The organism is Paenarthrobacter sp. NPDC058040 (genome assembly GCF_042885775.1).
Taxonomy (GTDB): Bacteria; Actinomycetota; Actinomycetes; order Actinomycetales; family Micrococcaceae; genus Arthrobacter.
Genome location: NZ_JBHVRN010000002.1, coordinates 56899 through 284176 on the forward strand (window position 1 = coordinate 56899; position 227278 = coordinate 284176).

At 64.0% G+C, this 227278-nt stretch carries 209 protein-coding genes, 1 tRNA gene and 1 other RNA gene (2 of these 211 running past the window's edge); 102 read left to right on the top strand and 109 right to left on the bottom strand.

The genetic code is table 11. From position 1 onward, the window contains the following. A protein-coding gene (locus ACFVSJ_RS03095) for a DUF4188 domain-containing protein (protein WP_387434299.1) crosses the window boundary here: on the bottom strand, window positions 1-259 show its 5' portion. The gene continues 215 nt to the left of window position 1, outside the view; the window shows 259 of its 474 coding nt (coding positions 1-259); the start codon lies at window positions 257-259; its stop codon lies off the left edge, out of view. Between the two features lie 75 nt (window positions 260-334). Here ACFVSJ_RS03095 and ACFVSJ_RS03100 point away from each other — a divergent pair, with 75 nt between their 5' ends. Beyond that, on the top strand, window positions 335-910 hold the full coding sequence (locus ACFVSJ_RS03100; RefSeq protein ID WP_387434302.1) for a TetR-like C-terminal domain-containing protein: 576 nt from the start codon (window positions 335-337) through the stop codon (window positions 908-910). A 32-nt stretch (window positions 911-942) separates the two neighbouring features. Here ACFVSJ_RS03100 and ACFVSJ_RS03105 read toward each other — a convergent pair whose 3' ends face one another. Together ACFVSJ_RS03105 and ACFVSJ_RS03110 are read right to left on the bottom strand one after the other, a co-directional pair. Next, window positions 943-1635 carry an SRPBCC domain-containing protein gene (locus ACFVSJ_RS03105; protein WP_387434304.1) on the bottom strand — a complete coding sequence of 231 codons (693 nt, stop codon included), beginning with the start codon at window positions 1633-1635 and terminating at the stop codon, window positions 943-945. Continuing rightward, window positions 1619-2299, bottom strand: coding sequence for a helix-turn-helix domain-containing protein (locus tag ACFVSJ_RS03110; RefSeq protein ID WP_387434307.1), 681 nt, complete (start codon window positions 2297-2299; stop codon window positions 1619-1621). Before ACFVSJ_RS03110 ends, ACFVSJ_RS03105 begins: the two co-directional genes overlap by 17 nt. Window positions 2300-2393: 94 nt before the next feature. On the opposite strand from ACFVSJ_RS03110, the gene ACFVSJ_RS03115 reads away from it, so the two are divergent. Then, on the top strand, window positions 2394-3323 hold the full coding sequence (locus tag ACFVSJ_RS03115) for an RluA family pseudouridine synthase (RefSeq protein WP_387434781.1): 930 nt from the start codon (window positions 2394-2396) through the stop codon (window positions 3321-3323). A 38-nt stretch (window positions 3324-3361) separates the two neighbouring features. Here ACFVSJ_RS03115 and ACFVSJ_RS03120 read toward each other — a convergent pair whose 3' ends face one another. Beyond that, window positions 3362-3901 carry an O-acetyl-ADP-ribose deacetylase gene (locus ACFVSJ_RS03120; protein ID WP_387434309.1) on the bottom strand — a complete coding sequence of 180 codons (540 nt, stop codon included), beginning with the start codon at window positions 3899-3901 and terminating at the stop codon, window positions 3362-3364. 75 nt (window positions 3902-3976) lie between these two features. On the opposite strand from ACFVSJ_RS03120, the gene ACFVSJ_RS03125 reads away from it, so the two are divergent. Then, entirely contained in the window at window positions 3977-4609 is a 633-nt protein-coding gene (locus tag ACFVSJ_RS03125) for a DedA family protein (RefSeq protein ID WP_387434311.1), read from the top strand. An 8-nt stretch (window positions 4610-4617) separates the two neighbouring features. On the opposite strand, the gene ACFVSJ_RS03130 is transcribed toward ACFVSJ_RS03125, so the two are convergent. The 7 genes from ACFVSJ_RS03130 to ACFVSJ_RS03160 all read right to left on the bottom strand — a co-directional run bounded on the left by ACFVSJ_RS03130 (window position 4618) and on the right by ACFVSJ_RS03160 (window position 13939). Beyond that, window positions 4618-4923 (bottom strand): hypothetical protein, encoded by a 306-nt coding sequence (locus tag ACFVSJ_RS03130; protein ID WP_387434313.1) that lies wholly within the window; start codon window positions 4921-4923, stop codon window positions 4618-4620. Between the two features lie 173 nt (window positions 4924-5096). Continuing rightward, entirely contained in the window at window positions 5097-7895 is a 2799-nt protein-coding gene (gene ppc / locus ACFVSJ_RS03135; RefSeq protein WP_387434315.1) for a phosphoenolpyruvate carboxylase, read from the bottom strand. A 147-nt stretch (window positions 7896-8042) separates the two neighbouring features. Then, window positions 8043-9152, bottom strand: a complete 1110-nt coding sequence (locus ACFVSJ_RS03140; protein ID WP_387434317.1) for a hypothetical protein — start codon at window positions 9150-9152, stop codon at window positions 8043-8045. After that, window positions 9149-10426: a glycosyltransferase gene (locus ACFVSJ_RS03145; RefSeq protein WP_387434318.1), complete on the bottom strand. Its 1278-nt coding sequence runs from the start codon at window positions 10424-10426 to the stop codon at window positions 9149-9151. The genes ACFVSJ_RS03140 and ACFVSJ_RS03145 overlap by 4 nt, the downstream gene beginning before the upstream one ends. Next, entirely contained in the window at window positions 10423-11337 is a 915-nt protein-coding gene (locus tag ACFVSJ_RS03150) for an ATP-grasp domain-containing protein (protein WP_387434320.1), read from the bottom strand. Before ACFVSJ_RS03150 ends, ACFVSJ_RS03145 begins: the two co-directional genes overlap by 4 nt. Next, window positions 11337-12116 (bottom strand): PIG-L deacetylase family protein, encoded by a 780-nt coding sequence (locus ACFVSJ_RS03155; RefSeq protein ID WP_387434322.1) that lies wholly within the window; start codon window positions 12114-12116, stop codon window positions 11337-11339. Before ACFVSJ_RS03155 ends, ACFVSJ_RS03150 begins: the two co-directional genes overlap by 1 nt. 257 nt (window positions 12117-12373) lie before the next feature. Beyond that, window positions 12374-13939 carry a zf-HC2 domain-containing protein gene (locus ACFVSJ_RS03160; RefSeq protein WP_387434324.1) on the bottom strand — a complete coding sequence of 522 codons (1566 nt, stop codon included), beginning with the start codon at window positions 13937-13939 and terminating at the stop codon, window positions 12374-12376. A 150-nt stretch (window positions 13940-14089) separates the two neighbouring features. Here ACFVSJ_RS03160 and ACFVSJ_RS03165 point away from each other — a divergent pair, with 150 nt between their 5' ends. From ACFVSJ_RS03165 to ACFVSJ_RS03175, 3 genes are all read left to right on the top strand, one after another. Next, window positions 14090-14833, top strand: a complete 744-nt coding sequence (locus ACFVSJ_RS03165) for a hypothetical protein (RefSeq protein ID WP_387434327.1) — start codon at window positions 14090-14092, stop codon at window positions 14831-14833. A 91-nt stretch (window positions 14834-14924) separates the two neighbouring features. Further along, on the top strand, window positions 14925-16208 hold the full coding sequence (locus ACFVSJ_RS03170; protein ID WP_387434328.1) for an Ig-like domain-containing protein: 1284 nt from the start codon (window positions 14925-14927) through the stop codon (window positions 16206-16208). Window positions 16209-16401: 193 nt separating this feature from the next. Next, window positions 16402-17226 (top strand): DUF1684 domain-containing protein, encoded by an 825-nt coding sequence (locus ACFVSJ_RS03175; protein WP_387434330.1) that lies wholly within the window; start codon window positions 16402-16404, stop codon window positions 17224-17226. On the opposite strand, the gene ACFVSJ_RS03180 is transcribed toward ACFVSJ_RS03175, so the two are convergent. Together ACFVSJ_RS03180 and ACFVSJ_RS03185 are read right to left on the bottom strand one after the other, a co-directional pair. Continuing rightward, window positions 17227-18468, bottom strand: coding sequence for an acyl-CoA dehydrogenase family protein (locus ACFVSJ_RS03180; RefSeq protein WP_387434332.1), 1242 nt, complete (start codon window positions 18466-18468; stop codon window positions 17227-17229). Next, on the bottom strand, window positions 18468-19259 hold the full coding sequence (locus ACFVSJ_RS03185) for an SDR family NAD(P)-dependent oxidoreductase (protein WP_387434334.1): 792 nt from the start codon (window positions 19257-19259) through the stop codon (window positions 18468-18470). Before ACFVSJ_RS03185 ends, ACFVSJ_RS03180 begins: the two co-directional genes overlap by 1 nt. Before the next feature lie 140 nt (window positions 19260-19399). On the opposite strand from ACFVSJ_RS03185, the gene ACFVSJ_RS03190 reads away from it, so the two are divergent. The 4 genes from ACFVSJ_RS03190 (at window position 19400) to ACFVSJ_RS03205 (ending at window position 24538) form a co-directional block, all read left to right on the top strand. Further along, on the top strand, window positions 19400-20539 hold the full coding sequence (locus ACFVSJ_RS03190) for a glycoside hydrolase family 76 protein (RefSeq protein WP_387434336.1): 1140 nt from the start codon (window positions 19400-19402) through the stop codon (window positions 20537-20539). A gap of 183 nt (window positions 20540-20722) precedes the next feature. Then, window positions 20723-21772, top strand: a complete 1050-nt coding sequence (locus ACFVSJ_RS03195; protein ID WP_387434338.1) for an iron ABC transporter substrate-binding protein — start codon at window positions 20723-20725, stop codon at window positions 21770-21772. 4 nt (window positions 21773-21776) lie between these two features. Further along, window positions 21777-23375: an ABC transporter permease gene (locus ACFVSJ_RS03200; protein WP_387434340.1), complete on the top strand. Its 1599-nt coding sequence runs from the start codon at window positions 21777-21779 to the stop codon at window positions 23373-23375. Then, on the top strand, window positions 23372-24538 hold the full coding sequence (locus ACFVSJ_RS03205; RefSeq protein ID WP_387434342.1) for an ABC transporter ATP-binding protein: 1167 nt from the start codon (window positions 23372-23374) through the stop codon (window positions 24536-24538). Before ACFVSJ_RS03200 ends, ACFVSJ_RS03205 begins: the two co-directional genes overlap by 4 nt. A gap of 58 nt (window positions 24539-24596) precedes the next feature. Here ACFVSJ_RS03205 and ACFVSJ_RS03210 read toward each other — a convergent pair whose 3' ends face one another. Further along, entirely contained in the window at window positions 24597-25202 is a 606-nt protein-coding gene (locus tag ACFVSJ_RS03210) for a YdeI family protein (RefSeq protein ID WP_387434344.1), read from the bottom strand. Window positions 25203-25289: 87 nt separating this feature from the next. Between ACFVSJ_RS03210 and ACFVSJ_RS03215 the strand changes: the two genes are divergently transcribed. Beyond that, window positions 25290-25994 (top strand): hypothetical protein, encoded by a 705-nt coding sequence (locus tag ACFVSJ_RS03215; RefSeq protein WP_387434346.1) that lies wholly within the window; start codon window positions 25290-25292, stop codon window positions 25992-25994. On the opposite strand, the gene ACFVSJ_RS03220 is transcribed toward ACFVSJ_RS03215, so the two are convergent. From ACFVSJ_RS03220 to ACFVSJ_RS03240, 5 genes are read right to left on the bottom strand one after another with little or no spacing between them, the layout of a single operon-like run. Beyond that, window positions 25991-27247: a M20 family metallo-hydrolase gene (locus ACFVSJ_RS03220; protein ID WP_387434348.1), complete on the bottom strand. Its 1257-nt coding sequence runs from the start codon at window positions 27245-27247 to the stop codon at window positions 25991-25993. The genes ACFVSJ_RS03215 and ACFVSJ_RS03220 overlap by 4 nt on opposite strands. Before the next feature lie 8 nt (window positions 27248-27255). Continuing rightward, window positions 27256-28956, bottom strand: a complete 1701-nt coding sequence (locus ACFVSJ_RS03225; protein ID WP_387434350.1) for an amidohydrolase — start codon at window positions 28954-28956, stop codon at window positions 27256-27258. A gap of 8 nt (window positions 28957-28964) precedes the next feature. Further along, complete coding sequence (locus tag ACFVSJ_RS03230) at window positions 28965-30362, bottom strand: gamma-aminobutyraldehyde dehydrogenase (RefSeq protein ID WP_387434352.1); 1398 nt, start codon at window positions 30360-30362, stop codon at window positions 28965-28967. Window positions 30363-30377: 15 nt separating this feature from the next. Beyond that, window positions 30378-32015: a thiamine pyrophosphate-dependent enzyme gene (locus ACFVSJ_RS03235; RefSeq protein WP_387434354.1), complete on the bottom strand. Its 1638-nt coding sequence runs from the start codon at window positions 32013-32015 to the stop codon at window positions 30378-30380. Continuing rightward, a complete protein-coding gene (locus ACFVSJ_RS03240) occupies window positions 32012-33343 on the bottom strand; it encodes an MFS transporter (protein WP_387434356.1) in 1332 nt (443 codons plus the stop codon). The genes ACFVSJ_RS03235 and ACFVSJ_RS03240 overlap by 4 nt, the downstream gene beginning before the upstream one ends. A 163-nt stretch (window positions 33344-33506) precedes the next feature. Here ACFVSJ_RS03240 and ACFVSJ_RS03245 point away from each other — a divergent pair, with 163 nt between their 5' ends. The 8 genes from ACFVSJ_RS03245 (at window position 33507) to tgt (ending at window position 40967) form a co-directional block, all read left to right on the top strand. Next, window positions 33507-34691 (top strand): PucR family transcriptional regulator, encoded by a 1185-nt coding sequence (locus ACFVSJ_RS03245; protein WP_387434358.1) that lies wholly within the window; start codon window positions 33507-33509, stop codon window positions 34689-34691. Between the two features lie 132 nt (window positions 34692-34823). Then, on the top strand, window positions 34824-36194 hold the full coding sequence (locus ACFVSJ_RS03250) for an MFS transporter (RefSeq protein WP_387434361.1): 1371 nt from the start codon (window positions 34824-34826) through the stop codon (window positions 36192-36194). After that, on the top strand, window positions 36191-36595 hold the full coding sequence (locus ACFVSJ_RS03255) for a RidA family protein (RefSeq protein WP_387434364.1): 405 nt from the start codon (window positions 36191-36193) through the stop codon (window positions 36593-36595). Before ACFVSJ_RS03250 ends, ACFVSJ_RS03255 begins: the two co-directional genes overlap by 4 nt. After that, a complete protein-coding gene (locus ACFVSJ_RS03260) occupies window positions 36592-37200 on the top strand; it encodes an RraA family protein (protein WP_387434366.1) in 609 nt (202 codons plus the stop codon). Before ACFVSJ_RS03255 ends, ACFVSJ_RS03260 begins: the two co-directional genes overlap by 4 nt. A 66-nt stretch (window positions 37201-37266) precedes the next feature. Further along, complete coding sequence (locus tag ACFVSJ_RS03265) at window positions 37267-37806, top strand: NUDIX hydrolase family protein (protein ID WP_387434369.1); 540 nt, start codon at window positions 37267-37269, stop codon at window positions 37804-37806. Between the two features lie 75 nt (window positions 37807-37881). Next, window positions 37882-38838: a DUF6707 family protein gene (locus ACFVSJ_RS03270; RefSeq protein WP_387434371.1), complete on the top strand. Its 957-nt coding sequence runs from the start codon at window positions 37882-37884 to the stop codon at window positions 38836-38838. A gap of 62 nt (window positions 38839-38900) precedes the next feature. Further along, complete coding sequence (locus ACFVSJ_RS03275) at window positions 38901-39602, top strand: SRPBCC domain-containing protein (protein ID WP_387434374.1); 702 nt, start codon at window positions 38901-38903, stop codon at window positions 39600-39602. A gap of 48 nt (window positions 39603-39650) precedes the next feature. Beyond that, on the top strand, window positions 39651-40967 hold the full coding sequence (tgt, locus tag ACFVSJ_RS03280) for a tRNA guanosine(34) transglycosylase Tgt (RefSeq protein ID WP_387434376.1): 1317 nt from the start codon (window positions 39651-39653) through the stop codon (window positions 40965-40967). On the opposite strand, the gene ACFVSJ_RS03285 is transcribed toward tgt, so the two are convergent. Next, entirely contained in the window at window positions 40964-41680 is a 717-nt protein-coding gene (locus tag ACFVSJ_RS03285; protein WP_387434378.1) for a queuosine precursor transporter, read from the bottom strand. The genes tgt and ACFVSJ_RS03285 overlap by 4 nt on opposite strands. A 286-nt stretch (window positions 41681-41966) precedes the next feature. Here ACFVSJ_RS03285 and ACFVSJ_RS03290 point away from each other — a divergent pair, with 286 nt between their 5' ends. Beyond that, the gene (locus ACFVSJ_RS03290; RefSeq protein ID WP_387434381.1) at window positions 41967-42629 is read left to right on the top strand and encodes a TetR/AcrR family transcriptional regulator; all 663 of its coding nucleotides are present in this window, start codon (window positions 41967-41969) and stop codon (window positions 42627-42629) included. Next, entirely contained in the window at window positions 42626-43525 is a 900-nt protein-coding gene (locus ACFVSJ_RS03295; RefSeq protein WP_387434383.1) for a TIGR01777 family oxidoreductase, read from the top strand. Before ACFVSJ_RS03290 ends, ACFVSJ_RS03295 begins: the two co-directional genes overlap by 4 nt. Window positions 43526-43635: 110 nt before the next feature. Here ACFVSJ_RS03295 and ACFVSJ_RS03300 read toward each other — a convergent pair whose 3' ends face one another. Then, entirely contained in the window at window positions 43636-44181 is a 546-nt protein-coding gene (locus ACFVSJ_RS03300) for a methyltransferase family protein (protein WP_387434385.1), read from the bottom strand. 318 nt (window positions 44182-44499) lie between these two features. Here ACFVSJ_RS03300 and ACFVSJ_RS03305 point away from each other — a divergent pair, with 318 nt between their 5' ends. The 5 genes from ACFVSJ_RS03305 (at window position 44500) to ACFVSJ_RS03325 (ending at window position 50014) form a co-directional block, all read left to right on the top strand. Beyond that, entirely contained in the window at window positions 44500-45882 is a 1383-nt protein-coding gene (locus ACFVSJ_RS03305; RefSeq protein ID WP_387434387.1) for an MFS transporter, read from the top strand. A 208-nt stretch (window positions 45883-46090) separates the two neighbouring features. Then, window positions 46091-46753: a response regulator transcription factor gene (locus ACFVSJ_RS03310; protein WP_387434389.1), complete on the top strand. Its 663-nt coding sequence runs from the start codon at window positions 46091-46093 to the stop codon at window positions 46751-46753. Further along, on the top strand, window positions 46750-48162 hold the full coding sequence (locus tag ACFVSJ_RS03315) for an ATP-binding protein (protein ID WP_387434391.1): 1413 nt from the start codon (window positions 46750-46752) through the stop codon (window positions 48160-48162). The genes ACFVSJ_RS03310 and ACFVSJ_RS03315 overlap by 4 nt, the downstream gene beginning before the upstream one ends. Then, entirely contained in the window at window positions 48155-49138 is a 984-nt protein-coding gene (locus ACFVSJ_RS03320) for a TAXI family TRAP transporter solute-binding subunit (protein ID WP_387434392.1), read from the top strand. The genes ACFVSJ_RS03315 and ACFVSJ_RS03320 overlap by 8 nt, the downstream gene beginning before the upstream one ends. A 30-nt stretch (window positions 49139-49168) precedes the next feature. Continuing rightward, window positions 49169-50014 (top strand): hydroxymethylpyrimidine/phosphomethylpyrimidine kinase, encoded by an 846-nt coding sequence (locus ACFVSJ_RS03325; protein WP_387434395.1) that lies wholly within the window; start codon window positions 49169-49171, stop codon window positions 50012-50014. Here the strand turns inward: ACFVSJ_RS03325 and ACFVSJ_RS03330 are convergent. Beyond that, complete coding sequence (locus ACFVSJ_RS03330) at window positions 50011-50940, bottom strand: cytochrome b/b6 domain-containing protein (protein WP_387434398.1); 930 nt, start codon at window positions 50938-50940, stop codon at window positions 50011-50013. The genes ACFVSJ_RS03325 and ACFVSJ_RS03330 overlap by 4 nt on opposite strands. Before the next feature lie 294 nt (window positions 50941-51234). On the opposite strand from ACFVSJ_RS03330, the gene ACFVSJ_RS03335 reads away from it, so the two are divergent. The 3 genes from ACFVSJ_RS03335 to ACFVSJ_RS03345 are packed head-to-tail and all read left to right on the top strand — an operon-like array spanning window position 51235 to window position 52958. Beyond that, the gene (locus tag ACFVSJ_RS03335) at window positions 51235-51849 is read left to right on the top strand and encodes a TetR/AcrR family transcriptional regulator (protein ID WP_387434400.1); all 615 of its coding nucleotides are present in this window, start codon (window positions 51235-51237) and stop codon (window positions 51847-51849) included. Between the two features lie 37 nt (window positions 51850-51886). Continuing rightward, window positions 51887-52429, top strand: coding sequence for a hypothetical protein (locus ACFVSJ_RS03340; protein ID WP_387434401.1), 543 nt, complete (start codon window positions 51887-51889; stop codon window positions 52427-52429). Beyond that, complete coding sequence (locus tag ACFVSJ_RS03345; RefSeq protein WP_387434403.1) at window positions 52419-52958, top strand: DUF6036 family nucleotidyltransferase; 540 nt, start codon at window positions 52419-52421, stop codon at window positions 52956-52958. Before ACFVSJ_RS03340 ends, ACFVSJ_RS03345 begins: the two co-directional genes overlap by 11 nt. Window positions 52959-53044: 86 nt before the next feature. On the opposite strand, the gene ACFVSJ_RS03350 is transcribed toward ACFVSJ_RS03345, so the two are convergent. Continuing rightward, window positions 53045-54328 (bottom strand): serpin family protein, encoded by a 1284-nt coding sequence (locus tag ACFVSJ_RS03350; protein ID WP_387434405.1) that lies wholly within the window; start codon window positions 54326-54328, stop codon window positions 53045-53047. A 117-nt stretch (window positions 54329-54445) separates the two neighbouring features. Continuing rightward, entirely contained in the window at window positions 54446-55960 is a 1515-nt protein-coding gene (locus ACFVSJ_RS03355) for a helix-turn-helix domain-containing protein (protein WP_387434408.1), read from the bottom strand. Window positions 55961-56114: 154 nt separating this feature from the next. Between ACFVSJ_RS03355 and aceA the strand changes: the two genes are divergently transcribed. Together aceA and aceB are read left to right on the top strand one after the other, a co-directional pair. Further along, window positions 56115-57431 carry an isocitrate lyase gene (aceA, locus tag ACFVSJ_RS03360; RefSeq protein WP_387434411.1) on the top strand — a complete coding sequence of 439 codons (1317 nt, stop codon included), beginning with the start codon at window positions 56115-56117 and terminating at the stop codon, window positions 57429-57431. Window positions 57432-57525: 94 nt separating this feature from the next. Next, window positions 57526-59178 carry a malate synthase A gene (aceB, locus tag ACFVSJ_RS03365; RefSeq protein WP_387434414.1) on the top strand — a complete coding sequence of 551 codons (1653 nt, stop codon included), beginning with the start codon at window positions 57526-57528 and terminating at the stop codon, window positions 59176-59178. A gap of 230 nt (window positions 59179-59408) precedes the next feature. Here aceB and ACFVSJ_RS03370 read toward each other — a convergent pair whose 3' ends face one another. Then, on the bottom strand, window positions 59409-60605 hold the full coding sequence (locus ACFVSJ_RS03370; protein WP_387434416.1) for a CynX/NimT family MFS transporter: 1197 nt from the start codon (window positions 60603-60605) through the stop codon (window positions 59409-59411). An 85-nt stretch (window positions 60606-60690) separates the two neighbouring features. After that, window positions 60691-61911: an ROK family transcriptional regulator gene (locus tag ACFVSJ_RS03375; protein ID WP_387434419.1), complete on the bottom strand. Its 1221-nt coding sequence runs from the start codon at window positions 61909-61911 to the stop codon at window positions 60691-60693. Window positions 61912-62102: 191 nt separating this feature from the next. On the opposite strand from ACFVSJ_RS03375, the gene ACFVSJ_RS03380 reads away from it, so the two are divergent. The 13 genes from ACFVSJ_RS03380 (at window position 62103) to ACFVSJ_RS03440 (ending at window position 74738) form a co-directional block, all read left to right on the top strand. Further along, complete coding sequence (locus ACFVSJ_RS03380; protein WP_387434421.1) at window positions 62103-63194, top strand: Gfo/Idh/MocA family protein; 1092 nt, start codon at window positions 62103-62105, stop codon at window positions 63192-63194. Then, window positions 63191-63985, top strand: coding sequence for a hypothetical protein (locus ACFVSJ_RS03385; protein ID WP_387434423.1), 795 nt, complete (start codon window positions 63191-63193; stop codon window positions 63983-63985). Before ACFVSJ_RS03380 ends, ACFVSJ_RS03385 begins: the two co-directional genes overlap by 4 nt. 115 nt (window positions 63986-64100) lie before the next feature. Further along, complete coding sequence (locus ACFVSJ_RS03390) at window positions 64101-65420, top strand: ABC transporter substrate-binding protein (protein ID WP_387434424.1); 1320 nt, start codon at window positions 64101-64103, stop codon at window positions 65418-65420. 11 nt (window positions 65421-65431) lie between these two features. Continuing rightward, the gene (locus ACFVSJ_RS03395) at window positions 65432-66403 is read left to right on the top strand and encodes a carbohydrate ABC transporter permease (RefSeq protein WP_387434426.1); all 972 of its coding nucleotides are present in this window, start codon (window positions 65432-65434) and stop codon (window positions 66401-66403) included. Further along, window positions 66403-67296: a carbohydrate ABC transporter permease gene (locus tag ACFVSJ_RS03400; RefSeq protein ID WP_387434428.1), complete on the top strand. Its 894-nt coding sequence runs from the start codon at window positions 66403-66405 to the stop codon at window positions 67294-67296. The genes ACFVSJ_RS03395 and ACFVSJ_RS03400 overlap by 1 nt, the downstream gene beginning before the upstream one ends. A 65-nt stretch (window positions 67297-67361) precedes the next feature. After that, window positions 67362-68123: a sugar phosphate isomerase/epimerase family protein gene (locus ACFVSJ_RS03405; protein ID WP_387434431.1), complete on the top strand. Its 762-nt coding sequence runs from the start codon at window positions 67362-67364 to the stop codon at window positions 68121-68123. Then, on the top strand, window positions 68120-69241 hold the full coding sequence (locus ACFVSJ_RS03410) for a Gfo/Idh/MocA family protein (protein WP_387434433.1): 1122 nt from the start codon (window positions 68120-68122) through the stop codon (window positions 69239-69241). Before ACFVSJ_RS03405 ends, ACFVSJ_RS03410 begins: the two co-directional genes overlap by 4 nt. 21 nt (window positions 69242-69262) lie before the next feature. After that, window positions 69263-70456, top strand: coding sequence for a Gfo/Idh/MocA family protein (locus ACFVSJ_RS03415; RefSeq protein WP_387434435.1), 1194 nt, complete (start codon window positions 69263-69265; stop codon window positions 70454-70456). Between the two features lie 2 nt (window positions 70457-70458). Beyond that, window positions 70459-71457 carry a sugar phosphate isomerase/epimerase family protein gene (locus ACFVSJ_RS03420; protein ID WP_387434437.1) on the top strand — a complete coding sequence of 333 codons (999 nt, stop codon included), beginning with the start codon at window positions 70459-70461 and terminating at the stop codon, window positions 71455-71457. A 3-nt stretch (window positions 71458-71460) separates the two neighbouring features. After that, complete coding sequence (locus ACFVSJ_RS03425; protein ID WP_387434439.1) at window positions 71461-72351, top strand: DUF1080 domain-containing protein; 891 nt, start codon at window positions 71461-71463, stop codon at window positions 72349-72351. Then, complete coding sequence (locus tag ACFVSJ_RS03430; RefSeq protein ID WP_387434441.1) at window positions 72348-73250, top strand: TolB family protein; 903 nt, start codon at window positions 72348-72350, stop codon at window positions 73248-73250. The genes ACFVSJ_RS03425 and ACFVSJ_RS03430 overlap by 4 nt, the downstream gene beginning before the upstream one ends. A 4-nt stretch (window positions 73251-73254) precedes the next feature. Beyond that, complete coding sequence (locus tag ACFVSJ_RS03435; protein WP_387434443.1) at window positions 73255-74265, top strand: Gfo/Idh/MocA family protein; 1011 nt, start codon at window positions 73255-73257, stop codon at window positions 74263-74265. Continuing rightward, window positions 74262-74738, top strand: a complete 477-nt coding sequence (locus ACFVSJ_RS03440) for a heme-degrading domain-containing protein (RefSeq protein WP_387434446.1) — start codon at window positions 74262-74264, stop codon at window positions 74736-74738. Before ACFVSJ_RS03435 ends, ACFVSJ_RS03440 begins: the two co-directional genes overlap by 4 nt. Window positions 74739-74825: 87 nt before the next feature. Here ACFVSJ_RS03440 and ACFVSJ_RS03445 read toward each other — a convergent pair whose 3' ends face one another. Further along, window positions 74826-75887 carry a YeiH family protein gene (locus ACFVSJ_RS03445; RefSeq protein WP_387434447.1) on the bottom strand — a complete coding sequence of 354 codons (1062 nt, stop codon included), beginning with the start codon at window positions 75885-75887 and terminating at the stop codon, window positions 74826-74828. Window positions 75888-75988: 101 nt separating this feature from the next. Here ACFVSJ_RS03445 and ACFVSJ_RS03450 point away from each other — a divergent pair, with 101 nt between their 5' ends. Further along, the gene (locus ACFVSJ_RS03450) at window positions 75989-76888 is read left to right on the top strand and encodes a LysR family transcriptional regulator (protein ID WP_387434448.1); all 900 of its coding nucleotides are present in this window, start codon (window positions 75989-75991) and stop codon (window positions 76886-76888) included. Between the two features lie 2 nt (window positions 76889-76890). Here ACFVSJ_RS03450 and ACFVSJ_RS03455 read toward each other — a convergent pair whose 3' ends face one another. Beyond that, window positions 76891-77559 (bottom strand): response regulator, encoded by a 669-nt coding sequence (locus tag ACFVSJ_RS03455; RefSeq protein ID WP_387434450.1) that lies wholly within the window; start codon window positions 77557-77559, stop codon window positions 76891-76893. Continuing rightward, complete coding sequence (locus ACFVSJ_RS03460) at window positions 77556-79154, bottom strand: ATP-binding protein (RefSeq protein ID WP_387434452.1); 1599 nt, start codon at window positions 79152-79154, stop codon at window positions 77556-77558. The genes ACFVSJ_RS03455 and ACFVSJ_RS03460 overlap by 4 nt, the downstream gene beginning before the upstream one ends. 244 nt (window positions 79155-79398) lie before the next feature. On the opposite strand from ACFVSJ_RS03460, the gene ACFVSJ_RS03465 reads away from it, so the two are divergent. From ACFVSJ_RS03465 to ACFVSJ_RS03485, 5 genes are all read left to right on the top strand, one after another. Beyond that, window positions 79399-80406, top strand: coding sequence for a Bug family tripartite tricarboxylate transporter substrate binding protein (locus ACFVSJ_RS03465; protein WP_387434453.1), 1008 nt, complete (start codon window positions 79399-79401; stop codon window positions 80404-80406). Then, window positions 80403-80906, top strand: coding sequence for a tripartite tricarboxylate transporter TctB family protein (locus tag ACFVSJ_RS03470; RefSeq protein ID WP_387434455.1), 504 nt, complete (start codon window positions 80403-80405; stop codon window positions 80904-80906). Before ACFVSJ_RS03465 ends, ACFVSJ_RS03470 begins: the two co-directional genes overlap by 4 nt. Next, the gene (locus ACFVSJ_RS03475) at window positions 80906-82438 is read left to right on the top strand and encodes a tripartite tricarboxylate transporter permease (protein WP_387434457.1); all 1533 of its coding nucleotides are present in this window, start codon (window positions 80906-80908) and stop codon (window positions 82436-82438) included. Before ACFVSJ_RS03470 ends, ACFVSJ_RS03475 begins: the two co-directional genes overlap by 1 nt. After that, window positions 82435-82827, top strand: coding sequence for a universal stress protein (locus tag ACFVSJ_RS03480; protein WP_387434459.1), 393 nt, complete (start codon window positions 82435-82437; stop codon window positions 82825-82827). The genes ACFVSJ_RS03475 and ACFVSJ_RS03480 overlap by 4 nt, the downstream gene beginning before the upstream one ends. A 72-nt stretch (window positions 82828-82899) precedes the next feature. After that, window positions 82900-83430 (top strand): GNAT family N-acetyltransferase, encoded by a 531-nt coding sequence (locus ACFVSJ_RS03485; RefSeq protein ID WP_387434461.1) that lies wholly within the window; start codon window positions 82900-82902, stop codon window positions 83428-83430. On the opposite strand, the gene ACFVSJ_RS03490 is transcribed toward ACFVSJ_RS03485, so the two are convergent. Both ACFVSJ_RS03490 and ACFVSJ_RS03495 read right to left on the bottom strand, forming a co-directional pair. Then, window positions 83427-85562: a glycogen debranching N-terminal domain-containing protein gene (locus ACFVSJ_RS03490; protein ID WP_387434463.1), complete on the bottom strand. Its 2136-nt coding sequence runs from the start codon at window positions 85560-85562 to the stop codon at window positions 83427-83429. The two genes, ACFVSJ_RS03485 and ACFVSJ_RS03490, sit on opposite strands and share 4 nt — an antisense overlap. 51 nt (window positions 85563-85613) lie before the next feature. Next, window positions 85614-86687, bottom strand: coding sequence for a glycosyltransferase family 4 protein (locus tag ACFVSJ_RS03495; protein ID WP_387434465.1), 1074 nt, complete (start codon window positions 86685-86687; stop codon window positions 85614-85616). A gap of 146 nt (window positions 86688-86833) precedes the next feature. Here ACFVSJ_RS03495 and ACFVSJ_RS03500 point away from each other — a divergent pair, with 146 nt between their 5' ends. Beyond that, the gene (locus ACFVSJ_RS03500; RefSeq protein ID WP_387434467.1) at window positions 86834-87532 is read left to right on the top strand and encodes a DsbA family oxidoreductase; all 699 of its coding nucleotides are present in this window, start codon (window positions 86834-86836) and stop codon (window positions 87530-87532) included. 99 nt (window positions 87533-87631) lie between these two features. On the opposite strand, the gene ACFVSJ_RS03505 is transcribed toward ACFVSJ_RS03500, so the two are convergent. From ACFVSJ_RS03505 to ACFVSJ_RS03525, 5 genes are all read right to left on the bottom strand, one after another. Next, window positions 87632-89170, bottom strand: a complete 1539-nt coding sequence (locus ACFVSJ_RS03505) for an alpha-N-arabinofuranosidase (protein ID WP_387434470.1) — start codon at window positions 89168-89170, stop codon at window positions 87632-87634. Window positions 89171-89213: 43 nt separating this feature from the next. Further along, the gene (locus tag ACFVSJ_RS03510) at window positions 89214-90110 is read right to left on the bottom strand and encodes a carbohydrate ABC transporter permease (RefSeq protein WP_387434472.1); all 897 of its coding nucleotides are present in this window, start codon (window positions 90108-90110) and stop codon (window positions 89214-89216) included. Window positions 90111-90112: 2 nt separating this feature from the next. Beyond that, entirely contained in the window at window positions 90113-91060 is a 948-nt protein-coding gene (locus ACFVSJ_RS03515; RefSeq protein ID WP_387434474.1) for a carbohydrate ABC transporter permease, read from the bottom strand. A 36-nt stretch (window positions 91061-91096) separates the two neighbouring features. Then, on the bottom strand, window positions 91097-92431 hold the full coding sequence (locus tag ACFVSJ_RS03520; protein WP_387434476.1) for an extracellular solute-binding protein: 1335 nt from the start codon (window positions 92429-92431) through the stop codon (window positions 91097-91099). A 200-nt stretch (window positions 92432-92631) separates the two neighbouring features. Continuing rightward, entirely contained in the window at window positions 92632-93633 is a 1002-nt protein-coding gene (locus tag ACFVSJ_RS03525; RefSeq protein WP_387434478.1) for a LacI family DNA-binding transcriptional regulator, read from the bottom strand. 142 nt (window positions 93634-93775) lie between these two features. Here ACFVSJ_RS03525 and ACFVSJ_RS03530 point away from each other — a divergent pair, with 142 nt between their 5' ends. After that, window positions 93776-94462, top strand: coding sequence for a TetR/AcrR family transcriptional regulator (locus ACFVSJ_RS03530; RefSeq protein WP_387434480.1), 687 nt, complete (start codon window positions 93776-93778; stop codon window positions 94460-94462). Window positions 94463-94499: 37 nt separating this feature from the next. Here ACFVSJ_RS03530 and ACFVSJ_RS03535 read toward each other — a convergent pair whose 3' ends face one another. Both ACFVSJ_RS03535 and ACFVSJ_RS03540 read right to left on the bottom strand, forming a co-directional pair. Further along, window positions 94500-95171, bottom strand: coding sequence for a LytR C-terminal domain-containing protein (locus ACFVSJ_RS03535; protein ID WP_387434483.1), 672 nt, complete (start codon window positions 95169-95171; stop codon window positions 94500-94502). Beyond that, window positions 95164-95463, bottom strand: a complete 300-nt coding sequence (locus ACFVSJ_RS03540) for a type II toxin-antitoxin system VapB family antitoxin (RefSeq protein WP_021471645.1) — start codon at window positions 95461-95463, stop codon at window positions 95164-95166. Before ACFVSJ_RS03540 ends, ACFVSJ_RS03535 begins: the two co-directional genes overlap by 8 nt. A gap of 137 nt (window positions 95464-95600) precedes the next feature. Here ACFVSJ_RS03540 and ACFVSJ_RS03545 point away from each other — a divergent pair, with 137 nt between their 5' ends. Together ACFVSJ_RS03545 and ACFVSJ_RS03550 are read left to right on the top strand one after the other, a co-directional pair. Beyond that, complete coding sequence (locus ACFVSJ_RS03545; RefSeq protein ID WP_387434487.1) at window positions 95601-96521, top strand: hypothetical protein; 921 nt, start codon at window positions 95601-95603, stop codon at window positions 96519-96521. Between the two features lie 106 nt (window positions 96522-96627). Further along, window positions 96628-98157: a stealth family protein gene (locus ACFVSJ_RS03550; protein ID WP_387434783.1), complete on the top strand. Its 1530-nt coding sequence runs from the start codon at window positions 96628-96630 to the stop codon at window positions 98155-98157. Here the strand turns inward: ACFVSJ_RS03550 and ACFVSJ_RS03555 are convergent. The 4 genes from ACFVSJ_RS03555 to ACFVSJ_RS03570 all read right to left on the bottom strand — a co-directional run bounded on the left by ACFVSJ_RS03555 (window position 98135) and on the right by ACFVSJ_RS03570 (window position 101896). Beyond that, the gene (locus tag ACFVSJ_RS03555; protein WP_387434489.1) at window positions 98135-99100 is read right to left on the bottom strand and encodes a phosphodiesterase; all 966 of its coding nucleotides are present in this window, start codon (window positions 99098-99100) and stop codon (window positions 98135-98137) included. The genes ACFVSJ_RS03550 and ACFVSJ_RS03555 overlap by 23 nt on opposite strands. A gap of 140 nt (window positions 99101-99240) precedes the next feature. Beyond that, the gene (locus tag ACFVSJ_RS03560) at window positions 99241-99723 is read right to left on the bottom strand and encodes a glutathione peroxidase (protein ID WP_387434492.1); all 483 of its coding nucleotides are present in this window, start codon (window positions 99721-99723) and stop codon (window positions 99241-99243) included. A 100-nt stretch (window positions 99724-99823) separates the two neighbouring features. Then, the gene (locus ACFVSJ_RS03565) at window positions 99824-101335 is read right to left on the bottom strand and encodes a peptidoglycan DD-metalloendopeptidase family protein (protein ID WP_387434494.1); all 1512 of its coding nucleotides are present in this window, start codon (window positions 101333-101335) and stop codon (window positions 99824-99826) included. 183 nt (window positions 101336-101518) lie between these two features. Further along, window positions 101519-101896: a MarR family winged helix-turn-helix transcriptional regulator gene (locus tag ACFVSJ_RS03570; protein WP_387434496.1), complete on the bottom strand. Its 378-nt coding sequence runs from the start codon at window positions 101894-101896 to the stop codon at window positions 101519-101521. Between the two features lie 96 nt (window positions 101897-101992). Here ACFVSJ_RS03570 and ACFVSJ_RS03575 point away from each other — a divergent pair, with 96 nt between their 5' ends. Both ACFVSJ_RS03575 and ACFVSJ_RS03580 read left to right on the top strand, forming a co-directional pair. Further along, window positions 101993-103432, top strand: a complete 1440-nt coding sequence (locus tag ACFVSJ_RS03575) for an MFS transporter (RefSeq protein ID WP_387434498.1) — start codon at window positions 101993-101995, stop codon at window positions 103430-103432. Between the two features lie 10 nt (window positions 103433-103442). Beyond that, window positions 103443-104360 carry an oxygenase MpaB family protein gene (locus ACFVSJ_RS03580; protein ID WP_387434500.1) on the top strand — a complete coding sequence of 306 codons (918 nt, stop codon included), beginning with the start codon at window positions 103443-103445 and terminating at the stop codon, window positions 104358-104360. Window positions 104361-104479: 119 nt separating this feature from the next. Here ACFVSJ_RS03580 and ACFVSJ_RS03585 read toward each other — a convergent pair whose 3' ends face one another. Both ACFVSJ_RS03585 and ACFVSJ_RS03590 read right to left on the bottom strand, forming a co-directional pair. Next, the gene (locus tag ACFVSJ_RS03585) at window positions 104480-105049 is read right to left on the bottom strand and encodes a DUF3800 domain-containing protein (protein ID WP_387434502.1); all 570 of its coding nucleotides are present in this window, start codon (window positions 105047-105049) and stop codon (window positions 104480-104482) included. Window positions 105050-105290: 241 nt separating this feature from the next. Continuing rightward, complete coding sequence (locus ACFVSJ_RS03590) at window positions 105291-108752, bottom strand: bifunctional proline dehydrogenase/L-glutamate gamma-semialdehyde dehydrogenase (protein ID WP_387434505.1); 3462 nt, start codon at window positions 108750-108752, stop codon at window positions 105291-105293. Window positions 108753-108874: 122 nt separating this feature from the next. Here ACFVSJ_RS03590 and ACFVSJ_RS03595 point away from each other — a divergent pair, with 122 nt between their 5' ends. After that, a complete protein-coding gene (locus ACFVSJ_RS03595; protein WP_387434507.1) occupies window positions 108875-109774 on the top strand; it encodes a LysR substrate-binding domain-containing protein in 900 nt (299 codons plus the stop codon). A 43-nt stretch (window positions 109775-109817) separates the two neighbouring features. On the opposite strand, the gene ACFVSJ_RS03600 is transcribed toward ACFVSJ_RS03595, so the two are convergent. Further along, window positions 109818-109902, bottom strand: a tRNA-Ser gene (locus ACFVSJ_RS03600). A 303-nt stretch (window positions 109903-110205) separates the two neighbouring features. Between ACFVSJ_RS03600 and ACFVSJ_RS03605 the strand changes: the two genes are divergently transcribed. Next, a complete protein-coding gene (locus tag ACFVSJ_RS03605) occupies window positions 110206-110529 on the top strand; it encodes a hypothetical protein (RefSeq protein ID WP_387434509.1) in 324 nt (107 codons plus the stop codon). Window positions 110530-110592: 63 nt separating this feature from the next. Here ACFVSJ_RS03605 and ACFVSJ_RS03610 read toward each other — a convergent pair whose 3' ends face one another. Beyond that, the gene (locus ACFVSJ_RS03610) at window positions 110593-111201 is read right to left on the bottom strand and encodes a recombinase family protein (protein WP_387434510.1); all 609 of its coding nucleotides are present in this window, start codon (window positions 111199-111201) and stop codon (window positions 110593-110595) included. A gap of 282 nt (window positions 111202-111483) precedes the next feature. On the opposite strand from ACFVSJ_RS03610, the gene ACFVSJ_RS03615 reads away from it, so the two are divergent. The 12 genes from ACFVSJ_RS03615 to recR all read left to right on the top strand — a co-directional run bounded on the left by ACFVSJ_RS03615 (window position 111484) and on the right by recR (window position 122461). After that, window positions 111484-111624 carry a keywimysin-related RiPP gene (locus ACFVSJ_RS03615; RefSeq protein ID WP_387434512.1) on the top strand — a complete coding sequence of 47 codons (141 nt, stop codon included), beginning with the start codon at window positions 111484-111486 and terminating at the stop codon, window positions 111622-111624. Window positions 111625-111745: 121 nt separating this feature from the next. Further along, the gene (locus tag ACFVSJ_RS03620) at window positions 111746-111880 is read left to right on the top strand and encodes a keywimysin-related RiPP (protein WP_387434514.1); all 135 of its coding nucleotides are present in this window, start codon (window positions 111746-111748) and stop codon (window positions 111878-111880) included. A gap of 102 nt (window positions 111881-111982) precedes the next feature. Next, entirely contained in the window at window positions 111983-113626 is a 1644-nt protein-coding gene (locus tag ACFVSJ_RS03625) for an asparagine synthase-related protein (RefSeq protein WP_387434517.1), read from the top strand. Further along, entirely contained in the window at window positions 113623-113922 is a 300-nt protein-coding gene (locus tag ACFVSJ_RS03630) for a PqqD family protein (RefSeq protein ID WP_387434519.1), read from the top strand. Before ACFVSJ_RS03625 ends, ACFVSJ_RS03630 begins: the two co-directional genes overlap by 4 nt. Further along, complete coding sequence (locus tag ACFVSJ_RS03635) at window positions 113919-114341, top strand: lasso peptide biosynthesis B2 protein (protein WP_387434522.1); 423 nt, start codon at window positions 113919-113921, stop codon at window positions 114339-114341. The genes ACFVSJ_RS03630 and ACFVSJ_RS03635 overlap by 4 nt, the downstream gene beginning before the upstream one ends. A 20-nt stretch (window positions 114342-114361) precedes the next feature. After that, window positions 114362-116155: an ABC transporter ATP-binding protein gene (locus tag ACFVSJ_RS03640; protein WP_387434525.1), complete on the top strand. Its 1794-nt coding sequence runs from the start codon at window positions 114362-114364 to the stop codon at window positions 116153-116155. Beyond that, on the top strand, window positions 116152-116952 hold the full coding sequence (locus ACFVSJ_RS03645) for a hypothetical protein (protein ID WP_387434527.1): 801 nt from the start codon (window positions 116152-116154) through the stop codon (window positions 116950-116952). The genes ACFVSJ_RS03640 and ACFVSJ_RS03645 overlap by 4 nt, the downstream gene beginning before the upstream one ends. A gap of 27 nt (window positions 116953-116979) precedes the next feature. Then, window positions 116980-117696 carry an ABC transporter ATP-binding protein gene (locus ACFVSJ_RS03650; protein WP_387434530.1) on the top strand — a complete coding sequence of 239 codons (717 nt, stop codon included), beginning with the start codon at window positions 116980-116982 and terminating at the stop codon, window positions 117694-117696. Continuing rightward, window positions 117693-118490: a hypothetical protein gene (locus ACFVSJ_RS03655; protein WP_387434533.1), complete on the top strand. Its 798-nt coding sequence runs from the start codon at window positions 117693-117695 to the stop codon at window positions 118488-118490. Before ACFVSJ_RS03650 ends, ACFVSJ_RS03655 begins: the two co-directional genes overlap by 4 nt. A 93-nt stretch (window positions 118491-118583) precedes the next feature. Continuing rightward, window positions 118584-118680, top strand: an RNA gene (gene ffs / locus ACFVSJ_RS03660) — signal recognition particle sRNA small type. A 33-nt stretch (window positions 118681-118713) separates the two neighbouring features. Beyond that, window positions 118714-121803: a DNA polymerase III subunit gamma and tau gene (locus ACFVSJ_RS03665; protein ID WP_387434535.1), complete on the top strand. Its 3090-nt coding sequence runs from the start codon at window positions 118714-118716 to the stop codon at window positions 121801-121803. Between the two features lie 58 nt (window positions 121804-121861). Next, the gene (recR, locus tag ACFVSJ_RS03670) at window positions 121862-122461 is read left to right on the top strand and encodes a recombination mediator RecR (protein ID WP_387434538.1); all 600 of its coding nucleotides are present in this window, start codon (window positions 121862-121864) and stop codon (window positions 122459-122461) included. Here the strand turns inward: recR and ACFVSJ_RS03675 are convergent. Beyond that, window positions 122458-123567: a hypothetical protein gene (locus tag ACFVSJ_RS03675; protein WP_387434540.1), complete on the bottom strand. Its 1110-nt coding sequence runs from the start codon at window positions 123565-123567 to the stop codon at window positions 122458-122460. The two genes, recR and ACFVSJ_RS03675, sit on opposite strands and share 4 nt — an antisense overlap. A gap of 194 nt (window positions 123568-123761) precedes the next feature. Here ACFVSJ_RS03675 and ACFVSJ_RS03680 point away from each other — a divergent pair, with 194 nt between their 5' ends. Then, window positions 123762-125108 (top strand): aspartate kinase, encoded by a 1347-nt coding sequence (locus ACFVSJ_RS03680; protein WP_387434542.1) that lies wholly within the window; start codon window positions 123762-123764, stop codon window positions 125106-125108. Between the two features lie 72 nt (window positions 125109-125180). Here the strand turns inward: ACFVSJ_RS03680 and ACFVSJ_RS03685 are convergent, their stop codons facing one another. Then, window positions 125181-125777, bottom strand: a complete 597-nt coding sequence (locus tag ACFVSJ_RS03685) for a TetR/AcrR family transcriptional regulator (protein ID WP_387434543.1) — start codon at window positions 125775-125777, stop codon at window positions 125181-125183. Between the two features lie 136 nt (window positions 125778-125913). Here ACFVSJ_RS03685 and ACFVSJ_RS03690 point away from each other — a divergent pair, with 136 nt between their 5' ends. Together ACFVSJ_RS03690 and ACFVSJ_RS03695 are read left to right on the top strand one after the other, a co-directional pair. After that, complete coding sequence (locus tag ACFVSJ_RS03690) at window positions 125914-127185, top strand: MFS transporter (protein ID WP_387434545.1); 1272 nt, start codon at window positions 125914-125916, stop codon at window positions 127183-127185. Beyond that, the gene (locus ACFVSJ_RS03695; protein ID WP_387434546.1) at window positions 127186-129675 is read left to right on the top strand and encodes a beta-glucosidase; all 2490 of its coding nucleotides are present in this window, start codon (window positions 127186-127188) and stop codon (window positions 129673-129675) included. A 37-nt stretch (window positions 129676-129712) separates the two neighbouring features. On the opposite strand, the gene ACFVSJ_RS03700 is transcribed toward ACFVSJ_RS03695, so the two are convergent. From ACFVSJ_RS03700 to ACFVSJ_RS03725, 6 genes are all read right to left on the bottom strand, one after another. Continuing rightward, window positions 129713-130465, bottom strand: a complete 753-nt coding sequence (locus ACFVSJ_RS03700) for an SDR family NAD(P)-dependent oxidoreductase (protein WP_387434548.1) — start codon at window positions 130463-130465, stop codon at window positions 129713-129715. Beyond that, window positions 130465-132126: a hypothetical protein gene (locus tag ACFVSJ_RS03705; RefSeq protein WP_387434549.1), complete on the bottom strand. Its 1662-nt coding sequence runs from the start codon at window positions 132124-132126 to the stop codon at window positions 130465-130467. Before ACFVSJ_RS03705 ends, ACFVSJ_RS03700 begins: the two co-directional genes overlap by 1 nt. 6 nt (window positions 132127-132132) lie before the next feature. Next, complete coding sequence (locus ACFVSJ_RS03710) at window positions 132133-133887, bottom strand: DUF5605 domain-containing protein (RefSeq protein WP_387434551.1); 1755 nt, start codon at window positions 133885-133887, stop codon at window positions 132133-132135. 39 nt (window positions 133888-133926) lie between these two features. Beyond that, complete coding sequence (locus ACFVSJ_RS03715) at window positions 133927-134811, bottom strand: carbohydrate ABC transporter permease (RefSeq protein WP_387434552.1); 885 nt, start codon at window positions 134809-134811, stop codon at window positions 133927-133929. After that, a complete protein-coding gene (locus ACFVSJ_RS03720; RefSeq protein ID WP_387434553.1) occupies window positions 134808-135785 on the bottom strand; it encodes a carbohydrate ABC transporter permease in 978 nt (325 codons plus the stop codon). The genes ACFVSJ_RS03715 and ACFVSJ_RS03720 overlap by 4 nt, the downstream gene beginning before the upstream one ends. An 85-nt stretch (window positions 135786-135870) precedes the next feature. After that, window positions 135871-137139, bottom strand: coding sequence for an ABC transporter substrate-binding protein (locus ACFVSJ_RS03725; protein WP_387434554.1), 1269 nt, complete (start codon window positions 137137-137139; stop codon window positions 135871-135873). 258 nt (window positions 137140-137397) lie between these two features. On the opposite strand from ACFVSJ_RS03725, the gene ACFVSJ_RS03730 reads away from it, so the two are divergent. Both ACFVSJ_RS03730 and ACFVSJ_RS03735 read left to right on the top strand, forming a co-directional pair. Next, window positions 137398-138429, top strand: a complete 1032-nt coding sequence (locus tag ACFVSJ_RS03730; protein ID WP_387434556.1) for a LacI family DNA-binding transcriptional regulator — start codon at window positions 137398-137400, stop codon at window positions 138427-138429. 118 nt (window positions 138430-138547) lie between these two features. Then, window positions 138548-138847: a DUF4193 domain-containing protein gene (locus ACFVSJ_RS03735; RefSeq protein WP_211713967.1), complete on the top strand. Its 300-nt coding sequence runs from the start codon at window positions 138548-138550 to the stop codon at window positions 138845-138847. A gap of 111 nt (window positions 138848-138958) precedes the next feature. Here the strand turns inward: ACFVSJ_RS03735 and ACFVSJ_RS03740 are convergent, their stop codons facing one another. The 13 genes from ACFVSJ_RS03740 to ACFVSJ_RS03800 form a co-directional block, all read right to left on the bottom strand. Continuing rightward, the gene (locus tag ACFVSJ_RS03740) at window positions 138959-139336 is read right to left on the bottom strand and encodes a lipopolysaccharide assembly LapA domain-containing protein (protein WP_387434557.1); all 378 of its coding nucleotides are present in this window, start codon (window positions 139334-139336) and stop codon (window positions 138959-138961) included. A 110-nt stretch (window positions 139337-139446) separates the two neighbouring features. Beyond that, window positions 139447-139680, bottom strand: coding sequence for a hypothetical protein (locus ACFVSJ_RS03745; protein WP_387434559.1), 234 nt, complete (start codon window positions 139678-139680; stop codon window positions 139447-139449). A 97-nt stretch (window positions 139681-139777) separates the two neighbouring features. Beyond that, the gene (locus ACFVSJ_RS03750; protein ID WP_387434560.1) at window positions 139778-140458 is read right to left on the bottom strand and encodes an SDR family oxidoreductase; all 681 of its coding nucleotides are present in this window, start codon (window positions 140456-140458) and stop codon (window positions 139778-139780) included. Further along, complete coding sequence (locus ACFVSJ_RS03755; protein ID WP_387434784.1) at window positions 140458-141942, bottom strand: NAD-dependent succinate-semialdehyde dehydrogenase; 1485 nt, start codon at window positions 141940-141942, stop codon at window positions 140458-140460. Before ACFVSJ_RS03755 ends, ACFVSJ_RS03750 begins: the two co-directional genes overlap by 1 nt. A gap of 12 nt (window positions 141943-141954) precedes the next feature. Further along, window positions 141955-143142 (bottom strand): iron-containing alcohol dehydrogenase family protein, encoded by a 1188-nt coding sequence (locus ACFVSJ_RS03760; protein ID WP_387434561.1) that lies wholly within the window; start codon window positions 143140-143142, stop codon window positions 141955-141957. A 5-nt stretch (window positions 143143-143147) separates the two neighbouring features. Next, window positions 143148-144134, bottom strand: a complete 987-nt coding sequence (locus tag ACFVSJ_RS03765) for an NAD(P)-dependent oxidoreductase (protein WP_387434562.1) — start codon at window positions 144132-144134, stop codon at window positions 143148-143150. 28 nt (window positions 144135-144162) lie between these two features. After that, on the bottom strand, window positions 144163-145680 hold the full coding sequence (locus ACFVSJ_RS03770; RefSeq protein ID WP_387434563.1) for an aldehyde dehydrogenase: 1518 nt from the start codon (window positions 145678-145680) through the stop codon (window positions 144163-144165). A gap of 9 nt (window positions 145681-145689) precedes the next feature. Beyond that, on the bottom strand, window positions 145690-146793 hold the full coding sequence (locus tag ACFVSJ_RS03775; RefSeq protein ID WP_387434564.1) for a mandelate racemase/muconate lactonizing enzyme family protein: 1104 nt from the start codon (window positions 146791-146793) through the stop codon (window positions 145690-145692). Window positions 146794-146798: 5 nt separating this feature from the next. Continuing rightward, a complete protein-coding gene (gene fae / locus ACFVSJ_RS03780; protein WP_387434565.1) occupies window positions 146799-147308 on the bottom strand; it encodes a formaldehyde-activating enzyme in 510 nt (169 codons plus the stop codon). 2 nt (window positions 147309-147310) lie between these two features. Further along, a complete protein-coding gene (locus ACFVSJ_RS03785) occupies window positions 147311-148246 on the bottom strand; it encodes a glycine betaine ABC transporter substrate-binding protein (protein WP_387434567.1) in 936 nt (311 codons plus the stop codon). 32 nt (window positions 148247-148278) lie between these two features. Further along, window positions 148279-149064 carry an ABC transporter permease gene (locus tag ACFVSJ_RS03790; RefSeq protein ID WP_387434568.1) on the bottom strand — a complete coding sequence of 262 codons (786 nt, stop codon included), beginning with the start codon at window positions 149062-149064 and terminating at the stop codon, window positions 148279-148281. Next, window positions 149061-150080 (bottom strand): ABC transporter ATP-binding protein, encoded by a 1020-nt coding sequence (locus ACFVSJ_RS03795; RefSeq protein WP_387434569.1) that lies wholly within the window; start codon window positions 150078-150080, stop codon window positions 149061-149063. Before ACFVSJ_RS03795 ends, ACFVSJ_RS03790 begins: the two co-directional genes overlap by 4 nt. Continuing rightward, window positions 150073-150738, bottom strand: coding sequence for an ABC transporter permease (locus tag ACFVSJ_RS03800; RefSeq protein ID WP_387434571.1), 666 nt, complete (start codon window positions 150736-150738; stop codon window positions 150073-150075). The genes ACFVSJ_RS03795 and ACFVSJ_RS03800 overlap by 8 nt, the downstream gene beginning before the upstream one ends. A gap of 167 nt (window positions 150739-150905) precedes the next feature. Between ACFVSJ_RS03800 and ACFVSJ_RS03805 the strand changes: the two genes are divergently transcribed. Then, window positions 150906-151781 carry an IclR family transcriptional regulator gene (locus tag ACFVSJ_RS03805; protein ID WP_387434573.1) on the top strand — a complete coding sequence of 292 codons (876 nt, stop codon included), beginning with the start codon at window positions 150906-150908 and terminating at the stop codon, window positions 151779-151781. Here ACFVSJ_RS03805 and ACFVSJ_RS03810 read toward each other — a convergent pair whose 3' ends face one another. Then, window positions 151782-152006, bottom strand: coding sequence for a hypothetical protein (locus ACFVSJ_RS03810; protein WP_387434574.1), 225 nt, complete (start codon window positions 152004-152006; stop codon window positions 151782-151784). 135 nt (window positions 152007-152141) lie between these two features. Between ACFVSJ_RS03810 and ACFVSJ_RS03815 the strand changes: the two genes are divergently transcribed. From ACFVSJ_RS03815 to ACFVSJ_RS03830, 4 genes are read left to right on the top strand one after another with little or no spacing between them, the layout of a single operon-like run. Next, complete coding sequence (locus ACFVSJ_RS03815; RefSeq protein ID WP_387434575.1) at window positions 152142-152606, top strand: MarR family winged helix-turn-helix transcriptional regulator; 465 nt, start codon at window positions 152142-152144, stop codon at window positions 152604-152606. 24 nt (window positions 152607-152630) lie between these two features. Then, window positions 152631-153245: a serine protease inhibitor gene (locus ACFVSJ_RS03820; protein ID WP_387434577.1), complete on the top strand. Its 615-nt coding sequence runs from the start codon at window positions 152631-152633 to the stop codon at window positions 153243-153245. Next, window positions 153178-154167 carry a 3-methyladenine DNA glycosylase gene (locus ACFVSJ_RS03825; protein WP_387434578.1) on the top strand — a complete coding sequence of 330 codons (990 nt, stop codon included), beginning with the start codon at window positions 153178-153180 and terminating at the stop codon, window positions 154165-154167. Before ACFVSJ_RS03820 ends, ACFVSJ_RS03825 begins: the two co-directional genes overlap by 68 nt. Before the next feature lie 30 nt (window positions 154168-154197). Continuing rightward, window positions 154198-154587: a serine protease inhibitor gene (locus ACFVSJ_RS03830; RefSeq protein ID WP_387434580.1), complete on the top strand. Its 390-nt coding sequence runs from the start codon at window positions 154198-154200 to the stop codon at window positions 154585-154587. Window positions 154588-154605: 18 nt separating this feature from the next. Here the strand turns inward: ACFVSJ_RS03830 and ACFVSJ_RS03835 are convergent, their stop codons facing one another. Continuing rightward, window positions 154606-155994 carry an MFS transporter gene (locus ACFVSJ_RS03835; protein WP_387434786.1) on the bottom strand — a complete coding sequence of 463 codons (1389 nt, stop codon included), beginning with the start codon at window positions 155992-155994 and terminating at the stop codon, window positions 154606-154608. Between the two features lie 238 nt (window positions 155995-156232). On the opposite strand from ACFVSJ_RS03835, the gene ACFVSJ_RS03840 reads away from it, so the two are divergent. Further along, on the top strand, window positions 156233-157099 hold the full coding sequence (locus ACFVSJ_RS03840; protein WP_387434581.1) for a helix-turn-helix transcriptional regulator: 867 nt from the start codon (window positions 156233-156235) through the stop codon (window positions 157097-157099). Window positions 157100-157181: 82 nt separating this feature from the next. Here ACFVSJ_RS03840 and ACFVSJ_RS03845 read toward each other — a convergent pair whose 3' ends face one another. Together ACFVSJ_RS03845 and ACFVSJ_RS03850 are read right to left on the bottom strand one after the other, a co-directional pair. Continuing rightward, window positions 157182-160295, bottom strand: a complete 3114-nt coding sequence (locus ACFVSJ_RS03845) for a S8 family serine peptidase (protein ID WP_387434787.1) — start codon at window positions 160293-160295, stop codon at window positions 157182-157184. A 325-nt stretch (window positions 160296-160620) separates the two neighbouring features. After that, window positions 160621-163608: an exo-alpha-sialidase gene (locus tag ACFVSJ_RS03850; RefSeq protein ID WP_387434583.1), complete on the bottom strand. Its 2988-nt coding sequence runs from the start codon at window positions 163606-163608 to the stop codon at window positions 160621-160623. A 143-nt stretch (window positions 163609-163751) separates the two neighbouring features. Here ACFVSJ_RS03850 and ACFVSJ_RS03855 point away from each other — a divergent pair, with 143 nt between their 5' ends. After that, window positions 163752-164690 carry an NAD(P)-dependent oxidoreductase gene (locus ACFVSJ_RS03855; RefSeq protein ID WP_387434584.1) on the top strand — a complete coding sequence of 313 codons (939 nt, stop codon included), beginning with the start codon at window positions 163752-163754 and terminating at the stop codon, window positions 164688-164690. A 56-nt stretch (window positions 164691-164746) separates the two neighbouring features. Here ACFVSJ_RS03855 and ACFVSJ_RS03860 read toward each other — a convergent pair whose 3' ends face one another. Both ACFVSJ_RS03860 and ACFVSJ_RS03865 read right to left on the bottom strand, forming a co-directional pair. Then, a complete protein-coding gene (locus tag ACFVSJ_RS03860) occupies window positions 164747-165037 on the bottom strand; it encodes a DUF1540 domain-containing protein (protein ID WP_387434586.1) in 291 nt (96 codons plus the stop codon). Window positions 165038-165150: 113 nt separating this feature from the next. Next, complete coding sequence (locus ACFVSJ_RS03865) at window positions 165151-165357, bottom strand: hypothetical protein (RefSeq protein WP_387434587.1); 207 nt, start codon at window positions 165355-165357, stop codon at window positions 165151-165153. Window positions 165358-165641: 284 nt separating this feature from the next. On the opposite strand from ACFVSJ_RS03865, the gene purS reads away from it, so the two are divergent. Genes purS through purL form a run of 3 tightly spaced genes read left to right on the top strand, consistent with a single transcriptional unit; the run spans window position 165642 to window position 168959 of the window. Continuing rightward, window positions 165642-165893 carry a phosphoribosylformylglycinamidine synthase subunit PurS gene (purS, locus tag ACFVSJ_RS03870; protein ID WP_011773385.1) on the top strand — a complete coding sequence of 84 codons (252 nt, stop codon included), beginning with the start codon at window positions 165642-165644 and terminating at the stop codon, window positions 165891-165893. Between the two features lies 1 nt (window position 165894). Further along, a complete protein-coding gene (purQ, locus tag ACFVSJ_RS03875) occupies window positions 165895-166653 on the top strand; it encodes a phosphoribosylformylglycinamidine synthase subunit PurQ (RefSeq protein WP_387434589.1) in 759 nt (252 codons plus the stop codon). After that, on the top strand, window positions 166650-168959 hold the full coding sequence (gene purL, locus ACFVSJ_RS03880) for a phosphoribosylformylglycinamidine synthase subunit PurL (RefSeq protein ID WP_387434591.1): 2310 nt from the start codon (window positions 166650-166652) through the stop codon (window positions 168957-168959). The genes purQ and purL overlap by 4 nt, the downstream gene beginning before the upstream one ends. Before the next feature lie 92 nt (window positions 168960-169051). On the opposite strand, the gene ACFVSJ_RS03885 is transcribed toward purL, so the two are convergent. Genes ACFVSJ_RS03885 through ACFVSJ_RS03895 form a run of 3 tightly spaced genes read right to left on the bottom strand, consistent with a single transcriptional unit; the run spans window position 169052 to window position 172070 of the window. Then, entirely contained in the window at window positions 169052-170395 is a 1344-nt protein-coding gene (locus tag ACFVSJ_RS03885; RefSeq protein WP_387434592.1) for a putative bifunctional diguanylate cyclase/phosphodiesterase, read from the bottom strand. Then, window positions 170392-170895, bottom strand: coding sequence for a hypothetical protein (locus tag ACFVSJ_RS03890; protein WP_387434594.1), 504 nt, complete (start codon window positions 170893-170895; stop codon window positions 170392-170394). Before ACFVSJ_RS03890 ends, ACFVSJ_RS03885 begins: the two co-directional genes overlap by 4 nt. Then, window positions 170892-172070: a GGDEF domain-containing protein gene (locus ACFVSJ_RS03895; RefSeq protein WP_387434595.1), complete on the bottom strand. Its 1179-nt coding sequence runs from the start codon at window positions 172068-172070 to the stop codon at window positions 170892-170894. The genes ACFVSJ_RS03890 and ACFVSJ_RS03895 overlap by 4 nt, the downstream gene beginning before the upstream one ends. 226 nt (window positions 172071-172296) lie before the next feature. Between ACFVSJ_RS03895 and ACFVSJ_RS03900 the strand changes: the two genes are divergently transcribed. Further along, on the top strand, window positions 172297-172590 hold the full coding sequence (locus ACFVSJ_RS03900; RefSeq protein ID WP_387434596.1) for a DUF503 domain-containing protein: 294 nt from the start codon (window positions 172297-172299) through the stop codon (window positions 172588-172590). Here ACFVSJ_RS03900 and ACFVSJ_RS03905 read toward each other — a convergent pair. After that, window positions 172587-173231 (bottom strand): GntR family transcriptional regulator, encoded by a 645-nt coding sequence (locus ACFVSJ_RS03905; protein ID WP_387434597.1) that lies wholly within the window; start codon window positions 173229-173231, stop codon window positions 172587-172589. The genes ACFVSJ_RS03900 and ACFVSJ_RS03905 overlap by 4 nt on opposite strands. 123 nt (window positions 173232-173354) lie before the next feature. Between ACFVSJ_RS03905 and ACFVSJ_RS03910 the strand changes: the two genes are divergently transcribed. From ACFVSJ_RS03910 to ACFVSJ_RS03935, 6 genes are read left to right on the top strand one after another with little or no spacing between them, the layout of a single operon-like run. Continuing rightward, window positions 173355-174716, top strand: coding sequence for an MFS transporter (locus ACFVSJ_RS03910; protein WP_387434598.1), 1362 nt, complete (start codon window positions 173355-173357; stop codon window positions 174714-174716). Further along, entirely contained in the window at window positions 174713-175507 is a 795-nt protein-coding gene (locus ACFVSJ_RS03915) for a carbon-nitrogen family hydrolase (RefSeq protein ID WP_387434600.1), read from the top strand. The genes ACFVSJ_RS03910 and ACFVSJ_RS03915 overlap by 4 nt, the downstream gene beginning before the upstream one ends. 10 nt (window positions 175508-175517) lie before the next feature. After that, window positions 175518-176201 (top strand): DUF2848 family protein, encoded by a 684-nt coding sequence (locus ACFVSJ_RS03920; protein ID WP_387434601.1) that lies wholly within the window; start codon window positions 175518-175520, stop codon window positions 176199-176201. Next, window positions 176201-177664, top strand: a complete 1464-nt coding sequence (locus ACFVSJ_RS03925; protein ID WP_387434603.1) for a 4-hydroxyphenylacetate 3-hydroxylase family protein — start codon at window positions 176201-176203, stop codon at window positions 177662-177664. Before ACFVSJ_RS03920 ends, ACFVSJ_RS03925 begins: the two co-directional genes overlap by 1 nt. Window positions 177665-177666: 2 nt before the next feature. Beyond that, window positions 177667-178038: a cupin domain-containing protein gene (locus ACFVSJ_RS03930; RefSeq protein ID WP_387434605.1), complete on the top strand. Its 372-nt coding sequence runs from the start codon at window positions 177667-177669 to the stop codon at window positions 178036-178038. A 1-nt stretch (window position 178039) separates the two neighbouring features. Further along, on the top strand, window positions 178040-178564 hold the full coding sequence (locus ACFVSJ_RS03935) for a flavin reductase family protein (protein ID WP_387434606.1): 525 nt from the start codon (window positions 178040-178042) through the stop codon (window positions 178562-178564). An 11-nt stretch (window positions 178565-178575) separates the two neighbouring features. Here ACFVSJ_RS03935 and ACFVSJ_RS03940 read toward each other — a convergent pair whose 3' ends face one another. The 13 genes from ACFVSJ_RS03940 to ACFVSJ_RS04000 all read right to left on the bottom strand — a co-directional run bounded on the left by ACFVSJ_RS03940 (window position 178576) and on the right by ACFVSJ_RS04000 (window position 191580). Further along, window positions 178576-178899: a putative quinol monooxygenase gene (locus tag ACFVSJ_RS03940; RefSeq protein ID WP_387434608.1), complete on the bottom strand. Its 324-nt coding sequence runs from the start codon at window positions 178897-178899 to the stop codon at window positions 178576-178578. A gap of 133 nt (window positions 178900-179032) precedes the next feature. Then, complete coding sequence (locus tag ACFVSJ_RS03945; protein WP_387434609.1) at window positions 179033-179926, bottom strand: carbohydrate ABC transporter permease; 894 nt, start codon at window positions 179924-179926, stop codon at window positions 179033-179035. Then, complete coding sequence (locus ACFVSJ_RS03950; RefSeq protein WP_387434612.1) at window positions 179926-180951, bottom strand: carbohydrate ABC transporter permease; 1026 nt, start codon at window positions 180949-180951, stop codon at window positions 179926-179928. Before ACFVSJ_RS03950 ends, ACFVSJ_RS03945 begins: the two co-directional genes overlap by 1 nt. Further along, entirely contained in the window at window positions 180948-182357 is a 1410-nt protein-coding gene (gene ngcE, locus ACFVSJ_RS03955) for an N-acetylglucosamine/diacetylchitobiose ABC transporter substrate-binding protein (RefSeq protein ID WP_387434614.1), read from the bottom strand. Before ngcE ends, ACFVSJ_RS03950 begins: the two co-directional genes overlap by 4 nt. 258 nt (window positions 182358-182615) lie before the next feature. After that, window positions 182616-183038 (bottom strand): MmcQ/YjbR family DNA-binding protein, encoded by a 423-nt coding sequence (locus ACFVSJ_RS03960; protein ID WP_387434615.1) that lies wholly within the window; start codon window positions 183036-183038, stop codon window positions 182616-182618. 42 nt (window positions 183039-183080) lie between these two features. Then, window positions 183081-183944, bottom strand: coding sequence for a polysaccharide deacetylase family protein (locus ACFVSJ_RS03965; RefSeq protein WP_387434616.1), 864 nt, complete (start codon window positions 183942-183944; stop codon window positions 183081-183083). 84 nt (window positions 183945-184028) lie between these two features. Next, window positions 184029-184454: a CoA-binding protein gene (locus ACFVSJ_RS03970; protein ID WP_387434617.1), complete on the bottom strand. Its 426-nt coding sequence runs from the start codon at window positions 184452-184454 to the stop codon at window positions 184029-184031. A gap of 37 nt (window positions 184455-184491) precedes the next feature. Then, entirely contained in the window at window positions 184492-185292 is an 801-nt protein-coding gene (locus ACFVSJ_RS03975) for a hypothetical protein (RefSeq protein ID WP_387434619.1), read from the bottom strand. Then, window positions 185289-185843 carry an RNA polymerase sigma factor gene (locus ACFVSJ_RS03980; RefSeq protein ID WP_387434620.1) on the bottom strand — a complete coding sequence of 185 codons (555 nt, stop codon included), beginning with the start codon at window positions 185841-185843 and terminating at the stop codon, window positions 185289-185291. Before ACFVSJ_RS03980 ends, ACFVSJ_RS03975 begins: the two co-directional genes overlap by 4 nt. Before the next feature lie 314 nt (window positions 185844-186157). Beyond that, complete coding sequence (locus ACFVSJ_RS03985; protein ID WP_387434622.1) at window positions 186158-187669, bottom strand: DUF222 domain-containing protein; 1512 nt, start codon at window positions 187667-187669, stop codon at window positions 186158-186160. Between the two features lie 241 nt (window positions 187670-187910). Next, window positions 187911-188165: a hypothetical protein gene (locus ACFVSJ_RS03990; protein WP_387434624.1), complete on the bottom strand. Its 255-nt coding sequence runs from the start codon at window positions 188163-188165 to the stop codon at window positions 187911-187913. Between the two features lie 453 nt (window positions 188166-188618). Next, window positions 188619-190007, bottom strand: a complete 1389-nt coding sequence (locus ACFVSJ_RS03995; RefSeq protein ID WP_387434626.1) for an MFS transporter — start codon at window positions 190005-190007, stop codon at window positions 188619-188621. 178 nt (window positions 190008-190185) lie between these two features. After that, window positions 190186-191580, bottom strand: coding sequence for a M20/M25/M40 family metallo-hydrolase (locus ACFVSJ_RS04000; protein ID WP_387434628.1), 1395 nt, complete (start codon window positions 191578-191580; stop codon window positions 190186-190188). A 101-nt stretch (window positions 191581-191681) separates the two neighbouring features. Here ACFVSJ_RS04000 and ACFVSJ_RS04005 point away from each other — a divergent pair, with 101 nt between their 5' ends. Continuing rightward, window positions 191682-193154, top strand: a complete 1473-nt coding sequence (locus ACFVSJ_RS04005; RefSeq protein ID WP_387434630.1) for an aminotransferase class I/II-fold pyridoxal phosphate-dependent enzyme — start codon at window positions 191682-191684, stop codon at window positions 193152-193154. A 338-nt stretch (window positions 193155-193492) separates the two neighbouring features. On the opposite strand, the gene ACFVSJ_RS04010 is transcribed toward ACFVSJ_RS04005, so the two are convergent. From ACFVSJ_RS04010 to ACFVSJ_RS04030, 5 genes are all read right to left on the bottom strand, one after another. Further along, window positions 193493-194572, bottom strand: coding sequence for a LacI family DNA-binding transcriptional regulator (locus ACFVSJ_RS04010; RefSeq protein WP_387434631.1), 1080 nt, complete (start codon window positions 194570-194572; stop codon window positions 193493-193495). A 38-nt stretch (window positions 194573-194610) separates the two neighbouring features. Then, on the bottom strand, window positions 194611-195519 hold the full coding sequence (locus ACFVSJ_RS04015) for a carbohydrate ABC transporter permease (RefSeq protein WP_387434632.1): 909 nt from the start codon (window positions 195517-195519) through the stop codon (window positions 194611-194613). Beyond that, a complete protein-coding gene (locus ACFVSJ_RS04020) occupies window positions 195516-196397 on the bottom strand; it encodes a carbohydrate ABC transporter permease (RefSeq protein ID WP_387434633.1) in 882 nt (293 codons plus the stop codon). Before ACFVSJ_RS04020 ends, ACFVSJ_RS04015 begins: the two co-directional genes overlap by 4 nt. A gap of 67 nt (window positions 196398-196464) precedes the next feature. After that, the gene (locus ACFVSJ_RS04025; RefSeq protein WP_387434635.1) at window positions 196465-197802 is read right to left on the bottom strand and encodes an ABC transporter substrate-binding protein; all 1338 of its coding nucleotides are present in this window, start codon (window positions 197800-197802) and stop codon (window positions 196465-196467) included. A gap of 46 nt (window positions 197803-197848) precedes the next feature. Then, the gene (locus ACFVSJ_RS04030; RefSeq protein ID WP_387434637.1) at window positions 197849-199285 is read right to left on the bottom strand and encodes a family 43 glycosylhydrolase; all 1437 of its coding nucleotides are present in this window, start codon (window positions 199283-199285) and stop codon (window positions 197849-197851) included. 235 nt (window positions 199286-199520) lie between these two features. On the opposite strand from ACFVSJ_RS04030, the gene ACFVSJ_RS04035 reads away from it, so the two are divergent. Continuing rightward, entirely contained in the window at window positions 199521-201080 is a 1560-nt protein-coding gene (locus tag ACFVSJ_RS04035; protein ID WP_387434639.1) for a glycoside hydrolase family 32 protein, read from the top strand. Here the strand turns inward: ACFVSJ_RS04035 and ACFVSJ_RS04040 are convergent. From ACFVSJ_RS04040 to ACFVSJ_RS04065, 6 genes are all read right to left on the bottom strand, one after another. Next, window positions 201077-201532 (bottom strand): iron chaperone, encoded by a 456-nt coding sequence (locus ACFVSJ_RS04040; protein ID WP_387434640.1) that lies wholly within the window; start codon window positions 201530-201532, stop codon window positions 201077-201079. The genes ACFVSJ_RS04035 and ACFVSJ_RS04040 overlap by 4 nt on opposite strands. Window positions 201533-201620: 88 nt before the next feature. Beyond that, entirely contained in the window at window positions 201621-203126 is a 1506-nt protein-coding gene (locus ACFVSJ_RS04045; RefSeq protein WP_387434642.1) for an APC family permease, read from the bottom strand. Between the two features lie 30 nt (window positions 203127-203156). Further along, complete coding sequence (locus ACFVSJ_RS04050) at window positions 203157-204830, bottom strand: amidohydrolase (protein ID WP_387434643.1); 1674 nt, start codon at window positions 204828-204830, stop codon at window positions 203157-203159. 4 nt (window positions 204831-204834) lie between these two features. After that, window positions 204835-206262, bottom strand: coding sequence for a purine-cytosine permease family protein (locus ACFVSJ_RS04055; RefSeq protein WP_387434644.1), 1428 nt, complete (start codon window positions 206260-206262; stop codon window positions 204835-204837). A 167-nt stretch (window positions 206263-206429) separates the two neighbouring features. Beyond that, window positions 206430-207926, bottom strand: coding sequence for an aldehyde dehydrogenase family protein (locus ACFVSJ_RS04060; protein ID WP_387434645.1), 1497 nt, complete (start codon window positions 207924-207926; stop codon window positions 206430-206432). A 67-nt stretch (window positions 207927-207993) separates the two neighbouring features. Next, window positions 207994-208518, bottom strand: coding sequence for a hypothetical protein (locus tag ACFVSJ_RS04065; RefSeq protein ID WP_387434646.1), 525 nt, complete (start codon window positions 208516-208518; stop codon window positions 207994-207996). 119 nt (window positions 208519-208637) lie between these two features. On the opposite strand from ACFVSJ_RS04065, the gene ACFVSJ_RS04070 reads away from it, so the two are divergent. Both ACFVSJ_RS04070 and ACFVSJ_RS04075 read left to right on the top strand, forming a co-directional pair. Next, window positions 208638-210599: a primary-amine oxidase gene (locus ACFVSJ_RS04070; RefSeq protein WP_387434647.1), complete on the top strand. Its 1962-nt coding sequence runs from the start codon at window positions 208638-208640 to the stop codon at window positions 210597-210599. Between the two features lie 82 nt (window positions 210600-210681). Beyond that, window positions 210682-211272: a TetR/AcrR family transcriptional regulator gene (locus tag ACFVSJ_RS04075; protein WP_387434649.1), complete on the top strand. Its 591-nt coding sequence runs from the start codon at window positions 210682-210684 to the stop codon at window positions 211270-211272. Here the strand turns inward: ACFVSJ_RS04075 and ACFVSJ_RS04080 are convergent. After that, window positions 211269-212192, bottom strand: a complete 924-nt coding sequence (locus ACFVSJ_RS04080; RefSeq protein WP_387434651.1) for a LysR substrate-binding domain-containing protein — start codon at window positions 212190-212192, stop codon at window positions 211269-211271. The two genes, ACFVSJ_RS04075 and ACFVSJ_RS04080, sit on opposite strands and share 4 nt — an antisense overlap. A 128-nt stretch (window positions 212193-212320) precedes the next feature. On the opposite strand from ACFVSJ_RS04080, the gene ACFVSJ_RS04085 reads away from it, so the two are divergent. Genes ACFVSJ_RS04085 through ACFVSJ_RS04100 form a run of 4 tightly spaced genes read left to right on the top strand, consistent with a single transcriptional unit; the run spans window position 212321 to window position 215995 of the window. Then, complete coding sequence (locus ACFVSJ_RS04085) at window positions 212321-212743, top strand: RidA family protein (protein ID WP_387434653.1); 423 nt, start codon at window positions 212321-212323, stop codon at window positions 212741-212743. Then, window positions 212740-213411 (top strand): DUF1028 domain-containing protein, encoded by a 672-nt coding sequence (locus ACFVSJ_RS04090; protein WP_387434655.1) that lies wholly within the window; start codon window positions 212740-212742, stop codon window positions 213409-213411. Before ACFVSJ_RS04085 ends, ACFVSJ_RS04090 begins: the two co-directional genes overlap by 4 nt. Next, window positions 213401-214543, top strand: coding sequence for a M20 family metallopeptidase (locus tag ACFVSJ_RS04095; RefSeq protein WP_387434656.1), 1143 nt, complete (start codon window positions 213401-213403; stop codon window positions 214541-214543). The genes ACFVSJ_RS04090 and ACFVSJ_RS04095 overlap by 11 nt, the downstream gene beginning before the upstream one ends. Window positions 214544-214576: 33 nt before the next feature. After that, entirely contained in the window at window positions 214577-215995 is a 1419-nt protein-coding gene (locus tag ACFVSJ_RS04100) for an aspartate ammonia-lyase (RefSeq protein WP_387434658.1), read from the top strand. Window positions 215996-216094: 99 nt separating this feature from the next. On the opposite strand, the gene ACFVSJ_RS04105 is transcribed toward ACFVSJ_RS04100, so the two are convergent. Both ACFVSJ_RS04105 and ilvD read right to left on the bottom strand, forming a co-directional pair. After that, window positions 216095-217366, bottom strand: coding sequence for a flavin-containing monooxygenase (locus ACFVSJ_RS04105; RefSeq protein ID WP_387434659.1), 1272 nt, complete (start codon window positions 217364-217366; stop codon window positions 216095-216097). 212 nt (window positions 217367-217578) lie between these two features. Beyond that, on the bottom strand, window positions 217579-219441 hold the full coding sequence (gene ilvD / locus ACFVSJ_RS04110; RefSeq protein ID WP_387434661.1) for a dihydroxy-acid dehydratase: 1863 nt from the start codon (window positions 219439-219441) through the stop codon (window positions 217579-217581). A gap of 85 nt (window positions 219442-219526) precedes the next feature. On the opposite strand from ilvD, the gene ACFVSJ_RS04115 reads away from it, so the two are divergent. After that, window positions 219527-220396 carry a helix-turn-helix transcriptional regulator gene (locus ACFVSJ_RS04115; protein ID WP_387434662.1) on the top strand — a complete coding sequence of 290 codons (870 nt, stop codon included), beginning with the start codon at window positions 219527-219529 and terminating at the stop codon, window positions 220394-220396. On the opposite strand, the gene ACFVSJ_RS04120 is transcribed toward ACFVSJ_RS04115, so the two are convergent. The 5 genes from ACFVSJ_RS04120 to ACFVSJ_RS04140 form a co-directional block, all read right to left on the bottom strand. Then, window positions 220356-221096 carry an aspartate/glutamate racemase family protein gene (locus ACFVSJ_RS04120; RefSeq protein ID WP_387434664.1) on the bottom strand — a complete coding sequence of 247 codons (741 nt, stop codon included), beginning with the start codon at window positions 221094-221096 and terminating at the stop codon, window positions 220356-220358. The two genes, ACFVSJ_RS04115 and ACFVSJ_RS04120, sit on opposite strands and share 41 nt — an antisense overlap. Before the next feature lie 8 nt (window positions 221097-221104). Continuing rightward, entirely contained in the window at window positions 221105-222184 is a 1080-nt protein-coding gene (locus tag ACFVSJ_RS04125) for a dipeptidase (protein WP_387434666.1), read from the bottom strand. An 89-nt stretch (window positions 222185-222273) separates the two neighbouring features. Beyond that, a complete protein-coding gene (locus ACFVSJ_RS04130) occupies window positions 222274-223434 on the bottom strand; it encodes a M20 family metallopeptidase (RefSeq protein WP_387434667.1) in 1161 nt (386 codons plus the stop codon). Window positions 223435-223458: 24 nt separating this feature from the next. Beyond that, the gene (locus ACFVSJ_RS04135) at window positions 223459-224856 is read right to left on the bottom strand and encodes a serine hydrolase domain-containing protein (protein ID WP_387434668.1); all 1398 of its coding nucleotides are present in this window, start codon (window positions 224854-224856) and stop codon (window positions 223459-223461) included. A gap of 218 nt (window positions 224857-225074) precedes the next feature. Continuing rightward, window positions 225075-226676: a PucR family transcriptional regulator gene (locus ACFVSJ_RS04140; RefSeq protein WP_387434789.1), complete on the bottom strand. Its 1602-nt coding sequence runs from the start codon at window positions 226674-226676 to the stop codon at window positions 225075-225077. Window positions 226677-226857: 181 nt separating this feature from the next. On the opposite strand from ACFVSJ_RS04140, the gene ACFVSJ_RS04145 reads away from it, so the two are divergent. Then, a protein-coding gene (locus tag ACFVSJ_RS04145) for an aspartate aminotransferase family protein (protein ID WP_387434669.1) crosses the window boundary here: on the top strand, window positions 226858-227278 show its 5' end (the start). The gene runs 950 nt beyond the window's last position; the window shows 421 of its 1371 coding nt (coding positions 1-421); the start codon lies at window positions 226858-226860; its stop codon lies beyond the right edge, outside the window.

Here is a 227278-nt window from a genome sequence, read left to right on the forward strand (position 1 = left end):
CAGCGAACTTCCGCAGATGCTCCGGGCTCTCCCAGTAGCTGAGCATGATGGTGGTCCGGCCAAACCATTGCTCACTGCCCAGCAGGCCCGCCTCCGGGTTCCGCGCAAGGTGCTGCATCATCACCGGCATTGCAGACGCGACGCGCACCACCTTGCCTGTTTTCCACCACCGGTTGGCGCGCATTCCAATGAGGAACACCGTGATGTCGTCGCGGCCGATGTCCGCGGTGAAACGTCCAGGGAAGATCTCCTGTGCCATGTCAGTCCTTGGGTAGTCGAAGGTTCCGGATTTCATAACAACGTTATGAAACGATGTTATGAAACACTTGTAGACATGGCAAGACCTATCGTTCACGATGAAACCGTCCACAAACGGCTGCTGGAAGTCACCGCTGAGCTTGTAGACCGCGAAGGGCCGGCCCGCGTGACCTTGCGGGACGTCGCGGCAGCAGCAAACACGTCCACCACCGCGATCTACTCCCTCTTCGGCGGGAAAGCGCAACTGCTGACGGCCGCCGTCGACGATGGCTTCCGCTCCTTCGGCGAGTCCCAACGCGACGCCTCGAAGGACGGCCTGGCGGGCCTCGGCCGGGCCTACCGCACGTGGGCGTTGACGCATCCGGCCCTGTACCGGCTGATGTTCAGCGGCGCCCTGGCGGCATACATCGACTGCAGTCCGACGCCGGAAGTCGCCTCGGCGTCCATGCTTCCCTTGGTGGAGGCGGTCACCTCGGCCCAGGAAGCGGGCAGGCTTAAAAAGGACGACCCCCAAACGGTCTCAATGGCCATTTGGGGGCAGGTCCATGGGCTGGTCAGCCTGGAGTTGGCGCAAATGAACGAGCCCGGCACGGACTGGGCTGCCATCTACGAAGCAGCCCTTGAAGGAGTAGCCCGCGCCTGGGCAACTTAGCCCAACACGCATGCCGGCACCGGGTGAGCACCCTACGCGTAGACCTTCTCCAGGAACGCGCCCCAGAGCTTGGCCGTGAGCTCGGAATCACCGGAGCCGCCGAATTGATGGACGGTCATTCCCACGGGAGCCCCGAATGCGTTGCGGCCGAAGAAGCGGTACAGGGTGTCGGCAGTTCGGAGGCCCAGGAAGTTGTCATTGGCAAAGTCCACCTCGCCACGCAGCTGCCCCAATCCTTCCACTGCGGCCTCGAAAGCCGAACCCGCGGAAACTCCTTCCACACCGAGGGCCCTCTTCAGCCGGGCAAACCCATCCGGGGCCTGCGAGGACGCCGGCCCTTGGATGTCGGTGAAGACCACGGGCTGGCCATCGAAGTGCTGCAGGTACTGACCAAGCGTGTGCAAGTAGAACTCGGTGTGCTTGCTGGCGCCGTCGTATTGCTCATCCCAGTTGTCGGCAAAGATTCCGCTGTGGACGTAGTGCAGCTTGGCACGGCCGCCTTCGACGGGTTCCAGGACGTGTTCCAGCTGGTTGAACCAGCCGTCAGGCCCGTCCATCCGGGTCACGAGGTGGCCAGGGTACTCATCAACGGTCCGGACGGCCGGCCACTGCTCCGTAGGAAACATCCACGCCGGGGTGTCCACAGTGACTGCCTGCCAGACCCGCTCGGGAGTTCCGGGCAGCTCGGTATCGGCCACGATTTCAAATTCACGGTTGCTTGTCATTGTCCTGGTCCTGTTCTTCTATGGGTTCGGTGACTGCTGGAGGTTCAGTGACTGCTGCGGGTTCGGATGCGGGGTTCTTAAGCGCCGGATGAAGGACGACGACGAGGCGGTGCTTGCGTCCGCCGCCCGCCGAGGCGGAGTGTCCGCCGTCGTGGTATTTGTCCACGAGCTGCGTCACCGCCACACCGAGCTCCTCCGCAAAGGCCGCCCGATCGGCTGCCGAGCGGAAGGTGATCTCGCCGTCGATCGCGAAGCTGGCCAGCTTCTTCCTGGCGGCCGCGGCTCCGGAGATGAGTTTCCCCATTTCCTGCACGGTCCGGGAGGCGAGCGACAAGAGCCAGAAGGCCGAGAACCTGTCCGCGAAGCGTCTCGGGTCGGGCGCCACGGAAGCCAAAGCCACCGGCGAGATCAGGTAGGAAGCCGCCGTCGCACGCAGGACCCGCTCGGTGACGTTGCCTTTGCGCCGCTCCTCAACCAACTCCACCAAGCCATGCTGCTCAAGGGCCTTGAGGTGGTAGTTGACCTTCTGGCGCGGCATGCCCACCTTGGCGGCGAGCTGGGTAGCCGATGCCGGTTCGGACAGTTCCCGCAGGATGCGCGTACGGATCGGGTCGAGCGAGGCTTCCGCCGCCGCCGGGTCCTCGATCACTTCGATGTCCAACATGCTTCAAGTATGGTTACCGACAACTTTTTTTGTCAAGAATTTTTTTATGTTCGGTACTGGCCACGCAACGCACGCAAAGTAGAATTGTCCGGTGATGCAATCCCCCCTCCCCGTGCGCGACGGCGTAAACGCAACCCGCCTCCGCCTGCCGGACGAGGGTCCATGGGACACCGCAATGGACTACATGATGCATCGTTGGGGACACATCGATCCGCAGGGCATCGAGGACCGCTTCGACGCCGGCGAGATCGTTGGCGAAGGCGGCGTACCGCTGACGCGAAGCACCAAGCTGGAGGACCACACCTTCATCTGGTACTACCGCACGCTCCCCCCGGAGACACGGCTGCCCGTGGAAATCAGCATCCTGCACCAGGACGAGCACATCCTGGTGGTGGACAAGCCCCACTTCCTCCCGACCACGCCCGGCGGCACCTACATCCAGGAATCGGCGCTGGTCCGGCTTCGGAACCTCCTGGACCTCCCCGACCTCATTCCCATGCACCGCCTGGACCGCATGACGGCCGGCATCCTCCTTCTCTCCACCAACCCGGAAACCCGCGGGAAGTACCAGGTGCTGTTCGAAAAGCGCCAGGTGCAGAAAGAATACGAGTGCGTGTCCGCCGCGACGCCCGCCGCAGCCTATCCCGCCGTCGAATTCCCCACGGTAGTCCGCAACCGCATGACCAAGTCGCGCAGCTACCTCCTGGCGGAGGTGGTGGACGGCGAACCGAACGCCGAAACGCGCATCGAACAGGTGCAAACGTTCGACGGCGGTGCACAGCGGCGCGCGCTGTACCGGCTGGAACCCCACACCGGCAAGACCCACCAGCTCCGCGTGCACATGGCCTCGCTCGGGCTGGGAATCGTCAATGACGCCTTCTACCCGGACCTCCTGGACAAGGCACCGGACGACTTCAGCAAGCCCCTTCAGCTCCTGGCACGCGGCATCCGCTTTGTGGACCCCGTCAGCAAGAAACCAGTGGAATACCGCAGCCGGCTGGAGCTCAGCGAAGCCCACGCCTGAAGCGGTTCGCTACCCAGGGCTGGGGATCACGGCCGCTGTCAGCCGTCGAACACTGACCGGAAGACCGCCGTCGTGCTTTCCGAAAACAGCACGAACTCCACAACGTCCAGCGGACTTCCGGCCGCGGCACTTCCGGAGCGTGACGCCGAAAAGGCCGTGACGGCGTCGTGCGCCACCTCCGCAACCTCACGGGCGTCCCAGCCATAAATCCCGGCACTTATCGCCGGGAACGCTACGGACCGGGCGCCAAGCCCTTCCGCTACGGCAAGGCTTTCGCGAAAGCACGAGGCCAACAGTTCGGGATCGGTCTGCCCGGCGTGCCGGTTCGGTCCCACGGTGTGGATCACCCACCGGGCCGGGAGGCGGAAACCAGGTGTCCCGACGGCGGCACCCACCGGGAGCCCGCCGGGCAGTTGGGTACGGCGCAACTCCCGGCAGGCCTCGAGGAGTTCGGGCCCAGCGGCCCGGTGGATGGCCCCGTCCACTCCTCCTCCACCGAGCAGTGAAGAGTTGGCTGCGTTGACGATTGCATCGACGCCGCGCGTGGTCACGTCCCCGTGCATGATCTCGATCCGCATTCCGCCAGTCTTCCGCCGCCGGGGCACCGGGGCAAGAGCCAGCGGGCGGGGTGGCAAGTGCGGTATTTTGTGCCAATGGACTTCATCTCCCCGGAAACCTGGGGATCCGCAATCTATTTGTGGATCATCCCCATGGTCTTGGGCGATGCCATTTTCCCGCCCATCCCGTCGGAGATGGTGGTCATCACCGGCGGCGCACTGGCAGCAGACGGCCACGCGAATTTCTGGCTGATCCTCTTTCTGACCGCGTTTGCCTCCTGGCTGGGCGACATGGCGGTGTACCTGCTCTTCAAAAGGCGGGTGAGCCACGTCCTGGACCGGTGGTCGTGGGGCCGCAAAGCGCACCTGGCCATTCACGAGGCCATCGCCAAAGCCGGCCGGTCCTCAACCTACGGTGCAATCATCGGCGCGCGGTTCGTGCCCGGAGGAAGGCTCGCGACATCAGCCGCATCCGGGATCGCGAACGTTTCGGTCCGCGGGTTCAGCCTGTGCGCCGGAATGGGCGCGGTCCTGTGGGCCGTATGGCAAGTGGGCCTGGGCTACTTCACGGGCTCGACCACCAAGCTGCCGTTTTGGGCCAGTTCATTGATCGGCGTCGGCGTGGGCCTGGTGATTGGCGTAGTCGTCGGCTTGATCGTCACCCGGCGCCGCGGCAACCGCTCCCCCGTCGACGAACCGTTCGACGGCGACGCTCCCCTCACCGACTGACGTCGCCGTCAGATGGGCGACCAGCGCCCCCGGCTCCGGCGGAGCACGTACAGGCTGCCGGTCAGCGCAACACGTTCGACGGCGTCACGCATCATGGCAGCCGACGTCCGGGCGTCGTCGTTCTCGCCGGAGTAATCGCGGTCGTCCACGGTGAAGCGGAGGCTGATTTGCGGCACGCCTCCGACGATGTCCAATTGATTGGACTCCACGTGGTGCCGCGCCCCCAGTGCCTCCACGGCCGCAGCCATCACCGATTCCGGAGCGTTCCCGGGCTTGAGGCCGGTGATCTTGAGCTTGGTCTGGAACGAAGGCATCCCCCAACCCTAATCGCTCTCTCACCAACCGCCCCCTTCCCGGCGACGCTCTCTCACCAACCGCCCCCTTCCCGGCGACGCTCTCTCACCAACCGCCTAAAGCCGGAACGCCCGCCCACCATAGGTGAGCGAGCGTTCAGTTGAAGCAGTCGATTCGTGAGAGAGCGTTGGGGCTAGCCGGTGTTGCGCAGGCCGGCTGCCACACCATTGACCGTGATGAGCATGGCCCGCTGGAGCCGTTCGTCGATCTCGGCGCCGGACACAGACTCTTCCCGGACACGGCGGAGAAGTTCCACCTGCAGGTAGCTGATCGGGTCAAGGTACTGGTCACGGATTTCCAGCGACCGCTTGAGCGTCGGCTGGGCATCGAGCAGTTCCAGCTCTCCCGTGAGGCGCTCCACCTCGGCCACCGTGAGCTCGTACTCGTCCCGGATCATGTGGAACAGGCGGTGCAGCTCTTCGGGAACCAGGGAGGAAACATAGTGCCCGGCAATTTCCATGTCAGTCTTGGCCAGCGTCATCTCCACGTTGGACACCACGGATCGGAAGAAGTGCCAACGGTCCATCATCTCCGTGAGCTGTTCCGTGTTCCCGGCTTCGCGGGCAGCCTTCAGGCCCGAGCCAACGCCGAACCAGCCCGGAACGATCTGCCGGGACTGCGTCCAGCCAAAGACCCACGGAATGGCACGCAGGCCGCCCAGTCCCGCACCCGAATCCGGGCGCTTGGACGGGCGCGAACCGATGTTCAGCGAACCCAACTGCTCCACGGGAGTGGACGCCAGGAAGTACGCCGGAAGATCCGGGTCGTCGATCAGGGCGCGGTAGCGGGCGAACGCCGCGTCGGAGATGGTCTCCATGACGTTGGCATACCGCTCGCGCTCGTCCTCCGACGTCCGGGGAGTCCGGTGCAGGGCGGAACCCTGCATGACGGCCGCCAGCGAGAGCTCCAGGTTTTCGCGGGCAAGCTCCGGCAGCGAGTATTTGTCCGAGATGACCTCGCCCTGCTCGGTGAACTTGATTTCGCCCTCGAGGACACCGTTGGGCTGGGCCATGATCGCGTCGTAGGTGGGTCCGCCACCACGGCCTACCGAACCGCCACGACCATGGAAGAGACGTACGCGAACGCCGTGCTTCGCAGCAACATCGCGAAGCTTCCGCTGGGTCTTGTGGATCTCCCACTGACTGGTCATCACGCCGGATTCCTTGTTGGAATCGGAGTAGCCCAGCATGATCTCCTGGATGTCCCCGCGCAACCGGACCAGCTCCCGGTAGGACGGATCGGACAACAACTGGTCCACGATCTCGGCCGAGGCACGGAGTTCTTCAACGGTTTCCAGGAGCGGCGCGAAGCCGATCCGTGCGTGGGGCTTTGCTCCGAAGAGGTCGATCAACCCGGCCTCGCGTGCCAGGACGGCCGCAGCGAGAACGTCGTCCGCACCCCGGGTCATGGAAATGATGTACGTTTCCACAACGTCCGGACCATACGTGTTCAAGGCCTGGCGAATGCTGCGGAAAACGTCATAGGTACCGTCAGCCGTGCCGTCGAGCTTGATGGGGTGGCCTGAGAGCGGACGGCGCGATGCCAGTTCGGCGCCCAGGAATTCAAAGCGCTCCTCACGGGTGAGGGATGCGTAAGGCTTTTCGGTACCCAGCCGATCTACGAGCTGCCCCACGGCGTCGTGGTGGTAGTCCGCGTGTTCCCGGATGTCCAGGGTGGCAAGGTGCAGTCCGAAGGCCGCGAGGGCACGCCGGACGCGGGCAAGCGCACCATCGGCCACCAGGCCGGCAGCGTGGTTCCGCAACGAGGATTCGAGCAGGCCGAACTCGGCAAGCAGCTCCGGAGTGGTGGAGTAATCGCGGCCCGGCTCATGGTGGGTCGCGGCCGAAATACGACGGCCGGTGTTGATGAGCTTCGCCTTGATGCACGTGAGCTTGAGGCGGTACGGCTCCTGCGCGTTGAGTTCCAGGACCCGCTTATCCAGACCGGGGAGGTTCTTGAGGTCCACCTCGATCGAATCAAGCAATTCCTGGTCGGCGCCGAACAGGGCAGTCGAGTTGGAGAGGACGGAGATCAATTCATCGATCAGGCCGATGCCGATGCGCACGGCGTTCTGGTTCTGCAGCTGCAGGATTTCCCGGGTCACGGCCGCCGTGACATTCGGGTTTCCATCGCGGTCGCCACCGATCCATGATCCAAAGCGAAGCGGGGCCCCCGCTGCCGGCAGCTTGACGCCGTGTTCGCCAAGGAGTTCCGCGAGGTCGGTCAGCATTTCCGGCATGGCGTCGGTCAGGATGCTGTTCAGGTAGTAGATCGCGTTACGGGCCTCATCAACCGGGGTGGGCCGGACCTGGCGCAGTTCGTCGGTCTGCCACATCTGGTCGATGATCTCGGACAACTGACGGTCCTGGCGGCGGCGTGCGGACGTGCCTTCCTGGGTGGGCTGCGCCAGGACATCCGAAAGCTTCCGGATCTTGTCCAGCACGGAACGTCGGGACGCCTCAGTGGGGTGCGCCGTGAAAATCGGCCGTACGTCGAGCTCGTTGACGACGTCTTGCAGCACGTCCGGGCCGGCCTGTCCCGCGATTTCGGAAACGGCCTTGGCCAGCCAGCCATCCTTCTCCTGGCGGGTACGGAGGCCACGAACGCGGTGGACCTGCTCGGCCGCGTTGCTGAGGTGGAAGTAGAACGCGAAGGCGCGGACCAAGTCGGTCGCCTGGTCCAGCGGCAGGGAGGCGAGCAGTTCGCGGACCTGGGCGACGACGTCGTGCGCGCTCCACGGGCCGGTGGCGTCGGCGCCGCCCCGCGCAGCCTCTTTGGATTCCTTCGTCAGCAGCCGGACCTGCTCTACAAGCTGCAGCAATTCCGGGCCGTGCTGCCGTACCAGGGACTCGCCCAGCAGGGTTGAGACCCGGCGTACGTCGGCGCGAAGTTCCGCGGCGAGATCGGTGTCTTGGGGGGCAGTGTGAACCATAGATACTTACCTTCGGGATGTGGTTTGGCTCGTACACTGCGCTGGATACTGTGAGCCCAATTACTTATGTTTCCCAAGGGATACTACCCGCAGGGGCTTGGGCCGCGGGAATATGTCTCAGATTCTGGCATCGCCCGGGCTACAGGATTACCCAGCCCAAGCTTTCTGGAGGACCTGCCAGTGATCGTCACCCATGAGGCTCGCAGGCGTCACTGACACTGACTCCGCACCGCCCCGTGCCGCCTCCCTCAAGGCATCCGCAAAATTATCCGCCGAGATGACGCCGTCGTCCGCCCATAACCCCAGCGAGAGCGACATCCGGGAACCGGCACGGCGGTTCATGGCCCGTACCAACTCCTCGGTGCTGGGCGCACGCTCACTGTTCAGTCCCACGTACTGCCACACATGGAGGCGGTTCACTTGCTTGAGGAGAAGATCGTAGTCATGTCCGCTCTCAGCCCTGTCTCCGGACGCGGACTTGAGCGGGCTCCTCACATCCATCTCGGTTTTGACGCCATAGGGTTCGACGGCGGCAGCCACCTTTCGGGCGATGTCCGCCACCGCTTCGCTGCGCCAGGTCCGGATATGGGAATCTGCGGTATTGATCGATCCGTTGGCCAACCGAGGCCAGTCGGTTTGGCCCGTGGTGGATTTGTAGTCTTCAAGATCATCCGGCCCGAAGGTGAAATCGTCGAACATCAGCTCGGTCAGGTCCACTGCGGTGGGGTGGTACTTCCTGGCGACGTCCGCGGCGAGTGCTACCAAGCGATTGCCCGCTTCGCCGTTGCGCAGTGCGGACACACTGGCAAAACTCGAAGATCGCTGGCCATGGATGTCCCGCCCCGCAAGGGAGGGGTCCTCGCGGAGGGCTCTGTCCAGAAGGACATCAATGGTCAGGATGACATCCCGTTTCTTACCGTCAGCCGAGGTCCCCAAAGCTTTTACAGCCTCGGCGACGTAGTCCCGTCCGTTTGCCGCCACTTCGCTTAAGGACGACCCCGGCCGGGCGGCCCACGGAAAGGCTGTCCAGTCCGTGCGCCCCACGGCCAGCGAGACGGCTGTGGCGTTTACCGAATCCAGCCGCTGGGCAAGCTTCGGAAGGTGTTGGGGATCCTTGGTCACGACATCCTCGAAGCCAAGGTTGACGATTCGATCGCTGGGCAGGGAAAGACTCCCGGCAGAGGACGTCGCCATAACCGCCGTGGACGCGACTGCCGTGGCTAGCATGACGGCAAAAGAAACGAAGATCTGTTTCACGCCAGGGACCCCCTCACGTGATCGCTCTCCAGCGCCGTCACCGAGACGACGCCCGTTCGTTGCAGTTTGTTCCACCGCGCGGGACTCCCCCGCAGTTCCTTGATGATCGCGCTGGCCAAGGCGAGTCCCACAAAGACTGAATAAAAAGGCCACAGCGGCACTGTCCAGACAAAACGAAGATCCTTCCATGAACGATTGAGACCGATGGAAAAGACGATCAGGACAAAAGAGACGAAGAGGCCAAGCCATCCCAGGATGGCAAGCACTTCCCAGGGAATGGGTCCTTTGCCTGCCACGTAGAGAAAAGGCAGAATCCCCAGGATCAACAACTGCAGGATGGGTATCAGCACCATGGTGAACGCGTTGAAAACAAGGAACAGCCCGAACGTCCCGTAGGTCGTCTTGCCCAACATCCCAAAGTGCATACGCAGGGTTTGGAGCAGGCCTCGCGACCAACGCACACGTTGGCGCCATAGTCCACCCATGGTGGAGGGCGATTCAGCATAGACCAGCGCCTTGGGCTGGAAGTTGACCCGGAAGCCGGCCTTGTAGACCCGCCAGGTGAGCTCCAGGTCTTCGCCAAGGGTGTCCTCATGGAAACCGCCCATGCTGCGTACCAGGTCCGCCCTGAATGCACCGATGTTGCCGGACACAATGGGGAGGCAGTGCATCAGCGAGAGGGCTCGGCGCACGAGCCCCGTGCCGACATGGCTGAGGACCGCGAGCATCATGGTCTGCACCCTGTTGAGGTTCACAGGCCGATCGTCGCCGCAGACTGCGCCGACCTTGGGATGATCGAATCCCTCAAGCATGTGGAGCATGGTGTCCGGCGCGAAGATTCCGTCCGCGTCAACGAACATCAGGATGTCGCCTTGGGCCGCCGCAATGCCAGTGTTCAGGGCCGCTCCCTTACCCGCGTTTGCGCGGGATATGAACCGGACACGGTCATATTGTTCGGCAAGCCCGGACATGATCTCAGCCGTGGAGTCGGTGGACCCGTCGTCAACCAGGATTACTTCCAGCCGGACGTACCGGCTGGCGAGGATCGACTCCACACAGTTGGTGATGACCACGGCCTCGTTGTAACCCGGGACGATGACTGAAACCAAAGGCTTGGTGATGAGGACCGAATACTTGTGTTTCACCGGACGGGGGCGGTGAATGCGGTTGAAATAGAGGGCCAACGGAACATAGAAGATCTTGACGGCACCGAAACCCAGGATGACGAGGCCGCCCACCTGGACAAAAACCAACGCAATATCGAGGACTGTCACGCAGTCCTGCCTGTCAGCAGCTCGGTGGCATGCGCCCGCAGCACACTGTCCACGAGTTCCGGAGCGAATGTGCTGTTGGCGCCGAAACGGGCGTTGACCTCAAGGACCACCGGGGTACCGTCCGCCATCCTTCTGATGTCGATGTCCACCGGACCCTGCAGGCCCAATGCTTCGACGGCGGCAACGGCCAGTTCTGCTACGTCCCGGTCCGCTGGTGGTTCGCTGCGCCGGACCGAAACCGCATTGCCTATGCGACCTTCTTTGAGTTCGGTCTTCTCGAGTACCACCACGAGGCGCTCGCCCTTTCCGTCGAGATGAACCACCGGAGCGTATTCCGGACCGGAGGCGAATCGCTGGACAATCACCGTCTCATCCAGCGTGGCCCAGGCATCCGCGGCGTGTTGCCCTCCGCCGGCCAGTCGCTCCAGAATCTGCACGCCCCGGCCACCGCGGGAAACACGGGGTTTGACTACGAGCGGACCGCCGAGCACGTCCATGGCGTGCTCCGCGGATTCGAAACTCCCGGGAAGCCCATAAGCCGGGACGCCCACACCTGCGTTGTCGAGGCAAGCCATGGTGTGGAATTTGTCGTTGGCGATGCGGACCGGTGCAGCATCGGCCACGACCACCCGCACACCGGGCGCCAGATCGTCCTTTGCCCCGGAGACCAGGACCAACTCGTCGCTGACGGTCGGAACAAGAACATCGATGGCGTGTTGGGCGGTCAGGCCGCGCAATTCCCACAGATAGCCGGGCGCGTCGGAGCGGGAAACCTTGGCGACCACATCTGCGGAGCCACTGCCCACTGCCTGCATGTCCACGCCGAGGACCCAGTGGCCGCGGTCCATGAGCTGGCGTGCCAGCGAACTGCCTGCGGGACCGCCGACACCTGTGACCAGGAACCGGGCCATCAGAACTCCCCCACTGCCGAGCCGAGCAAGCGTACGGGTTCAAAGCCTTCCGCGTAACTGGTCTTGACTTGCGAGCCACGGAAGGCCGCGAGACTACGGACCCTTTCGGCGCTCATGTAGGGCTTGCCCCGCTGGTCCCGGTGCATGGAGACGGCGTGGATCTTTACATCCACATAGCCCGCGATATCCACGAAGACACTTGGATTGAACTGCCGGGTGGCCGAGGGGCTCTCGAAGCACAGGATGGACGAATGCCGCCGCGCGGCACGCATGGTGGCGCTGTGCACGGCTTGGTGGTCCTGGTGGTAGTCATGGCCCGAGTGGGTCATCACAACGTCCGGTTGGAACTCATTGATGAACGCTTCAATTGCCTGGACCATTTCCTGGCCGTGCTGGGACAGGTTGGTATCCCGGAAGTCGTGCACCTGGACCTTGGCTACCCCCATGAACTCCGAACCCGACGATGCCTCGCTCACCCGGACTGAGCTGTCGCCGCCCTTGCTGCCATTGCTCATGACCATGGCCCGGACTTCATGGCCAGCGTCCGCGAGCTTCGCGAGCGTCGCACCGCAGGCCAACTCGAGATCGTCGGGATGGGCTCCGATGGCCAGGACACGCCTGGGTTGGGCGGTCATGGCGTGGTCTATCCTCAGCGTTGGTGCCACCAGGAAGCCGACAACCAAGGCAGCACCGCACAAGAGCACCACCACGGCGCACCAGCCCAAGTACTCGGGACTTAGAACACACCCCAACAGGGCGCCCATCAGCAGTGCGCCCAACGCCGCCGTAATCCCGCGCAACCGATGCGGCGATCTGAATCTACGAACGAACCAATTCCGGCCGACCGGGACCAAGGCTAAAGCCACGGCCAGCGCGCCAAGCGCGCCAGCCACGGCAAACACCATTGCCTTCATACTTCCCCTAAATAACGTGGATGATGCGTACCAACCCGCGTCCGGGTCTTGCCATGGAATGAGTGAGTAATGGAGCTGATTCATGATGGGGATTGGGTTGTGATCCACGCATCAAAAGTTGGTCAATAGTTGTAGACGAACCGACGTTCCTGGATTCCCGTCCCGTCAAGGCCATAGCTGAGGGAAGAGGCGCTGCGATGCCGTGATTCGACCGTCAAGTGGAAGTGCAGGTTCCTCCGCTTGGCCGAGTCGGTGGAACACACTGCCTTGGACTCGTTTTCCAGCGTGCACCTCCAACCATCGGGAGCGTCGATGGAGCCACCAACTATCCGCGCGCCATCCGGCGCCGAGAACACTGCTGTCCCTTTGCCCAGTGGAGCCGAGCCGGAGACTGTGAATTCGATTGTGAAAGGGGTGGTGGAGCGGCTCCCATCCTTTGTCATTCCGACGGCGGCGGTGACTGTTCCTGACTTGGTGTCACGCTTGGGCGGGTCGGGAGCCGGAGTGGGAGAGGGCGTCACTTCCGGGGCAGACGACTGGGGAGGTTCGACGGCGGGTGCCGTGTCTTCCGGCACGGGCACCGGATCAGGCCGGGGTTCCTCAGTTGCGGGGGCCACTGGCACAGGTGGGATCTCCGTTGGGCTGGGCGAAGGAGTGGGGGTGTCCGCCGGCGGGGCTACTGTGGCTTGGCTGGGAACGGCTGCGGTCTGGACAGTCCGTTGTTCGGAGGGCGTCTCCGGGTAAAAATGGTCTACGACTCCTGCTGCCCCGATCACCAGCCCCACTGCTGCGGCTGTCATGATGGCCGCAGCAGCCGGCTGGGCAATGAGGGGTGCAACAGCTGCCACTTTGGCGGGGGCAGCGAGGCTTCCGATGATGCCCAGCCCCGAACCATGGGCCGCCCAGGCAGCCACCGGAATCCCCGTGACAAGAGGCAGGAGCACAGCCTTCATGCTGCCTTCCACATCCTTGAGCTCCGCCACCACGGCCGTGCAACTGGCGCACCCTTCAAGGTGGGTGCGGACCTTTCGCGCTGAGGGCCCGGAGAGGCCACCCCTGATGTAACTTCCGAGCTTGGCTACGTACTCCGTGCATTCCTTCCTCGGGTCTTCCGAGACATGGCATTGCAAGTACTGGCGGCGCAAGCCTTCGCGAGCCCGCAGTGCCAAGGCTGAAACGGCGTTGGCCGACAGACCCAGGAGGGGGGCTGCTGCAGCCGGCTTCATGCGTTCGACGTCGAGGTACCACAGCACTGCCTGCCAACGCTCGGGCAGCATGCGGAATGCCTTGGCCACGGTGTGGGATTCAAAGGCCTTGACCACCGCGTCCGGCTCGCCCACCGCATGGTCCAGCGTTGAAGCGTCACCGCTTGGAAGTGTCCTGCCCGCCTTTCGGTTCCGATGATGGGACAGGCGCGTGACAGTGGACAGCAGATAGGCGCGAAAAAACGTATCGGGGCCTCTGCCGGCAACCAGGCTTTGGAGCACGGACTGGAAAGCTTCCGCCACAATGTCCTCTGCGTCGCTGGGGTTGTCCACGTTGCGCCGGGCCACCGTTGAGGCGATGGAAATATGCCGTTCGTACAGGCCGTCAAAAGCTGCCGTGTCACCGCCCCGAACCAACGCAATAAGCTGCCCGTCACTGGCCTCGGCACTGGCCTTCCCGGGGTGCTGCGACCTCCGCGCCATCTACGGCGTCCCCACATGCGAATAAATCTTGCCCATACATACGGAGTGAATGGTGGGTCAAAGTCATGACGCCCATTTCTACAATCTTTTTAGGAATTAGAGTTGCCCGGTGCGTCGTCATGATTGGCTGCAAGGCCGCACTCTTCGGATATGACCTTGTACGGGACAAAATCGATCGCCGAATGCACGTTCTCGCGGCACCTCCTCCTACGCCGCTGGCAGACCACCAGCTACCAGCAGGGATGGCGGTTCAAATCCGACTGGCTGCTGCCCGAAGTCCGCACTGTGGTCACCTCACTGACAACGCGCTCCACTGTTCCTGCCCCGACTGCAAAATCGCTGGGGGCCGCGCGCGCCAGGAACGGCGTGGGCATCGGCGAAACCATGACGGACTTCCGGGCCCTGTTTGACGCGGCGGACCAGAGCCTCGATGTGGATGCGCTCCAGTCATTGGCCGAGGGGTGGGCTGAAGGTGCCGAGGCACTTCCCCCGATCTCCTGCACGGACGTTTACACCGGTCTGGCCACGCAGGCCCATTTCCAGCGTCATCTCGTGGAGTTGGACAACGCAGGTCCCGAGTACGCCCAGCATCACGCATTGGCGGTCATCGCCCTTCCCGAGCCGCCAGACAGCCGAAGCCATGGATGGACGCTGCTGGTGCAGCTGGGGGCCTTGGTCCAGCGCCAACTCAGCGGGACAGGCGCCTTGGCAACCTACCGGAGCTCCGCCATCCACGTTGCGTTCCAGGTGTGCGAATCCAACCTCGAACGGCTGGCAGCCTGCAAGGCAGCCATGGAAGCCCTGGGGGCCGGATCCTTGAGCCCATCGCGGATGAGCCTTTACCCGCTTTCCCAGGATGCAGGCACATCCGAACGGTGGCCGGAACTCCTCTGACGGCGAATCCGAAAGAGGGCGTCACGAAAGCGGTGGCTCGGTCACTCAACTTTCGACGGCCTATGGATTCACCAACAAAGGATCTCTTCCAATGAATAATCAGTTGCATGTCAAGGTGGCTTCCGCAGCCACCGCACTCCTTGCCGCACTCTTGGTGGCGGTGGCCCTGGTCTGGTCGGCCGCGCCCGCCCATGCCGCCGCGATTGCAGGTGCCCGCATCACCCTCAGCACCCAGTCAGTGGTGACGAACCAGTGGGACCAGGTGGATCTTTCCTGCACGTGGACCGTCCCGGACCACTCCAAGCCCGGCGACACCTTCGAACTCCAGCTACCACCCCAGCTGCGATGGTTTGGAACCGCTTCATTTGACCTGAACAACCCCGACGGCGAGACTGTCGCAAAGGCTGAAGCAAGCGATTCCGGGCTCGTAGTTTTCACCCTGACGGACTTCGTGCAGACCCACCAGTTCGATATTGGCGGCACCTGCTCCTTCACCACCCAGTACTCGGCGGATCCCGGCAACAGCACGGCCAGCCAGCTTGATTTCGTCATTGGCGACACCGTGGTCCGCGTACCCGTCGACATCAAGCCCTGCACCAGCGACTGCGCGCCCGTCCCAACTTCGCCCGGCAAAGCCATGTGGTGGGCAGACGCGGAACAGACGCGTCTCGAATCGATTGTGTATATGCCGCCGATGCAGTCAGACACCAACGAGGTCGTTGTCACTGATACGCCTGCCGCCGGCATGGAAATCGACTGCGACGAAGTCACCCCACGCGTCGGCAAGGTATTGAACGCCCAGGGCAACATCATCGATCCCATGGACACAGAGAAGTACCCGGCTGTGGTCGAATGCACCCCTGGGAAAGTCACGGCCACCTGGACGGGGCTGCCCAAGGGCGAACGCGTGGAACTGTTTGTGGTGGCAGCAGTGACTGATCCGAACCTCGACTCCTACACGAACACCGGAACGGTCACCATCTCCGGCGTCGAGAGCGCCATCAGCGCCGAAACCAAGCGGACCTTCGCAGACGGAAGCGGCGACGCCACCACGGGTCCGACGGCCACCCCCAAGCCCACGGCAACTCCCACAGCGACACCCACGCCCACGGCAACTCCCACGCAGGCCACACCCAGCACTACCCCTGCAACACCAACCGCAAGCCCGAGCACCAGCCCCACGACGTCTGCCCCCGTTGTGGTGGTACCGACTCCGACGGCCACAACTCCCGCAGCGGGTGGCAGTGAAGGCGAGCTTGCCACCACTGGAGCCAACGGGACGGTGTTCATCACGGTCGCCGCCGCGTTCCTGGCTGTGGGTTCGCTGCTGGCCTTCGCTGCTACCAGGTCCGCAGCACGCCGACGCTCCCACTAGAGAGCCGGCGAATTGAACCGCGATGCGATGTGCCGTCCCCCGGGCACATCGCATCGCCTTTAAGACGGGCTCGCGCTGGCATGTGTTGGGGGCCAGCGCGAGTCGCTCCACGGACGGGAATGCGCACCCCTCCCGCATGGTTGACGGGAAGGACAAGCCGCCACAAGCGGTCCCGCGCGAATCAAGGAGAACCATGATCCCCACCGCTGCCGATGCCCAACTCGCCCGCTGGGAAAGGTTTCGCAACGGACGGAACGCGGCCTTGGCATCGGACCACGGTTGGCTGACGCTGACGTCGTTCCAGTGGCTCGAAGAAGTACCCGGGCCATTGGAGCTCGCCCCGGGGCATTGGTCGACGAACGGCAGCATCGCCACACTGACGGCCACAGCGGAGGATGGCCTCAGCTTCGTCGCTACGGGAGAACCCGCAGTGGGAACGTTCACCGAAGCCCTGCAGGACGAAGAATCGCTCATGTGGGTCCAGTACGGCGGTCCCGAAGGAAACCAAGTGGTGGTGGAGCTGGCCATGCGGGCTGACAAGTACGCCATCCGGACCAGGGACAACGGCTCACCTGTCTACACGGAGTTCAGAAGTGTTCCAACCTTCGCCTATGACCCCCAGTGGGTGGTCACAGGCAAGTTTGAGGCCTACGACCACCCCGTGGATGTGCCCATTGGAACGGCCAATCCCTTGGTGGACGGGGTCCACCGCTCCGTGGGCGAGGTGGTGTTCCGCGCACCGGGTGTTCCGCACCAGATCAGGCTCCACGCGGAAGAGGAAAAACTCGGAGCCCTCAACGTGACGTTCCACGATGAGACCAATGGCGAAACCACCGACGAGTGGCGCAAGGTGTTCATCCCCAAGCCCCGCCCGGACGGATCCGTAGTCATCGACTTCAACCGCGCCATCAACTACCCGAGCGCTTTCACCCCCTACGGCACGTGCCCCATGCCAGTGCGCGGCAACTCGATCGATATCCGCGTGGAGGCGGGCGAGAAGATTCCGGAAGAGGCGTAGCTAGGCGATGGCGGAAACCCCTGTAACTGCCCTTCCGACGATGAGCGAGTTGATCTCGTACGAGCCTTCATAGGTGTAGATCGCCTCGGCATCGGCGAACACCTTCGCTATCCGATAGTCGGTCACGATGCCGTTCCCGCCAAGGATGGACCGGCCCAAGGCCACTGTTTCACGCATCCGGGCGCTGCAATAGGCCTTGGCCAACGCCACTTGGGCCATATCAGCGCCGCCGTGCCGCACCCCACCGGCGTCCGTGAAGATGTCCTCCTGCAATTGCGCAATCCGGACCATCATCCCCATGCTGGCCACAGCGTTGCCCAGCATGTCCACCAGGTGCTGTTGGATCAATTGGAACTTGGCCAGCGGCTTGCCGAACTGGAGGCGTTCCACGGCGTATTGCCGGGCAATGTCAAAGGCAGCCAGCTGTTGGCCTACCGCTTGCCAAGCCACCATGATCCGTGAGCCGCGCAGGAGATGGTTGGTGTCCGCAAAGCTGTTGATCCCGGCGAAACGGTCGGCCTCGGCGACATGTACGTCTTGGAAGAGGATGTCGGCGTTCTGCACCGTCCGCAGGGCAACCTTGTTTTCGATGCGGCTGCGCGTGATCCCCGGCAGCGAAGCGTCGACGACGAACCCACGCACGGCGCCGTCGGCCTCGTCCTTCGCCCACACCAGCATGTAGTCGCAGAACGTCCCGTTGCCGATCCAGCGCTTGGCTCCGTTGATCACCCAGTAGTCGCCGCCGTCGGACGCGGCCCTGACGACGCGCCGCGCCCTGGTTTCCATCCCGCCGGCGACGTCCGAACCGTGGTTCGGCTCGGTAAGCGCGAAGGCGCCGGTGGTGCGCAGGTTGGAGGCGTCGTCGAGGTAGCGATCCTGCTGGGCATCGCTGCCGAAGTCGTAGAGCGATTCGACGAAGAGATCGTGGTGCACCATGAAAAAGGTGGCGATGGACGTGTCAACTCGCGTCATTTCTGCGATGACCAGCCCGGCAAACAGGTGGGTGTAGCCTCGCTGGGCGGGCGCACTAAGCCGGAGCGCCGCCAGCTTGGGCAGGATGTGCTCCGGAAACTCGGCCTTGTCCCACCACTCGCCCGCGTACGGGGCGATCTCAGTGGCGAGGAATGCTCGAAGTTCGTTCAGTTTGCGCTGCTCCTGCACGCTGAGCAGCGACTCGAAATCGAAGAAATCGGCAGTAGGCAAGTCGGCAGGCTGCGTTGCCGCGCCGGCGTAGTCTCCCATTACTTCAGTCCCATCCGGATGGCACCGTCGAGCCGGATGGTCTCGCCATTGAGCATGGCGTTCTCCACGATGTGGGCGGCCAGGTTGGCGTACTCGGCTGGGCGTCCCAGACGGGCGGGGTGCGGCACCTGCTGGCTTAGGGATTCCTGCGCTGCCGGAGGCAGGCCGGCCATCATGGGCGTTTCGAAAATCCCGGGAGCGATGGTGGCCACGCGGATCAGCGAGCGGGCGAATTCACGGGCGAGGGGCAAAGTCATGGCGGCAACGGCACCCTTGGATGCGGCGTAGGCCGGCTGCCCGATCTGGCCTTCGAAGGCTGCCACCGACGCGGTATTGATGATCACGCCGCGTTCGGGTCCCCCGAGTTCAGTACTTACGGGCTCGTTCTGGACCATGGAGGCCGCAGCCAGCCGGACAACGTTGAACGTTCCCACCAAGTTGATCTGGATGACCCTGTTGAACACCTCAAGCGGAAGAACGCCTTCACGGCCCAGCACTTTGCCCGGCGTGGCGACGCCCGCGCAGTTGACCACGATCCGCAAGGCGCCAAGCGATGCGGCGGCGTCGATGGCCGCCTGTACTTGGGCCTCGTCGGTGACGTCCGCCGGGGCGAAAACAGCCTGCTGACCGGAGGCAACCGCGTTCAGCTGAGCCGCGAAGGCCTCGCCTGCCGACTGCGGCAGATCCACCAACACCACCGAGGCCCCGGCGTCGAAAAGCCGTTTGGCGGTGGCAGCACCCAGTCCTGACGCTCCCCCGGTGACCAGTGCAACTGTGCCTTTGATGTCCATCCATCCTCCTCGATGCAGACGCGACGCAAACTTCATGCAGATCCAAATCCGTTAATGCATGTTAACTGGAATTGTGACCCAGCGCACGTCGGGAGAACCCGCCGCACATCCCGTCGGGACACCGCCGCTAGGCTGGGACCATGCCGAGCAACACCGAGCCATCAGCTAACCCGAGCCAGTGGGCAGGCCGCGCCGACCACGCCGCACGCTCGGTCACCCGCACCTTCGGCAAGCGGCTGTTCTTCCTGCCCGGGACGCACATCGGCGCCATCAGGGTCCCGTGGCGGGCCAGCAGCATCTTCGGCCCATGGCACTACTGGTGGCAGGCGCATTACGCGGACTGCCTGGTGGATACCGGCCGCCGCGAACTCGCCGCAGGAGCAAAGTTCGACGGCGACTCCCGCCCCAGTGCGGGCAGGCTCGCTTCCCGGCTGGTCACCAGCATCCGGATCAGGAACCGCTTCAGGTTCATCAACCACTTCTACGACGACATGGCGTGGCTGGCCCTTTCAACATTGCGGCTGGACGCGCTGGCCGAGGAAACCCGCAAGCCTGGACGCCGCCGCAACGCGTACGTTCGCAAGTCCCTCACCCTTCAGTTCAACTCGGCAGCCACTGAGGATCTCGGCGGCGGCACCTTCTGGAGCACCGCGAGGGACTTCAAGAACACCCCGGCCACGGCTCCTATCGCACTGTATTTCGCCAGGACGGGACACCTGGACGAAGCCCAGGCGCTGGTGGACTGGCTTAACACCAAGCTGCTCAACCCTGACAGCGGCCTCTACATGGATGGGCTGCGGATCCGCAATGGCGGGACCGTACTGGAAAACGCGATCTACACCTACAACCAAGGCCCGGTCTTAGGAGCACTGCTGGAACTCGGCGGCCCGGCAAACGTTGAACGGGCGGCCGGACTCATCGAGGCGACAGCGCGGGAACTGACCATCGACGGAACCAAGGTGATCAAAGGCCAGGGAACCGGCGACGGCGGCCTGTTCACCGGCATCCTGGTTCGGTATTTGGCCTTGGCCGCCCGTGACAGCCAACTTCCGGACCACGCCCGCGCCACCGCCGAGGCACTGGTGTTGGCCACCGCGGAAGCCCTGTGGGCCGGTCGCGACGAGGCCGGCGGCAACACGGCAGGCGGAACCAGGCACCTGGTTTTCTCCCCCGACCCCCAGCGCCCGGCGGGCGAAACGTATCCGGCGGGGGCCGCCGTCGAACTTTCCACCCAACTGCAGGCATGGATGGCCTTCGAGGCGGCGGCCACACTGACGTAGGCGAATTACGTCACGCAATACTTGTGTAATTGAAGTGATCCTTGTCACTTAATGCCTTTCGGGCTTCGTTAAGAAGGATTGCCTAACCTACGCTTTTCAGGAGCGGGCACCCCAATCCCCCAACGCCCGCAAGGACCGGAACGCGCTTCCGGACCCCACGTCTGTTCGCAGAAAGAAGTCTCCATGAAGCTCCGCAAGAACGCGCTGGCTGGAATCGCGCTCGCCGCCACCGCCGCCCTCGGCCTCTCAGCCTGTGGCTCCAACGCAGGAACTCCGGCCGCCTCCGACTCGGCCGCCGCTTCCGGCGACGGCATCACGGTGTACAACGCCCAGCACGAAAGCCTCACCAAGGAATGGATCGACGCTTTCACCAAGGAGACCGGCATCAAGGTGACGGTCCGTCAGGGCGGCGACACCGAAATGTCCAACCAGATCATCCAGGAAGGCGCAGCCTCCCCGGCAGACGTCTTCCTCACGGAGAACTCGCCCGCAATGACGCAGGTTGAGAACGCCGGCCTCTTCGCAGACGTGGACAAAGCAACCATCGACCAGGTTCCCGCCGAGTTCCGCCCCTCCACCGGCAAGTGGACCGGCATCGCAGCCCGCTCCACCGTTTTTGTGTACGACAAGAACAAGATCAGCGAAGACAAGCTGCCCAAGTCCATGCTGGACCTGGCCACCCCGGAGTGGAAGGGCAAGTGGGCCGCATCCCCCACCGGCGCTGACTTCCAGGCGATCGTCTCCGCCCTCCTTGAACTCAAGGGCGAAGCCGCCACCGAGGAATGGCTCAAGGGAATGAAGGAAAACTTCAAGGCCTACAAGGGCAACAGCACCGCCATGAAGGCCGTGAACGCCGGCGAAGTGGACGCCGCGCTGATCTACCACTACTACTACTATGGCGACCAGGCCAAGACGGGCGAGAACTCCAAGAACGTCACGCCGTACTACTTCAAGAACCAGGATCCGGGCGCGTTCGTGTCCGTCTCCGGCGGCGGTGTCCTGAAGTCCTCCAAGCACGCAGCCGACGCACAGGCATTCCTGAAGTTCATCACGGGCAAGAAGGGCCAGGAGGTCCTGAAGACGGGTACCTCCTTCGAATACGCCGTTGCTTCCCAGGTTGAATCCAACGAGAAGCTTGTTCCCATCAAGGAACTCCAGGCTCCCGCCGTGGACCCGGCCAAGCTCAACTCCACCAAGGTCACCGAGCTGATGACCAAGGCAGGACTGCTGTAACCCATTGAGTACCAACCTCCCGGCTTCCGGCACGCAATTGGCAGGAAGCACGACGACGGCGGGCAGGGGCAAGAGCCCTCGCCCGCCTTTCGGCGTTTCCACAGTGTCCCTGCTGGCGGTCCTGACGGCGCTGTTTTCCCTCGTTCCCCTGGGTTACGTGGTCTACATGACCACGGCGACAGGCTGGGACACCGCCGTCGAACTCATCTTCCGGCCGCGCGTCGCGGAACTGTTGATGAACACCATCCTGCTCACTGTGATCACTGTTCCCGCATGCCTGATCCTGGGGGTTGGCGGCGCCTGGCTGGTGGAGCGGACCGGACTGCGGGGCAGTCGCTTCTGGGCCGTGGCGTTGGCGGCACCGTTGGCCATTCCCGCATTCGTCAACAGCTACTCGTGGGTCTCCGCCGTGCCGTCGCTGGAAGGCGTCTGGTCCGGCGTCCTGATCGCCACGCTTTCCTATTTCCCGTTGGTCTACATCCCTGCGGCGGCCACGCTGGGCCGGCTTGATCCTGCGATCGAGCAGTCCGCGGCGTCGCTGGGCCTGGGGCCGTGGGCTGTGTTCTTCCGCGTGGTCCTGCCGCAACTGCGCATCGCGATGTCCGGTGGTGCGTTGCTCGTCGCCCTGCACCTCCTGGCGGAATACGGTGCCTTCGCAATGATCCGCTTCGATACGTTTACCACCGCGATCATGGTCCAGTTCCAGTCCACGTTCAACGGCACGGCCGGAAACATGCTGGCCAGTGTCCTGGTGTTCCTCTGCCTGATCCTGTTGGTGTTGGAGGTCCGGAGCCGCGGCACGGCACGCTACGCCCGGATCGGTTCGGGTGCGCAGGCAAAAGCCACCCGCCTGCCGCTGGGGCTGTACCAGGCGCCTGCCCAACTGGCACTCCTTGCCCTCACCGTACTGGCCTTCGGGGTTCCGGTATGGTTCGTGCTGCGCTGGGTCGTGGCGGGCGGTTCGGAGATCTGGGCCGCGGACGAGTTCATGCCAGCCCTGCTTCAGACCCTCCTGTACGGCGCGGTCGGCGCCTTGGTCACCACCATCGTGGCGTTCCCCATGGCCTACTTGGCCGTACGGCGCCCCAGTTGGTTCAGCAAACTGCTGGAGCTGTCCAACTACGTCACCAGTTCCCTTCCGGGAATCGTGGTGGGCCTGGCCTTCGTCACCGTCAGCATCCGCGTGGTTCCGGGCATCTACCAGACCGCCGGAGTGCTGGTGGCCGCATATGTGCTCCTCTTCCTGCCCCGGGCGCTGGTCAACATCCGTTCCGGTCTGGCCCAGGCTCCGAAGGAACTCGACGAGGCCGCCCAGTCTTTGGGCAAGGCACCGCTGGCCTCCTTCTTCCGGGTCACCCTGCGGCTGTCCGCGCCCGCGGCTGCGGGTGGAGCCGCATTGGTCTTCCTCGCCATCGTCAATGAACTCACCGCCACCCTGCTGCTTTCACCCAACGGCACCAAGACCCTGGCCACCGAGTTCTGGAGCAAGAGCAGCGAGATCGACTACACCGGGGCAGCCCCCTACGCCCTGCTGATGATCCTGCTCTCGGCACCCATGACCTACCTGCTTTTCCAACAGTCCAAGAAAGTTGCCGGACAGTGACCGAACAATCCCCCTCAAGACTCCCTGCCCCGCGGGTTGCGCCTTCCATTGCGCCCAGCACCAATCCGCATCTGGACATCGCCGAGGTCACCAAGAACTTCGGTTCCCAGTCCGTGCTGAAGGGCGTGAATCTCTCGGTCGCGAAGGGCGGCACCACCGCGATCGTGGGTCCTTCCGGCTCCGGAAAAACCACGCTCCTGCGCTTGATTGCCGGCTTTGAACACCCGGACACCGGCTCCATCAGCCTGGACAGCGCCCCCGTGGCCGACGGCAACACCTGGGTTCCGGCGCACAAGCGGCAGGTTGGCTACGTGGCGCAGGACGGAGCCTTGTTCCCGCACCTGACGGTGGGGCAGAACGTCGCGTTCGGGCTCGATTCGGCAAAGCTCGACGGCGGTCGCCGCGCCGTGAAAACGCGGGTCGGCGAGCTCCTCGAAATGGTTTCCCTGGACCCGGCCATGGCCAAACGGCGTCCGCACCAGCTCTCCGGCGGCCAGCAGCAGCGTGTTGCCTTGGCGCGGGCGTTGGCACGCGAGCCGGAACTCATGCTCCTCGACGAGCCGTTCTCCGCCCTCGACGCGGGCTTGCGCGTTGCCACCCGGCGGACCGTGGCCAAGGTACTCAACGATGCCGGCGTCACCACCATCCTGGTGACCCACGACCAAGCCGAGGCGCTCTCCTTCGCCGACCAGGTGGCGATCATGCGCGGCGGGAAGCTCGCCCAGATCGGCAACCCGTTTGTGGTCTACACCCGCCCGGCGGACCGGGCCACGGCTGAGTTCCTGGGCGATGCGGTGTTCCTCGATGCATGGATGGAGGGGTCCTTGGCCACGTGTTCCCTGGGCGGCATCCCCGTCCGGCGCCCGCCGGCCCAAGGCAAGGTCCAGCTCATGCTCCGGCCCGAGCAGATCAGGATCGCCCCGGATGGACCCATCCGCGGAGTAGTGGTGGATACGGACTACTTCGGCCCGGAAACCACTGTCCGCATCAAACTGGGCGAGTACGGTGCACCCGACGGCAGCGCCACCGGGAACGGCCACCGCTACCCGGGCGGCGGGGAGGTCATCACCATCCGCCACTGGAACGCCTCGATCACCAAGCCTGGGACCGAGCTCTCCTTGCGCGTGGTCGGTGAAGGCGTGGCGTTCCCCTTGGGCGACTAGGCCCAACTGGGTCGCATTTGTGCGCGTTTTGGGCGTTCAAAACGCGCACTAATGCGACCTACTTGGGGGCGGAGGCGGGCTTTTTGCGCTGTGGGTAGGGGGCCTCGTGGCGGGCCAGCATCTCCACGAAGCCTTCGATTTTCCGGGCACGGGTCTCCGCCCGCTTCACCGTATTGGTGCGGTGGATCAGGGCGAAGCGGTTCTGCGACGTGAGGACGTCGAACATCGCTTGGGCCTCCGGGACGGCGGCAATGGCGGCGGCCAGATCGGCAGGAACTTCGATCGTTGCGGGCCCGGCATAGGCCGCCTCCCAGCGTCCATCGGCCTTGGCTGCGTCGACGGCGGCCCAGCCGGCCGCGGTCATCCTTCCGGCCTCATCCAGACGTGCGATGTGCCCCACGTTCCGGGCCGACCAGATACTTTTGGCACCGCGCGGAGTCATGCGCTGGAAGTAGCTCTCGGCGTCGCGCTTTTTCACTTGCCCGTCAATCCAGCCGAAGCAGAGCGCCTCGTCCAACGCGGCGTCGTAATCGAGCTCGGTGACGTTGCCGCCCTTCTTGTGGAGGACCAGCCACACGCCCCGGCTCTCCGCAGCGTGCTCGGACAACCATTCGCGCCATTGGTCCGCGTCTTTGACGATCAGTTCTGCAAGTTCGATGGGCATGGCCCTTATTCTGCTGTGAATCGGCCCGTTCGGCATAGGCTTGGACGCGGAAGCCGCGAAATGCCGTGAAACCGCCCAGGAGGAGCCATGCTGCGAGCCCGTCCCATCCATTTCACTTCGCGGCCGGAGCCATGGGCCGAGCTGCTTGAGGCGCTGGGACTGGTGGTCACCAGGGCGGACAAGGACTGGTTTGAGTTCGACGCCGGATCCGGTCGCCTCGCGCTGCACCGGGTGGCCCACGAATCCACCCAGCCGCAGGACGGCGCCACGGTGTTTGGAGTGGAGGTGGGAGTGCTCGACGAATTCGCGCGGCGCACGCGGGAGGACGGAACCATCGCACAGGTGACCGAAGCGGCCCACGGCGAAACCGTCCAGGTCACGGCACGCGATGGCTTCACCTTCCTGGCCGACCCCGCCCAACGTGCCGCGGATGGCACGTGGGCAACGTCGGACGAAGCCGACCCCGCACTTTCCGTGGTGGCCACGTGGGTGAGTCCCGACGTCGGCGGTTCGGCCCAGGAGCTCCGCAACATCGGTGCGCGGCCCCGGACCTCGGACGACGAATCGGCCACGTTCACCACGAAGAACGGCGGCATCCTGCGCGTGGTGCATGGTGCGGAAGCAGAGTCCGGCGACCTCGCTTTCGAGTACGACGGCGGCCTGGAACCGCTGCTGGTCAGGCTCCACCAAGCGGGAGTCGATGCAAGGATCGAAGAGGATATCCTTTACGTCGCCAACCCGGACGCCGCCGCAGGGTCGGCGCCGGCGTCGATCCTGGTGGTAGCTGTTTAGTTCTCCAGCGCCCCTGCGCACAACTGGCTGACTACCTCGGTGAGCATGGTCAGCCCGGCAACGATGTCCTCATCGGTGGTGTATTCGTGCTCGTTGTGGGAGATCCCGTCAACGCTGGGCACAAAGAGCATCACGGTGGGGACGAGGTCCTTCATGTTCGTGGAGTCGTGGCCAGCGAGGGTCATGACTTCCTTGTTGCTCAGGCCAAGGTCGGCGGCAACCTTGGCCGCGAGTTCCACACCCTCGGGCTGGTACGGAGTGACGGCCCAGGAGTGGGAGTGGTGCTGCTCCACCGAGACGTTGGCCAGTCGCTCGATCTCCGTGATACGTGAGTGCAGCAGGGCATCCGCCTCGGCCAGGACGGCCTCATCGGCGCTGCGCAGGTCAAGGAGCAGGTTCACGCGGGACGGCACCACCACAGGCGAGTTCGGGTACACATTGAGCTGCCCCACGGAGGTGTGCAGGACGCTCGGGAACCTGTCAGCGAGCTCGCGGGCTGCTACCACCAACATGGATGCCCCGAGGAGGGCGTCCTTCCGGTCCGCGATCACGGTGGAACCCGTGTGGGCCTGCTCGCCGTGGACCACGAATTCGTACTTGTTGGCGGCCCAGTTGGAGCTCACCAAACCGATGGTGACGCCTTCTCGCTCCATGCTGCGGCCCTGCTCAATGTGGATCTCGGCGCAGAAGGCAGCTTCGGGCCCCACAAAGTCACCGCGGCAGCCGATCGCGTCCAGCGCGTCCCGCACGGAAACACCCGCGGCGTCCTCGGTGTTGAGCGCATCGTCCAGGTCCAGCTTTCCCGTGTACACGGACGAGCCCATCATGGACGGCTTGAAGCGGCTGCCTTCCTCGTTGAACCAATTGACGACGGCGAGGTTGAACTTGGGTGCCTCGGCGCCGGCTTCCCAGCGGCCCACCAGGCGGAACGCGGCGTGGGCGGCAGCGAGGACGCCATAGGCACCGTCGTAACGTCCCGCCGTCGGCTGTGAATCCATGTGCGAGCCGACCACCACGAACGGCGCACCGGGCACGGCTTCGTAGAGGCCCCACTGGTTGCCGGCGCGGTCGAACTTGACCGTGAAGCCGTGTTCCTCAAGGAGGCCGGTGAGCCAGCGGCGCTGTTCGCCGTCGGGAATCGTTGCGGCCTGGCGGTCCACGCCGCCGTTATCGGTGGCCCCGAAGGCGCTCATGGTGCGGAAGTCCTGGACGAAGGCGGTGTCCTGGGCGGTGAAGCTTGTGGTGGTTGTCATGGTCTCCCCTAATTGCTCTGGTGGGATTGGCCGGAAGGAACGAGGGCCGCCGGCGCAGCGTGGAAGTCGGTTGATTGGTACGTGAAGTGACCTCCGACGGCGGTGGCCAGGACACGCAGTCGGCTGATGTCCGGCGCGTCCAAGGGAGAGGCGGAGAGGACGGTGAAGTCCGCGAGCTTGCCCTGCGTGAGTGAACCCTTGTCCGCCAGCGTGCCCGTGGCTGAGGCAGCTCCGCTGGTGTACGCGGCGAGTGCCTGGAACGGGGTCAACCGCTCTGCAGGACTGCCAAAGACTGCCCCGGACGACGTTCGCCGGTCCACGAAGGCCTGCATTCCGCGGAGGACGTTCCCATCGGCGACAGGCCTGTCCGAGCTTCCAGCGAGCACCACGCCGGCATTCAGGAAGCTGGCTGCGCGGTAGGCCCACGGCAGGCGCTCGGGACCAAGGGAATCGGTCATGCCGTCCCCGCCGTCGCGGAAGAAGCTCGCCTGCGGAGTGACGGCAATTCCGGCTTCCGCAAGCCGGGAGAGCTGCTCGGGCCGGGTCATGGACGCGTGCTCGATCCTGTTGGGCACGCGTCGCGGACCGTAGGTGGCTTGGCAGTCGGCGATGATGTCCAGCGCCAAGTCGATGGCCCGGTCCCCGATAGCGTGCGCCGCGATGGACCAGCCAGCGGCATAGGCTGCCTCGATGCGTTCCCGCAATTGCGCAGGATCAGCCTGGAAGTAGCCAACGTTGCCGCGGTTGTCCTTGTGGCCGTGGCTGCAGAACTCGTGGCTCACAGCCGCGGTCTCGCCAAGGAGGGAGCCATCCAGGAAGACCTTGGCCGGGCCGAGGGACAAGTACTCGTTCCCGAATCCAGTGGAGATCCCAAGATCCAATCCGGCAGGAGCCACCCCGGCGCTGTCGGCGCTGTGCCCATCCAGACCGTGCAGCACATCCAGCACCGGCATGACCTGCGCCCTGGCGTGGAGCCGCCCCTCGGCCGCAGCCCGCTGATACGCTGCGAGCTCGGCCGGGCTGTGCCCGATCCAGCCGCCGCCCACCCCGGCCTCGGTGAAACTCGTGATCCCCTCGGACGCGTAGTACAGCGTTGCCCGCTCCAAGGCGGCCTCGATGTCCTCCAGCGAGTACGGCAGGATCAGCTGCTGGATCAGTTCCTGGGCCGTCTCCTGGACGAGTCCCGTGGGACGTCCCGCCGCGTCGCGGACGATCGCTCCGCCGTCGGGATCGGGGAACCACGGCGACTCGGCACCTGCCAGCCGCAGCGCGGCTGTGTTGACCACGGCCATGTGACCGGAGTTGTGGCGCATGAAGAGCGGCCGCTCGCCGGTGATGCGGTCCAGCTCGGCGATGTCCGGGAAGGAACCCGCGTGCTGGGTCTGGCTGAAGCCTGTGGCGAAAAGCCAACCCTCGCCATGAGCCATGGCATCTGACAGCAGTCCATACAGCTCTTCCAATCCACGGGCAGAGGACACGTCCAGCTCCGCCAGGCCCAGCCCGAACCACGTGGTGTGGCAGTGGGCATCGATGAATCCGGGCGTGACCGTCGCGCCGCCGAGGTCCAGGACGTCAACGGCCTCCAGCCCGGAAAGCTCCTCGTCCAAGCCAACAATGCGGCCCTGCCAAATGCCCAATGAGCTTGCCACTGGCCGGTCCGCATCCATGGTGATGATGTCTGCGTTGCGCAGGAGAAGATCGAGTTTCATGGCAGTTTCTAGCGGTGGGACGTGGTGACGGACTTGATGCGGGTGTAATCCTCCAGGCCGTAAACGGAGAGGTCCTTGCCCGTGCCCGAGTGCTTGAAACCGCCGTGTGGCGCTTCGGCAGGGATGACCTGGTGGCAGTTGATCCAGACGGCACCGAAGTCGAGTTCCGTGGAAACGCGCGTCACCACCCCGTGGTTCTCGGACCACACGCTGGACGCCAAGGCGTACTTGGTGCCGTTGGCGAGCTCCAGGGCTTCCTCTTCAGTGGCGAACGGCTGGACGGTCAGCACGGGACCGAAAATCTCGTCGCACACCACCTCGTCGGTCTGGAAAACGCCGTCGATCACTGTGGGTTCAAAGAAGTAGCCGGTTCCGGTGCGCTTGCCGCCCGCCAGGACCTGCGCGTTTGCGGGGAGCCGGGACATGAAGCCCTCCACACGCTCCAACTGGGCTGAGCTGTTGAGCGGGCCGAGGTCCGTTCCGACCTTCAGCGCCCCGGCAGCATCTGCCAGTGCTGCGGCGAACTCGGTGTGGATGTCCTGGTGGACCAGGACGCGGGTAACCGCCGTGCAGTCCTGCCCGGCATTGAAGAACGCGGCCAGCGCGATTTCACCGGCGGTCCGCTGGATATCGACGTCGGCAAACACCACAGCGGGCGCCTTGCCGCCGAGCTCCAAGTGGACGTCCTTCAGGGTCTTCGACGCCGCGGACATGACCTGGGCACCGGCTCGGGTGGAACCGGTGATGGAGACCATTTCAGGAATGTCGTGCTCCACCATGGCGGCACCGGCTTCCCGTCCGCCACACACGATGTTCACGACGCCCGCCGGGTAGACCTGCTGTGCCAGCTCGCCCAGGACCACGGTGGACCACGGGGTGGTGTCGGCCGGCTTGAGGACCAGCGTGTTTCCAGCAGCCAACGCGGGGCCGATCTTCCAGATGGCCATCATGAACGGGTAGTTCCACGGCGTAATCTGAGCCACCACACCAATCGGCTCACGACGGATGGTGGACGAGAAACCCTCCACATACTCCGTCTGCGCCGTCCCGGACACAACCCGGCACGCTCCGGCGAAGAAGCGAAGCTGGTCGGCGCCGCGCAGGATTTCGAGTTCCTTGGTGAGGGCTGCGGGCTTGCCGGTGCAGGCCACCTCGGCTTCGAGCAGGCGGTCAACGTTCGCCTCGATAAGGTCCGCAAGCTGCAACAGCAGCGACTGGCGCGTTCCCGGCGTCGTGCGCTTGTAGCTCTTGAACGCTGCGGCAGCAGCCTGGAAAGCAGCGTCGACCGTGGCGGCGTCGCTGTCCGGGGCGGAGCCGATCTGCTGGCCCGTAGCGGGGTTGAAGAATGGCAGCGTGTCCGCTGCGGGTGCGGACTCGCCGTTGATGATGTTCTGAAGCTGGATCACGTGTGGGTCCTGACTCTAGTTGGACGTTTTGGGCGAGCGCGTCGTGGGGTCCTGCGGCAAGTGCAGCAGGGCCGGGAGGCCGGAGTCGACGGCGCGGCGGAACGCGGCAGCGAAGTCCTCGGTACGCTCCACCCGCTCGCCGAAGCCGCCGTAGGAGCGGGCCAGCGCGGCGAAGTCCGGGTTGGTCATATGCGTGCCGGACGGGCGGTCCGGGTAGTGCGCTTCCTGGTGCTCGCGGATGGTGGCGAAAATGCCGTTGTCCACCACGAGCACGATGAACTGTGCGCCGTAGCCCATGGCCGTGGCGATCTCCTGGCCATTCATCATGAAGCAGCCGTCACCGGCAACGGAGATGACCTGGCGGCCGGGGTATGCCAGCGACGCCGCCACGGCCGCGGGGATTCCCATGCCCATGGCACCGTTGCGGGGCGCAGCCAGGGAGTTGGCGGAGTTGTGATCCAGGTACCGTGCGGGCCACAAAGCGTGGTTCCCGGCACCGAAGGTGAGCACTGCGTCCGGATCCATCTCCTTCTTGAGGACCTCCATGGCGACGCCCAGGTCGACGCCGATGCCACCGTCGGGCTGCGGCGTGGAGAACGTGAGCTGCTCGGCGCGGGCGCTGGCGAACCAGCCTTCCTCGCGCTCGCCTGCTGCATCAGTGGAGGCGAGTGCGCTGCTGGAAGCCAGCGCACCCGCGAACGCCGTGACGTCGGCAACGATGTGCTGGTCCACGCGGCCGAAGTGGCCCAGGAGGTTGGCATCTGCGTTGACCACCACCGTCTCGGCGTCGAGCCCGCGCTTGTAGCCATCGGACAGGACATCGCCGCGGACGCAGCCCACGAAAACCAGCAGGTCGGCGTCGTCCAAGCGCTGGGCGTTGGAGTCGCTCCGGCCGTAGCCCAGGAAGCCGGCGTAGGCGTCGCTGCGGTGCGGAACGGCGTCGTAAGCGCGGAAGTCGGCCACCACCGGAATGCCATGGCGGCTCGCCCAGGCGGCCAGCTGCTCGCCGGATTCCTGCGTCCAGCCTTCGCCGCCGACCACGATGAGCGGCTTGCGCGCCTTCTCCAGCTTTTGGGTGAGACCGGAAAGGTCCGCTGCGGCCGGTTCGGGCCGGGCCACCTTGCGGGGTTCCACGGTGGCGTCCTCGACGGCGTGGACCAGCACGTCCTCGGGGAGGCCGATGACGACGGGGCCGGGGCGTCCGCTGAGGGCCGTGAAGATGGCGTCGTCCACCACGCGGGCGGCGGAAGCGGCGTCGTCGAGCGTGACCACTTTCTTGGCCGTGCTGCCGAACCAGGCGTTGATGTCGAATTCCTGGAAGGACTCACGGCCACGGTCGGCCACGGGAATGAGCCCAACGAACAGGATCAGCGGGGTGGCATCCTGGTAGGCGGTGTGGATGGCAATGAACGCGTTGGCGGCACCCGGTCCACGGGTCACCATGGCCACACCGGGCAGCTCGGCCAGGCGGCCGTCGGCGAGGGCCATGAAGCCGGCGCCGCCTTCCTGGCGGGCCACCACATTGGTGATGGGCGAGCCGTGCAGTCCGTCAAGGACATCGAGGAAGCTCTCGCCGGGGACGGTGTAGACGCGCTTGATGCCTGCCCGTTCCAGCTGACCGACAATCAGGTGGCCCGCGGTGGTTGTGCTCAATGCTTCATTCCTTCTTCTTCGATGGAAAGGCTGGGGAGGAACAGGCCGGAGAGGGCCGTCAGGGCGGACACGACCAGCAGGATGATGGCGCCCGGCCAGAAGGAGTTGTTGGCGGCCACCAAGGCCGTGGCGATCAGCGGAACAAAGCCGGAGATGACGCCGGCGGTGTTGGAGGTGATCGCGACGCCGGTGTAGCGGACTTTCGTGGCGAACAGGGCGGTCAGCGCGGTGCCGGAGACTGCGTACGGAATGGACAGGACGGCGACGCCGATCATCATGCCGAGGACCACCAGGATGGGGTTGCGGGAGTCGATAGCCAGGAAGACCGGGACCGCGATAATGGCGGAGGCCACGCCGCCCCACAGGATGACCTTGCTGGCGCCGAACTTCTCGCCCAGGCGGCCTGCCCAGATGAGGGCACCGATTTCCAGGGCAGCGGCAAGCAGGGTGCCCAGCAGCAGGAGTTCAGAGGGGAGCTTGAGGACCTTGGTGCCGTAGAAGACCACGAAGCTGGTGATCAGGTAGAACCCACCGATGCCGAGGAGGGCCGAGCACATGCCCACCAGGATCTGGCGCCAGCTGTTTTTCAGGACGCCGCGGATGGGGGCGTGCTCGGTTTCGCCGGATTCCATGAGGGCCTCGAACTCGGGCGACTCGCTCAGGCGGCTGCGGATCCACAGAGAGATGGCCAGCAACGGAATCGCGGCTATGAACGGGATGCGCCAGCCCCAGGCGTCAAAGTTGGTCTGTCCCACCAGGAACAGCATGCCGAAGAAGCCGCCTGAGGACAGGATGGTGCCGATCGGCGAACCGATCTGCGGCAGGGCGGCGTAACGCGCACGCTTGGCCACGGGAGCATTTTCGACGGCGATGATCACCGCGCCGCTCCACTCACCGCCGACGGCGAGGCCTTGGACGATGCGCAGGGCGACCAGCAGGATCGGGGCCGCGATGCCGATGGTCATGTAGTTGGGCAGGAGGCCTATCAAGCCGGTGACAATGCCGATGCCCACGATGGTGACCATCAGGATCTTCTTGCGGCCAACCTTGTCGCCCAGGGCTCCAAAGATAAAGCCACCGATGGGGCGGGCCACGAAGCCGACAGCAAGGGTGGCAAAGGAACCCATGGCTGCAACGAACGGATCCTGCGAGACGAAGAACTGGGCGTTGAACACCAGGGCAGCAGCCGTGGTGAAGAGGAAGAAGTCGTACCATTCCAGCGCCGTGCCAACCAGGGCGGCCAGGGCCACCTTCTTGGTGACGCTCTCGTCGATGACGCGATCTGCCGCTGGGCTGATGCCCGTGGCTCCGCTGACGGTGCTTGCCATTGTTGCTCCAAAAGTGCGAAAACGGGTCCGGGCGTTGGGAGCCCGGGCGGTGGTGTGGATGCTGTGAGGGGGTTCACTCCACAGTGACTCATTCCATAGTGCCAGTAGTTTTTCCCAAAATAACTAGCGATACATCACGCAAACGGGCCGCTAGGATGTGTGAATGCACAATGTGGATACCTTCGCCCACACCACCCGCTGGACTGAACTAGTGGATCAACTCGACGGACGGCTCGATGAACTGGCTCGCGCCTTCACCACCAGGGTCCGGGAAATCCCCGAATACGGGGAAAGCCAAGTCACCGTCCAGGAGATCCAGGAGACCGCCCGCGAAACGTTCCGGCGGCTCATCCGAGGGCTCAAGAACGGGCCGTCCAACACCCAGGACGGGCTGCTGGACTTCGCCTCGGACCTGGGCTCCAAGCGTGCCCGCGCCGGCATTCCGCCCGAATCCCTGACCTCCGCAGTGCGGCTCGACTTCAGCATCCTCTGGGCAGAGTTGCTGGAGATCGCCCGGCCTGAAGACGCCATGCTGCTCGCTTCGCGGGTGGACCAGGTATGGCGGGTGGTGGACGAGTTCGCCACCAGGACGCACACGAGCTACCTCACCGAACGGGTGCGGATGGCCCAGGAGGAATCGAGCATCCAGCGCGAATTCATCGCGCGCCTTTTCAACCAAAGCACCCCCTCGCTGGAAACCTCGGCCCAAGTGGCTTCGGCACTGGGAATCAACCCCGACGGGCGCTTCGCCCTGGTGGCAGCCAGCGGAGAACCCGGCGCCCGCCTTCGGGCCGCGGTATCCCACTTCGGCACGGCCACTCCGGGCCGACCAAAGCCCTTCGTCCACGAATCGGGAGGCAACACGTACGTGTTCTGGGCGTTACCGGCCGTGCGCACGCGGGGTCCTGAAGCCGACCACCAGCAGCTGCCTCCCGGCGTCGTCGATGTCCCCTGCGGCTACGTGCCCGAAGTCCTGGGCCTCCGCGCCCTCCCTGCAGCCGCGCGAACGGCGGAGAGCCTGGCCGCCCTGCTCCGCCCCCGCGATGTTGGGCCGCTCTCCGCGGATTCGGCGTGGGCCCGGCTGGCCCAGCAGAACCTCCAGGACGCCGGGTTGGACCTCGCCGCGGAGCTTGAGGAAGCCTTGGCCGAATGCAAAGGCGGCGAGCGCGAGCGCCTGCTGGAAACCGTGCGGCACTACCTCAACACGGGCAACGTGACCCTGACGTCCGAACAGTTGTTTTGCCATCGCAACACCATCCTCAACCGGCTCAACCGCTTCCAGGAACTCACGGGCATAGACCTCGCAGTCCCGGCAAAGACCGCCAGGTTGGTTGTGGCCTGGGCGTAGCCGGTGTGTGTTTTCACATTTCCGTCCCGGTTTTGCTGGGATTTTTGCCATTGAAGCTGTGATCGGCAACACAGAATAGTTGTAGCTACCTTGCACCGGACATTCGTCCCCGCACCCCATCCGGAGATTCTGATGGCCCAAACGGTAGATACCGACTCCGCATCCACAGCCAGGCTCGACCTCACGAAGATGCGCAAAATTGCCCTCGCCAGCGTTATTGGCACCACCGTCGAGTGGTACGACCTTTTCGTCTTTGGTACCGCTTCCGCACTCGTCTTCAACAAGATCTTCTTCCCCAGCTTCGACCCCATCGTCGGCACCATGCTCGCATTCGGCACCTTCGCCTCTGCCTACATAGCCCGCATGGTCGGCGCCATCATCTTCGGCCACTTCGGTGACCGGCTGGGCCGCAAATCCATGCTGCTGGTGTCGCTACTGACCATGGGCGCGGCAACCTTCGCGATCGGCCTGCTCCCGGACTACCAGAGCATCGGCATCATGGCTCCGTTACTGCTCCTCCTGCTGCGCGTCATCCAGGGCCTGGCCCTCGGCGGCGAATGGGGCGGTGCCGTCCTCATGACCGTTGAGCACGCTCCCCCGGCGCGGCGCGGCTTCTTCGGATCCCTGGTCCAGGTGGGCGTCCCCGCAGGTACCCTGATCGCCAACGTTGCGTTCCTCATCGTGGCCTCCAGCATGAGCACCGACGCACTGCACTCCTGGGGCTGGCGCATCCCGTTCCTGGCTTCCGTGCTGCTGGTGGCTGTGGGCATCTACATCCGCTTGAACATCGAGGAAACCCCGTCCTTCCAGGCCGTCAAAACCGCCGGCGCCAAGGCAAAAATGCCGTTCGCCTCGCTCATGGCCAAGTACTGGAAGCAGGTTGTCCTGGGCGGCGTCGCTACCCTTTCCACAGGCAGCACCTTCACCCTGCTGGTGGCGTCCGGCGTCTCCTACGGCAAGAAGGAACTGGGCCACTCGGAAAGCCTCATGCTCTGGGTTGTCCTGGCCGCCTGCGCGCTCTGCTTCGTCCTGATCCCGTTCTTCGGCAAGCTCTCCGACAAGTACGGCCGCAAGCCCATCATCTACGCCGGTGTTGCCGCTGAAGCCGTCCTCGCTTTCCCGATGTTCTGGCTCATGGACACCAAGTCCGTGGCGCTCCTGTTCGTCGCCTACCTCGCCATGATGACGGCCTTCGCGGCCAACTATGGTCCCATCGCCACGTTCCTCGCCGAACTCTTCGGTTCCAAGGTCCGGTACTCCGGCCTGTCCGTGGCCTACATGCTCTCCGGCCTCCTGGGCAGCGCGGCCACGCCGTTCATCACCACGTGGCTGCTGGGCCTGACCCACCAGAGTTCCTCGATCGCCTGGTACATCATGGCGGCAGCCATCCTGTCCCTGGCAGCGCTCTTCGTCCTGACCGAAACGCGGCACGGCAACATCGACGCCGTCGATGAAGCACCCGCGGACGTGGCCGGTCAGCCGGAAGCAGCGGCAGCGAAATGACCGCAACCACCATCGGGCGCCTGGCCGGAATCCCCGGCCAGGCGCCCGCCGTCGGGCCTTTTTCCCCGGCGGTCATTGCCAACGGTTTCGTGTTCACGTCCGGCCAGATCCCCGCCATTACGGGACTGGGCGATCAACCCGACACTTTCGAGGGACAGGTCCGCCAAACCCTCGAAAACCTGTCCGGTGTCCTGGAAGCAGCGGGATCCAGCCTGCAGCACGTGGTCAAGGTGAACACCTACCTCACCAGCGAAGAGCAACTCGAGGAATACAACCGCGTGTACGTCGAGTACTTCGGCACGGCCAAACCGGCCCGGACCACCGTGTGCGTCAGCTTGTGGGGCGTTTCCCTGGAGATCGAATGCGTTGCGGTACTGGCCTCGCAAGAGGCGGTCTCATGATCACCACACTCCTCGAGGACCTGGCAAACGTCAGCTACCCCACCATCGGCCACTTCCTGGAAGACGGCTTCGTGGATCCAGCCATCCAATCCCTGCTGCCCAGCGTCAAGATCGCCGGCCCCGCCGTCACGGTGCGGATCGCCGACCATGACGCCATCGCCATGAACCGCGCCCTGCTGGCCATCCAACCCGGCGATGTGCTGGTGGTGGACATGCTCGGAGACCACCGCCACGCCCCGGTGGGGGCCGTGACGGCAGCCGCGGCGATCGCCCAAGGCGCTGCCGCCGTCGTGGTTGACGGCATGGCGACGGACCTGCTGGAGCTGCGGCAGGCCGGGCTGCCTGTCTTCGCGCGCGGTACCACTTGCCTGACCACGAAGCGCAAGCACGGCACGGGCTCCGCCGTGAACGTGCCCGTCCGTTGCGGCGGTGTTGAAGTGAACCCCGGCGATCTGGTGCTCGGAGACGCCAACGGCTTGATCGTTCTCGCGCCGCAGGCCGCCCGGGATGTCATTGGGCAGGCCTCCGCCTCGGACGCCGCCGAACCCGCCATCCTCGCCCGGATCGCGGCCGGCGAACCGCTCAACGCGATCCTGGCCGTGTAACTCCGGCACCCGTAACCCCGCTGTGGCACCAACGGACTTCGGCCGGGGATGCGGTAGAACTTAACCATGAGCGTACGTACACCCGACCCATATCCCGGCTGGCTTTCGGACGAAGACCTCTTCGAAGCCCGCGGCCGCCTCCCCATGGTCTACGTGGAGGCTGTTCCCGTCCGCCTGGATCCGCTCGGGTACGTCAACGAAGTCGGCACCCTCCTGCAGGGCGACGCCGACGGCAACATGGTCCGCTACCTCGTCTCCGGCCGTGTCCTCTACCGCGAAACCATCCGTGCGGCCCTGCTTCGGCACATGGAAAAGGACCTCGGCCCCCTGGCTTTCCCGCAGCTGCCCATCAGCCCGGTCCCGTTCACGGTGGCCGAATACTTCCCGGCGCCGTCCCAGACCGGGTTCACCGATGACCGCCAACACGCGGTATCGCTCGTGTTCATCATCCCGGTCACCGGTGAGTGCGAACCCCGCCAGGACGCGCTGGAACTCACCTGGATGACACCGCAGGAAGTGCTCAGCGAAGGCGTCCAACAGGAATTCGAAGGCGGCCGCGGGAACCTCGTCCGCCAGGCGCTGGCCTATTCCGGCATCGTCGTCTAGAGCGGGTCCGCGGGCTTGGGGCGGTCCGCTTTTGTAGACTGGACGGCGGACCGCAAGAGAACCAAAGGACTTCCGATGACTCACAGCCCAGCCTCACAGCAATACCGCGAAAAGCAGGCTGGGGACCTGCAGCCCGGGGACTTCGTGTACCTTCCCGGCGACGGGCCGGCCGAGGAAATCGCCTCCGTTGAGGTCCAGAACGACGATTACGGCGTTCCGGCGCTGCTGCTGGTGGCAACGCACGACGCCGGTTCGGTGAGGATCGCTGTAGGGTCCAGTGTTCCTGTGGGGGACGGAGTTCCGCGCGGTTCAGCCAGCACCACCGCGGAAGCCGACGCCGATGCTCCCGCGCAACCCGCCGTCGTCGTGCCTCCCCGTCCGGAGGCGCCACCCGCTGCCACCGGTCCCAGCGCCGAAGAACTTGCACTGATTCCCGAACCCAAGGGGACGCCCGAAGCGGTAGTGCGCAAGGCGGCTGCAGACCACAAAGGCAAGAACGGCGTGCAGGTCTTGGCAGAGCGCCTCGCAAAGGGCATCAACACCAAGTCCGGCAGCTGCCTCCGGGACTTGAGCGACCTCGCCTTCGACCTATGCATCGTGCTGCGCGACCCGGACCATTCCCTCGAGGTCGCCGACCTGTTGAACGTGCTCCCCTTCGACGGCAACCTGGACCGCTGGGCCTCGATCGAGCGGGCGCTGGCACTGTCCAGTTTCATCTGCCGCGAAGCCGGGCAGGCGGAACGCGCCGCCGTCTACGAGAAACTGCTCCGCGCGCCCGAGTCGCAGGAAGATGACCCCTTCAAGGCCCTGATCAACGCCCGGGTGCGCCAGCGTGCGCTCAACGAACCCAACCTGTACGACAAGGAAATCTTCCGCGCCGTGGACAACGGCAACCGCGACGCCGAGCGTGAGTGGCGGTTCCTGCGGCTTGAGGCCCTGATGTTCCTCCGGGCCCACGGTGGTTCCAAGACCATTGCCGAAGATGAGCTGGGCCGACGGATCGCGAACGAACTCGAAGCAGTCCGCGCCTAGTCCTCTGCTGCCGGAAGTTCAAGGCCTGTTGTGGGCACCCAAACGGCGGTAGATTCGGGGCCATGACGAACAATCTGAGCGTTGTGATTAATGCTGACGCGCAGCAAGTTTGGACAATGCTGCGCGAACCGTCGCTGGTGGCCCAATGGCATGGCTGGGAAACCGACGAATTGACCGACGAAATCAAACAAATCTATTTCGATCCGAGCGTTGTTGAAGGTCCCGATCACACCAGCCTGACCGTTCGTGGCGGCGATGAGTTCGAGCTGCACCCCGTTTCCGGCGGCACGGAAGTCAAGGTCACCAGGGCCGCGCTGGACCACGACTCCGAGTGGGCGGAATGGGACGAGGACATCACGCAGGGCTGGCTCACTTTCCTGAACCAGCTGCGTTTCACCCTTGAACGCCACCCGCACGGCAAGCGTCGGACGCATTTTGTTTCCGTTTCCGGTGGCGGCTCGGCGATCGAGAAGCTCGGACTGGGCGACCTCCCGCCGGTTGGCGACGAGTACTCGCTGACACTGTCCACAGGCGAGGCTATTTCCGGGAAGGTCTGGTTCAAGAGCCGGCACCAAGTAGGCGTGACGGTCCACGGCTACGCCGAGCACGGCGACGGGCTGCTGATCGTTGCCGAGCAACTGGCGATCCCGGACAAAAGGCCCGACGGCGGTGCCATGGTTATCGCCTCGACCTACGATTTGGGGGCCCACACGCTGGCGGACATTCGGTCTTCATGGGACAAGTGGAAGGATTCGGGTTCCTAGAAGCCCACTGGGCAGGTTACCCGCGGTAAAGCTGGCACACTTGGTAGCGTGCCAGCTTCCGTTTCTCCGCCTTCGTCTGCTCCGTCGTCCCCTCCTGCCGGGCTTTCCGCACGGCAATCCGAGTTCGGGTTCCAGGTGGGCCGGCGCCTGACGGAAACGTCGACGCCGTCGTCCTCGCTTGTGGAGGCGAACGGGGGCGAGTTTTTGGGCCGTACCGGCACTATCACCACGCCGCACGGAACCATCCAGACGCCCGCGTTCATCGCCGTCGGAACCAAAGCCACCGTCAAGGCCGTCCTTCCCGAGTCAGTGGCTGACCTCGGTGCGCAGGCCGTGCTGGCCAACGCCTACCACCTCTACCTGCAGCCGGGGCCGGAAATCCTCGACGCCGCGGGTGGGCTCGGCGCGTTCATGAACTGGTCCGGGCCGACTTTCACGGACTCCGGCGGGTTCCAGGTGATGAGCCTGGGCTCCGGATTCAAGAAGGTCATCGACATGAAGAACGTCGACACCTCCGGACCGGACGACGCCGTCGCTCCGGGCAAGGAGCGCCTGGCGCACATCGATGACGACGGCGTTTGGTTCAAGTCCCACCTCAACGGGGACAGGCACCGCTTCTCCCCCGAGATCTCCATGCAGGTCCAGCACCAGATCGGGGCGGACATCATGTTCGCTTTCGACGAGCTCACCACCCTGCAGAACTCGCGGGCGTACCAGGAAGAATCGCTGGAGCGGACGCGGCTGTGGGCCCTGCGCTGCCTGGACGAGCACTTTGCTTTGACTTCTTCGCGTGTGGATAAGCCCTATCAAGCGTTGTTCGGCGTCATCCAAGGTGCCCAGTACGAGGACCTCCGGCGCAAGGCTTGCCGCGATCTCGGAGCGATGCCCTTCGACGGGTACGGAATCGGTGGCGCGCTGGAGAAGGAGAACCTCGGCACCATTGTGCGCTGGTGCAACGAGGAACTCCCCGAAGACAAGCCCCGCCACCTGCTGGGCATCTCCGAGCCGGACGACATCTTCACAGCCATCGAGAACGGTGCCGACACCTTCGACTGCGTCTCCCCCACCCGCGTGGCCCGGAACTCCGCGTTCTACACACCGTCCGGCCGTTTCAACCTCTCCGGGGCCCGCTACAAAAAGGACTTCGGGCCCCTGCAGGAAGGCTGCGACTGCTACGCCTGCGAGAACTACTCCCGGGCCTACATCCACCACCTGTACAAGGCCAAGGAGATGCTCTCGGCCACGCTGATCTCCATCCACAACGAGCGCTTCGTGGTGAAGATGGTGGACGATGCCCGTCTGGCCATCGAATCCGGGGATTTCTTCGAGTTCAAGGCCGAGACGCTGGGCCGGTACTACTCCTAGGCTTGGGCTGCGACGGCTCCGTAGCTCGGTTCACGCTTCTTGATCCAGCCCACCACCAGCACGGTGATCGGCACGAAGAGGAACTCCACGGCCGTCTTGTACACGAAGCCCACCAGGACGTAATTGACGAACGAGCCAACGTCCGAGATGCCGATCACGGATGCGGCGATGCTGCAGAAAATCAGGGTGTCCACGAACTCGCCCACCACAGAGGAACCCATGAGTCGTGCCCACAGGGTCTTTTCGCCGGTGCGTTCCTTCATCTTCACCAGGATCCACGAGTTGATGGTCTGGCCCGCCAGGAACGCGAGCAGGGATGCCAGGACGATCTGCGGCACGGGTCCAAGCGCGCCTTCGATCGCCGCCTGCTTGGCGGTTCCGTAATCGTCGTTGAAGCCGGGGAGGATGATGATCACCCAGTAGCACAGCGACGCGAACACAGACAGGGCGAACGAGGTGATGATCGCCTTGCGGGCAACCTTGAAGCCATAGACCTCGCTCATGACGTCGCCCAGGATGTAGGCCAGCGGGAAGAGGAAGAACCCGCCGTCCGTGATGATCGGGCCGAGCACCACGCCCTTGGAAGCGCCGATGTTGGACAGGATCAGCACAACGGCCATGACCGCGAGCATGATGCCGAAGTAGGGGGAACCGATCGAGGCAAAGCGGGGTGCGGGCTTGCTCAAGGTGCTGGAGCCTGAGGGCGAGGGCATGGGTCATCCGTTCGTAGTGGTTCGCGCAGGCGTTGTTCCTAAGGCCGCCCCGCTGTATTAGCACTGTGGTTGGTGGGGGCATCCTGCCCGGCACCGAGTACATTCTCCCACTCCCCCGACGCTCTCTCACCAAACCACCCCTTCCAGCCGATCCTCTCTCACCAAACCACGCCTTCCATCCGGACGCTCTCTCAGCAAACCACGCCTTCCGGAGAATTTGAACACGTTCAGAAACTGTGTCACACTCACTCTTGAACACGTTCAAAAACTACCCGGGGAACAGACCATGGCCGCAAAGAGCGAACAGACCAGGCAACTCGTCGCGGACGTCGCACTGAAGATGTTCCGCGAGATTGGCTTCGAGAAAACAACCATGCGCGCTATAGCGCAGGAAGCCGGCGTCTCAGTGGGGAACGCCTACTACTACTTCGCCTCTAAGGATGAGCTGGTCCAGGAGCTTTACATCCAGGTGCAGATCGAGCACGCAGCCGTTGCGGCAACAGCACTCACCAATGTTTCCGACTTCTCGGGCCGCCTGAAGGCTGTGCTGCACACCGGCATCGATGTCATGACCCCGTACCACCAGTTCGGGTCCGACTTCATCGCGACGGCGATCCGGCCGTCGTCGCCCGTCAACCCGTTCGGGGAGGCGTCCACCGCCGCCCGCGACGCTTCCCTCGCGATCTTCCGCACCGCCGTCGACGGCTCCTCTCCGGCAGTTGCGAAGAAGCTCCGCGGCGACCTTCCCGAGCTGTTGTGGCTGGCGTACATGGGAATCGCGCTGTTCTGGGTTTACGACAAGTCCGAGGGTCAACGCCGCACGCGCAAACTCATCGACGGCGCGGCGCCACTTGTTGCCCGAGGCCTCTCACTCGCCAAGCTTCCCGGCGTAGGCAAGGTTTTCGACGACGCCCTTGGCTTGGTGCGCAGCGTCAAGGCCGGCTCGTGACGCCGCGGACGGTGGTGATCGCGGGCGCTTCGGGCTTCATCGGGCGCTACTTCCAGCGGCGGTTCGCGTCCGAGGGCTGGCACGTTCGCACGGTTGGGCGGCACGGCTCGGCGGACGCCCAATGGAACGACGACGGAGGCATCACCAAGGCGCTTGACGGTGCCGAACTGCTGGTGAACCTCGCCGGACGGACCGTGAATTGCCGTTACAACGAGCGGAACCGGCGGGAGATCCTTGAATCGAGGGTGCAGACGACGCGGTCGTTGGGGCTTGCTCTGTCCCGTTGCGCTGCACCACCCAGGACATGGATCAACGCGAGTACGGGCACCATCTACCGGCACGCTGACGATGGTGCACAGTCGGAAGAGTCCGGCCAACTCGGCAGCGGATTCTCGGTCTCCGTGGCGCGGGCATGGGAGGAGGAGCTTGCCCTGGCTTCAACGCCTCGTACCCGGAAGATTCCTCTCCGAATCGCCATCGTGCTGGGCGACCGCGGCGGAGTGATGGGTCCCTTCCGTCACCTGGCGAGGCTCGGTCTGGGCGGGCACATGGGCCCAGGCACGCAAAAGTTCAGCTGGATTCATGTGGAGGACTTGTTCCGCTCGGTCCTGTTCGTCCACGACCGGCCCGAGCTGGCTGGCCCGATTAACGCCGCCTCGCCATTCCCCGTGAGCAATCGCGAGCTCATGTCCCGGGTCCGTCGAAGCCTGGGTGTGCCGTTCGGGATGCCGACGCCAGCGTGGCTGTTGGAGATGGGCGCGGTCCTGATCCGCACCGAGACCGAGCTGGTCCTGAAGAGCCGATGGGTGGAGCCACGGAAACTGCTGGATGCCGGTTTCACGTTTCGGTACCCTGCGCTGGCCGAAGCCCTCAGCGCGATCGGGAGTGCACGGTGAGCCGAAGCCAAGACGACGCGGCAGGAATCGGCCGACTGTCGGTCTGGCGGCTCGTCCGCCTCAACCAGTGACGCTCTCTCACATAACGACACCTTCAACCGATCGCTCTCTCACCAAACAGCCCTTCCAACCAAACCCTCTCTCGCCGTCCACCTCAAGGTTCGTGGCGCCGTGGGATTCCGACATAACGCGGCACAATCCTCGCGTATTCGACATAGGGCTGGCCAAACTCCTGCTGGAGCATCTTCTCTTCCCATAGAGCGCCAAGATGTTCCACCGGCCGGCAGGGTCCCCAGGGCCCACGATGAACCCCTGAAGACAGCTACTCCCGCATGGATCATCCACCAGCCCAGGTACATCGGATGACGACTGAGCGCATAGGGGCCGCTGGTTACCAGTTCCTCGGGGTGGCCCAGGGCGAAGCTGCCCACAGTGTGGCGTCGACGTTCCACCACAGCCCAAGCCGTCATTCCCGTGCCAGCTAGGATCAGGCCTGCCCCGGTGATCCTGCGCAGGCTTTGAGCGGGCGGAACCGGGGTGCTGAAGAATCGCCCGAGAACCCCATCCAGCACCAGCCCTACCACTTGCCCTGGCGGCAGAGGTATCCTGCCGACTTCCTGTTTCAGGATGAGAACCACCCGCCGAACTTCGCCCATTCCTTGACACTATTCCCGGCCTCGCCCGAAGGCCACGGTCTTGCTCACCGGGAGTGAGAGAGCGTCGGCAGGAAAGGGCGATTTGGTGAGAGAGCGTCCGGCGGGGGGAAACCTAAGGAAGTGTTAGGAAATCCCCTCCCGCGTTGGCTGTGCCGTGCATCACCCCTAGTTTGGAATACGTCCTCTTCACCCCCAAGAGGGCCTTTCTTAGTCGACGAAGAGCCATGCGCAAGGACGCCATGAGCACGAGCTTCATGGACAGAACGAACTCATGAAAGACACGGCTGCCACGTGCGCAGCCGCCAGGAAGGTTCATTGATGAGCACCCAACAAGCTGCGCCCCTCAGCGAGGCGGCCCAAACACGGAAAGCCGTGAGCAATATCCTCAAGGGCTCCGCCGGCAACCTCGTGGAGTGGTTCGACCTCTACGTGTACACCGTGTTCGCGGCGTACTTCCAGTCGCACTTTTTCAACTCCTCGGACGATCTTCAGGCCGGCCTCGAAGCAATGGCCGTCTTCTCTACGTCGTTCCTCATGCGGCCGATCGGCAGCTGGTTCTTCGGCCGCTACGCCGACCGCAAGGGCCGCAAGGCCGCGCTGACGTTGAGCGTGACCATGATGTCCGCAGGTTCGTTCGGCATCGCGATCCTCCCAACGCAGGATGTCATTGGCCTGTGGGCGTTGATCCTGTTGGTGTTCATCCGCGTGGTCCAGGGCTTCTCCGTGGGTGGCGAGTACGGAACCAGCGCGACGTACATGTCTGAGGCGGCGACGGCCAAGCGCCGCGGCTTCTTCTCGAGCTTCCAGTACGTGACGTTGGTAGGTGGCCAGATGTTGGCTCTCCTCGTCCTCGTGATCCTGCAGAACACCATGACCAAAGAAGCCCTCACCGAGTGGGGCTGGCGTATCCCGTTCGCGATTGGCGGGGTCGCTGCATTGGTGGTGCTCTGGCTGCGCCGCTCCATGGAAGAAACCGTTTCGGCTGACCAGATCCGCGCGGCCCACATCAAGGTGGAAGGCGAAGCGCAGCCGGGAACCATGAAGCTGCTTTTCACGAAGCACTGGAAGCCATTGCTCATCTGCATCGGCATCACGCTCGGTGGCACGGTGGCGTTCTACACGTACACCAACTTCATCCTGAAGTTCATGAACGATACCTCCGGCATCGCCAAGACGGACACCTCGGTGATCAACTTCTGGGCACTGTTCATCTTCATGCTCCTCCAGCCGGTGTATGGCTTGATCTCAGACAAGATCGGCCGCAAACCGTTGTTGATCTGGTTTGGCGTCACGGGCGTTCTCTTTACGTGGCCGCTGCTGTCCATGCTCGGCGGCACCAAGGATCCGCTCATGGCGTTCCTGCTGATGATGGGTGGCCTGCTCATGGTGGGCGGCTACACATCGATCAACGCGTTGGTCAAGGCCGAGCTGTTCCCCGCATCGATCCGCGCCCTGGGTGTTGGGTTGGGTTACGCGATCGCCAACTCGCTCTTCGGCGGCACGGTTCCGCTGATCGGCGCGGCGCTGCAGAAGTCCGGCCAGGAGGACCTGTTCTTCACCTACGTCACGGCGGCCATCTTCATCTCGCTGCTGGTCTACATCTTCGCGCTGAAGAACAAGAAGGCCACACACCTGGACACTGAGCAGGGCCACGCCTGGGAAGGCCGCGGAGACGACAAGAAGGATCTCGTCGACGCCTGAACCCCTCTTGTGAGAGAGCGTTGCCCTGAAGGTGCCGAAACGTGAGAGAGCGTTGGGGGGAACGCACGACGGCGGCTGCCGCACCCGGGTGCCCCGGCTAGCCCCTCTGTGAGGCCCGCTTTGCGCCCTTTGGTCACCCCGAAGGACGCAGAGTGGGCCTCACACGGTTAAGCTCTAGTAGCCAACACCCGAGCCAGAAGGACCCACAGTGCACGTGCTCATAGTCGAGGACGACGACGCCATGGCGTCAGCCCTGGGTGCCGCGGTGGCTTCGGCCGGCCACAAACCCACCAGGGTGTCCCGCGGCGAGGACGCCCTCCTGGACCACAGGAACCACGAGGTGATCCTCCTGGACTTGGGCCTTCCCGATGTGGACGGCCTCGACGTCCTCAGGAAACTCCGGCAGGTCACCCACGTCCCCATCCTGATCCTTACCGCGAGGGATGACGAGCGCAGCGTGGTCCTGGGATTGCGTTCGGGCGCCGACGACTATCTGGTCAAGCCCGTGAAGCTCGTGGAACTGCTTGCCAGGATCGAGGCAGTGACCCGTCGAATCAACCGCGCTGGCCAGCAAACTCCCCACAGCATCGTTCTCGGCGAACTGGAAGTCGACCTCGACCGCCGCCTGGCCGCCGTCGGTGAACGCCAGCTCCCCCTCACGGCAACGGAGTTCGACCTCCTCAGCCTCCTGGCCAGGAACGCCGGATCCGTGGTCACGCGCGAACAGATCCTGGACTCACTCTGGGGCGACGCCTTCGTGGCACACTCACGTTCCTTGGATGTGCACCTGACCGGTCTAAGGTCCAAGCTTCAGCTGCCCGGTTTCATCATCAACGTGCGCGGCGTCGGCTATCGCGTCGAGCAGCCGTGAAAGTCCGCGTCCTAGGCATCCTGAGCCTGTTGGTGGTGATCATCGTGGTGACTGTGTCCAGCGTGATCCTGACATCGGCCAGCCGGGAACTCACCCAGGAACTGCAAATCAATCGCGTCGCTGCCCTCAACCGCTTCGCGCAGCTGGCCAGCGATGCCGCGGAGGATAACGACACCACCCAGCTCCAGCGCGAAATGGACCGCTATTCCGAGCTTTACGGTGAGGGAATTCTGATCCGGCTGCAACAACAAACTATCCGCTCTGGCAATCTCGTCCCCGACCAACCCGAAGTACGGGACGCCCTGAACCGCGCAAGCCTCAACCTCAGCGACACCACGCTCAACCCCGTCCGCGCCTTTGGATCAGGTGGGGACATCATCTCAAGATCCTTCGGCACCGCCAGCCAAGTACTTGGCGAGGTTGTCATGGAGGTCAATCTCGACGCAGCCAGGCAGAAGCTCCGGGAGCGCTGGCTCGGCGTCGGAATCGCAGCGTTGGCGCTGGGCGCGCTACTCTTGCTCGCCGCGTCCCGCATCACCGCATGGGTTCTTCGCCCCGTCCACAGACTGAGCAATGCTGTCCATGAACTGGAAGCCACGGGCAAAACGGGCCAGCTACCCGAAGCCGGCCCACCCGAATTACGCGAGCTGAGCCGTTCTTTCACCGCCATGGCCGGCACCGTGACCGACAGCATGGAGTCCCAGCGCCGGCTTATCGCCGATACATCGCACCAGCTCCGCAACCCCGTCGGAGCGCTGCGGTTGCGGATCGATCTTCTGCAGCTCGAGCTCAAAAGTGGGCCGGAAAAGGCGGCGGCACCAGGCGTCGTTGCGGAACTTGAGCGCGTGGAGGAAATGCTCGACGGCGTGCTGAAGCTGGCCGCTGCGGAACATCGCGCCTTCGAAGGGGCTGCCCGTGCCGACCAAGCGGAGCACCAACGCCACGCTGTCATTGACCCCTTCCCCATCCTCCAGGGCGAAGTGGATCGGGCAGCCCCAGCGGCCGCGAGTGCTGGGGCCAGGTTGATACTCAAGGATCCCGGCCCCTCGAGCACAATCGTGTGCCACCCCGACGAACTCGCGCACATGGTGGGCGAGCTCCTCACCAACGCCATCAAGTACGCTCCGGGCTCCCACATCACCGTGGCGACCGAGCAGGCGCACGGCGGGACCGCCGTCGTCATTTCCGACGACGGTCCAGGCCTCCCGGCTGAACAACTCGCCGCGTCCACCACTAGGTTCTGGCGGGCGCCGCAACACAGCGGGATCCCCGGCAACGGCTTGGGCATGACCATCGTGGAACGTCTGGCTCAGGCAAACGGCGGCCAGCTGGTCCTGGAACCGCGCGAGCCGCACGGCCTGACAGCGCGCCTCGAATTCGCGAAGCCGGAGGAGGACGTGCATGCCTGATCAAGTCTCCCGGCGAAGCGTCTTCAAAGCGGCCGTTGCCCTCAGCCTTGGCGGGGGCATGCTCGGATCGACTGCCGCCTGCACGCCGGAGGAGCGCCCCAAGGAGCTCACGGTTGCCGGCGGCGAATCCGGCGGCTTCTACCTGGAGTTCGCCACACTGCTGGCGGACTTGCTGCAGCGGGAACGCGTCGCCGAACGGGCCGCTGCGCTGACTACCGGCGGAAGTCTTGAAAACATCCAGAGGGTCTTGTCCGGCGAGGCGACCTTCGCCGTCGCGCTGGCCGATGCAGCGGCACAGAATGTGGCTCCCGGCGGGAAATCAACACAGCCCGGAGAGAGCTTGGTGGCACTGGGCAAGGTGTACCAAAACTACGTCCACTGCATCGTGCGGGAGGACAGCGACATCCGAACCTTCGCCGACTTGGCCGGGAAGACTGCCGGCGTGGGCGAAGTGGGCTCGGGGACCACCCTGACGGCGGGACGCATCGTCACGGCAGCGGGACTGCATGAACCATCCCGGACCGTGAAAGAGGTGAACCTCGGGCTGAACCAGGCTCTGGCGTCGCTGAAGGACGGTTCGATCGACGGCATGATCCAGTCCGGAGGCGTTCCGACTGCTCCCATCGCCGCCGCTGCGCAGGACATAGGCATCCGGCTCCTCGATATTTCCGGGCTGGTTCCGGCGACGCGGGCTCAGTCGGGGTTCTTCTACGACCGCGTCCTGATCCCCGCCTACAGCTACGGGGACGCGCCCGCCGTATGGACCATCGGCGTCGCGAACCTTCTCTTGTGCCGGAGGGACCTGGCCGACCACGTTGTTCGCAAGACTGTTGAACTGCTGGTGGAGCAAGCCCAAGACCTGGTCCCGAAGTCGAGCACGGGCGTCCAGTTCCTCAGCCCGGAAACGCTCATCAACACTGCTGGCGTTCCGCTGCACCCTGCCGCCCAGGCCGCCTACCGGGCCCTGCACGGCTAGCGGGCGGGCGTTCCGGCAGAAAATGGCAAGATGGAAGACATGACTTCAGCCGTTTCCCCTGCCATTGCACTGACCATCGCCGGCTCGGAAGCGACCGGCGGCGCCGGTGCGCAAGCCGACCTCAAGACCTTCCAGGAATTGGGCGTCTTCGGCATTGCGAACCTCACGTGCATTGTTTCGTTCGACCCGGCGAATGACTGGAACCACCGTTTTGTGCCGGTTGACCAGGACGTCATCGCGGACCAACTTGAAGCAACGACGGCGGCCTACGGTCCCGCTTCGGGCGCACCTTCGGTATTGGACACCGTAAAGATCGGGATGCTCGGTAGCCCGGCGACCATCAGCACCGTGGAGAAGGCCCTGGCCGCTGGCTCGTTCGCGAACGTGGTGCTGGACCCGGTGCTGATCTGCAAGGGGCAGGAGCCCGGGCACGCACTGGACACCGACCAGGCGTTGAAGGCACAGATCCTGCCCCTGGCCACGTTCGTCACGCCCAACCACTTCGAGGCCGAGTCGCTCTCCGGGCTCACGATCACCGACGAGGAAACCCTCCAGGCAGCGGCAATCCGCATCCACCAGATCAGCGGCGCAGCGGTCCTCGCCAAAGGCGGAGTGCGGCTGGAAGGTGCTGACGCCGTCGACGTTTACTACGACGGCGAGACGCTGGAAGTCCTGCGCGCCCCGAAGGTGGGTGAGGTTGCCGTGTCCGGCGCCGGCTGCTCGCTGGCAGCAGCCGTGACGGCCGAACTGGCCAGGGGCGCGTCGCCGCTTGAGGCAGCCCGGACCGCCAAGGCTTTCGTGACCGCCGGCATCAAGAACCGCGTGGCGTCCGGCGCTCCGTTCGATGCCCTGTGGCAGGGTGGAGCGCTGGGCTAGCGCGAAACCTTGCCCATCAGCGACGCGATCGGGCGCAGGAACAGTGGCCGGGCCAGGAACCATGCAGCCGCCGTGAACACGATGGACGCGGCGAAGATACCGAAGCCCCACCAGCTGTAATCGTTGTTCGAGGCGTACATGTGGTTGAGATTGTTCAGGGCACCCGTAGCCAGCACCAGCGTCACGTGGACGATCACGAAGGCCACGAAGTAGATCATCACGGGGAAGTGGATCTTGCGGGCGAGCTCGATCGGGTAGAACTTGTTGACCGCTGCCTTCTTGGGCCAGGCGCCGGACATCCGAAGGCCGGTGATGATGGCCAGGGGCGATGCGATGAAGACGGTGATGAAATAGGTCAGCAACTGCAGCGAGTTGTAGTTGTTCCAGCCGTTCTCCACTGGCCAGTTCAACGACGCGTACTGGAGCCCGGCCGAGACCGCGTTCGGGAACACGTCCCAGTTGGTTGGCACGATGCGCAGCCATTGGCCAGTGGCAAACAGCAAGACGATGAAGATGATGCCGTTCAGCACCCACAGGGCGTCAAGGGTGAGATGGAACCACAGGTCCAGGCTGATCTTGCTGGGAGCGTTCTTCGTTTTAATGAAGCCCTTGTTGTTGCGGGTCCAATAAGCGGGCGGCCTGGTGGTGGTCCGGACCTGCCAACCCGAGCGGATGATCAGGACAAGGAAGAACATGTTGAGGAAGTGTTGCCAGCCGAGCCAGGCAGGGAATCCTGTGGGCGCGCCCTCGGGAATGGCCGAGTGTCCGGGGTAGTCAACAAGGAACTGCTTGACGGGGTCCATGGTGCGGAGCCACTGGGCGATGAGCACCAGGATCAGCGCGATGACCAAAGCCCCTGCGGTGACGACGACGGGTTTGAACCACCTGTTCGACGTGATCCCGGACGACTTGCTTGAAACGGACATCAGGCCGCGTTCCTCTCTGGCTTGTTGGCGTGCGACCAGTTGGCGCTCTCATAGCGATTCAACCAGTTGCTGCCCGACGGTGAAAACGGCACCCGGGTTTTGGGGCGTTCGGCGTCAAAAATCGCAGCATTCGGATACATACCGCAATACATATTTCTAGAACAGACTTCCAGAATTATTTCCTGTATTTTTGGGATGAGTCAAGGTTATCTGCTGGTTTCCGCGCGGGCTTTCCTTCCGAGCGGATTCCAAAAAGTTGCCGAACGACACACCGATGATGCGGCAGGAGGGCCCATGGTTCGAAAAACGTCCGACGCCGCGGTCCATGCCGGCGCCTGGCAGTGGTCCAGGACGGCAACCACACGGCGAAACCTCCTTGACGCGGCAGGCGAAGTCTTCTCCGAACAAGGCTTCAGCGACGCCGGAATCTCGGGCATTGTTGCCCGCTCCGGCTCGAGCGTGGGCAGCCTCTACCATCACTTCGGCGGCAAGACGGAACTCTTCCTGGCGCTGTGGGACGACTACCAAAACGAACACGAAAGGCTCGTGGCGGAGGCTGTGGCCAAGGCCCGAAGGTCCGGAACCACCGATCCCCTGGAACTCTTTGCCGTGGGCAGCCGCAGCTACTTCGACTACACATGGAAGCACCGGGCTCTTGAACGGGTCTTCATCGAGGGCGATACTCCCCCGGGCTTCGAGGTCCTTCGACGCGAACGCGGGCGCGAATGGGTGCGGCAAAACACCGTCCTGCTCGGCACCAGCAATGACACGCTGGGGCGCCTCACGGTCGCGGTCATCACGGACATCATCACAGTTGCCGGCCAAGAGGTCGCCTTGAGTGCGACCAAGAAGGAGGCGGACGACGTCGTACAGGCTGCGGCGGTACTGGTGGCGCGGCTGGCCCGTTAGCCTGCCGCAACCGGCTGTATGGGGGTACCATACAGTCATGGAGATCAACACTGAGCAGCTGATCCGGGAAGCTGCGGAGCTGGGTCGGCGAAGCGAACAACTGCGCCAGGAGCAGTTGATTGCCGCCCACCGGAGGCAGGAAGCCATCCTGTCACTCCATGCCGTGGGCCTTTCCATACGGGAAATCGCCAAGAGCATCCACTCAAGCCCTTCTGTCGTTCAAGCTTCGATAAAGTCAGCCAGATCGCGTCGCCCGCACATGGTTCGACGGGAAGAACGGATTCCGTTTGAGCTCCATGTTCAGCTGGGACTCAAGCTTCATGCCGATGAAGAAAGAGTCCGCCGGATAGGCCGCGCCGGCATCGAAAAAATGCGCGAAAGAGCAAGGAATCCGATAGCCGAGGAATGGGTCGACCGGTGGGAGGACCTTTTGAGGTGCCCAATTGCAGAGATCGAGGCCGCAATGCTTGAGGACAGCCCATTCGCGAAAGAGCTCAGGCAAATGAGCCCCTTCGCGGGAGCTCTGACCGAGCAGGAACGAATGCTCGCGATCAAGAAGGCGGCAGCGGTTGCGCCGTGAGGAGCTCGAGCACGCCATCCGCGCCGCCACCGAAATCGTTCACAACGACCGCGTCATCGTCATTGGAAGCCAATCAATACTCGGGTCCTACTCTGAAGAACAGTTGCCCGCCGCGGCGACCATGTCCGATGAGGTCGATATCGCTCCAATGTCGGATGACGACGCGGGAATCCTTGCGGACAACATCGATGCCGCCATCGGAGAATGGTCGCCTTTCCACGCGGAGTTCGGTTTCTACGTCCAGGGCGTAGGCAAGAAAACCGCCGTGCTCCCGCGAGACTGGGAATACAGGCTCGTCAGTGTCCGGAATGAGAACACCAAGAACAGCACAGGTCTCTGTTTGGACCCATATGACCTCTGCGCGGCTAAGTTGATTGCCGCGCGGGCCAAAGACCATGCTTTCGTCGCGGCCTTGGTGGAAGCCAAATTGATCGCTGCAGCAACGCTGGTCGAACGACTAGGGCTGATCGATGAGGCCGAACCGAGGCGCGAGAGTGCGTTGGCTTGGGCGAATTCACTGGACGCCTGAGCCAGCACTGTGCCGCAGGCCGCAAGCGGGCCCCCGGAAACTTCCGGCGGCGCCGCACTGTTCCAGCGAACTCGACTCGCCTGGGCTCACCTCGGATCCGCAACCCACCCCGTGAACAGCGGCATGCCCGTCTCCACGTGCACAATCTCGTAGTGGAACGGGTGGTCGAGGATGATCTCGCGCTGAACTACAGTCCCGCTGGTGGCCATCCCGTTGATCTGGGTCACCGCCGCCGCAACCGTCCCTTTCTCAGCAACGGTGATGTTGGCTGCCTGCGCCGCCTGCGTCAGCTTCATCCCCGTCTGGATAGCGTTGAAGTCACTTTCGGTCCGAAGCATCTCCTTGAGCCCCAGGGATTCAAAGACCTTCCGAAGGTCGAACGTTGTCTTGTGGTCCCACTTCGGAAGCGCGATAGTGACCATTTGGGCCCGGGCACGGGACAACCCATCCTCAACCCCGGCCATCACCTCTGCGGAAACGGCCGCCGAACCCGGCGTGCCGGCGTCGGGCAGTACCAAACGCATCACGAAACCTTCGGCGTACGGGAGGTCCACCGCTTTCCAGCCACTGGCCTCGGCGTATTTCATGCTGACGGTGGCGCCCATGGTGGGCACGGGGACCACTTCCCCGCCCGCCGTAGTGAACGGCCTGTCAGAGGTGTTATTCGCATTGAACGGCGTCTGCCACGCGGCCGCGAAGTAGAGCGCATTGAGCAGGCTGAACGTGTTGTCGCGATCATAACCAGCGGGAGCTTCCTTGATCCGGCCTCCGGTGTTCTCGCTCACCCATCGGTCAATGGCGGGCTTGGTCACGGCTTCGTCCTGGAAGGAGACGGGGTACACGCCAGTGCCGAACTGCCGGGCAAGGTTCGCCAGGAAGGCCGGCCCGGTGGGCACGTCACGGTCCACGAACAGCCCGTTCACTGTATGCATCACCGGTTTGCGCGGCGGGTTGTCCTCATCGACGGAGCCGGGGTCGCCGTCGTACTTCGCCAGGGAGGTGAGCAGCGCGTTCAGTGCCTCGTCGCGCCCCTCCGCGGGCAGCCCCAGAACCGTGTCCATCTCAGCCGCGGTGACTCCCGACGTTCCGGACCGCAGCATGCCCAGCGCGATCAGCAAACTGGCGGGCGACGAAACGACGTTGCCGTTGGTGCCATCGCCGCCATCCGCCAAAAGAGCGCCTCCCAGCTTCCGCACGGAGGCGTTGAGCGCCTTAAGCTGCGCGCTGTAGTCCTGCGGCTGCACCGAAACCCGGGCCACGCCCTCGGCCTTCACCAGCACGACGGCGGCTGGCTGGGGCCCGCACGCCGTGACGGCTAACAGCGCACCCACCACAGCAACTGCAGCGATCCTTGACAACGTCCGAGCCATGACCCAACCCCTTGGAAACCGTGATGGCTTCATGGTGCCCCGAAGGCGGGCAAAGTTCACGCGAAGTGAGAGAGGGATCCGGAAATGTGGCCTTTATGTGATAGAGGGTTGGGGAGGTCAGCGGGCGGAGTGGGCCGCGAGGAAGGAGTAGACCTCGGTTTCGTCCACGCCGGGGAAAGCCCCGGGAGGCATGGCCGCCAGCAGGTGTGAGTGGGCCCGGGCAGAGGGCCACGCGTTGCCAGCCCACTCGTTCGCTAGAGATGCCGGGGGCCGCTTGCAGCAATTCGGATCAGGGCAGTTCGACGTTGCCCGTGCAGTGGTTTCACGGCCCCGGAACCACTTCACGTGCTGGTACGGCACTCCAATGCTCAAGGAAAACTCGCCGGCCGCCGACCGCTCGGTGCGGGCCGTGCACCAGTACGTTCCGGACGGCGTGTCGGTGTATTGGCTGTAGGCGCTGAATTTGTCGGGCACATCGAACACGGCCCGCGAGGTCCACGCCTTGCACGAGGGCTGCCCCTCGATGGCCCCGGTGTGGTCCTGCGGGAAGGTGACGCCGTCGTTCTCGTAAGCCTTGTAGATGATGCCCGACTGGTGGGTCTTCTGGAAGTGCGTGGTGATCCCCAGGTGCTTGGTGGCCAGGTTGGTGAAGCGGTGCGCGGCGGTCTCGTAGGACACGGCGAAGGCGTCGCGGATGTCCTCCACAGCGATTTCCTTGGCGGCCTTGGCCTTTTGCAGGAACTCCACCGTGGCCTGCTCCGGCAGCAAGAGCGCGGCGGCGAAGTAGTTGGTAGCAACCCGCTGCGCCAGGAAATCCCCGTAGTTCCGCGGTGTCTCATGGCCCAGGACGTAGTGGCCCAGGGCCTGGAGGAGTACCGAGCGGGGGTCGTGATCCTGCCGCTGGTTCTGTGTCAGGTAAATTCTGCGGTTCTTCAAATCCGTCACGGACCGCGTGGAGTGGGGCAAGTCCCCCACATGATGGAGGCTGAAACCGAGGTTCTCGGCAATGTCCGCAATGACGTGCTGGCTGAGCGGACCCGTCGTGTAACCGACGCCCTTGAGCACCTTCTGCGCCTCGGCCTCATACTCGGGGAAATAATTACCGCGCTCGCGCATCATGGCACGCAACTCGCCGTTCGCGCGGCGGGCCTCTTCCGGCGTCGCAACCTGATCGTTAAGTTTGCGTTCGAGTTCCTGAAGCAGCCCCACCTGAGACTCCAGCACATCGAGCGGAAGCCGCGAGCTGATGCGGATTTTGGGCAGGTTCAGCGACTCGTAGAGCGGTCCGCGCTGGTACCGTTCAAGCTCGATTTCCAAGGCCGCGCGACGGCTGGGCGGCTCTGCCCCAAGCAACTGGTCGATGCTCACATTGAGGGAGGCGGCCAGCTGCTGAAGGAGCCCGAGTTTGGGCTCGCGTTTGCCGTTCTCGATGAGGCTCAACTGGCTTGGCGCGGTCCCGACGGCGGCACTCAAGTCATCGAGCGTCAGACCGGCCTGCTTGCGTAAATGGCGCACGCGGCGGCCAAGGCTGATGACGTCCAGTTCAGGGGACGCAGGGGACGACGACGGCGACGCGACTTCGCGGCTCCAGCTCACAGGCGACATTTCTTGAGAATACGCGAAGAACTGCATTTCTTTCCATAGTTTTCCTCTAGAAAGCCTGTTGAAAGTGCAGAAAAGTAGTTCTCACGAAAAGAAATACAGACCCCGGGTAAGCCGGCCGAAGCAGCAATGACGCAGCGGAGGCCGGCCCGGGGAGCCCCGCCAGGATATTAGGAGACATGCAATGACCGCATCGTTTGAACCAGCCGAGCAGACCGCCGAGCAGCAGGCCGCAGCGCTGGAACTTGAATGGTCCGCCAACCCGCGCTGGGAGGGCGTCACCCGTGATTACTCGGCCACCGACGTCGTCCGCCTCCGCGGTCGCGTCTCTGAAGAGCACACCCTGGCCCGCCGCGGTTCGGAGAAGCTCTGGAAGCAGCTCACCGAGGAAGCTCCCACCGGCGGATACACCAACGCCCTCGGAGCCCTGACCGGCAACCAAGCCGTGCAGCAGGTCAAGGCCGGACTCCGCGCCATCTACCTCTCCGGCTGGCAGGTAGCCGCTGACGCCAACCTTTCGGGTCACACCTACCCGGACCAGTCCCTGTACCCGGCCAACTCGGTGCCGCAGGTTGTCCGCCGCATCAACAACGCCCTGCTCCGCGCCGACCAGATCGAATACGCGGAGGGCATCAAGACGGTCGAGGACTGGCTGGTCCCGATCGTCGCCGACGCCGAAGCCGGCTTCGGTGGCCCGCTGAACGCCTACGAACTCATGAAATCCATGATCACCGCCGGCGCCTCGGGCGTTCACTGGGAAGACCAGCTCGCATCCGAAAAGAAGTGCGGCCACCTGGGCGGCAAGGTCCTGATCCCCACCCAGCAGCACATCCGGACCCTGAACGCAGCCCGCCTGGCAGCCGACGTCGCCGGCACCCCCACGGTGGTCATCGCCCGCACCGACGCCGAAGCAGCAACACTGATCACCTCCGACGTCGACGAGCGCGACCGCGAGTTCATCACCGGCGAGCGCACCGCCGAGGGCTTCTACAAGGTCCGCAACGGCATCGAACCCTGCATCGCCCGCGCCAAGGCCTACGCACCGTACTCCGACCTCATCTGGATGGAGACCGGCACCCCGGACCTGGAGCTGGCGCGCAAGTTCGCCGAGTCGGTCAAGGCCGAGTTCCCGGACCAGATGCTCTCCTACAACTGCTCCCCGTCCTTCAACTGGCGCAAGCACCTGGACGACGCCACCATCGCCAAGTTCCAGCGCGAACTCGGCGCCATGGGCTTCACGTTCCAGTTCATCACCCTGGCCGGCTTCCACGCCCTGAACTACTCGATGTTCGACCTCGCCCACGGATACGCCCGTGAAGGCATGAGCGCTTACGTCGAGCTCCAGGAAAAGGAATTCGCCTCCGAGTCCCGCGGCTACACCGCCACCAAGCACCAGCGCGAAGTCGGCACCGGCTACTTCGACGACATCGCCACGGCGCTCAACCCGAACGCCTCCACCCTCGCACTGGTCGGATCGACCGAAGAGGGCCAATTCCACTAACCCACTTGGCCCAACTGAGTCGCAATTGTGCGCGTTTTGAGCCGTCAAAACGCGCACTTCTGCTACTCAGTTGGGTTCCTGAAAGGACAATCCAATGAACAGCTTCACCGACAACTTCACTATCAACGGGATTACTTTGACCGCGCAGCCCATTTCGCGGCAGAACGAGGTCCTCACGCCGGATGCGCTTGAGTTCGTCGGCAAGCTGCACCGGGCTGTTGCTGATCGTAGGCAGGAGCTGATGCAGGCACGGCACGCTCGACGTAACGCGATTTCGAGTGGCCAGGATCCACGGTTCCTGCCGCAGACCGAAGCGATCCGCAATGACCCGTCCTGGCGGGTGGCTCCCCCGGCACCCGGTTTGGAGGACCGCCGCGTGGAGATCACCGGCCCGGTGGATAAGAAGATGACCATCAACGCCCTGAACTCCGGCGCGAAGGTCTGGCTCGCGGACATGGAGGACTCCTCCACCCCAACGTGGCGCAACGTCATCCAGGGCCAACTGAACCTGACCGATGCCTTGGAACGCCGCATCGACTTCACGTCCCCGGAGGGCAAGGAGTACAAGCTTAAGGCCGCCGAGGAGCTGCCCACCATCGTGGTGCGGCCGCGTGGCTGGCACCTTCCGGAGAAGCACATGCTGATCGACGGCAAGCCGATCGCCGGCGGGATCGTGGACTTCGGCCTGTACTTCTTCCACAACGCCCGCCGCCTGCTCGCCCAGGGCAAGGGCCCGTACTTCTACCTGCCCAAGATCGAGAACCACCTGGAAGCCCGTCTGTGGAACGACATCTTCATCCTGGCCCAGGACCTGCTCGGCATCCCGCAGGGCACCATCCGCGCCACGGTGCTGATCGAAACCATCACGGCAGCGTTCGAGATGGAAGAGATCCTGTACGAGCTGCGTGACCACGCCTCGGGGTTGAACGCCGGCCGTTGGGACTACATCTTCTCCCTGATCAAGAACTTCCGTGTCCGTGGCCCGCGTTTTGTGCTCCCGGACCGCGGCCAGGTAACCATGACCCAGCCGTTCATGCGTGCCTACACCGAACAACTGGTCCGGGCCTGCCACCGCCGCGGCGCCATGGCAATTGGGGGCATGGCAGCAGCGGTTCCGAACAGGAAGGACGAGGCAGCCAATGCCGCGTCATTCGAGAAGGTCCGTGCGGACAAGACCCGCGAAGCCAACGACGGCTTCGACGGTTCCTGGGTGGCCCACCCGGACCTGGTCCCCGTGGCCCGCGAAGTCTTCGACGCGGTACTCGCCGAGAAGCCGAACCAGCTGGACCGTAGCCGTGAGGACGTCACCCCGGACGACCGCGCCCTGATCGACATCTCCACCACCCAGGGAACCATCACCGAGGCCGGCATCCGCCTGAACATCGAGGTAGGCATCCGCTACATCGAGTCCTGGCTGCGGGGCAACGGAGCCGTGGCCATCCACAACCTCATGGAAGACGCCGCCACCGCTGAGATTTCCCGGTCCCAGCTGTGGCAGTGGATCCACTCCCACGCGATCACCGAGCACGGCGACATCATCAGCCGCGAGTGGGTCCAGGACATGTTGGATGAGGAATTCGCCCGCCTGGAACGCTTCGACGGCGACCGTTTCGCAGATGCCCGCAGCATCTTCGAGGAAGTCACCCTCACCGAGGAGTTCCCCACCTTCCTGACCATCCCCGCCTACGCCCGCTTCCTCACCGAAGCCAAGGAAGAGGCAACGGAAGAAGAACTGGTCGCCGCCTAGCGACGGCCAAACCATAGCCCCGACGCTGGGCTGCCTGCACTCTTCGCAACAAGTGCCCCCGAAGGCCGGGGAGGCAGCCCAGCACCGGAATGCCCCAAGTAGGTCGCAGTTAAGCGCGTTTTGAGCCGTCAAAACGCGCTTAACTGCGACCCAGTTGGGTCGGTACGACGGCGGTGCACGGCTCGCGCGGCAGGCCCACCTCGCGCGGCAGGCTCACCCCGCCGGGCGGCTCACCTTCCTTGGCGGGACACCCAGCGGACGGAGACCGTGGTGCAGACGCAGAACGTGACTACGGAGCCCAGGATCACCAGCAAGGGAACGGTCCAGCCGCCGGACACGCTGTGCACGTAGCCAACGATCGTCGGTGCCAGGGCCGCGAAGCAGTAGCCAACCCCCTGCACCACGGCGGACATCTTCCCTGCAGCTGCCTGAGAGTGGGCGAATTTGATGACGGCGATGAAAATGACCGTGATGCCACCGCCCTGGGCAATGCCACCGAGCGAGGACCACAGCCACCAAAATCCGGGTGCGAACAACAAGCCAACAGGAACCGTCAGCCACAAGGCACTCAAGGTGACCGCCACCGTCGTCGTACTTGAAAAGCGCGCCAGGAGCGGCACGCCAAGTCCGCCCACAATGGCAAAGATCTGGAACAGCGACGATCCCGCGCCCGCCTCGGCGGTGCCCATGGAGAGCTCGTCGGACAGGAAGCTGGGCAGCCACGCGGTAACCCCGTAGTAGGAGAACGCCTGCCCCGCGAAGCCCAGAGTCAGGCCGGCAACAAGCCACCCCACTCCGCGGCCCTGTCCGGAGGCAGAAGCAGCAACCGGTGGGACCGGTGAAGGAACCAGCGCCCGGCGCACTCCCACGGTGGGAATCCAGAACACGATTGCCGCCAGCGCCAACACAGCACTCGCAGCGAGGGAGAGCCGCCACCCCAACAGCTCGGCAAGCGGTGCGGTGACCACCGAGGTCAGGAACGAGCCTATGTTCAGCGCGGCCGTGTAGACGCCCATGGCCGTGGCTTGCCGTCGCGGAGCAAAGTCCCGGCGGATGATCAAAGGCACGGCGATGTTGCCGATGGTGATGGCCACGCCGATGAGGACCGTGCCCACCATGACCGGCACTTGCCCGCCACTGGACCGGACCACGACGCCCGCCAGCACACCCAGGAGCGTCAGCATGATGGCGAACTCGGCACCGAACCGTCGTCCGGCCAGTGATGCCAGCGGCGAGGCGAGCGAGAAACACAGCACGGGGATGCCGGTCAGGAGGCCCAGTTCAACGGGCGAGAATCCGAGGTCGGTGCGCAGCGAATCCACTACCGGGGCGACGGCAACAAAAGGGCCCCGCATGTTGAGCGCGATCAGCCCAATGCAGGCAAGAATCAGCCAACCACGGGGAACTTTGGCAAGGAGTTGGCTCATCGGGCAGGCAGGAAGGGAGCGGGAAACGTTTTCATCACTTTCATTGCTATCACGCCGGCAACCCGCGAGGCGCCGGAAAGCGAAACTAACCCGTAGCTTGCAGCGTGGCTTCGATCACGGCCGGGGATAGCACGTATTGCGTGACCATTTGGCTGGCACCAAGGATTGCCGCCCGGTCGCCGGCCATGGAGATGCCGATCCGCAGGTGGGTGGTAGCCAAGGGCAGCGAGCGTCGATACACCACTTCGCGGATGCCAGCCACCAGGTGTTCGCCGGCTTCGCCCACGCTTCCGCCGATGACGATCATGGATGGATTCAGCAGGTTGACCACGGTGGCCAGGACATCCCCTACGTCCCGTCCGGCCTGCCGCAACGCCTGGATCGCCTGCAGGTTTCCCTCTGCCACGAGTCGGAGCACGTCCGCGCCGGTTGCGGCTTCCAGTCCCTGCACCTTGAGTTGACGTGCGACGGCGGGACCTGAGGCGAGTGCCTCAAGGCACCCGTAGTTGCCACAGCGGCAGAGGACATCGTCGCCGCGCGGGACACGGACGTGCCCGAGGTCGCCGGCCGTGCCGTTGGCGCCGCGCTGCAGCTCTCCGCTGCTGATGATCCCGGCACCGATGCCGGTGGCCACCTTGATGAAGAGAAAGTTCTCGTGCTCTGGCCAGTAGGCGGTGCGTTCACCGAGAGCCATGATGTTCACGTCGTTGTCCACCAGCACCGGAACGGGCAGGGACCGCTGGACGTAAGGGACGACGTCGAACCCGTCCCAACCGGGCATGATCGGCGGCTTCACCGGCCTGCCGGTGTCGTGTTCAACAGGGCCCGGCAGGCCGATGCCCATTCCGGCGAGATCGCCAAGGTCGCGGCCTGCCTCTGCCAGCAGTTCCTTGCCCGCAGAGATGACGCGGCCCAGTACCGCTTCCGGACCATCGGAGACGTCCTGCTTCAGGCGCCTCTCGGCGAGGATCTTTCCTCCGAGATCCGTGACGGCGACGATCACGTGCGTGGCTCCGACGTCCACTGCAAGTACTACGCGGGCGGCCGGGTTGAAGGCAAAGCGCGACGGCGGCCTGCCGCCGCTGGAGCTTGCCTCGCCTGCAGGACCAACCAGTCCGGAACTGATGAGGGCATCTATGCGGGAGGCGACGGTGGAACGGGCAAGGCCGGTGGTCAGCGCCAGTTCGGCGCGGGTCCGGGCCTGCCCGTCACGGAGCAATTGGAACAGATCACCAGCGCGCGAAAGACTGCCGGGCTCCTGCGCAGAGGTGTCTTTTCCGGCGTCGTTTCCGGGGGCTGATGTCATGCCTCCAGTGATAGCACGGATGGTTGTGCGTGTCACGCATCAAAAGATTGTCGGGAATATTTCAACTTTTGCTTGACGCTCGGCAAAAGTCCTCATAGGTTGTGAGCAGCACCACATCACGACAAACGATGTCCGGTATTGCCAGCATCGATCTCCCGTTCCTGATTCTGCTTACGAAGAGGTAACTGAACTTGTCCAGCCACACAGACGCCGCCCGAACCCTCGGAGTCGGCATCCTCGGCGCCGGCCCCGTGACGCAGGCAATCCACCTGCCGTCCCTCGCCCGTCTTGGCGATCTCCTGACCGTCCGGCACATCATGGACGTCGACCCCGCAGTTGCGGAGTCCGTCGCCGCCCGGGTCGGCGCCACCCACAGCACCAGCATCGACGCCCTCCTGGGCGACCCCGAGGTAGATGTGGTGGCCATCTGCAGCCCGCACCAGTTCCACGCCGAACAGGTCATCGCCGCCTGCCGCGCAGGAAAGAAGGCCGTGCTCTGCGAGAAGCCCTTCGCCTGGAACGCCGAGGAAGCCGCGCAGATTTCGGCCGTCAGCCAGGAAACGGGCGTGCCGATCATCGTCGGCGCCATGCACACATTCGATCCGGGCTGGTTGGCAGCCGAGGCGAACTGGGGCGAACTCCCGGAGACAGCACACACCATCCGCTCCTCGATTGTCCTTCCGCCGAATGCCCGCTTCGAAGACTTCGCCACTGAGATCATCACCCGCCCGGCCTCCGGCACCCCGGACTACACCGACGTCGAGGTCATCAAAGGCATGCTGCGCGGCGGCATCATGGGCCTGGCCATCCACGACCTCCCGCTGGTCCGCCGGTTCACACCGGACTTCGAAGCCATCGAGGTGCTCGAAGCACGCCACGTCCGCCCCTTCGGCTACGTCATTTCACTCCGCACGCCAACCCGGACTATTGAATTGCGCGCAGCCATGAACAACACGTGGAAGCCGGAGTGGAGCTTCGAGGCCTTCTCCGACGACGACGCCGTCCGCGTCGATTTCACCCCGTCCTATGTGCAGGCGGGTTCCGCCGTGGCCACGTTCAGCCGGGCCGGCGAAACCGCCGTGCACGGCCCGTTCGACCACAACGGCTACGAAGGCGAATGGCGCGAGCTGGCCGCACTCGCCAACGGAACAAAACAACCGCCATCGGCACAGACCCTCATCGACGACCTGACGTTCGCCCTGGACATCGCCGAGGCCACCGCCGCCCGCGTGGATGCGGACCACAACGCCCAAGCGGCTGTCACCGAAGGAGCCCACGCATGAGTAAGCCGTACACCGTGCAGGCCACGCCGGAAGCACAGGAAGCCGGAGCCGTGGCCCTGGCCGTCGCTTCCCTCCCGGCCACGTTCGGCCCTGCCACCGACGCCCCGGACATCAAAGTCATCGCCGGGCAGCCGGGCTGGACCGCATCCGCCGAGCAAGCCATCAAGGACGGCGCCCGAGGCATCATCGTCGTCAACCCTGCACCGGAAAACACCCACGCACTCCAAGCGGCAGCCGAAGCCGCCGGCACCGCCATCCTCCTCGACCAACGGTGGGCCTCGAACCCAGCGGTCGCAGGAGCCGAAGACGCTGTCCGCACCATGGCCGGCCGTGCCGCGGTCCTCGATTCGGTGGCCACGGCCCCGGCGGGCACAGAGACCGGTGAGTTGATCGCGGACCATCTCGCCGCCGTCGTGCGTTTGACCGGTCCGCTGGAGAACCTCCGGCTCATCAACCGCGGAACGCACGGCTACACCGTGTCCGGGCAACTCGCCAACGGAGCTCCCGTGGCTCTGCAGGGCATCCTCAGCAGCGCGCGTCCGGCAGGCGTCCACATCAGCCTGTTGACCGACGACGGCGGCGTCAGCGTTGCGCTTCCCGAACCCTTGGCAGCGTGGCCGGCAACGGTCAAGGTCACCGGCCCGCAAGGCGAACTGCTCCTGCCAACGCTTTACGAATCAGCCCACCGAGCCACGTGGCGGCGGCTCAAGGAACACCTTGGCTCCGGCACTACGTCGTCCGATCTGCACCGCTTCGCGGCGCAGACGGAATCCCTGTCCACCCTCTCCTAGTTCGCAACTCCTCAACAGCACCAACCGCTTTACCAGTCATTCACATCATTTGCCCTTCTCAACGTTGAGCTGGATCGGCCACCCGGAAAGTGGACCGATCCCGAAAGGAATCATCATGAATGTTCAGCCCGCAGCCAACAAAGCCTTCTCCCGCCGCGGTTTCCTTGGCCTGACGGCAGCCGCCGCTTCGGTTCCGCTCCTGGCCGCCTGTGGTGGCGGCTCGGCCTCACAGGGTGGAGGAGGAGCCGGCGGCAGCATCAAGTTCTGGGATATGCCGTGGGCAACGCCGGCCTACAACGACGCCGCAAAGAAGATCGCCGAGGGATTCTCCGGGGCCAACAGCAAGGCCACCTACCAGATCATCCAGTGGAACAACTTCTACCAGACGTTCTCCTCGGCCATCGCGTCCAAGACCGGCCCGGCCGTTTCCACCGGTGGTGGCTTCCAGGCGTTCCAGTTCGAACAGCAGGGCCAGATCGCCTACGCAGACAAGGTCATCGACAAGCTCAAGTCCAACGGCACGTTCGACGACTTCCTGCCCGGAGTGGTGGAACCGTTCAAGACGTCCAAGGGCTACGTGGCCGTGCCGTGGCAGCTGGACATCCGTCCGCTCTGGTACCGCAAGTCCCTCTTCGACAAGGCCGGCGTTGCTGTCCCCACCGACTGGGCATCCCTGCTTGAGGCGGGCAAGAAGATGAAGGGTATCGGCGCCGTCGGCTTCGCCACCGGCTCCGGTGCGGGCAACAACATCGGCAACCACTTGATGATCATGATGATGCTCAACAACGGCGGCGGCGTGTTCACCAAGGACGGCCAGTTGGACGTCATGAACGACCGCAACGTCGAAGCCGTCGAATTCCTGCTGGAACTCGTATCCAACGGTGTGATCGACCCCGCAGCCGTCAGCTACACCTCGGACAACCTGAACGCACAGTGGAAGGACGGCAAGGCCGCCTACGGCATGCTGACCCTGGGCGTACCGGAGCGCGTTGGCGATACGTCCGGCGACATCGTGGTGGCAAGCCCCATTGCCGGCCCGCACGGCGACAAGGCCGCCCTGATCTTCCCGAACAACATCATGATGTACACCAACACTCCCTCGCAGGAAGCCTCCGAGGAGTTCGTGGTGTACTACCTGGGCAAGCTCAAGGAACTCTGGCAGCAGAAGCTCATGAACGCACTGCCCGTGTTCAAGTCCATCACCGAACTGCCTGAATTCACGGCCGACCCCAACAACGTCAAGATCGTCAAGGAGTACGTCCCGATCGCCAAGACGTTCGCTGCGCAGGGCACCACGCTGAGCGCCGACCTCGCAGCCCTGGACGGCGGCCAGGCCCTGAACCAGTTCACCCAGACCGTCCTCACCGGCAAGACCGACGCCAAGTCCGCGCTGACCGCCTTCGAGTCGGGCCTCAAGTCCGTCCTGAAGAAGTAGGCGCCGGCACCATGTCCTCCACTACAGCGCAGTCCGGCCTGGCCCGGGCCCGCAAGGGGCTCGCCCCGGGCGGGTCCGGGGGCGGGTCCCATGGCTCCCTGAACCGGAAGAGCAAGCTGTCGGCGCAAACGTCCAGGACCTTCTTCTGGCTCCTGCTGCCGTCCGTCGTCCTGCTCGTCCTGATCCACGGGTATCCGCTCTTCCAGGCCGGTATCCAGGCCACCCACGACGGCAACCTCATCCAGACCGGCGACTTCGTGGGAATCCAGAACTTCCAGCAGGTCCTGTCCTCGCCGGCTTTCTGGAAGGCAGCCCAGTTCACCCTCTGGTTCACCATCGTGGGCGTCTTCGGCTCCTGGGCCGTGGGCCTTGGCCTGGCACTGCTGCTGCGGACCAAGATCCCCGCCGGCGGCACCTTCAAGGTCCTCCTGCTCCTGCCGTGGGTTGTGCCGATCGTGGTTTCCTCCACGGCGTGGAACTGGCTGGTGGCCACTCCGGACAGCCTGATCCCTTCCATCTTCCGTGGCCTCGGACTGGGCACGCCGCTCTTCCTGGCCGATCCGACGCTTGCCGCGGTCACGGTGATGATCTTCAAGGTCTGGGTCAGCTTCCCCTTCATGATGATGATGATCTCCGCCGCCCTGGCCTCCGTAGACACCACCGTGTACGAGGCCGCAAGCATGGACGGCGCCTCCCGGTTCCAGCAGTTCACGCAGATCACCCTGCCGCTGATCGCCCGCTCCACCTACATCAGCTGGATCCTCATGACGATCTTCTGCGTCAACGACTTCCCCACCATCTACCTGCTCACCGGCGGTGGACCCGTTGACGCCACCACGTCCCTGGTGGTCCTGGCCTACCGCACCGTGTTCCAGGACTTCGCCACCGGCCCCGGCGTCGCCATCGCCTTCCTCATGACCCTGACCTTGGTTGTCGTATCGGTCATCCTGTACCGCCAGATCCGAAAGTCGAGCGTCGAATAATGAGCGCAGTACTCCACGCCCATCCCGAGTCCGGCCCTGCGCTGGGCGTCGCAGAGACCGGCAAGACCCGTAAAGTCCTCTCCGAGGCCGGCATGCGCGGCCGCTGGTGGCGCTTCGCCCTGATCCTCATCATCACGGCGATTGTGCTGGTACCGATCTTCGTAACCATCATCCTTGCCCTGACCCCCGCACCGAACAGCACAGCCACCGGGCTCACCCTCGAGAACATCACCGGTGTCTTCTCCAAGACCCTCGCCGGAACCTGGCTGCAAAACAGCCTCGTCACCACCCTGGCCACCGTAGTGGTCTCGGTTGTGGTCGCAGCACCGGCCGGGTACGTCCTGTCCCGCGGCCGTTCCAAAGCGGTCTCCGGCTACTCGCTGCTCCTGTTCGTCATGCAGTCGCTGCCCATCATCACATCCGTGGTCCCGCTGTTCATCCTGTTCGCTGCCATGGGACTCGTGGACAACCTCCTGGGCCTGACCATCATCTACGTCGGTTCAACCATGACCGTTGCCACTTGGATGATGGCCGCCTACTTCGACTCCATCCCGATCAGCCTGGAAGAAGCGTCCTGGATTGACGGGTGCTCTGTCTTCGGATCGTTCACCAAGGTGGTCCTGCGAAACTCCCTCCCGGGTGTGCTGTCCACCGCGATCTTCGCCTTCCTCCTGGCCTGGAACGACTACCTGGTAGCCATCGTCTTCCTGCGCTCCAACGAGATCTTCACCCTCCCGATGGGTGTGCAGTCCTTCTTCCAGCAAAACCTCACGGACTGGTCCGGCGTCATGGCCCTTGCCGTGATCATGATGCTCCCGCCGATCATCGTCTTCGCCACCCTGAACAAGTACTTCAGCGTGGGCGGAATCGGCGGATCCCTCGCCGGCCGCTAACCCTCCCGCATCACCAAGCCGAAGCGTAACGTCAAGCAAAAACCCACTGCCTGTAAAGGAAAACCATGTCTTACTCTCTCCAGCTGTACACCCTCCGCAACGCCATCGCCGAGGACCTGCCTGGAACCATCAAGAAGGTTGCAGAGATCGGCTACACCCAGGTTGAGCCCTACAACTTCGTGGCCCTTGCTTCGGAACTCGGCGCCGCGTTGAAAGAGAACGGCCTCACCGCACCGTCGGGCCACGCACCGCTTTTGAGCCAGGACCAGGATGAGATTTTCGCCGCGGCCAAGGAACTGGGTATCAGCACGGTGATCGATCCGTACCTTCCCGCCGAGCACTGGCAGAACGCCGAGGACATCCAGGCCACCGCAGCCAAGCTCAACGCTGCAGCCAAGAAGGGCGCCGAATACGGCATCCGCGTCGGCTACCACAACCACGCCTGGGAGCTGGAGTCCACCATCGAGGGCCAGACCGCCTTGGAGTACTTCGAGACCCTCCTCGACCCCGAGCTGGTCCTGGAAGTGGACACTTACTGGGCAGCCGTCGGCGGGCAGGATCCCGTGGAACTGTTGGCCCGCCTGGGGGACCGCGTGAGGTTCATCCACATCAAGGACGGCCCGGCCAACACCGACACCAAGGCACAGCTCCCCGCCGGCCAGGGCACCGTCCCCGTGCTGGATGTCATCGCGGCGGCCAAGTCCCTCGAAGTGGGCGTCGTTGAATTCGACGACTACTCCGGCGACATCTTCCAGGGCATCACCGAGAGCCTGAACTACCTCAACGCAGCAGCCGACGGCGCTGTTTCCCAGGAGGCAGGGGCATGAGCTACTCCCCCTCCGCGAAGACGGGCCCCGTTGGCGTCGCAGTCATCGGCGCGGGCAACATCTCCAAGCAGTACCTGGACAACCTGACCACGTTCCCGGACCTGAAAGTCCATGTCATCGCCGACCTGTTCGTCGAGGCGGCCGAGGCGCGGGCCAAGGAATACGGGATTCCGGAATTCGGTGCGCCGGAGCTGGCACTGAATCATCCCGACGTCGAAATCATCGTGAACCTGACCATCCCGGCCGCGCACGTCGAGGTCGCCACCGCAGCAGTGAACGCGGGCAAGCACGTCTGGACGGAGAAGCCCTTCTCCCTGGACCGCGAATCCGGGCTGGGCCTGCTCAAGGCCGCCGATGCCGCGGGCATCCGCTTGGGCACCGCCCCGGACACGTTCCTGGGTGCCGGGTTGCAGACTGCCCGCCGGATCATCGAACGCGGCGACATCGGAACGCCGCTGACCGGCATGACCACATTCCAGACCCCCGGTCCGGAGTCCTGGCACCCGAACCCGGCGTTCTTGTTCCAGCACGGCGCGGGTCCGCTGTTCGACATGGGCCCGTACTACCTCACGGCCCTGATCCAGACCTTCGGTTCGGTCCGCAAGGTGGCCGCCGTCGGTTCCTCCGCGAAGGCCACCCGCATCATCGGTTCCGGTCCCAAGGCCGGGGAGGAATTCGCCGTCGAGGTCCCCACGCACGTTTCCGCGATGGCGCAGTTCGAAGGCGGCCAGTCCTCCCACAGCGTGTTCTCCTTCGAGTCCCCGCGACTGCGGATGGGCTTCGTGGAAATCACCGGCTCGGAAGCGACGCTGTCCCTGCCTGACCCGAACTACTTCGACGGCGACCTCAAACTCTGGCGTCCCGGCGCGGAAGAACCCGAGATCATCCCCGCTGCTGGTCCGGCCCAAGGCCGAGGCCTGGGCGTGCTGGACATGGCCCGGGCCCTGCGCTCCGGCACGGCCCACCGCGCCACCGGCGATCTCGCCTACCACGTCCTGGACACCATGGTCTCGATCGCGGAGTCCGTGGAATCGGGCTCGTTCGTGGACGTCATCAGCAACGCACCCACCTCGGCGGCTGTCCCCGAGGACTGGGCACCGGAAACCGCCACCCTTTAAGAATCTGCGAGGAATCGAAACATGACCACCCCCGCCAACACTGACCAGAGCCCCGGTTCGCGGCAACGCCCCCTGGGTGTGGCCGCCATCGGATACGCCTTCATGGGGAAGGCCCACTCGAATGCGTGGCGGAATGTGGCCAGTTTCTTCGACGTCCCGGCCTTCGAGCAGAAAGTGCTCGTGGGCCGGGACGCCACCCAGGTAGCCGAAGCCGCAGCCAAGTACGGCTGGGCCGAATCAGCAACGGACTGGCGCGATGTGATTGACCGGGATGACATCGACATCATCGATATCTGCGCCCCCGGGTGGATGCACGCCGAGATCGCCATCGCAGCCCTCCAAGCCGGAAAGCACGTGCTCGTCGAGAAACCCCTCGCGAACACCCTGGCCGAGGCCGAACTCATGACCGCAGCCGCCGCCAAAGCCCGCGCCCGCGGAGTGCAGTCGATGATCGGCTTCAACTACCGCCGCGTCCCCGCCCTGGCCCTGGCCCGCGAACTCATCGCGGAGGGCCGCCTCGGCACCATCCGCCACATCCGCGCCGCGTACCTCCAGGACTGGCTCACCGACGCCGAATCCCCCATGACCTGGCGCCTCCGCAAGGAAACCGCCGGCTCCGGGGCCCTTGGCGACATCGCCTCCCACGCCATCGACCAGATCCTCTTCCTCCTCGGAGACGCCGTCACCGAGGTCACCGGCCGCCTCCACACGTTCGTCAACCAGCGCCCCGGCGCTGACGGCCTGGAGGATGTAACGGTGGACGACGCCGCCTGGGCCACGCTCACCCTCACCTCCGGAGCAATCGCCTCGGTGGAAGTCTCCCGCGTGGCCACGGGCCAAAAGAACTCCCTCAAGCTCGAGATCTATGGCGACAAGGGAACCATCCTGTTCGACCTCGAAGACCTGAACGAGCTCGGTTTCCTGGATGCCACCGTCCCGGTCCGGGAGCAGGGCTTCCGGCGGATCCTGGTCAACGAGCCCGAGCACCCCTACCTCGAAGCCTGGTGGCCGCAGGGGCACATCATCGGCTGGGAACACACCTTCACCCACCAGGTCCGCGACTTCCTCCTCGCCATCCGCGACGGAAGCCAGCCCTCGCCGTCGTTCGAGGACGGCCTCCAAATCCAACGCGTGCTGGCCGCCGTCGAAGAGTCCGCTGCCGCCAAAAGCTCACTGATCCAACTCTCCAGCACCGCCACCACCGAAGGAGCCTGACCATGCCCCGCCCGTACACCCTGTTCACCGGCCAGTGGGCCGACCTCCCCCTCGAGGAAGTCGCCAAGCTCGCCTCGGGCTGGGGCTACGACGGCCTGGAAATCGCCGTCTCCGGAGACCACCTGGACGCCTGGCGCTGGGACGAACCCGGCTACGTCGAATCCAAACTCGAACTCCTGGACAAGTACAACCTCAAAGTCTGGGCCATCTCCAACCACCTCAAGGGCCAGGCAGTCTGCGATGACCCCATCGACTTCCGCCACGAAGCCATCCTCGGCTCCCGCGTCTGGGGCGACGGGGAACCCGAAGGCGTCCGCCAACGCGCCGCCGAAGAAATGAAACACACCGCCCGCCTCGCCAAAGCACTCGGCGTGGACACCGTGGTCGGATTCACCGGCTCCTCCATCTGGCAGTACGTGGCGATGTTCCCGCCTGTCCCCGAGAAGGTCATCGACGCCGGCTACCAGGACTTCGCCGACCGCTGGAACCCCATCCTGGACGTCTTCGACGAAAACGGTGTGCGCTTCGCCCACGAAGTCCACCCGAGTGAGATCGCCTACGACTACTGGACCACGGTCCGGACTCTCGAGGCGATCGGCCACCGCGAAGCCTTCGGCCTGAACTGGGACCCCTCCCACATGATGTGGCAAGGAATCGACCCCGTCTCCTTCATCTGGGACTTCAAGGACCGGATCTACCACGTGGACTGCAAGGACACCAAGGTCCGCCAGACCGGCCGCAACACCGTCCTCGGCTCGCACCTGGCCTGGGGCGACCCGCGCCGCGGCTGGGACTTCGTCTCCGCCGGACGCGGCGACGTGCCCTGGGAAGCCTCGTTCCGCGCCCTCACCGCGATCGGCTACAACGGACCCATCTCTGTTGAATGGGAAGACGCCGGCATGGACCGCCTCCACGGCGCCCCCGAAGCCCTCGCCGCCCTCAAGAAGTTCGACTTCCCCGCGTCGCAGACCTCCTTCGACGCCGCCTTCAGCCAGGACTGACGCGTGGCTGAAACACGAACGCACGACGACGGCGACGGTTTCGTCCCGTTGTTCGATGGCACCTCGTTGTCCGGCTGGTACTCCGTTCCGCGCGTCTACGGCACGGAGTACCCCGGCGGTCCGGCTCTCTCGGAACGCTTCGAGACTTTGGGCCTGACCCCGCCAGTGGAGCCCGAGAAGCATCCGGCCCGCTGGTTCGTGGAAGACGGTGTGCTGGTGGGTGAGCAGGATTCCCCCGGCAGCGGCTACGGCGGCTACCTCGTGAGCGAGCAGGCCTTCGGCGACTTCGAACTGGTCCTGGAGATGCGCCCGGACTGGCCGGCCGACACGGGCGTGATGCTTCGCCGCCGTCCGGACAGCTGGGAGGGTTTCCAGGTCCTGGTGGACCACCGTCCTTCCGGCGGGATTGGCGGGTTCTTCGGCAATGGCTTGGCGAGCTTCTCGGCGGTTCCGTTCGCCGTTGACGTCGCCCTGGATGCCGACGGCCACCCTGTTGGGTTGGTGGCCGATGATCCGGCCACGTCCGTGGAACCCGTCACGGAAGAAAAGCGTGCCCGCCTTCGCTACGCGGCCGACGTCGACGATTTCCTTAAAGTGTGGCGCTGGGACGGCTGGAACGAGTTGCGCATCCGTTGCGTCGGCGCCCTGCCGGTCATCACCACGTGGGTCAACGGACTGAAGATCGCCGAATTGGACACCGCCACGCTCGATTCACCCAACTACGACCCCGCGGCTGTGCTGGAAACCCTTGGCGAGCGCGGGCACATCGCGCTGGAAGTGCACGACAATGACTCCATGTTCGGCGAAGCCCGCTGGGGCAAGGGTGCCCAGTGCCGGTGGCGCAACATCCGGATCAAGGAACTGGCCTCCGGTGACCCGGCGGTGGGCGAGTGAACCGGACCCTGCAATCCGGCCAGCGCAGCGAGGTCTGGATCGCGTCGGTGACCGGCGAATCCACGCTGCTTTACAGCACCGATGAGATCCTTCTCGAAGCCCCGAACTGGACCGTGGCTTCGAAAGGACCGGGGGACGGCACTTCCCTGATCCTCAACGGGGACGGGAAACTGTGGCGGCTCGACGCAGCCACGGCCGAACTGACCCAGATCCCCCTGACCGGTGTCCCGGACCTGAACAACGATCACGTCCTGGCGCCCGACGGCGAAACCATCTTCCTCTCCGCCAACGACGGCCACATCTACCGGGCATCCTTGGCCGGCGGCCAGGCCGCCAAGATCACGGACGAGGACGGCTCGTGGCATTTCCTCCACGGCGTCAGCCCGGACGGCAAGGAGCTGGCGTACGTGGGGATCGAGGGTGGAGACTTTTCGCAGCCAGGTCGCCTCATGACCATTGCGTCCGACGGCGGTGCTCCCGCCGGCGTTGATGTTGGTTCCGGTCACTGCGACGGGCCGGAGTATTCGCCCGACGGAAAGTGGCTGTACCTGAACACGGAGTCCTTCAGTGCGGACCCCGGGCATGCCCAACTCGCACGGATCCGGGTGGACGGCTCCGGATTCGAACAACTCCTGGAATCCACCACCGTGGACTGGTTCCCGCATCTTTCCCCGGACGGAGAGTATGCCTCCTACATCCGGTTCCCCACCGGTACTGTTGGCCACCCGGCTGACCTGTCGGTCGCCGTCGTACTCGTCTCCACAGGTGACTGGGAAACTCCGCTGCACACATGGCCGCTCGTTGGTGGCCAAGGTACGCTCAACGTCAACAGCTGGTCGCCGGATTCCAGGCGCTTTGCGTTTGTGGCGTACCCGATCACTGACTCATCAAAGGACTAAGCACGTGACCCTCAGCAATGGCACTTCAGACGGGACAATCCGCTGGGGAATCCTCGGCACCGGCTTCATCGCGGGGCTGCAGACCCAGGATCTTAAGGAGAACGGCTTCACGGTGCAGGCCGTGGGCTCGCGGTCGCTCGAATCATCCAAGGCCTTCGCTGAACAGCACGGCATCCCCACCGCGCATGGAAGCTACGAGGAACTGGTTTCCGACCCGTACGTGGACGTCATCTACATCGCCACCCCGCACCCCATGCACCACGCGAATGCTCTCTTGGCCTTGAACGCCGGAAAGCACGTGCTGGTGGAGAAGTCATTCACCATGAACGCCCGGGAGGCTGCCGAGGTGACCGAGGCGGCCGCCGCCAAGGGGCTCGTGGCGCTGGAAGCCATGTGGACGCGGTTCTTGCCGCACATGATCCGCATCCGCGAGATCATCGCGGCCGGCACCATCGGCGAGGTCCGCAAGGTCATCGCGAGCCACAACCAGAGCCTGCCCACGGACCCGGCCCATCGGCTCAACGATCCCGCGCTGGGCGGGGGCGCGCTGCTGGACCTGGGCATCTACCCGATTTCCTTCGCCTTCGACATCCTCGGCTCGCCGAGCGCCATCCACGCGAGCGCGTCGATGACGGCCACCGGCGTGGACCGCCAGACTGCCGCGATTTTCGAGTACGACGGCGGTGCGCAGGCCTTGGTGGACTGCGAACTGGATGCGGCAAGCGCCAACCGTGCCCTGGTGATCGGGACTAAGGGCTGGATCGACATCGAGCACACTTGGTACAACCCCGTGCCGTTCACTGTTCACGCCGTCGATGGCACGGTGGTGGAGCGTTTTGATGAACCGGTGAACAGCCGCGGCATGCAGTTTCAGGCCGCGGAGCTGGAGCGCATGGTGAAGGCCGGTGAGGTTGCGGGGACCATCCTCCCGCCTTCCGAGAGTGTTGCCATCATGGCCGCCATGGACGAGATCCGCAGGCAGATCGGACTGAGCTACGAGGCGGACCGGGCATGAGCGATTCACCGCGCATGCTCGAGTTGCGGCAGCAGGAGGAAGAACTGGTGTTCGCTTCGTTCGACAACCATGACGCGTGGCGCCTGGGATCCCTGATCGCCAACCACGCCATCTCCTCGGACTTTGGAGTGGCAATCGACATCCGCCGCCACAACATCGTCCTCTTCCGCTGCGTCCTCCCCGGCGCCACCTCCGACCAAGAGGAGTGGATCCGCCGGAAGTCGAACACCGTACTGCGCTTCGAACACAGCACGGCGTTGTTGTCCGAGCAGTTCTCCGCCCTCGGCCACAACCCCCTTGGCGGTGGCTGGCTCAACCACGACGACTACACCCTCGCCGGTGGTTCGTTCCCCCTCCGTGTCCGCGGGGCAGGGGTCATCGGGGCCATCACGGCCTCCGGGCTCGCTTCCGATGAGGACCACGGGTTGGTAGTTGACGGCATCCGCAATTACCTGAAGACGGTTGGGGCATAATCCTCCCGTTGCAAGGCCCGCTCTGCGTGCTAAACCCCGAGTTTGGGGCGCAAAGCGGTCCCCACAACGGCAAGTGATGGGGAGCCACTAGGCCATCAACCACGCAGCGCCCAGGCCAAGGGCCGCGATCAGAGCCCACGCGCACAGCGCCATGACAAGCGACCGTGGTCCGGCATGCAGGAGTTCACGCACCTGGACCGCGGAGCCCAGGCCAAAGAGGGCTGCTCCGAGGGCGATCTCCTGCAGCAGTCCTCCGACGTCCAGGACCACAGGCGGAGCCCAGCCCACGGTGCGAAGAACCATCATGGCCAGGAATCCCAGCACGAACAGGGGAACGATCGGCGGAAACTTCGCTGGGCTTTCATTTCCGCGGACCTGACGAAACCGCTGCCACACACCGGCCGTGGCAACGATCGGCGCCAAAAGGACCACTCTGGTCAGCTTGATGACGACCGCGGCACCAAGGGCAACCGTGCCGGCAGTCTGGGCTGCGGCCACCACCTGGCCCACATCGTGAACCGACGCTCCCACCCATCGTCCGAAGGTCACGGCGTCCAGTCCCAAGGGGTGCATCAGCAGCGGCAAAGTACCAATGGCCAACGTCCCGCATAGCGTCACGAGGGCAACGGGCAGGACTGTGTCATGGTGCTTGGTTCCCCTCACGGCGGCCATGGCCCCGATGGCCGAGGCACCGCAGATGGAGAAACCCGTGGCAATGAGCAGCGGAGCATCGCCGGGCAGCTTGAACAGCTTGCCCAAGGCATACGTGCCGGCAAAGGCGAGCAACACCACGGCGACGATAAGCCCAAAAGCCTGCCAGCCCAGGGCGGCAATGTCACCCAGGCTCAGCTTCAGCCCCAGCAGGACGATCCCCGCCCGCATCAGATGCTTACCGGCAAAACGGAGACCCTGCTGCCAGGCACCGCCAACCCAGCCTGTAACTCCGGGCACATTGGCGGCGGCAATCCCCAGGACGACGGCAAGCGTCATGGCCGGAAGGGACGGCAGCAAGGCGTGGATGCCGAAAGCCAGTGCCACCGCCACCAGACAGGCAGCCAGTCCCGGAGCAACAGCGCGGACCCGTCCACGGCGCCGAACGGCAGCGGGCAGCACCGGGACAGCCGGGGACGTCGCGTTGCTTGTGCTCATGCTTCCACGATCCCCCTCATCCGCCGTCCACGGTAGCCGTCCTTTCAGCCTGAACCCATGCTTAATTGACATGGGCCGAGCATCAGGCATATCGTCCACGCATGAGCAGCCGCCCTGACCTCACCGCACTGGAAATCCTGGTCCTGGTGGCCGAAACGGGATCCCTCGGGGCTGCGGCCCGCCGAGTGGGCATGGCACAACCCAATGCCAGCCGCGCCCTTGCCCGGCTGGAACGGCAACTCGGCCTGACCCTTGTGGTCCGCACTCCAGCCGGTTCCCGCGTCACCAACGAAGGGGAAGTCGTCACGGCATGGGCCCGCGAGGCGCTCGGTGCAATGGACCGGATGATCCTGGGAGCCCGATCGCTCGCCGAGGAACGGGCAGCCCATTTGACGGTCGCGGCCAGCCTGACCATCGCGGAGTACCTGGCCCCACGTTGGCTGGCCCGTTTCCGCCGGGCACACACGGACCTGCATGTCAGCCTCGCCGTCGGGAACTCCGGCGAAGTCCTGGAACAGGTGGCTGCCGGAAAAGTACCCCTGGGCTTCGTCGAGACTCCGGCGTTGCCCCGTAGCGTGGCCTCAACCACCGTGGCCCGCGACGAACTTGTGGTCGTCGTGGGAACAACGCACCCTTGGGCACGGCGGCGCGTCCCCGTCCAGCCTGACGAACTGATCGCCTCCGAATTGGTCCTTCGGGAAGTTGGCTCGGGAACCCGCGACACCCTGGTCAGGGCCCTTGAGCGTTCGGGCAATCCGTTGGGCGATCCCCGGATGGAACTCGCCAGCACCGTGGCAGTGAAGGCTGCCGCCATCGAAGGCGCGGCCGTGGCGGTCCTGAGCGAACTCGCTGTGACAGCCGAACTCGCCACCGGCCAGCTCATCGCCGTTCCTGTCCAGGGCCTGGACCTCACGCGTTCCCTGAGGGCGGTGTGGTTGCCGGAGCGGCGGCCTGAGGGAAGCGCCGCGGAGTTGATCCGGATTGCCAAGGCAAGCCGCTGAGTTCACCGCGCCTTGAGGACGTACCGCCTTTCGGGACGTCCGACGCCGTACTTCAGCCTGACGTCCAATGCGCCGGTTTCGTGGAGGTACTCAAGATAACGCCGGGCGCTGACCCGGGACGTGCCCAGTTGCTCGGCAACCTCGGCCGCAGACAAGTCACCGGCCGCGGCTTTCAGCGTTGACTCGACCCGCTCCAAGGTTTCCACGCTGCAGCCCTTGGGCAGCGTCCGTTCCGATGCGCCCAGGCCGAAAACCCTGTTGACGTCGGACTGTTCGGCTTCCACTTTGGAGGCATCCATCCCGTGGTAGGCGTGCAGGTAATGCTCCAGCCGCTCCTGCAGGTCGGCCTGGGAAAAGGGCTTGATAAGATAGTGGACAATGCCGCCGCGCAGCGCCTTGCGCACGGTTTCCACCTCACGCGCTGCACTGATCACCAGGACATCAAGGTCCGGGGCCACATCCCGCAGCTGGTGCATGAGGTCCAGCCCGTTGGCATCGGGCAGGTGGATGTCCAGCAAAACCAGGTCCGGCTGCAGCCGCTGCGTCTCCACGATGGCCTGCGCGCCCGTGTGTGCCACTCCGAGCACCGCGAAGCCGGGGGTCCGCTGAATGAAGCCGGCATGTACTTTTGCCACCATGAAGTCGTCATCGACGATCAGGACTTTGATCACGGGTGAACTGCCTCCTTCATGAATCTCGCGGCGAACACGGCGCCGTGGTGGTTCGAAACCGTCAGGTCTCCTCCGCTGCGACGGCAAATCACCCGGGAAAGGGCCAGCCCGAAACCTCGCGCGTCTCCGGGCCCGTGGTCCTTGCTGGAAAAAGCCTGTTCCTTGGTGGAAAAGCCTTGCTGGAAAATATCCCCAAGGGAACCTTCAGGTACCCCGGGCCCATTGTCCCGGACGGTGACCCGCACATCGTCATCCGAGTCCACCACCAACACGGTGACCGTTGCCCCGGGAAGGCCAGTGACGGCGTCGAACGCGTTGTCCACGAGGTTGCCCACGACGGTGGTGAGGTCGCGGGATAGCTCCTCCGGAACCCGCGGAAGCACAGAGTCCGGGTCCAGTTGGAGCTCCACCCCGCGCTCTGTGGCCAGGCTGGCCTTGGCCATCAGCAGGGCGGCGAGCGCCGGGTCCTGGATCCGACTGGTCACTTCATCGTTGAGCCTGGTGCGATCGACGGTGGCGCCGTTGACGAACTGGATCACGGACTCGTACTCCTCCAGTTGAAGGAGGCCGGAGATGACGTGGAGTTGGTTGGCGAACTCATGGGCTTGGGCGCGCAGGGTGTTGGTCACGGTCCTGGTGGCCCCGAGTTCGCGTTCCAGCGAGGACATCTCCGTGCGGTCCCGCAAGGTGGTGACGGACCCGATGTCCCGGCCACCGGACTTCAGTGCCACCCTGTTCATGACCACCAGCCGGTCCCCCACCAACACCAGTTGGTCCGGATCCGCCTGCTCACGGGCGAGGACGATTTTCAGTGCGGGGTCCACGGACAATGAGCCGAGGCGCCTTCCGACACAGTCGTCCGGAAGGCCCAGGAGTTGCCGGGCGCTCTGGTTGGCCACGGTGATCCGTTCATGCGGGTCAAGGGCCACGACGCCTTCCTTGAGTCCTTGCAGCATCGCCTCGCGGTTTTCCACCAACCCGGTGATTTCGCGGGGCTCCATGCCCAAGGTTTGCCGCTTCACCCTCCGGGACATCAGCAGGGATCCGGCAATGCCCAGGACGCTCGCCACGCCGAGGTAGGTCAGCAGATTCGGGGCTGCGTCGCCCAGCCGTTCCAAGGTGGAAGGGTAGTTGCGGCTGATGGAGGCGATACCGATCATCTCGCCGGAATCGTCCAGGACCGGAACGTGGGCCGAAAGGACCGGGCTGCTGCCGCCCGCCAGCACGCCGGTCCACGCCCGGCCCTCCATCACGCGGCTGTCGCCCAGCGGCAGGGCCTTACCCACCAGGCCCGGATCAGAAGCGGTGACCACAGTCCCGTCCAGTTTCGCCAATGCCACTTGGGCGGATCCGGAGACCGTCCGCACTGATTCGGCCACCGCCGGGAGGGCAGAACCCGACCGTGGCCCCGCCGTCGGAAGCAATTCACGGACGGTGGGGTTGTTTCCCAAAGCTTCGGCGGCTGACAGGGCGCGCCGCCCTTCCGTGCGTTCGAAGGATGCTGCAGACTCGGCGAGGGAAATGGCGGCGACGGCAACGAGCACGGCCAGCACGATCAGCAACTGCAGCACAAGGTACTGTCCAGCGAGGGACATGCCTCTTCTTCGAGTCAATGCTTGGTCCTTTTGGATGATGTCCAGGTTGCCTGGAGTACCGGAACTATACCTCAGTGCTGGTCAGAAGCGGTCCGGAGCGTGAACGCAATGAACTTAAAGATCACTGCGTACACAAGAGTGATCCCCGTCACTGACCGGCCTAGCATCAACGGCAGGGCAGGAAGCCAACGGAGCCCTGCACAGAGATTCGATGACGAATTTTCACACTGAGAAGAGGAACACCATGCGCCAGATCCGCGCATTGCGAATTGCCGCCGTCGCAGCCGGCATCGCCCTGATGGCCACCGGTTGCGGTGCCACCAGCAAGAACTCCACAGGCACCGAAAGCTCCGGAGCTGCCAAGCCCATCAGTGGGCTGCAGATCATGGTGCCGAACACCCCTGGCGGAGGATATGACACGACAGCCAGGGCTGCAGCCAAGGTCCTGGACGACGAGAAGATCACCACCAACACCGAGGTCTTCAACCTGGCCGGAGCCGGCGGCACCGTTGGCCTGGCGCGCGTGGTCAACGAGAAGGGCAATGGCGATCTGGCAATGCTCATGGGCCTGGGCGTTGTCGGAGCCAGCTACACCAACAAGTCCGAGTCCAAGCTGACGCAGACCACTCCCCTGGCACGCCTCATCGAGGAGCCCGGCGCGATCATGGTGGGCAAGGACTCCCCGTACAAGACCATCGATGACCTGGTGAAGGCTTGGAAGGCCGATCCTGCGTCCATCTCCGTCGGCGGCGGTTCCTCCCCTGGCGGCCCGGACCACCTCCTGCCCATGCAGTTGGCAGGTGCCGTGGGGATCGACGCAACCAAGGTGAACTTCGTTTCCTACGACGGCGGCGGCGACCTCCTCCCTGCCATCCTCGGCAACAAGCTCGGCTTCGCAGCTTCCGGAGCAGGCGAGTACCTGGAGCAGATCAAGTCCGGCGAAGTCCGCGTCCTCGCTACCAGTGGCGAGAAGCGGCTTGACGGCGTGGATGCTCCCACGCTCAAGGAATCCAACATCGACCTCGTGTTCACCAACTGGCGCGGCATCGTGGCACCTCCGGGCATCAGCGACGACGACAAGAAGTCCCTCATCGCAGCCTTGGAGAAGATGCACCAATCCGCCGGGTGGAAAGAAGCACTGAAGACCCACAGCTGGACCGATGCCTTCATCACCGGCGACGAATTCCAGACCTTCCTGACCGACCAGGACAAGCGCGTTGCCGATGTCCTCACCAAGCTTGGCTTGGCGTGAGCACTGCAATAAAAGGCCTCAAGGGCCGCGCCGAGCTGGGGGTTTCCCTCCTGCTCGGCGCGGCCGGGGTCCTGGTCTTCCTGGATGCCAACGGCCTGGTTACGCCGTATTCGAAATCGGACCCTGTTGGGCCCAAGACCGTGCCGTTCATCGTGGCGGCGCTCCTGGTGGTTTGCGCTGTGTTGCTCGCCATCAACGTCCTCCGTGGCGGCAAGGGTGAAGCCGAGGGCGGCGAGGACGTGGACCTGGCCCACCCCGCCGACTGGAAGACCGTCCTTCCCCTTGCCGGGGCATTCATCCTCAATATCCTGCTCATTGACTGGGCCGGCTGGGTCATCTCCGGGACGGTCCTTTTCTGGGGCAGCGTCCTGGCCCTGGGCAGCCGCCGCTACATCCGTGACGGCCTGATCGCCCTGGCCCTGTCGCTGCTGACCTTCTACGGCTTCTACCTCGGCCTTGGCATTGCGCTCCCGGCCGGGCTTCTGGAAGGAATCCTCTGATGGACGTCCTGTCCTCCCTGATGGACGGTTTCGCAACCGCCCTGACTCCCATGAACCTCTTGTACGCCATGATCGGCGTGCTCCTTGGCACCGCCGTCGGCGTCCTTCCCGGCCTCGGCCCGGCCATGACCGTGGCGTTGCTCCTCCCGGTTACGTATGCCCTTGAGCCCACCAGCGCCTTCATCATGTTCGCCGGAATCTATTACGGCGGCATGTACGGCGGTTCCACCACCTCCATCCTGCTGAACACTCCCGGCGAATCGTCCTCTGTTGTGACGGCGATCGAAGGCAACAAGATGGCCAAAGCCGGGCGCGCTGCCCAGGCCTTGGCGACCGCCGCCATTGGCTCCTTCGTTGCAGGAACCATCGGTACCGCATTGTTGGCCGTCTGTGCGCCCATCGTGGTCAAGTTCGCCGTCAGCCTGGGCGCTCCCAGCTACTTCGCGATCATGATCCTCGCCCTGCTGGCAGTCACCGCCGTCCTGGGCTCGTCCCGGCTCCGTGGCTTCGCTTCGCTGGCCCTCGGCCTGGCCATCGGCCTGGTGGGCATCGACTCAGTGACAGGCCAGCGCCGGTTGACCTTTGGCCAGCCGCTGCTGGCCGACGGTTTGGACATTGTGGTTGTGGCCGTGGCCATCTTCGCCGTCGGTGAAGCGCTCTGGGTAGCCGCCCACCTTCGCCGCAGCCCCCTCCACATCATCCCCGTGGGCCGCCCCTGGATGGGCAAGAAGGACTGGGGCCGTTCCTGGAAGCCGTGGCTTCGCGGCACCGCGTTTGGTTTCCCCTTCGGGGCACTGCCTGCCGGTGGAGCGGAAATCCCCACATTCCTCTCCTACGTGACCGAGAAGCGGCTTTCCAAGCACCCGGAGGAATTCGGCCATGGCGCCATCGAAGGCGTAGCCGGCCCTGAAGCTGCCAACAACGCAGCCGCAGCCGGGACCCTGACTCCCATGCTGGCCCTCGGCCTGCCCACCAACGCGACGGCCGCCGTCATGCTTGCAGCCTTTACCACGTATGGCATCCAGCCGGGTCCGCAACTGTTCACCAGCCAGGGTCCGCTTGTTTGGGCACTGATCGCCAGCTTGTTCATTGGGAACCTGCTGTTGTTGCTCATCAACTTGCCGCTGGCTCCGATCTGGGCGAAGCTGCTGCAACTCCCCCGGCCCTACCTGTACGCGGGCATCCTGTTCTTCGCCACCCTCGGGGCGTACTCGGTGAACCTGCAGGCCTTCGACCTGGTGATCCTGCTGGTCCTCGGTGCCCTCGGCTTCATGATGCGGCGGTTTGGCCTTCCGGTCCTGCCGCTGATCCTGGGCGTCATCCTTGGACCGCGCATCGAAGGCCAACTCCGCAAGACGCTGCAGCTGAGCGCCGGCGATCCGGCAGGGCTCTTCAGCGAGCCGATCGCCGTCGTGGTCTACATCCTGGTGGCGATCATCCTGGCGTGGCCGTTCGTGTTCAAGCTGATCCGCCGGAACCGGCCCTTGCCGGAACTGTCCCACCCAGTCCCCCAGAAACAGGAGAACCCATGACCATCGTGGTGGGATACGTCCCCACGCCCGAAGGTGAAGCCGCGCTGACGCAGGCCATCGCCGAGGCCAAGAAGAGCAACCGCCACCTGCTCGTCATCAACTCATCCAAGGGCGACGCCCTGGTGGACAACCGGTACGCCCAGGAACCGGACATCCAAAGCATCGAGGAACGCCTGGCAACCCAGGGCATCGAGCACACCATCAAGCAGCCCGTCCGCGGCCATGATGCCGCCGCCGAGGTCCTGGACGCCGCCGACGAACACAACGCAGAACTCATCGTCATCGGCCTTCGCCGACGCAGTCCGGTAGGCAAGCTCATCATGGGCAGCGTCTCGCAGCGGATCCTGCTGGAAGCCGACTGCCCGGTGCTGGCGGTCAAAGCCGACTAGGAGTTCCGGTACGGAAAATGCCCCTAAGATGCGTTCTTAGGGGCATTTTCCGTACAAGCCAAGGGGACGCACATGACCGAGACCATTCGCACCGCCCAGACGGACGACGCCGGAAAGCTGGCCGGGCTTGCCGCCGTCACCTTCCCGCTGGCGTGCCCTCCCGGCGCGTTGCCGGAAGACATCCAGGCCCACCTCCAAAAGCACCTCAGCGAGGCCAACTTCGCGGAGTACCTCGCCGATGCGAACATCACCATCCTGGTGCTCGACGACGGCGGGCAGCTGAACGGGTACACCATGCTGATTGCCAAACCGGCAAGCGACCCGGAGGTCGCCTCGGTCCTTTCGGCGCTGCCGTCCACGGAACTCAGCAAGTGCTACGTTCACCCCGACCACCATGGCCAGGGCGCAGCCTCCCGTCTGATGAGGGCCTCCCTGGCTGACGCGGCAGGCAAGGGCGCGGCCGGTGTGTGGCTGGGCGTCAACAGCGAGAACGCCAAAGCCATCCGCTTCTACGAGAAGTCCGGCTTCCAACGGGTGGGCACCAAGTCCTTCAAGCTCGGCGACTCCGTGGAGCACGACTTCGTCATGGAACACGAGCTCTAGCCAAACAAATCCCCCGCCAGCGGTGGCCGCGGATCGTCACGCAACTGCAGGCCCTCCGGCAGCCCTTCCACCGTCCCGGACGAACCAGAGGCCCTCACAGTGATCCGGGACGTGCCCAGCAGCACGTTGTCCGCCGTGAATTCCCCGAAGGATTCGGGCAGGATCGGCGCGAGGTGCAGCACGTCCCGGGTGAAGTCGGGATCGAAACGCAGCAGGATCCTGGCGAGCTGCACGGGAGCGGCAGCCGCCCACGCCTGGGGGGAACACGCCGTCGGGTACGGAACAGGCTCCGGAAAGTCCGAACGGTCAAAGCCACAGAACAACTCCGGCAACTGCCCGCCAAAGTGCCCGGCGGCGTCGAACAGTCCTCGGGCAATCCGGCTCGCCTCGTCAACAAAGCCGTAACGCATGAGGCCCGTTGCGACGAGCGCGGAATCATGCGGCCACACCGAGCCGTTGTGGTAGCTGACCGGGTTGTAGGCACCCATGTCCGAGGCGAGGGTCCGGATGCCCCAGCCGGTGAACATTTCCGGCGACATCAAGCGCTCCGCAACCAGAGGCGCCTTGTCCTCGTCCACGATGCCCACCCACAGGCAATGGCCCATGTTGGATGTGCACGAGTCGACAGGTTTCTTGTCCTTGTCCAGCGCCAGGGCGAAGTAGCCCTTGTCCGGAAGCCAGAAGGTTTTGTTGAAGGCCTCCTTCAGTGCCTCCGCCCGGTCGGCGCAACGGCGTTCGACGGCGGTGTCCCCCGCCGCCCGCGCCAGAAGGGAACGGCCCACGTAGGCGGCGTAGGCGTAGGCCTGGACTTCGCAAAGGGCTATCGGGGCCTCGGCCATGGTGCCGTCGGCGAAGTTGACGCCGTCCCAGGAGTCCTTCCAGCCCTGGTTGACGAGGCCGTGCGGGTTGGGCCGGACGTATTCAATGAAGCCGTCGCCGTCGCGGTCCCCGTACTTCTCCATCCATTCGATGGCCCGGTCCGCGTGCGGCAGGAGGGATTCGATGATGTCCGAGCCCAAACCCCAGCGGCTTAGTTCACCGAGCGTGGAGACGAAGAGCGGTGTGGCGTCGGCCGTTCCATAGTAGGCGGTGCCGCCCAGGGACAACCCGGCAGTGATTCCCAGCCTTACTTCGTGTGGCATGCGCCCGGGTTCTTCTTCTGAATCGACGTCCACTTTGCTGCCCTGCAGGCCGGCGAGGGTTTGCAAGGTTCCGGCGGCGAGGCTGGGGTCGACCATGAGTGACATGTAGGAGGCCAGCAGCGAATCCCTTCCGAACAACGCCATGAACCAGGGCGCGCCGGCTGCCACCGCGGCGCGGCCGGGGTGTTCGTCGTCGAAAATCCGCAGTGCTCCCAGGTCGCGCTGGCTCTGCGCAAGCACCCTCGTGACGTTCATGTCCGAGACCGTGACCCGGGGAACGTGTTCTTCCCACTGGGTTTGGCGTCGGGCACCGGTGCTGTGCTGCAGCGGAGTGCCCGCCGTGAATGGGTCGTCCGGGACTTCACCGTTGACCAGCGGCAGCGCAATGATGGTGGTGGACCAGTGGCTTCTTGCGGGAATGGTGACGTTGAAGGTCAGCCCTTCCTGCGTGGCCTTGGCGCCGTCAGCCTGGAATGACACACCCCGCTGCTGTCCGTTTGAGTGCCGTGCTTCAAGGTGCAGTTCGTGCTCGCCAGCAGCCTTTGCCACACCGTCTGCGTTGCTTACCCGCCCGCCTTTGACGTCGAAAAGGTCCGCCAGATCGGCGTCGATGAGCAGTTCTATGGTGCAGTTGGAGTGCTGGCCGGAGTAGTTGCGGATGGTGATGTCATCCCGGAGTCCGGAACCCACGCTCCTTTGGTGCTGGACCAGCAGAGGACTTTCGAAGCGCCCATCCTCAGTGCAGGCGCGACCGACGTATTCGGCTTGGAAGGCGCTTGGATTGCGCGCCACCAGCGGCTCGCGTGGTTCGCCGTTGATCCGAAGGACCCAGCGGGACACGATCCGCGTGTCCTGGTAGTAGGCACCTTGGGAGCCGCCGGCATGGATGTCACCTGTGTGGGAGGAGATACAGAAGGAAGAGCCTTCGACGACGGTCACCGCCCCCAGTTCCGACGCTCCGGCTTCCGTATCTGCGTTCCAAGCGGTCATATGCGGCGGGCTCCTCAGCGGGTCTCGGGGTTTCGCGGCCCGCAACCTCCGCTACAGGGCCTGTCTCTGATTCTCTTTCACGTATCCATCCCTCGTAACCCCCTTGCTGCCGAATTGATGGAGAACGTGCGCGTAGAGGTCCAGATGTTCCGCCGCCATACGTTCCGCGCTGAAGCTCTCTTCCACGGAGCGTCTGCAGACCGTCCTGTTCAACCGGACGGCCCCATCCATGAAGCCTGCGAGTTCGCTGACCTGGCCGAGGAATCCCGTCTCACCATGCCTGATGATTTCCGGCGCGGCGCCCATCCTTGTCGCCAACACGGGGGTTCCCGTGGCCAAGGCCTCGATCATGACCAGGCCGAACGGCTCAGGCCACTGGATCGGGTTGATCAACGCCACCGCGTCGCCCATGAGTTCGTATTTCTCCGGATCGGACAGCTCACCGAGGAACTCCTCGTCCTTTGCCAACGCTGGCCGGACCACCTCGTCATAGAACTGCACCTCATCCTTGGCGTGCATCTTGGCCGCTATCCGCAGGGGAATTCCGGCCTTCCTGGCCACCCCCACAGCCTCCATGAGGCCTTTGTCCGCGCACATGCGTCCCACGAAGCACGCGTAGCCCCCTTTTCCTTCACCTACGGCCACTGTGGAGAGGTCCAAACCGTGGTGGATGACCGCGGCGACATCGAGGTCGGGGACCATCGACCGCTGATCGTGGGAGATCGAGATGATGGCGGTGTCCGGGGCCATGGCGTGGTAAATCCTGGCGGATTGCTCCGTGAGCTGGCCGTGGATGGTGGTGACCACGGGAATGTCCGCGGGCCTGTGGGCATACAGTGGCCCGGCCAGGGTGTGGTCATGGATGATGTCCACGCCACCCATGCCGTCATAGGCCTTGACCACGTGGCTCAATTCGCTGAGCGTCAGCCCGACTTCCTCCGGTGTGCTGGTTTCAAACCCGGGCAACTGGGGCACCGGGCAGGTACTGTCCGAGGCCGCTGCGAGCAGGACCTCGTGCCCGGCGTCCACGAGTGCCCGCGCAAGGACATCAACAACCCGCTCGGTGCCGCCATATTTCTCCGGCGGCACGGTAAACCAGGGTCCAACAATGAGTCCGATGCGCATGCCGGGCCTCCGCGCATAACCCCCAAATGAAAGGCTGTCTGCGTAACCTCCCCTAAACATATTCCCGAAGGGCCGGCCCGGCAACTGGTGAGGAATCTAACGAGGCCGAACGGAATGCCCGGAGCAGGGCAACGGTTGACGAAACCATGAAGATTGAGATCTGGTCCGATGTCGCCTGCCCGTGGTGCTACATCGGCAAGCGCCGTTTTGAAACTGCCCTGGCACAGTTCCCGCACCGTGAATCCGTCGATGTCCAGTGGAAGAGCTACCAGCTGGATCCTTCCGTCCCCGAGCACTACGACGGTACGGAACTGGACTACCTGAGCAAGCGCAAGGGCATGGCTCCGGAGCAGGTCAAGCAGATGTTCGCCCACGTCACCGAGACTGCCAAGGGCGAGGGCCTGGATTATCACTTCGACAAGGTTGTTGTGGCCAACAGCTTCACGGCTCACCGGCTGATCCACCTCGCGGCCACCCATGGCAAGCAGGACGCCGCCAAGGAACAATTGCTGAGCGACCACTTTGAGCACGGCAAGGACATCGGCAACCAGGAGTACCTCACGGAACTCGGGGCCGCCCTGCAGCTCCCGGAGGAAGAAGTCGCCGAACTGTTCACCACGGACAAGTTCACCGACGAAGTTACCCAGGACATCAACGAGGCCCGCGCCATTGGCGTGACCGGCGTTCCGTTCTTCGTTATCGACCGCAAGTACGGCATCTCGGGCGCCCAACCGGCCGAGCTCTTCAGCCAGGCTTTGAACCAGGCCTGGCAGGAAGCCAATCCGCTCATCCCGGTGGGCGCCTCCGACGCCGAAGCCTGCGGCCCGGACGGCTGCGCAGTTTAGCCAGCCAGCCGCCGTCGTGCATCAACCCAACTAGGTCGCAGTAGTGCGCGTTTAGAGCGGTCTAAACGCGCTTAACTGCGACCTAGTTGGGTTCCGGCGCTAGGCTTTCGCCACTTCAAGCTCGACGACGGCCCAAGACAGGGCGGGCAGCGTCAGGCGCAGCTCGGAGCCACTGGCTTTGACGTTCTCCAGCGGCGTCAGCCCCACGCGTTCCGGCTGGGACTGGCTGTTGATGGTGAAGCGGTCGCCGCCGTCGGGAATCTCCAGGACCTCCGCCCGCAGAACCTTCCGGGCGTCGAAACCACGCAGGGCGGTTTCGACGTCGGCCGCCTCTTCCAGGCCGCGGTTGGCGAAGAAGAGCGCGAGCCGCCCGGTCTCCTCATTCCACGTCGCGCTGACGTCCACCAGGTCCGTGTCGCCGAAGCGGGCATTGGAGTACTTGTCCGAGTCCACGGACAGCTGCAGGATCTGCCCCTTGGCCAGCTCCGCCATGCGGGCGAACGGGTGGAAGATGGTCTGCTTCCATGCGGGCCCGTTTTCCTCGGACAGGATCGGCGCGATCACGTTGACCAGCTGGGCCTGGTTGGCGATCTTGACGCGATCGCCGTGGCGCAGCAGCGAATTGAGCAGCGTGCCCACCACCACGGCATCCGTCACGTTGTACTTGTCCTCGATAACCCGCGGGTGCTCGCGCCACGGCCCCTTGACGATGTTGCGCAGCTGGTCCTCGGTGTCCCGGCCCCGCTGATACCAGACATTCCACTCGTCGAAGGACAGGTTGATGTGCTTCTTGTGCTTGCCCTTGGCCCGGACAGCGTCCGCTGTGGCAATGACCGACTCGATGAAGAAGTCGGTGTCGACGGCGGACGCCAGGAAGCTGCCGACGTCGCCTTCTTCTTCGAAGTAGTAGGCGTGGAGGGAAACGTAGTCCACCTCGTCATAGGTGTGCGTGAGGACAGTCTGCTCCCACTCGCCGAACGTGGGCATCGCGGATTTTGAGCTGCCGCATGCCACGAGTTCAATGGACGGATCCACGTATCGCATGGCCTTGGCGGCTTCCTGTGCCAGGCGGCCGTATTCGTCTGCCGTCTTGTGCCCGATCTGCCACGGCCCGTCCATCTCGTTGCCCAGGCACCAGAGCTTGATATCGAACGGATCCTTGTGGCCGTTCTTCGCCCTGAGGTCCGACCAGTACGTGCCAGATGGATGGTTGGAGTACTCAACAATGGCGCGGGCTTCTTCCACTCCCTTGGTGCCCAGGTTGATGGCCTCCATGATTTCGGTGCCGGCCTGCCTGGACCAGTCCACGAATTCGTGCAGGCCGAACGCGTTGGTCTCTACCGTGTGCCACGCACCGTCAAGCCGGCGGGGCCTGTTTTCCCGCGGGCCGATGCCGTCCTCCCAGTTGTAACCGGAGACGAAGTTGCCGCCGGGATACCGGATCACGGTGGCACCGAGTTCCTTGACGAGTTTCAGGACGTCCTGCCGGAAACCGTGCTCGTCGGCTTCCGGGTGGCCGGGTTCGTAGATGCCGGTGTAGACACAGCGGCCCATGTGCTCCACGAAGGAGCCGAAGAGGCGGCGGGGTACTTCCCCCACCGTGAAGTCGCGGTCGAGGGTGATGCGTGCGCGGGACATGGTTCTCCTTCTAGGTGGTTCAGGTCTGGGTGCGTCGGTGCGCTTAGGTTCCGGCAAGTCCGGTGGTGGAAATGCCCTTGATGATCTGGCGCTGGAAGAACAGGAAGACGAGGATCAGCGGCAGCGCTGCGAGAAGCGCGGATGCCATGTTCTGGGCGTACTGCACGCCGTAGGCGCTCTTGATGGTTTGCAGTCCGACCGGAAGGGTCAGCAGCGAGTCGTCGTTGGTGGAGATGAACGGCCACAGGAAGTTGTTCCATGCGCCGATGAAGACGAAGATCGCGACGGCGGCCAGGATCGGCCGGGACAACGGAAGGATGATCTGCAGGAAGATACGGATCCGGCTGGCTCCGTCCATCACGGCTGCTTCCTCAAGTTCATGCGGAATCTGGTCGAAGAACCTCTTGAGGACAAACACCATGGCGGGGTGGATCACCTGAGGGAGGATGATGGCCCACGGGGTATCGATCATTTTGAACGCGAGCATTTGGTAGAAGAGCGGAATCATGAGCACCGGTGGCGGCACGATGATCGACGCGATAATCACGGTCATCAGCACCTTCTTGCCCTTGAACTCGATCCTGGACAGTGCGTAGGCAATGAAGGCGGAGATCACCAGCGTGATGAGCGTGATGGCCGCGGAGGTGTACAGCGAGTTCCACGTCCAGAGCGGGATGTTGCCGGCTTGGAACACGCTGGCGAAAGCATCGAACGTAAAGCCCGACGGCGGGAACCAGCTGACCTTGGACGCCGAGGCATCCGCTTCGGATTTGAAGGCGGTGACCGTTGCCCAGGCGAAAGGAACCAGCCAGAGGACGGCCAGGATCGCAGCGACCACGACGGCGGTGATCTTGCCCGCCGTCAGCTTCTTGCGTGGTTGGCGGATGATTTGGCCGGAATTAACGCGCGGAACGGATCGGGTGAGGGTTGTATTTGCCATGGCTATGCACTCCTGCGGCGGGTGATGACGAACTGCAGGGCGGAAACCAGCACGATCAGTCCGAAGAAAATGTAGGAGATGGCTGCGGAGTATCCCAGCCGGTATCCGGTGAACCCGGTTTCGAAGATGTACTGCACCACCGGACGGGTGGATCCGCCCGGGCCGCCGGAGGTCATCTGGTAGATCTGGTCAAACACCTTCAGCGAGGCGAGGATCTGGAGCAGCACGATCATCACCGTGGTGGGCGTGAGCTGCGGCAGCGTGATGGAGAAGAACTGCCGCCACGCTCCGGCGCCGTCCAGTGATGCCGCTTCGTAGTGCTGTGCGGGGATGTTTTGCATGGCCGCCAGGTAGAGGAGGAAGTTGAACCCAACCGTCCACCAAAGCGTTGCGATCACGATTGACCACATGGCCACATTGGGATCGTTGAGCCATCCGACCTTCGGGATGCCGAACTTGGACAGCAAATCGTTGATCAGGCCAAGCTGCGGGTTGTACATCCAGACGAAGAACAGGGAAACAACCGTGGATGCGAGCAGGTACGGGGCGAAGTAGGAAAGCCGCCAGAGCCACTGGGCTGGAAGGCCGATGTTCAACAGCGCCGCCATCACCAACGCAACAAGCACCAGTGGAACCGTGCTGATCACGGTGAAATAGAGGGTGTTGCCCAGGGAACGCCACATTCCGGCGTCGGCAAAAGCCTCGGAATAGTTGGCGAAACCAAGGAGGGCGTCGTTGGCTCCGGTGAGGGATTTACCCGTCAGGCTCATGTAGAAGCCGTACAGGATGGGCCATACGAGGAATACCAGGAAGAACACGAGGAACGGGGCCGCGAATGCCCAGCCGCTCACGTTGTCCCTGCTTCTGCGCAGGGAGGGGCCGGTCTTGATGCCGGGTTCAGTTGTTGTCCGTGCTTGGCGGGTCTGCCGGGACAGAGTAGAGGAACTCATGAAGGACTCCTTTGTCGCTCGGTGTGCTGGTGCCGGTCAGACCGGGTTGGGCCGGTAGAGAAGGTCGTTGGTGCGGGCCACGAAGCCGTCCCAACCGTCCTGTGCCTTGCTGCGTCCCAGAAGTACGTTCTGGATGAACTCGGCGAAATAGTTCTGCCAGTCAGAGCCGGATCCACTGAACCAGGCCTCAGGGTCGTAAGAGATGATCTCTGCCGCATTGGCGTAGTGGACTTGCGGGGTGAGTTCCTTGTAAGCCTGTGACTGCACCACGGGCTGGTACGCCGGGATATGGCCTGCCTCGGCCCACGACAACGAACCCTTGAGGATGTCGCTGACGAACTTGTAGACGTCCCTGCGCTTTTCCTCATCGACGGCCAACTGCCGCGGAAGGACGAACGAGTGCGAATCGGCGTACGAAGCCGGCGTCCCGTACAGAGTGGGAATGGTGAGCGCGTCAACGGGCAGCTTTGCCTTCTTCATGGTGGGCAGTTCCCAGCCACCACTGAAGAGCATTCCCGAGTCGCCCCGGACGAACTCCGCAATGCCCGTGTTGATGTCGTTGCCCTTGGCCGCGATGGTGTCGTCAAACAGCGTTGCCATGAACTCCAGCGACTCTACGGCCGCGTCCCGGTTGGCCTGCATGGGTTGGCCGGGAGTCAGGACGATTTCGGCCCCGTGCTGCTTGTAGAGCGTGTAGAACAGGCGCCACATCTGTGAGCCGAGGTTCAGGTAGCCGAAGGACAAGCCGTGGGCTTTGGTGACTTTCTGCATCTCCAGTGCCATGGCTTTGAACCCGTCCGGCGACGTTGCCTCCTGCAACTGGCCGTTGCTTTCCAGCAACCCCGCTTTGCCGGCTATGTCCGTGTTGTAGAACATGATGAAAGGGTGGGAATCCAGTGCCAGGGAGAACACTTTTCCGTTTTGCTGGCTCTTTTCCCAGATGCGCGGTGCAAAGTTCTCCGGGGTGATGCCGTTCTCCGCCAGCAGGCCCAAATCCCAGGGCTCAATGAGGCCGCCTGGCGCGTATCCGGGAACGCGGCTTGCGTGCATGATGGCTACTTCCGGCGGACGGCCGCCTGCCGATGCCATGGCGAGCTTGGTGTAGTAGGGCGCACCCCAGGCCAACACTGTGGGGTGGACTTTGAAGCCCGGATTCCCCTTGTTGGCGTTGGCGATCATGGCCTGCATCTTGGTGCCGTCACCACCCGAGAGCAGATGCCAGAAATTGATGGTCTGGTCCGGAGCGCCTTGGGCCTGGCCCCCGCAACCCGAAAGGGCGCCCATCATGCCCAAGCCACCCAACGCCGCTGATCCCTTGAACAGCTGTCTCCGGGATAAGTTCCTCCCGGCAATCGATTCAAACTGCTTCACCCGTCACTCCTTTGGAGGGTCCGCTGAAAATCACTGCTTCATTGCAAATCCGGTTCCGGTGCGTCCACGATCCGGGTGAAGGGTGGCCCAGTGGGTGGTGACGCAGGTCTCACATTACATCGATGTAAAACGCAGGGCAAGAGAAAATTGTTAGCGCAAACAATTTTCCCTGATGGGCCTTCCAACGGCCCGAAAAAGTTTCAGCCTCCGCTGCTGGCCCGCTCCACGATCGAATAGTCCACACGCACCAAGCGCTGGGCGTCCCCGCGGCTGCCCATCCGCTCCGTCAGCAAGCGGATGGCCTCAACCGCAATGCTCCGCTTATCGAAGGAGACGGTGGTCAACGGCGGCACGGCGAACCGCCCATCGGCAATATCATCGAAGCCGGCCACGGCAATATCCTCGGGAACCCGGATGCCGCGCTCCCACAGCACATGGAGCGCACCCAGGGCCATCGAGTCCGTGAAACAAAACAACGCTTCTGGTACCGGATGCGAACCCAGGTACTCCGCGAGCGCTTGGGCTGCCGACTCGGTAGTCCACCGTTCACAGCGGATCAGGAGATCCTCGTCCACCTGGATACCGAGCGATTCCAGCGCCGCTTCGTAGCCGGCCGCCCGGTGGATGGCAGTGGATGAGTGGCGGCCGCGATTTATGCCGAGAACAGCGATCCGCCGGCGCCCGGGACGCGCCAGGGCCAGGGTCATGTCCCGGGCAGCACCGAAGCTGTCCACGTAGACACGGTCCGCCAGGTGCTGGGTTACTTCTCCGAGGAGGACCACCGGCGGCAGCGAAACGCCGACTTTGACGGCGCTCTCCTGAAGGACCACGGGATTCAAAATGAGTCCGTCCACCAGGTTGGAGCGGGCCTTGGTCATCAGGTCCTGTTCACGTTGCGGGTCCAAACCGGTTTCCTCGATCTGGACACTCCAGCCCTGCTCGTGGGCCACCTCCACAATGTGGTGTGCAATCTCGGCGGAGAACGGCGTGGCCAGGTCCGGCAGGGCCAGCGCGATCACTCCCGAGCGGCCGTTACGGAGCCCTCGCGCAGACAAATTGGGAACGTAGTCCAGATCCGCCATGGCCTGCTCCACCCGGAGCCGCGTGGGAGCGCTGACCGGCACGATTCCGTTCATGACGTTCGAGACGGTTTTAGGTGACACTCCTGCGCGGCGCGCTACATCCTTGACCGTTGCCCGCAACAGTCCCCCTTTTGAATTTTGTCCGGTTGAGTCGATGCTACGCGAGCCTGCCCCCTCCGGACCGGATTTTGAGAGGCTCGAGGAGGCAACAGACGGACACACAGTCACCCGTCTTGCTGACAGATCCCTGTAAAGTGTCTATATGCCAAGGATCACGGCCGCCACGAATGCTGCCCAACGCGCCGAGACCCAACGACGAATCCTCACCGCGTTCGGAGAGCTGCTTTTCACCCACGGCCTCCCCGGCCTCACCATGACGGACGTCGCCCGCCACGCAGGCGTGGGCCGCACCGCCGTCTACAACTACTACGCGGACATGGAGCAACTGCTCATCGCGTACGCTCTGGATGAGACCGAGCGTTTCATCGTGGACCTCCGTGATTCGCTGGCTGCGTTGGAGAACCCCGTGGACCGCCTGGCGCTCTACGTCCGCGCCCAGGTGGAAGACCTCAGCCGGCGGCACCTGCCCCCCGGACCGGCGATGGCCGCAGTCCTCTCCCCCGGTTCCTTCTCCAAGCTCGCAGACCATGTGGGCGAGCTGAACATCCTGCTGGAGGACATCCTCAACGACGGCGTGCGGCAGGGCTACCTGCCGGACATCGACGTCGCCCAGCTGGCGCGGCTCATCCACGGAACGCTCTCGGCCAGCGCCGCCCGGCGCAACCGGACGCCCGACGGCGAGACTCCCCTCCCGGCCCCGCTTGCCGACGTCGAAAGCGCCACAGCGCAGACGGTGCGGTTTATCCAGCTGGGCGCCGGAGCGCGTTTCGACGACGCCGGCCGCCCGGTCCGCGATGGCTCCGCGGACACCCAGCTGGGTCGCACTTAAGCGCGTTTTGAGAGCTCTAAACGCGCACTAATGCGACCTAGTTGGGTCCCGAGGGATTCGTAGGGATGATGGGCCACTTGGTACTGTCCACGATCCGCAGGTCCTCCCGGGGGCAACCGAGTTTCCCGGGCGTCTGGTCCACGAGTTGCGGCTCAACCAGGCCTTGGTACCCCGGCGTAAGGACCACGTCCACGGACTCGTCTTCGCGATTGTCCTGGAAGTAATCGGTGCCGGCGAGGTTGCGCTGGACGTTGAACGCGGCAGCCTGGCCCTTGACCCCGGAAATGACGACGCCAACGCCGGAGTAGGCAGTATCGCTGTTGTCCACGGAGCCCATCTTGTAGCCACGCGCCGCGAACTGGTCCGCGACAGTGCGGGCCAGGCCACTGCGGGAGGTGGCATTGAAGACGTTGAGGTTCACCGTTTCGTTCGGAATGTAATCGAACGTGGTGGTGGGACACAGGCTCACTGGAGCTTTGCTTGCGACGGCGGTGGGAACTTTGATGACGCCGTTCATCACCGCCCACGCTCCAACGGCCCCGGCAGCGATCACGCCGATCAGGAGCACCAGGACAATGCCATGGAAGAGCCTGCGCCCGAACCGGGAAGGAGGCACGGCGGTGTCCTCCGCGAAAGTCGCCCGAAGCTCGGCTCCCGTCACCACATGGTGCCCGTGCAGCCGGGAGACGTCCTGCGGACGGCTAGCCATCGATCACCAACACGCGTGCGTGGATCGCAGTCCGCTGGTGCAGCGCGGTCCGGACCGCCCGGTGCAAGCCGTCCTCGAGGTACATGACGCCTTGGTACTGGACCACGTGGGGGAACAAATCACCGAAAAATGTTGAATCCTCGGCCAACAATGCCTCCAAATCCAAAGTGCGCTTGGTGGTCACCAGCTCATCGAGCCGGACGGGCCGTGGTGGGAGGGCTGCCCAGTCCCGCGGCGCAGAGTATCCATGGTCAGGGTACGGGCGTCCCTCGCCCACAGCTTTGAAGATCACCCTGCAAGCCTATGGGCGTTGCTGCCCTAACGGAACTTGTGACCCGCGGCACAGGAAGGTTGTAGCCAAATGGTGACTATCCTTTCGTGCTGCGTCACAGCTGTGGAGGAGAGACTGCGGACTGACAGAATAGGGGCATGACTCAACCGCTCCAAGGCACTGACCGGACCGCTGCCCGGAAAGCCCCGGCCCTCGCGCTGCTGCTCGACGTCGATGGCCCCATCGCCAGCCCCGTGACGCGGGACGTCAAACCGGACATCATCGCGGACCTCGTGGCCCTGGCCTCCGCCGGCATCCCGGTCATCTTCAACACCGGCCGCTCGGACGCTTTCATCGCCGAGCAGGTCATGGAGCCGATGATCGCCGCAGGCATGCCCTCCGGCACCGTCATCCATGCCATCTGCGAAAAGGGCGCGGTCTGGTTCAGCTACACCGCTGCCGGCCCCGGACCGATCCACGTGGACCACGAGCTTGCCGTACCCAAGGCCTACGGTGACGATATCCGCAGGCTCGTTGCCGAGGACTACTCCGCCCACATGTTCTTCGACGAGACCAAGCGCGCCATGGTCTCGGTGGAACAGCACCTGGATGTAGCCAGCGAGGACTACCTTGCGGAACAGAAACTCTTCGACGCCGATGCCCTGGAGATCCTCACCCGGCACGGCCTGAACGCAGCCCTCCTGGACCACCATGCACCGGAATCGGACGACGCTGCCGACTACCGCCTGGACCCCACCATCATTTCCACGGACATCGAATCCGTGCGCCTCGGCAAGGACCTGGGCGCCAGCCGCGCCGTCGAACTCCTCGCCGCCCAGGGCATCACGCCGCTGGCCTGGCGGACGGTGGGCGATTCCCGCACGGACTACGCCATGGCAGACTGGCTCCACCACAACGACCACGACGTCAAGCACGTGGATGTGCGCCCCGCGGACGGCGTGCCCGTCAAGCCGTACACCATCCTCACCGCAGCCGACCTTGAGCTGGCGGACGACGTCATCCACGACGACGCCGGCGGAGCCTTCCTGCGCAGCTGGCGTGAAGCACTGAACATCTAAGAAGCCGGTCCACCCACGCACCACGGAACAGTACGGAGAAGCAGCCATCACTGAAGCACAGGTCGATCCGGTTTACCACGGCAGCCCCACCGTCGAAGAGGACGCAATCGTCGAGGCGGTCTCGCCTTCCGTCGTTGCGCACCTCAAGCACAGGTCCGACGTCGTCCGTCACCGCGGGCGGTACGCGCTGGTGAATGCGGACCTCACGCCACAGCAGGCCATGGTGTCCGACCTTCTGGCCGTCCGGGCAGCCCTGGACGCTGCCGGCGTCGATTTCATCCTGGTGCGCGGCAACGACGAACGGCCCGTCATCGCCGTCGATTGGGAGTCCCGCAAGGCAGTCCGGGACGCACTGGTGGAAGCGTTCCGGAACGAGCCCTTCTACTCGATGACCGTGGACGCCAAGAAAAAGGCCTCGGTGCTGGTGGCCGACGGCGAGCTCTCCGCCAACCGCAAGTCCCGCATCTTCCGCTTGTACACGCCGCGCGTCGAGACCGGGGGCGGCCTCTGGTATGGCCCTGCCCTCGGTGTCCAGCTGGAGCTGTGGCGCTTCGACGGCGACCGGTTGGAATTGCCCGTGGAGAACTCCCTGACCCGCCGGACGTTGCTGCGCCAGGACGCGGTCCGCGGTTCCGTGCAACGTCATGGACTCGAATGGCCCACCATCGAGAACATGTTCGCCGACCACGCGAGCGACATCGACTTTGACGTGGACATTGTCTTCTCATGGGTGGACGGCAGCGACCCCGAGTACATTGCCCGCAGGCGCGCCCAGCAGGCCGAAGCCGTCCTCGGCGAGGGCGATGACCACGAGGCCCGTTACCGCCAGATCGACGAGCTCAAGTACGCGTTGCGTTCGGTGCATATGTTCGCACCGTGGATCCGCCGCATTTTCATCGCCACGGACTCCCCTGCCCCCGCCTGGCTCGCGGAGCACCCCAAAGTGAGGATTGTCCGCAGCGAGGAGTTCTTCGCTGATCCTTCCGTGCTGCCAACGCACAATTCACAGGCAGTGGAATGCCAGCTCCACCACATCGATGGACTCTCGGAGCATTTCCTGTACTCCAATGACGACATGTTCTTCGGCCGTCCCGTGGGTCCGGACATGTTCTTCACGCCCGGAGGCATCACCAAGTTCATCGAAGCCAACACCAGGATCGGCCTGGGCGAAAACGACGCCGAACGCAGCGGCTTCGAAAACGCGGCACGCGTCAACCGCAAGCTCCTCTGGGAGCGCTTCGGCCGGATCACCACCCGGCACCTGGAACACACGGCCGCCCCGATCCGCCGCAGCGTGGTGGCGCAGATGGAGAAGGAGTTCCCTGCCGAGTTCACCAAGACCGCGGCAAGCCGTTTCCGGGCCGCGGACAACATCTCGGTGACCAACTCCTTCTACCACTACTACGCGCTCCTGACGGGCCGTGCAGTTACCCAGACCAATGCCAAGGTCAAGTACGTGGACACCACCCTGTGGTCCGGGCTCCACTACCTGCCGAAGCTGCTGGCCAAGCGCAACATGGACCTTTTCTGCCTCAACGACGGCAGCTTCCCCGAGGTCCACGCCGACGAACGCGCCGGACTGGTCACGGACTTCCTGGAGAAGTACTTCCCGGTCAAGGCACCCTGGGAGAAGTAGCGCCGTTCGGCGAAACAGTGACGCGCTGCTGGCGGGGCCGGCTGGTGCGTGGGTGTTTCGGGATGGTGATTCCCGCTTCGCTGAGCCGCCTCTGGACCTCTTCGGCATCAACGGGCTCACCCACTGTCACGCCGCCGGACATGGGCACCACCGAGTGCACAATCGTGTGCTCGTAGACGTGGACCATGTTGTAGGACTGGGCACCGTCCCGCCCGCGCTGTCCACCGGCTTTCACCCCGAGGTCCTGCGTGTAGCACGTGGCCGAGGCGACCGAGACCGGGATGCCGGCGAAGCCCGCCGTCGTGGAGTAGTGCAGGTGGCCGCCCAGGATGGTGCGGACGTCCGTATCACGCACGACGTCGGCCAGCGCGGCCTGGCCGCGCAGCTCCACCAGGACTGCGAGGTCCTGGACGCACGGGACGGGTGGGTGGTGCAGCGCCAGGATGGTGCCGTCGGGAGCCGGGGTGGAAAGCTCGTCCGCGAGCCATTCGAGCTGCGCGTCCGACAATTCCCCGTGGTGGTAGCCGGGCACGGTGGTATCCAGGGTGATGATCCGCAGGCCGTTGACGAAGTAGCTGCGGTCCATGGGATCTTCTGGCCTGCTGTTCTCCGAAGCATCGAGGAACGCCGAGCGGAAGTTTGCCCGATCGTCGTGGTTGCCCATCGCCCAGATCGCCTTGGCTCCCAGTGCATCGCAGACGGGTTCGATCATGTCGCGGAGCCGTCGGTACGCTTCCAGTTCGCCTCTGTCAGCGAGGTCACCGGTGAAAATGATGGCTTCGGGCTTCAGCCTGGAAGCGATGATCTGATCGCAGATCTCCTGCAGCCTGGCAGCGCTGTCCACCGAACCGTAGAGTGTGCCGGGTCCACCCACCAGGTGAAGATCGCTCAAGTGCAACAGCACATGACCTGGTTTCGGGTACTCGGCCTCGATGAGCTCCATAGCTGCCTTAGCGTTAAGTGGGAGACGGCGCCTCCCGTGTAACCCCAGTAGGACCAATCCAACCAGACAGGAAGCCAACAACTGGCTAATATCCGGCGGAATGTTGGAAAATTACTTTCCTCCTTTCTGGAATTCCCGGCTTATGCCAAAGCCTTTTCCACTGCTTCTACAAGGTCTTCGGAGTCAGGCTCCACAGCGGATGGGAACCTCGCGATCAATTCGCCGGAGCGGTTGATGACGAACTTTTCGAAGTTCCACTTCACCTTCACCGGCTGGCCGTCCTGGTCCTGGGTGAGTTCCGAAAACAGCGCGTGCTGCTCCTTGCCCAGCACATTGGCCTTGGCGGTCAGCAGGAAGGAAACGCCAAAGTTACGCTCGCAGAATTCGGCAATTTCCTGGTCCGTTCCCGGTTCCTGGCCGGCAAACTGGTTGCAGGGCACACCAAGGATCTCCAGGCCGTCTTCGCGGTACTTCGCGTACAACTCCTCCAGGCCGGCGTACTGGCGCGTGTAACCACACTTCGAGGCGACGTTGACCACCAGCACCGCTTTGCCCTCGAACCGGCCGAAATCAGCTTCGGAGCCATCGTTGAAGGTGAGGGGGATGTTGTAGAGGGTGCTCATGGATCGCTTCCTGACGACGTCGGCTGGCGGGATTGCCGCCATCGAGCTTACGGGAGCTTCGTAAGGGCCACGAAACGCGGGGTGTCCGCGTTTCGCCGCGCTACGGGGTGGGAAGAATGAGGCTGGACAACGGCACCGTGGTGCCGTCAGGCTTCCGGACCAGGCCCGGAGCGATGAGGACGTATCCAGGCGGCAGAACCACCGTCGGAAGGGTGGCGGCCAGCGTCGGCACTGGCGCAGGAGCCGGAGCCACGGGCGCCACAGGCTGGGTCACCACGGGAGCAGGAGCGACAACCACAGGCGCCGGAGCAGGAGCCACGACGGCGGGAGCCGAAGCGACGGGCGCGGGCGCGACAGCCGCGGGCGCCGGAGTGGCGGAGGTAGCCGGTGCCGGGGTAGTCACAGCAGGCGCCGAAGGTGCCACGGTGGTGCTCGGAGCCGGCGTAACCGTAGGGCTCGGCGAAGGCGTGGCAGTCGCGGTCGGAGCCGGCGTAACCGTAGCGCTCGGCGAAGGCGTCACGGTCGCAGACGGCGAAGGCGTGGCAGTCGCCGTCGGACTCGGCGTAACCGTAGCGCTCGGCGTAGGCGTGGCAGTCGCCGTCGGATTCGGCGTAGCCGTCGCAGAAGGCGACGGGGTACCGGTAGATCCACCCGGCGTGCCGCTGGTACCACCCGGGTTGCTGGGCGAAGGCGTGACCGGCGGGGGAACATCTTCCTCGTGTTCGCCGCCGATCACGGCCCGGTTGGTGCCGTCCGAAACCGGGACGGCCCACTGCGGCGAGCTGGAACCGGTGCCAACGCCAGGCTGGTAGTTCACCATGGTGATCGGCTGGAGCGGATCCACCTGCTTGGTGGGCAGGAGCTGCCACTGGTTCGGGTTGGTGTGGAGTCCGTTGACGATTGTCTCGAAGTGAAGGTGGCAGCCCGTGGACCAACCGGTGGTTCCTACCTCGGCGATCACCTGGCCCACGCGTACGCTCTGGCCTTGGGTCACCCCGATGGCCTGGAGGTGGTTGTACGTGGTCACAAGGCCGTTGCCGTGCTCGATCTCCACACGGTTTCCGCCGCCCCAGATGTGCCAGCCCACGGCCTTGACGACGCCGGAGTCGGCCGCGTAGACGCGTGTCCCGCAAGCAGCTGCGTAGTCCTGGCCCCAGTGGAATTCCCCGGGAAGCCCGGTGAGGGGGCTGTAGCGGTAGCCATAGGGCGAGCTTGGATTCAGCACTTCCAAGGGCGCATAGAGATAGCCGGCAGGCGGACGTGCCAGACCCGCCGATGCGACGTTCAGGGCGCCTGATCCGTCGGCGCCGACAGCGCGGACCAGCGCCCGGTCGAAGAAGACCATGGGCGTTCCGGCGGTTTGCTGCGGAGGTTCGGGCAGGTTGTCCATCACCATGGTTTCGGCCTCGGGCGGCGTGAGACTGCCCAGGGCGCCCGGCCCAACCACCCCTGTTGCCGACGCGCCCTCAAACGTGGAGGACGCGGAGGTCAGCGGTTGGAATCCGAAAGCGAAGAACGCGGCCACGGCGAGGGTTGCGGCGAAGAAAACGCGGCGGAAACCCTCGGTGCGCACCAGGATGGCAACCCGGTCTGATTCATGATGCTTGCCCACAAAAAACACTCCCCAAAAGCCAGCGGCACCAAACCCCAGCCTGGCGTGCAAGCACCATTGTTGCCGTTCTCAGGGCGAAAATAAAGTCTTCGAGGTTGCGTGCGGGTGAAAGGTTGGCTCAGTTTTTCCTCAAGAAATCTTGAGCTTTGGGGAAGGCGGGACACTTCGCCGTCGCGGCACGGCTCAGGCCAGGTTTTCCTTGAGCAATGCGCGGTGCTCAATGGCGGCGGACGCGTGCAGCGAGCGGCCCGCTTCAGTGAGCTCAAGGAAGAGGGACCGGCGGTCGTCCGAACAGGTTTGACGTGAAACCAGGCCGGCTTTTTCGAGCCTGTCCACCACTTTGGAGACAGCGCTTTGGGTCATGGGAGTCCGCTCCCCCAGTTGCTTCATGCGGCAGGCGGCGTCGGTGCTTTCGGCCACCAAATCCAGGATCTCGAACTCATTCAGGCCGATGTCGAACTTTGCCTCGAGGGCGCGGTCCAAGGCTCCGGCGGTGCGGAAGTAGGAGTCCTGAATGCTGCGCCACTGCTCAACCAGTTGGCGGTCACGCGTCGTTGCCATGTTCAGATTCTAGTTCATAACGCCGTTTGAATCCACGTCATAAAATGACGTGTCATATTCCTTGTCATTGAATGACGCGTCATATAGATTGATCGCATGACATCACCCACCACCCTTCAAAGACCTGCCGATGCCCTGGTTTCAGCAGTCCGCTGGACGCGGGCCCAATGGCTCCTGCTGATGGTTGTCTGCACCGTCCTGGCATTGGACGGCCTCGACGTTTCCATGGTTGGCGTTGCCCTGCCCTCCATCGGACACGAACTCAACCTCGGCACCGATTCCCTGCAATGGATCGTCTCCGCCTACGTCCTTGGCTACGGAAGCCTGCTGCTCCTGGGTGGGCGGCTCGCGGACCTGTTGGGCCGCCGTCGTATCTTCCTCATCGCCTTGTCGGTCTTCGCCGCGGCATCGCTCCTGGGCGGCGTGGTTGACGATCCCGCCATCCTGATCGCCACGCGGTTTGTGAAGGGCCTCGCGGCGGCTTTCACCGCACCCACCGGTTTCTCGATCATCACCACCAACTTCGCCGAGGGCCGGGCCCGCAACAAGGCGCTCTCCATCTTCACCACCTTCGGTGCCAGCGGGTTCTCCTTGGGCCTGGTGGTCGGCGGCCTCATGACAAGCCTCAGCTGGCGGTGGACGTTCCTTGTCTCGGTGCCCATCGCAGTCATCGTGGTGCTGCTGGGCATCAGGTTCATCCCGAAGGACAAGCCGTCCGCGGAGAACAGCGGGCACGATATCTGGGGCGCAGTCACGCTCGCACTGGGCATGCTTGGCCTGGTTTACACCTTGGTTTCCGCGCCGGAGCAAGGCTGGGGATCTGTGGCAACTATCGCCGGATTCGCAGTCTCCGTCGCGGTGCTGGCAGCCTTCGCCATCATCGAGAACAAGGTGAAGCACCCGCTGATCCGCTTCGGCATCCTCAAGGAAGGCTGGGTGGCCCGGGCCAACCTCAGTGCCGTCGGGTTGTTTGGCTCCTACCTGAGCTTCCAATTCATCGTCACCATGTTCCTGCAGTCCGTCCTGGGGTGGACGCCACTGGGCATGGCATTGGCCCTGCTGCCCGCCGGTTTGCTCGTGGCCACGAGTGCGCCGTTCGCTGACCGGCTCATCGAGAAGTTCGGCGCCACGCAACTCATCCTCACCGGGCTCACGGCCCTGGGCCTTGGCTACGTCCTCTTCCTGAGGGTGGGAACCACGCCCAACTACGCCTTGGACATCCTCCCGTCCGTGGTACTGCTGGGCATCGGCTTCGCCTTGGCCTTCCCGTCCATCAACGTCCAGGCCACTGCGGGGATCAAGGACTCGGAGCAGGGACTCGCGGCCGGCTTGATCCAGACAAGCACCCAGGTTGGCGCGGCACTGGTCCTCGCCGTCACCACCGCGTTGGTCAGCGGCCACGGCCAAACCGCCGGCACCGTCAGCGCCCAGGCCATGCTGGACCAGTACCGTCCGGGACTCATCCTGAGTGCCGCCGTCGCCATTGCCGCCCTGCTGGTGGCAGCGGCACCTGCCAAGCGCCGCGCCCGCGTGTAATTTGTAAGGCATGAGGAATCTCTTCCTCGAATACAGGCACGAGCTCCAGCGGACGTTCACGGGAACATCCGGAACGCCGCCGGAGTGGGTGCCGCGCCTTGCTGAAGGGAACGACGCCGGGTATCACCTTCCGGGGTCGGCGGTCTGGGCTGTGCACGGTTCAATGTCCACCATCGTGGCCGGAATCCGCGTACTCCTCATGCAGGCACTTCATCCGGGAGCCCTGGCCGGCGTCTACGAGCACTCCGGCTTCAAGGACGACCCCCTCGGCCGGCTCGCCACCACCATCCGCTGGATCTTCACGGTTACCTATGGATCCACCGAAGCAGCGGAGGCGGCGAGCGGCCGGGTCCGGAAGATCCACGAACACGTCAGAGGCTCATATGTGGATGGAAACGGCGTCCAGCGCGACTACGCTGCCAACGATCCCGAACTGCTGCGGTGGGTGCACGTGACCTACGCGGAGTCGTTCCTGACGGCCCACCGTATGTTCGGCGGACCCATCCCGGGCGGACCGGACGGCTACGTCCGCGAATGGGCCACGGCGGGGCGGCTCATGGGAGTGCATTATCCGCCCCTCACCGAGGCTGCCCTTCACAGGGAAATCGAGGAATGGCACTCTTCCGGCGTGCTTCGCGCGGACGAACGCTTGGCCGAAACCGTGGCCTTCATCCGCCACCCTCCACTTAGCCCGCTCCTGAAGCCCGGCTACCGCATTCTGTTCGCAGCCGCCGTCGAGAGTCTTGAACCCAAGTACCGGGAGATGCTGGGGCTCCGGAAGGCCAGGCTCGGTCCGTTCCCGATGCCCGCAATCCCGGCAGCAAGAGTCGCGCTGGCCATGGTGCGGCTGGCCCTGGGCCGGCGCGGTCCGAGCGAACTGGCGGCGAGGCAGCGGCTCAAGCGGCTTGGCTGGCCGCTTGGGGGATAGTGATCGGGCAGAGATGGTGTGAGTGGTAGATTAATACCTGCAAGGCCCTAGGCAGTTCGCGTGACTGTACACAGGGTCTTGCATCCCGCGGACCCTCCGATTTTCGGAGGGTTCTTGCGTTAAGAGTCCGAAAACCAAATCATTCCGTCGTCCGATCCGTCCGGCCAGTGCTTCCTCAGCCGGGAGTACGCAATCGCCGCTGCAGGCATAACACTGTTGGTCGTGCCCCAGATTTCAGGATGCGCCTGTAAATGCCGGTGATACGAGCAATAGGCAATCAAGTCCGCTGCCTGAATCAGCTGGTTGTAACGGCTGTCCTGCATGATGACGTCTTCGATGATCCGTCTTCCTGAAATCTCCAGGCCTCGATGGACTTTTCTGTAGGCGGCCGCATTCCTCGCGGCTGACACCCACTGCTCCTTGCCCGCCGGCGTATCCCCGGTGTCGTCGTCGAGCAGGTGCTTGAAGCCTTGCAAACCGTCGTAGAAGACCACCAGGTAGGTGTCCTCCGCGCGGGCCCAGTCGTCCAGGTATGCAACCACTTGCGCGTACAGTTCATGGTTTCGCGTCGTTGCCATCCCGAAGCTGACAACATGAAAATCGCCGTAATCAGCGAGTGCCTTGAGGAGCACCCGGCTCGCGGCAGCGCGTGCGGTTTTTCTCCTGATGGATCCGGCGACGCCCCTCAAGCCAGGCTTTCAAAAGTCCTGTCCAGTGTTTGTCTTCCACGAGTATTGCGGCCATGGTGGACCCAACCCTGGAATCTCCCGAGTCGTCGATATAGCAGAAATACACCAGCCGTTCCTCCCGCACAGAGAGCCCCCAAAACGAGCTCTCCTGTATGTGCGCGGGGTTGATGGTTTCTGACGTCGAATCCGTGAAACAAGGGTTGGCTCCCGCCCCCCCCGACCGGGAGCCAACCCCTTGAAGTCAGATCAGGTGGTCCGAGAGGTGGTTCGGGGTGCCGAAGCGGTGGGCGGTGATGGAGACTGCTTGTTCGCGGAGGAACGGGAGCATTTCGATCCGGCCGGCCTGGGTCACAGCGCCGTGGTACACCGCGATGTCGGGACGGCCACCAGTCGCCGCGCTCAGCGCGGTGAAGTCGCCACCGATCAGGCGGATGCGGCCGCCGTCGAACTTTCCTGCGCGCGCCAGCCAAGCGGCGTCGTCCTCAACCCGCACGCTGACGCCCAGGTTCGCGAAGACGCCAACCACAGCGTCAGGAAGCACGACGGCGGAGCTCACCGTGAGCGCCGAGCCAGCCACGGCACCTGCAGCCACAACCCGCAACAGGTCCGCGAGCCGCTCGCCTTCGGAGAGACGGACGGTCACCGGGAGGGAACGGTAACGGAAGACGTTGCGCTCTGCGGAGAGGGCGGAGACGTCCTTGCGGGTACCGAACTCGGATTCCCAGGCTGCGGCATCGCTGAAGAGTGCCCGCTGGAGGGTTTGCAATTCCTCGGCGGTCACGTCCGCAGACTTCGCTGCCGCGAGGATCTGCGAGGCAGCGCCCTGGAGGACCGTGCCGCGCTGGGCCTTGGCCTCGGCGGGGAGCCAGCTGCCCAGGCCGATCAGGTAGTTCGGTCCACCGGCCTTGGTTCCGGCGCCGACTGCCGACTTCTTCCAGCCACCGAACGGCTGGCGCTGGACAATCGCGCCGGTGATGCCGCGGTTGACGTACAGGTTGCCGGCCTGGATGGTGTCCAGCCATACGCCCATTTCAGCGGAGTCCAGCGAGTGCAGGCCGGCGGTGAGGCCGTACTCGATCTCGTTCTGGATGGCGATGGCTTCTTCAAGCGTCTCCGCTGTCATGACGCCGAGGACCGGGCCGAAGAACTCGGTCAAGTGGAAGTAGGAGCCACGCTTGACGCCCGAACGGATGCCCGGGGACCACAAGCGTCCGGTGTCGTCGAGGCGCTCGGGCTTGATGGCCCAGGTTTCGCCGTCGCCGAGGGTGGTGAGGGCGTTGAGGAGCTTGCCGTTGGCGGGCTCGATGATCGGGCCCATCTGCGTGGTGGCGTTCTCCGGGTAGCCCACGGTCAGCGAGCGGGCGGCGTCGACGAGCTGGTTGTGGAAGCGCTTGGACTTCGCTACCGAGCCAACGAGGATCACCAGGGATGCGGCCGAGCACTTCTGGCCGGCGTGGCCGAATGCCGAGTACACCACGTCCTTGGCAGCGAGGTCCAGGTCAGCGCTGGGGGTGACGATGATCGCGTTCTTGCCGGAAGTCTCGGCGAGCAGCGGCAGGTCCTGGCGGAAGGAACGGAAAAGCTCGGCCGTCTCGTACCCACCGGTGAGGATCACGCGGTCAACGCTCGGGTGCGAGACCAGCTGCGTGCCAAGGTCCCGCTCTTCGAGCTGGACGAGTGCCAGCACTTCGCGCGGCACGCCGGCTTCCCAGAGGGCATCCACCATCACGGAACCGGAGCGCCGGGCCTGCTTGGCAGGCTTGATGACGACGGCGGAGCCTGAGGCCAGTGCCGCGAGCGTCGAGCCCGCGGGGATCGCCACCGGGAAGTTCCACGGCGGGGTCACCACGGTGAGGTTCGCTGGGACGAACGTGGCGCCGTCGACCGTTTCCAGGTCCTTGGCGCGCTCGGCGTAGTAGTGGGCGAAGTCGATGGCTTCGCTGACTTCCGGGTCGCCCTGGTCGATGGTCTTGCCGGTTTCGGACGCCATGACCTCGAGGAGCTCGGCGCGACGGGCCTCGAGGACCTCGCCGGCGCGGTGCAGGATGGCTGCGCGTTCGGACGCTGGTCGGGCGCCCCAGGCCTTGCCGGCATCCACGGCTGCGGTGATGATGCGCTCAAGCTCAGCGGCGTCGGAGACCTTGGTGGACTCGACGATCTTGTTGCCGGCGGTGGAGCCCGGGATCCGCTTGAGGATCTCGCGGCCCCAGATGCGGTTGGCCGGCAGGGCAGGGTCGGTGTCCGGGGTGTTGCGGAAGCCCTCGGTGGGTGCGGGCTCGGCGGGCAGGCGGCGGTCCTGTTTGCGGTTGGGGCCGGGCACTGCATCCGTGAGCTGGGCCAGGGAGTTGAGGAAGCGCTTCTTTTCGCGTTCGAACAACGGTTCATTCTCACTGAGTTCGAAGACGGCGGACATGAAGTTTTCCTGGCTGGCGCCTTCCTCCAGGCGGCGGATCAGGTAGGCGATGGCAACGTCGAATTCACCGGGGTGCACCACGGGCGTGTACAGGAGCAGGCTGCCCACGTCCTTGCGGACCGCGGTGGCCTGGCCGGTAGCCATGCCCAGGAGCATCTCGAATTCGATGCCTTCCGTGACCCCGCGCTGCTTGGCCAGGAGCCAAGCAAAGGCGACGTCGAACAGGTTGTGTCCGGCAACGCCGATGCGGACAGCATCCACGTGCTCGGGGGTCAGCGCGTAGTTGATGACGCTCTTGTAGCTGGTGTCGGAGTCCTGCTTGGTGCCCCACGTAGCCAGCGGCCAGTCGTGGAGGGAGGCTTCCACCTGTTCCATGGGAAGGTTGGCGCCCTTCACCACACGGACCTTGATGGGAGCCCCTCCCTGGGCGCGGCGTGCCGCTGCCCATTCCTGCAGTTCCTGCATGGCGGCCAGGGCGTCCGGGAGGTAGGCCTGCAGCACGATGCCTGCCTCAAGGTTCTTGAACTCAGGCATGTCCAGGATCCGCTTGAAGACGGCGATGGTCATGCTGAGGTCCTTGTACTCCTCCATGTCCAGGTTGATGAACTTGGGCTTGGCGAAGGACGCGGCGAGTCGGTAGAGCGGGGTGAGCTTCTCCACCACGTGGTTGACGGCTTCGTCAAAGGCCCACGGCGAGTGCGGAGCAACGGTGGAGGATTCCTTGATGGAGACGTAGTCCACGTCCTCTCGGGCAAGGAGCTTGAACGTTCCGTCGAGGCGGCGTTGTACCTCGTGTTCACCGAGCACGGCTTCGCCCAGGAGATTCACATTCAGGTGGACGCCGTCCTGGCGGATCTTGGAAATGGCCGGTCCGAGCTTGGCGTCGGTGGCGTCGACGATCAGGTGGCCCACCATTTCGCGGAGCACGCGGCGGGCAATGGGAATGACAACCTGGGGCATGACCGGAGCCATGACGCCACCCAAGCGGACCGCACTGCGCATGTACCACGGCAGGAACGTGGGCACCTTGGGAGCGAGCTCGGCGAGTTTCCGGGCGGCGACCGACAGATCCTCAGGGCGGATGACGCCGTCGACGAATCCAACCGTGAAGTCCAGGCCGTTCGGGTCCTTCAGGACGCCGGCGAGGCGCTGGGCGGATACGTCCACGGGGATCTTGCTGGCTTCGGTCAGCCAGTGGCGGACCAAGGCAATGGCTTCCTCGGCCAGCGCGTCGAACTGCCCGGAGTCCTGGCTGCGCGGGGTGGTGGCATCCGGGAGGGTGCTGGTCATGGGGGCTCCTTCGGGGCGGAGAAGTTTGTTTGTTTCCATCAGTATGGATCTACAATCCCATTAGGAAAAGCGATCTTTTCTGACGAATATTCATTAGTCATCCCGAAGTTTTGGAGGCCGCCGTGCTGGACGTCCGCAGGCTCCGTTTACTGCACGAATTGAAGATCCGGGGAACGCTGGCGGAGGTGGCCGATGCCATGCAGTACAGCCCCTCCTCGGTGTCCCAACAGCTCACCCTCCTGGAGAAGGAAGCCGGCGTGGAGCTGCTCCGGAAAGCAGGGCGCCGCGTGCAGCTCACCCCGCAGGCGGAGATCCTCGTGGCGCACACCGCAGCCCTCCTGGAAACGCTGGAGCGGGCGGAAACCGAGCTCGCGGCGTCGTTGTCCACCGTGACCGGAACAGTCAGTCTTGCGGTCTTCCAGTCCGCTGCCCTGGCCCTGCTCCCCGACTTCTTGACGATCATGCGGCAGGAGTACCCCGAGGTCCGGGTTGAGATGACGCAGCGGGAGCCGGAAACCGCACTCTACGAAACGTGGGCACGCGACTTCGACATTGTGGTGGCTGAGCAATACCCCGGACACGCAGCACCCCACCACCCTGGCCTCGACCGGGCAACCTTGACCAGCGACGCCATCCGCCTGGCCACTCCCCCGACGGGATTGGGCGGGGAGCGTGTTGCTTCGATCGAAGACACGGCATCGATGCCCTGGGTGATGGAACCCCGCGGCGCCGCCTCACGGCATTGGGCCGAACAGGCCTGCCGATCCGCAGGGTTCGAGCCGGACGTGCGCTACGAAACCGCCGACCTCCAAGCGCAGATCCGACTTATCGAATCCGGAAATGCCGTGGCACTGATGCCGGACCTCGTTTGGACCGGGATGAAGCGGCCGGTCCAGTTGCTCGAACTGCCCGGCCTGCCGCAACGGACCATCTTCACGTCCACGCGGACAGCCGGCCGCATCCACCCGGCGATCCTGGCATGCCGCGAGGTCCTGGAACGGGTAGCGGCGTCGCACCGGTAGCGAATACGCAAAAGGCCCCGGTCCAAGGGACCGGGGCCAACCGCGGAGAATGGGGGATTTGAACCCCCGAGGGCGTTAACCCAACACGCGTTCCAGGCGTGCGCCATAGGCCGCTAGGCGAATTCTCCTTGCTTCCGATTCGAAAGCAGATACCACTGTACCCGAGAATTTCAGCATCGCCCAATCGGGGGCTGGCCCTCACATCACGGACCGCTCCAGGCGCGGTCCTTAACGAAAAAATGGACGCCCCCAACGCGCCCATTCTTGCGGTATCACCGTTGAGCTGCCGGGTCCGGCCCCTCTTGCCCAGGCCCCGCAGCTCACAATCTGGAAATTGCCCCAATCGGTGTACATACTTATGGTCCGCTGTGACTCCCGGATATGCAATGGTTTGGACCCCATTTCGGGTTCTTTACTGACAGGATGTGCCCATGACGCAACTACACGTCCTGGTCGTCTACGTGCCTGTTGACCACGTCAGCGTGGTTCTGAGTGCCCTTGGAGACGCCGGTGCGGGCCGGATCGGAGACTATTCGCATTGCGCCTTCACGTCCCTGGGGACCGGCCATTTCACCCCTCTGGCCGGGGCCCAGCCCTTCATCGGTGAAGTGGGCGTGGCGGAGCAGGTGCCTGAGGTCCGGGTTGAGAGCGTGGTTTCCGCTGACGTGCTCGACGGCGTGGTGCTGGCTTTGCGGGCAGCACACCCATACGAGGAACCGGCTTTCATGACCTGGCCGGTACAGGGGTGGCGGTGAGGGTCTGGGCCCCCACATCCGGGGATTCGCCTGCTTGGTGCTTTCGGATTCACAGCCGGACCGCTACGGCGGGCCGCCGCCCAAAGCCCTCGCGACGGTGGAGATACTGACGCCCAGCGTGCTGGCGATTTCGCCCAGGGTCATTTTCTTGCGCCTGAGGTCGCGGGCTGCCTCCAATTTGTTCTGAGTCATCGCTGGAGGCCGCCCGCCAAGCCGACCCCGGGCACGCGCTGCGTTCAGCCCGGCCCTGGTGCGTTCGGACATCCTGTTGCGTTCGTATCTGCCAATCGATTCGAAGATCTCAAGGATCAACTGACCACGCGGACTGCCAGTGTCCAGCCACGATTCGGCCAAGGCCCGGAACCTGATGCCTCTTTCCGCGAGCGAGGCAACGATGCCGGCGAGATCTACCGCGCTGCGGCCCAGGCGCGACAGGTCACTGACCAAGAGCGTGTCACCGCTCTTCAGGTCCGCAACGCAGGCCCGCCATTGCTCCCTGATTTCAGTCGCTCCCGAAGCCCGGTCCTGGTAGACCTTCACCGCTCCCGCAGCCTTGAGGGCAGCGATCTGGCACGAAAGCGATGGACCCACCGTCCCTTCCCTCGCGTAACCAACCGAAATATTTCCTTCCAACAATTTCCCGAAAACCTCCCTTTCTTGGGTTTTTCGCATTTTGATTCAGAGAACGAGTTTTGACATTAAGAACCTCTTCTTTCAAGCGTGTGAAACCGGCGGGAAGTTTCGTTGGCAGAAATCGACTTAAGAAGCTAGCTTCCAAGGCCGCGGACGGAAACCAGGCAGGGCCTCCGCACGGCCAGTATGGCACATGGCGAACAATGAACCACGTATTCCTCAAAGAACCGGCCTCCGCGGATTTGTCGCAATATCGGGGAATGACGATACTCAATTCACATCGGACACTCCGTCCGATGAATCTCTTCCTCGAAAGGATGGATGACGATGGAAAACACATATTCGGCTCCCCGCATTGCACGCGCAGGGTCATTCCGGAAAGTCACCAACGGCCTCTGGTGCGGCCGCTACCGCGACCTCTTTGGTGGCCGCTCACTCTTCAAGCTCCACTGCTGCTGCTAATACCGGCAGGAAATTCCGGCCAGGGGGATACACCATTCGTTTCCCCTGACGCATTCCGAAAATACCCGCCCCGCGGCCGGCGAATCCACCGGCCCTGAAGTCCGTGGAGAGGAGGAGGACGATGACAGGAAACACCTATTCCGCACCGCGCATTGCCCCGGTCGGTTCATTCCGCAAGGTCACCAACGGCTATTGGTTCGGACGTTGGCGCGACATCTTCGGTGGTCGTGCATTCATAAAGGTCACCATCGGCTAATCCGCATCAGGCCGTTCAAGCGGGGACCTCCTGCTCACCGGGGAGGTCCCCGCCGCATCCCCTACTCCCAGCTCCAACGATTCCGCAGGTGGCACCGATTCAATGCATGAATTCTTCCTCCCCCTCAGCAATTCCGGTTCCGGGGCGACCGGCGGCGTGACGTTGCCACCTGAGGCTGACAATGTCACTGTCCTCGATCCGAAGCTGGCGGCCGGAACCTCGAGTCGCGATGCCCCCTCCGGTAAGCCGTTGCCGCGCTACGCCCCTTTCGCGTACGGCACGCTTTCCACGTCCAGGACCATCTACTGGACGGACATCAAAGGAACCCCTGTCGCCTCTACCTCCCAAGGTGCCCTGCGCCATTTGGCCCGGAAACCGCTCGACGAAAACCGCATCCGGCTGGCCCTGTGCACCAACCTGCCCGGCTTTCTACGTCACCTGCCGTATTGGGAAGGCATTAATGTTGTCCCCCCGGGCTCTGCGTTGACCTTCTCCGAGGGCCGCGCACGGATCGTTAGGCACGCCGCCCCTCTGCCTGCGCCTCTGTCCGGACTGCCCGAGGCCGCGGACGCCCTCGCGGCAACGCTCAGGCGTTCACTTGAGGAGAGTGTGGCCTCACGCGGACCGGTGAGTGCCGATGTCTCCGGCGGCATGGATTGCACAAGCCTGGCATTCCTCCTGGACCGCCTCCAGGAGAAGAGCTACTACTACCACGCCGGCACGGACGACCCGCAGAACCGCGATTCCGAGTACGCGAGACGGGCAGCCGGCGGGTTGCGGGGCCGGCTCATCGAACTGGACTCCCTCACGGCTACCTCGGCCGCATTCGGTGAACCGGACAAGAACATTGCGGTGCTCGACGACGGCCCCCTCGCTTGGGCGGGCAACTCGCGGCACCTCGGATCGCTGCTCATCGACGCAGCAGGACGCGGCGTCCGGACACACCTCACGGGTATCGGCGGCGACGAACTGTTCGATCCCCTCCCGGCCATGGCCTTGGGGCTCCTCTCCTCGTCGTCGTGGAGAACCGGCATCCGCGTTCTCCGCCGGCTCGGGAAAATGCAGCGCTGGCCGGCCCTTGCCTTGGGACGGGCAGTGGGCTCAAAGGTGGACTTTGGAACCGAGATGCTGCGAAAGGCCGACCATCCCTGCAATTCCGTCGCTGGACCTGGCGAAGCCTTTTCGTGGGCGCCGGGCTTTGGCCTCTCGCGGTTCGCCACCCGGGAGACCAAGGAAGTGGTCGCCTACAAAGTGCGGGAGGGGCTCCAACAAGGAGCCCGCCCCCACCACGCTGACCGGTTCCGGCACCAAATGACCGAGTCGTTGATGTTCCAGGGCGAGATTGCCCGTCAGGTGAATCATGCGTACGGACACCTGGGCGTTTCGTGGGAAGCGCCTTTCCTCGACGACGAGGTGGTCCGCCTGGTCCTCAGCCTGCCCGCCGACACGCTCCTGGGTGCCAAGGAAAACAAGCCCCTCCTTGCACGAGCCACTGAGGGCGTGGTTCCCCGATGGATCTTCACGCGGGAAGACAAAGGCGAGTACAGCTCAGATCTCTTCAGCGAATTCAAGGCCAGGCGTCGCGAGCTGTCAAAGCTCTTCGACGACAGTTACCTCGTGGACATGGGGCACGTCGACCCTACAGCGGTTCGGACAGCGCTCAGCATGCCGGTGATCGGGACGGACGAACTTTTTGAGCTGGAACACCTGGCCAGCGTGGAGAGATGGATAAGGAGACTCCGATGAGGAAATCAGCGGGAAAAATCATCGATGCGGACGCTTTTGAACTCGCGCCACAGCTGACGTTCAACCTCGACGACGACGGCCTGACAGTTTTCGACGCGCGCGGCGGTATGTATTGGCGCGGGAACGCCACCGCTGGAAATGTCATGGAAGGGGTCCGGCAGAAGATTCCGGTGGGCGATGTCATCAAAGATATTGAACAGGCCTACGGCGTGGATGCCGCACGCGTCCGCGCGGACGTCCATGCACTGCTCGACGAACTGCACCGGAACGGAATCGTCCGGCGGGTCCGCCCATGAGCCTGCCCATCGCTCCCCAGCCCGCGGTCCGGTCCCAAGGCCTGTCCCTGATTCGTACGAAGGTCATCGTTGCCCTTGCGTGGCCCATGACTTTGCTGCCCCCGGCGCTGCTCCAAGCCATCTTCCGGACCATTGCGCACCCCAAACGTGCCACTGAGTATGGCCAGGCGCGGCGCATCCGGGCAGCTGTGTGCGCCGTAAGTTCACGGTGCGCGGGCGAAGGCTGCCTGCAACGCTCCATCGCCGCGTTTTTGTTGTGCCGCGCGGAAGGGCATTCCCCCGGATGGAAAACGGGCTATCGACTGGAGCCGTTTACGGCCCACGCCTGGATTGAAGTGGATGGCGAGCCTGTGGATGAACCACTGGTCATCCGCAGTTACATCCCGGTACTGTCCGTCGGCCAGCCGGCAGCCGCGTAATGCCGTCGGGAAACCAGACCGTGCCCTCGCGTCGCGCCGGGTTGGCCGAACTGTTCCGTCACGTGGCTGTTCAACGGCGCCTTCTGGTGCTGATCGTGGTCCTGAGCCTCGTGGGGTCCGGGCTCTCCCTGGCCCAGCCGCTGTTGGTACGCGATGTCATCGACCGCGTCACCAAATCCCAACCGTTGGAACTCCTGCCGTGGCTTGTGGGCGGGCTGATCGTACTGGGTGGCGTCTTGGGCGGCCTCAACCAGTATTTGATCCAGCGCGCCGCAGAGACCGCCATCCGGAGATCCCGGTACGGCTTGATCCACCACATCCTCCACCTCCCGGTCTCCACTCTGGACCAACGCCGTGCCGGTGACCTGGTTGCACGCGTCACCACCGACACCACAGTGGTCCGCAACATGCTGAGCCAAGGCTTCATCGAATCGTTCGCGGGTGTCTTTACTGCCATCGGCGCGCTCGTCTCCATGTTCCTCCTGGACCCGATCCTCCTCCTCATCGCGGCTGGGGCTGCGGTTGCCGCCGTCGTGGCCGTTGTGTGGGTCACCTCGCACGTCGAACGGGCAAGCCTTGGCGTGCAGAACGCCCTGGGCACGCTGGCTGCCTCCATGGACAGGGCCATCCGGGCCACCCGAACTGTCCGGGCTGCGAACGCAAGCGCCCGGGAGGTCGGGCGGGTCCAGGACGATGCCAATGCCGTGTGGAAGGTCGGGCTCAAGGTTGCGGCGACAACCGCGTTGGTTTCGCCGATCTCCTCCATCTCCATGCAGGCAACCTTCCTGGCGGTTATCGGGGTGGGCGGCTTGAGGGTGGCGTCCGGAGATCTGACCGTTGCGGACCTCGTATCCTTCATCCTCTTCCTGTTCCTGCTGATCGTGCCGCTCGGCCAGCTCTTCGGAACCGTGAGCGCCGTTGGCGAAGCACTGGGTGGAGTCGCCCGGATCAACGAGGTCCTGTCCCTCCCCGTCGAGGAAGACGGCCCACGCCGCAGCGGTTCGCACACGATTGGCGATGCGGGACTGGTGTTCGACGGCGTTGGTTTCGGCTACCCCCACGATTCCGCGGAAGTGCCCCCGCCGAACCGGCGGCAGACCCTCAGCAGTGTTTCTTTCCGCATCGAGCCCGGGCAGCGGGTTGCCATCGTGGGCCCGTCGGGAGCAGGAAAGAGCACCATCCTGAACCTGATCGCACGGTTCTACGACGCCTCGGAGGGTCGTATCCTGTTCGGCGGTGCCGATGTCGAAGCCACCACCAGGAGGGCAGTCCGTTCGAGAATTGCCTACGTCGAACAGGACGCGCCTGCGCTTGCGGGAACTATTCGCGACAACCTGGCCCTGGGGAATCCCGATGCGAGTGATGAGGACATGGTGACCCTCCTGGAGCAGCTGAATCTGGGGTCGATCCTCAGCAGGTCGGAACTCGGCCTGGACGCGGAGATCGGCGAGGGCGCGGTGCTGCTCTCCGGAGGCGAGCGCCAGAGGATTGCCGTAGCCCGGGCGTTGTTGGGAAGTCCGGCGATGCTGATCCTGGACGAATCAACTTCCAACCTCGATGGGGTCAGCGAGGAGAAGGTCCAAGAGATCATCGCTGAACGTTCCGAGGGCTGCACGCTGGTGGTCGTTGCCCATCGTTTGGCAACCGTGCAGGGCTCGGATCTGATCCTGGTGCTGGACCAAGGCCGCGTAGTGGCCCGCGGGACGCATCCGGAGTTGCTCCGGGATTCGACGCTGTACAGGGAACTCGCCGCCAACCAGTTCATAGCCAACGGCCCGGACCATGCTGCCATCACCCAGGGATCCCAGGCATGACTGGTCCCCGCCGGCTGTGGGCCGTGGCCACCGCTCGGGCGTTTCGAGCGGAGACCACCAAGCTCCTGACGCTGCCCCTGTTCCTCTACGCCGCGGCAGGAAGCGTGGTACTGACGGTGGGCCTGTCCTGGATCCTGACGTCGCTGGTGGCATCGGCACTCCAGGGCGGACGGCCCAAGGATGCCGGCGGCTTGGAGGCCGGCATCGCCTTCCTGTCCATCCTTCATTTCGGCCAGATCGGTGTGATCCTCCTGGGCGCCTGGGTGGTCCACCAGGAAGCCGGTTCCGGATCACTTCGGAGCACCTTGGTGGCAGTTCCACAGCGCGCGTCGGTCTTTGCCGCGAAAGCGCTGCTCGTCTTTACCGGCGCACTGCTGACCGCAATCCCCAGCGTCTTCGGTGCCGCAGGGATCCGCTGCACGGTGATCGACTGTGGCGCCGACAACAACCGGATAGCGCCCGATCCGGCGTCTTCTGCCGGAATCCTCTGGGGCGTGGTCCTCTACTGGACGCTGATTGCCTTGTTAACGTACGCCCTTTCCGTGGCCCTCCGCAGCGGGCTGGCGGCCATGGGCAGCGTCCTGGCTTTGGTCCTGGTTGTCTCAACCTTCCTGCTTCCCATCACCCGTGCGGCCCGGTTCCTCCCGGACCAAGCCGGCGCCCAGCTCTACCAGCATGCGCCGCAGCCTCCCGATGCCTTGGGAGCGCTGGGAGGCGGCTTGGTCCTTCTTGCCTGGGTCATTGTTGCCATGACGATGGCCTGCATCCTGTTCAGCCGCCACCCGGTCCGAAGCTAAGATCCAAGCCCGCAAGAGGAGAGCCAAGTGATTGAAATCAAGAACCTGTGCAAACGCTACGGGAAGTCGAACGGTATAGAGGACGTCAGCCTTGTGGCAGAACCGGGGAAGGTGACCGCTTTCCTCGGGCCCAATGGTGCCGGCAAGTCGACGACGTTCCGCCTCCTTTTGGGTCTGGACCGTCAGGACAGCGGCTCGGCGTTGATCGAAGGAAGGCCCTATCGGGAGTTCGAATCACCCCTGTGGACCATTGGCGTCCAGTTTGATGGGTCCGGCGCACACAAGGGGCGGACGGCCCGCGCCCACCTGACGTGGATGGCGCAGTCCAATGGAATTGCTCTCTCACGCATCGACGAGGTCCTGGAGATGGTGGGCCTGAAGGAGGCGGCCGGGAAGCGCGTCGGCAAGTACTCCCTGGGCATGGGTCAAAGGCTTGGCATTGCAGCAGCCCTCCTCGGGGATCCCCGGATCGTGGTGCTCGACGAACCCACGAACGGCCTGGACCCGGACGGTATCCGGTGGATCCGGATCCTCCTGCGCAGCCTCGCCGAGGCAGGGAAAACCGTCCTGGTGTCGAGCCACCTGATCAACGAGGTTGAGCACGTAGCCGACCACGTGGCGGTCATTGCGCAAGGCCGTATTGTGCGATCGGGGACGGTGGCGGACCTCGTCGCCGGATACCCGGACCTTGAGACAGCGTATTTCGGGTTGACCGGCCGCCCGGGTTCCGGGGGTGCCTTGTGAACGCTCCCCACATCGCCCGGGGCCGGCCCCGGCTGCTGCAGTCGGAACTCACCAAACTCATCACGCTGCGGCCGGTCTGGATCACCGCCCTGGTGACCTTCGTCGTCGTCGTTCTTATGGGTTGGTCCCAAGCGGGTCCCGTCGGGGATTCGCTGAGGAGCAACGACCCGGAACTTGCTCCGGGGGCGAGCCCGGCAACCGTCGGTTTCGACTGGGTGGCGTTGGGGCTGATCGGGATCATCGTCATTGGCGTAACGGCCGCTAGCAGCGAATTCGTGTCCGGCCAGGTCCGTTCCAGCGTGCTGGCGGTCCCCTTCCGGGGACGGCTGTACGGGGCAAAGTGCGGGGCTCTCCTGCTTTCGGTTAGCGCCTTTGGCCTCCTGACCATCCCGCTCTTGAGCTTGCTTTCCCAAGCGGCCATTGGCGATCTGTCAGTGATGACGCACGGCAATCCCGCCGATCTGGTCCTGCGTTGGCTGGGAGCGGTTCTCTGTTGGGACGCCACTGCCCTCATAGGATTCTCGCTGGCAATACTGCTCAAACAGTCGCTGATTCCCTTGTTTGTCCATATTGTCGTGTCGCAGCTCTCGCTGCTGTTGCTCTTGCTGGGGCCGGCTCTTGCCTATCTGCCGACCATCGCCGGCCTCCAGCTTTTCGACCCGGGCCTGGTCACCGGTTCGTACCCGGACGCAGCACTCAGCCTTCCTGCGGCGGCCGCCGCAACTGTTGTCTGGACGGCGGGCTTGCTGGCCCTCGCCGGTTGGAGGTTTGTTGCCCGGGACGTCCGGAACTAGCCGGTGCAGCGGCCCCGGCCACCCGCCGTCGGACGTTTTCCACACCCCCCACCAGCCGATTCGGACCCCGAAGTAAGTTCGGGTAAGCTTGTCGACGGCCCCTCATGTGGCGTCATCCTGTTGAACTCCCCCAGGACCGGAAGGTAGCAAGGGTAGATGGGCTCTGGCGGGTGCATGAGGGGTCTCTTATTTAAATGTCAGTCCCTATAGGTAGGTTTCCCCTGTGACTGTTACAACTGCCCTGTACCGACGCTACCGCCCGGACTCTTTCGCGGACGTTATCGGGCAGGAACATGTCACGGAGCCGTTGATGACGGCGCTGCGCAAGAACCGCGTAAACCACGCCTACCTGTTCTCCGGCCCCCGCGGTTGCGGCAAGACCACCTCCGCGCGAATCCTTGCGCGCTGCCTGAACTGCGCCGAGGGCCCCACGGATACCCCCTGCGGCACGTGCCCGAGTTGCGTTGAGCTGGCACGTGGCGGTTCGGGTTCCCTGGACGTCATCGAGATCGACGCCGCCAGCCACGGTGGCGTGGACGACGCCCGGGACCTCCGCGAGCGCGCTACTTTCGCCCCGGTACGGGACCGCTACAAGATCTTCATCATCGACGAAGCCCACATGGTCACGTCCGCCGGCTTCAACGCACTGCTCAAGATCGTCGAAGAGCCGCCGGAACACATCAAATTCATCTTCGCCACCACCGAGCCGGACAAGGTGATCGGGACCATCCGTTCCCGCACGCACCATTACCCATTCCGATTGGTGCCGCCCGAACCGCTCATGAAGTACCTGGAACTGCTCTGCAACCAGGAAAACGTGCCTGTAGCTCCCGGGGTGTTGTCGCTGGTGATCCGCGCCGGCGGCGGTTCTGTGCGTGACTCCTTGTCCGTCCTGGATCAGCTCATGGCCGGCGCCGGCCCCAACGGACTGGACTACGAGCTCGCCGTGGCACTGCTCGGCTACACCCATGCTTCGCTGCTGGACGACGTCGTTGATGCCGTGGCAGCTGCCGACGCCGCCACCGTATTCCGCGCCGTGGACCGCGTGATCCAAACAGGGCACGATCCCCGGCGCTTCGTCGAGGACCTGCTGGAGCGTTTCCGCGATCTCATCATCGTCCAGGCCATGCCGGAAAGCGCCCAGGCGATCCTCCGCGGGATGCCCGAGGACCAGATCGCCCGGATGCGCAACCAGGCCACCAACCTGGGTGCCGCCGAGCTCTCCCGCGCCGCCGATGTCACCAACACCGCGCTCACCGAGATGACAGGCGCCACCTCCCCGCGCCTTCACCTGGAACTGCTCTGCGCCCGCATCCTGCTGCCCAGCTCCGAGCAGACAGAACGGGGAATCGCCGCGCGCATCGACCGCGTGGAACGCCGCCTGAACTACGCGGGCGACGCCGGGATCCCGGCAAGCGCCGTCACGGCACCTTCGGCGGGGGCTGCTTCAGGCGCCCAAGCACCGGCACCCCACGCTGCGCCCGAACCGCAGGCGGCAGCGCCTGCTGCCGCTGGTCCCCGGGCCACGCCGCACCAAGCCGCCGCTGCCCCGGCCGCTCCAGCGGCGTCGGCCCCAGCGCAAGACCCTGCCGCAGAAACCCGTTCGCCGTTGACGGCCCCTCGGGTATCCACCAACGACTGGCCGGTCGAGGATCGCACGGCCACTACGGCCCCATCGCAGGCTCCCGCGGTAACGCCGAGCCCAGCAGCATCGCCAGCCACTGCCCCGGCGGCCCAAGCTGCGGCCCCGGCGGCCCAAGCTGTGGCCCCGGCGGCCCAAGCCACTGCCCCGGCCGGCGCCGGCGATGTCGAGGCCCTGCGCCGGGCCTGGCCTGAGGTGCTGCAAACCCTCACCAAGATCAAGCGCAGTACCTGGGCCCTCGTGGAACCGAATGCCCAGGTTGCACAGTTCGACGGCCAGGTCCTCACCTTGGCCTTCACCACGGGTGGCCTGGCTGGCGCGTTCGGCCGCGCTGACCATTCGGAGAATCTTCGCCAGGCGATCCACAAAACCATCGGTATCGATTGCCAGATCGTGGCAGTCGCTGGCGGCAACAGCTCAGCGAGCTCTGAGCCAAACCCAAAAGCGCCTACTAGCCGGGAAATCCCGGCGTCGCCTGCTCCGACACCGGCACCAGCACCAGCACCAACACCAGCACCGCCCAGTGCCGTGTCGGCCGTGGACTCAGCTTGGGGACTCGCGCCCGCAGGATCTACGCATGCCGGAACCACAAACCCCACCGACGCTGCGCACCGCACGGAAGCCACGGCACCCGTCAGTGTAGAAGCCTCCACCGTGCCGGCCGGGAACCCAGCCACCGCGGGAGCGCCGCGCCCCACGTGGCCGTCGCTTAACGCAAACAGCGAGGCTTCGCCCACCCCTGCCCCGCAGGCACCAGGCGCTGCCATGCCGGGCGAAGCTCCGGCCCAGCCCGAAGCACCAGCACCAGCACCAGCCCCACAGTCCGCCGGCGATTATTCCTACCCCGACGACGATTGGGGTCCCCCGCTCGACGAGGACGCCCCACCGCTGGATGAAGAGCCCCCAGCAGACTGGGAACCCTCCCCACGCTTCAGCGCCCCGCCAACTGGACCGGCGCCAACGGCATCGGCGCCAGCAACACCGGCACCAACGGCCGCCCCAGCTGCACAGCCCAGCCCCGACGCCGCCCAAGGAGCCGTGCCACAGGGTGCCGCGCCCCAGGCGCACACCCCCGAGGACCCTTGGTCCCGGGCCGTCGAGCACGCCCCTGGCACGTGGGTGGTCGGCACGGAATCGAACGTGGGCACCAAGGCCAGCAAGCCCGCCGAAGAGACAGCAGCGGCCACGGTCGCGGACTACGAACCGGCAGCCGCCCAGGTACCCGAAACCTCGGAGTACGGCCGCCCAAGCAATGGCGAACAAGCCGGACCGTCGGGCTGGGACGTCGCTCCGGCGTCGAGCTGGCCCGGAACCGGAACTGCGCAGGCCCAAGCGCCCGCAGCCTGGCCGTCACTGGCGGCGTCTGCAGAGCCAGAGCAAGCGCGGGGCTCCGTTGCGACGCTGGAGGAGGGTGCGCCGTCGGGCGTTTCACCGGCCAAGCAAAGCCTGTACCAGCGCCTGACCAACAGCCCGGAAGCCCAAATGGGCCGGGTACAGGCGCCTGTCCGCACGCAGGCACAGCAAGAGCCTGCACCCGATGACATTCCGAGTCCGGAAGACGAAACCATCGAGGAATCGCGGGTGTTTGGGCGCGCCGCCGTGGAGCGTATTCTGGGCGGAAAGCTGATCGAGGAACGGGCCCTGGACGGCTCGCCCCTCCACACCCGCTGACGGGAAGCGCCAGCCGGGCACCCCTGCCCATCAATGTCACTAAACGAACGAGGAAATTGTGTACGAAGGTGCAGTTCAAGAGCTGATTGACGAGCTCGGCCGGCTTCCCGGCGTGGGCCCCAAATCGGCGCAGCGCCTGGCGTTCCACATCCTCGAGGCCGACCCCGAGGACATGAAGCGGCTGGTTGCTGCCATCACCACGGTCAAGGAACGAGTGAAGTTCTGCTCTGTCTGCTTCAACGTGACCGAGCAGGAGACCTGCAACATCTGCCGTGATCCGCGCCGCGACCCTTCGGTGATTTGCGTGGTGGAGGAATCCAAGGATGTCCTGGCCGTCGAGCGCACCCGCACTTTCCGCGGCCGGTACCACGTGCTGGGCGGCGCCATTAATCCGATCGCAGGTGTGGGCCCTGAGCAGCTAAGGATCCGCGAACTCCTGACCCGCCTCAACGATGGCGCCATCCAGGAGATCATCATCGCCACCGACCCCAACCTTGAGGGCGAAGCCACGGCCACCTACCTGGCGCGCATGCTGAAGACGATCGGGATTGCGGTGACGCGCCTGGCTTCGGGCCTGCCGGTGGGCGGGGACCTCGAATACGCCGATGAAGTGACGCTCGGCCGCGCTTTCGAGGGCCGACGCAACGCTCTGGCCTAAGTCGGGTCTCCCAACGGGCGCCGGGACCGGGCAATCCGCCCCGGCACGTACACCAGCGCAGCCACCGCAGACTGCAAGGCCAGGCCCGTCAACGCCACAGGCATGCTCGGCGGCAGACCGTCGCTGGATTCACCGCCGAGGCACGGCACATCCCGTTGTGGACCGTCGGCCGCCCATTGCAGACCGAACAGCACCCAAGCGAGCTCGTTGTCCTGGGACATGGTTTCCGCCGCCACGCTGCCGAACACCATGGCAGGGTTGCTCGCGGCGATCCAGGCGACCCGGTCGGTGTGCGCAACCTCTACTTGGTGGAGTTGCCCGACGCACTCGTACGCGGTGATCCGGCCGGAATCGTCGCGTTCCACGTTCACCGGAACCGATGCCTGCTCCACGGACATGGTGGACGGCAACAGCATGATGGTCGCAACGATGTTCCCGAACCCCAGGAAAACCAGCACCAACCCCAGCAGGATCGCTCCCGGCACGCCATGCGAGAAGCACGCCCGCAGGCCCGCCCCGATCAGGCCAAAGAGCGCCACTTCGATTAAGGCGATAACGACGGCGGCGCCAGCCATCCCGATCGGCCCACCACTGCTTGCACCCACCACAGCGAGGACGACGCCGGACGGCACGGCGAAGGCGGCTCCCCGCAGGAGACCAGCAAACAGGGAGACAAGGAAGCTCGAAGGCGCACGCCGGAACCCCCAAACGGCCCCCAGGACAGCGGCTGCGATCGCCAACCAGGCGCCCATGAGCAAGTAGTCGGCTCCGGCAACCGGCGTCGAGAACCAACCGTTGGCTTCTCCAAAGGCGACGAGGCCGGTGGCCAGTCCCCATGAGAGCAGGACGCCAAGGGCGCAAGCCAGCCAGAACCACAGGGAGCCGAACGTGGTGAGAGCCTCACGCCAAGCCGTCCAGGCAGCGTCCAGCGTCACTTCAAGCGGACGGGGTGGTGGGGCGTGGGGTTCCTCGTCGGCAACCTCGTCCCTGTAGGCGAGGCGGTCATCGATCACGCCATTGCCACCGATTACCTCATAATCGGAATCACTGGCCCGCGCGGAGTCCTGCCCGGAACGGGCCGCCGGTTCCTCAGGAACCTTGCCCACGGGTGCTCGCTAGCGTCATAAATTGGATGGTACGCCGGGCATTGGCGTGCCGGAACGGCCAAGGTAGCCGCCATTTGGTCACAATTCCTGTGGCGGCAGTCCGCGGCGATAAACTGGCCAAATAAGCTACGCGGGCGTGCCCGAATTTGGTGCGTGCCGCGTCCGAACCCTATTGATGCAGTGAGGGTGCGCGCATGACTATGCCCACTACCGAAGTGAAAATCGAAGAGCTCCCTGACGGGGCTGCCATTACCAAGCAGCTGATCGTTCAGAAGTTCGGCGGTTCCTCGGTTTCCGATGCCGATGGCATCAAGCGTGTGGCCCAGCGCGTCGTGGATGCGCAGAAAGCCGGCAACGAGGTTGTGGTTGTTGTTTCCGCCATGGGCGACACCACCGACGAACTCCTTGACCTCGCGGCGCAGGTCACTGATTCCGCTCCCGCCCGCGAAATGGACATGCTGTTGTCCGCTGGCGAGCGAATTTCCATGGCCCTCCTTGCCATGGCCATTAACAAGTTCGGCGCCTCGGCACAGTCCTTCACGGGCTCCCAGGCCGGCATGATCACCGACGGCATCCACGGCAAGGCGAGGATCATCGACGTCGATCCCCACCGCATCCGTACCGCACTGGACAAGGGCCACATCGCGATCGTGGCCGGCTTCCAGGGCATGAGCCGAAGCACCAGGGAAATCACCACCCTGGGCCGCGGCGGTTCGGACACCACCGCTGTTGCCTTGGCGGCAGCCCTCGAAGCCGACGTTTGCGAGATTTACACGGACGTGGACGGCGTCTACACTGCCGACCCCCGCGTTGTGTCCTCGGCACAGAAGATCGACCGTATCTCCAGCGAGGAAATGCTGGAGCTTGCCGCTTCCGGTGCCAAGATCCTGCACCTGCGTTGCGTCGAATACGCACGCCGCTTTGGTGTGCCGCTGCACGTCCGTTCCTCATTCAGCCACAACGAAGGCACCTGGGTCATCCCGGGCGCCGACGAAAAGTTCAACATTCAAGAGGGAGTTGCCTTGGAGCAGCCAATCATCTCCGGCGTTGCGCACGACCGGTCCGAAGCCAAGGTCACCGTAGTCGGCGTTCCGGACATCCCCGGCAAGGCCGCCGCGATCTTCCAGGTCATTGCCGACGCCCACTCGAACATCGACATGATCGTCCAGAACGTTTCCACCCACGGCACGGGCCGGACGGACATCTCCTTCACCCTGCCGATCGTCGAAGGCGCCGACGCCCTTGCCGCCCTGCGCGCTGCCGAGGGCCAGATCGGTTTCGAGAGCATCGAGTACAACGAAAATGTTGGCAAGCTCTCCCTGATCGGTGCGGGCATGCGTTCGCACCCGGGCGTTTCGGCAACCTTCTTCAAGGCCCTTTCCGACGCCGGCATCAACATCGACATGATCTCCACCTCGGAAATCCGTATCTCCGTGGTCACCAGCGCTGACAAGCTGGACGCCGCTGTCATCGCCATCCACAACGCCTTCGAGCTCGACGGCGAAGCGGAAGCCACCGTCTACGGCGGCACCGGCCGCTAGGGTCACCCAAGGCAACGAGCCCAACTAAGTCGCAATTGTGCGCGTTTTGACAGGTCAAAACGCGCACTTTTGCTACTTAGATGGGTGGGCGGGAGCGAGCAGCACGTCGATGAGCTTCCGCAGCCCCTCGGCCATGTCCACGTCCTTGTCGTAGAGCCACTGAAGCTGCAGTCCGTCAAAGGCGGCCACTACGAGCCGCGCCAACATGACGGGTTCGACGTCGGTCCTCACCTCGCCTGTTGCCTGTCGCCGGGCGATGTCCTCGCCGATCTCGCGAACCACCGTTTCGTACCGCTGTTGGAAATAGGCGTGGGAATCGTGGCCTGTATTGCTGGCGGTTGCGGATGCGACGGCGTAGAGGGTGGTCAGCCCGGGTTCGCTGCGGTTTCGCTCGGCGATGGGGGCCATGTGGCGCAATCCCACCTCTTCGTGCTCGCTGGCGGTCAAGGCGCGCCGGTCCCGTTCCGTGAGGACGGCCGTGAGGAGTTCCTGCTTGCCCTTGAAGTAGTGGAACAGGGTGGCTTCCCTGACTCCCACGAGCTCGGCAACCCGTTTGAGTGCTGTCCCCTCAAAGCCTTCCGTGGCGAAAACGTCCGTGGCCGTCTGGATGATCTGCTCGCGTCGTTCCGCGCCCTTGGCGTACTGGCCACGCGACCTCGAAGTAGACATTGGTTCAGTGTATTTCACCTCAGCAAAACCGAGTAAGACTTGCTTTATTTTCTCAAAAACCTAGTCAGACTTGGCTTTTGGGTCTAAAGTCGGAAGTCGAGACCCAACGGTGGGTCACCGTTCATCAGGAGGCAATGTGGCCCTCAAGATTTCCCAAGACGTACCACTTACCGCGCAACAGCCAGGCCAAACAGCATCGACGCCGGCTCCCCGCGCCTATGTCATCGGCATGCCGATCGCGAGCGCAGGCCTCTGGATGGCCGTCCTCGCTCCCGCACTCGTGGTGCTTGCCATCAAGGTTTCCGAGATCACCACCCCCGATACCCGCGCAGGTGCGCTGAGCCTGGTTGCCGGAGTCGGCGCGATCGTAGCTTTGCTGGCGAATCCGCTGTTCGGCAGGTTGAGCGATAGGACTACTTCCCGGTTCGGTATGCGGAAACCGTGGATCGTTGGCGGTTCGCTGGTGGGCCTGGCCGCCGTGTTCCTGTTGGGTTCGGCCGCCGACGTCCTTACGGTCCTCGTGGCCTGGGTTGTTGCTCAGTTGGGCTTCAACGCCGCATTGGCCGCACTGGTTGCGACTCTCCCTGACCAGGCCGCACCGGAAGAACGCGGCCGCCTCTCCGGCCTGATCGGGATGACGCTCCCCGTGGGCCTGGTGGCGGCAGCCTTCTTCGCCCAGATGTTCGATAACGCGCTGCAAATGGCTGTGGTCCCGGGCATCGTCGGAACCGCGGTTGCGATCGCGTTCGCCTTCACGTTCAAGGACCGTGTCCTGACGGAAAAGCCCGCCCCGCTGAACGTCAAGGAAATCCTGGGCTCGTTCTATTTCAACCCCAAGGCATTCCCCGGGCTCGGCTGGGCCTGGCTGACCAAGTTCATGGTGTACATCGGCTACTGCGCCGGCCTGCTGTACTTGCCGTACTTCTTCGCCGACCACCTGCACGTCGCGGAAACCCAGATCACGAGCCTCGTCTTCCAGGCGACGCTCGTCAGCTCTGTGGGCACGGTGGTCACGAGCCTCGCGGGCGGTTGGATCAGCGACCGCATCGGCAAGCGCAAGGGCATGGTGATCGTGTCCGCAGTTGTCATGATGGTGGGCCTCATTGTCATTGCCACGAGCACCACAACGGACCAGGTCCTGGTGGGCCAGGCCATCGCCGGGCTGGGCCTTGGCTGCTTCGGTGCGGTAGACGTTGCCCTCATCGCGGACCTCCTGCCCGGAAGCCAGACAGAGAACGCCAAGACGTTCGGCGTTTTCAACATCGCCCAAGCACTCCCCCAATCCCTTGTACCAGCCGTCGCGTTCCCGGTCATCGCCTTGGGAGGCTATCCGGCATTGTTCCTCGGTGGCGCTGCCATCGGCATCATCGGAGCCCTCCTCGTCACCCGTATCAAAGGAGTCAAGTAAATGAACCCCACCCTCGCGAAGGCAGTCACCGCAACCGGGACACCGGACGCTGACGCCCGCATCCGTGAACTGGCACAAAGCCTGTCCTTGGAGCAGCAAGTCCAGCTGCTGACCGGCGCAGACGTCTGGTCCACGCACGCCATTCCGGAGATCGGCCTGTCCCGGATCGTCATGTCCGACGGCCCTGCGGGTGTCCGCGGCGAAGACTTCGACGAGCGCCACGACTCCGTCTCCCTCCCCTCGTCCTCCGCACTCTCGGCGACCTGGAGCGTTGAAACGGCCCGCCGCTACGGCCAGGTCCTCGGGCAGGAAGCCCGCCGCAAGGGTGTCCATGCCGTCCTGGGTCCCACCATCAACCTGCACCGCTCACCCCTTGGCGGACGCCACTTCGAGTGCATGAGCGAGGACCCCCGGCTCACGGCAACCATGGCGTCCGGCTACGTTGCCGGCGTCCAGTCCATGGGCGTGGGCGCAACCCCCAAGCACTACTTGGCCAACGAGGCAGAAACCGACCGGTTCACCGCCGACTCCGTGGTTGATGAACGCCCCCTGCGCGAGTTGTACCTCGCCGCTTTCGAGGACGCCATCACAGAGGCCCGGTCATGGCTGGTGATGAGTTCCTACAACTCCATCAATGGCACCACGGCCAGCGAGAACAAACTCCTGGAGACACCGCTCTCAACCGAATGGGGCTTCGACGGCGTGGTGGTTTCGGACTGGACCGGCGTTCGGTCGATTGACGCGGCGAAGGCCCACCAGGACCTCGAAATGCCCGGTCCGGTAGGCCACTGGGGACCCAAGCTCGTGGCCGCCGTCGAGGAGGGCCGGGTCAGCCGCGAAGCCATCCTTGAGAAGGTCACCCGCATCCTTCGACTCGCAGCCCGCGTCGGCTCCCTGGAAGGTTTCGAGCCTGCCGTCACCGCGCCTCCCGCCGAGCTGAGCGGTGCCGCCGTCGCGCGTGAAGTCGCTACGCGCGGCGCGGTGCTGGTCCGCAACAACGGCGTCCTTCCGCTGGACGCCACCAAGCTGGCCAGCGTCGCCGTGATCGGCCACAACGCCGACGAGGCACGTACGCAGGGCGGCGGCAGCGCCACGGTCATGCCGAAATACACCATCTCGCCGCTGGAGGGACTTCGGAAAGCACTGCCCGACGGCGTCAAGGTCACCTACGCGCGTGGCGCGAAGGTCGCCGAGGGCATCCAGGCGTTCGGCCGGACATCCCTGCGTAACCCGGTGTCCAACGTTCCGGGCATCCGCGTCTCGTTCATGGCTGGGAATGGCTCGGAAATCTCGGGCGAGGACCGCCTGGCCTCGCACCTGATCTGGTTTGGCATCGGCATCCCGGAAGGCGCGGCAACCATCCGGATGGAGACGGATTGGACTCCGGACGCCGCCGGAATCCACCACCTCGGCGTCGGCACTGTTGGCCAAATCAGCTTCGCTTTGAACGGCCAGGAAGTCTTCAACGCCGAGCTCGAAGACGATACCGATGTCCTCGGCGCGGCCCTCTTCGATCCCCCCAAGACCGTCCACGCCATCGAAACCACTGCCGGCCAGGTGGTCCGGATCGAGGCGGAATACCAGCTTCCGAAGGAGCAGGTGATCCCCTTCACGGCCATCCTCCTGGGCGAAGAAACGGTGGTGGAGGATCCCCAGGCCGAGATTGACGCTGCTGTTGAGGCCGCCAAGGACGCGGACGTAGCCGTGGTGGTAGTTGGCACCAACGCGGCGATCGAATCCGAGGGCTTCGACCGTAAGAACCTTGACCTCCCGGGCCACCAGAACCAGCTCGTTGCCGCCGTCGCCGCAGCCAACCCGCGGACCGTGGTTGTGGTGAACTCCGGCTCCCCGGTGCTCATGCCATGGCTCGACGACGTCAGTGCCGTTCTGTTGGGCTGGTTTGGCGGGCAGGAATTCGGGCACGCCATTGCGGACATCCTCCTGGGCAACGAGGAGCCGGGCGGCCGCCTGCCCACCACGTGGCCGGCAGCCTTGGAAGATGTCCCGGTCCTCAACACCACCCCCGTGGACGGCAAGGTGGTCTACAGCGAGGGCATCCACGTTGGCTACCGCGCCTGGCTCAAGCAGGAAGCTGCGGGCGGGGCAGCGCCGGCCCTGCCGTTCGGTTTCGGGCTGGGCTACACCACCATTGAGCTCGGCAAAGCCCACGCTCCGCAGTGCGTCCCCGCGGGCAAGGACGTGGTGGTGCATGTGCCGGTCAAGAACACCGGGACGCGCACGGGACGCGAAGTGGTCCAGGTGTACCTCGCCCGCACCGACTCGGCGGTGGAACGCCCAGTGCGCTGGCTGGCCGGTTACACAGGAACGCACCTCGCCCCGTCCGGAACGGACAGCGTTGAGGTGCGGATTCCCGCCAGGGCTTTCGGCCATTACGACGGCGGCTGGCAGTTTGAGCCGGGCACGTTCACCCTGTTGGTGGGTCGCCACTCGGCAGACGACTTCCAGGAGTTGGAGATCGAATTGCGCTAACCGCGCACACCTTTGAACCGCGACGGCGGCCTGACCCCTACAAGGCGGTGAGGCCGCCGTCGACCGTAAACAGCCCGCCGGTGGCGTAGGCGGAATCGTCGCTGGCGAGGAAGACCATGATGCCTTCCACGTCCTCGGCACGGCCGGGGCGTCGGAGCATGGTGGCATCCACCAGCCCGGCCCGCTGTTCGGGGTTCTCGGCAATGGTCTGCACCAAGGGCGTTTCGGTGTAGCCGGGGACCACTGTGTTGACCCTGATTCCCTCGGCTGCGTAGTCGGCCGCCACCACCCTGGCCAGGCCATGGACGCCCGCCTTGGAGCTGGTGTAGGCGGTGAACGTGCCTCCGCAGGCCACCACGGCGGTGGGGCTGCCGGTGCAAATAATCGAGCCGCCGTTGGGTAGCGAGCGAACGGCGTGCTTGAGGGTCAGGAAAGCGCCGCGCTGGTTGATCCTGACGGTCTTTTCCCACACCTCCAGGTCCAGCTCTCCGACGCGCGCGTCCTGCCCGAACAGCTGGACCCCGGCGTTCGCCACCACCACGTTCAACGGCCCCTCGCCCGTCACCGTGGCGTAGGCGGCCTCGACGCTGGCTTCGTCCGAGACATCCATGAGCAGCGGCCGGGCGGCCTCCGATCCGGTTTCCTTGGCCGCGACAACGGCGGCCTCGTAGTTGAGGTCAGCGAAGTAGACCGTGGCCCCTTCGGCCACGAAGCGGGTGGCCACCGCCCGGCCAATACCGGACGCGGCCCCCGTGACAAGGGCGGTTTTTCCTTCGAGTCGTGCAGTCATCATGATTCCTTTCCAAAGTTCCTCAGGGCAGTTGTCTGCCAGGGCGCAAGTTCCACGTCCCAGTGATCCCCCGAGGGACCAACAACCCGCGCCAGGGACGCGAAGCCAGTCAGGTTGCCGAGCAGTACCACTACCCCATCGGCCATCTGCACTGGGTATGCGACCAAAGACCCAGCCCCAGCATCGGCGGTGAGCACATCCCGCCCGCGCAGTGATGCGAGTTGAAGCAACAATTCCCCTGCCGGACTCCCAAGCCCGACGCCGTAACTCACGGAGGCCACGCCAGGAACGGTCAAAGCCGAAACACTTCCCAACAGCCACGCGGCAGCGAAAGGTGTCTCCTGCAGGGGATCATGCGCTGGCAGTTCATCAGCGAGAGGGGTCTCCGTGGCAACGGCATTGAACCGGGGAGCCAGGGTCACGGGCCCAACGTGCAGCGGCCGGCCACCGGCAATGCGGCCTGCCTCCCGCGCGGTCAGCGACTGGATGGCCAAGGTTTCCACCACCGCCTCACGTTCCACCGCATGCATTTGCGGCGTGATGGAGTAGGTCACCGCATCGGCCTCCGGAAGAGCGCTGCCCGGGTTGCGGTTCAGCTCAGTGAAGTGGCTGCGCGCCCCGGCGAGCAGTTCGCCGTCGTAATCCAATTCCTTGGCCTCAACCGCAACCGCATCCCACAAAGCCTGGTCCGTCAAGTGGCTGGACGCGCTGTACACACCAAGCCGGACGACGCGGTCCAGCGGCAGCGACCGCAGGACGGCGACGGCATCGGCGGGAGAAACGGCAGCAATCCGGGCATCAAGCGGAAGACCCAGCCGCGAAGCCACCTCCACAGCAGCTTCCACAGAGACACAGCCACTCCCCGGCGATGGGTCCGAGGCGAGCTCCGCGAGCAAGGACCCAAGCCCAAGCGATAGATCCGGGCCAGTCAGCGGGTCCGAGGCGAGCTCCGCGAGCAAGGACCCACCCGCAGAGATCCCCAGCTCCGGAACCACGCCCACGGTCTCCGACCCCACCCGCACCACCTGCCGGGCGCTCAACCGGATGCTCTGACTGACCGTGTCCCCTTCCCGATGCATCACAGGGAAGGGCCGCGACAAGGGTGTGCTGTAGGTCTTGAACGACGCGTCCGTCCAATTCCGCTGGTCCTCGGTTTCGAACACGTCGCCCCCGAAGTCCAGTTGGTACGCAACACCGTCCCGTTCCCACGAAAGCGCAGCGATATCCAGGAACGGCTGATGGGCGCTGATGTGCTCGGGGAAGGCCGACTCCCTAAGGACCCCCGCGGGAGACGTCACCGTCACGGCCCGCCCGGCGTCGTCGGGCCGGTGCAGGACCACCAGGCCGATCCGGTTCGAAGCGAACTCAGCAACCGCGGTCCCCTCGAAGACGACGGAAACGCTGAGGCCGTCCAACACCACGGACACCCGTCCCGCGTACCGGTCGGTGTAGCCCGCCCATTCAACGTCCAGCGCCAAACGCAGCGACTCGCCGGTTTCCTCAACTCGGCAAGACACCACCGAAGGGGTCAACGTGAGCCAGTTGCGGTTCCGCACTACCGCCCGGAGCCCCCGCAGCACGGGCAACCCCCTGTGCCGGATATCCGCAAGCTCATCGCCACGGAGATCCACCGTCCACGGGCCAAACGCATACATGCCCATGAACCGCTATCCCTCCACAGCCCGCAACCGCAACGCGATGAATTGCCGGCCCGGGAGGTCAACCCGGAACCGCCCGGAGAACGTGCCCGGGAGTGTTTCCACGGTCATGTTCCAGGTATCGATCACGTCGATTTCAAACGTGATGTCCTGGGGCTTCACGAACCGGCGGTAGGTGGGCTGGAAGAAGCCGAAGTAGATGAGCTCGTGCTGGTTCTCCAACCCCGCACTGACCACGTCCCAGTGTCCCGGGAGCGGTTCGAACCGTCCGCCCGGTGCTTCTTCCTGGATGCGGCGGAGGAAGCCGATGCGCTCGGGGCTGCTTCCCTTGAAGGATCCTCCCTTGGCCCACCAGAGCACGTCCTCGGGGTCCATGTAGGTTTCGCCGTGCCCTACGTACCCGCCGCGCATGGCGCCTTCCCAGAAGCGGCGCGTCATTTCTTCGCCGGTGATGTTGCCCCAGCCTTGGTCGATGTTGCCCTCGTAAGCGCATTCGTCAATGACGATCGGCTTGCCGTACTCCTCGCGCCATTCGGTAGTCATTTCAGCGGTCTTGTAGATGTCCCGGCGCTGGATGCTGCAGTGCGTCACCCACGGCCGGCTGTGGTCGTAGAACTCGCGGCAGTTGTGGATGGAGAGCAGGTGCGCGTTGGGATCATTGGCAGTCACGATGTCCGCGAAGCGTTCCCAATCCTCGGTGGACTTCTCGAACATGAGGTCGTATTCGTTGGCCAGGGACCACCAGATGTTTCGCTTGGAGGCCAGCCGCGCAACAGCGTACTTCACAAAAAGATCGTCCTGGTCCGGGCTCATGGTGGAGAAACCCCAACGGTCGTAGGCGTGGAAAAGGATCAGGTCCGCTTCGATGCCCAGTTCCTCCAACTGGTCGATGCGGCGCTCCAGATGCGCCCAGAAAACGGGGTTGGGACGCAGGTAGTCGAAGCCGGCGGCAACCGATCCCTCGTAGGGGTAGATCTCCGGTTCGTTCTCGTTGAACAGGTACGACTTCGGGAACACGCACATGCGCATCTTGTTGAACGGGCCCTTGGCCAGGGTTTCCAGCGTCTCCTGCTCCAGGGCGTCGCCCTGGTGGGTCCACACGTAAGAGGTGGTGCCGATCGGCAGGTAGGGGGTGCCGTCGTCGTAGGCGAAGTGGAATTGATCGGCGACCCGCACCAGACCGCGCGAAGCGGCCTGACCGGCGTCGAACGTTCCACCGATGCCGTTGAGCGAACGGGCGTTGCTGCGCGTCGTGAAGGTCCAGTGCCCGGCTTCCGGGACCAGCAGGCGGATCCGGTAGGTGCCGTTGCCGTCGTAGAAACCGGGAACGGTGAGCTTGGTGCCGCCGCTGGTGAAGTCCGCACAAAGTTCGACGTCGGTGAACGGGTTGCCGTGTTCGGGCCCCTTGAGCTCCACTTCGAACGGCGACCATTTCGCGGCCGTCGCGGCGAAGCTGACCTTCGCGCTGCCCTCCGTGGTGCTGTCCGCTTCATAGTCCGGCTGCGGGAGGGACACGTTCGACGACGGCAGGGCGGGCGTCTGCGACGGGTCGATCGCGGTGATCCTTGCCAGGATGTCGGCACGGCGCACTGCATCGTCCCGGAGGCGCTCTTCGGTGCCCAGAATGAGCCCCAGCGGGTAGTGGTACAGGGTGTGCAGGATCGGGTTGCCCGCAAGTTCGGGAATTTCCGCGGAGATGATCCGGTGCGCGGAGGCGTCGCGCATCACGTCGAAAAGCGGAGTGTCTGGGGTGAAGGTAGACATGGTTCCTTTCAGGATTCCGGGTGGTTCAGGTGCGGGCCGTCAGCCCTTGACGGCGCCGCTGAACATGCCTTGGACGAAGTAGCGCTGGAAGAGCAAGTAGATGATCAGGACGGGAAGGATGGACATGATGGTGAAGGCGTTCAGCGGCCCGTAGGAACTGGTGAACTGCGATTGGAACGACTGGATGGCCAGCGGCACGGTCTGCGAAGCCTTGTTCTGCAGGATCACCAAGGCGATCGCGTATTCGTTCCACGTGGCCACGAAGTCCAGGATGAACAGTGCGGCCAGGGCCGGCTTGGACAGCGGCAGGATGAACTGCAGGAAAAGCCGGATGTTGCCGCCGCCGTCGACCCGGACGCTTTCATCGATTTCCTTGGGTACCTGGCTGAAGAAGCCGTGCAGGATGAACACCTGCATGGGCAGGCCGAAACCGATGTACGGCAGGATGACTCCCACGGGGTTGTTCAGCAAACCCATGTCCAGGATGGTCTTGAACAGTGGGCCAAGTGCCACCTGGATGGGGACCATGGAGCCCAGGGCGAAGGCGCCGAGGATCAGGGTGTCGTACTTGAACCGGATCCGTGAAAGTGCGAAAGCGGCCGCGGCGGCGATGAACAGGCCAACGGGTACTTTCACCAAGGCGATGAGCAGGCTGTTGCCGCCAGCGGTGAGCAGATTGCCGGTTGCCAGGGCCTCGGCGTAGTTCTCCCATTCCGGGGCTCCGGGGATGGCGAACGAGGACGTGGAGAAGATATCGGCTTCGCTCTTGATGGAGGTCAGGAAGACGAAGACCATGGGCATGGCCCAGATGACCATGACGATCGCCAGGGCGATCCAGAGACCGATCCGGACATAGTCGCGGGGGTGCTTGGGCAACTTGGTGCCGCTGTTGGCGCGGCTTCGGGTCAGTGTCGCGGTGCTCATCGGTGGTCGTCAGCTCCTTTGGTGGACCAGATCAGGTAAGGAACCACGAGGATGAGGGTGACTATCAGCAGCACTGTTGCCACCGCGTTGCCGAGGCCGAAGTCGTGGTTGAGGAAGGACTGGGTGTAGGACCAGAGGGCAAGCACTTGCGAGGACTGTGCCGGGCCGCCGCCGGTCATGCCAACGATCAGGTCGAAGACCTTGATGGAGTGGACGATCGTGAGGACCATGACGATCACCACCGTTGGCCGAAGGGCCGGGAGGGTCACGTTCCTGAAGACCTGCCAGTTGTTGGCGCCGTCCAAACGTGCGGACTCCACCAGTTCCTTGGACACACCCTGCAGTCCTGCCAGGAAGAGCACCATGTTGAGGCCGGCAATCTGCCAGACGAAGGCTGCGAAGACGGCGTAGATGGCAACCCTTGGGTCGCTCAGGAACGTCACCCCGGAGCCGTCCCCGATGTGAAGGGTCTTGGAAATTTCGCTGAAGACACCGTAGTTGGGGTTGTACATCCAGCGCCACATGTTCGCCACCGCGATGGGTGCCAGGACGCCGGGAATGTAGAAGACGGAACGGAAGAGGTTCCTGCCAACCAGGGGCTGGTTCAACGCCAAGGCCATGACCAGGCCCAGCGAGGTAGGGATGATGATGGACAGGATCACCCAGATGACGGTGTTCTGCACCGACGTCCAAAACACCGGGTCCTGGGTGAAGAGCCGTACGTAGTTCTTGAAGCCGACGAATACCTGGGGGTCTGTGTTGTAGCCGGACCATTGGTAGAGGCTGAGACGGACGGCGCTGATCATCGGTGCGATGACAAAGACGACGTAGGCAGCCAGTGCCGGTGCGAGGAACGGCAGGGAGGCAATGAAGCCACCCTTGCCAATGCGTTGGACCAGGTTCTTCTTCTGGCGTGGACGGCTTCGCGGTGCCGGCAACTGGGCGGTGAAGCGCGTATCTGTGAGCTTTGTCAAGGGATTTCGCCTTTGATCTCTTGTCTGAAAGTGGGTGCGTGTGGCCGCCGCGGGGAACGCCGGCGGCCACACCGCAGGGACCGGATTACTGGCTTGAGTCCAGGAACTTCTGCATGTCGGCGCCTGCTTGCTTGGGGTCAAGGCCGCCGGTAGCCACGAGGTTCTGGATCCGCCAGTACTCGCGGGTTTGGGACTGGTTCAGGTTCTGGTCATTGTTCATGTACAGGCCCTTGGCGTCCTTGAAGATGCCGTCCCAGGCGGTGGTCAGCGGGGTGGCCTTCGCCGCGTCCGGGGTGACCTCCTTGTTGACTGACTGCACCGCGAACAGTCCCAGGGTTTCCTGCTGGACAGCCTTGGACGTGAAGTAGTCCAGGAACTTCGCGGCGGCGTCCTTGTTCTTGCTGTCCTTGGTGATGTACTGGGCCTGCTCGAAGCCGTACAAGCGGTTGGTGCCGGTGGGGAGGCTGAAGACCCCAACATCGTCCAGGTTCATCTTTTGGCCTTCGATGCTGGCGTTGAACCAGTCACCTTCCAGGGCCATGGCTGCCTTGCCGCCGTAGAACAGTGCAGAGGACTCATCGTTGTTGATGCCGATGAACCCGGAGTTGAAGTAGTCCTTGGACCACTTCTGGAGTTCGGTGAAGGAATCAGTGACGCACTGCTCCTGGCCCCAGTTGGCCTGCTTGGTGACCAGCTTGTCGAACTTCTCCGATCCGCACTTGCCTTCAAGGAAAGTGTCCAGGAGTCGCATGACGTGCCAGTTGACCGTGCCACCGAACTGGATGGGTGTGATGCCGGCATCCTTCAGTTTTTGGGCTGCCGTATCCAACTCGTCCAGCGTCTTGGGTGTCTGCGTAATCCCGGCCTGCGCGAAGAGCTTCTTGTTGTAGTAGATCGCTTCTCCGTTGAGCTTCCACGGAACACCGTGGTAGCCGCCATACTGCGTCACGGGGGCAAGCGCAGCTTCGGAGAACCGTTCGTCCCACTTGTATTGCTTGTAATACTCCGTGAGGTCCGCGCTGGCGTTGGCTTTGACCAGTTCGCCGCCGAGGCCGGGACCGGCCCAGTAGTCGTAGATGTCCGGCGCAGCGGACGTTCCGATCGCCGTGCGCAGCGCATCCTTGTGCGCGTCCACGGCCCGGGGTGTCAGCTTGATCTTGATGTCCGGGTTCTCTTTTTCGAAGTCGGCAATGATCTTGTTCACCGCTTCGTTGGCTGCCGGGGCCGTCAGGTTGATGGTCCACCACTCGAGGGTGGTGGTTCCGCCTCCGGAAGCACTGGATCCGCCACCGCTGCATCCTGCGAGAAGTGCTACCGCGGCGACGGCGGCAGCCGCCTTTGCGAACAAACGCATCTTCGCGTCCTTTCGTAGTTTGGGTTGAGGGTGCTGAAGTCACTGTGTGATCTAGCCCATAACGAGTATGTGGGTTTACGATAACTTACGTCAACCGGTTGACCAATATTCTTTCGAATCAATCGTGGCGCTTGCCAGCCTGTAAGCCCTCAATCAAGAACTGTCCGCGACTTGCCAGCCCTGAGCCACCTACCGTTGGAAGGTGATCGTAAACTTGTTGTGATCAGCGACCTGACTGGTCTTGGACAGGAGTGGAACATGGCAAAGTCACGGGCCGCAGCGCGGCCCAGCATGGCCGACGTCGGGAGGCTCGCCGAGGTCTCCGCCCAGACGGTCTCGCGGTACTTCACGGGTGTTGGCTACGTCCGGGCGGAGACGCGGGCGAAGATCACGGCAGCCATCGAGGAGTTGGGCTACGTTCCCAACCAGTCGGCCCGTTCCCTGCGGACCAGCAGGACCAACTCCGTCGGCGTGCTCACCATGGGCGCTTTCAACTACGGCAGTTCCGAGGCCCTGACCGGATTGGGGTTTGCCGCCCGCGAGGCCAATGTGACACTGACCATCGCCGCCCTCGACCTGGACTTTGAAGCAGTCGGCTGGGAAGCCGACGCGCGGCGGGCCCTGGACCACTTCAAGTCGATCCAAGTGGATGGCGTCATTGTCTCTACGCCGCTCCCGGGAGTCGAGAAGCTCATCTCCGACTGGGACCAGTCGCTACCCCTGATCACCATCTCGGAACTGCAATCCGCGGAGGGCTCGGCAGGAACGGACTCCCATGCTGCCGGCTGGGGAGGCACCAGGCACCTCATCGAGCTCGGCCACCGGGACATCATCCACATAGCCGGACCCGGCACCCGCAACGAGGCGCGCGAGCGTGAACGCGGCTATCGCGATGCCATGGAAAGCGCCCAACTCAGGCCCCGCGTGCTGTCGGCAGCAAAGGACTGGTCTTCCGACTCCGGGTACCTCGCAGGCGAACTCGCCGACCCGGGAGCCTTCACAGGCGTTTTCGCCAGCAACGACGAGATTGCCCTGGGTTTCATGAGCGCCATGGAACGGCGCGGGATCCGCGCGCCACGGGATTACTCCATCGTGGGCGTGGACGATATGCCGGCGGCCGCGTACTTCTCCCCGCCCCTGACCACCATGAAGCTGGACTTCCGCGCCTTGGGCATCGCGACGTTCACCATGCTCCACCAGCAGATCCTCACCGGCGAGCGCGCTGAGCACTACGTGATGGAGCCTGTACTGGTGGTCCGCGACTCAACCACACGGATCGCCGAAACATGACGCACATCTACCGTGGTTTTCCCCACATGTCGCTTCTTTACGGTATGGTATGGAATTTTCATGGCATGCTGTACGTTGCATAGCCGTAACTCCCCTATCTGAAGAGGCAAATAAACAAGTGGCAGCCGATTACGACGAACTCCGCACAGACGTCAAAGAAAACCAGGAGCAGTCCCTCCAGGCCCTCCAGTCCGCCAGCGCCCCTACAGCCAAGAGCGTTGTGCTGGAACTCGACGAGACCGATGGCCTTGACGCCAACGGCCCCGGCGGCGAAATCGTCGCTGAGGAACTCGTCATCCAGGTCATCCCGCAGGCAAGCGACGAGTTCACCTGCAACTCGTGCTTCCTGGTCCGCCACCGTTCGCAGATTGCCCGCGAAAAGGATGGCGTCGCCTACTGCACTGACTGCGAAGGCTAAGACGACCCACCACCCGGGCGGTCTGATCGTCGTCAGGGAGTGCCGCCGTCGGGAATTAACTGCGGAAGGACCGGAGCACAAGCTCCGGTCCTTCCGCACTTAATCAGCGGCTCACGGCCTCGGCCCCGGCCCTCCAATGGTCCCGCCAGGGCTAACAGCCCGCTTGCGGCGATGGTTGGTGATCCGCAGCTGGAGGATCCGGGCACCCCCGGCCAGAGCAACGAGCACCCCGCCACCCACCGCGGCGATAAACAATGTGGTGCCCAAGGCCAAAGAACCCTGCAGGCCGAAGAAGCGCACGGTCACCGTGTCTTGGTTCTGGACGAAGAAGACGATCAGCAGAACCAGTACCACCAGCCCGACTGCCACGGCAGCCCAGACAGCCGCCGTCCGTGTGGGCCGGGCAGATTCTGCGACCGGCGGCGGGACGGCTCTCTGGCCCGGAGCCGGACCTGCCGGAATCCTCGCGGCATCATCCTGGAAACTCATGTTTGCCCCCTGACCCAGACGGTATTGACCCTGCCACTCAATGATAAGCATGCTGATGGAAACACGAAAGCAGAGGGGCCGGTCCCCGCGGACCGGCCCCATCCTTCAACTCATTTCATGCTGTAATCCGTGCTGGTTGGCCCGGGGTCATCATTCCGGACAGCGTAGTGGTGCCCCTCGGAATCCGTTTCGACATCAAAGTGCTTGAGGTCTTCCTCCGAGGCCGTCTCAAAGTCATCGTGCTTGTGCACCACAGGCGCGTCCGTGTCGCCGTGTGTCGCGGGGCCGAAAACGAACTGCAACCTCTCGGTCACGTGCTGGAAGCCTTCCAACTTGCGTCCCATTTCTTCCACCTCCCCTCCACAGGAGAATGAAAAACGGCAGGTCCGGTGAGCGCCGTACCAGTGTGCCAATTTTACGCCTGAGGGCAGGAAAAGGCGCCTAGAACGCCTGGCCCGTTGCCCGGACCATGACTTCCGAAACGTCGACGCCGGGTGGCTGGGAAAGTGCCCACAGCATGGTCCCGGCCACGGACTCGGGCGGGATGAAGGCATCGGGAGCCTCCTTCCACAGCGGAGTGTCCACATGGCCCGGGGCGATGTGCAGCACGCGCACTCCCGTCCCCACCACTTGCTGCCGCAACGACTCCGCGTAGCCTGTCACGGCCCACTTGGTGGCGGTATAGAGGTTCCCGGGGTAAACCTTCCGTCCTGCCGTGCTGCCCATCAGCACCATGTGGCCCCGGCTCTCCAGCAGGTGCGGCAGGGCAGCCTTGGCCAAGATCGCCGGACCATAGACGTTGGTGAGCACCATGTCCCGCCAACGGTCCGGATCGCCGTCGGCCAGGTCGCCAGGAGAGGAGAACCCGGCGTTCGCCACCGCAACGTCCAGTCCGCCAAGAGACTCCGCGGCCGCGGTGACTGCCGCAGATGTCTGCTCCCAGTCCCCGGCATCCGCCACGGCGCCACCCACGTGTCCCAAGCTGGAGCACGATTCCAGGAACGCCGCCAACTTCCCGGCGTCACGGCCGGTGGTGAAGACGGAATGACCGGCACGCAGGGATTCCCGGACCAGGGCGGCACCGATCCCGCTGGTGCCGCCCGTGACCAAAATACGAAGCATCAGGAGGGGTCCGCGATGCCGATGTAACGGGTTTCAAGGAACTCCTCGATGCCCTCAAAGCCGCCCTCCCGGCCAAGTCCGGACTGCTTCACTCCGCCGAAGGGGGCAGCGGGGTTGGAGACGATGCCCGTGTTGAGGCCGAACATTCCCACGTCCACCTTTTCGGCGAGCCGGATACCCCGGTTGAGGTCCCGTGTGTAGGCATAGGCCACCAGGCCGTACTCGGTGTCATTGGCCAGCGCAATGGCCTCGTCTTCGCTCGAGAAGCTGACCACGGGAGCCACCGGCCCGAAGACCTCTTCCGCAAGGATCCGAGCATCCGCCGGGACATCGACCAAGACTGTGGGCGGGTAGAAATACCCCTCTCCCCCGGCCGGAGCCCCACCTGCCAGCACGGTTGCCCCACGGCCAACGGCGTCCCGCACAAGCTCATCAACCTTGGCGCGGCTCTTGGCATCGATGAGCGGCCCAATATTCGTCCCTTCGGCCGAACCCCGCCCCAGCACCAACGAGGACATCCGCGAGGCCAAGCGGGCGCTGAACTCCGAAGCCAACGAATCGTGGACAATGAACCGGTTGGCGGCCGTGCAGGCCTCCCCCATGTTCCGGAGCTTGGCCACCACAGCGCCATCAATTGCTGCATCCAGGTCCGCATCCTCGAAGACCAGGAATGGCGCGTTGCCGCCCAGTTCCATGGAGGTCCGGAGCACTTGGTGCGCCGAGTCAGCGATGAGCTGCTGGCCCACGCCGGTTGATCCTGTGAACGAGAGTTTGCGCAGGCGGCTGTCCCGGATGAGGGGCCCTGTGACGTCACCCGGTCGGGTGGTGGGTATGACGTTCAGGACGCCTGCCGGAAGGCCTGCTTCCTCCAGGACCTTGGTGAACAGCAAGGCCGTCAGCGGGGTCAGGTTGGCCGGTTTGAGGACCATGGTGCAGCCGGCGGCAATGGCCGGGGCGATCTTCCGGGTAGCCATCGCCAACGGGAAGTTCCACGGCGTGATGAACAAGCACGGCCCCACAGGCCGCTTGGTCACGAGCAGCCGGGACTTGCCGTCCGGTGCCGTGGAGTAGCGGCCCGAAACCCGTACCGCTTCCTCGGAGAACCAGCGCAGGAACTCGGCCCCATAGGCCACTTCGCCCCTGGATTCGGCCAGCGGCTTGCCCATCTCGAGGGTCATCACCAAGGCGAAGTCTTCGGCCCGGGCAGTAACGAGTTCGAAGGCGCGGCGCAGGATTTCGCCACGCTCGCGCGGCGGGGTCGCCGCCCAGGACTCCTGGACCCTGGCAGCAGCAGCCAACGCCCGCTCGCCGTCAGCGGGAGACGCGTCAGCGATCCTGGTGAGGACAGCGCCGGTGGAGGGGTCCTCCACAGCCGATGTTCCGCCGTCGGACGCGTCTGTCCACTGGCCGTCGATGTAAAGCTGCGTGGGCAGGGACTCAACGAACGCCCGCTCGGCGCCCGTGAGTGCCGAATCAAAAGTCAGGGTGTTTTCCACTTAGAGCGCTTTCTCGAGGATCGTGCGGATTTCGACGGCGGTGGGCGGCACCGGGGTGTTGTTGATGACGGCGTCGGCCAGGGTGTCCTCCACCAGGGAGTCGAGGTCGCCTTCACTTACGCCGAAGTCGGCCAGCCGGGCTGTCATGCCCACCTCCCGCGCCAGCGTGGCAACAGCCGCGACGGCGGCCTCCGCGTTCTGTTCGACGGTCGCCGCGGTGTCTCCCGCCCCAAGCGCGAAGGCCAGCCTGGCGGTCCGGTCCAGCCGGTTGCGCAGGTTGTGGCGGAGGACGTCCTCGATCACGAGGCACAAAGCCAGGCCGTGCGGGATGTTGAAGCGGCCACCGAGCGGGTGGGCGATGGCGTGCACCAGGCCCAAGCCGGTGTGGGAGAAGCCAACGCCGGCAATGTGCGAGGCCAGGAGCAATTGGGACCGGGCCTCAAGATCCGACCCGTCGGCCACGGCCCGAGGCAGGAACTCGGCCACCATGGAGACCACTTGCAAGGCAATGCCATCTGAGTACGGGTTCGGTCGGATGGAGGAGTAGGACTCGATGGCGTGCGTGAGCGCGTCCATGCCGGTGGCCGCAGTGGCCTTCGGCGGGAGTCCAAGGGTCAGTTCGGGATCCAGCACCGCGGCCTTCGGCAAAGCGGAGGCGTGGCCCACATAGAACTTCCGGTGTGCGTCAACGTCCGTGACCACGCCGAAGGCGTTGACCTCGGCACCGGTGCCAGCGGTGGTGGGTACGGCAACAATCGGCAGGGCCGGGTTCTCGAAGTGGTTGCTGTAGTCCAGCCCCGCTCCCCTGGCCGGGTTGACGGCACCCAGCGAGATGCCCTTGGCCGCGTCCATGGACGATCCCCCGCCAACAGGGACCAGGACATCAACTCCCGAGGCTGCGGCTTGGTCCGAGCCGGCATCCACGCACGTGGTGGTGGGGTTCGGAGTCACACCGTCAAAGACGGAAACAGAAAGCCCGGCTGATTCCAAGGACGCCCGCACAGCCGCAACAACGTCCGTGGTGGCAAGGAAAGGGTCGGTGACGATGAGGGCCGACGTCGCGCCAAACCCGGCAACAATCCCGCCAATCTCAACCACGCGGCCGCGCCCAAAGTAAGCGGTGGGCTTCGGATCGAGCGTCAGCTCCGTGGAGGCCAGCTCGGCGTGGATCTGCATACGTGTCTGCATGATGGTCAAGCTCCTTCTGCTGCGATGCCGGCTGCCTGTACGGGCGTCCGCAACTGCACGCCAATGGCGTCTTCGTAAAGTTTCACCGGGGTCATCTCGCCGGCCTTGTCGCCGTAGAGCGCCTTGGCCCGGCGGTAGAGCTGCTCCACCAGGCCGGACAACTCCATGGGCACACCCACCGAGCGGGCCAGATCCACGGACAAGCCGAGGTCCTTGCAGGCCAGGGCGATCGCGAAGCCTTCGTCGTAGTCGCCGTGGTTGAGGATGGACAGGACGTCGTTCTCCACAAAGTTGGAATTCGCCGGGCTGGCGATGAGCGCCTGCCGCAGGACTTCCAGGTCCACACCCGCCTTGACGCCAGTGCTCAGGACTTCCGCGGTGGCTACCAGGTGCGAGAACCACAGCTGGTTGATCATGAGCTTCACCGCGTAGCCGGCACCGCGGCCGCCTACATGCAGGATTCGCTCCGGATCGCCCATCGCTTCGAACACGGGACGGAGGCGTTCGACGTCGGCCGCGTCGCCGCCGATGAAGATCTGCAGCATCCCGTTCGCGGCGCCGACGGACATGCCGCTGACGGGTGCATCCAGGACGCGGATGCCGCGGGCCGAGCCGGCTTCGCGAACCCTGTTGGCCACCTCCGGAACCGAGGTGGACATGTCCACCCACGTGCCGCCGTCGGGCAGTCCGGCAAGGATGCCGCCGGGTCCCATGGCGACGGTCTCCACATGCTTGGGCGTGGGGAGCATGGTGATGACGACGTCGGAGCCGGCGGCGACTGCCGCTGCGTCATCCGCCCACTCTGCGCCGTTGGCGAGGAGCTCGGAGGCGGATTCTTTGCGGACGTCGTTGACGATCAGGTGGAAACCGGCGGCCTGGAGGTTGCGCGTCATGCCCGAGCCCATGTTGCCGAGGCCGATGAACCCGATGCGGGCAGTCCCCGGCAGCAGGGGTTCCGTGCTAAGTGCCGCTTCGTGCGCGGTTGTAGTCATTGCTTTTCCTTGAGTCTTTGGGTCGTGGCTAGTCGTCCAGGGCGGCGTCGCCCAGGTTGATCCAGGTTGTTTTCAGTGCGGAGTAGGCGTCCAGGGCGTGCAGGGAACGGTCCCTGCCGAACCCGGATTCCTTGAAACCGCCGAAGGGCGTGATGATGTCCGCGACATCGAAAGTGTTCACCCATACGGTGCCGGCACGAAGTTCGCGGGCAGCGGTATGCGCCTTGGTGATGTCCTGCGTCCACACACTGGCGGCCAGTCCATACTTGGTGTCGTTGGCCATACGGATGCCCTCAGCCGCGCCACGGAACGTCGATACCGCCAGTACCGGCCCGAAGATCTCTTCTTGGCCGATGCGGCCGGCGTTGTTGACCCGGTCCAGGACTGTGGGTTCCAGGTAGTAGCCATGTTCGACGCCGGCAGGGTGGACTTGGGTGCCGCCGGAGGCCACCACGATGCCTTCCTGCTCCGCGATCCCGTAGTACCGCAGGATGCTGTCCAGCTGCCGGTCATCAATGATCGTGCCGATTTGCGTGGCAGGATCCAGCGGGTCGCCGAGCTGCAGCGAACGCCCTACCTTGATGACCTCCTCCAGCAACTCGTCGTGGACACGTTCATCCACAAGAAGCCGGGACCCGCCGTGGCAGGTCTGCCCCGCGTTGTAGAAGATCCCCCAGGCCACGGCGGACGCGCACGCGGCGATGTCTCCGACGTCGTGAAGAACCACCTGTGGCGACTTGCCGCCGAGCTCCAACGCCACCTGCTTGCCGTTCGATTCGGAGGCGTAGCGCTGGAAGTACCGGCCAACCTCCGGCGAGCCCGTGAAGGTGATCTTGTCCACGAGGTCATGCCGGCCCAAGGCGGCGCCCGCGACGTGGCCGAGGCCGGGGACGACGTTGAACACGCCGTCCGGAACGCCCGCTTCAGTGGCGAGTTCGGCCAGGCGGAGCGCGGTGAGGCTGGTCTGCTCCGAGGGCTTGAGGACCACCGAGTTCCCGGCCGCGAGCGCAGGAGCCACCTTCCAGGACGTGATGATCAACGGGTAGTTCCAGGGAACCACAGCGCCGATCACGCCAAGCGGTTCCCGGGAAATGACCGCGAGCGCGTTCCGCGGGGTGGGTGCGACGTCGTCGTAGACCTTGTCCAAAGCCTCCGCGTACCAGCGGAAGGTCCGGGCGCAGCTGGGGACATCGACGGCGAGCGCGTCGCTGATTGGGTGGCCGGCATCGGTGGACTCCAGGAGGGCGAGTTCCTCGAGGTTTTCCAGGATGAGGTCCGAGAGGCGGGTGAGGACTGCTTGCCGGTGGCGGCGGTCCGTCCGTGACCATACTCCGTTTACGAAGGCACGGTGCGCGGCCTGGACGGCGTCGTCCACGTCCTGTTCCCCGGCGGCCGCTACGTGAGCCGTCATGGAACCGTCCCTGGGGGAAACCGTGGGAAATGTTTCGCCACTGCGGGCCGGGCGGAAGCCGCCGTCGATGTACAGCCCCGTGCGTGGCTGCTGGGCGGCCGCCCGCTCAACCCAGTCGTTCTTGCTGAGTGTCATGGCGGTTCCTTAGACCGAGTACTTCTTGACGGCGTCGTAGTCGATGACGGCGCCCAGGCCCGGCAGGTCCGGAACACGAAGCATGCCGTCGTCGTCGATGTCCAGCGGCTCCATGAAGAAGTCGCGGCGCTCGGGAGTCCAGCCCGGTGGGTCATAGGGGAATTCCAAGTATGGACCCGCATCCACACCCGCGGCTACGTGCAGGTTGGCCAGCAGGCCAAGTCCGTTGCTCCACGTGTGCGGTGTGAAGAAGCGGTGCTTCAGGTTTGCGGTTTCGGCTACCTGGCGGGCGCGGTACATGCCCACTGCCAGGGCGACGTCCGGCTGGTAGATGTCGTAGGCATCGGCGTCGATGAGGGCCATCATTTCCGGCATGCTGCGGACCATCTCGCCGCCCGAGACCTGGATGCCGGTCTGTTCGCGGACACGCTGTGCGCCCTTGATGTCGGCCTGCGGAAGGGGCTCCTCGAGCCAGCGGACATCCAGTTCAGCCAACTGGGATGCGAGGCGGTGAACCTTGGCGAGTTCCAGCGCGGGTTCGATGTCGCCGCTCATGCGCCACATCTGGTTGAGGTCCACCATGAGGTCGAAGTCGTTGCCCACGGCTTCCCTGGCGGCCCGTACGGATTCGACGCCTTCTTCGAGGCGGTCCCGGGCGATACGGATCTTCATGGCCTTGAAGCCGCGTTCTTTGGCGGCAAGCGCGGACTCAGCCCGGGCTGCGGGCGCCTTGAGTTCGCCGGAGGAAGCGTAGGCAACCAGTCGGTCCTTGGCTCCGCCGAAGAGCGTGGCCACGGGGAGGCCCGCGACTTGGCCGATGATGTCCCACAGGGCGGCTTCAAGGGGCCAGTAACGGCCACCATGGAAGTTGATGGTTTCGATGCGCCGGACCTGGTTCAGGATGGCCAGCGGGTCGGTGCCGATGAACAGGTGTTCATAGGCTTCGAAGCCGTCCATGGTGTCGCCTGAGCCGACGCCCGTGATGCCTTCGTCGGTTTCCACCTCCACCAAAGTTGCAGGGAAGGAGGTGCGGGGTTCTGGATCCCAGGCGGCGTTGAACGGCGGGTCCAGGGGCAGGACCATGCGGGTCAGCCGGATTGCGGTGATCTTCATTGCTGTCAGCCTCGCGGGGTGAAGAAGGGATTGGACGGGGAGTGGCGCGCTTCGATCACTTCTGCCGTGGAGGGGAGGTTCTTGGCCCCGTTCTCCAAAGCAGTCCGGACCGACTCACGGTTATTGCGGTAGACGGCGTCGTCGTCGTCCGCTTGCGGGTTCACCCACACTGCGGCGATCAACGCGTGCGAGTCCGCCTGTTCGTCGGTGAGGATGCCGTCGGCGACGGCATCCGCTACGCCTGCGGCAATTCCTGCCTGCGCCGCACCCCAGATGAGGTTGCCGTGCAGGTCATTGGCCGGTGCGGCCTTGGTGACGAAGAGGGTGAGCGGCTTCACCGGGAGCGAGGGCCGGAGCACGGCGACGAACGGAACGTGGCCGGCACTCGGTGAGGCCAAGGCCGTGGCCCACGCAGTTCCGGCAGGACCACTCCGGTGTCCGAGGACGGTATTGACGTGCGCTGCATTGACGCCGTCCCCAATGAAGGACTCGCCGATCTGGAGGTTTTCAGTCATTGTCAGATCAGTCCTTCGGATTCGAGCCATTCCTTGGCAATGTCGTCCGGGTCTTCGCCGTCCACGTCGGCTTTCGCATTCAGCTGCTGCATGACCTCGGTGGTGAGCTTCGGGGAAACCTTGGCCATGATGTCGGAGACGGCCGGGTACTTGGCCAGCATGTCCGATTTGATGGTCAGTGCGCCCTGGTAGATCGGGAAGAACTGCTTGTCATCCTTCATGACCTTGAGCTTCAGCGCGGAGATCCGGCCGTCAGTCTCGAAAACTTCGCCGAAGTTGCAATCCTGTCCCTTCTCCGTTGCCGTGTAGATGACGCCGGTGTCCAGCATGGAGACCTTGGCGTCCGGGCTGATTCCGTATTCCTTGCGGAGTCCGGGCATGCCGTCGTCACGGGTGGAGAACTCGCTTTCCACGCAGAACGTCTGTTCGCTGGCAGGAAGCTTGGCTACGTCGGACAGCGACTCGATGCCCAGTTCCTTGGCCTTGTCCTCGCGGATGGCGAAGGCGTACGTGTTGTTCAGCGGTGCCGGGTCCAGCCACGCAATGCCCTTCTTGGCATCGGCTGCCTTCACGGCGTCGAACATCTCCTTCTTGTCCTTCAGGGGCGTGGTCTGCTTGTTGTAGGTGATCCACGAGGTACCGGTGTACTCCCAGTAGCCGGCGAACTGGCCGGTTTCGAAAGCCGTGCGGACGTTGGCCGAGCCCACCACGCTGGTGTTGGTGGTGGTGTCTGCACCGTGGGCATTCAGCACTTGGCTGGTGATGTGCGCCAGGATGAACTGCTCGGAAAAGTCCTTGGCTCCAATGACGCCCGTAAGGCCTTGCAATTCGTTGCCCTTGGCCTCGGCGCTGCTGGAAGAGGCCGAGCCTCCGCAAGCGCTCAGGCTCAACGTGGCGGCAAGTCCGGTGGCCAGGATGGCCAACAATGGTTTCTTCATGGTTTCTACGTCCTTGATGTACGGGGATGTTTTCAGATGCCCTTGGGCTTGAGGAGGTCCTCAGCCAGCCCGGCGAGCCAATCGATGGTGAGTGCAATGCAGGAGACAACAACGGCTCCCGTGATGAGGACCGGCCAACGCTGGAGTTTGAGGCCGTTCACGATCATGTCGCCCAGACCTCCCGCGTTGATGAAGGTGGCCACGGTGGCGACGCCGACGCAGAACACCAAGGCGGTCCTGAGTCCTGCCACAATGACCGGAATGGCGAGTGGCAGCTCGATTTTCGCGAGAACCTGTGTGGGGCGCATGCCCATCCCCCGGGCGGCTTCCACGAGGTTGCGGTCCACCTGCTCCAGGCCCACCAGAGTGTTGCGCAGCACCGGAAGGATGGAGTACGCCACCAAGCCAACCAACGCCACTTCGAAGCCAAGCTTCCAAACGATGGCGAGCAGGATGACCAAGCCGATGGCAGGGGTGGCCTGACCTATGTTGGCTACCGCGAAGACCACGGCGTGGACTGCCTTGGAGCGCACGCGGCTGAGCGCGATTCCGGCCGGGATGGCAATGGCCGCAACGATCGCCGACGCCGTGACCGTCAAGAGCAGGTGCTCACGGGTCCGGTCCCACAGGTAGTCCCAGTTCAGGGTCCGGAGCTCGATCGAATCCAGATGCAGCGAGGATACCCAGAGGCCGAGGGCCAGCAGCGCCGCCGCGATGACCAGTGGCGTACCGAACCGCTTGAAGGAGAAGTACTTGCCTTTGCGGTTCGAAGCCGTGCCGAACGAGGTCGCCAGGTCCTGCGTTGCCTGCGCGGTCACGGCCGGACTCCCCCGGTCAGTGCAGGCGGCAGGATCTCTGCGCCCAGCACGGCCGAGATCTTCTCGATGTCGATGGAGCCAACGGTCCTGCCGGATTCGTCCACAACACCAACCGGCAAGCCGCCCGAGAGAACCAGTGCATCCAGGGCGTCACGCAGGGAGTCGCTGGTGCGTACAGTCATGCCGCCGCCGGCCACGGCCGCACCCAGCCTTGCCTGGTGCACCGGAATGAGGCTGAGCCGCTTCAGGGCCGCGCCGTGGCCTACGAACTGGGACACATACTCGTTTGCCGGATTGGCCAGGATGTTGGCCGGGGTGTCGAACTGCTCAATCTGCGAGCGCTCGGACAGGACGGCGATCCGGTCTCCGAGTCGGACTGCTTCTTCGAAGTCATGGGTGACAAACACGATCGTCTTGCTCAGCTTTTCCTGGAGCCGGAGGAATTCGGTCTGCAGTTTTTCGCGGGTGATGGGGTCAGTGGCGCCAAACGGTTCGTCCATGAGCATGACGGGTGGGTCGGCGGCCAAAGCCCTTGCGACACCAACGCGCTGTTGTTGGCCGCCGGACAGCTGCCGCGGGAAACGGTTCGCGAAGACTTTGGGATCGAGTTCGACGACGGCCAGCAGCTCTTCCACGCGGTCCCGCGTCCGTTTCTTGTCCCAGCCCAGGAGCTTAGGGACCACCGAAATGTTCTCGGCGATGGTCATGTGCGGGAACAGGCCGATTTGCTGGATGACGTAGCCGATCCGGCGGCGGAGTTCGTTCGGGTTGAGGGAAAGGACATCTTCCCCATCGATGGTGATGGAGCCCGAGGTGGGTTCGATGATCCGGTTGATCATCTTCATGGTGGTGGTCTTGCCGCAGCCTGACGGGCCCACGAACATGATCAGTTCACCCGGCGCGATGTCCATGGTGAAGCTTTCGACGGCGGGAATCACCTGGCCCGGGTACGTTTTGGTGACGTCCTTGAGGACGATCCGGGCGCCGGCGGCCGGACGGTTGCTTGTTTCAGACACGGAGTCCCCTTGAGGTAGTGACGCGGCGGATGAGCACGAAGGCGCCATCCAGCAGCAGGGCAAGGATGATGACGCCGACGGTTCCTACGACGGCGAAGTTGAGGGCGTTCTTCGATCCCAGGCTGGAAAGCCCTTTGAAGATCATTTCGCCGAGGCCCGGCCCGCCCACGTAGGCGGCGATGGCTGCGATGCCCATGGACAGTTGGGCGGACACCCGCACTCCTGTGAGGACTACGGGCCACGCCATGGGCAGCTGGACCCGGAACAACGTCTTGACGGGGCCCATCCCCATGCCACGGGCAGATTCGGAAACGGCAGAGGGCACTTCGCGCAGCCCCACCACGGTGTTCCGGATGATGGGAAGCAAGGCGTAGAAGGCCAGGCCCACCACGGTGGGGGTCCAGCCGAGTCCCAGCAGCGGGATGAGCAATGCCAGGAGGGCCATGGACGGGATGGTCAGCCCGACGCCGGCTCCGGCGATCGCCATGGAACGGCTGATGGGCCGGTCCCACACCAGGACACCGATCCCCACACCGATGACGGTTGCGATCAGCAGGGAAACCAGGACAACCAGCACATGTTGGGTGGCGGATTCGGCGATGTCTGCCGATCTTTTGATGAGGAACTGCCCGAGGTCGGACAGAAAAGAGTCGTTCAACGTGATCCTCCTTTTCACTTCATTGGGGGAAAGGATCGGCGCTCACTTCTCCGTGAGCCATGACACAACCGTAAAAGGCACGTTCCCTTTTGCGCAATGCATGTTGTTGAAATGTCAACACGGTGCAGTTAGGATCAAACCGTGACCGGATCAACAAAGGAGTGCCCGTGAACGAACCAGCCACACCCAGGCGCAACTCTTCGGGGCTTCGCAGGGACCTCGAACTACTGGAAATTCTGGGCTCCCAGGAAGCTGCCGCCAGCAACGGACTGGGTGTCAGCAAGGTGTCCGAAATTGCCGGCCGCGACAAGGCCCAGGTTTCCCGGACACTGGCCACGCTTGCCGAGGCCGGCCTGGTCAGCCGGGATCCGGAGAGCCTGCTCTACACCCTGGGCCACGGCTTGTACGCGTTGGCGGCCCGGACTACGGAGGCGAGGATGGTCAGCGCCTCGGCCCCCTACCTCAAGCGGGTCTCGGCAGCCACACACGAGACAACCCACCTCTGCGTTTTGCGTGGGGGCACGGTACTGACATTGAAGAGCGAAATGTCCAACCACACTTACAGGGCCCTCGGCTGGGAGGGGGTAAGCGTTGATGCCTGGAGCACGTCCGCCGGGCGGGTACTGGTGAGCGATTGGGATGAGACGGCGCTGAAGGATTGGTACGACACCCACGCCCTGGCCGCCGATCCCGGTGCACGCCCTGACCGACGGGACCTCTCCCCGCTTGCTTTGGAGGCCGGCCAAGGCCCCGCGGCGGGCGAGCTTAAATCAAAGATCCAGACTTTCGCGGACCTCAAGGCGGAGATTGCCCTGATCCGCCGGCAGGGATACGCCGTGGTGGACGAGGAATTCGAGATTGGCGTGGTGGGCGTTTCCGCCCCCGTCTATGACTTCAAGCAACGCATCGTTGCCGCTTTCAACGTCAGTGCGCCCAAACAGCGGCTCGGCCGGCACCTGGACCAGGCGGGGGTGTTGGCGGCGAGGGTGGCCAGGGATTTCTCGCTGGCCCTCGGCGCTTCACCCGGCAAGCAGGGGGCATAGCTACCGCAGCGACTTGTCCCCCGGATCCCGCGGGACCACGTACGTGCTGCCATCCGGGCGGCGAAGGGTTTCCCACTGCTGGGTCTCGGCCTGCCGCTGCGCCAGGAGGCGGCGGTTTTCCTCGGTCATCTCATGGTCGATCGAGCTGCTGTGCGCCGGGCCGAAAATAACCCGCAGCTTACCTGTTGCGTGCATGAACTTCTGGGCAAAGGTTTCCTTGGCCACGGGCGATCGACTCCTTTATGTAGACAACGCGTTTCGACCGTTTCGACATACCCATAGTACACTAACAATTAGTGCACTAACTAATGGGCGATGAAGCAAGATGAAGCAAGCCAAACCACACCAAGGAGGGAAGCCATGACGACAGTCAGCGAAACCACCCCGGACACCGATGACCTGCTCTTGGAGCGCCAGCTCTGCTTCGCCCTCACCGTGGCATCCCGAAGCGTGGTGGGCATCTACAAGCCCGTCCTTGAGCGGATGGGGCTGACCCACCCGCAGTACCTCGTGATGCTTGCCCTCTGGGAACGGAGCCCCCGGACCCTCAAGGACATCAGCGACGCCCTCCTCCACGAACCGGCAACCCTCTCCCCGCTGCTCCGCCGGCTGGAAGAAGCCGGACTACTCACACGCGAGCGTGTTCCGGGCAACGAACGGGCCCTTGCCATCAAACTGACGGACAAGGGAGCCGCCCTCCGCGAACAGGCGTTGGCCGTTCCGGGAGAGATACGGGAACGCCTCAACCTCACCCGCGAGGAAGTGGCAGAGCTGCACCAGGCAATGACCGGCCTCATCGCCGCGACCCAGCATGGAGCCGCGTAAAATGGCAGCAACCGAGGAGGTTCCATGCGCTTGCGATTCGCACGTCCCACACAGGCACGCCCCGCAGCGGCAGCGTCCATACTGGCAATCCTGGCCATAGCCGGACTGGCAGCCTGCACGGGCACCCCAGCGCCCGATAACACGAGCCCCAGCACAAGCACCCCAAGCCCAAGTGCCACCACCAGCGCGACGCAAGCACCGTCGTCGTCCGCTACCTCCGGAGGCACCCCCACCCAGGTCCCCACGAGCATCGGACCCAGTGATCCCGGGCCCAGCCTTCCCGGAACCGTGGCAGGGCAGGGCAATGCCGAACTCTCCATCACGTTCCTGGCGTCCGCCGACGCAGCACCACAGAATTACACCCTGGTCTGCGCAGGCGGTGTACCGGCGGCCGAAAGCAAGCACCCCACCGCCGCGGCCGCCTGCGAAGCCTTGAAGAACTATCCAAACCTCCTGACGCCGACAACACCCAAGGACCAGAACTGCACCATGCAATTCGGCGGTCCGGAGACAGCCACCGTCACCGGTTCAGTGGACGGCAGGGAAGTCAACGTCAAGTTCAGCCGGACCGATGGCTGCCAGATCGCACAGTGGGATGCTGCCAGCGTCATCCTTGGTGCCAGCGGTGGAGCAGCCTAGGCCGGCGCACCTCCCCCAAGAGCAATGGCTCGGGCTGGAGGCTGCCCATCATGCCCGGGTCGCCCGGTACGCGGACCCGTATCTCGCACGCCGTTCTGCGGGCCAAAAGCACCCCGTCGAGGACTTCCTTTTCACCTACTACACCCAGAAGCCAGGGCAGTTGCTCCGCTGGCATCCCGGCGACGGCGTAGTCCTCAGCGGCGATCGCGCCCTTGAGCGGGCCGGCTGGAAGTTCTACCGCACGCTCGACGACGGCCAGCTCGCCGCCGGCGGCCTCCCTCCCGGAACGCCGGCGGTCACCTTTGATCGCGGAAGTTTCCTGGACCAGCGCGCCGAAGCGGTCCGCTTCGCGGGCATCATCCTGCAGGGAACCGCCATGCGGCCCGCACAATTCGGCTGCTTCGGACTCCACGAATGGGCCATGGTGTACCGGCAGGAGAAGTTCGAGCTGCGCCACGAGTACCTGCAGTTACGGCTCGGCGGGGAAGGCACTGATGAGGTGGTGGAGAAGAACCGCATCCGCTGCACCCATTTCGACGCGTTCCGCTTCTACACCCCGGATGCAGTCCCGCTCAACGAGCTGTCTCCCACCCGGGAAAACCAGCGCACCATGGAACAGCCGGGCTGCCTGCACGCCAACATGGACCTCTACAAGTGGGCCTACAAATTGACGCCCGCGCTGCCCAGCGAAGTGGTGATGGATTGCTTCGAATTGTCGTGGCGCATCCGTGCCATGGACATGCAGGCGTCCCCCTACGACCTCGAAGAATGGGGCTACCCGCCCATCAGGATCGAGACACCGCAGGGCAAGGCCGAGTACGTTGAGTACCAGCGGGCCTTCGCGGCCGAATCCCAGGAGCTGCGGGCCCGCGTGCTTGAGGCAATAGGGCCGCTGCTCGAGGCACTCCCGGCCGCAGCCTGAAGCACCCGACGCCACCAGCGAAAGGTAACCATGGTTTCCACCGAAAAGACCACGTACGACGTCGACCTCAAAGTCACGCTGACAGAGGCACCTGGCGCTGAACCCCGGGAGTTCAGGCTGAGGTCCGTCGATGGCGTCCTGTCTCCGGACGAAGGTTCATTGGACTCGAACCTGCCGGACGCGCATGCGGCGCTGGCCGCCGTCGAGCAGTTCGGCGAGGAAATCTTCTTTCCCGTGCCGCGGCCGGACCGGATCTGCACGCAACAGTACGGCGGTCCGCAAATGGCCACGGTGACCGGCTGGTTCCGTGGCCGGAAGGTCAACAGTGCGTTCAGCCGGACAGATGGCTGCGAGATCGCACGTTGGAAGACCATGGCCGCACTCCTGGGGAACACTGGGGGCTCCACGGGCAACGCCTAACGCTTCCCAAGGACCCTTTCAGCTGCCGCTTTGGACCGGCCGGCGGAGGAACAGGGCCACTGCCAGGGCCGTGGCCAGGCACAAGCCAGCGTTCAGCACGATGGCCGTGGTGACGCCGCTGAGCACGGCCGGGGCGGCGTTGTTCCCGATGGCAAGAATCCGGGCAGTGAAAAGGGCGCTCATGATCGGAATGCCCATGGTGATGCCGATCTGCTGGCTCATGGTTGCCAGCCCGGTGGCAAGGCCCTGCTCCCCATCGGGCAAGCCGGAGGTGGCGGTGACCATGAACCCGACAATGACCACGAGGTTGGCTACGCCACCCACGAACGTGGCAACCAGCAGCAGGGCGATGGAGGCCGGGTGTGCACTGAGCAGCACAAGAGCGCCGGTTGCCATGGCCTGGACAATGAATCCGTAGACGATGGCCTTCTTGTTGCCGATCTTTCCTATGACCTTGGGGCCCAGAACCCCGCCGAGCACCGTTCCGAGACCGAGCACCGCGAAGGCCAAACCAGCGCCAAGGGGCGTGTAACCGAGCACCTGCTGCAGGTACAGCGTCAGCAGGAAGACCAGGGACGTCTCGGTGACGAACGCAAGAATGCCGGCAACGTTGCCCCACGCAACCGTGGAGCGCTTCAGGATGTCCAGCGGAACCAACGGTGACGCTGCCCGGCGTTCAACAGCCACAAACGCAACAAACAACACCACAGCTGCCGCGAGGGACCCCAAAGTGACCGGATCGATCCAGGAGTGCTCGGCGGCGTTAGTCAGTCCGAAGACCAGGGCCAGAAGGCCGAGGGTCACCGTCATTGCTCCGGGAACGTCCAACTTCAGCTTGGTGGCCGGCTTGCTCTCGGCCAGAACAACGGGGGCAATACTGAGCACGGCGATGGCCACGGGAACATTGAGGAAGAACGCCCAACGCCAGCTGAGCAGGTCCGTCAGCAGCCCGCCGAGGACGGCACCCGTGGTGAATCCGGCGGCCATCAGGGAGCCGTTCAGTCCCAACGCCTTGTCCCGAAGCGGACCTTCGGGGAACGAGGCCAGAAGCAATGACAACGCCGCCGGTACGACGATGGCCGTCGCAATACCTTGGCCTGCGCGCGCAACGAGCAACAGGGCGGGATCAGCGGCGAGGCCACCGGCCAGCGAGGCCGCGCCCAGCAGGGCCATACCGATGATGAACATCCTGCGACGGCCCACGATGTCCGCCACCCGGCCGAACAGCAGCGTCAATCCGGCTGCGCAGAGCGCGAACGCGGTGGCGATCCACTGAAGGTTCTCAAGGCTGAAGCCGACGTCGGCGCCGATGGCCGGGAGGGCGACGTTGAGGATCGAGAAGTCGACGGCCAAGGTAAAGCTTGCCGTGAGCAGGACAATGAGCGCCAGCCGCTGACGGCCGTTCATCCGCCCTGGAGCTTGGGCCGGCCGCCCGGTTTCTTCAATCAAGGGGGAATCGCCGGGTTCCGTGCTGACTTCCGGTTGCGTTGTCATGGAGAAAGTTCCTTCTCTGGAGGGGCTGCCGCCCGCGGACGGCATCTTCACAACTCCACGTTCATCCAATCCCAGGGGATCAACCACACCCCCTGCTGCCTACCCCTGGCAGTGACAGGACAGCGCGGCAAAGGACCGGCAGAATGGGCCCATGAGTAATCCAAGTGAACTTGGGGAGTTCCTTCGCGTCCGGAGAGCTGCCTTACAGCCAGAGGACGTTGGCCTGCTTAATTACGGCATCCGCCGCGTACCCGGCCTCCGCAGGGAAGAGCTGGCCATGCTGGCCGGCGTCAGCAGCACCTACTACACGCGCTTGGAGCAGGGCCTCAGCAACAACGCCTCCGAAGCCGTTATCGACGCCATCGCCCGGGCACTGAACCTGACCACCGACGAGCGCGCGCACCTTTTCAACCTGGCACGGCCGGAAACCACCAAAAGGCGGACCCCAACCAAGCCGGACAAGGTTAGGCCCGGCACACTCCGCCTCATCGAGTCGATGGCCGGTACGCCGGCCGTCGTCCTGGGACGCCGCAGCGAAGTCCTCGCGTGGAACCGGATTGGCCACAGGCTCGTGGCGGGCCATTTGGATTTCGCAGCACCCTGGAAACCTTCAACGAGGCCCAACATGACGCGGCTGTTGTTCCTCGACCACCACACCCGTGAGCTTTACAGCCGATGGCAGGACGAGGCCGCCCGTGCTGTGTCGTCCCTGCGACTCCTCGCGGGCCGCGCCACCGAGGATCCGGAGCTCGCTTCGCTGGTGGGCGAGTTGACGCTGAACAGCCATGAGTTCGCCGCTCTGTGGGCACGGCACCCGGTGCAGAACTGTATGTCCGGGGTGAAGTACATGCATCATCCCGAGGTAGGCGATATTGAACTCCACTTCGAAGTCCTGACCCTGCCCGACGACTCAGGACACCGTGTTCTGATGTACGCCGCCGATCCCGGCACGCCCGCGGCCGAAGCCCTGCAGCTGCTGGTTTCCGGTGATGCCAGCGAACGGATCCCCGTAGCGTGACGCACTGCGGTACTCCGCTTAACCACAGCAGTGGCCGGCGGGGTCTCCGCCGGCCACTGCTGTTCGTCAGGAGAACGGGGAACTAGCCCGCGTTGTTCTCCTGGGTCTGTTCGTCACCACGGATCTTGCCGCGGTTCTTCTTGTCCTTCTTCGGGTCCTCGTTATCAGGTACCACTGCGGTTCCACCCGGGTTCACCACCACCGTGACGAAGCTCGGCTCACTGGTTCCGGCAAAGGTCAGGCGGCCGATGTAGGAACCCGGTTCCAGCTTGTTCCAGTTCAGGGAGATGGTGCCCGTCTTGCCGTTGGCCAGCTTGATGGGGTTGGGCGTGACCGTGGCATTGCCCTCATTGGCCCCCAGGACCGCGGCGTCAACAGAGGCCTTGGTGGGCTGGTTGTTGGGGCTCGCGTAGAGGTTGGCGAAGACGAAGTAGTCGCCGGGGGCCGGGTTCGGCACCGACAGCGATTCGCTGGCCGAAGCCGTTGCGGCCGGCAACTGCTGGCCGGATGGTGTCAGCACCAGCATGTCGAAGTCCGCTGCGTCGCTGGAGGAAATAACCGAGAACTTGGCCAGGGCACTGCCCGCATCCACGGTCACCTTCTTCACGAAGTTCGACGCGTTGGTTTCGCCGGCGAACGGACCCGGAACCAGCTCGATCGCCGAGGAGTCGGCCTTGGACAAGCCGTCAACCGTGACGCCCACCGGCAGGTTGGTGCCGGAAGTGATGTTGATGGTTCCGGAGCCGTTGGGGCCGGTTCCCGTGAACGCCAGCGCCCTGTCCGCGATCACGGACTGGGGACGGACGGCAATGGGCGAGGTGACGGTCTTGTTGGCACCCTGCCAGCTCAGCGATCCCATGGCGAACTGTCCCAGTGCGGCGCTCTTGTTCTCGAACTGGACCTTGAACGTGCGCTTCTCGCCTGCGCGGCTGAAGTTCAGCACGGACGGGGTCACCTTGACGTCGACGCCCGGAACGTTCACCGAAGCCCGGTACAGGCCCGGCGTCAGGGCCGTCACCGTGCGGGTTACCTCGATCTTGCCGGCCAGGTTGCCCAGCGCGAAGGATGGCACGTTGACGTCGCGGGCCTGCGTGGTGCCGAGGCCCGGGATGCCCAGGTCCATGCCGGTGCCCTGGACGAACTTGAGGTAGTCCTCAGTGGTGTTGTCGTACACCAGGCCCGGCGACAGGACCTTGGCAGGATCCACCTGGCCTGCACCAGTGGCGAAGACGTCCGTGTTCGGAGCACCATTGGCCAATTTCACCTGTCCGGCCGTGGTCATCATGGCGGACTTCACGGTGGCCGGAGACCACGTGGGGTTCTTGGACAGGATCAGCGCGCCAAAGCCTGCCACGTGCGGCGAGGCCATGGACGTGCCGGACAGGAATCCGAAGTTGTCCCCGCCGGTTCCGATCGGCGAGACACCCGCAAGGATGGCGACACCCGGAGCGGAGACGTCCGGCTTCAGGAGGTCGGAGTCAGTAGCCAGCAACGGGCCGCGCGAGGAGAAGCCGGCGATCTGCGGCTGCGCTTCCAGCGGCAGACCGGTGGTGTCGCGGTTCAGCAGGGAGACGGTGATGGCCGGGTTGGCCGTGACCTTGTCCTTGATGGCCTGGGTAGCCGGCGGGTTCACGTGGACCGTGGGCACTGCATGCTTGTCCGTGTCCAGCGAAGAGTCGGTCAGGTTCACCAGGATCATGCCCACGCCGCCGGCGCGCAACACTTCGGCGCTCTTGGCGGTACGGTCCACAACACCGCGGTCACAGACCACAACCTTGCCGGCCACCGTGGCCGGGTCAAGCGAACCCGGGGCACAGAGCGCCGCGTTTCCGGTGCCGCTTGCGGCATTGGTGGAAAGCACGACGCCGGCCCCGCTCACCTCTTTGTTCATGATGCTCGCTCCGCGGAACTTGCTGCCGTCGGAGAATTCGACGGTTCCCTGCAGCTCCTGCGAGAACGACGTCGCGGCAACCGTCGTCAGCCACGGGGCGCCATGGTTGACGGTGCTGGCGGTCGGACCCGAGTTGCCGGCGGACGTGGCCACGAAGATGCCTGCGGAAGCCGCGGAGAGGAAGGCCAGCGAGACGGGGTCGGTGGTGGAGGTGGTGGAACCGGAGATGGAGTAGTTCAGCACATCCACGCCGTCCAGGATGGCCTGCTCGATCGCGTCAATGGACGCCGATCCGTAGCAACCGCCTGTGCTGGGGTCGGTGTCTTCCCAGCAGACCTTGTAGATGGAGAGCTTGGCGGCCGGTGCAATGCCGCTGGTGATGCCGAAGCTCCGGCCGTCCACGGTTGCTTCCACATTGGCGTTGCCCGCCGCGGTGCTGGCAGTGTGGGTACCGTGGCTGTCGACGTCAACGGGTGAGATGACTTCTTCCGGGGCCCGGTTTTCCGGCGGAACCGTCTCAAGGAAAGCGTCGGCGAAGTAATGGGTGCTCAGGACCTTGGAGTTGCAGGCGCTGCCGTCATAGTCGGCACCGGTGCCCGTTCCCGGCTGGCACTCGCCCACAAACGTATCGCCGTCGGCCTTCAGCATGGCGATCTTGCCGTCATTGGTGCGGTAGGGGACGCCGACCTGCGGGTTTCCTACCAGCGGGCCGACGGGATCACCGGCAAAGAAGGGGTTGGACGGCGTGTAACCGGTGTCGATGACGCCAACAACCGTGCCTTTGCCGGCGTTGTCCACGCCGCCGTACTGGGTGTTCCACGTGCCATTGGCGCCGCTGAGCTTCAGGAAGTCCGTTGTGGAGTAGTCCGGGGCGTACTGCGTGTCCGGGGAGACCAGCAGGACCTTGGGATCCTTGGCCAGGTTGATGGCCTGGTCCGCGGTGAGGTTGGCGCTGAAGCCGTTGACCGCCGTCGTGAATTCACGCTGGATCTTGACGTTTTCCTGCTGCGCCACTTCCTTCTGCTTCTGCTGCAGGTGCGACCGGTACTGCTTCACCTGCGCGCTGTCCGCGTCGAGCTTCTTGCCCTCCTCCGGCTTGGTCGGCGCAAGGCCCGCAGTGCCGCCGTCGTAAGTAGCTGCCGGCTTCTCTGCCAGGACCACCATGTAGCGGCCGTCCTTGTACGCATTGGGGTCAAGGTTCTTCTTGGCCACCGCCGCAACATTCCCCGGGACGTTCTCCGCTGACGGAGCCGCCTGGGCCGGCAACGCCACCGAGGAGAGCAGCAACGGAACGCCCACGGCCAAGGCCGCCGCCTTCCGCAGCCCCCCGCTTCCGGCGAAGCTCTTTCCTTGTGATTTCACGAGTGATTGCACCTTTCACTGGGGAGGACCTGGCGCCTTCGCCCGGACCTGTCAACTGGAGATGGTTGCGTTTTTGACAGGTCCTGTCAAAAATCCGCAACCAACCGAGTCACAGAGTACAGAGCGGGACAGAATTATGACATACAGCACATTTCGGGAAATTTGTCTTGTCACACGCCGACCGGCCGGGCATGTGACGAAGAAAGAACAGCAGGCGCACAGGGAAGGCCGCCGGTGCATGCACCGGCGGCCCTCCGCACCAAGGCACTCAGCCCTTGGGCGTCACCTGCAGGCGGTCAAAGGAAACCTGCTTGCCGTCCTTGTCCAGCACCACAACGTCATCCCGGCCATTCTTCACATCCGAGGGAAGAATGAATTCCACGGTGTTATCCGTGGTCGGGAAAATCCAGCCCATACGGTAGCTGTTCTTGTTGAGGTACACGTAATACCACTGGCCGTACTCCAGGCCCTTAAGAACCACCTTTTGTCCGTTGCGGTATTTGTCCGCAGTCCCCAGGTCGAACGGTGCCGTCTGTCCATCGAAGTCCTGCACCGTCAGCCGCGGTTCACCCGACGGCTGGGCAGGCTGGACCTTCAACTCCAGAGCATCGCCCTCGGCCGTCACCGCCACATCCTTGGAACCATTGTTCGCGGTCGCTTCGAAGCCCACCGGAGCCAGGGACCCGGCAGCCACGTCGGCGGCCGTCAGCACATGCTCGCGCGTCGCCGTCACGGTGTCACCGGCGGCAAGGGAAGCAACCGAAATGCCCGCGTCAGGAGCCTCCACTCCTGTCACCGCAACGTTTCCGGCGTTGCCCACGGTGTAGGTGTACGTCACGGGATCTCCAACACTGGCGAAACGATCCCCGTCCGCATCCTTCCATTCGGCGGAAACGGTGGCGGACAGCGCCGCATCACGCACTTTCAGATCCACTTCTCCCCCATTGACGGTGTAGGTCTTGGGGCTTTGTCCGGCGGCGCTGACTTCCCACGTGGTCACCGGTACGAAGAACCCCTGTTCGGCCTCGGCCGCCGTCACCGTGTGGCGGGGCGTGGTGCACTGGTAGCTCTGACCGGCTGCCAAGGAAGAGTAACGGCAGTTGCCCGGGCCCTCGGGCACGAACGGACTGAAGTTACCGGCAGTGGGCACCACTTTTTCAGCCAGTGCGCTGGTGTTCTTCACCGTGAACGTATACGGAACCAGGTCACCTGCGGCGTACGGCTGGGTCGCTAGGTCACGCCCGACGTCGGCACGCGCCCCGCTGATGTCGGCCGCCACCAAGCCGTCGCGCAGGGCGACCGCAGCACCAGTAAACGGAACTGTCTTGGTGAGTGACGGCGTCGAGCTCGACGTGATGCTGAAGCTGGCCTCCGGCGCGAAGTAGCCCCGTTCCACATCGGCAGCCGTGACCACGTGCTTGGCTGTGGTGCAGTTGTAGCTGGCACCGGCAGCAAGGTTGTTGTACCGGCAGTTGGGGGCCGACGGCGGCAGGAAGCCGGAGTCGAACGTCCCCGAAACGGGCACTGAGTTGGCGGTAACGTTCGCCGTGCTCTTGACGGTCAGCGTGTAGCTCAGCGTCTCGCCCGCTTGGTACGGATTCGCGATGACGTCCCGCGCGGGAGCAGTGCCCGTAATGGTGAGTCCCACCTGCGGAGCAACCGGCACCGTGGCCGTGAATGTGAACTGCGAAACCCGGCCATCCGCCGTCGTAAAGGCCGCGTTGAGGTTCTGCGGGCCGCTGGCGTTGGCAGGGGCGGTGAGCGCAACGTTGACGGTCACCGACGCGCCGGGGGCAACGTCGGGAACCGGCACCGTGGTGGCCGACCAGCCGCTTGGCGTGTAAACAGTGGCCGTGGCACCGCTCAGGGTAACGGCCTCCTGGTTCGTCACAGTGACGGGAACCTGCTGGGTGGCGCCCGGCGCCGTGGTGACGGCCGGGACGGACAGGGGCGCACAGGCGTAGTTCAGCCAGGCGTCGTCGAACGTGGCGAACGGCATGTCGTCCGTGTAGTTGCCTTCGTAAAGGACGCCGAACTTTCCGTCCTCAAGCCGGCTCACCGTGGAATAGGCCGAGAATCCGGAACGGATGGTGCGGACGCCGGGCCAGGTGGCGCCGTCGTCGCAGGACACGCGGGCCGAGACGTTCTCGCGGCCGGTCTTGGAGTTGGCGTTGGTGAAGATGAGCTTCTTCGCGTCCGCTGAACCCTGCGCTGCGTTGGGAAACATCCTTGCGATGGAGCCGTTGTTGGCCGGATCGGGCAACTCGGTGTCCTGGGTGACCGGGCCGTAGGTGGCGCCGCCGTCGGTGGAGATGGCCACCTTGCGGTAGCCTTGGTTGGCGTTGTCCCGCGAATTCAGGAGCACGCGTCCATCCGAGAGCTCTACGGTTTTGTTCTCATCCATGCGGTCCCCGACGTTCGCGCCCTTGGTCCACGTCGCCCCATGGTCGTCGGAGTAGACGCTGTAGGCCTGGATCTTGTTGGTCCCATCGGCCTGCCGCACGTCGCCGGCGTACTGCTGGATGAGCCGGCCTTTGTGCGGGCCGTACTTGAGCTGGATGCCTTCGCCGGAGGAAGCGAAGTTGGAGCGGACATCGCCGGCCACGGGACTCGTTTTGCTGGTGCCCGGCTTGGTGACGTTGGTGATGAGACGGGGCGCGCTCCAGGTGACGCCACCATCGGAAGACTCGATCACGGCCGAGGAAATGACGTTCCTGTCGGCGTCGTCGTTGCCGAACTGGCTCCCGCCGAAGCCTTGGTCCTTGGAGTAGACGAAGAAGGCGAACACCTTGTTGGCTTCTGCGTCGTACACGTACGACGGATCGCTGTAACCGTACTTCGGTCCGCTGGTATCGCCCACGTGCCCGGCGGCGATAACGGTAACCGGGCTCCAGGTCTTGCCGCCATCGGTACTGCGGCGCTGCACGATCGAGTTGGGATTGGGAGCGTCGGCGGACGAACCCGGCCGGCCGTCCCAAGCGGCGAGGACCACGTTGTTGGCCAGATAGGTGAGCGCGGGGATGCGGTAGAAGAAATTGGCGGCGGTGCGGTCTGCAGCGAGGTTGCTTTCACTGAAGCTTCCCGGGGCCAGCGTGGGGTCGCTGGGTGGAATCGGGGCCGCGTGGGCGGGCAACCCGAGTCCGCCAACCATGCAGGCGGCCAAGGCTCCGGCGGCGGATATTCGTGCGAAGGAAAGTGCAGGGGATCTCAAATCCAGGGTCCTTTCGAAACGGCGGGATCGATCCAACATGACCATTGGTGTTACGTGCCACGTCGAACGTCCTACAACCATAGAGTGTTCACCGTCACATTGCTAGGGATGACGCAGACCCTGCGCCCGCGGAGGTCCAAGCGGTAGCGTCAAGCCCATACCCGAATCCCCAGCAACGGAGCCGCACAGTGAAGATTCTCGTTCCCCACACCATCACCCTGGACCTCTCCGCCATCGGCGACGACGTAGTGACCTACCAGGTGGACCAAGCAATTCCCGATGAGCACACTGACGCCGAAGTGCTGGTGGTTTGGCAAAACACCCCGGAAAACCTCGGCGACGCTGCCCAGCGCCTTACCCGACTGCGCCTCGTGCAAACGCTGGCCGCCGGTCCGGACTCCGTCCTCGCTGCGGGCTTCGCGGGCAACGTGGCCATCACGTCCGGCCGATCGCTTCACGACGGCCCGGTGGCCGAGCACGCCCTCGCGCTTGTCCTCGCTTCGATCCGGCGCCTGGATACCCTGCTGGAATCCCAAAAGGCCGCTGCGTGGAACCGCGACTACAACGTGGCCCAGTCGGCACCGGAAACCGAGCAGCTTTACACGCTCGACGGCGCCAAGGTCACCATTTGGGGGTTCGGATCCATAGCCGGGCGGCTCGCTCCCCTGCTGGCCGCGCTGGGGGCCAGCGTCACCGGCGTCGCGAATTCCGCCGGCGAGCGGTACGGCTTCCCGGTGGTGGCCACGTCGGAACTCCAGGAGGTCCTGAAGACAACGGACGTCTTGGTCTCAATCCTCCCGGCCACGCCTGAGACGGAGGATTCCCTGAACGCGGACATCCTTGCTGCTTTGCCGAAGACCGCGGTGTTCGTCAACGTGGGCCGTGGCGCCACCGTGGACGAGGATGCCTTGCAGGCCGCACTGGCTGAGGGCCGGCTCCGTGCGGCGGCGCTGGATGTCACCAAGACGGAACCGCTGCCTTCGCACTCGCCGCTGTGGGCCACCCCCAACCTGATCATCACGCCGCACGTGGCAGGCAACCGCCCCAAGGGATCCGCAAAACTGGTCCTGGCCAACGCGGCAGCACTCAAGGAAGGCCGGGAACTGACCAACCAGGTGGCCGGCTAGCCACAGAAAAGCGGGCACGTCCGGCAAGGACGTGCCCGCTTTTACGGGTATTTGGATCAGGCGTGCTCGTACGTGAGGCAGTCGGCCGAATCGGCGCCGGGGCCAACCTTCACGTCGTGGGCTTCGCACATCAGGTTGTTGTTGTGGACACACTCCGAACGTTGGCACGCGCCGACGTGCGCAAGAACCTTCGGCAGTCCGCCCATGGTGTTCGTGTCAATGAACGTGGCGCAGGATGCGTGATCCTGCGTGCCGCCAATGGTGATTCCAAAAGCGGTGCAGCCATCGTGGTTGAATCCGCAGCTGCCAACGCTACAGGCGGATACTTCGGCAACGTGTTCGGTCATTGTTCCTCCTGGTGTGGGCCAAGGGGCTGAACCCCGGATGTACTACCCAAAGTACGCCGGATTTCCGGGGTTTAACCCCCGCCATTAGCGCATTTGTATGTGCGCTAATCGCCCTATTCGCCGGGAGTGCGAATGGATTGCCCGGGACTCCTGATGGCCTGGCTGATCCGGTCCCTTGTTTCCCGGTCCAGGGGAGCCATCAACCGCTGCTCGCGGGCAGCTCTGTCCGCCTTGATTTTCTGGAAGACCATGCGCCCCAGTCCGGCAAAGACTGCTACGGCCATGACGCCCAGCACCATCGACTTCGGTTTCTCAGCCATGCCGCAATCCTAGTGACGCCGGGCACCTGCTGCCATACCGCCGTCGGGCCCTTGATCGCAGGGAATTTCCCGCGAAACGGCGGGGGCTCCTCGCACAAACGCGCTGAATAGGGTATGTGCGCTCCTCCCGGTAGGATAGATGTGCAAGCTCGCGGAGCGCCCCCACACCGTTTCAGGACACCGTTTTCGGGACATAGTTCGAACGCGGCTGAACGGCGTGAGACGGCATCCTCCGCGGCAGCCTTATTTAAAGGTTCACCCAACTCACGCACAGGAGTTACCGGATGCCCCGGATCGTCGTTGACGTCATGCCCAAGCCCGAGATTCTGGACCCCCAGGGGAAAGCCATTGTGGGTGCACTGCCCCGCCTCGGCTTCAACAGCTTCAGCGCAGTCCGCCAGGGCAAGCGCTTCGAATTGACGGTTGACGGCGAGGTGACCGACGCGATCCTGGCACAGGCACGCGAGGCTGCTGAAACCCTGCTCTCCAACCCGGTGATCGAGGATGTTGTCAACGTCGAGGTCGTCGAGGCCTGAGATGACTTCACTCCCCTTGATTGGCGAGGCTGTGGCCGTCGCCGCTGAGCCCCGGCTTGCCGGCGCCAAGATCGGCGTCGTCACCTTCCCCGGCACCCTGGACGACCGCGACGCCGCCCGTGCAGTGCGGCTTGCAGGCGCCACGGCGGTGCCGCTCTGGCACGCCGACACCGAACTCGGCGACGTGGACGCTGTTGTGGTCCCCGGTGGTTTTTCCTACGGCGACTACCTCCGTGCCGGCGCCATTTCGCGCTTCGCGCCGCTGATGTCCAAGATCATCGACGCCGCCAACTCCGATGCAAAGCTGCCCGTGCTGGGTATTTGCAACGGCTTCCAGATCCTGACCGAATCGCACCTGCTGCCCGGTTCCATGATCAAGAACGACCACCTGAAGTTCATCTGCCGCGACCAGGTGCTGCGCGTCGAGAACGCCAACACCGCGTGGACCCTGGACTACCAGGACGGCCAGGAAATCACTGTGCCCCTGAAGAACCAGGACGGCCAGTACATCGCCGACGAGAAGACCCTCGACGCCCTTGAGGCCGAGGGCCGCGTGGTGTTCCGTTACGTGGGCTTCAACCCGAACGGATCCCGCCGCGACATCGCCGGCATCTCCAACGCCGCCGGCAACGTGGTGGGCCTCATGCCGCACCCGGAGCACGCAGTCGAGGCAGGCTTCGGTCCGGCCACGAACGACGGCACCGACGGCCTCGGTTTCTTCACCTCCGTATTGAACAAGATTGTGGGAGGCGACAAGTGACCACCGAAACCACCAAGAAGTTCAACATCGATACCGTTGAGCACGCTGCCAAGACCCCGGACACGGAACTCCCGTGGGCCGAGCTGGGCCTGAAGCAGAACGAATTCGACGAGATCGTCAAGGTCCTTGGCCGCCGCCCCACCGGCGCCGAGCTGGCCATGTACTCCGTGATGTGGAGCGAGCACTGCTCCTACAAGTCCTCCAAGAACCACCTGCGCCAATTCGGCGACAAGGTCACCGAGGAGATGAAGAAGGACATGCTGGTGGGCATCGGCGAGAACGCCGGTGTGACCAACCTGGGCGACGGCTGGGCCGTGACCTTCAAGATCGAGTCCCACAACTCGCCGTCGTTCGTTGAGCCGTACCAGGGTGCCGCTACCGGCATCGGCGGCATTGTCCGCGACATCATCTCCATGGGTGCGCGCCCGGTTGCCGTGATGGACCCGTTGCGCTTCGGTGCAATCGACCACCCGGACACGGCCCGCGTCATGCACGGTGCCGTTGCCGGCATCGGCGGCTACGGCAACTGCCTCGGCCTGCCGAACATCGGCGGCGAAATGGTGTTCGACTCCGTCTACCAGGGCAACCCGCTGGTGAACGCACTGGCCGTGGGCGTCATGCGCCACGAAGACATCCGCTTGGCCAACGCCTCCGGCAAGGGCAACAAGGTTGTCCTGTTCGGCGCCCGCACGGGTGGCGACGGCATCGGTGGTGCCTCGGTGCTCGCTTCCGAGTCCTTCGACGACACCAAGCCGTCCAAGCGCCCGGCCGTCCAGGTGGGCGACCCCTTCGCTGAGAAGGTGCTCATCGAGTGCTGCCTCGAACTCTTCAAGGGCTCCCTTGTTGAAGGCATCCAGGACCTCGGCGCCGCAGGCATCTCCTGCGCCACGTCCGAGCTCGCCTCCAATGGCGACGGCGGCATGCAGGTTGAGCTGACCTCGGTACTGCTTCGCGACCCCACGCTGACCCCGGGCGAGATCCTCATGTCCGAGTCGCAGGAACGCATGATGGCAATCGTCACCCCGGAGAACGTGGAAGCCTTCGAGGCTGTCATGGACAAGTGGGCTGTTGAGTACTCCTGGTTGGGTGAAGTGACGGACACGGGCCGCCTCATCATCACCTGGGAAGACGAAGTAATCGTCGACGTCGACCCCCGTACCGTCGCGCACGACGGCCCGGTCTACGACCGCCCGTACGCCCGCCCGGAATGGCAGGACTCCCTCCAGGCGAACTCGTTCACGGGTTCCGTGGAAGACGCAGGCCGCCCGTCGGCGCCGTCCGAGCTGGCAGCTGCCGTCACCGAACTGGTCGCTTCCCCGAACATGTGCAGCAAGTCCTGGATCACCAAGCAGTACGACCGCTACGTTGGCGGCAACACTGCCATGGCTTTCCCGGATGACGCCGGAGTGGTCCGGGTTGACGAGGAATCGGGCCTGGGCGTTGCCTTGGCCACCGACGCCAACGGCCGCTACACCTTCCTTGACCCGTACCAGGGTGCACAGCTGGCCCTGGCCGAGGCCTACCGCAACGTCGCCACGTCCGGCGCCGTGCCGATGGCCGTCAGCGACTGCCTGAACTTCGGTTCCCCCGAGGACCCGGACGTCATGTGGCAGCTGGCCGAAGCCATCCGTGGCCTGTCGGACGCCTGCATGGAGCTCGGCGTTCCGGTCACCGGCGGCAACGTTTCGCTGTACAACCAGACCGGCACCACGCCGATCCACCCCTCGCCGGTAGTGGCAGTCCTGGGCAAGCTCGACGACGTCGCCCGCCGCACGCCGTCGGGCTGGCGCGAAGATGGCCAGGCCATCTACCTGCTCGGCACCACCGCTGCCGAGCTGGATGGTTCCGAATGGTCCAACCTGCGTGGGCACCTCGGTGGCAAGCCGCCGAAGGTAGACCTGGCAGCCGAGCGCGAACTGGGCGAGATCCTGATCAACGCGTCCCGCGACGGCATGGTCGATGCAGCACACGACCTCTCCGAGGGTGGCCTCGCGGCCGCTTTGGTGGAGTCCTCGCTGCGCTACGGCGTAGGTGCCCGCATCGCCCTTGAGGAACTCATGGAGCGCGACGGCGTGGACCTTTTCACGGCCCTGTTCTCCGAGTCCCAGGCGCGTGCGATCGTTTCCGTGCCGCGCTCCGAGGAAGTCCGTTTCAAGGACATGTGCACCGCCCGCGGCTTCGCCCACCTCCGGATCGGCGTTGTTGACGCTGCCGGCGGAAAGCTGGAGATCAACGGTGTGGACGGGCTCTCCCTGGACGCCCTCCGCGAAGCACACGAAGCTACGCTGCCGAAGTACTTTGGCTAGCAGAGGCTAACGTCGCAAGGCCCCGGCACTCGCAGAGTGCCGGGGCCTTGCGCGTTCCGGGCCAGGGTCTACCCGGCCTTCCTGGGAACGGTTTACCCCGGCCAGGTCCCCTGGCGCCTCAGCTGCTCCGTGAAGTCGGGGCCGGGCGCCGGACGGCCAAAGTAGTAGCCCTGTCCGCTGGTGCATCCGATGCTCCGCAGCGCCTCGGCCTGCTCCGCCGTCTCGATCCCTTCCCAGATCCCGTCAAGCCCACAGGAACGGATCACTTGCTGGATGGCAGCGAGGAACTTCAGCTGTGTTTCGTCCTTGCCCAGCTCACGGACGAACTCCCGGTCCACCTTCACGTGGTCCACTGGGAGCTTCCGGAGGTACCCCATGGAGGAGTAGCCGGTGCCGAAATCGTCGATCTCCAGGCCAACGCCCAAGCGGTGCAGGCTCATCAGTGTGTAGCGGTCCAACTCGTTGTTCTGGATGATGGCGCTCTCGGTAAGCTCCAGGACCAGGGACTCGGGAGGCAGTCCGGCCCCTGCCAGCGCCTCGCGCACGTCGTCCACGAATTCCAGGCTCTGCAGGTCAGGGGCGGAGACGTTGATGCGCATGGTGAAATCATGGTGCGCGGTGGCAGGATCCCGCCTCCATGCAGCCAACTGCGCCACCGAGGTACGGAGGACCCATCGGCCGAGCTTCGCGATCAGGCCCGAGGACTCGGCGATGGGAATGAAGCGGTCCGGCATGATGAGCCCATGTTCAGGGTGGTTCCAACGGACCAGTGCTTCGCTGCCTTGGAGGCGGCCCGTGGCCAGTTCGACAATCGGCTGGTAGTACAACACCAGTTGGTCGGAATCGATGGCGTGCCCAAGCTCCCCCACGATTTGCCGCTGGAGTTGGCGTGCCAGGAGAGTGGCCGGATCGAAGTTCTTGACCTTGTTGCGTCCCTCGGCCTTGGATTCCTCCATCGCCATGTCCGCCTCAAGGAGGAGTTCGCTGGGCGAATGGTGCGGTTCCACCATCCTCAGCCCCACGCTGGCCCTGCATCTTACGCTTTCAGTCCCTAAGTCGATGTCGGGTTCGAGCGCCGCCAGGATGCGGTTCCCGGCCGCAGTGGCCCTGGCAAGAGGGGTGGCGGGCAACAGCACCGCGAATTCGTCGCCACCGAGACGAGTAACGACGTCGTCCTCCCTCACTGCCTCGCGAATGCGCACGGCGACTGTCATCAGGACCTGGTCCGCGGCCGCATGGCCCACCGACTTCTTGAGTGCTTTGAAGCCGTCGAGGTCCAGCAGCAGCAAGGCGGCCGGCGAGCCACCCTCGGCTTTCTGTGCCTCCACCACGGCGCTCTCCAGCGCGAACCGGTTCCCGAGCCCGGTAAGCGGATCAGTGGTGGATTCGTGGCCCTCGGCCTGGCGGGCTTGGTGTAGCTCGCCCTTGGCGCTCAAGACAATTCCAAGCGGCGCAAGCTGTCGTCTACCACGGACTTCGGTTTGGCCACGGGATTGCTGCGCTCATCGAGGAACAGCCGGTACGACGCAACGTCCAGCTTCCCGCCCGGCTCCGTATCTGTTCCCGAGCGGTACACGTGGGTGATCCACGAGCCGCCGAGGATGGCCTCGATCCAGGCGTCGCACTCGGCCAACGGCAGCGGGACCCGAGTACCCGTGTTGCGGCGGTGGCCCGCTATGGAGAGGGTGATGCAGCTCCCCAGCAGGCCCTTGTCCGCGGTGAACCATGCGAGCCCCTGCACGTCGGCCACGATGGTGAGGCTCGCGTTTCCATCCTCCACCGACTGCACCGGATTCATCCGGCACGATCGCCGGGCCGTGTTCAGCGCCGCGGCCGTGCCGGCCTGGTAGGGCGGGCTGGTGATGTCCTGCCGGAACGAGTTCAGTTCCTGGGTGTGCTGGATCTGGATTTTGGTGGTCAGTTCATTGAAGGTCATGATCGTGCCTCATCAGCGATAGTGGCCGCCCCGAGGCGGTCTGCTCCGACAATCCTGTTTCGTCCCTGCGCCTTCGCGCTGTAGAGTGCCGCGTCCGCAACTTCGATCATGAAGCTGAGATCCGCGGTGACCGGAGTGCTGGATGTGACCCCGTAGCTGACTGTTGGGAAAATGCCTCCACCGGGCACTTCCATGGTGGACATGCGGCGGCTGATTTCCACCGCGACGTTTTCCGCCCGCTCCTGCGTGGCACCCGGCAGGAACAGAACGAACTCTTCCCCACCGTAGCGGCCCACCAAGTCTGTGGAGCGAACGCTTGCCCGGCACGCTTCGGCGAACGCCTTCAAGGCGGTATCGCCGGCGCGGTGGCCGTGTTCGTCGTTGACCGCTTTGAAGTGGTCCAGGTCCGCAAGCACGACGGCCGCACTTGACTCGGTGCCCCGCAGGCGGTCGAGTTCGGTGCCGGCCAGGTCCAGGAACGTGCCGCGGTTGAGGAGCCCGGTCAGGTGGTCCCTGGTGGCACGTTCACGGAGTCCCTTGATCAATTGGTCGCTGCTGAGGGCCGTCATGCTGAAGGACACGGTAACCAGCAGCACCAGTGACACCAGGCCGGAGGGCGCAGGCCCGAAGTACGTACGGAACATATGGCTTGTTGGACCTTCAAGGCCGTAAACCACCCACCGACCCAAGTAATACAAGGCAAGGAGTCCCGCCGCGATGGACAGGCCCTTGTGTACTTGCGAATGGGTGGCTTTGATGAACCAAAGATCCTTCGCGGCCAGAGCAATTCCAAGGGTCATCATGCCCAGGTACACGAAGCCCCCGGACCACACATTGGTGGCGGGATTCTCCAGGACGGAAGCCACGGCAGTGATCAATGGTGCGATCGCCAGCTGCCACGGAGCTGCCTTCTTGTCCCGCAGCGTGCGGGCTCCCGCCCAGACGCTGTAGGAACCAGCCACTACCAGGACATTGCCCAAGGGGTTCGCCCAAGTTTGGTGCAGGGTGCCGTTGAGCAGGAAAGCCGCGTTGCCGAGCATGTATTCCAGCAGGGCGACACCCCACCACCCTGCGTAGGGCGATTTGGTGCGTCGGTAAGAGGTGAAGAACAGCACGAAGAGGGTCAGAGTGACCACACCAAGGGCTACCCTCACAGAAAACGCGTCGAGCACCACGGTTCGCTCCTGCCACTTGGTCCCACGCCAATTTCTACCATGACGGAGTTCCTGTCAATGCAGGGCCTGTCCACGTATTGCACATGCATTCAACGTTGCGCATGTCCACTCATCTCCCCCCTGGGTGATCCGTGGTTTCAGTGTGATCGCGTTGGCTCAACCTCCCTGCGGCATTTCCTCAAGATTGGATCAAGATCGGGGGATCACACGGTGTTAACTGATAGCTATGTGGATCGGCTGGATTGAATTCGACGTGCTCCTCGGCGAGGTCCATAGCCTCAAGGAAAAACGCTCATTGGTTCGCCCTGTTGTTGCCGAGCTCAAGCGCCGCTTCGACGTGTCGGCGTCGGAAACGGGGCTCCAGGACCAGCATCGGCGCGCGATGATCGGGGCGGCCGTGGTCGCCTCCGACCACGCGCACCTGAGGGAAGTGCTCGACGCCGTTGAACGGTTCGTGGCCTCCCGGCCTGAGCTTGAGCTGCTGAGCGCGAGGCAGCGGGAACTCCACAGCGAGGATTAATACCCGATGACTGCCTGGCGGGTGGAGTCGAGGTGGGCATCGATGGCCTCGTGGGCTGCGTCAAGGCTCCTGCTGCGGAGGGCGTCCACAATCAGTTGGTGTTCGCGGAGCACGTCCCCGGCACGGTCGGTCCCCTGGGTCACGGCCCGGACACCGATCCTGAGTTGCCGCTGCCTGAGTGATGAATAGAAGTCGGCCAGGATCGGGTTTCCGCCGGAACGCACCATGAGGGTGTGGAATTCGGTGTCGAGCTCAATGAACCGGGCGGGATCGTCCTTGGCCTCCTGCTGCTGTTCGATGATGCGCTGGAAGGCGTCGATCTGGCTTTCGGGCATGGCCTCCAATGCCAGGACGGCCCACTTCTCCACCACGGACCGTGCCTGCAAAATGGCGCGTACATCGGGATCGGAGATCGGCGGCACGTAGGCACCCTTGTGCGGGATCCGTTTGACGAAGCCCTCGGCTTCAAGGCGTAACAACGCCTCGCGGACGGGGGTACGCGAGGTCCCGGTGGACTTGGCGAGGACCGCTTCGTTGAGGAACGTCTCTTCGTCCCGCGGCAAGGCAGCGATGTAGCTTTTCATCCACTGGTACGCCACGTCGGGCTGCGACTGGGCAGTGGTGGGGGTCATCTGGATCATTCAGAGCCTTTCTCGCGAAGCCCAGTATACGAGTTGCATTCAACAAAATTCACTATAGACAGCTTGTATACAACTCGTCTACAGTGATGTTCATCTCCCCATCCCCGCAAAAGGATCCCCACAATGACCGATTTGAAGAAGGCAGAACTGAGGCAACAGAAGCACTCCAGCCTGCCCGTAGTGGCCGCTTCGAGCCTGGCCGGCACGGCCGTCGAATGGTACGACTTCTTTCTCTACGGCACCGCCGCCGCATTGGTTTTCAACAAGCTCTATTTCCCAACCGACGATCCCCTGGTGGGCACCATGCTCGCCTTGGGCACGTTCGCCGCCGGCTTCCTGGCGCGCCCGCTCGGGGCGATCGTCCTGGGCCACCTGGGCGACAAGCATGGGCGCCGGGCAACCCTGGTGGCCAGCCTCATGCTGATGGGCATTGCCACCGCCCTTATCGCTTTTATCCCTGCCTACGCAGCCATCGGCATCGCAGCCCCGTTGCTGCTCCTGCTGCTGCGCCTGGTCCAGGGATTCGCCTTGGGTGGCGAATGGGGCGGAGCCGTCCTCCTCGTCTCCGAGCACAGCAATGACAGCACACGTCGGGCCTTCTGGTCTTCGTGGCCCAACATGGGACCGCCCTTGGGAAACCTCATGGCAGCAGGCGTCCTGGCAGTCCTCGCGGCAACCATGCCGGAGAGCGAATTCCTCGCCTGGGGCTGGCGCATCGCCTTCGGCCTCTCCGCCCTGCTGGTCATCATTGGCTTGGTGCTCCGCCTGTATGTCCAGGAGACTCCGCTGTTCAAGGAAGCCCAGCTCAAGCGGGAGTCCGAGGCTGCCACTGAACGCAAGATGCCACTGGCCATCCTTTTCCGACGCAATTGGCGTGAAATCCTGATTGCCACGGGCAGCCGTATGGGCGAAAACGCAGGCTTCTACATCTACTCGCTGTTCATCATCACGTACGTCACGCAGATCATGGGGCTGCAGCGGCAGACCGGCCTCACCGCCGTCATGATCGGCCAGGCCGTGGCCGTCGTCGCCATTCCCGTCTTGGCGCTGTACGCGGACAAGGTTGGCCGGAAGCCAATCATGATCGGCGCATCCGTGGCCACGGTCATCTGGGCCTTCGCCTTCTTCGCTCTGCTCAACACCGGCCAGACGTGGGGCATCATCGCTGCCGCCGTCGGAGGCCTGCTGATCTTCGCGGCGTACAGCTCAGTGATCGGCGCCTTCTTCTCCGAACTCTTCCCCACCGATGTCCGCTACAGCGGCACGTCCGTGGCCTACAACCTGGCCTCGCTCATCGCCGGCTCGCTGTCCCCCATCATCGCCCTGGCCCTCTACAGCGCGTTCGGCACAGGCTACGCGATCGGCATCTATCTGGCGGGCATGGGCTTGATCTCCATGGTCTCGGTGATGTTCGCCAAGGAAACCAAGGGCCTCCGGCTCAGCGACCTGGACGAGCCCACCAGCAAAGAGAGAGAACAAGCATGAAAATCGCCCTCGTCCAAGTGGCAAGCCCGGACAACGAGAGCCGCGAGGACCGCATCGAACGGGTGGAAGCCCTGCTGCGGACCATCGAAGGCGCGGAACTGATCGTACTCCCGGAACTCTGGAGCGCCGGGTACTTCCACTTTGGCCAGTACCCGGACCTGGCCGAAACCCTCGCTGGGCCAACGGTGTCCATGTGCGCCCGGGTGGCCAAAGACCTCGGCGTGCACCTCCACATCGGCAGCATCATCGAGGCCGGGGAGGACGGCCGGCTCAGCAACACTTCCATCCTGCTGGGGCCCGACGGCAGCGTGGTCCACACGTACCGCAAGATCCACGTCTTTGGCTACAAGTCCAAGGAAGCCGAGCTGCTCACGGCCGGGACATCGTTGCCTGTAGCGAACCTCCCCTTCGGAGCAACCGCTGGAATCACGTGCTACGACCTTCGCTTCCCGGGATTGTGGATGGAGCTGGGCAACCGCGGCGCCGAGATCGTCATAGTTCCGGCAGCGTGGCCCGCCGCCCGCCGGGAACACTGGCGGCTGCTGACCAGTGCAAGGGCCGTGGAGCACCAGATCTTCGTCATCGCCTGCAACGCCGCAGGCACGCAGGAAGGCGTCGAGCTGGGTGGCCACAGCCGCGTGGTGGATCCGTCCGGGAACGTACTGGCCGAAGCGGACGCAAACGAATCAGTGCTCTTGGTGGACATCGATCCCCACCAAGTCCAAGCGGTCCGCCAGGAATTCCCCGTCATCAATGACCGCCTCGCCAGCTACCAAATGCTCACTGAATAGAGGAGACCCCATGCAAACACAAAGACAAGTGCCCCTCACCTTCAAGGTGGTGGGAACCGAGAAGACCATTACCGTCACGGACTTCCACGGCGTCGTGGCCGGCTACACAGGCCGGGATCCCGAGGCAGTGCAACACCACATCGACGAGCTCGCCGCGATCGGCGTGGCACCTCCTCCGGAAGTGCCCATGTTCTACCGCATGGACGCGGACCTGTTCGAAACCTCGGGTGAGCATGACACGTCCAACAACCTGACCTCGGGCGAAATCGAACCGCTCTACCTCCGCCACGAAGGCAAGTTCTACCTGGGGCTCGGCTCGGACCACACAGACCGCGACATCGAGGCCGAGGACATCGGTGATTCCAAGAGGGCCTGCCCCAAACCTGTCGCCGGCGAGCTGATCGCCGTCGAAAATCTCGAAGAGCTGGACCTGGACCAGTGCACCGCGCGCTCGTGGGTGGACGGCGAGCTGTACCAGGAAGGTTCGCTGGCCGGCCTGCGCAAGCCGGCCGACGTCGTCGAACGCCTCCTGGCGCGAACCGACATTGGCGAGGGTGATTTCATGTGCCTCGGCGGCACCTTGCCGCTCCTCAACGGGAAGTTCATTGACGGAACTTCCTGGAAGCTGGAGCTCTCCTTCCCGAATGGGACCACCATTGAACATAACTACAAAATCAAGAAAGGCTCACTCTGATGAGGACCGGAAAAGAGTACCTGAAGTCCCTGAATGACGGACGGACGGTGATCCTCGATGGCGAGGTTGTCCCGAACGTCCTGGAGCACCCGGCGTTCGCCAAGGTTGCCCACACCATGTCCGAACTGTTCGACATCGCAGCGGACCCCGCCAACGGCATGCAGTTCCACTCCGAGGAGATCAACGGACCGGCCAACCGCACGTTCGCCGCTCCCCGCACGCAGGAGGAACTGGTCCTGCGGCGCCAGGCCATCGAAAAGTGGGCCAAGCACACGCACGGCTGGGTTGGCCGCAGCCCTGACCACGTCGGCACGTTCTTCGCGGCTTTCGGCTCCCACCCGGGCGTCTTCGCGGACGAGACCCGCGACTTCGCCGGCAACGTGGAGCTGTACTACAAGAAGATCCTGGCCGAGAACCTATACCTCTCTTACGCGATCATTCCGCCGCAGGTCTCCCGGGCAACCACAGCCTCGGGGTGGGAAGGCGAATACCTGCAGGTGGGCGTCGTGCGTGAAACCGAAGAGGGCATCGTGGTCCGCGGTTCGCAAATGCTTGCCACCGGCGCCGCAATCGCCGACGAAGTCTTTGTCACCTGCATCAAGCCGCTGGGACCGGACGATGTGGACTTCGCCATCAGCTTCGCCATCCCCGTGGCGACCGACGGGCTGAAACTCTACTGCCGCCGCCCGTTCGCGCCTGCCGCCACCAGCGACTTCGATTACCCACTCACCAGCCACTACGACGAGCCGGACGCCCTGGTGGTGTTCGATGACGTCCTCATCCCGTGGGACCGGGTGTTCATCAACCGGAACATCGACACCCTCCGCCGCCAGTTCTTCGACACGGGCGCCCACGCCCTGGGCAACTGGCAGGCCCAGATCCGGTTCTCCACCAAGCTGAAGTTCATCGCCTCCGTGGCCCGCAAGGTCACCCAGGTCAACGGGACGGACAAGATCCCCGGCGTGCAGGAGAAGCTCGGGGAGCTCGCCGCCATAGTCCAGTCGGTCGAGTCGGCAGTCCTCGCCGCCGAATACACGGCCACAACCGACGACGCCGGCATGCGGGTTCCCGGGAAAGCGGCACTTTACGGGGCCATGGGCCTGCAGTCGGAGACGTACCCCCGCGTGATTTCCATCCTCCGCGACCTGGTGGGTGGCGGCGTGTTGCAATTGCCGTCGAGCATCGCGGACATGACCAGCAGCCTGACACGTCCGGACATGGAACGCTACGTGCAGTCCCCCGGTGTCGCCAGCGAGGAACGCGTGAAGCTGTTCAAGTTGGCCTGGGACATCATCGGTTCGGAGTTCGCCGGCCGGCACCAGCAGTACGAGATGTTCTATGCCGGAGCCCCGTTCGTGGTCCGCGGGGCCTACACGTACCGGAACTACGGCTACGACGCCTTGGTGGCGGAGCTGGACACGTTCCTTGGGTCCTACAGCATCAGCAGCGAAGAGGAGAACTGACCATGGCCAAGCCCGAATTCGAGTTCACGCCCACGGCTTCGGTGGACTTCGCACCCTGCAGCCCGCACATCGAGGGCCTGTCCGAAGCGATCCTCGCGCGGGACTCGGACAACGACAGCGTCACGCGCATCCTCAAGTTCGAACCGGGCACGGATACTTCCCCGAACGGCGTCCTGACCCACGATTTCTGGGAAGAGGTGTTCATTTTCGAGGGATCGTTCGTTGACCAGCGGCTCGGCAGGACCTTCAAGGCCGGCGACTGGGCCACCCGTCCCCCGGGCATGGAACACGGCCCCTGGGTTTCGGAGAACGGCGCCAAGATGTTCGAGGTCCGCTACTACACGGATCCGGCACAAGCCGGGCGGAGCAACTGACATGAGCCTCGCACCGCTCTTCACTGTTCCCGATGCCATGGGCATGCGCCGCGCCATGGGCCGCTTCCTGACCGGCGTTGCCGTGGTCACCACCAAGCATGAGGATGAGCTTTACGGCATGACCATCAGCTCGCTCACGTCCATCAGCCTGGAGCCGCCTATCCTGATGATTTCGCTGAACTTCGGCACCCGGACGGGCGATGCCTTGATGGAGAGCGGCAAGTTTGCGGTTTCCATCCTGGGTTCCAAGCAGGAGTCCATCGCGCGCCGCTTCGCGGTCCGTGGTGGCGACCGCTTCGGCGAGGGCGATTTCGACATCACCGAAAACGGCTTGCCGGTGATCAAAGGCGCCCTCGCCCAAGCGGACTGCACAGTGGTGCAAACGTACGACGTCGGCGATCACCAGATCTTCTTCGGACAGGTCACCACGTGCCGGGACCGGGACGGCGAGGTGCTTGCCTTCAAGGCTGGCCGTTTCGGTTCGTTCAGCGACTTTGGCCACGCCGAGATTCCTTGGATGTTCTAGGCCTTTTCGGTTCAGGCGTCGATGGTCAGCTCGCCCATTCGGTCCCAGCCACTGCCTTCGAATTGGCGGCTGATGATGTGCGGGGTCTCGGCGAGCGCCTGGGGCATATCGGCCATGGCTTTCTTGAAGTGATCGCTCGTGACGTGCGCCTCGGCGGCGTCACCCTGGAAGGCTTCCACCAGGACGAACTCGTTGGGATCATCCACACTGCGGGACCAGTCGAACCAAAGGTTGCCCGGTTCCTTTCGGGTGGCCTCGGTGAAGTCGGCAACCAGGTCCAGCCAGCGCTCGGACCAGTCGGGCTTCACCTTGAATTTGACGACGATAAAGATCACGGCATTCAGCCTCTCTTTGGATGGTAAGGTCCCTTCCATCCTTCCAGAGTCGAGGGAACTGTTCCGGACCAAAGCGCGACGGCGGTCCGCACCCAAGGTGCGGACCGCCGTCGTGCGTTTTAGCTGGCCTGCGCTACTTCATGGTTCCCTGTGAAACCGAGCCTTGGAGCTGGCGCTGGAAGATGATGTAGACGATCAGCACCGGCACCACGGTGACGGTCACCGCAGCGAACAGTGCTCCGAAGTCCACGGCGTAGCCCATCTGGCCAGCAAAGGCCGCGAGGCCCTGCGACAGCACACGCGGGCCGGCCGCGTTGATGGATACGGGGATGAGGAACTGGTTCCACAGGCCCAGGAAGTTGAAGATGGCAACCGAAGCCAGGCCCGGCTTGGCCATCGGCAGCATGACCTGGAAGAACGTCCGCCACTCCCCTGCGCCGTCCAGGGCAGCCGCCTCGGTGATTTCGTGGGGCAGCGATTTGAAGAAGGAGAACAGGAAGAACACGGTGAACGGCAGTGCAAAGCCGACGTATACCAGGATCAGGCCGGGCAGGGTGTTCAGGAGCCCAATTCTCTGCAGGACAAAGAACAGCGGCACCATGGCCAGGAAGATCGGGAACGTCAGTCCTGCCAGCATCAGGTAGTAGATCGCCCGGCTGCCAGGGAAGGTGTAACGCGCCAGGACGTAGGCACACATGGCTCCGAGCACCATGACGATCACCAGCGCACAACCCACCACGATCACTGAGTTCAGGAAGTAGCTTCCAATTCCGGCCTCGCTCCATGCCTTGACGTAGTTGTCGAAACGCCACTGGGAAGGCAACGCGAACGGGGAAGCGAAGATCTCGCTGGACGTTTTGAAGGACGACATGACCGTCCACAGGAGCGGCAGGATCACGATGAGCGACCAAATGGTCAGGGCGGTGTGCGATATCGCCCCAACTACTTTGTCACCGGGCGTGGATGCCTGGGTGCGGGGCTGGAAGTGCAGGGACTTCATTTCCGGGGTTGCGACCTTGGTAGTCATCAGTTGCTCACATCCTTGTCGCCGCCGGTGAGCCTGTTCACCACGAACACCAGGCCGGAGAAGATCAGGGTGGTAATGGCCAAAACAACGCCCATGGCACTGGCCAGCCCGAATTGGCCCTTGCTGAAGGCCGTGAAGAACAGCTGCTGGGCCATGACCAGCGTGGAGTTGTCCGGGCCACCGCCGGAGTTCAGGGCGGCCATGTAGACGAACGCGTCCAACGCCAGGATGCCCATATAGATGTAAGCGGTCTGGATGTTGTCCCGGATCAGCGGGATGGTGATGGAGACGGCGGTGCGGAACCGGCCTGCCCCATCGATCCTGGCCGCCTCGAAGAGTTCAGCCGGAATGCCCTTGATGCCGGCCACGAACAGGACCATGTAGAAACCAACGAAGCCCCACACGATCACGAACATCGTGGCAATCATGGCCGTGTCCTTATTGCCCAGCCAAGCGAAGTCCTTGAACTGTTCCAGGCCGATTCCCCTGAGAATGCCGTTGAGCAGACCGCCGGAGGGATCGTAGATCTGCCCCCACATGATGCCGATGGCGATCGCCGGGATGGTGTACGGGAAGAAGGAAACCACACGGTAGAAGCTGGAGTTCCGCAGGCCCTTGATCTGGCCCTTGCTGCTGCCGCCCACCGTAACCATGGTGGCAAGCACCAGGCTCAGGATGATGGTGATGATCGGCAGGAAGATGACCAGGAGGATGTTGTTCCCCATGGCCTTCATGAAGATGTCATCCGTGAAGATTTTGGTGTAGTTGTCCAGTCCGATGAAGTTCTGGTTGGGTGAGAATCCGGACCAGTCGGTCAAGGAGTAGGTGAAGGCCTGGAGGAAGGGCCAAATCACGAACAAGAGATATATGACCAGGGGCAGCCCGAGGAACACCAGGAAGAAGCTGACCTTGTCCCACGTCAGCGGCTTGCGCCGCCGCTTGACCATCATTGGTGGAGCCACAGCCGGAACGACGGCGGCCGTGCCGTCATCGTTCCGGCTCGCTTGCGATTTCACTACTGTCACTTCACTTCAATCTTCTTGACCGAGCTGTCGTTCCGGACCTTGTCCGTGATGTTCTGCAGCGCGGAGGTCAGCGTTGCCACGTCCGATTTGCCATCGAGGAACGTGTTCCAAACAACCAGCTGGTCCTTGTTGGTGCCGTAGAGGTCAATGAAGTTCCAGGTGTAGATGTTGTCCCCGGCGTCCTTGAGCAGCTTGGTCTGCGAAACGAGTGCCGTGGAGCCGAAGCCATCCGCGGGGACGGTGTCCTTGACGATGGTCGGGGCCAGCTTGGTCTTGGCGAAGTTGGTTGCAGCATCCTTGGACAGCATGATTCGAAGCAATTCTTTGCCGCCAGCCACGTTCTTGCCCTGCGACGGAACAACGAACGGCTCACCCGCCGCGCTGTGCAGGGATGCATACGGCATCTTCGGGCTCGCGCTGACCGACGGTACCGGAGCACCCGTCATGTTGAAGCCTGCCTTGGTCTGGTCCTTCATCTCGTTCTCGATCCAGGAACCGGAGGGGTAGAACACGGCTTCCTGGGCGTTGCTCCACTGTGCCTGCGCAGCGGTGAACTGGGTTCCCGAGCCACCGGGCTTGAAGAAGCCGGCCTTGACGATCTTGTCCAGCGCGGTGAACACGGACTGGATGGCCGGGTGCGACCAGCAGTCTGCCTTGAGGTTCTCCAATGCCAGGCGGACTTCGTCGCCGCCTTCCTTGATGGCAGAAGCAATCGCCATCTCCTGGTAGTAGGTGGCTGCTTCCTTGCCCCAGAGGAAGAGGTACTTGCCCTTGGCCTTGGCCTGCTCGCCGAGGGTGTACATCTCGTCCCAGGTCTTGGGAACGGTCCAGCCGTTGTCCTTAAGCAGGGCGTCCGAGTACCACACGGCGTAGACGGTAAGCACGTAGTTCAGGGCCGCGAGCTTGCCGTCGAACGTACCGGGCGCCAACACGCCGGTGTACAGCGTGTCCTTGATGGTCTTGCCTTCCAGGTTCTTGGCCTCCACAACACTGTTGAGGTCCTCGAGCTGGGCCAGGATGGTGCTGAAGCCGATGGCCTTGGCGCCGGAGTTGTCGATCAGGTCCGGCGGGTTGCCGCCGACGAAGCGAGGCTGGAGTTCCTGGGCGATATCCGTGGACGGGGCGATCTTGGCCGTTGAGCCCTCGTGCGCCTTTTCGAAGGCCTTTCCGGCAAAATCGACATAGTCGATGCCGTAACCACCCTTGAAGATCACGGCGTCAACGGTGGACTTGTCGGCCATGCCGAACGGGTTGGTGTCCGAGACGGTACCTGTGGGTCCGGTGGATGTTCCGCCGCCACCGGCTGCACATGAAGCGATGGTCCCGCCCATTGGGACGAGCACAGCTGCAGCAAGTGCTCCGCGCAGGAATCCGCGGCGGCCAAGGGACTGGTGCTGAATGGTCATTTCAATACCCCTTTAGTGACTCGTTATGTCCACCCGTTTCCGGCCGGGGCCGGAGGGTGGGACAGTCTGGGGCTGGCGCTCAGGGACGCCAACCTTCGTGTGACATAATTCACCACGAATGATCGAAAATCAATATTTCTCGGTAGTTTCAATCAAGATTTGTCAAAGCGTGATCAAATGTAAGAACCAGGTTTCGCCGGTGTGCACTCTCAATGTAGACCCAACTTGGCGGCGTGGGGAGTGCTTCAACAGGGCGTTTTACCGGGCGTTCGAGTCACTTCGAGGACTGGCAAGCCGGGCCCAAGCGAGCTGTTCCTGCTGCTTGCGGCTGAGCGTTGCCACCACCAGGTCATAGGAGTCCTCAACCATGTCCCGGATCATGTCATCCGGGAGGCCTCCGTCGAGGCGGACACCGTTCCAGTGGGTCTTGTTCATGTGCCAAGCACCTGTGATTTCGGGGTGCGCGGCCCGCAATTGCTCGGCCAGCGCAGGTTCACACTTCAGGCTTACCGACCAGTCGTCCGGGTTCATGGCCGAGAGCGCGAACAACTTGGCCTCGTGCCGGGCACCTCCGGCGACGGCGGACCTCACCTTGAACACGGAAGTCTCAGGGCCGAACGGGAAGTCTTCGAACGCGCCGGGAAAGCTGAGGCAAATCTCGCGAAGGCTGGAAACGTCCATGGTTTGAGGGTACCTGCGCCCGCCGCGCCTGAGGCAATGGCCTTAGGCAACGCCCAGGAAGTCCTCCAGCAGCACTACTTCCAGGCCCGCAGCCAATTGGGCCGCGCGGAAGGCGGCGAGGTCTGCAGCGAACTCTGCACGGAAATGCATGAGCACAATGTCGCCGGGACGCAGGGAGTTCCCCACTTGGTAGTCCATCTTGCCGGCGTTGGCCTTGGCCTCCCACGTCACGATTGCCTTCATGCCAGCGGCCGCGACGGCCTGGCGCATCACATTCGAATAGGCCCCGCCCGGGGGCCTGAACAGCGTGGGTTTCCGGCCATACTGTTGCAGCGCGTAGTCCTGCATCCCCACCATGTCATTGAGCTGTTGCTGGTAGCCCCATTGCCGAACCATGTTGATGTTGTGGCTGACCGTGTGGTTTTCCACCAGGCTGCCCTGCGCGGCGAACGCCTTGAAGAACGCAGGATTGTCAGCGATGGTATCCCGGGTGAGGAACAGCGATGCCGGATAGTCGTATTCGCCCATGAGCTTCACCGACTCAGGCGTCTTGATGTTGCCGTCATCGATGGTCAGGAACACCACGGGGTGCTTGGTGGGGATCTTGGTGATGACCGGCGCCAGGCCGCCCACGATCGGCGGCAGTTGGTAGTCCGGGATGAACGAGCGGCGGATGCGCTTGGTGGCGGTCGGCGTCGGTGTGGGTGCAGGAGCGGACGACGTCGGGATCTCACCGCCGGCGGCCAAGGCACCATTGCCGGCGGGAACCTCAGGCGACGCCGACCCGGTAGGCCGCGGCAGCTCCGCCGTCGTGCTTTCTCCTGCGCTGCACGCGGTCAGTCCGGCGACCACCGAAGCGCCAAGTGCGCCCAACAATGCGCGCCGGCTGGGCGCGGAAAACTGCACAGCAGAATGCTGCTCACACACGACTGTCCCCCGTGGACGCAGGAATGATTCACGTGCAGATTAGCAGGAGAATCAGCCAGTGCTTTACAGGCCGTAATGCCAGCCTTCGCGTGCCGGGCAGGAGTTGACTACCACATCCAGTCCGGCCTCGCGCGCACGCTGGCAGGCGGCGTCGTCGAACACGCCCAACTGCAGCCAAACAGCCTTGGCACCAACCGCGATTGCCTGATCGATCACGGCTCCGACGCGCCCGGAATTTACGAAGCAGTCAACGACGTCGATTGGGTGTTTTCCGGCAGGGATGTCCGCGAGGGTTTCGTAACCCTTCTCGCCGTGGACTTCCTCACCCTTGGGGTTCACCGGAATGATTTCCATGCCCATCTTGTCCCGGACGTAAAGCGCGACATCGTAGGCGGAGCGCCACTCATTGTTGGTGAGCCCCACGATTGCCCATGTGCCCTTTGTCCGCATCAACCGCTCGACGACGGCCGGATCGTTGACCTGCATCATCGTCCCAGCGTACCCGTCCCTTCCGGCTTCGCCCGGATCAGCGCTGCTTGAGCCATTCCTTGAGCTTGTCCATGAATGAAGGGAGGTGCCCGTCGAGGGCATCGACGCCCTGGTCCTCGGAGCCCTGCCCCTGTTTCTTGTCCTGGCCTCCCTGTTCCGGCTTGGTCGGTTTGGTGGGCTTGATGGGCCCTGGCTTGGCGGCCGGGCTTGTTGGCTTGGCCTCTGCGGGTTGGGGTTCGGCGGGTTTGGTTTCGGCGGGTTTGGCGGCCGCGTTCGTTGGCTTGGCGCCGGGGATGGCTGGCTGAACCGTAGGCGCTTGCGCTGCGGCGTTTTTGGCAGCGGTGTCTTGGCCCGCAGCGGCCGGGCCCGGCGTTGTTGTGGGCACGGGCTCCCCCGTGGGCGTCGGAGACGGAACCGCGGCGGGATCCGCTTGCCGTCCCTCCTCCGTGGCCACTTTCGGGGCGTCGGGGGTGGGCAACGCCGTGGGTCCGGCCGTTCCGTGCGGTGCGAGGTTTCCGAAGAGTTCGTCGATGAATGCCGGGTGGCGTGTGAAGCCCGAGCTCGCGGCAGCTACGCCGCTGACGCCCAGCCCCATTGCGGCCACAACCGCAACGCTCACGACGGCGGCGCGGTGCTTGCGCTTCCAGCGACGTTTGCTCAGCTCATCGTGGGGTCCTGCCAACATCGCGGCGAGTTCCGCGTTGGGCTTGGGTGCAGGGAGGTCTGCGCAGGAGCCCATCGACAGGAGCGTCGTCCGGACTTCGGAGTCGCCGGCCATCCCGGCGTCGAGCAGGAGCTCGTCAACGATGGCCCTGCGTTCCAATTCCTTGTATGTCATGACGACACATATTCCTTTACTACCGAGTGCTCACGGAGCGTTATCAAAGCCCGCCGTTGCAGCTGCTTCACTGCACCGGCAGATTTCCCCATGATGTCGGCTACCTGTTCCACCGTCAGTCCCGCGACGATCCGAAGGGCGAGGACCTCCCGATGGTCCTCCCCCAGGGTGTCCAGTAGCTTCAGGACTTCACCCGGAGCCAGCAGGTCCATGGCGGCCGACTCGGCAGATTCGGATGCACGCGTATCGCGCTCAGCCTCGAACTCGTGCTGCTCAGGAGCCCGGCTTTGCTTCCGGTGTTCGTCGACCATGCGGGCGTGCGCCACCGAAAAAACGAAAGTCCGCAGCCCGCTAGCCCCGCCGCTGAGATCATCAAGCCGGGGCAGGACGGCCAGGAACACGTCCTGGGTGACAGCCTCGGGGTCGGATACACCTTTGGCCGCCAGATAGCCGAGGACCTGGCCGGCGTAGGCCTGGTAGACGGCGCTGAACAGTTCCGCGTTATTGCCTTTGAGCGCGAGCAGCGCTTCATCGGTCAATGCGTCGGTCACAGAAGAGACTTTCGATCGGTGGCAGGTCCGCGGCTTTCAGCCAAGCTGTGCACCGTTGATCGGCGCACAACCTCACCTAGGTTATCTGCTCTGCCGGGCCGCCCAAAGGACACCCCGCATGTCTTCCGGGAATCTCCGTTGACGCCGGAGACTGCCTTGAGACAAAAGGAAGGGCCGGGCTGGAACATGATGGGGGACAAATTCCAGCTCGGCCCTTTCAGAGAGGTAATCGTCGGAGCATGGCAAAGGGTTACGCGGGGTACGGACTTTTTTGAAAATTTTTCTGGGGCCTCCCATGGAGGGCCAACTGCCGCCTATGGCACACTCGCCGGGACTGCTATTCGAGGCCGGGGTCGCTTCGCGGCATCTCGGCCTTGAGGAGCGCGCCCCGCAACTTGCGGCCCCACTCCCTGGCGTTGGTACCCCTTTTCGGTTCCTGGGAGTGGTGGAGTTTTGGAGGTGTACCGGTGACCGGTGGGGGTTGTGACTTCCAGAGCGGGGCTCTCTTGCCTAACGTTCCAGCCGGGGTTCTCTTTGGTGTGGTTGCACGCCTCACACAGCCCGGCACCGTTATCCGCGCTCGTCTGCCCACCCGCATGCCACGCAATCACATGGTCGTAGTGCCGGATCGGCGCATCGCAGTACGGGGTACGGCACGTCTCATCACGGGTCTCGATAAACCTGCGCAAACCCTTCGGGAACAACCTCGCCCGCGAATCCATGGCCAACAACTCGCCAGTGCCCGGAGCTGTATAGAGACGTCGGAGCCATACATCGAAGTCGGTACGTCCTTCGAACTCGGCACAGCCTTCGACATCGGCATGTACGTAAGAAGAGTTGATCTCCGGCTCACGTTCTATGCGGGCTTCGCGCGTGGGCAGCAGAGGCTCGTTCTTGACCAACTCCCTCGCCCACCCCGCCGGGACAATCCCGTAGCCCTTCAACCTTGCCGGTTCCGAATCACCCTGCAACAGGGCCCGGTCGGTCATCACCAGCTCCACATGCACCCCAGCGATCCCACCCGGGGTGCCCGTGACCCGCTCCACCAAGGTATCGGCCATGACCTGCCCCTTGGACCGGGCGTCACCTTCGGACCGGGCCGTGCCCGCCGCCCGGGTCAACGCCGCATAAACAGCCACACCCTGCGCCACGGGCAGCAACGCTGTCAGGTATGTCATGGTGTCCGGCGCCGGACGCAAACCCACGTTCCGCTCATTCACGGCGTACGCGGCCCGCCGCGTCACCGACCGCGGATCCCGCCGATACGCCGCCGCCTTCACCGCCGCAACAATCGCCCTATCACCCTTGCCCTCAAACGTGCCCGTATCCGCAGCCAACTCCTCATCCACCGCACACCGGTCCTCCACCGACAGGCACGCCGTCTGCTTCACGAACAAGGTCGCACGCCACTCATTCAACAAACCGGTCTCCAACGCCGCCAACGTCCGCGGCATCTCCGTCACCAGGGCCTTCGCCAACCCCAACAACCGCGACCCCTTGCTCGGCGACTCACGACGCGCCAACGCCACCTGCGCCGCCACACCCTTCCCCCGCTCAGAGGACGGAACACCAGCCGCAGCCTGCTCACGACGCTGCGCCACATCAAACGCCACAGCCACCCTTGCCTGCACCGCCGCCACCGCCGACTTCAAATCCTCCAAACCACGCAACTGATCAACCAACCCAGCACTATCACCAGCCGGATCGAGCACACCAACAGCGGCAATCAACTCCCGAATCAAGGGCCCCTCCTGCCGAACAGGCAGGACAGAACCACCCGCAGCGCCACCACCGCCACCACCCTGCTGCCCCGAAATCCCGTCCATGACACCACTCTTCCAGCCCACACCCGGCAGCAGCAGCCCCACGAAACCCTATGTGGAAACACCCACAAGAACGCCCAACCACCCCTCCTCCACAAACGTTGACCCGAGAGCCAGAGGAACGTTTCGCAACAGCCTGGCGCCCGCGCTGGTGGACAGTGGCAAAGGGCGCGGACCCGTCCAGCGGGTATGCACTCAGTCGGCTACCAGCGGCCGGCAGTCTTGATGCCGCATCACCGGCGGCTCACTCGGAGGAAGGCATCTCAGCGGCGAACTCTGTAGTGGACAAACCTCCGGATAGCTCGGCCCGCAACACATCAAGTGCTTCAGGGAATCCCGCCACGTCCACGATGCCGCGGGTGGTGCTTAGACGAGCAAAGCGAACGCCCGGGCCAAGGTACGGCACGGTAGTGAATGTGCGGGACTCCATGCCCGAGACCAAGATTGTGAAGATCTTGTTGTCCGACGGGCGGTAGGCGCTGTTAGGAACAAAGTCCACGCTGGGCAGCCGAAACAAAATGTAACCGCGCTCCCACCCCTTCCACATGCCACCGCCTGATCCTTCACCGGCACGGATCCAACATTCAAGATGACCTCGGCGGAGCTGCCTGGCGAATCGCCGCCGGGCGAGGGCTCCATCGGCCCACGGGTACAGCGCGAGGGCGCAAACAAGAATCGCGGCAGAAATGGCTGCGTTCAGCACACTGCCGTCAAGCACAATCCAAAGCAAGAAATAGACAACAAACTGAAGGAGAAACGGCAAAGACGCCATCACCCTATGCACCCACACCGAGTCAGTTCTGGCCATGCCAAACGTTATTCCAGCCAAGCAAGCGACGTACAGCCCTGCTACTCCGGCGCGTCCGGAACCTGGTTGAGTCGACGGTTCCCGACTGTGAGGCCTGAGGCGGGTTCGTCGTCGTCGGTCAAGATGCCACGTCAGGTGAGCCGGCTACCCTTCGCCGGTGGTCGCCGATGCAGTCGCTTCTTCGGCGGCCTTCTCCCTGTACGACGCCGAGACGCGCCTGTACACAGGGGTAGCGAACGCCATCAATGCCGCGAGAACCATGATGATCCCGGCCACCAGGAACACCAAGGCAATGCCGCGGGACGTGCCTTCGCCCAGCAACGGCGCCAACGTGGCCGCGCCCTCTTCCGAGCGGGCGTACGGGATGATCCAGAACTGGGCAATGGGGGCAATCAGGAACGCCGTGATGGGCGCGGCGGCGGATTCGAAGGCCATGGCGAAGCCGAACACCCTGCCCTGGCGCGGCAGGGGAACTACTTGCTGGATAACGGTCTGCTCGGCCGCCTCGACAATCGGCACAAGCGTCAGGTACAGCCAGATCCCCACAATGTAGAGCCATGGCCACTCGCGGATAGTGAACAGCGCTCCAAGGGCACCCATGACGGCCACGGCAAGGAGCATGGTGCGCAGAGGATTGGCACCCAGCCCGAACTTACCCACCAGTGCGCCGCCAATGATGAACCCGGTGGCTGCGACGGCAAAGAAGGTCCCCCACAGCTCCACCGGGAACATTTCCAAGCCATACGGATCCATCAGCGCCATGTAAACGCCGCCCACGAAGTTGTTGAAGGTGGAGAAGATGATCAGCGCAAACAGCCCGGAGATGGCCATCACTGCGGCAAACGAGCCACGGAGATCGAAGCCGCCCTTGGCATCGGTGGCCGCGGGCCGCAACTCCTCCGGCATTCGCAGAGCCAGCAGGTGCACGTAGGCAAGCGCCGTGAGGACCAACGCCAGCACAATGGTCCATCCCATGCCAACGAGCCCCACAGACAAGCCGGACAACACCGAGGTGACGATGAACATCAGGCCCTGCACCATGCCCACCAGGCCGTTGGCGTTGGCGCGGCGGTCCGGCTCGATGAGGATGGTGACCGTGGTGGACAGGGCAATGTTGCGCATGTTCTCCACCACCGCGCCCACCAGGATGATCAGCGTGAAGGCCCAGAACCACGGTTGTCCCAGGTCCAGCAGCGAGGACGTGGGGACCAGCAGGAACACCACCCCAGAGATCGTGAACATCACCAGCGTGAACGCGGCGGCGAACCGCATCACGGCGAGCTTGCGGTACCGGTCCACGAACGTGCCAAAGCTGATGCTGGAAACGGCGATCAGCAGCATATACGCGCCGCCGACCACTCCGGTGGCAATGACGTTCCGGGTCTCCAGGTACACCCAGAAGGTCAGGGCGAACCAGAGGTAGCTCGTGGTGATGTTGGCCGCGGCTGTGTTGACCAGGATCCCCATGAACGTGCGGGAGCGCTCCGCCGGAGTGCGCAGTGAAAGATCTATGTTGGCTGTCTGCTCCGTCATTCGTTCCAGCCCCTATGCATGCGTAGATCCCCTGGATGAAAAGCACGGCAGTTCCAGCATCGACGGCGTTCCCGGGGACGGTCAAGGGCCAAGGCAGCTCAGGCGAACGCACCTGCCAATGAGGTACGACGGCGGCTGCCCACCAGGGTGCCCGGTGGCTGCTCGCCAGCGCGCCCGCCTAGCGGCCCGCCATTTCCGCCAGGAATAAGGCCTCCGCGACTATCGCGTTTCGCAGCTCGCCGAGGTGCACGGATTCATTGGCCCCGTGGGCTCGAGAGTCAGGGTCTTCAGCTCCTGTGACCAGGATGGAGCACGCGGGCTGTGCTTCCGCGAGGGCGGCCACGAAGGGTATTGATCCACCCACTCCCATGGCCACCGGCTCGGCGCCCCAGGCCGTTTCGAGGGACCAGAGGGCTGAACGGATCATGGGATTGTCCAAACCCACATTGAACGGCTTGCTTCGGGATCCCGGACTAAAGGAGACCTCGGCACCGAAAGGCGCGTGCTTCAGGACGTGGCGCTGCAGGACGTCCATGGCCCGATCGGGATCGTTGCCCGGCGGGAGGCGAAGGCTGAACTTCACAGTGGCCTCGGGGAGGAGCACATTTCCGGCCGAGGCGGTAGGTGGGGCATCGAGCCCTATGAAGGAGAGTGAAGGTTTGTTCCACAGGCGGGCCGTCAGGGAGCCCTCGCCTACCAAGTGCACGCCATCCAGAACACCGGCATCGCGACGAAAAGTATCTTCGTCCATTTCCACGGCTGGAGTCGGTCCTTGTGCCAGCCCTTCGACGGCGACTGTACCGTCGTCGTCGTGGAAGGTGCCCATGAGGCGCGCCAGGACAACGAGCGCGTCAAGCAGCGGGCCGCCGTATGTTCCGGAGTGCAGTGCGTGGTCCAGGATGCGTACGTGGATTGTTCCATCAACCAGTCCGCGGAGGCTGGTGGTGAGGGCGGGAGTTCCGACGGCCCAACTTCCGGAGTCGGCAACGATGGCCACGTCGGCGAGGAGATCAGGACGGAATTCCTGAAGGAAGGCGGGCAGCGTGGGTGAGCCGGACTCTTCCTCCCCCTCAATAAAGACCCGAACCCCCAGGCCGTTTCCGGGACCTAGCACCGCGTCCAACGCCTCCACTGCGGCAAGGTGCATGACGATTCCTGCCTTGTTGTCCGCGGCTCCCCTCCCCCACAACCGGCCATCGCGACGCTCGGCCGCGAAGGGCGTGGAGGACCATTCATCGAGCGGCCCGGCGGGCTGGACGTCATGGTGGGCGTAGAGGAGGATCGTCGGCACGCCGGGTGCCGCAGGGCGTGTGGCGAGGACGCCCGGCGCGCCACCAGCAGCATTCCAAACGTCCGGTCCCGCGGCACTGCGAACAACCTTGGCATCCGGAAATCCCACGCCCCTGACCAGTTCCTGCACCAGGACAGCACTGCATTCCAACTCGGCTTGGTCGAAGCCGGCCCACGCGATCCCGGGCACGCTGACCAAGCTGGCCAGGACGCCGGTGTAGTGCTCCATCCGTGAGTCCACGGCGGCTGCAAGCGCATCGGTGGTCCCCGGTGGAAGGTTCATGGACGGTTCACCTCGCGGCTTGACGGGTATCTGGAAGAAGAGTTCGATGGAAGAAATAATAAGTTTACTTATCTTTCGATGGAAACCCCAAGGAGGCCAGCATGGACCAGAGCCAAGCACCCATTCTTGATGCCCTGCACGAGTACCACCGCCTGGATCGCTATGGGTTCACGCCACCGGGCCATCGCCAAGGTCGCGGTGCTGACAACCGGACGGTGGAAACGCTGGGTGCGGACACCTTCCGGTCCGACCTTCTGTCCACGGCCGGGCTCGATGACCGGAAATCCTCCAATGGCTATCTGAGCACCGCCGAACAACTGATGGCAGACGCCGTCGGCGCGGACAAGGCCTTCTTCTCAACCTGCGGCAGTTCGCTGTCCGTCAAGGCGTCCATCCTTGCCGTTACCCAAGGCAAGGGAGATCTGCTGATCGGACGGGACGCACACAAATCGGTTGTCGCAGGCCTCATCCTCTCCGGGCTGCAGCCGCGATGGATCAATCCGCAGTATGACTCCGAGCTGCACCTCGCCCATCCGCCGTCGCCTGAAGAAGTAGAAAAAATGTGGCAAAGGTACCCCGACGCGAGGGCAGCCTTCATCACCAGCCCCACTCCGCACGGCACCTGTGCGGACATTGGGAAAATTGCCGAAATCTGCCATTCGCGGGGCAAGCCATTGATCATCGACGAGGCATGGGGCGCGCACCTGCCCTTCCACGACAGCCTGCCCACGTGGGCCATGGACGCCGGTGCGGACATCTGCGTTGTCAGCGTCCACAAAATGGGCATGGGCTTCGAGCAGGGGTCCATCTACCATCTCCAAGGCAACCTCGTGGACTCCACCAGGCTCAGCCAGTGTGCCGATCTCCTCTCAACCACCAGCGCGAACGTGATGATTTACGCGGCCATCGACGGCTGGCGGCGGCAGATGGTGCAAGACGGCAAGAACATCCTGGACAAGGCGCTGCACCTCGCTGACAGCCTCCGCAAGGACATCGAACAGCTCCAAGGCATCCACGTCCTGGGGCCAGAGCTGATCCGTGCCGAGGCATCACACGACCTCGATCCCCTGCATGTGCTGATGGACGTCTCCGAACTGGGCATCAGTGGCTATCAGGCCGCCGACTGGCTGCGCGCTGAATGCCGGCTGGATGTTGGACTCAGCGACCACCGTCGGATCGAGGCAACGCTCTCCCAGTCCGACAACGAGGAATCCACCGACCGCCTGCTCGTTGGCCTTCGGCAATTGATCGATGCCGCACCGGATATGCCCAAGCCAAAGCCGGTCCAACTCCCCGAGTGGAAGGACCTTGAGGCCGACGCTGTCATGCTCCCCCGGGATGCCTTCTTTGGACCGGTGGAGAACGTACCTTTCGAGGAAGCTGCCGGCAGGATCGCGGCGGAGCAAATCACTCCCTACCCGCCCGGTATTCCTGCGGTGCTGCCCGGCGAGCGCATCAACCAACCAGTCCTCGACTATCTGCGCTCAGGCGTGGAGGCGGGGATGGTCTTGCCTGATCCCGCCGACCCCGGCCTTGGAACTGTCCGGGTGGTCGCACAACAACGGGAAGGCTGAGTCCCTGAAAATGCCGGGCCATGGCCTCAATCGCCGAGGGGGCGTAGGCTGGCCCCTCCAGCAAGAGGACTGAAACAACGAGTTCCAAGGAGTGATGATGACCCTTCCTCCACAGCACGAACCCGATCCGTTCCCGCCCGAGCCGGGACCGACGCAACCGCCAACGGAACCTGGTCCGGGACAGCCACCGCCGGACCCCACGCAGCCGTTCCCTCCGCCCATGCCGGACCCTGGTCCTCAGCCGGGACCGCTGCCCGTCCCCGACCCGGGTCCCGCGACTCCTCCTCCACACCCGGACCCGACGTTCGGAGACCCGCCCCCAGGTGGGGTGGGAAGACCTACGCAGTAGACGGCACCGCAACGGAGGCGCGTTCAACGGCCGGGCATTCAATCTTCAGCGCCGAATCAGCCGGTGCATGGTCCAGGCCGAGCAAGAGCCGCACGCCGGCAGCACCGAGTTCGTAGTGCGGCAAGGACACCGTGGACAGTGGCGGGCGAAGGTGGGCAGCGATGACTTCCTGGTTGTCGAAACCCACCACGGCAATGTCGTCCGGAATGGAGAGTCCGTTTTCCCGGAGGCCGTCGTAGAGGCCCATGGCCATCCGGTCGTTGTAGCAGTAGACGGCCGTGACATCGAGCGCAAGGAGTTCCTTGGTGGCTCCGTAGCCACCCTCCTGGTCAGGAAAGGCCTCCAGGACCAGGCTTGGGTCGAAGAGAATCCCGGCCTCTTCCAGCGATTCTCTGTACCCCTCCAGCCGGCCGTCCCGGGCCGGAGCCGGGGTGGTGGCGTTGATGAAGGCGATGCGCCGGTGGCCGCCGCGGATCAGGATGTCGGTGGCTGACCGGCCGCCCTGGGCTTCGTCGGGGACCACGGCACGGGCCGCGCCCGGTTCCGGCGAGAAGCAGTTGACCAGCACAAAGTCGGCCTCGCGCAGGGTCTCCGGAATGTCCGTAGGCCGGTGGAACCAGGTGGAGTACAGGATGCCGCGGACCTTGTACTCCAGCATCATGTTAATGGCGTCGTTTTCCAGGTCCACGTTGCCCTCGGTGTTGGCAATCAGCAGGGCGTAGCCATGCTTCCACGCCTCGTCCTGTGCTCCGTGGATGATCTGGCCGGCGAAGGGCGTTGTGGCAACGCCGTCAGCCACAAGGCCGATGAACTTCGAGGTTCCGCTGACGAGGGTCTTGGCCATGGCGTTGGGCCGGTAGCCGAGCTTCTGGATGGCGTCCTTGACGCGTTGGCGGGTCTCGTCGGCGATCCGGGCGTTCTTCTTCTTGTTGATGACCAAGGAGACTGTGGCCGTGGATACGCCGGCCGCTTCGGCTACTTCGCGGAGGGTCACCGGATGTGTCCGGCCTGGTCCGACAGGAGCGTCGGGGGTCGCCGGCGTGCCTGGATCTTTCTCCTGCGAAATCATCTGCCCTCCATCAGGAGTATATCCATCAGCCGTGGCGGTCATCCCTTGTTCGCCCCGCTCTCCAGCCCCTGGATCATGGCCTTGTTCAGCACCAGGAACACCAAGAGCAGCGGCGTGATGGTCACGCAAACGGCCGCGAACGTGGCCGTCCAGTCAACCTTGCCCATGGCGCTGATGTAGTTCTGCAGGCCGAGCGGGATGGTCTTGAGTTCCTCGGAAAGGACGAAGGTGTTGGCGAAGATGAAGTCGTTCCAGATGAAGATGCTGTTCACCAGCACCACGGTGACCACGGTGTTCAGGGACAACGGCAGCGTTATCAGGCCGAAGATCCGGTAGGGTCCAGCTCCGTCCAATGAGGCGGCCTCGTACGTTTCCCGCGGGATGTACTCAAAGAAGGACGAGAAGAGGTAGATGGACATCGGGAGTGCGAAACCGGCCAGCGGAATGATCATCGACTGGTAGGTATCCAGCAGGTTCACGGTGGAGTAGTCAATGAAGAGCGGGACCAAAGCGATCTGGACAGGCACGATGATGCCGATCAGGAACAGCCCCCGCACAAACCTGCTGAGCCGGAACCCCAGGACCTGGATGGCGTAAGCGGCCATCATGCCGAACAGCACGATCAGCAGGTTGGCGCCCATGGTCACGATGAAGCTGTTGAGGATGTTCCGGCCCAGGTCGCCTGTTTCGAAGGCCCGGGCATAGTTGTCCCACGTCAAGGCCCCCGGGAGGGCAAACGGATCACCCGTGGCGAAGTCGTGCTCCGTCCGCAGGCTGGTGAGGAACAGCCACAGCAAGGGGTACACCTGCACGATCACGATCAGCATGATCAGGACCCGCGAGAGGGTCCGGTACAGGTTCGGCTTGCGGCGCCTCCGCGTCACCACGGGCCGCGACGACGGCGGGACCGGCGGGATGTGGGTGGCAGGTGCTGTCTGGGCGATCATGAGTCAGCCTTCCGCTTGAGCATGAACAGGATGAGGCCGACGGCCACCAAACACTCGATCACGATGAACACGGAGATGGTGCTGGCATAACCGAAGTCGGTACTGGTGAAGGCGGTCTTGTACATGTACGTGGTGAGCAGTTCGGAAGATTGTCCGGGGCCGCCGTTGGTCATGAGGTAGGGGATGTCGAAACCGCGCAGGCCATAGGTGGTGGCCATGATGGTGGTGGTGATCCACACCGGGCGGATGTAGGGGAAGCGGATCTTGGTGAACAGGGTCCACTTGGAGGCACCATCCAGGACGGCGGCTTCCTCCAGCTCCTTGGGCACGGCGATGAGGGCTGCGTAGATGATCAGCATGTAGAGGCCCGTGAACCGCCAGCCCTCGGGTGCTGACACCGCGGCCAGGACCGTGTTGACGTCGGACAGCCAGGCCCGCTCAAAGGCACCCAAGCCCACCCAGTGCAGCAATTGGTTGAGCAGGCCGACGGGATCGATCGAGTAGATACGGACGAAGAGGAACGCGATGGCCACCGTGGAGATGACTGCGGGAAGCAAGTACAGGGTCTTGATAAGTTCGCGGCCCCGGGTGAGCGAGGTCAGGAGGCTGGCCACCACCAACGCTCCGCCCAACTGCAGCACCAGGCAGATCGCGAGGTAGATGAGCGCATTGGCGAAGGAACGCCAGAAGATGTCGTCACCGGTCAGCATCCGCACATAGTTGGCGAGGCCGACGAACTCCATGTCGCTGATGCCGTTCCAGGAGAAGAAGCTCAGGAACAGGGATTGGAGGATGGGGAAGAGCACTGCTGCGCCATAAAGGAAGAGCGGCGGGAGCAGGAAGACCAGGACGGATGTCTTTGATCTATTGGGAAGCATGGCTGGGCCTTTCGGGCGGGGGACCTTGCGGTCCCCCGCCACTGGGATCTACGTGAAGAACGCCGGCTTACTTGAAGAACTTGGGTGCGTTCTGCTTGATGGTGTCGTCCATGGTGCTGGTGAACTGATCAGGGGTGATGTTGCCCTGGACCAGGAGGACGAGTTCCTGCTGCAGCCTGCCGTTGGTGGTGGGATCCAGCTGGGTGTCCCACGGCATGGCCTGCTTGGAACCGAGGTTGTTGGCCGCTTCCAACGCCTTCTTGTAGAGGGGCGTGGCGTTGGCCGGGACGGCGGTCTGCACATTGGTGGTAGGCGACAAGGCACCCGTTGCCGCGTACTCGCTGGGGTACTTCTGCAGCGCGAACTTCAGGAAGTCGCTCACCAGCGGATCGTACGTTTTGGCGTTCACGGCCATGCCAATGCCCGACGGCGATACGAACTCGTTCGCGGCCGTCACCGAATTCGCTGTGGTTGGCAGGGTGAAGAAATCCACGTTGTCCCGGACCGCGGGGTTCAGTTTGTCGGTTGCCAGGCTGGGCAGCTCCCATGTTCCGATGTTGTACATCGCCGCCTGGCCGGAGGTGAACTGGTTCTGGGCATCGGAGTAGCCCTGCGCGGAGAAGCCATCCTGGAAGCACTTGGCCTTGCCCAGTTCGGCCATCCAGTTGACGGTCTTCTGCCCGGCAGCATCCTTGAAGGACGCCTCGCCCTTCTTCAGCTTCTGCACGAAATCCGGTCCGGCCTGGCGGAACGGCTGGTAGGCGACGTAGCGTTCCAGCGGCCATTGATCCTGGCCGTCGATGGCGATCGGGGTGATGCCCGCCGAGCGCAGTGCCGTGCACATGGCTGGAATGTCGTCGAGCGACTTCGGCACGGAGACGCCTGCCTTCTCCAGCAGAGCCTTGTTGTACCAGATGAATTCCAGCTCGAACTGGAACGGGACCATGTACAGCGAGCCGTCGTCGAAGCGCTGGTAATCCAGGGCGCCCGGGCGGTAGTCGTCATAGAGGCCCAGGGATTTGAGCAGCTTGTCCGCGTCCAGCATCTTGCCCTGCTTGGCCAGTTGTTGCGCGAACGGCGTGGCATCGGTGTCGAACAATTCCGGCAGCTTGTTGGCCGCTGCCAGTGTTTCGAGCTTCTGGATGTAGGAGGGCCGGTCCGGAGTGGTGATGAGGTTCAACGAGAAGCCCGGGTGGTCCTTGGCGTAGTCGTCGGCCAGCTTCTTCATGATGTTGATGACGGCGCCGTCGGCCGGCCGCGACAGGAGCCATGAGATTTCGCGGGGCTTGATTTCTCCAGTGGGGCTGACGTCGGTGGGGCTGCTGGCGCTTCCGCCGCCGCCACAGGCCGTCAGGGCCAAGGCCGCCGCGGCTGCTACCGCCGCAAGTCGGAATACTTTCTTCATGGGGACAATCTCCCTTGATTGGACTGGGTGTTGGGGTTGGGGATATTCAGTTGTTGCTACGTTGACGGATGTCGAGTTCGACGACGGTTGCGGAACCTTCGCCGACGAAGGCGCCGATGCGCCCGGCAGGGCGGTCATAGATCCTTGCGCTCAGCGCAACTTGGCGGTCGACGACGGCGACGCACAGGTCGCCGTCGACAATGACCTCAAGCGTGTGCTCGCCCGGGGCGAGGTGGCAGGGGCGCTCCAGTTCGACGTCGTAAGGCACGTCGCCCGAGACGTGCCACTGGGCGTCGCCGGTAATTTCGCGGGGCCAGCGGTCGAAGACCAGTCGACCGCGCTTGGGCTCCAGGCGCAGGACGTAGGAGGCGTCGCCGTCGTGGCTTGAGCGGAGCAGCAACCCGCACTCGGTGGTGTTGGCCGCAATGTCCAGCACCGCTTTCGCGTAGAACTGGCCGGGCAGTTCCTGCTCGGAAACGACCGCTGCGTAGCTGTCCGGGACATTGAGTGTGGCCGGGAGCTCGTTGGCGAGGGACACGGGGACGTCTTCCCAGAAGCTCTCCCCCAACTCATCGGCGAAACCGAAGCCAAGCGTCCCGTCCGGATTTTGCCGGGCTTCCAGGACGGACATGGTGCCGGCCCACTGCCACGCACCGTGGTCGGCGTTGCCTTCCTTGCTGGCGATCCAGCCGAAGAAGAACCGGCGGTCATCGCGGGCGGCCGATTTGGAGGCGTAGAAGGCACGCCCGTCGATGCTGTCCAGGACGGGGACTTCCCAAGGCCCGTCGGGGCTTTTGGCCATCCGGTAGCGCGTTGTGAAGGACTCGGAGAATTCCGAATAGACCATGTACCACCAGTCGCCCCATTGGAAGACGTCCGGGCATTCGTGCGTGATGTAGCGGCGCGGGTCCCAGAAGGGCTCCGTATATTCCCACGTCAGGAGGTCGGTGGAAATGCACTGGGCGACCACGCCGCGGCGGCGTTCGGGGCCGGATGCGTGGCGGGCGGCGATCAGCATGCGCCACTGGCCCTTTGCTTCATCCCGGAAAACGAAAGGATCGCGCCAATCGCCGGATTCGTAGCCCTCCGGAGCCCCGAAGGTGAGCTCGGGGTGCTTGGTCCAGCTGCGCATGCCGTCGCTGCTGGTGGCGTGCATGACCAGTTGCAGCGGCAGTCCGTCCGCCCCGAGGTTGCGGGGGTTCTGGCCTGTGTAAAACAAGTGGTGCGTGCCGTCGTCGTCGATCACCACGCTGCCGGTGTAGGCGTTGAAGTCGAGCTCGTCCGCGCTGCCGTGCTGCAGCGAAACACCGTGGTTCTCGAACTGCGTCAGGTCCTTGGTGGTGACGAGGTTCCACGACGTGCCGGGTTTGGGGTCGGTGCGTTCCTCGTGGAGGTAGAAGAGCCAGAACTCCCCGTCCTTCTCGAAGGGGATAAGGTCTCCAACCCAGCCATCACTGGGTTGGAAGAAGACTGAGCGTTTCATCTGCGCTGATGTCCATTCTGCTAAAGCGTTTGATCACCATGAAGGTAGCGCAGGTCACACTCGTTGATCAAGCGTTTTAGCAAAGAAAAATCAATGGTTGCTAAAACGCTTGACCGATTCCTGCGGAAGCCGCTAGGGTCCTAGCTACCGATGGCACACCCGCGCCTCCTCGACGCCGAGGGGCCCTTGGGTCATGCCGTTCTCAACCAATGAATGCTTGAGAGGAAACCACTTCATGACGCTTGAAATCCGACGACGGACTGTCCTGCAAGGAACGGGAGCCGGGGCACTCGCCCTGTTGTTCGGCAACGTTGCCCCGGGCGCCGCACAGGCCCTGTCCTCCCAGCGGGCGGTCTACCACATGACCCCGCCTGCCGGCTGGCTGTGCGATCCGCAGCGGCCCGTCTACACGAACGGCGCTTATCAGCTCTACTACCTGCATTCGAGCATCAACAACGGCCAAGGCGGCTGGGACCACGCAACAACCACTGATGGGGTCTCCTTCACCCACCACGGAGCCGTTTTGCCACTCCAAACAAACTTCCCTGTGTGGTCCGGGTCCGGCGTGGTGGACACGGCCAACACCGCAGGCTTTGGTGCCGGGGCCGTCGTCGTACTGGCTACCAAGCCGACCGACGGCATCCGCAAGTACCAAGAGCAGTACCTGTACTGGTCCACGGATGGAGGTTTCACGTTCACTCCGCTCCCCGATCCGGTGATCGTCAACACCGATGGCCGGACGGCAACCACTCAGGCGGAGATCGACAATGCGGAGTGGTTCCGCGATCCCAAGATCCACTGGGATGCAGTGCGCAACGAATGGGTGTGCGTCATTGGACGGGCGAGGTACGCCGCGTTCTATACCTCGAACAATCTCAAGGACTGGCAGTGGAAATCAAACTTCGACTACCCCAACCACGCCTTGGGTGGGATCGAGTGTCCGGACCTCTTCGAGATGACTGCCGGAGACGGCACCCGGCACTGGGTGTTCGCTGCCAGCATGGATGCCTACAGTGTTGGCCTGCCCATGACCTACGCCTACTGGACCGGGAGCTGGAATGGGACGGCGTTCACGGCCGACGACCTCACCCCGCAATGGCTCGACTGGGGATGGGACTGGTACGCCGCCGTGACCTGGCCGTCGGTCGATGCGCCCGAGACCAAGCGCCTGGCCACGGCCTGGATGAACAACTGGAAATACGCCGCCCGCGATGTGCCGACGGACGCCTCGGACGGCTACAACGGGCAGAACTCCATCACACGGGAACTGCGGCTGGAGCGGCAGTCCGGCGGTTGGTACTCACTGCTCAGCAGCCCGGTCGCCGCGCTGGCCGGCTACGTCACCGCTACAACCACCCTTCCCAACCAGACCGTGAATGGCAGTTACGTACTGCCGTGGAACGGACGGGCTTACGAGCTGGAGCTCGACATTGCGTGGGACACGGCCGCCAACGTGGGCGTTTCGGTGGGCCGTTCTGCTGACGGTTCCCGGCACACCAACATCGGCAAATACGGCGGGGACCTGTATGTGGACCGCGCGCCCTCGGACCTGGCCGGCTACTCCCTGGTGCCCTACACCCGTGCAGCAGCGCCCATCGATGCCAACGCCAAGTCAGTGCACCTGCGTATTTTCGTGGACAAGCAGAGCGTAGAGGTGTTCGTGAATGCCGGGCACACGGCCGTCTCGCAGCAGGTTCATTTTGCCGACGGCGACACCGGAGTTTCCCTCTACGCAGACGGCGGTCCGGCAAGCTTCACGGGCATCACCATCCGCGAGTTTGGCAACCCGATCTAGGAGGCGGCCTTCTTGATGAGGTCAACGATCAGGGCATCGCTGGCCTCATCAAGCTGCTTCAGCGCGAAGGACGTGGCCCACATGGTGCCGTCGTCCAGAGCCGCAGTTTCCTCGAAGCCTAGGGTCGCGTACCGGGACTTGAATTTGTCGGCGGACTTGAAAAAGCACACCACCTTGCCGTCCTTCGCGTAGGCCGGCATTCCGTACCAGGTCTTCGGTGCCAAGTCCGGCGCGTGTTCCTTGACGATCGCGTGGATCCGTTCCGCGAGCGCTTGGTCGGCAGCTGGCATTTCGGCGATCTTCTCAAGGACATCCGCCTCGCCATCGGCTTTGGTGGCCTTGCTGCGCGAGGACTTCTTTAGTTCCTGCGCACGTTCCTTCATTGCGGCGCGCTCGTCCTCGGTGAAGCCGTCGTAGGACTTGGTCTTGTCTGCAGTTCCGGTCTCGGCCACGGCAGGGCCCCTCTCTGGTGGTGGATTCTTGCTGATAATCCAACGCTAGTGCGGGGTACGCTGCCGTGGCTTCTCCGAAACTGCTCGATCAGGAACGTTGCCCGTTGACCAGATCCGCCGTCTCATTCACCGGCGCAACGGCCTCGCGCACCTTCTTGCCCCGGGCGTAGCCAATCAGGCCCAGGGCAAGGATGCAGCCGAGTGTTCCAAGGGCAAAGGCTTCGAACGTGAACTGGGAGACACCCCACGTTGCCTCGAAGTCATACGGCAGTCCGAACAGGACATCGAGTGTTCCCGGGAAGATCGCCACCCACGAGCCGACCAGGATCCATGCGAAGCAAATAGCGCCAAGGACGCGGAATCCGGTATCGGAAACGGGAACCTTGAACGGACGGTCCGCTGAGGGATACTTGCTCCGCAGCTTCACCGCGGCGGGAACAGCGAAGAGATAGCTGAGCAGGAACGTCGAGATGGCGATGGACAGCACCACGCCGAACAAAGCGCTGCTGGTACCCGTGAGTTGCATGGCGGCCAGCATGAACAGCGTGGCCACCACCCCGGACAGCGTATTGACTCGAATCGGCGTGCCCAGTTTCGGATGGAAGCGGCCAAAGAAACCACCAAAGAACGAGCCGTCCGCGGCCGCCATGGCCTGCATGCGGTCGCTGATGATCATCCATGCCGCGCCTTGGGAGACCAGCACAAAGCAGAACACGACGGCGGAAACGGCCAGCATCGCGTCGGCGGCGGGACCGAAAACGGCGTAGACCGTGGACACGGCGCCAAACAATCCGCCGATGCCCGTGATCTGGTCCAACGGCACTACCAACAGGATGGCGAGGATCGGCAAGAGATAGCTTGCCGCAGCAATCATGGAGGAACGGGCCACGGAGACCGGTACATCCTTGGCCGGGTTCTTCATCTCCCCCGCCGCGCTGTTGCCGGATTCGAATCCGAGAAAGGAGAACAACAGCAACGGGGTAACACCCAGGAAGCCCGCCAGCGTGGGCGAGAAGAAGCCCAGGTCAAGGCCGTTGAAACCGTGCTGGAGCCCGTAGACCAGCGTGACGATGATGAAGAAGGTCAGGAAGACTACCTTCAGGATCGCGCCGAGCGATGGCAGCCATTTGCCGTGCTTCAGGCTGATGATCGCGGACGTGACGGTGATCCAGATGAACGCCAGCTTGAACAGGTAATCGCCCGGGCTGCCGGCCTCCACGTGGCCCACATACTCGGACCACGTTTCCACGGCTACGAACGCCATGGCCCCGCCCACCCACACCGGTTGCGTGACCCACGTGAAAAGGGAGGTAATTGCGGCAATCACCCGGCCGAAGGCCATCTTGGTCCAGACGTAAACGCCGCCCTCTTCAGTGAAGGCACCGCCGGTCTCGGCAAAGATCAGGCCGTACGGAACCATGAACGTAACGGCGAGGATGAGCGTCCACGTGAACGTCTCTCCGCCAAAGCCGGAAACCTGGCCCAGGACCTCCACGGAAATGACGGCCGCCACCACCAACAGAAGGATGTCGAAGCGGCCCAGGGATTTTTGCAGGTGGTTGCTCTGCTCCTGGGCTAATTGGGTTTGATGCATGATCGGTCCTTTGCTGCTGCTTAATTTTTGCTACTGCGCAAGAAGGGTGGGAAGGGCGCTGCGGTCTGCCCGGTTATGGACTGGCCGACCCGCGGCGAAGGTCAGTTCGACACCGATATCGCCAAGGGCCTTCGCCTCGGTGGTGAGCGGATCGGCGTCGAGCACCACCAGGTCAGCGGCCATGCCGACGCGGATGGTTCCGCGTTCGGCGTCGAGCCGGTTGGCGCGCGCCGCTCCCGTGGTGTGGGCGGCGAGCGCTGTTCCGAGGGTTATGGCCTCGGCGGGGAGCAACGGTTCGGTCTGCGAGCGGTGGTCGCGGGCGTGCGGGTCCGCCGAGGGGGCGGTGCGGTTCACCGCCGTGTGGATGCCCCACAAGGGGTCGGGACTGGAGACCGGCCAATCGCTGCCGATGGCGAGTTCGACGCCGGCGCGGCGCAGGGTTTCGAAGGCAAAATGCACCTTCTGGTGGGCTTCGTCGAGGTAGGGCAGTTTGGTTTCCACGAGGACCGGATCCTGCCGCGCCCAAAGCGGTTGAATGTTCGCGATGGCCCCGGTGGCGGCGAAGGCGGCAACGTCAGCGGGGTCCACCAGGTCCAGGTGTGCGATCTGGTGGCGCGGGTCCCAGCCTTCGCGGCGGGGCAGGTTGAGCGCGTTGACACAGTCGCGCACGGCTTGGTCGCCGACGGCGTGAAGGTGGAGGTCGAAGCCGGCCGCGTCCACTTCCCGGGCGATCCTTGCCAACTGCTCCGGTTCGATCAGGCTCATGCCAAGTTCGTGCGGATGCCCGTTGTAGGGCCGCGTCAGCGCAGCGGTGAGGTTTTCGCAGACGCCGTCCACCATGATCTTCACTGCTGTGGCTTGGAAACGACCCTTCGCCGTGGCCCTGCGTTCCTTGAACAGCTCTATCTGCTCGAGCCCGAGGTCCCGCTGCCACCACAGCGCTCCTGTCACGGTGGCCGTGAGGAGACCGTCGGATTCGAGAGAAAGGTAGTGACCGTAGGAGTCGGGCATGCCCAACGCCTGGCCGACGGCAGCGTCCTGCCAGGCGGTGACGCCCAGCGAATGCAGATATGACTGGGCTGCGAGGAGTGCCCGGCGGATGTGCTGCTGGTCCGGATCGGGAATCAGGGCAGACACCAGATCAGCGGCGTGTTCAATCAGCATGCCGGTGGCTTTCCCGGCACCGTCGCGCGCAATGATGCCCCCGTCCGGATGGGGAGTGTCATCGGTAATCCCGGCCAGTTCCAGCGCCCGGGAGTTGGTCCAGGCACCGTGGCCGTCATGGCTGATCAGGAAGACGGGACGGTCAGGAACCAGTTCGTCCAACAGCGCGCGGTGCGGGAAGCCGCCGTCGAAAACGTCTCCGTACCAGCCCGCGCCCTGGATCCATTCAGCGGCAGGGTTGGCGTGGGCGAAGGCAGCGATCAGGGAGCGGTACTCAGCCAGGGAATGGGCTCCGGAGAGGTCGCAACCCAGCATCTGGAGCCCACCGGCCAGGGGATGGACGTGTGCGTCCTGGAAGCCGGGAAGAAGCGCTTTGCCGCCCAGGTCGACCAGCTCGGTTGCCGGTCCCCGCCAGCGTGCGGCTTCGGAGCCGAGTGCCACGATCTTTCCGTCAGCAACCGCAACGGCGTCGGTGCGGGGACGGGCAGGGTCCATCGTATGGACGGGGCCTCCACTGAAAATCCAGTCTGCGTGGGTCATGGCTCTACCTTCCTAAAAGGTGGTTCTCGGTGGATTCACGGTCAAGGTTGAGGCGCACCAATCCCGGGGCTATTCGGACGATCGCGATGTAGGCCATGGCGCTGACACCGAGGCCCACCAGCCAGGCGATATCGATTCCGCCCATAGCCTCCGCAGCAGCGCCCGTGTAGAAGGGAGTCGCCATGAACGGGATCTGTGCCAGGACGCCGATGGCGAAAACCAGCAGGGAGCCCGCGTTCCAACGGCCGTATCGGCCACCGTCGGCAGCGTAGAACTCGTCCACAGCGTAGGAGCCGTGCCGGATCACGTAGTAGTCCACCAGGTTAACGGCCGACCACGGGATCAGGACATAAAGGAGGACGCTCAGGAAGCTGAAGTAGGAGGAGGCGAAGCTGGTAGCCGCTGCCAAGGCCAGGCTGATACCGATGATGTGCAGGACCAGGGAGGTCACGATCCGGGCCTTGGCTCCGGGCCGCCAGCCGCTCAAGAACGTCTCCACCAGCGTTAGGGCACACAAGGCGCTGCAGTAGGCGTTGACCGAATTTCCTGCGGCGGCCACCAAGGCGAAGCCCACCAGGACGGCCGCACCGAGTCCGGGGCCCAGGATTCCGTGGAGCCCTGACATCGTGTCCACCCCGGCTGCCGCTATGCCCACGCCGGCACCAAGCACCATGAGCAGCGCGCTGGAGACGACGCAGCCAAGGTACGTACCCCAGAAGGCACCCTTGGTACCGGACTTGGCCGGCATGTAGCGGGAGTAGTCCGAAACATAGGGGGCGTACGTCAACTGCCACACGATGCCGATCGCCACCATGGCCAGGAATCCGGTCCAGGTGAATTCGCCGTCGTTCAGCTGGGCCCAGAAATCGCCGCTGGCCAGCAAAGCCGCGAAGGAAACCAGCACGAGGGCGCCAACCACGTAGGCCCCCATAGCCGTCACCTTCCGGACCAGGTTGTATCCAAAAGCCGCAATCACGAAGCTGAGGACTGCGCAGCCGATGATCATCGCTGTTCCGTTCGCCTCCGGCAGGAGTGCCGTGATCGAGTCCGAAGAGACGATCAGGTTTGACGAGAAGTACCCCACGAACATCAGGACCGCCACGACGACGATCAAACTGGCGCCCCGTGAACCGAACTGGCCGCGTGCTTGCAGCATTTGCGGGACGCCGAGCTGCGGTCCCTGCGCGGCATGCAGCGCCATGCCGATCCCGCCCAGTGCGTGGCCCAGGAGGATGGCGATGATGGAACTGATCAGGGGAAGGCCCAGCAGCGTGGTGGCCGTGGCGCCCGTGATCACCGTGAGGGGCGTCATGTTCATGCCGAACCAGATGGTGAAAAGTTCCCGGGAGCGTCCGTGCCTGCCCTCAGCCGGGATGGGGGCGATTGACTCTTGTTCTATCTCGAAGAGGCGTGAGCGGAGCATCGATTTCATGGAGGGTGTCCTTAAGACGGCGGAAGAGGATGCTGGCAGAGTCCGGTGGGCCTTCCCCAAAGCCCTTCGGTGCCGGGTCTGCTGTCAAAACCAGCCTAGGTTTGTGAACTGCATCACGTAAACCATTGAATTGCGATGTACATGTTCGGATTTCCAGATGAAGTCATTCAGCCGAACTGGATCCACGTGGTCTTGGGCGCGGTGTAGTTGTCGAAGGCGTGCAGGGACAGATCACGGCCGAAACCGGACTGCTTGAAGCCGCCAAAAGGCGTGGTGTTGCCCAGGGCGTCTACCGTATTCACGGACACCGTGCCGGCCAGCAGGTCGCGGGCCACACGGTGCGCGCGGGAGAGGTCCGAAGTCCACACCGAGGCGGCCAGGCCGTAGTCCGTGGCGTTGGCGAGGCCTATGGCCTCCGCTTCGGTATCGAAAGCCTGAAGCACCGCGACGGGACCAAAGATCTCCTCCCGATGCACGTCATGGTCCGCGCCGAGACCGCCCAGCAGCGTCGGCTCCAGGTAGGCGTCGGAGCCGCGGATGGCCAGCCGCTCACCGCCGAAGAGCACCTCACCGTCGGTGCGGCCACGCACGATCCAGCGTTCGACGTCGTCTGTATGGGCGCTGCTGATCAGCGCGCCATTGCCGTCCACACCCGCCAGCGGATCGGACGGCGCGTAGCCGGCAGCGGCTTCGGCCAGCAAGGCTGCAAAGTCGTCGTAGACGCTCCGCTGAACCAGGATGCGGGAGTTGGCCGAACACACTTGGCCCTGGTTGTAGAAAGCGCCGAACGCTGCCTTCGCGGCCGCCGTCGCGAGATCGGCCGTGTCCGCGAACACGATGTTCGAGCTCTTGCCGCCCGCCTCCAGGCTCAGCCTCTTGAGGTTGCTCCGGCCGGAAGCCTCCAGCAGAGTGCGGGAGACCGCCGTCGAGCCCGTAAAGGCGAGCGCGTCCACATCCATGTGGTGTGCCAACGCGGCGCCCACCTCCCTGCCGGTACCCGTGACGACATTCAATACGCCGGCGGGAACGCCCGCTTCAGCGGCCAGATCCGCCAGGCGCAGGACGCTCAGCGAGGTCTGCTCCGCGGGTTTCAACACCACCGTATTGCCGGAGGCTAGCGCCGGGGCCAGCTTCCAGACGGCGATCTCCAGCGGGAAGTTCCAAGGGACGATCGCCGCCACCACCCCCAGCGGTTCCCGCGTGACGAGTGCTGTGGCGCCGGGTGGGACTGCGGGCAGTTCGCCGTTTTGTTTGTCCACGGCCTCCGCGTACCAGCGCAGCGTCGAGATGGCGCCAGGGACATCCACCGTGGTGGCCTGGAGGATGGGCTTGCCGCTGTCCAGGGTTTCCAGGAGCGCCAGCTCGTCGGCATGCTGCTCCATGAGGGCGGCGAGCGCCAGGAGGACGCCCTTCCGCTTCTCGGCTCCCAGGCGGGACCAGGCCGGGAAGGCGCGCCGGGCGGCGTCTACGGCACGGTCGACGTCGTCCGGACCGCAGGCGGCCAGTTCCGCGAGGACGCGGCCGTCGATGGGGCTGTTGGTCGGGCGGACTTTGCCGTGGCTGGCGGTGGTGCGGCGTCCGTTGACGAACGCCCGGCCGTCGATTGCCAGGGCATCCGCCCGGCCGTGCCAGTCGGTGGACGTCAGGGTGGAGGTGGTGTTCACGGGGGCTCCTTGGGGTTGGTGGTTGGTCAGGTTGTGAAGGCTCGACGGCGGTCCGGGCTTGTGGGGGTCAGGTCCGGGTGCTGGGGGTCAGGTCCGGACTGCTGAGGTCCGGGGTGCGGCGGGACAGGCGCAGGGCGGCGGAAGCGCCCATCAGGCAGGCCAGTTCAACGGCGATGAGGGCGAGCATCGTGACGCCGTGGGCCGAAGACGACTCGCCTCCGGCCCCGCCATGATGCGCTCCGGCGCCGGATCCCGCCATGAAGCCCGGCGCCGCCAGCAGGACCAGGTGGATGAGGATCATGACTGCACTCATGGCCAGCAGGTGGCTGGCAGCCCGGGTGGCGCGACCGCCGGCCGGCTGCTCGCGATTCCTGCGATCCAGGTTCCAACCCGCGCGCCACAGTCCTGCGCAGTTCCTCCCCCGCAACATCGGGCCCACGCAGGCCAGGCAGGCCACGCCCATGGCGGCCATCAGCCAGGCCATGTGGCCAGCCGGGCCGGCCACGGCCGCCAACACATGGGCGGCGGCGCTGCCCGCAGCCGCGGTTCCGACTATGCCGGCCGGGATAGTGCCCCGGGGTTGGTGGTCCATGGTTCTCCTGGCCGCCCGCGTGGTTTGGGTCAAGGACTTTACGGCGGGCTTGTGAGGTGGGTAACATCAAAGCGTTGGTTGAACAGTTGTATCATCAAAAATCGACTTCAGGAAGTGCCATGACCCTTCAGACCACCCTCTTGGCCGCATCGTCGCGGACCGGATTGCACCCGCTTGAACAGCTCACAGGCGGGGAAATCGAGCAGGCCCGCCGGATCCTTGGCGACGCCGGGCTTCTTGCCGAGACCACGCGCTTCGCCTACCTGGGCCTGATGGAACCGTCCAAGGCCGCGCTCCAGGACGGCAGCGCTACTGGGCGCATTGTCCGCGCCATGCTGTGGGACGCCGCCATATCCCGTTCCCTGGACGTCCGGTTGTCCTTGACCACAGCCAAGGTGCTTGAACAGCGCGAGCTGGATCCCGCCGTCGACGGTCAACTGCCCGTCCTGCTGGAAGAGTTCGGCATCATCGAGGACATCCTGGCCGAGGACCCTCAGTGGATTGCGGCGCTGGCGAGCCGCGGGCTGACTCCTGCGCAGGTGCGCGTTGCACCGCTCTCGGCGGGCGTGTTCGAGTACGAAAACGAGGAAGGCAAGCGGCTGCTGCGTGGCCTCGGTTTCCGCCAGGACCATGCCGCCGACCACCCGTGGGCCCACCCGATCGATGGCCTGGTGGCGTTCGTCGACGTCGAAAAGCGCCGGGTTGACCACCTGATCGATGACGGCCCGGTCACGGTCCCGGAGGTCAACGGCAATTACACGGACCCCGCCATCCACGGCGAACTCCGCACGGACCTGAAGCCGATCGAGATCATCCAGCCTGAAGGACCCAGCTTTACGCTCGAGGGCAACCACCTGTCCTGGGCGGGCTGGGACCTGCGGGTCGGCTTCGACGCCCGCGAAGGCCTGGTCCTCCACCAACTCCACCACTCACACAAGGGACGCCGGCGCCCGGTGGTCCATCGTGCGTCCATCTCCGAAATGGTGGTCCCCTACGGCGATCCGTCCCCGTACAGGAGCTGGCAGAACTACTTCGATTCCGGCGAGTACCTGGTGGGCCGCGACGCCAACTCCCTCAAACTCGGCTGTGACTGCCTAGGCGAGATCACGTACCTGTCCCCCGTGGTGGCCGATGACTTCGGCAACCCGCGCACCATCGAGAACGGCATCTGCATCCACGAGGAAGACGCCGGGATCCTCTGGAAGCACACGGATGAGTGGGCGGGCTCCAATGAGGTCCGGCGCAACCGCCGCCTGGTGGTCTCCTTCTTCACCACCGTGGGCAACTATGACTACGGCTTCTACTGGTACCTCTACCTGGACGGCACCATCGAATTCGAGGCGAAGGCCACGGGCATTGTCTTCACGGCCGCCCTGCCTGACAAGACGTACGCCTACGCCTCGGAGATCGCTCCGGGCCTTGGCGCGCCCTACCACCAGCACCTCTTCAGCGCCCGCCTGGACATGATGATCGACGGCGACACGAACCGCGTCGAGGAACTGGACCTGGAGCGCCTCCCGAAAGGCCCGGAAAACCCGCACGGGAACGCCTTCACGCAGAAGCGCACTGTGTTGGCCCGCGAATCGGAGGCTGTCCGCGACGCCGATGGGGCCAAGGGGCGTGTGTGGCACATCAGCAACCCCGAGTCCTTGAACCACTTGGGTCACCCCGTGGGCTACACGCTCTACCCGGAAGGCAACCCCACCCTGGCCATGGCGGACGATTCCTCCATTGCCTCACGGGCAGCCTTCGCCCGGCACCACCTCTGGGTCACCCGGCACGCAGAGGACGAGCTCTACGCAGCAGGCGACTTCGTCAACCAGCACCCCGGCGGCGCAGGGCTCCCGGCCTACGTGGCACAAGACCGGGACATCGACGGCCAGGACCTGGTGGTGTGGCACTCGTTCGGGCTGACCCACTTCCCGCGCCCGGAGGACTGGCCCATCATGCCAGTGGATACCACCGGCTTCACCTTGAAGCCGCACGGTTTCTTCGACGAGAACCCCACGCTCAACGTTCCGTCGTCGGCGTCGGGCCACTGCGCCACCGCGCCCGCCGACACGGCCAAGCACTGCCACTGATAGTGTGGCGACGGCCGGGCCCTTGCCCGGCCGTCGCCGTCATCCCGGCCGCAATGTACCGTCGCACAACCTAAGGAACCTGATGCCCCGCTTGGTCGATCACCAGGAACGGCGTCGTTCCATCATTGAGACCACGTGGCGGCTGATCGCGGACCAGGGCATCGAGAACGCGAGCATGCGGGACATCGCGCGGGAATGCGGTTACGCCGCCCCGGGCGTGCTGGCCCACTACTTTCCCAACAAGGACGCCCTTTTGATGGCTTCCTATGAATTGATTTGCGAGCGCACCAACGAGCGCATCGCCGCCCGCACGGCTGGCCGTCGCGGGCTTTCGGCCTTGAGAAGCCTGTGCCTGGAAATCATCCCGGCGGATCCCCTCACGGTGGTGGAAGCCCGCGTCGCGGTGTCCTTCTGGCAGCGGGCACAGACGGAGGACGCGCTGCGCGCGGTGGGTCGGGACGCACTGTTGCATTGGCGCGGCCTGGTGTTGGGCTTCCTCGCCCAAGCCGAGCACGACGGCGAATGCGAACCTTTGGCGGACCCGGAGGCAGTTGCCGATGAGCTGCTGAACGTCATGATGGGCCTGCATGTGACGTCCATGCTGGACCCTGACGTGGTGACGGGGTCCCGGCAGCGGCACCTCGTCGAGCGCGCATTGGCGAGGCTCGGCTAGTCCTTGGGTTCCCGCGCGTCCTTGGCCACGACAATCTGGTGCCGCACCGCTTGGGCGACGGCGCGGACCCGCGCCGTGGGCCGGTGGGATTTCAGGTGGGCCAGGACCGTCTTCAGTTCCGGCACATCGTCGCGGATTTCGACCGTAGCCAGCTTGCCGCCGTCGTACGTCAACTGGTGCTGCGGGCGCTGGTGGAGGATGGAATAGCCAAGTCCCCGCGCCACAAAGGTGCGCACCGTCTCATAGCTGGCCGAGCGGAAGCGGACATCGGGCTCGCGGCCGCCGATGCGGGCAATGGCGAGCATGAGGTCCCGCGTGTGGGGCATGTCCAGCAACACGAAGGACTCCTCAGCCAGCGCGGACAAATGCACCTTCTTGGAGCGGGCCAGCTTGTGGTCGGGGGGAAGGGCTACGTAGGGCCGCACCGTGTCCACGACGGAACGCGAGAGGGCCTCCGGGAGGTCGAGGTCGTAGCACAGCGCCAAGTCGGCCTGTCCGGTGAGGAGCGCGCTGATGCATCCCGGGGTGTCCGTCTCGATGACCTCCACTTCCAGTGACGGATGGTCCTCGCGCAACTTGGTGAGGACACCTGGAAGCAGGAAAGGGGCCAGCGTGCTGAAACACGCGATCCGGATGCGGCCGGCCACGCTCTGGTGCTCCCCGCGTGCATGGTCGATGCTTTCTTCCACTTGGGCGAGGATGGCCTGGGCGTCGCGGACGAACAACTCCCCCGCCGGCGTCAGCACCAGGCCCTTGGAGCGCTGCCTGATGAAGAACTGCGTGCCCACATGGCGCTCCAACTGGGCGATCGCCGCCGACACGGCCGACTGGGCCACGTTCAAGCGAAGGGCTGCGCCCGTCATGGACAGTTGGGCGGCCGCTTCCACGAAGTAGCGGAGCTGGGTCAGGGTGACATCCATGGTTCGAGAATACACGGCGCATCAGAAATATCGATGCAATCGTTCTAAAAGAACTGTTGGACAGATTCAGGCGGTCGCTGGAAGCTGAGGGATATGAGCGTCCCACCCAGAGCGAAAGGCAACGCCCCGTGAAGCACCAGCGCATCCGCACGTTTAATACGAAAGAAACCTACCCCGAGCAAAACCTGGACAATGACCTCTGCCAGGCAGTCGTGGCCAACGGCGTCGTGTACCTCCGCGGCCAGATCGGCCAGGACCTGGACACGCGGGAATCCGTAGGCATCGGCGACGTCGAGGCCCAGACCGAGAAGGCCATGGCCAACATCGACATGCTGCTCAAGGAAGCGGGCAGCAGCCTGGAGGACATCGTCAAGGTCACGGTGTACATCATCGATCCCCGCTACCGCGAAACCGTCTACCGGACCATGGGCCGTTGGCTCAAGGGCGTGTTCCCCGTTTCCACCGGCATCGTGGTCCAGGCGCTGGCGCGGCCCGAGTGGCTCGTGGAAATCGATGCTACGGCTGTGCTGTCAACGGAGGCCGGGAAGTGACGTTCAGCATCGCCGCCACCGACGGCAACGGCAGGTTCGGCGTAGCGGTGTCCTCGTCCTCCCCTGCCGTTGCTGCACGCTGTGCCCATCTACGGGACGGCGCAGGGGCCGTCAGTTCCCAAAACATCACGGATCCACGGCTGGGCGTTGCGCTCCTCGACCGGCTGCAAGCGGGCTGCTCCGCGCAAGAGGCGATTGCCGCCGTCGTTCATGAATCGCCCGCGGTGGACTACCGGCAACTGGTGGTGCTCGACGCAAGCGGCGGGGCTGCCGTGTTCAGCGGGACGCACACGCTGGGTGTCTTCGGCGAAGGGCGCGGCGCTTCCAGCGTGTCTGCCGGCAACATGCTGGCCGACCCGGCCGTGGCACAGGCGCTGTGTGATGCGTTCGAAGCCTCCACCGGGGAACTGGAAGTCCGACTGCTGGCCGCATTGCGCGCTGCGGAAGCTGCAGGCGGAGAAGTGGGACCCGTACGGTCGGCCGGGATCTCGGTGGTATCCGGCCACGGCTGGCGGGACACGGACCTCCGGGTCGACTGGCACCATGACCCCCTTGCGGAACTTGGCCGGCTCCTGGAGGTCTGGCTTCCGCAACGGCAAGACTATGTGGTGCGCGGGCTCGACCCCGCAGCCTCGGTGGGTTACGGGGTGCCTGGCGATGACCGTTGAAACAACGTCCGTGCAGCATGCACACGTCTTGGATTCCGTGGCTTCCCAGCAAGCCGCCCTGGTACAGCTCTCCGAAACACTCCACGCCAACCCCGAGCTTGGCTGGCAGGAACACCGGGCGGCCGAATGGACCGCCACGTACCTGGCGGACCGCGGCTTCGAGGTGGAGCGCGGGTATCTGGGATTTCCGACGGCGGTCCGGGCAGTTTTCGGTTCCGGCTCGCGTCGCGTGGGGCTCATGGCTGAATATGACGCCCTTCCGGGGCTCGGCCATGCCTGCGGCCACAACATCATCACCGCCATCTCGTGTGGCGCGGCCGTTGCGCTGTCCCGGTTCGCTGACGAGCGGGACCTCACTGTGGAGGTTTACGGCACGCCTGCGGAGGAAGGCGGAGGCGGGAAGATCGAGCTGTTGAAAAAGGGGGCGTTCGTGGGCCTGGACCTGGCCATGATGGCGCACCCCAGCCCCGTTGACTCGGCCGAAGCCCGCCCGTTTGCCGTGGCCCACAACCACGTCGAATACCGGGGAAAGTCCGCCCACGCAGCGGCGTACCCGGACCAGGGCGTCAATGCCAACGATGCTTTCGTCGTGGCGCAGGTAGCTTTGGGGTTGCTCCGGCAGCAGTTGCCTGCCGGCACTCGCGTCCACGGGGTTCAGACCAGGGGCGGGGAGGCTCCGAATGCCATTCCGGAGAAGACCGAAGGCCGTTGGTACGTGCGGGCTGAATCGCTGGCCCAACTGGAGGTACTCGAAGAGCGGGTCAACCGGTGCTTTGAGGCAGGGGCCCTGGCCTCCGGATGTGAACTGGAAATCACTCCGGAATCGGAACGGTACTCGGAGTTCCGGACGGAAGCCCGGGCGTTGGAGCTGTACAAGGCGCATGCCCAGTCCCTGGGACGGAGCTTCAATGCCCCTCCTGAGCAGGCCACCATGAACCGGGCCTCGACGGATATGGGCAACGTTTCCCAGGTTGCGCCGGCCATCCACCCCTACATCGGACTCGGCTGTTTCCCGGCGGCCAACCACCAGCCGGAGTTCGCCGCGCACTGCGTTGGCGATGCTGCCAACCAAGCCATCCACGACGGCGCCGCAGCCCTGGCGCTCACGGCACTGGACTACCTGGCGGAGTAGCCGGGAGTCCTCCTACCTTCAGGAAAAGGACCAATGACAAACCTTCCTATGACGCCGGCGCCCACCACCCGCCGGGAACACGACAGCCTCGGGGACCGCGATGTCCCCGAGGCTGTTTATTGGGGCATCAGCACGCTCAGGGCGGTGGAGAACTTTCCCGTCAGCGGACGTCCCATTGGCTCACTGCGTTCGCTCGTGCGGGCCCTGGGCGCAGTGAAGTACGCCGCGGCCCGGGCCAATGAAAGCCTGGGCCTCCTGGCACCGGACAAGTCCGCGGCCATCCAGGCGGCGGCACGCGAAGTGATGGATGGCCTTTTGGATGACCAGTTTGTTGTGGACGCCATCCAGGGCGGCGCCGGCACCAGCACCAACATGAACGCCAACGAGGTCCTAGCAAACCGCGCCTTGGAGTTGCTGGGCCGGGAAAAAGGCGACTATGCCGCCCTGCACCCCATCGATGACGTGAACCGCAGCCAGTCCACGAACGACGTCTATCCCACGGCCATCAAGATCGCCCTGTACCTGGACCTGGCCGAATTGTGCGCCGAGCACTTCAGGCTCATGGAAGCTTTCGATGCCAAGGCCGTCGAGTTCACCGGCATCATCAAAGTGGGCCGCACGCAATTGCAGGATGCCGTGCCCATGTCCCTCGGCCAGGAATTCGGAGCTTTTGCCGAAACCTTGCGCGAGGACGTGTTCCGGTTGCGGGAACTCCTGCCGCATCTGGCCGAGTCCAACCTCGGCGCCACTGCGATCGGCACGGGCATCACCGCTCCCCCGGGCTACCGGGAAGCCGTGATCCAGGAGCTGGCGGACGTCACGGGGCTGCCGGTCACCAGCGCCTCCAACCTCGTGGAAGCCACCAGTGACACCGGGGTCTTCATGCTGGTCTCCGGCGTGCTGAAGAGGGCTGCCGTGAAGCTGTCCAAGATCTGCAACGATCTCCGCTTGCTGTCTTCGGGCCCGCAGACCGGTTTTGGCGAGATCTTCCTGCCTGCCGTCCAGGCGGGATCGTCCATCATGCCCGGCAAGGTCAATCCGGTGATCCCGGAGATGGTCAACCAGGTGGCTTTCCGTGTGGTTGGAGCAGACGCCACAGTGACCATCGCGGTGGAAGCGGGGCAGCTCCAGCTAAATGCTTTCGAACCCGTCATGGCAGATGCCCTTCTGGAGTCCATCTCCTGGCTTACCGTTGCCTGCCGGCAGCTCCGGACCCATTGCGTGGACGGCATCACGGCCAACACTCCTGTGCTCCAGCAGCGCATGATCGAGTCCATCAGCGTGGTCACCGGTTTGGCGCCCGTGCTGGGCTACGCCGTTGCGGCTGAGCTGGCCAAGGAAGCACTGGCCACGGGCCGGGGCATCGCTGAGCTGGTGCTGGAACGGGGGCTGCTGGACCGGCAGCAGGCCGAGGCGGCGCTCTCGGCGGCGTCCCTGGCGGGGCTCGGCTGACGCGCCTGGGACGCTGAACGCCTCCGGCACAGAATGCCTCGGACACAGAGAGAAGGGACCATGCCCGGTGGGCATGGTCCCTCTATTGTTGCTGCCTGTTTAGACGCCCACCGGCTGCGCCGCCTGTTCACTGTGCTGCAGGTAGCTCCGCTGGATGGCGATTTGGTCCGCCACGTACTTGGCGTCGTGCCAGACGCCCCAGATGAAGCTGGAGCCGCGGCGGGACTGCCACGGCAGGCCAAGGAAGTAGATGCCCGGTTCTGTGGACACGCCACGCTGCTGCCGCGGCCGTCCGCGCTCGTCGAAGGCATCGACGTCCAGCCAGGTGTAGTCCTGGACGAACCCTGTGGCCCAAATGATCGACGTCACGCCGGCAGCGGCGAGGTCCAGCTCCCGGAGCGGGTGGGTCAGGCTCGCGGGGTCCGGACGCAGCGTGCGGGCCTCGGGTTCCTCGGGCAGGTCCAGGCCGTTGCGCTCCACGTACGCGTCGGCCTCATCGAGCAGTTTCAGGTAGTTCGCATCTCCGTTGGCGATGTTGTCCTGAAGGTCGCCCGCGAAACGCATGGTCCCGGCGTCGAACGCTTCGGTGCGCCCCACCAGGGTGATGCCCTCTTCGGCGAGTTCCCGGAAGTCGACTGTATGGCCGCCGTCGGCCCCGCTGACAGCGATGGTGACGTGCTCGGCTCCCTGTGGAGGAGTGGACGCGTCCCACAGGCCGAGGACTCCCAGCCACCAGCAGAAGTCGCGGCCGCGGTAGCTGCGCGGGGGCCGGTCGTGCGGGCCGACGGAAAGGAAGACCTGGCGGCCGGAGCGCTGGATTTCGGCCGCGATTTGCACGCCGGACGATCCTGCGCCCACCACCAGCACGGCCCCTTCGGGCAGCTGGCCGGGATTCCGGTAAAGGCTTGAGTGCAGCTGCTGCACCCCTGCCGTTTCGGGCACGACGGCGGGAATCACCGGACGCTGGAAAGGGCCGGTAGCGGCTACGACGTAGCGGGCGTTGTATTCGCCATCGCTGGTAACCACGTGGAAACCGGGGGCGCCGCTGTTCCGGCGTACGGAGGTCACTTCCACGCCGGTGTGGATGGGGGCGCCGATCTTTACCGCGTAGGCAGCGAAGTAGTCCGCCACTTGCTCCTTGGAGGCAAAGGCACCCGGGTCGACGTCGCTGAACTCCAGGCCCGGAAAACGGTCGTGCCACGCCGGGCCGTTGGCCACCAGCGAGTCCCAACGCATGGAGCGCCACCGCTCGGCGATGCGGTCCCGTTCCAGGACGACGTGCTGGATCCCTTGGTTGGTCAGGTGCTCGCTCATCGCAACGCCGGCTTGGCCCGCGCCCACGACGAGGACCTCAACCTCTTGGCTTGTCATGCGATCTCCTCTGCTTGAGTTGGGCTGTTCGATCCATTCTCAGGTTGACCAAGTGCATCTGCATAGCACATAAAACAGTACAATCGCATCTGAAATATCGATGACCACCAGCGGCCGCACGTTCCGGACATACACCAACGGCGGGCCGCCCCGGTTCCTTTCGAAACCCGGGTGGCCCGCCGTCGTCGTGCGTTGCCTGTCAGGAGGTACTGCTAGAGGTTCTCCACCAGCGAGACGTCGCGGACGGCGCCCTTGTCCGCGGACAGTGCCATGGCGGCGTAGGCGCGGAGTGCCGGGGACACCTGGCGGTCGCGGTTCTTGGGCTTGAAGCCGCCGTTGACCAGGAGCTTTTCGCGTCGTTCGGCCAGGATCTCGTCGGAGACCTTCAGCTCGAGCGAACGCTGGGTGATGTCGATGCTGATGATGTCGCCGTTCTCCACCAGGGCGATCTCGCCGCCGGAAGCGGCTTCCGGGGAGATGTGCCCGATGGACAAGCCCGAGGTGCCGCCGGAGAAGCGGCCGTCCGTGATGAGGGCGCACTTCTTGCCCAAGCCACGGCCCTTGAGGAAGGACGTCGGGTAGAGCATTTCCTGCATGCCCGGACCGCCGCGGGGGCCTTCGTAGCGGATGACCACCACGTCCCCTTCCTTGACCGTCTTATTCAGGATCATTTCCACGGCCTCGTCCTGCGACTCGCACACAATCGCGGGGCCCTCGAACTTCCAGATGGACTCGTCCACGCCTGCTGTCTTCACCACGGCGCCGTCCACGGCGATGTTGCCGCGGAGCACGGCCAGACCGCCGTCCTTGGAGTAGGCGTGCTCGACGGAGCGGATGCAGCCGCCCTCGGCATCGACGTCCAGGGAGGTCCATTCGTTCGACTGCGAGAAAGCCGTAGAGGAGCGCACGCCACCGGGCGCCGCGTGCCACAGGGCCTTGGCTTCCTCGGTAGCCTTGCCGCCGCGGATGTCCCAGTCATCCAGCCAGCCGTCCAGGTCGTTGGAGTGCACGGAGTGGACGTCCTTGTGCAGGAGCCCGCCGCGGTTCAGCTCACCCAGCAGCGCGGGGATGCCGCCGGCGCGGTGCACGTCCTCCATGTAATAGGTCTTGTCCTTGGCAACGTTCGGGGCCACCTTGGCCAGGCAGGGCACCTGGCGGGACTTGGCGTCCATCTCGGCCAGGCCGTACTCCACGCCCGCTTCCTGGGCCGCGGCCAGCAAGTGCAGGATGGTGTTGGTGGAGCCGCCCATGGAGATGTCCAGGGCCATGGCGTTGTCGAAGGCCTTGGCGGTGGCGATGGAGCGCGGCAGCACGGAGTCGTCGTCGCCGTCGTAAAAGCGCTTCACGAGTTCGACGATCGTGGCGCCGGCCTTCTCGTACAGCGCCTTGCGCGCGGTGTGGGTCGCGAGCACGGAGCCGTTGCCCGGCAGGGCAAGGCCGATCGCCTCGGCGAGGCAGTTCATGGAGTTGGCGGTGAACATGCCCGAACAGGAGCCACACGTGGGGCAGGCGTTCTCTTCGATGAGGTTGATGTCCTCATCGGAGATGGATTCGTCCACGGCATCGGCGATCGCGTTCACCAGGTCGAGGGAGCGGACAGAACCGTCCGTCAGGGTCACGCGGCCGGCCTCCATGGGGCCGCCGGAGACGAACACCACCGGGATGTTCAAGCGCAGCGCGGCCATGAGCATGCCCGGAGTGATCTTGTCGCAGTTTGAGATGCAGACCAGTGCGTCGGCGCAGTGGGCGTTGACCATGTACTCGACCGAGTCAGCGATCAGGTCGCGGGACGGCAGGGAGTACAGCATGCCGGAGTGGCCCATGGCGATGCCGTCGTCCACAGCAATGGTGTTGAATTCGCGCGGCACAGCGCCGGCGGCGAGGATCGCGTCAGAGACGATCCGGCCCACGGGGGCAAGGTGGGTGTGGCCGGGGACGAACTCGGTGAACGAGTTGGCGACGGCGATGATCGGCTTGCCGATGTCCGAGTTGGCGACGCCGGAAGCGCGCAGCAATGCGCGGGCGCCGGCCATGTTGCGGCCATGGGTGACAGTTTTAGAACGTAGTGCAGGCATAAGTACCATCCTGCTGTGTCTGGACGCTGATCAGAAGACGGCCTTGATACTAGTAGTGGGAGTACCAGAGTAATAGTATTTACGGGTGCATGATTCGGAGAGACGCAAAGAACTCGGCCTGTTCCTGAGGGCCAGGCGCGATCAGGCACTCCGCTCCGAATACGGACTCCCGCCAATTTCCCGAAAACGCGAGCGTGGACTCCGCCGGGAAGAAGTCGCGTTCCTCTCCGGGGTGAGCGTCACTTGGTACACCTGGCTCGAGCAAGGCCGGGACATTTCCCCGTCGCGGCAAGTACTCGAGGCAATTGCACGGGCCCTGCACTTGTCCGACACGGGGTTGGCCTATGTGTTGTCTCTGGGCGGCTACGCTTCCTCGGTTGCCTCGGCACCCGTGGCCGGCAGCGCTCCCCCGCACGTCCAGCGGCTCCTGGACGCCCTCGATCCCAACCCGTCCTACGCGTTGTCTCCCGACTGGGGTGTCGCAGGGTGGAACAAGGCGTACGCCGCTTTATACCCGAACATCGCCACAGTTCCGGCGGGAGACCGAAACCTCCTGTGGCTCGTGTTCACCGACCCCTACATCCGCGATCTGCTGCCGGACTGGGACGTCACGAGCCGCCGCTTCCTCGCCGAATTCCGCGCCGAAACCGGCCAACGCCTGGGCGACCCCGACGTGAAATTCCAGGTGGAGCGCCTCAAGGAAGCAAGCCCGGAATTCCAGGAAAGCTGGGACCAGTACGACATCCTCGGCTTCGAGTCCCGCGAACGCCTCTTCCACCACCCCGCCGTCGGCGTCCTGCACCTGGAGCACCACCAGGTCTCGCCGTCGGACAGGCCGGACCTGCACCTGGTGGTCTACACACCGGCTCCGGACAGCGGGGCGGAGGAACAGATCGCGCGGCTGATGGCGCCTCTTAGGCGGGGACGACAGGAGCCAAAGACTCAACGCTCTTGATCGCGAGAACGCGCGCCAGGAGGTCTGAAACATCAATCAACCTTTTTCCTGCACGCGTGCTATCGACCTCGATAAGCGGCAATTCCGTGCAGGCTTGGAGCACCACGTCACTTTGAAGTGAAGCGCACAGAGCCAGAAATTCCCGTTCGATGTCAGGCGTTGAGCCGCCGGCAACCTTGACGTCGTAGATGAGATGGTGCAGCGTCTCAGTTTGGGCCGGCAACTCAACACTGAAGTGGTCGGCGAGACCCGCATAGGATGACCACCGGCCCAAGTCCATGGTTTGCCTGCTGCCGAGCAATGCCACACCCTGATCAACGGGGTGGTTGAGCCGGCGCAACTCTTCGATAACCACCTGCGACGGGGTAATCAGCTGGGCCTCGAGTTGCAACGCGTCAAGCCGATCAGCGAAGTAGTTCAGGGTATTGCAGGCAATCACGTAGTAATCTACGTGCGGAGAAATTTGCCGGGCCGCATGCTCCAGTGCATCCCAAACCTGCTCTTCACGCTCTTCCAATTCCATCGAATAACCAAGCTCTGGAATAGAAGTAATGACTACATGGGGCGCATGGATATCGCCTTCGTACATCGCCCCAAGCATGGCCCTGTTGTGGTGAAGGACCTTCGCCCACAAGTCAATGCCTGCCTCGGGTCCCGATCCTGCAATGATTCCAAGCCTTGTTGCTGATGGATTCTTCACGTGGTCTTCTAGTCGAGTGCGGAGAGCGCCTGGGCGCTTGTCTGGTCGAGAACGCGCAGTAGATTTTCACCCATAAGCTTGGCGAGGTCGTCTGATGACCAGCCTCGTTCAGCGAGTCTGTCGATGAGCACAGAGAAGCCCGAGACATCAGCCATTTCATCGGGGAAGTCGTCACAACCGTCGTAGTCGCTGCCCAAGCCGATGTGATCGATGCCTGCAATATCCCGTGCATGCTCAATGTGCTCAATCAGGTGATTAATCGTTGTGGCGGGTCGCAATCCCGCTCGACCATTCACATCCCACTCGTAGTAAGCCTCATCAAGGAACGCTGGAACGAAAGCGATCATGATGACGCCTCCATTCGCTGGAAGTGTTTTCAGGATCGAGTCAGGGACGTTCCTGGGGTGCCGGCATAGGGCTTGGCATGCGGAATGGCTAAAGATGACCGGGGATGTGGACGTCTCTATCGCATCTTTCATTGTGTCCGGGGAAACATGCGATAGGTCAACAAGGACACCAAGCTCGTTCATCGCCTTCACGGTCTCGCGTCCAAAGCTGCTGAGACCGCCATTGATCGGCTTGTCGGTGGCTGAGTCTGCCCAGGGGTTATTTGAATTGTGTGTAAGCGTCATGTACCTGAGACCCAGCCGGGCCAGCATCCGCAAAACAGCGTGGGAACTGCCAATGCTGTGCCCGCCTTCGGCACCAAGCAATGAAGCAATCCGTCCGTCCCGCCAGATTCTCCGTACGTCGTTACCGGTGCGGGCGAGCTCAAAAGACTCCGGATACTTCTTGAGCATCCTGTAAACGAAATCGATCTGTTCGAGAGTGAACTGTACGGACTCAGACTCAGTGGGGGCTGCAGGTGAAAATACGGACCAGAACTGCCCTCCGACTCCACCACGACGCAATTTGTCGATATCGGTGTTGAAATGGGAATCGAGTTCCAGGCCCTCGACTGAGTAGTTGGCAGTTTCTCTCGAAGCCCACGGAAGATCATTGTGTCCGTCAATGAGCGGGACACGACTAAATGCTTCGACTGCAGCTGGATGGGTGAGGGAAGGTTGCGTGGACTTCGTTGTAGGCATTTCTCGGTGTACCTGATTCTTTTGGGGGTGCATCTCTGCACCCAGTCGTTTCCGGGGCTTCTGTATCGACTCGAAGGAATCGAAACAGACTAGGAAGGGATCGAACGAGTGGAAATCAGCGCGGACAGCAGCTGCGCAAGGCGTGCCGTCTGCTCTGGAATTGATGCCACAACCACATGTTCATCAGCAGAGTGCGCACCACCCCCCACGGCACCCAGGCCGTCAAGCGTAGGTATCCCCAGGGCGGCGGTGAAATTTCCGTCGGATCCTCCACCAACAGCCACTCCTTCGAGAACGGGGAGTCCCAGCACCCTTGCTGCCCGTTCGGCGTGATCGAAAAGGGCAGTGGACATACCTGATTCCATGGGTGGGCGATTTGGTCCTCCGGAGATATGTACAGAGGCTTCCGGGTTCACGGTAGTTAGTCCACGAATCCTCACGTCGACGCGACTTTGCTCCTCCGACGTTTCGGCCCGCACATCTACCGTCAGCAAGGCGGAGGCAGGGACCGTGTTGGTGGTGGTCCCGATAGTTCCACTGGTCGGTACCACTGACGTACCGGCGTTCAGATCACCGAGTCCTGCGATTCTTTGTATTTGAGTTGCCATTTCCAGACCGGCGTTTATCCCACGCTCCGGTTCGAGCCCTGCATGGGCCGCCCTGCCCCTCACCTCAATTTCGTACAATGAAACGCCTTTGCGGGCGGTCTTCAACGCACCGCCGGGAGCCGCCGCTTCGAGCACCAGCACCGCCTCGACCTGTGTGGCCTCGGATTCAATGAGTGCGCGGGATGTTTGTGATCCTGTCTCCTCATCGCCTGTGATGAGGATGGTGACGCCATCAAGGGCATCCAGGCCCTCACTCTCGATCATGAGGCTGCAAGCAAAGAGCCCTTGGACAATGCCGACCTTCATGTCAAAGCATCCAGGGCCCCGCATGACGCCATCGACCACCGCCGCGGGAAGCTCGGCCAAGGATCCGATCGGCCAAACGGTGTCGTGGTGCCCAAGCAGGAGGACCCGGCGAACCCCCGGCCCGATCCTCCATAGCAGATGCGGCACATTCCCTATGCGAACTATTTCAGGAGGCTGCCCGAGCAGACGTTGTCCGAGCTGCGCCACATAGGCTGCAGACGATTCAAGTGCAAGGTAGTCACCTGAAGGCGATTCCCGCGCCACGAGTCCCAACGACGCTTCAATCATTTCCAAGGAAACGTTGCGTGCGGCGTCAAGATACGAGAACTCTGTCATGTTTGCTGCTCCTGGATGTCAGTACTAGCCGGATACTTTTCTATAAAGCCGCCCGCCATAGAGAAATTCAACGCCGTCGATGACCAAGTGCTGGAATTCGGTAGCCGATCCTTCGGGATCAGCGACGAATCTGGAATTCGACAACACGCGAACCTGGAGCGGCGGCTGGTCAGGTTCCCCGTCTACGTCAACCTTCGCCGAAGCAGCCAGCAGAAGCTGCCCGTCCTCCCCACGGGTCAACTCGAAGCGGGTCGTCGTCGTTTCATAGGTACCGAGCAGGCCACTGCTATCGAAGTCCGCGCTGATGCCTTCATCGAGGGGTTTCGGATACGTGAGTCCCAGCTCAGCACCAATGGCCGTCTCCAACTCCTTTGCCAGAAGGTACCCCCCACGCGAATTAGTCAGAACACCCATCGCAACATTGGCTTCCGGGAAGGTGTGAAGACTGGCAATCTGGCCGATAGTCGCCCCGCCGTGACGAACAGCCATCGCAGTCCCCCAGTCCGACAAAACCCAGCCCAACCCCCATGCCTTATCCACCGTGGAGACGCTGGACAGGTCGAACTGCGGTGCCCGCATCAGCCGTGCCGACTCCTCCGAAAGGATCCGCTTCCCATTCAGGCCCAGCCCATCACGCATATGCGCCGACGCGAACATGAGCAGATCCTCAACCGTGCCCGTAATGACCCCCGCCGGGCCCATGGACCTCACCAGAACCCAGTCCTTGGTCGGGACAACCTTTTCCCCGGACGCCGGATCAGCACTTGCCAGATGCCCAACCGCGGCACGGAACAGCGGCGCATCCTTGGTCCTGGTGATGACGTGGCTGAGCCCCAACGGTTCATAAAGATAATCAACCAGCACATCATCCCAAGCCTGCCTACGGAGAACTTCAATGATCCTTCCGGCAACCGTGAACCCGGAGTTGCAATAACTCAGCGGCCCTCCAGGCGCGGTAATGCTGGTCGCCGTGGACAACGATGCAACGTACTTCTCGATGCAGTCATCGCCATACCCCGTGTCAGTGAAGAGATCACCATCGATCCCACTGGTGTGGGTCAACAAGTGGCGAACGGTAATCAGGCCCGAATATTCAGAGTTGGCAATCCTGAAGTCAGGAAGAACATCAACAACCAAGGTATCGAGCGTGAGTTTCCCCTCGTCAACCAATTGCATGATCAGCGTTGTGGTCCAGATCTTCGTGATCGACCCGTACTGGAAGATCGTTTCCGGTGTGACCTCAACACCGGTAGCGAGGCTGGTCACCCCGGTCGTCAAAACACGCAGATCCACATCACCCGCTGAATCAAGCGCGATCAAACCAACCTGCACCCCCGGCACGGAATGCTTCGCGGCCAGAGAGTCAAGTCGCTCCTGCCACTCCGGTGTGGTCAGCAGATCTGAAGGAATCGTGACGGACATCAATGCTCCTAAAATTTGGCGTCCCCGTCAGGGGAAAGAAAACGGCGCTTGAACGGGCACCAAGCGAAACTAATAAACGAGCAAGGCGGCGTGCGACATATGCAAGCTCTTCACAAATTCAGTCTTCCAGCGCAGCGCAGACCAAGTACAGTGCGTGGCGCAGCGATATTCGCTTGAGTATTGTCACATCGCACAACAGGGCTGTTTGGGCCATGTCTTCAGGTCGCGAGTGGCCTACCGGACGCTTCGTCATCAAAGAGGCTGTGGGCCAAAACGGCTACGTGGAGGGAAGCGCGGATATGGGGGTCATCGAGACTCACTCCCAAAATCTTCTCGATCTTAGCCAGGCGATCGTACAAAACTGTTCGCGACAGAAGGAGCCGCTTAGCTGCAGCCGCCTTCCCATCTGGTGTCTCGAGCACAACAGTGAGTAGTTCGAGTAACTGGGTGCCGTGCTTGGCATCATAAGTAACGAGTGGCCCCAATTCGCGCCGGACGAACAGGTTTAGCCGTTCGTCGTCGCGTAGTAGATGAATAAGGCCGCGTAGATGTACGTCCGCCAAGGTAACCCAGGGTCTCGGATCGTCGTCCGTTGTGGCGGCCAGGATATTCCTGGCATCGATCAACGTTCGGAATGCTTGTTCAATGCTCTCCACCACTTCGCCGCAGGCCGCAACAAATCCTCCGGACTTTCCTAACTCCTGTGTGAGCCTTCTCAGCACTCCGTCTACCGAGGTGTTCGGCGGTGTACTGACCAGGCCGAGAACATGGTCCGTGTCGAGCCCCACAAGCATTGAAAGTCCAAGTGCCCGCGCTGATGATGTCAGGAGCATCGCAACGTCCGAGGGCTGCCACTGCCTGGACCCTTCCAGGGGGATTCGTCCTCTGATCGCTATTGCAAAAAATTGCCGGGATTGCACGGGAAATTGAGCTGCTTCACACCGCATTGCGAGCTCCGGTGACATGCGACCGGAGCGAAGGTCAGCGAGCAGGTTCGTATGCGTATTGCGTTCGATACTGTCCCGGGCCCGCGTCCGCATCTGGTGAAGAACCAAGGCTCCCGCTGCACGTTCCAGGAGAACGTAGTCGCGGCGGCTGGGCAACGCATCGGTCATGAGCACAAGCCGGCCCCAGTCGTCGCCGCGTGATCCAACAACAGTCATCAGCCACCCCTTGCGACGGTCGTATCCAGTACGTCCAAATGACACTGCCGCCCTTGAACGCCGCGTCCAGTCCTTGAGGATGTCTGTGGTGTTCCGCCCAGCGCTGTCAAAACCGATGACTTGGTGCCTTGTGGTTTCCAAGACCACTGGGAACCCGGCGGACCGTGCAACAGCGCCGAGAATTTCTTCCGGTCCCGATGCCTCCAAATCCAGCCGGGTAAAAGTCTCGTGGACGTGGTCAATGGCCCTCAGGTCTTCAACCTGCGATTCAAGGATGAGCCCCCCGATCTGCTCAGTGACTTCGGCGAAACGTACTTCCCGGTGAAGCGCCACGAGGAGTAGCTCCACCTTGGCGCAAGCGTTGGTGAGGGCTTCAGGGACTTCTTGCCATTTCCTCCCAAGCTCAAGGAGAAGTCCCGCGGCTCCGGCGGCGGCCAGTGATTCCGCGTAGGCGCCAAGGCCTTGGTCGTCCACGGGAAGAAATGAGCCAGTTGTCATCACTAGTTCGTCTCCGCGTAGCAGGTGGGCGATATCGGACACTTCTGCTGGATGTATCCAACGAACTGGGCGGTCGAGTTGGTGTGCAGCAGCGAGAATCTCCGGTTCTGCGGCGGCCAGGACCTGAGTGGCCAGCACTTGCCTCACTGTGGGCAACATATTCCTCCTCGAAGGACGTAGGCAGATACCAATGCATCCGATGCTAATCGAGACATAGTGTCGGGAAACGCGCCTGAAACAGACAACTTGTCGCTTCGTCCCGTTTCTCACTTCGGCGATTCTGGACTAAACAGCCAGCGGAGGACGCCGAGCGGGGACAAGCGTGAAGAGACGGGAATCAGTGAGCATTAACCACACCACCACAGCGACCGAAACAGCGTCGGCCCGAGCCTATCGCCTGGACCGAGAGCATGTGTTTCACTCTTGGTCGGCCCAGGACACCTTGCGCCCTATGGTCATTGCAAAGGCTGAGGGAAGCCATGTATGGGATGCCGACGGCAAGAGGTACTTGGATTTTTCCAGTCAACTCGTCAATATGAACGTCGGCCATCAGCACCCCCGTGTCATCAGGGCCATTCAGGAGCAGGCAGGGAAGCTTTGCACGCTGGCGCCACAGTACGCAGTCGATGTGCGAAGCGAAGCAGCCCGCCTCATCTCGGAGCGGACACCCGGCGATCTCAACAAGGTCTTCTTTACTAATGGCGGCGCGGATGCCAACGAGCATGCTGTCCGGATGGCACGCCTTGTCACAGGTCGCTACA

Bases quoted from the DNA above. Each gene is read 5' to 3' on its own strand.
- ACFVSJ_RS03575 (WP_387434498.1), top strand. From the start codon at position 101,993: ATGACATCACCCACCACCCTTCAAAGACCTGCCGATGCCCTGGTTTCA.
- ACFVSJ_RS03270 (WP_387434371.1), top strand. From the start codon at position 37,882: ATGACTCACAGCCCAGCCTCACAGCAATACCGCGAAAAGCAGGCTGGG.
- ACFVSJ_RS03745 (WP_387434559.1), bottom strand. From the start codon at position 139,680: ATGGGACGCAAGTTGGAAGGCTTCCAGCACGTGACCGAGAGGTTGCAG.
- ACFVSJ_RS03740 (WP_387434557.1), bottom strand. From the start codon at position 139,336: ATGAGTTTCCAGGATGATGCCGCGAGGATTCCGGCAGGTCCGGCTCCG.
- ACFVSJ_RS03545 (WP_387434487.1), top strand. From the start codon at position 95,601: ATGACTCAACCGCTCCAAGGCACTGACCGGACCGCTGCCCGGAAAGCC.
- ACFVSJ_RS04080 (WP_387434651.1), bottom strand. From the start codon at position 212,192: ATGGATGTCACCCTGACCCAGCTCCGCTACTTCGTGGAAGCGGCCGCC.
- ACFVSJ_RS03130 (WP_387434313.1), bottom strand. From the start codon at position 4,923: ATGCCTTCGTTCCAGACCAAGCTCAAGATCACCGGCCTCAAGCCCGGG.
- ACFVSJ_RS03905 (WP_387434597.1), bottom strand. From the start codon at position 173,231: ATGATCCAGATGACCCCCACCACTGCCCAGTCGCAGCCCGACGTGGCG.
- ACFVSJ_RS03100 (WP_387434302.1), top strand. From the start codon at position 335: ATGGCAAGACCTATCGTTCACGATGAAACCGTCCACAAACGGCTGCTG.
- ACFVSJ_RS03825 (WP_387434578.1), top strand. From the start codon at position 153,178: ATGGCTGCCAGATCGCACAGTGGGATGCTGCCAGCGTCATCCTTGGTG.
- ACFVSJ_RS03820 (WP_387434577.1), top strand. From the start codon at position 152,631: ATGCGCTTGCGATTCGCACGTCCCACACAGGCACGCCCCGCAGCGGCA.
- ACFVSJ_RS03180 (WP_387434332.1), bottom strand. From the start codon at position 18,468: ATGGGAGACTACGCCGGCGCGGCAACGCAGCCTGCCGACTTGCCTACT.
- ACFVSJ_RS03890 (WP_387434594.1), bottom strand. From the start codon at position 170,895: ATGACCTTCAATGAACTGACCACCAAAATCCAGATCCAGCACACCCAG.
- ACFVSJ_RS04100 (WP_387434658.1), top strand. From the start codon at position 214,577: ATGACAAACCTTCCTATGACGCCGGCGCCCACCACCCGCCGGGAACAC.
- ACFVSJ_RS03405 (WP_387434431.1), top strand. From the start codon at position 67,362: ATGTCTTACTCTCTCCAGCTGTACACCCTCCGCAACGCCATCGCCGAG.
- ACFVSJ_RS03340 (WP_387434401.1), top strand. From the start codon at position 51,887: ATGGAGATCAACACTGAGCAGCTGATCCGGGAAGCTGCGGAGCTGGGT.
- ACFVSJ_RS03225 (WP_387434350.1), bottom strand. From the start codon at position 28,956: ATGAAACTCGATCTTCTCCTGCGCAACGCAGACATCATCACCATGGAT.
- ACFVSJ_RS03370 (WP_387434416.1), bottom strand. From the start codon at position 60,605: ATGAGCCAACTCCTTGCCAAAGTTCCCCGTGGTTGGCTGATTCTTGCC.
- ACFVSJ_RS03635 (WP_387434522.1), top strand. From the start codon at position 113,919: ATGAGCCTGCCCATCGCTCCCCAGCCCGCGGTCCGGTCCCAAGGCCTG.
- ACFVSJ_RS03685 (WP_387434543.1), bottom strand. From the start codon at position 125,777: ATGTCTACTTCGAGGTCGCGTGGCCAGTACGCCAAGGGCGCGGAACGA.
- ACFVSJ_RS04000 (WP_387434628.1), bottom strand. From the start codon at position 191,580: ATGAACCTTCCACCGGGGACCACCGATGCGCTTGCAGCCGCCGTGGAC.
- ACFVSJ_RS04015 (WP_387434632.1), bottom strand. From the start codon at position 195,519: ATGATCGCCCAGACAGCACCTGCCACCCACATCCCGCCGGTCCCGCCG.
- ACFVSJ_RS03835 (WP_387434786.1), bottom strand. From the start codon at position 155,994: ATGAACGGCCGTCAGCGGCTGGCGCTCATTGTCCTGCTCACGGCAAGC.
- ACFVSJ_RS03570 (WP_387434496.1), bottom strand. From the start codon at position 101,896: ATGGCAACGACGCGTGACCGCCAACTGGTTGAGCAGTGGCGCAGCATT.
- ACFVSJ_RS03860 (WP_387434586.1), bottom strand. From the start codon at position 165,037: ATGACCGAACACGTTGCCGAAGTATCCGCCTGTAGCGTTGGCAGCTGC.
- ACFVSJ_RS03830 (WP_387434580.1), top strand. From the start codon at position 154,198: ATGGTTTCCACCGAAAAGACCACGTACGACGTCGACCTCAAAGTCACG.
- ACFVSJ_RS04065 (WP_387434646.1), bottom strand. From the start codon at position 208,518: ATGGACCACCAACCCCGGGGCACTATCCCGGCCGGCATAGTCGGAACC.
- ACFVSJ_RS03505 (WP_387434470.1), bottom strand. From the start codon at position 89,170: ATGTCCCGCGCACGCATCACCCTCGACCGCGACTTCACGGTGGGGGAA.
- ACFVSJ_RS04125 (WP_387434666.1), bottom strand. From the start codon at position 222,184: ATGCCTACAACGAAGTCCACGCAACCTTCCCTCACCCATCCAGCTGCA.
- ACFVSJ_RS03175 (WP_387434330.1), top strand. From the start codon at position 16,402: ATGATCCCCACCGCTGCCGATGCCCAACTCGCCCGCTGGGAAAGGTTT.
- ACFVSJ_RS03210 (WP_387434344.1), bottom strand. From the start codon at position 25,202: ATGCCCATCGAACTTGCAGAACTGATCGTCAAAGACGCGGACCAATGG.
- ACFVSJ_RS03120 (WP_387434309.1), bottom strand. From the start codon at position 3,901: ATGCGGATCGAGATCATGCACGGGGACGTGACCACGCGCGGCGTCGAT.
- ACFVSJ_RS03930 (WP_387434605.1), top strand. From the start codon at position 177,667: ATGGCCAAGCCCGAATTCGAGTTCACGCCCACGGCTTCGGTGGACTTC.
- ACFVSJ_RS03555 (WP_387434489.1), bottom strand. From the start codon at position 99,100: ATGGAGCTCATCGAGGCCGAGTACCCGAAACCAGGTCATGTGCTGTTG.
- ACFVSJ_RS04055 (WP_387434644.1), bottom strand. From the start codon at position 206,262: ATGAAATCGATGCTCCGCTCACGCCTCTTCGAGATAGAACAAGAGTCA.
- ACFVSJ_RS03265 (WP_387434369.1), top strand. From the start codon at position 37,267: ATGAGCGTACGTACACCCGACCCATATCCCGGCTGGCTTTCGGACGAA.
- ACFVSJ_RS03975 (WP_387434619.1), bottom strand. From the start codon at position 185,292: ATGACATACAAGGAATTGGAACGCAGGGCCATCGTTGACGAGCTCCTG.
- ACFVSJ_RS03715 (WP_387434552.1), bottom strand. From the start codon at position 134,811: ATGAGCACCGCGACACTGACCCGAAGCCGCGCCAACAGCGGCACCAAG.
- ACFVSJ_RS03185 (WP_387434334.1), bottom strand. From the start codon at position 19,259: ATGGACATCAAAGGCACAGTTGCACTGGTCACCGGGGGAGCGTCAGGA.
- ACFVSJ_RS03460 (WP_387434452.1), bottom strand. From the start codon at position 79,154: ATGTCCCTCGCTGGACAGTACCTTGTGCTGCAGTTGCTGATCGTGCTG.
- ACFVSJ_RS03440 (WP_387434446.1), top strand. From the start codon at position 74,262: ATGAGCGATTCACCGCGCATGCTCGAGTTGCGGCAGCAGGAGGAAGAA.
- ACFVSJ_RS03925 (WP_387434603.1), top strand. From the start codon at position 176,201: ATGAGGACCGGAAAAGAGTACCTGAAGTCCCTGAATGACGGACGGACG.
- ACFVSJ_RS03770 (WP_387434563.1), bottom strand. From the start codon at position 145,680: ATGACACTCAGCAAGAACGACTGGGTTGAGCGGGCGGCCGCCCAGCAG.
- ACFVSJ_RS03760 (WP_387434561.1), bottom strand. From the start codon at position 143,142: ATGCAGACACGTATGCAGATCCACGCCGAGCTGGCCTCCACGGAGCTG.
- ACFVSJ_RS03910 (WP_387434598.1), top strand. From the start codon at position 173,355: ATGACCGATTTGAAGAAGGCAGAACTGAGGCAACAGAAGCACTCCAGC.
- ACFVSJ_RS03900 (WP_387434596.1), top strand. From the start codon at position 172,297: ATGTGGATCGGCTGGATTGAATTCGACGTGCTCCTCGGCGAGGTCCAT.
- ACFVSJ_RS03220 (WP_387434348.1), bottom strand. From the start codon at position 27,247: ATGACAACCACCACAAGCTTCACCGCCCAGGACACCGCCTTCGTCCAG.
- ACFVSJ_RS03920 (WP_387434601.1), top strand. From the start codon at position 175,518: ATGCAAACACAAAGACAAGTGCCCCTCACCTTCAAGGTGGTGGGAACC.
- aceB (WP_387434414.1), top strand. From the start codon at position 57,526: ATGAACAGCTTCACCGACAACTTCACTATCAACGGGATTACTTTGACC.
- ACFVSJ_RS03485 (WP_387434461.1), top strand. From the start codon at position 82,900: ATGACCGAGACCATTCGCACCGCCCAGACGGACGACGCCGGAAAGCTG.
- ACFVSJ_RS03500 (WP_387434467.1), top strand. From the start codon at position 86,834: ATGAAGATTGAGATCTGGTCCGATGTCGCCTGCCCGTGGTGCTACATC.
- purS (WP_011773385.1), top strand. From the start codon at position 165,642: ATGCCCCGGATCGTCGTTGACGTCATGCCCAAGCCCGAGATTCTGGAC.
- ACFVSJ_RS03285 (WP_387434378.1), bottom strand. From the start codon at position 41,680: ATGCCCTCGCCCTCAGGCTCCAGCACCTTGAGCAAGCCCGCACCCCGC.
- ACFVSJ_RS03320 (WP_387434392.1), top strand. From the start codon at position 48,155: ATGCCTGATCAAGTCTCCCGGCGAAGCGTCTTCAAAGCGGCCGTTGCC.
- ACFVSJ_RS03465 (WP_387434453.1), top strand. From the start codon at position 79,399: ATGCGCCAGATCCGCGCATTGCGAATTGCCGCCGTCGCAGCCGGCATC.
- ACFVSJ_RS03645 (WP_387434527.1), top strand. From the start codon at position 116,152: ATGACTGGTCCCCGCCGGCTGTGGGCCGTGGCCACCGCTCGGGCGTTT.
- aceA (WP_387434411.1), top strand. From the start codon at position 56,115: ATGACCGCATCGTTTGAACCAGCCGAGCAGACCGCCGAGCAGCAGGCC.
- ACFVSJ_RS03275 (WP_387434374.1), top strand. From the start codon at position 38,901: ATGACGAACAATCTGAGCGTTGTGATTAATGCTGACGCGCAGCAAGTT.
- ACFVSJ_RS04070 (WP_387434647.1), top strand. From the start codon at position 208,638: ATGACCCTTCAGACCACCCTCTTGGCCGCATCGTCGCGGACCGGATTG.
- ACFVSJ_RS03945 (WP_387434609.1), bottom strand. From the start codon at position 179,926: ATGACTACCAAGGTCGCAACCCCGGAAATGAAGTCCCTGCACTTCCAG.
- ACFVSJ_RS04045 (WP_387434642.1), bottom strand. From the start codon at position 203,126: ATGCATCAAACCCAATTAGCCCAGGAGCAGAGCAACCACCTGCAAAAA.
- ACFVSJ_RS03480 (WP_387434459.1), top strand. From the start codon at position 82,435: ATGACCATCGTGGTGGGATACGTCCCCACGCCCGAAGGTGAAGCCGCG.
- ACFVSJ_RS03305 (WP_387434387.1), top strand. From the start codon at position 44,500: ATGAGCACCCAACAAGCTGCGCCCCTCAGCGAGGCGGCCCAAACACGG.
- ACFVSJ_RS03615 (WP_387434512.1), top strand. From the start codon at position 111,484: ATGACGATGGAAAACACATATTCGGCTCCCCGCATTGCACGCGCAGGG.
- ACFVSJ_RS03785 (WP_387434567.1), bottom strand. From the start codon at position 148,246: ATGAAGAAACCATTGTTGGCCATCCTGGCCACCGGACTTGCCGCCACG.
- ACFVSJ_RS03985 (WP_387434622.1), bottom strand. From the start codon at position 187,669: ATGGACGGGATTTCGGGGCAGCAGGGTGGTGGCGGTGGTGGCGCTGCG.
- ACFVSJ_RS04140 (WP_387434789.1), bottom strand. From the start codon at position 226,676: ATGTTGCCCACAGTGAGGCAAGTGCTGGCCACTCAGGTCCTGGCCGCC.
- ACFVSJ_RS03535 (WP_387434483.1), bottom strand. From the start codon at position 95,171: ATGGCTAGCCGTCCGCAGGACGTCTCCCGGCTGCACGGGCACCATGTG.
- ACFVSJ_RS03330 (WP_387434398.1), bottom strand. From the start codon at position 50,940: ATGTCCGTTTCAAGCAAGTCGTCCGGGATCACGTCGAACAGGTGGTTC.
- ACFVSJ_RS03335 (WP_387434400.1), top strand. From the start codon at position 51,235: ATGGTTCGAAAAACGTCCGACGCCGCGGTCCATGCCGGCGCCTGGCAG.
- ACFVSJ_RS03170 (WP_387434328.1), top strand. From the start codon at position 14,925: ATGAATAATCAGTTGCATGTCAAGGTGGCTTCCGCAGCCACCGCACTC.
- ACFVSJ_RS03490 (WP_387434463.1), bottom strand. From the start codon at position 85,562: ATGACCGCTTGGAACGCAGATACGGAAGCCGGAGCGTCGGAACTGGGG.
- ACFVSJ_RS04135 (WP_387434668.1), bottom strand. From the start codon at position 224,856: ATGTCCGTCACGATTCCTTCAGATCTGCTGACCACACCGGAGTGGCAG.
- ACFVSJ_RS03350 (WP_387434405.1), bottom strand. From the start codon at position 54,328: ATGGCTCGGACGTTGTCAAGGATCGCTGCAGTTGCTGTGGTGGGTGCG.
- ACFVSJ_RS03240 (WP_387434356.1), bottom strand. From the start codon at position 33,343: ATGGCAAGCACCGTCAGCGGAGCCACGGGCATCAGCCCAGCGGCAGAT.
- ngcE (WP_387434614.1), bottom strand. From the start codon at position 182,357: ATGACCATTCAGCACCAGTCCCTTGGCCGCCGCGGATTCCTGCGCGGA.
- ACFVSJ_RS03375 (WP_387434419.1), bottom strand. From the start codon at position 61,911: ATGACATCAGCCCCCGGAAACGACGCCGGAAAAGACACCTCTGCGCAG.
- ACFVSJ_RS03960 (WP_387434615.1), bottom strand. From the start codon at position 183,038: ATGGACGTTTCCAGCCTTCGCGAGATTTGCCTCAGCTTTCCCGGCGCG.
- ACFVSJ_RS03775 (WP_387434564.1), bottom strand. From the start codon at position 146,793: ATGAAGATCACCGCAATCCGGCTGACCCGCATGGTCCTGCCCCTGGAC.
- ACFVSJ_RS03115 (WP_387434781.1), top strand. From the start codon at position 2,394: ATGCAATCCCCCCTCCCCGTGCGCGACGGCGTAAACGCAACCCGCCTC.
- ACFVSJ_RS03445 (WP_387434447.1), bottom strand. From the start codon at position 75,887: ATGAGCACAAGCAACGCGACGTCCCCGGCTGTCCCGGTGCTGCCCGCT.
- ACFVSJ_RS03605 (WP_387434509.1), top strand. From the start codon at position 110,206: ATGACGCAACTACACGTCCTGGTCGTCTACGTGCCTGTTGACCACGTC.
- ACFVSJ_RS03750 (WP_387434560.1), bottom strand. From the start codon at position 140,458: ATGCTTCGTATTTTGGTCACGGGCGGCACCAGCGGGATCGGTGCCGCC.
- ACFVSJ_RS03255 (WP_387434364.1), top strand. From the start codon at position 36,191: ATGACCGCAACCACCATCGGGCGCCTGGCCGGAATCCCCGGCCAGGCG.
- ACFVSJ_RS03590 (WP_387434505.1), bottom strand. From the start codon at position 108,752: ATGACCAGCACCCTCCCGGATGCCACCACCCCGCGCAGCCAGGACTCC.
- ACFVSJ_RS03390 (WP_387434424.1), top strand. From the start codon at position 64,101: ATGAATGTTCAGCCCGCAGCCAACAAAGCCTTCTCCCGCCGCGGTTTC.
- ACFVSJ_RS04030 (WP_387434637.1), bottom strand. From the start codon at position 199,285: ATGAAACGCTCAGTCTTCTTCCAACCCAGTGATGGCTGGGTTGGAGAC.
- ACFVSJ_RS04020 (WP_387434633.1), bottom strand. From the start codon at position 196,397: ATGCTTCCCAATAGATCAAAGACATCCGTCCTGGTCTTCCTGCTCCCG.
- ACFVSJ_RS03865 (WP_387434587.1), bottom strand. From the start codon at position 165,357: ATGGCTGAGAAACCGAAGTCGATGGTGCTGGGCGTCATGGCCGTAGCA.
- ACFVSJ_RS04025 (WP_387434635.1), bottom strand. From the start codon at position 197,802: ATGAAGAAAGTATTCCGACTTGCGGCGGTAGCAGCCGCGGCGGCCTTG.
- ACFVSJ_RS03915 (WP_387434600.1), top strand. From the start codon at position 174,713: ATGAAAATCGCCCTCGTCCAAGTGGCAAGCCCGGACAACGAGAGCCGC.
- ACFVSJ_RS03300 (WP_387434385.1), bottom strand. From the start codon at position 44,181: ATGGGCGAAGTTCGGCGGGTGGTTCTCATCCTGAAACAGGAAGTCGGC.
- ACFVSJ_RS03245 (WP_387434358.1), top strand. From the start codon at position 33,507: ATGCACAATGTGGATACCTTCGCCCACACCACCCGCTGGACTGAACTA.
- ACFVSJ_RS03970 (WP_387434617.1), bottom strand. From the start codon at position 184,454: ATGATGCAGGTCAACGATCCGGCCGTCGTCGAGCGGTTGATGCGGACA.
- ACFVSJ_RS03165 (WP_387434327.1), top strand. From the start codon at position 14,090: ATGACCTTGTACGGGACAAAATCGATCGCCGAATGCACGTTCTCGCGG.
- ACFVSJ_RS03195 (WP_387434338.1), top strand. From the start codon at position 20,723: ATGAAGCTCCGCAAGAACGCGCTGGCTGGAATCGCGCTCGCCGCCACC.
- ACFVSJ_RS03125 (WP_387434311.1), top strand. From the start codon at position 3,977: ATGGACTTCATCTCCCCGGAAACCTGGGGATCCGCAATCTATTTGTGG.
- ACFVSJ_RS03355 (WP_387434408.1), bottom strand. From the start codon at position 55,960: ATGCAGTTCTTCGCGTATTCTCAAGAAATGTCGCCTGTGAGCTGGAGC.
- ACFVSJ_RS03560 (WP_387434492.1), bottom strand. From the start codon at position 99,723: ATGAGCACCCTCTACAACATCCCCCTCACCTTCAACGATGGCTCCGAA.
- ACFVSJ_RS03705 (WP_387434549.1), bottom strand. From the start codon at position 132,126: ATGGGCATGTATGCGTTTGGCCCGTGGACGGTGGATCTCCGTGGCGAT.
- ACFVSJ_RS03250 (WP_387434361.1), top strand. From the start codon at position 34,824: ATGGCCCAAACGGTAGATACCGACTCCGCATCCACAGCCAGGCTCGAC.
- ACFVSJ_RS03290 (WP_387434381.1), top strand. From the start codon at position 41,967: ATGGCCGCAAAGAGCGAACAGACCAGGCAACTCGTCGCGGACGTCGCA.
- ACFVSJ_RS03395 (WP_387434426.1), top strand. From the start codon at position 65,432: ATGTCCTCCACTACAGCGCAGTCCGGCCTGGCCCGGGCCCGCAAGGGG.
- ACFVSJ_RS03935 (WP_387434606.1), top strand. From the start codon at position 178,040: ATGAGCCTCGCACCGCTCTTCACTGTTCCCGATGCCATGGGCATGCGC.
- ppc (WP_387434315.1), bottom strand. From the start codon at position 7,895: ATGGTTCACACTGCCCCCCAAGACACCGATCTCGCCGCGGAACTTCGC.
- ACFVSJ_RS03510 (WP_387434472.1), bottom strand. From the start codon at position 90,110: ATGGCAAATACAACCCTCACCCGATCCGTTCCGCGCGTTAATTCCGGC.
- ACFVSJ_RS03625 (WP_387434517.1), top strand. From the start codon at position 111,983: ATGCATGAATTCTTCCTCCCCCTCAGCAATTCCGGTTCCGGGGCGACC.
- ACFVSJ_RS03400 (WP_387434428.1), top strand. From the start codon at position 66,403: ATGAGCGCAGTACTCCACGCCCATCCCGAGTCCGGCCCTGCGCTGGGC.
- ACFVSJ_RS04005 (WP_387434630.1), top strand. From the start codon at position 191,682: ATGGACCAGAGCCAAGCACCCATTCTTGATGCCCTGCACGAGTACCAC.
- ACFVSJ_RS03620 (WP_387434514.1), top strand. From the start codon at position 111,746: ATGACAGGAAACACCTATTCCGCACCGCGCATTGCCCCGGTCGGTTCA.
- ACFVSJ_RS03190 (WP_387434336.1), top strand. From the start codon at position 19,400: ATGCCGAGCAACACCGAGCCATCAGCTAACCCGAGCCAGTGGGCAGGC.
- ACFVSJ_RS03110 (WP_387434307.1), bottom strand. From the start codon at position 2,299: ATGTTGGACATCGAAGTGATCGAGGACCCGGCGGCGGCGGAAGCCTCG.
- ACFVSJ_RS04095 (WP_387434656.1), top strand. From the start codon at position 213,401: ATGACCGTTGAAACAACGTCCGTGCAGCATGCACACGTCTTGGATTCC.
- ACFVSJ_RS03150 (WP_387434320.1), bottom strand. From the start codon at position 11,337: ATGGCCCGGTTCCTGGTCACAGGTGTCGGCGGTCCCGCAGGCAGTTCG.
- ACFVSJ_RS04075 (WP_387434649.1), top strand. From the start codon at position 210,682: ATGCCCCGCTTGGTCGATCACCAGGAACGGCGTCGTTCCATCATTGAG.
- ACFVSJ_RS03725 (WP_387434554.1), bottom strand. From the start codon at position 137,139: ATGCGTTTGTTCGCAAAGGCGGCTGCCGCCGTCGCCGCGGTAGCACTT.
- ACFVSJ_RS03530 (WP_387434480.1), top strand. From the start codon at position 93,776: ATGCCAAGGATCACGGCCGCCACGAATGCTGCCCAACGCGCCGAGACC.
- ACFVSJ_RS03105 (WP_387434304.1), bottom strand. From the start codon at position 1,635: ATGACAAGCAACCGTGAATTTGAAATCGTGGCCGATACCGAGCTGCCC.
- ACFVSJ_RS03415 (WP_387434435.1), top strand. From the start codon at position 69,263: ATGACCACCCCCGCCAACACTGACCAGAGCCCCGGTTCGCGGCAACGC.
- ACFVSJ_RS03610 (WP_387434510.1), bottom strand. From the start codon at position 111,201: ATGCGAAAAACCCAAGAAAGGGAGGTTTTCGGGAAATTGTTGGAAGGA.
- ilvD (WP_387434661.1), bottom strand. From the start codon at position 219,441: ATGCCTGCACTACGTTCTAAAACTGTCACCCATGGCCGCAACATGGCC.
- ACFVSJ_RS03325 (WP_387434395.1), top strand. From the start codon at position 49,169: ATGGAAGACATGACTTCAGCCGTTTCCCCTGCCATTGCACTGACCATC.
- ACFVSJ_RS03410 (WP_387434433.1), top strand. From the start codon at position 68,120: ATGAGCTACTCCCCCTCCGCGAAGACGGGCCCCGTTGGCGTCGCAGTC.
- ACFVSJ_RS03475 (WP_387434457.1), top strand. From the start codon at position 80,906: ATGGACGTCCTGTCCTCCCTGATGGACGGTTTCGCAACCGCCCTGACT.
- ACFVSJ_RS04050 (WP_387434643.1), bottom strand. From the start codon at position 204,830: ATGACCCACGCAGACTGGATTTTCAGTGGAGGCCCCGTCCATACGATG.
- ACFVSJ_RS03385 (WP_387434423.1), top strand. From the start codon at position 63,191: ATGAGTAAGCCGTACACCGTGCAGGCCACGCCGGAAGCACAGGAAGCC.
- ACFVSJ_RS03215 (WP_387434346.1), top strand. From the start codon at position 25,290: ATGCTGCGAGCCCGTCCCATCCATTTCACTTCGCGGCCGGAGCCATGG.
- ACFVSJ_RS03515 (WP_387434474.1), bottom strand. From the start codon at position 91,060: ATGAGTTCCTCTACTCTGTCCCGGCAGACCCGCCAAGCACGGACAACA.
- fae (WP_387434565.1), bottom strand. From the start codon at position 147,308: ATGACTGAAAACCTCCAGATCGGCGAGTCCTTCATTGGGGACGGCGTC.
- ACFVSJ_RS03680 (WP_387434542.1), top strand. From the start codon at position 123,762: ATGACTATGCCCACTACCGAAGTGAAAATCGAAGAGCTCCCTGACGGG.
- ACFVSJ_RS03815 (WP_387434575.1), top strand. From the start codon at position 152,142: ATGACGACAGTCAGCGAAACCACCCCGGACACCGATGACCTGCTCTTG.
- ACFVSJ_RS04035 (WP_387434639.1), top strand. From the start codon at position 199,521: ATGACGCTTGAAATCCGACGACGGACTGTCCTGCAAGGAACGGGAGCC.
- purQ (WP_387434589.1), top strand. From the start codon at position 165,895: ATGACTTCACTCCCCTTGATTGGCGAGGCTGTGGCCGTCGCCGCTGAG.
- ACFVSJ_RS03850 (WP_387434583.1), bottom strand. From the start codon at position 163,608: ATGGTCATGTTGGATCGATCCCGCCGTTTCGAAAGGACCCTGGATTTG.
- ACFVSJ_RS03580 (WP_387434500.1), top strand. From the start codon at position 103,443: ATGAGGAATCTCTTCCTCGAATACAGGCACGAGCTCCAGCGGACGTTC.
- ACFVSJ_RS04130 (WP_387434667.1), bottom strand. From the start codon at position 223,434: ATGACAGAGTTCTCGTATCTTGACGCCGCACGCAACGTTTCCTTGGAA.
- ACFVSJ_RS03710 (WP_387434551.1), bottom strand. From the start codon at position 133,887: ATGTCTACCTTCACCCCAGACACTCCGCTTTTCGACGTGATGCGCGAC.
- ACFVSJ_RS03495 (WP_387434465.1), bottom strand. From the start codon at position 86,687: ATGCGCATCGGACTCATTGTTGGACCCTGGTTTACCGTGCCGCCGGAG.
- ACFVSJ_RS03730 (WP_387434556.1), top strand. From the start codon at position 137,398: ATGGCAAAGTCACGGGCCGCAGCGCGGCCCAGCATGGCCGACGTCGGG.
- ACFVSJ_RS03840 (WP_387434581.1), top strand. From the start codon at position 156,233: ATGAGTAATCCAAGTGAACTTGGGGAGTTCCTTCGCGTCCGGAGAGCT.
- ACFVSJ_RS03420 (WP_387434437.1), top strand. From the start codon at position 70,459: ATGCCCCGCCCGTACACCCTGTTCACCGGCCAGTGGGCCGACCTCCCC.
- ACFVSJ_RS03630 (WP_387434519.1), top strand. From the start codon at position 113,623: ATGAGGAAATCAGCGGGAAAAATCATCGATGCGGACGCTTTTGAACTC.
- ACFVSJ_RS03700 (WP_387434548.1), bottom strand. From the start codon at position 130,465: ATGACTGCACGACTCGAAGGAAAAACCGCCCTTGTCACGGGGGCCGCG.
- ACFVSJ_RS03160 (WP_387434324.1), bottom strand. From the start codon at position 13,939: ATGGCGCGGAGGTCGCAGCACCCCGGGAAGGCCAGTGCCGAGGCCAGT.
- ACFVSJ_RS03260 (WP_387434366.1), top strand. From the start codon at position 36,592: ATGATCACCACACTCCTCGAGGACCTGGCAAACGTCAGCTACCCCACC.
- ACFVSJ_RS03765 (WP_387434562.1), bottom strand. From the start codon at position 144,134: ATGACTACAACCGCGCACGAAGCGGCACTTAGCACGGAACCCCTGCTG.
- ACFVSJ_RS04105 (WP_387434659.1), bottom strand. From the start codon at position 217,366: ATGACAAGCCAAGAGGTTGAGGTCCTCGTCGTGGGCGCGGGCCAAGCC.
- ACFVSJ_RS03695 (WP_387434546.1), top strand. From the start codon at position 127,186: ATGAACCCCACCCTCGCGAAGGCAGTCACCGCAACCGGGACACCGGAC.
- ACFVSJ_RS03995 (WP_387434626.1), bottom strand. From the start codon at position 190,007: ATGACGGAGCAGACAGCCAACATAGATCTTTCACTGCGCACTCCGGCG.
- ACFVSJ_RS03450 (WP_387434448.1), top strand. From the start codon at position 75,989: ATGAGCAGCCGCCCTGACCTCACCGCACTGGAAATCCTGGTCCTGGTG.
- ACFVSJ_RS04010 (WP_387434631.1), bottom strand. From the start codon at position 194,572: ATGATTTCGCAGGAGAAAGATCCAGGCACGCCGGCGACCCCCGACGCT.